The 220556-nt window shown below is 64.1% G+C and carries 230 protein-coding genes and 4 tRNA genes (2 of these 234 running past the window's edge); 114 read left to right on the forward strand and 120 right to left on the reverse strand.

What is annotated here, in order from left to right; translation table 11 throughout:
• The 26 genes from ACQKOE_RS10010 to ACQKOE_RS10135 all read right to left on the reverse strand — a co-directional run.
• Positions 1-72: the start of a hypothetical protein gene (locus tag ACQKOE_RS10010; protein WP_427512664.1), read on the reverse strand. It extends 168 nt beyond the left edge of the window; the window shows 72 of its 240 coding nt (coding positions 1-72); its start codon is at positions 70-72; its stop codon lies off the left edge, out of view.
• Between the two features lie 24 nt (positions 73-96).
• Complete coding sequence (locus tag ACQKOE_RS10015; RefSeq protein ID WP_427512665.1) at positions 97-840, reverse strand: hypothetical protein; 744 nt, start codon at positions 838-840, stop codon at positions 97-99.
• Positions 812-1063 (reverse strand): hypothetical protein, encoded by a 252-nt coding sequence (locus ACQKOE_RS10020; RefSeq protein WP_427512666.1) that lies wholly within the window; start codon positions 1061-1063, stop codon positions 812-814. Before ACQKOE_RS10020 ends, ACQKOE_RS10015 begins: the two co-directional genes overlap by 29 nt.
• On the reverse strand, positions 1060-1827 hold the full coding sequence (thyX, locus tag ACQKOE_RS10025) for an FAD-dependent thymidylate synthase (protein WP_427512667.1): 768 nt from the start codon (positions 1825-1827) through the stop codon (positions 1060-1062). Before thyX ends, ACQKOE_RS10020 begins: the two co-directional genes overlap by 4 nt.
• A 64-nt stretch (positions 1828-1891) precedes the next feature.
• Positions 1892-2158 (reverse strand): hypothetical protein, encoded by a 267-nt coding sequence (locus tag ACQKOE_RS10030; protein WP_427512668.1) that lies wholly within the window; start codon positions 2156-2158, stop codon positions 1892-1894.
• A gap of 34 nt (positions 2159-2192) precedes the next feature.
• Positions 2193-2528 (reverse strand): hypothetical protein, encoded by a 336-nt coding sequence (locus ACQKOE_RS10035; RefSeq protein WP_427512669.1) that lies wholly within the window; start codon positions 2526-2528, stop codon positions 2193-2195.
• Positions 2518-2763 carry a hypothetical protein gene (locus tag ACQKOE_RS10040; protein WP_427512670.1) on the reverse strand — a complete coding sequence of 82 codons (246 nt, stop codon included), beginning with the start codon at positions 2761-2763 and terminating at the stop codon, positions 2518-2520. Before ACQKOE_RS10040 ends, ACQKOE_RS10035 begins: the two co-directional genes overlap by 11 nt.
• Positions 2756-3130, reverse strand: coding sequence for a hypothetical protein (locus ACQKOE_RS10045; protein ID WP_427512671.1), 375 nt, complete (start codon positions 3128-3130; stop codon positions 2756-2758). Before ACQKOE_RS10045 ends, ACQKOE_RS10040 begins: the two co-directional genes overlap by 8 nt.
• Complete coding sequence (locus tag ACQKOE_RS10050) at positions 3123-3275, reverse strand: hypothetical protein (RefSeq protein ID WP_427512672.1); 153 nt, start codon at positions 3273-3275, stop codon at positions 3123-3125. The genes ACQKOE_RS10045 and ACQKOE_RS10050 overlap by 8 nt, the downstream gene beginning before the upstream one ends.
• Positions 3268-3603, reverse strand: a complete 336-nt coding sequence (locus tag ACQKOE_RS10055; protein WP_427512673.1) for a hypothetical protein — start codon at positions 3601-3603, stop codon at positions 3268-3270. Before ACQKOE_RS10055 ends, ACQKOE_RS10050 begins: the two co-directional genes overlap by 8 nt.
• Before the next feature lie 223 nt (positions 3604-3826).
• Positions 3827-4054: a hypothetical protein gene (locus ACQKOE_RS10060; RefSeq protein ID WP_427512674.1), complete on the reverse strand. Its 228-nt coding sequence runs from the start codon at positions 4052-4054 to the stop codon at positions 3827-3829.
• Positions 4047-4262: a hypothetical protein gene (locus ACQKOE_RS10065; RefSeq protein WP_427512675.1), complete on the reverse strand. Its 216-nt coding sequence runs from the start codon at positions 4260-4262 to the stop codon at positions 4047-4049. Before ACQKOE_RS10065 ends, ACQKOE_RS10060 begins: the two co-directional genes overlap by 8 nt.
• Positions 4259-4627: a hypothetical protein gene (locus ACQKOE_RS10070; protein WP_427512676.1), complete on the reverse strand. Its 369-nt coding sequence runs from the start codon at positions 4625-4627 to the stop codon at positions 4259-4261. Before ACQKOE_RS10070 ends, ACQKOE_RS10065 begins: the two co-directional genes overlap by 4 nt.
• A 74-nt stretch (positions 4628-4701) precedes the next feature.
• Positions 4702-6588, reverse strand: a complete 1887-nt coding sequence (locus ACQKOE_RS10075) for a DNA polymerase (protein WP_427512677.1) — start codon at positions 6586-6588, stop codon at positions 4702-4704.
• Between the two features lie 960 nt (positions 6589-7548).
• Positions 7549-9216 carry a toprim domain-containing protein gene (locus ACQKOE_RS10080; RefSeq protein ID WP_427512678.1) on the reverse strand — a complete coding sequence of 556 codons (1668 nt, stop codon included), beginning with the start codon at positions 9214-9216 and terminating at the stop codon, positions 7549-7551.
• A 3-nt stretch (positions 9217-9219) separates the two neighbouring features.
• Positions 9220-9453 (reverse strand): hypothetical protein, encoded by a 234-nt coding sequence (locus ACQKOE_RS10085; protein ID WP_427512679.1) that lies wholly within the window; start codon positions 9451-9453, stop codon positions 9220-9222.
• Between the two features lie 159 nt (positions 9454-9612).
• Complete coding sequence (locus tag ACQKOE_RS10090; RefSeq protein WP_427512680.1) at positions 9613-9867, reverse strand: helix-turn-helix domain-containing protein; 255 nt, start codon at positions 9865-9867, stop codon at positions 9613-9615.
• Entirely contained in the window at positions 9864-10100 is a 237-nt protein-coding gene (locus ACQKOE_RS10095; protein ID WP_427512681.1) for a hypothetical protein, read from the reverse strand. The genes ACQKOE_RS10090 and ACQKOE_RS10095 overlap by 4 nt, the downstream gene beginning before the upstream one ends.
• A gap of 119 nt (positions 10101-10219) precedes the next feature.
• The gene (locus tag ACQKOE_RS10100; RefSeq protein ID WP_427512682.1) at positions 10220-10780 is read right to left on the reverse strand and encodes a glycoside hydrolase family 108 protein; all 561 of its coding nucleotides are present in this window, start codon (positions 10778-10780) and stop codon (positions 10220-10222) included.
• A 43-nt stretch (positions 10781-10823) separates the two neighbouring features.
• Positions 10824-11258, reverse strand: coding sequence for a hypothetical protein (locus ACQKOE_RS10105; RefSeq protein ID WP_427512683.1), 435 nt, complete (start codon positions 11256-11258; stop codon positions 10824-10826).
• Positions 11236-11787 (reverse strand): hypothetical protein, encoded by a 552-nt coding sequence (locus ACQKOE_RS10110; protein ID WP_427512684.1) that lies wholly within the window; start codon positions 11785-11787, stop codon positions 11236-11238. Before ACQKOE_RS10110 ends, ACQKOE_RS10105 begins: the two co-directional genes overlap by 23 nt.
• Before the next feature lie 111 nt (positions 11788-11898).
• Positions 11899-12075 (reverse strand): hypothetical protein, encoded by a 177-nt coding sequence (locus ACQKOE_RS10115; protein ID WP_427512685.1) that lies wholly within the window; start codon positions 12073-12075, stop codon positions 11899-11901.
• Between the two features lie 26 nt (positions 12076-12101).
• On the reverse strand, positions 12102-14732 hold the full coding sequence (locus tag ACQKOE_RS10120) for a DNA-directed RNA polymerase (RefSeq protein ID WP_427512686.1): 2631 nt from the start codon (positions 14730-14732) through the stop codon (positions 12102-12104).
• Between the two features lie 288 nt (positions 14733-15020).
• Positions 15021-15105, reverse strand: a tRNA-Leu gene (locus ACQKOE_RS10125).
• 109 nt (positions 15106-15214) lie between these two features.
• Positions 15215-15496, reverse strand: a complete 282-nt coding sequence (locus tag ACQKOE_RS10130; protein WP_374592075.1) for an integration host factor subunit beta — start codon at positions 15494-15496, stop codon at positions 15215-15217.
• A 148-nt stretch (positions 15497-15644) separates the two neighbouring features.
• Positions 15645-15989: a GntR family transcriptional regulator gene (locus ACQKOE_RS10135; RefSeq protein ID WP_374592077.1), complete on the reverse strand. Its 345-nt coding sequence runs from the start codon at positions 15987-15989 to the stop codon at positions 15645-15647.
• A gap of 189 nt (positions 15990-16178) precedes the next feature.
• On the opposite strand from ACQKOE_RS10135, the gene ACQKOE_RS10140 reads away from it, so the two are divergent.
• From ACQKOE_RS10140 to ACQKOE_RS10160, 5 genes are all read left to right on the forward strand, one after another.
• A complete protein-coding gene (locus ACQKOE_RS10140) occupies positions 16179-17729 on the forward strand; it encodes a peptide MFS transporter (protein WP_427512687.1) in 1551 nt (516 codons plus the stop codon).
• A gap of 25 nt (positions 17730-17754) precedes the next feature.
• Entirely contained in the window at positions 17755-19167 is a 1413-nt protein-coding gene (locus ACQKOE_RS10145; RefSeq protein WP_427512688.1) for an amidohydrolase, read from the forward strand.
• Positions 19164-20459, forward strand: a complete 1296-nt coding sequence (locus tag ACQKOE_RS10150; protein ID WP_427512689.1) for an amidohydrolase family protein — start codon at positions 19164-19166, stop codon at positions 20457-20459. The genes ACQKOE_RS10145 and ACQKOE_RS10150 overlap by 4 nt, the downstream gene beginning before the upstream one ends.
• A gap of 79 nt (positions 20460-20538) precedes the next feature.
• Positions 20539-21222, forward strand: a complete 684-nt coding sequence (locus ACQKOE_RS10155; RefSeq protein WP_427512690.1) for an NnrU family protein — start codon at positions 20539-20541, stop codon at positions 21220-21222.
• A 64-nt stretch (positions 21223-21286) separates the two neighbouring features.
• Positions 21287-22036, forward strand: coding sequence for a hypothetical protein (locus tag ACQKOE_RS10160; RefSeq protein WP_427512691.1), 750 nt, complete (start codon positions 21287-21289; stop codon positions 22034-22036).
• A gap of 223 nt (positions 22037-22259) precedes the next feature.
• Here the strand turns inward: ACQKOE_RS10160 and dxs are convergent, their stop codons facing one another.
• The 6 genes from dxs to rpe form a co-directional block, all read right to left on the reverse strand.
• Positions 22260-24182 carry a 1-deoxy-D-xylulose-5-phosphate synthase gene (gene dxs, locus ACQKOE_RS10165; protein WP_427512692.1) on the reverse strand — a complete coding sequence of 641 codons (1923 nt, stop codon included), beginning with the start codon at positions 24180-24182 and terminating at the stop codon, positions 22260-22262.
• 82 nt (positions 24183-24264) lie between these two features.
• Positions 24265-24732 (reverse strand): Fur family transcriptional regulator, encoded by a 468-nt coding sequence (locus ACQKOE_RS10170; protein WP_427512693.1) that lies wholly within the window; start codon positions 24730-24732, stop codon positions 24265-24267.
• A 38-nt stretch (positions 24733-24770) separates the two neighbouring features.
• Positions 24771-24953, reverse strand: coding sequence for a hypothetical protein (locus ACQKOE_RS10175; protein ID WP_427512694.1), 183 nt, complete (start codon positions 24951-24953; stop codon positions 24771-24773).
• A 135-nt stretch (positions 24954-25088) separates the two neighbouring features.
• Positions 25089-26678, reverse strand: coding sequence for a bifunctional phosphoribosylaminoimidazolecarboxamide formyltransferase/IMP cyclohydrolase (gene purH / locus ACQKOE_RS10180; RefSeq protein ID WP_427512695.1), 1590 nt, complete (start codon positions 26676-26678; stop codon positions 25089-25091).
• A gap of 120 nt (positions 26679-26798) precedes the next feature.
• Positions 26799-28667 (reverse strand): heparinase II/III family protein, encoded by a 1869-nt coding sequence (locus ACQKOE_RS10185; RefSeq protein WP_427512696.1) that lies wholly within the window; start codon positions 28665-28667, stop codon positions 26799-26801.
• A 3-nt stretch (positions 28668-28670) separates the two neighbouring features.
• The gene (gene rpe, locus ACQKOE_RS10190; RefSeq protein WP_374591265.1) at positions 28671-29333 is read right to left on the reverse strand and encodes a ribulose-phosphate 3-epimerase; all 663 of its coding nucleotides are present in this window, start codon (positions 29331-29333) and stop codon (positions 28671-28673) included.
• A 158-nt stretch (positions 29334-29491) separates the two neighbouring features.
• Between rpe and ACQKOE_RS10195 the strand changes: the two genes are divergently transcribed.
• The 6 genes from ACQKOE_RS10195 (at position 29492) to ACQKOE_RS10220 (ending at position 33784) form a co-directional block, all read left to right on the forward strand.
• Positions 29492-30343, forward strand: coding sequence for a hypothetical protein (locus ACQKOE_RS10195; protein ID WP_427512697.1), 852 nt, complete (start codon positions 29492-29494; stop codon positions 30341-30343).
• Positions 30340-30609: a PqqD family protein gene (locus ACQKOE_RS10200; protein ID WP_427512698.1), complete on the forward strand. Its 270-nt coding sequence runs from the start codon at positions 30340-30342 to the stop codon at positions 30607-30609. The genes ACQKOE_RS10195 and ACQKOE_RS10200 overlap by 4 nt, the downstream gene beginning before the upstream one ends.
• Complete coding sequence (locus ACQKOE_RS10205) at positions 30602-31003, forward strand: lasso peptide biosynthesis B2 protein (protein ID WP_427512699.1); 402 nt, start codon at positions 30602-30604, stop codon at positions 31001-31003. The genes ACQKOE_RS10200 and ACQKOE_RS10205 overlap by 8 nt, the downstream gene beginning before the upstream one ends.
• A gap of 76 nt (positions 31004-31079) precedes the next feature.
• The gene (locus tag ACQKOE_RS10210) at positions 31080-31217 is read left to right on the forward strand and encodes a hypothetical protein (RefSeq protein WP_427512700.1); all 138 of its coding nucleotides are present in this window, start codon (positions 31080-31082) and stop codon (positions 31215-31217) included.
• Between the two features lie 20 nt (positions 31218-31237).
• Positions 31238-33145: an asparagine synthase-related protein gene (locus ACQKOE_RS10215; protein WP_427512701.1), complete on the forward strand. Its 1908-nt coding sequence runs from the start codon at positions 31238-31240 to the stop codon at positions 33143-33145.
• A 147-nt stretch (positions 33146-33292) separates the two neighbouring features.
• Positions 33293-33784 (forward strand): DUF2141 domain-containing protein, encoded by a 492-nt coding sequence (locus tag ACQKOE_RS10220; protein ID WP_427512702.1) that lies wholly within the window; start codon positions 33293-33295, stop codon positions 33782-33784.
• Between the two features lie 4 nt (positions 33785-33788).
• On the opposite strand, the gene ACQKOE_RS10225 is transcribed toward ACQKOE_RS10220, so the two are convergent.
• The 3 genes from ACQKOE_RS10225 to ACQKOE_RS10235 all read right to left on the reverse strand — a co-directional run bounded on the left by ACQKOE_RS10225 (position 33789) and on the right by ACQKOE_RS10235 (position 37178).
• On the reverse strand, positions 33789-34523 hold the full coding sequence (locus tag ACQKOE_RS10225) for an NTP transferase domain-containing protein (RefSeq protein WP_427512703.1): 735 nt from the start codon (positions 34521-34523) through the stop codon (positions 33789-33791).
• 69 nt (positions 34524-34592) lie between these two features.
• A complete protein-coding gene (locus ACQKOE_RS10230; RefSeq protein WP_427512704.1) occupies positions 34593-35693 on the reverse strand; it encodes an inositol-3-phosphate synthase in 1101 nt (366 codons plus the stop codon).
• A gap of 192 nt (positions 35694-35885) precedes the next feature.
• Entirely contained in the window at positions 35886-37178 is a 1293-nt protein-coding gene (locus tag ACQKOE_RS10235) for a CDP-alcohol phosphatidyltransferase family protein (RefSeq protein ID WP_427512705.1), read from the reverse strand.
• Between the two features lie 258 nt (positions 37179-37436).
• On the opposite strand from ACQKOE_RS10235, the gene ACQKOE_RS10240 reads away from it, so the two are divergent.
• Together ACQKOE_RS10240 and ACQKOE_RS10245 are read left to right on the forward strand one after the other, a co-directional pair.
• Positions 37437-38390, forward strand: a complete 954-nt coding sequence (locus ACQKOE_RS10240) for a CDP-alcohol phosphatidyltransferase family protein (protein ID WP_374591235.1) — start codon at positions 37437-37439, stop codon at positions 38388-38390.
• Positions 38368-39585 carry a M20 metallopeptidase family protein gene (locus ACQKOE_RS10245; protein WP_427512706.1) on the forward strand — a complete coding sequence of 406 codons (1218 nt, stop codon included), beginning with the start codon at positions 38368-38370 and terminating at the stop codon, positions 39583-39585. The genes ACQKOE_RS10240 and ACQKOE_RS10245 overlap by 23 nt, the downstream gene beginning before the upstream one ends.
• Before the next feature lie 14 nt (positions 39586-39599).
• Here the strand turns inward: ACQKOE_RS10245 and ACQKOE_RS10250 are convergent, their stop codons facing one another.
• The 3 genes from ACQKOE_RS10250 to ACQKOE_RS10260 form a co-directional block, all read right to left on the reverse strand.
• The gene (locus ACQKOE_RS10250; RefSeq protein WP_427512707.1) at positions 39600-42269 is read right to left on the reverse strand and encodes a sensor histidine kinase; all 2670 of its coding nucleotides are present in this window, start codon (positions 42267-42269) and stop codon (positions 39600-39602) included.
• On the reverse strand, positions 42266-42649 hold the full coding sequence (locus tag ACQKOE_RS10255; RefSeq protein ID WP_427512708.1) for a response regulator: 384 nt from the start codon (positions 42647-42649) through the stop codon (positions 42266-42268). The genes ACQKOE_RS10250 and ACQKOE_RS10255 overlap by 4 nt, the downstream gene beginning before the upstream one ends.
• Positions 42650-42822: 173 nt before the next feature.
• A tRNA-Arg gene (locus ACQKOE_RS10260) sits at positions 42823-42899 on the reverse strand.
• A gap of 103 nt (positions 42900-43002) precedes the next feature.
• Between ACQKOE_RS10260 and ACQKOE_RS10265 the strand changes: the two genes are divergently transcribed.
• From ACQKOE_RS10265 to ACQKOE_RS10320, 12 genes are all read left to right on the forward strand, one after another.
• On the forward strand, positions 43003-43422 hold the full coding sequence (locus ACQKOE_RS10265) for a hypothetical protein (protein ID WP_427512709.1): 420 nt from the start codon (positions 43003-43005) through the stop codon (positions 43420-43422).
• Positions 43423-43474: 52 nt separating this feature from the next.
• Positions 43475-43963: an MmcB family DNA repair protein gene (locus ACQKOE_RS10270; protein WP_427512710.1), complete on the forward strand. Its 489-nt coding sequence runs from the start codon at positions 43475-43477 to the stop codon at positions 43961-43963.
• Between the two features lie 33 nt (positions 43964-43996).
• Positions 43997-45253, forward strand: a complete 1257-nt coding sequence (locus ACQKOE_RS10275) for an MFS transporter (protein WP_427512711.1) — start codon at positions 43997-43999, stop codon at positions 45251-45253.
• A 78-nt stretch (positions 45254-45331) separates the two neighbouring features.
• The gene (locus tag ACQKOE_RS10280) at positions 45332-47005 is read left to right on the forward strand and encodes a PAS domain-containing protein (protein ID WP_427512712.1); all 1674 of its coding nucleotides are present in this window, start codon (positions 45332-45334) and stop codon (positions 47003-47005) included.
• Positions 47006-47126: 121 nt separating this feature from the next.
• A complete protein-coding gene (locus ACQKOE_RS10285; RefSeq protein ID WP_374591212.1) occupies positions 47127-48044 on the forward strand; it encodes an alpha/beta hydrolase in 918 nt (305 codons plus the stop codon).
• 11 nt (positions 48045-48055) lie between these two features.
• Entirely contained in the window at positions 48056-49420 is a 1365-nt protein-coding gene (locus tag ACQKOE_RS10290; protein WP_374591209.1) for a M48 family metalloprotease, read from the forward strand.
• Between the two features lie 10 nt (positions 49421-49430).
• Positions 49431-50171: a DsbA family protein gene (locus ACQKOE_RS10295; protein WP_374591206.1), complete on the forward strand. Its 741-nt coding sequence runs from the start codon at positions 49431-49433 to the stop codon at positions 50169-50171.
• A gap of 41 nt (positions 50172-50212) precedes the next feature.
• Positions 50213-51370: a sensor histidine kinase gene (locus tag ACQKOE_RS10300; protein ID WP_427512713.1), complete on the forward strand. Its 1158-nt coding sequence runs from the start codon at positions 50213-50215 to the stop codon at positions 51368-51370.
• 11 nt (positions 51371-51381) lie between these two features.
• Positions 51382-52176: a LytR/AlgR family response regulator transcription factor gene (locus ACQKOE_RS10305; RefSeq protein WP_374590890.1), complete on the forward strand. Its 795-nt coding sequence runs from the start codon at positions 51382-51384 to the stop codon at positions 52174-52176.
• 338 nt (positions 52177-52514) lie between these two features.
• Positions 52515-53372, forward strand: coding sequence for a carboxylating nicotinate-nucleotide diphosphorylase (gene nadC, locus ACQKOE_RS10310; protein ID WP_427512714.1), 858 nt, complete (start codon positions 52515-52517; stop codon positions 53370-53372).
• Positions 53369-54076: a ribonuclease T2 family protein gene (locus tag ACQKOE_RS10315; protein WP_427512715.1), complete on the forward strand. Its 708-nt coding sequence runs from the start codon at positions 53369-53371 to the stop codon at positions 54074-54076. The genes nadC and ACQKOE_RS10315 overlap by 4 nt, the downstream gene beginning before the upstream one ends.
• A gap of 22 nt (positions 54077-54098) precedes the next feature.
• Positions 54099-54896, forward strand: a complete 798-nt coding sequence (locus tag ACQKOE_RS10320; RefSeq protein WP_427512716.1) for a MipA/OmpV family protein — start codon at positions 54099-54101, stop codon at positions 54894-54896.
• Here the strand turns inward: ACQKOE_RS10320 and ACQKOE_RS10325 are convergent.
• Positions 54893-55348: a nucleoside deaminase gene (locus ACQKOE_RS10325; RefSeq protein WP_427512717.1), complete on the reverse strand. Its 456-nt coding sequence runs from the start codon at positions 55346-55348 to the stop codon at positions 54893-54895. The two genes, ACQKOE_RS10320 and ACQKOE_RS10325, sit on opposite strands and share 4 nt — an antisense overlap.
• A 101-nt stretch (positions 55349-55449) precedes the next feature.
• Here ACQKOE_RS10325 and rpmB point away from each other — a divergent pair, with 101 nt between their 5' ends.
• Positions 55450-55740 (forward strand): 50S ribosomal protein L28, encoded by a 291-nt coding sequence (rpmB, locus tag ACQKOE_RS10330; RefSeq protein WP_374590900.1) that lies wholly within the window; start codon positions 55450-55452, stop codon positions 55738-55740.
• 70 nt (positions 55741-55810) lie between these two features.
• On the opposite strand, the gene ACQKOE_RS10335 is transcribed toward rpmB, so the two are convergent.
• Positions 55811-56797 (reverse strand): esterase-like activity of phytase family protein, encoded by a 987-nt coding sequence (locus ACQKOE_RS10335; RefSeq protein WP_427512718.1) that lies wholly within the window; start codon positions 56795-56797, stop codon positions 55811-55813.
• A gap of 106 nt (positions 56798-56903) precedes the next feature.
• Here ACQKOE_RS10335 and ACQKOE_RS10340 point away from each other — a divergent pair, with 106 nt between their 5' ends.
• Positions 56904-57428 carry a hypothetical protein gene (locus tag ACQKOE_RS10340; RefSeq protein ID WP_427512719.1) on the forward strand — a complete coding sequence of 175 codons (525 nt, stop codon included), beginning with the start codon at positions 56904-56906 and terminating at the stop codon, positions 57426-57428.
• 9 nt (positions 57429-57437) lie between these two features.
• On the opposite strand, the gene ACQKOE_RS10345 is transcribed toward ACQKOE_RS10340, so the two are convergent.
• Both ACQKOE_RS10345 and ACQKOE_RS10350 read right to left on the reverse strand, forming a co-directional pair.
• Entirely contained in the window at positions 57438-57752 is a 315-nt protein-coding gene (locus tag ACQKOE_RS10345; RefSeq protein ID WP_427512720.1) for a hypothetical protein, read from the reverse strand.
• An 84-nt stretch (positions 57753-57836) separates the two neighbouring features.
• Positions 57837-59018 carry an aspartyl/asparaginyl beta-hydroxylase domain-containing protein gene (locus ACQKOE_RS10350; RefSeq protein ID WP_427512721.1) on the reverse strand — a complete coding sequence of 394 codons (1182 nt, stop codon included), beginning with the start codon at positions 59016-59018 and terminating at the stop codon, positions 57837-57839.
• Between the two features lie 99 nt (positions 59019-59117).
• On the opposite strand from ACQKOE_RS10350, the gene ACQKOE_RS10355 reads away from it, so the two are divergent.
• On the forward strand, positions 59118-60146 hold the full coding sequence (locus tag ACQKOE_RS10355; protein ID WP_427512722.1) for a hypothetical protein: 1029 nt from the start codon (positions 59118-59120) through the stop codon (positions 60144-60146).
• Here ACQKOE_RS10355 and ACQKOE_RS10360 read toward each other — a convergent pair.
• From ACQKOE_RS10360 to xseA, 4 genes are all read right to left on the reverse strand, one after another.
• The gene (locus ACQKOE_RS10360) at positions 60137-61720 is read right to left on the reverse strand and encodes a sulfotransferase (RefSeq protein WP_427512723.1); all 1584 of its coding nucleotides are present in this window, start codon (positions 61718-61720) and stop codon (positions 60137-60139) included. The two genes, ACQKOE_RS10355 and ACQKOE_RS10360, sit on opposite strands and share 10 nt — an antisense overlap.
• Positions 61721-61822: 102 nt before the next feature.
• Entirely contained in the window at positions 61823-64906 is a 3084-nt protein-coding gene (locus tag ACQKOE_RS10365; protein ID WP_427512936.1) for a TonB-dependent receptor domain-containing protein, read from the reverse strand.
• 370 nt (positions 64907-65276) lie between these two features.
• Positions 65277-65477 (reverse strand): DUF2093 domain-containing protein, encoded by a 201-nt coding sequence (locus tag ACQKOE_RS10370; protein ID WP_374590910.1) that lies wholly within the window; start codon positions 65475-65477, stop codon positions 65277-65279.
• Positions 65478-65503: 26 nt separating this feature from the next.
• Positions 65504-66904: an exodeoxyribonuclease VII large subunit gene (gene xseA, locus ACQKOE_RS10375; protein ID WP_427512724.1), complete on the reverse strand. Its 1401-nt coding sequence runs from the start codon at positions 66902-66904 to the stop codon at positions 65504-65506.
• On the opposite strand from xseA, the gene purD reads away from it, so the two are divergent.
• Together purD and ACQKOE_RS10385 are read left to right on the forward strand one after the other, a co-directional pair.
• Positions 66903-68180, forward strand: a complete 1278-nt coding sequence (gene purD, locus ACQKOE_RS10380; protein ID WP_427512725.1) for a phosphoribosylamine--glycine ligase — start codon at positions 66903-66905, stop codon at positions 68178-68180. The genes xseA and purD overlap by 2 nt on opposite strands.
• A 42-nt stretch (positions 68181-68222) precedes the next feature.
• Positions 68223-69029, forward strand: coding sequence for a helix-turn-helix domain-containing protein (locus tag ACQKOE_RS10385; RefSeq protein ID WP_427512726.1), 807 nt, complete (start codon positions 68223-68225; stop codon positions 69027-69029).
• On the opposite strand, the gene ACQKOE_RS10390 is transcribed toward ACQKOE_RS10385, so the two are convergent.
• Positions 69026-70021, reverse strand: coding sequence for an adenosine kinase (locus tag ACQKOE_RS10390; RefSeq protein ID WP_427512727.1), 996 nt, complete (start codon positions 70019-70021; stop codon positions 69026-69028). The genes ACQKOE_RS10385 and ACQKOE_RS10390 overlap by 4 nt on opposite strands.
• Before the next feature lie 133 nt (positions 70022-70154).
• Here ACQKOE_RS10390 and ACQKOE_RS10395 point away from each other — a divergent pair, with 133 nt between their 5' ends.
• Both ACQKOE_RS10395 and ACQKOE_RS10400 read left to right on the forward strand, forming a co-directional pair.
• Entirely contained in the window at positions 70155-70589 is a 435-nt protein-coding gene (locus tag ACQKOE_RS10395) for a hypothetical protein (RefSeq protein WP_427512728.1), read from the forward strand.
• Between the two features lie 80 nt (positions 70590-70669).
• Positions 70670-71635, forward strand: coding sequence for a hypothetical protein (locus ACQKOE_RS10400; RefSeq protein ID WP_427512729.1), 966 nt, complete (start codon positions 70670-70672; stop codon positions 71633-71635).
• Between the two features lies 1 nt (position 71636).
• Here ACQKOE_RS10400 and ACQKOE_RS10405 read toward each other — a convergent pair whose 3' ends face one another.
• The 8 genes from ACQKOE_RS10405 to ACQKOE_RS10440 form a co-directional block, all read right to left on the reverse strand.
• Complete coding sequence (locus ACQKOE_RS10405; protein WP_427512730.1) at positions 71637-72032, reverse strand: HesB/IscA family protein; 396 nt, start codon at positions 72030-72032, stop codon at positions 71637-71639.
• On the reverse strand, positions 72029-72502 hold the full coding sequence (locus ACQKOE_RS10410) for an SUF system Fe-S cluster assembly protein (RefSeq protein ID WP_374590926.1): 474 nt from the start codon (positions 72500-72502) through the stop codon (positions 72029-72031). The genes ACQKOE_RS10405 and ACQKOE_RS10410 overlap by 4 nt, the downstream gene beginning before the upstream one ends.
• The gene (locus ACQKOE_RS10415; protein WP_427512731.1) at positions 72499-73650 is read right to left on the reverse strand and encodes an aminotransferase class V-fold PLP-dependent enzyme; all 1152 of its coding nucleotides are present in this window, start codon (positions 73648-73650) and stop codon (positions 72499-72501) included. The genes ACQKOE_RS10410 and ACQKOE_RS10415 overlap by 4 nt, the downstream gene beginning before the upstream one ends.
• 140 nt (positions 73651-73790) lie before the next feature.
• Positions 73791-74528, reverse strand: coding sequence for a SufD family Fe-S cluster assembly protein (locus tag ACQKOE_RS10420; protein WP_427512732.1), 738 nt, complete (start codon positions 74526-74528; stop codon positions 73791-73793).
• The gene (sufC, locus tag ACQKOE_RS10425) at positions 74525-75268 is read right to left on the reverse strand and encodes a Fe-S cluster assembly ATPase SufC (RefSeq protein ID WP_427512937.1); all 744 of its coding nucleotides are present in this window, start codon (positions 75266-75268) and stop codon (positions 74525-74527) included. The genes ACQKOE_RS10420 and sufC overlap by 4 nt, the downstream gene beginning before the upstream one ends.
• A gap of 2 nt (positions 75269-75270) precedes the next feature.
• Positions 75271-75762, reverse strand: coding sequence for an endonuclease domain-containing protein (locus tag ACQKOE_RS10430; protein WP_427512733.1), 492 nt, complete (start codon positions 75760-75762; stop codon positions 75271-75273).
• Complete coding sequence (gene sufB, locus ACQKOE_RS10435; protein ID WP_427512734.1) at positions 75759-77234, reverse strand: Fe-S cluster assembly protein SufB; 1476 nt, start codon at positions 77232-77234, stop codon at positions 75759-75761. The genes ACQKOE_RS10430 and sufB overlap by 4 nt, the downstream gene beginning before the upstream one ends.
• A complete protein-coding gene (locus ACQKOE_RS10440) occupies positions 77231-77641 on the reverse strand; it encodes an SUF system Fe-S cluster assembly regulator (protein WP_427512735.1) in 411 nt (136 codons plus the stop codon). The genes sufB and ACQKOE_RS10440 overlap by 4 nt, the downstream gene beginning before the upstream one ends.
• Positions 77642-77981: 340 nt before the next feature.
• On the opposite strand from ACQKOE_RS10440, the gene ACQKOE_RS10445 reads away from it, so the two are divergent.
• From ACQKOE_RS10445 to ACQKOE_RS10460, 4 genes are all read left to right on the forward strand, one after another.
• Positions 77982-79013: a quinone-dependent dihydroorotate dehydrogenase gene (locus ACQKOE_RS10445; protein ID WP_427512736.1), complete on the forward strand. Its 1032-nt coding sequence runs from the start codon at positions 77982-77984 to the stop codon at positions 79011-79013.
• Between the two features lie 9 nt (positions 79014-79022).
• Positions 79023-80741, forward strand: coding sequence for a gamma-glutamyltransferase (ggt, locus tag ACQKOE_RS10450; protein ID WP_427512737.1), 1719 nt, complete (start codon positions 79023-79025; stop codon positions 80739-80741).
• 104 nt (positions 80742-80845) lie between these two features.
• A complete protein-coding gene (locus tag ACQKOE_RS10455) occupies positions 80846-82654 on the forward strand; it encodes an AMP-dependent synthetase/ligase (protein WP_427512738.1) in 1809 nt (602 codons plus the stop codon).
• Complete coding sequence (locus tag ACQKOE_RS10460) at positions 82651-83835, forward strand: CaiB/BaiF CoA transferase family protein (RefSeq protein WP_427512739.1); 1185 nt, start codon at positions 82651-82653, stop codon at positions 83833-83835. Before ACQKOE_RS10455 ends, ACQKOE_RS10460 begins: the two co-directional genes overlap by 4 nt.
• A gap of 70 nt (positions 83836-83905) precedes the next feature.
• On the opposite strand, the gene ACQKOE_RS10465 is transcribed toward ACQKOE_RS10460, so the two are convergent.
• From ACQKOE_RS10465 to ACQKOE_RS10480, 4 genes are all read right to left on the reverse strand, one after another.
• On the reverse strand, positions 83906-84103 hold the full coding sequence (locus tag ACQKOE_RS10465; RefSeq protein WP_374590946.1) for a hypothetical protein: 198 nt from the start codon (positions 84101-84103) through the stop codon (positions 83906-83908).
• Positions 84104-84214: 111 nt separating this feature from the next.
• On the reverse strand, positions 84215-84742 hold the full coding sequence (locus ACQKOE_RS10470; protein ID WP_427512740.1) for a hypothetical protein: 528 nt from the start codon (positions 84740-84742) through the stop codon (positions 84215-84217).
• A gap of 66 nt (positions 84743-84808) precedes the next feature.
• Positions 84809-85798, reverse strand: a complete 990-nt coding sequence (gene thiS, locus ACQKOE_RS10475) for a sulfur carrier protein ThiS (protein WP_427512741.1) — start codon at positions 85796-85798, stop codon at positions 84809-84811.
• Positions 85799-85823: 25 nt separating this feature from the next.
• Positions 85824-86210, reverse strand: coding sequence for a MerC domain-containing protein (locus ACQKOE_RS10480; RefSeq protein ID WP_427512742.1), 387 nt, complete (start codon positions 86208-86210; stop codon positions 85824-85826).
• Positions 86211-86333: 123 nt separating this feature from the next.
• Between ACQKOE_RS10480 and ACQKOE_RS10485 the strand changes: the two genes are divergently transcribed.
• From ACQKOE_RS10485 to ACQKOE_RS10510, 6 genes are all read left to right on the forward strand, one after another.
• A complete protein-coding gene (locus ACQKOE_RS10485) occupies positions 86334-87389 on the forward strand; it encodes a COX15/CtaA family protein (RefSeq protein WP_427512743.1) in 1056 nt (351 codons plus the stop codon).
• 184 nt (positions 87390-87573) lie between these two features.
• Entirely contained in the window at positions 87574-88299 is a 726-nt protein-coding gene (locus ACQKOE_RS10490) for a hypothetical protein (RefSeq protein ID WP_427512744.1), read from the forward strand.
• Between the two features lie 126 nt (positions 88300-88425).
• Positions 88426-88905, forward strand: a complete 480-nt coding sequence (gene rplM, locus ACQKOE_RS10495; RefSeq protein ID WP_374590454.1) for a 50S ribosomal protein L13 — start codon at positions 88426-88428, stop codon at positions 88903-88905.
• Positions 88905-89396 (forward strand): 30S ribosomal protein S9, encoded by a 492-nt coding sequence (gene rpsI / locus ACQKOE_RS10500; RefSeq protein WP_374590452.1) that lies wholly within the window; start codon positions 88905-88907, stop codon positions 89394-89396. The genes rplM and rpsI overlap by 1 nt, the downstream gene beginning before the upstream one ends.
• A gap of 117 nt (positions 89397-89513) precedes the next feature.
• Positions 89514-90431: a hypothetical protein gene (locus ACQKOE_RS10505; protein ID WP_427512745.1), complete on the forward strand. Its 918-nt coding sequence runs from the start codon at positions 89514-89516 to the stop codon at positions 90429-90431.
• Between the two features lie 40 nt (positions 90432-90471).
• On the forward strand, positions 90472-91170 hold the full coding sequence (locus ACQKOE_RS10510; protein ID WP_427512746.1) for an HPP family protein: 699 nt from the start codon (positions 90472-90474) through the stop codon (positions 91168-91170).
• Here the strand turns inward: ACQKOE_RS10510 and ACQKOE_RS10515 are convergent.
• Complete coding sequence (locus ACQKOE_RS10515; protein WP_427512747.1) at positions 91167-91982, reverse strand: metallophosphoesterase family protein; 816 nt, start codon at positions 91980-91982, stop codon at positions 91167-91169. The genes ACQKOE_RS10510 and ACQKOE_RS10515 overlap by 4 nt on opposite strands.
• A gap of 370 nt (positions 91983-92352) precedes the next feature.
• Here ACQKOE_RS10515 and ACQKOE_RS10520 point away from each other — a divergent pair, with 370 nt between their 5' ends.
• On the forward strand, positions 92353-92616 hold the full coding sequence (locus tag ACQKOE_RS10520; RefSeq protein ID WP_374590442.1) for a UrcA family protein: 264 nt from the start codon (positions 92353-92355) through the stop codon (positions 92614-92616).
• Positions 92617-92688: 72 nt separating this feature from the next.
• On the opposite strand, the gene ACQKOE_RS10525 is transcribed toward ACQKOE_RS10520, so the two are convergent.
• From ACQKOE_RS10525 to ACQKOE_RS10535, 3 genes are all read right to left on the reverse strand, one after another.
• The gene (locus ACQKOE_RS10525; protein ID WP_427512748.1) at positions 92689-93432 is read right to left on the reverse strand and encodes a LytR/AlgR family response regulator transcription factor; all 744 of its coding nucleotides are present in this window, start codon (positions 93430-93432) and stop codon (positions 92689-92691) included.
• Positions 93422-94621, reverse strand: a complete 1200-nt coding sequence (locus ACQKOE_RS10530; protein WP_427512749.1) for a sensor histidine kinase — start codon at positions 94619-94621, stop codon at positions 93422-93424. The genes ACQKOE_RS10525 and ACQKOE_RS10530 overlap by 11 nt, the downstream gene beginning before the upstream one ends.
• Before the next feature lie 77 nt (positions 94622-94698).
• On the reverse strand, positions 94699-96210 hold the full coding sequence (locus ACQKOE_RS10535; protein ID WP_427512938.1) for a fumarate hydratase: 1512 nt from the start codon (positions 96208-96210) through the stop codon (positions 94699-94701).
• Positions 96211-96374: 164 nt separating this feature from the next.
• On the opposite strand from ACQKOE_RS10535, the gene ACQKOE_RS10540 reads away from it, so the two are divergent.
• From ACQKOE_RS10540 to xth, 9 genes are all read left to right on the forward strand, one after another.
• Positions 96375-96983: a protein-L-isoaspartate O-methyltransferase family protein gene (locus tag ACQKOE_RS10540; RefSeq protein ID WP_427512750.1), complete on the forward strand. Its 609-nt coding sequence runs from the start codon at positions 96375-96377 to the stop codon at positions 96981-96983.
• Positions 96984-96987: 4 nt separating this feature from the next.
• Positions 96988-98436 (forward strand): TolC family outer membrane protein, encoded by a 1449-nt coding sequence (locus tag ACQKOE_RS10545; RefSeq protein ID WP_427512751.1) that lies wholly within the window; start codon positions 96988-96990, stop codon positions 98434-98436.
• A gap of 35 nt (positions 98437-98471) precedes the next feature.
• Entirely contained in the window at positions 98472-98903 is a 432-nt protein-coding gene (locus ACQKOE_RS10550; protein ID WP_374590432.1) for a DUF2497 domain-containing protein, read from the forward strand.
• A gap of 95 nt (positions 98904-98998) precedes the next feature.
• Positions 98999-101104, forward strand: a complete 2106-nt coding sequence (locus tag ACQKOE_RS10555; protein ID WP_427512752.1) for a prolyl oligopeptidase family serine peptidase — start codon at positions 98999-99001, stop codon at positions 101102-101104.
• Positions 101105-101107: 3 nt separating this feature from the next.
• The gene (locus tag ACQKOE_RS10560; RefSeq protein ID WP_427512753.1) at positions 101108-101539 is read left to right on the forward strand and encodes an acyl-CoA thioesterase; all 432 of its coding nucleotides are present in this window, start codon (positions 101108-101110) and stop codon (positions 101537-101539) included.
• A complete protein-coding gene (locus ACQKOE_RS10565; RefSeq protein WP_427512754.1) occupies positions 101536-101916 on the forward strand; it encodes a (2Fe-2S) ferredoxin domain-containing protein in 381 nt (126 codons plus the stop codon). Before ACQKOE_RS10560 ends, ACQKOE_RS10565 begins: the two co-directional genes overlap by 4 nt.
• 66 nt (positions 101917-101982) lie before the next feature.
• A complete protein-coding gene (locus tag ACQKOE_RS10570; protein ID WP_374590424.1) occupies positions 101983-102411 on the forward strand; it encodes a CBS domain-containing protein in 429 nt (142 codons plus the stop codon).
• Between the two features lie 39 nt (positions 102412-102450).
• Positions 102451-102783: an iron-sulfur cluster insertion protein ErpA gene (gene erpA / locus ACQKOE_RS10575; protein ID WP_427512755.1), complete on the forward strand. Its 333-nt coding sequence runs from the start codon at positions 102451-102453 to the stop codon at positions 102781-102783.
• A complete protein-coding gene (xth, locus tag ACQKOE_RS10580) occupies positions 102783-103562 on the forward strand; it encodes an exodeoxyribonuclease III (protein WP_374590420.1) in 780 nt (259 codons plus the stop codon). Before erpA ends, xth begins: the two co-directional genes overlap by 1 nt.
• A 57-nt stretch (positions 103563-103619) precedes the next feature.
• Here xth and ACQKOE_RS10585 read toward each other — a convergent pair whose 3' ends face one another.
• From ACQKOE_RS10585 to ACQKOE_RS10625, 9 genes are all read right to left on the reverse strand, one after another.
• On the reverse strand, positions 103620-104273 hold the full coding sequence (locus tag ACQKOE_RS10585) for a cell wall hydrolase (protein WP_427512756.1): 654 nt from the start codon (positions 104271-104273) through the stop codon (positions 103620-103622).
• A 201-nt stretch (positions 104274-104474) separates the two neighbouring features.
• On the reverse strand, positions 104475-104792 hold the full coding sequence (locus tag ACQKOE_RS10590; protein WP_427512757.1) for a DUF1491 family protein: 318 nt from the start codon (positions 104790-104792) through the stop codon (positions 104475-104477).
• A 20-nt stretch (positions 104793-104812) separates the two neighbouring features.
• A complete protein-coding gene (locus ACQKOE_RS10595) occupies positions 104813-105274 on the reverse strand; it encodes a PTS sugar transporter subunit IIA (protein WP_374590414.1) in 462 nt (153 codons plus the stop codon).
• A 112-nt stretch (positions 105275-105386) separates the two neighbouring features.
• Positions 105387-105953, reverse strand: a complete 567-nt coding sequence (gene hpf, locus ACQKOE_RS10600; RefSeq protein ID WP_374590412.1) for a ribosome hibernation-promoting factor, HPF/YfiA family — start codon at positions 105951-105953, stop codon at positions 105387-105389.
• Between the two features lie 34 nt (positions 105954-105987).
• On the reverse strand, positions 105988-106674 hold the full coding sequence (gene dnaQ / locus ACQKOE_RS10605; protein ID WP_374590410.1) for a DNA polymerase III subunit epsilon: 687 nt from the start codon (positions 106672-106674) through the stop codon (positions 105988-105990).
• Between the two features lie 45 nt (positions 106675-106719).
• A complete protein-coding gene (gene coaE, locus ACQKOE_RS10610; protein WP_427512758.1) occupies positions 106720-107331 on the reverse strand; it encodes a dephospho-CoA kinase in 612 nt (203 codons plus the stop codon).
• Positions 107328-108185: a shikimate dehydrogenase gene (gene aroE, locus ACQKOE_RS10615; RefSeq protein WP_427512759.1), complete on the reverse strand. Its 858-nt coding sequence runs from the start codon at positions 108183-108185 to the stop codon at positions 107328-107330. The genes coaE and aroE overlap by 4 nt, the downstream gene beginning before the upstream one ends.
• Positions 108182-108769, reverse strand: a complete 588-nt coding sequence (locus ACQKOE_RS10620) for a Maf family protein (protein ID WP_427512760.1) — start codon at positions 108767-108769, stop codon at positions 108182-108184. The genes aroE and ACQKOE_RS10620 overlap by 4 nt, the downstream gene beginning before the upstream one ends.
• Entirely contained in the window at positions 108766-109596 is an 831-nt protein-coding gene (locus ACQKOE_RS10625; protein ID WP_427512761.1) for a pyruvate, water dikinase regulatory protein, read from the reverse strand. Before ACQKOE_RS10625 ends, ACQKOE_RS10620 begins: the two co-directional genes overlap by 4 nt.
• A 320-nt stretch (positions 109597-109916) precedes the next feature.
• Here ACQKOE_RS10625 and hemE point away from each other — a divergent pair, with 320 nt between their 5' ends.
• From hemE to ACQKOE_RS10645, 4 genes are all read left to right on the forward strand, one after another.
• The gene (hemE, locus tag ACQKOE_RS10630) at positions 109917-110942 is read left to right on the forward strand and encodes a uroporphyrinogen decarboxylase (protein ID WP_427512762.1); all 1026 of its coding nucleotides are present in this window, start codon (positions 109917-109919) and stop codon (positions 110940-110942) included.
• A 32-nt stretch (positions 110943-110974) separates the two neighbouring features.
• Positions 110975-111400: a CopD family protein gene (locus ACQKOE_RS10635; RefSeq protein ID WP_427512763.1), complete on the forward strand. Its 426-nt coding sequence runs from the start codon at positions 110975-110977 to the stop codon at positions 111398-111400.
• 144 nt (positions 111401-111544) lie between these two features.
• Positions 111545-112801, forward strand: a complete 1257-nt coding sequence (gene rho, locus ACQKOE_RS10640) for a transcription termination factor Rho (protein ID WP_374590396.1) — start codon at positions 111545-111547, stop codon at positions 112799-112801.
• A 21-nt stretch (positions 112802-112822) separates the two neighbouring features.
• Positions 112823-113326: an AAA family ATPase gene (locus tag ACQKOE_RS10645; RefSeq protein ID WP_427512764.1), complete on the forward strand. Its 504-nt coding sequence runs from the start codon at positions 112823-112825 to the stop codon at positions 113324-113326.
• Between the two features lie 2 nt (positions 113327-113328).
• Here the strand turns inward: ACQKOE_RS10645 and ACQKOE_RS10650 are convergent, their stop codons facing one another.
• A complete protein-coding gene (locus tag ACQKOE_RS10650) occupies positions 113329-113730 on the reverse strand; it encodes a nuclear transport factor 2 family protein (protein ID WP_427512939.1) in 402 nt (133 codons plus the stop codon).
• Between the two features lie 73 nt (positions 113731-113803).
• Here ACQKOE_RS10650 and ACQKOE_RS10655 point away from each other — a divergent pair, with 73 nt between their 5' ends.
• Positions 113804-114928: an aspartyl/asparaginyl beta-hydroxylase domain-containing protein gene (locus ACQKOE_RS10655; protein WP_427512765.1), complete on the forward strand. Its 1125-nt coding sequence runs from the start codon at positions 113804-113806 to the stop codon at positions 114926-114928.
• 4 nt (positions 114929-114932) lie between these two features.
• Here the strand turns inward: ACQKOE_RS10655 and ACQKOE_RS10660 are convergent, their stop codons facing one another.
• Entirely contained in the window at positions 114933-115631 is a 699-nt protein-coding gene (locus ACQKOE_RS10660) for a dienelactone hydrolase family protein (RefSeq protein WP_374590390.1), read from the reverse strand.
• Between the two features lie 122 nt (positions 115632-115753).
• Here ACQKOE_RS10660 and ACQKOE_RS10665 point away from each other — a divergent pair, with 122 nt between their 5' ends.
• The 10 genes from ACQKOE_RS10665 to ACQKOE_RS10710 all read left to right on the forward strand — a co-directional run bounded on the left by ACQKOE_RS10665 (position 115754) and on the right by ACQKOE_RS10710 (position 127241).
• Complete coding sequence (locus tag ACQKOE_RS10665; protein WP_374590388.1) at positions 115754-116014, forward strand: DUF6489 family protein; 261 nt, start codon at positions 115754-115756, stop codon at positions 116012-116014.
• Between the two features lie 38 nt (positions 116015-116052).
• On the forward strand, positions 116053-117330 hold the full coding sequence (mnmE, locus tag ACQKOE_RS10670; RefSeq protein WP_427512766.1) for a tRNA uridine-5-carboxymethylaminomethyl(34) synthesis GTPase MnmE: 1278 nt from the start codon (positions 116053-116055) through the stop codon (positions 117328-117330).
• A 43-nt stretch (positions 117331-117373) separates the two neighbouring features.
• Complete coding sequence (mnmG, locus tag ACQKOE_RS10675) at positions 117374-119221, forward strand: tRNA uridine-5-carboxymethylaminomethyl(34) synthesis enzyme MnmG (protein WP_427512767.1); 1848 nt, start codon at positions 117374-117376, stop codon at positions 119219-119221.
• Positions 119218-119862 carry a 16S rRNA (guanine(527)-N(7))-methyltransferase RsmG gene (gene rsmG, locus ACQKOE_RS10680; RefSeq protein ID WP_427512768.1) on the forward strand — a complete coding sequence of 215 codons (645 nt, stop codon included), beginning with the start codon at positions 119218-119220 and terminating at the stop codon, positions 119860-119862. Before mnmG ends, rsmG begins: the two co-directional genes overlap by 4 nt.
• Positions 119859-120635 carry a ParA family protein gene (locus tag ACQKOE_RS10685; protein ID WP_427512769.1) on the forward strand — a complete coding sequence of 259 codons (777 nt, stop codon included), beginning with the start codon at positions 119859-119861 and terminating at the stop codon, positions 120633-120635. The genes rsmG and ACQKOE_RS10685 overlap by 4 nt, the downstream gene beginning before the upstream one ends.
• The gene (locus tag ACQKOE_RS10690; RefSeq protein WP_427512770.1) at positions 120632-121579 is read left to right on the forward strand and encodes a ParB/RepB/Spo0J family partition protein; all 948 of its coding nucleotides are present in this window, start codon (positions 120632-120634) and stop codon (positions 121577-121579) included. The genes ACQKOE_RS10685 and ACQKOE_RS10690 overlap by 4 nt, the downstream gene beginning before the upstream one ends.
• 176 nt (positions 121580-121755) lie before the next feature.
• A complete protein-coding gene (locus ACQKOE_RS10695; protein WP_427512771.1) occupies positions 121756-122259 on the forward strand; it encodes a DUF4402 domain-containing protein in 504 nt (167 codons plus the stop codon).
• A gap of 183 nt (positions 122260-122442) precedes the next feature.
• Positions 122443-123279, forward strand: coding sequence for a fimbrial biogenesis chaperone (locus ACQKOE_RS10700; protein ID WP_427512772.1), 837 nt, complete (start codon positions 122443-122445; stop codon positions 123277-123279).
• A 35-nt stretch (positions 123280-123314) separates the two neighbouring features.
• Positions 123315-126002: an MSCRAMM family protein gene (locus ACQKOE_RS10705; RefSeq protein WP_427512773.1), complete on the forward strand. Its 2688-nt coding sequence runs from the start codon at positions 123315-123317 to the stop codon at positions 126000-126002.
• An 84-nt stretch (positions 126003-126086) separates the two neighbouring features.
• Positions 126087-127241, forward strand: a complete 1155-nt coding sequence (locus ACQKOE_RS10710; protein WP_374590371.1) for an acyl-CoA dehydrogenase family protein — start codon at positions 126087-126089, stop codon at positions 127239-127241.
• Between the two features lie 60 nt (positions 127242-127301).
• Here ACQKOE_RS10710 and ACQKOE_RS10715 read toward each other — a convergent pair whose 3' ends face one another.
• A complete protein-coding gene (locus ACQKOE_RS10715; RefSeq protein ID WP_374590369.1) occupies positions 127302-127784 on the reverse strand; it encodes a GAF domain-containing protein in 483 nt (160 codons plus the stop codon).
• 60 nt (positions 127785-127844) lie between these two features.
• On the opposite strand from ACQKOE_RS10715, the gene ACQKOE_RS10720 reads away from it, so the two are divergent.
• Positions 127845-129311, forward strand: coding sequence for a PQQ-dependent sugar dehydrogenase (locus tag ACQKOE_RS10720; protein ID WP_427512774.1), 1467 nt, complete (start codon positions 127845-127847; stop codon positions 129309-129311).
• 3 nt (positions 129312-129314) lie between these two features.
• On the opposite strand, the gene ACQKOE_RS10725 is transcribed toward ACQKOE_RS10720, so the two are convergent.
• Together ACQKOE_RS10725 and ACQKOE_RS10730 are read right to left on the reverse strand one after the other, a co-directional pair.
• Positions 129315-130139 (reverse strand): DUF815 domain-containing protein, encoded by an 825-nt coding sequence (locus ACQKOE_RS10725; protein WP_427512775.1) that lies wholly within the window; start codon positions 130137-130139, stop codon positions 129315-129317.
• A complete protein-coding gene (locus ACQKOE_RS10730; protein ID WP_427512776.1) occupies positions 130136-131842 on the reverse strand; it encodes an acyl-CoA dehydrogenase in 1707 nt (568 codons plus the stop codon). The genes ACQKOE_RS10725 and ACQKOE_RS10730 overlap by 4 nt, the downstream gene beginning before the upstream one ends.
• 47 nt (positions 131843-131889) lie before the next feature.
• Here ACQKOE_RS10730 and ACQKOE_RS10735 point away from each other — a divergent pair, with 47 nt between their 5' ends.
• Positions 131890-132828, forward strand: coding sequence for an L-threonylcarbamoyladenylate synthase (locus ACQKOE_RS10735; RefSeq protein WP_427512777.1), 939 nt, complete (start codon positions 131890-131892; stop codon positions 132826-132828).
• Here the strand turns inward: ACQKOE_RS10735 and ACQKOE_RS10740 are convergent, their stop codons facing one another.
• From ACQKOE_RS10740 to ACQKOE_RS10770, 7 genes are all read right to left on the reverse strand, one after another.
• Entirely contained in the window at positions 132829-133152 is a 324-nt protein-coding gene (locus ACQKOE_RS10740; protein ID WP_427512778.1) for a hypothetical protein, read from the reverse strand.
• A 76-nt stretch (positions 133153-133228) separates the two neighbouring features.
• Entirely contained in the window at positions 133229-134035 is an 807-nt protein-coding gene (locus ACQKOE_RS10745; protein ID WP_427512779.1) for a head GIN domain-containing protein, read from the reverse strand.
• A gap of 123 nt (positions 134036-134158) precedes the next feature.
• Positions 134159-134692 carry a CarD family transcriptional regulator gene (locus tag ACQKOE_RS10750; RefSeq protein WP_374590355.1) on the reverse strand — a complete coding sequence of 178 codons (534 nt, stop codon included), beginning with the start codon at positions 134690-134692 and terminating at the stop codon, positions 134159-134161.
• Between the two features lie 284 nt (positions 134693-134976).
• Positions 134977-135315, reverse strand: a complete 339-nt coding sequence (gene fdxA, locus ACQKOE_RS10755; protein WP_374590353.1) for a ferredoxin FdxA — start codon at positions 135313-135315, stop codon at positions 134977-134979.
• Positions 135316-135329: 14 nt separating this feature from the next.
• Positions 135330-135623, reverse strand: a complete 294-nt coding sequence (locus ACQKOE_RS10760; RefSeq protein ID WP_374590351.1) for an RNA-binding S4 domain-containing protein — start codon at positions 135621-135623, stop codon at positions 135330-135332.
• Positions 135623-138148, reverse strand: coding sequence for a helicase-related protein (locus ACQKOE_RS10765; protein ID WP_427512780.1), 2526 nt, complete (start codon positions 138146-138148; stop codon positions 135623-135625). Before ACQKOE_RS10765 ends, ACQKOE_RS10760 begins: the two co-directional genes overlap by 1 nt.
• Before the next feature lie 128 nt (positions 138149-138276).
• Entirely contained in the window at positions 138277-138894 is a 618-nt protein-coding gene (locus tag ACQKOE_RS10770; RefSeq protein ID WP_427512781.1) for a hypothetical protein, read from the reverse strand.
• A gap of 650 nt (positions 138895-139544) precedes the next feature.
• Between ACQKOE_RS10770 and ACQKOE_RS10775 the strand changes: the two genes are divergently transcribed.
• The 5 genes from ACQKOE_RS10775 to ACQKOE_RS10795 are packed head-to-tail and all read left to right on the forward strand — an operon-like array spanning position 139545 to position 145167.
• On the forward strand, positions 139545-141056 hold the full coding sequence (locus tag ACQKOE_RS10775; protein ID WP_427512782.1) for a M23 family metallopeptidase: 1512 nt from the start codon (positions 139545-139547) through the stop codon (positions 141054-141056).
• A gap of 32 nt (positions 141057-141088) precedes the next feature.
• On the forward strand, positions 141089-142081 hold the full coding sequence (gene hemB / locus ACQKOE_RS10780; RefSeq protein ID WP_427512783.1) for a porphobilinogen synthase: 993 nt from the start codon (positions 141089-141091) through the stop codon (positions 142079-142081).
• Positions 142082-142134: 53 nt separating this feature from the next.
• Positions 142135-144339 (forward strand): hypothetical protein, encoded by a 2205-nt coding sequence (locus ACQKOE_RS10785; protein ID WP_427512784.1) that lies wholly within the window; start codon positions 142135-142137, stop codon positions 144337-144339.
• A complete protein-coding gene (locus tag ACQKOE_RS10790) occupies positions 144336-144902 on the forward strand; it encodes a gamma carbonic anhydrase family protein (protein WP_427512785.1) in 567 nt (188 codons plus the stop codon). Before ACQKOE_RS10785 ends, ACQKOE_RS10790 begins: the two co-directional genes overlap by 4 nt.
• Positions 144889-145167, forward strand: a complete 279-nt coding sequence (locus ACQKOE_RS10795) for a DUF167 domain-containing protein (protein ID WP_427512786.1) — start codon at positions 144889-144891, stop codon at positions 145165-145167. Before ACQKOE_RS10790 ends, ACQKOE_RS10795 begins: the two co-directional genes overlap by 14 nt.
• On the opposite strand, the gene ACQKOE_RS10800 is transcribed toward ACQKOE_RS10795, so the two are convergent.
• The 6 genes from ACQKOE_RS10800 to ACQKOE_RS10825 form a co-directional block, all read right to left on the reverse strand.
• A complete protein-coding gene (locus tag ACQKOE_RS10800; RefSeq protein WP_427512787.1) occupies positions 145160-145795 on the reverse strand; it encodes a YoaK family protein in 636 nt (211 codons plus the stop codon). The genes ACQKOE_RS10795 and ACQKOE_RS10800 overlap by 8 nt on opposite strands.
• Positions 145796-145834: 39 nt before the next feature.
• Positions 145835-146239: a group II truncated hemoglobin gene (locus ACQKOE_RS10805; protein ID WP_427512788.1), complete on the reverse strand. Its 405-nt coding sequence runs from the start codon at positions 146237-146239 to the stop codon at positions 145835-145837.
• A gap of 70 nt (positions 146240-146309) precedes the next feature.
• Positions 146310-147905 (reverse strand): cisplatin damage response ATP-dependent DNA ligase, encoded by a 1596-nt coding sequence (locus ACQKOE_RS10810; protein ID WP_427512789.1) that lies wholly within the window; start codon positions 147903-147905, stop codon positions 146310-146312.
• A 146-nt stretch (positions 147906-148051) separates the two neighbouring features.
• Positions 148052-149056, reverse strand: a complete 1005-nt coding sequence (locus tag ACQKOE_RS10815) for a ligase-associated DNA damage response exonuclease (protein WP_427512790.1) — start codon at positions 149054-149056, stop codon at positions 148052-148054.
• Between the two features lie 159 nt (positions 149057-149215).
• Positions 149216-151585, reverse strand: coding sequence for an ATP-dependent Clp protease ATP-binding subunit ClpA (clpA, locus tag ACQKOE_RS10820; RefSeq protein ID WP_427512791.1), 2370 nt, complete (start codon positions 151583-151585; stop codon positions 149216-149218).
• A gap of 131 nt (positions 151586-151716) precedes the next feature.
• A complete protein-coding gene (locus tag ACQKOE_RS10825; protein ID WP_374590483.1) occupies positions 151717-151917 on the reverse strand; it encodes a DUF1192 family protein in 201 nt (66 codons plus the stop codon).
• Between the two features lie 91 nt (positions 151918-152008).
• Between ACQKOE_RS10825 and ACQKOE_RS10830 the strand changes: the two genes are divergently transcribed.
• The 3 genes from ACQKOE_RS10830 (at position 152009) to ACQKOE_RS10840 (ending at position 155580) form a co-directional block, all read left to right on the forward strand.
• On the forward strand, positions 152009-153013 hold the full coding sequence (locus ACQKOE_RS10830; protein WP_427512792.1) for an NAD(P)H-quinone oxidoreductase: 1005 nt from the start codon (positions 152009-152011) through the stop codon (positions 153011-153013).
• A gap of 126 nt (positions 153014-153139) precedes the next feature.
• Positions 153140-153841, forward strand: coding sequence for a DUF1013 domain-containing protein (locus tag ACQKOE_RS10835; RefSeq protein ID WP_374590487.1), 702 nt, complete (start codon positions 153140-153142; stop codon positions 153839-153841).
• A 50-nt stretch (positions 153842-153891) separates the two neighbouring features.
• Positions 153892-155580: a long-chain-fatty-acid--CoA ligase gene (locus tag ACQKOE_RS10840; RefSeq protein ID WP_427512793.1), complete on the forward strand. Its 1689-nt coding sequence runs from the start codon at positions 153892-153894 to the stop codon at positions 155578-155580.
• A gap of 56 nt (positions 155581-155636) precedes the next feature.
• Here ACQKOE_RS10840 and ACQKOE_RS10845 read toward each other — a convergent pair whose 3' ends face one another.
• Together ACQKOE_RS10845 and ACQKOE_RS10850 are read right to left on the reverse strand one after the other, a co-directional pair.
• Positions 155637-155990 (reverse strand): bactofilin family protein, encoded by a 354-nt coding sequence (locus ACQKOE_RS10845; protein ID WP_374590491.1) that lies wholly within the window; start codon positions 155988-155990, stop codon positions 155637-155639.
• Positions 155991-155994: 4 nt separating this feature from the next.
• Complete coding sequence (locus tag ACQKOE_RS10850) at positions 155995-157041, reverse strand: M23 family metallopeptidase (RefSeq protein ID WP_427512794.1); 1047 nt, start codon at positions 157039-157041, stop codon at positions 155995-155997.
• A gap of 300 nt (positions 157042-157341) precedes the next feature.
• Here ACQKOE_RS10850 and ACQKOE_RS10855 point away from each other — a divergent pair, with 300 nt between their 5' ends.
• From ACQKOE_RS10855 to ACQKOE_RS10895, 9 genes are all read left to right on the forward strand, one after another.
• Positions 157342-158604, forward strand: a complete 1263-nt coding sequence (locus ACQKOE_RS10855) for a glutamate-5-semialdehyde dehydrogenase (protein WP_374590495.1) — start codon at positions 157342-157344, stop codon at positions 158602-158604.
• Positions 158568-159242: a nicotinate-nucleotide adenylyltransferase gene (locus tag ACQKOE_RS10860; RefSeq protein WP_427512795.1), complete on the forward strand. Its 675-nt coding sequence runs from the start codon at positions 158568-158570 to the stop codon at positions 159240-159242. The genes ACQKOE_RS10855 and ACQKOE_RS10860 overlap by 37 nt, the downstream gene beginning before the upstream one ends.
• A 40-nt stretch (positions 159243-159282) precedes the next feature.
• A complete protein-coding gene (gene rsfS / locus ACQKOE_RS10865; protein ID WP_427512796.1) occupies positions 159283-159681 on the forward strand; it encodes a ribosome silencing factor in 399 nt (132 codons plus the stop codon).
• Between the two features lie 10 nt (positions 159682-159691).
• Positions 159692-160114 (forward strand): 23S rRNA (pseudouridine(1915)-N(3))-methyltransferase RlmH, encoded by a 423-nt coding sequence (locus tag ACQKOE_RS10870; RefSeq protein ID WP_427512797.1) that lies wholly within the window; start codon positions 159692-159694, stop codon positions 160112-160114.
• A 9-nt stretch (positions 160115-160123) separates the two neighbouring features.
• Entirely contained in the window at positions 160124-161344 is a 1221-nt protein-coding gene (locus ACQKOE_RS10875) for a murein hydrolase activator EnvC family protein (RefSeq protein WP_427512798.1), read from the forward strand.
• A 93-nt stretch (positions 161345-161437) separates the two neighbouring features.
• On the forward strand, positions 161438-162778 hold the full coding sequence (locus ACQKOE_RS10880) for a S41 family peptidase (RefSeq protein WP_427512799.1): 1341 nt from the start codon (positions 161438-161440) through the stop codon (positions 162776-162778).
• A gap of 2 nt (positions 162779-162780) precedes the next feature.
• A complete protein-coding gene (locus tag ACQKOE_RS10885) occupies positions 162781-163254 on the forward strand; it encodes a disulfide bond formation protein B (RefSeq protein ID WP_427512800.1) in 474 nt (157 codons plus the stop codon).
• 4 nt (positions 163255-163258) lie between these two features.
• On the forward strand, positions 163259-163774 hold the full coding sequence (locus ACQKOE_RS10890) for a demethoxyubiquinone hydroxylase family protein (protein ID WP_374590509.1): 516 nt from the start codon (positions 163259-163261) through the stop codon (positions 163772-163774).
• A gap of 98 nt (positions 163775-163872) precedes the next feature.
• Positions 163873-164427: a hypothetical protein gene (locus ACQKOE_RS10895; RefSeq protein ID WP_427512801.1), complete on the forward strand. Its 555-nt coding sequence runs from the start codon at positions 163873-163875 to the stop codon at positions 164425-164427.
• On the opposite strand, the gene fabI is transcribed toward ACQKOE_RS10895, so the two are convergent.
• From fabI to ACQKOE_RS10910, 3 genes are read right to left on the reverse strand one after another with little or no spacing between them, the layout of a single operon-like run.
• Positions 164428-165231, reverse strand: coding sequence for an enoyl-ACP reductase FabI (gene fabI / locus ACQKOE_RS10900; RefSeq protein WP_427512802.1), 804 nt, complete (start codon positions 165229-165231; stop codon positions 164428-164430).
• The gene (locus tag ACQKOE_RS10905; protein ID WP_427512803.1) at positions 165228-166271 is read right to left on the reverse strand and encodes a YihY/virulence factor BrkB family protein; all 1044 of its coding nucleotides are present in this window, start codon (positions 166269-166271) and stop codon (positions 165228-165230) included. The genes fabI and ACQKOE_RS10905 overlap by 4 nt, the downstream gene beginning before the upstream one ends.
• 3 nt (positions 166272-166274) lie before the next feature.
• Positions 166275-167201, reverse strand: a complete 927-nt coding sequence (locus ACQKOE_RS10910; RefSeq protein WP_427512804.1) for a DnaJ C-terminal domain-containing protein — start codon at positions 167199-167201, stop codon at positions 166275-166277.
• A 116-nt stretch (positions 167202-167317) separates the two neighbouring features.
• Here ACQKOE_RS10910 and pdxH point away from each other — a divergent pair, with 116 nt between their 5' ends.
• Together pdxH and ACQKOE_RS10920 are read left to right on the forward strand one after the other, a co-directional pair.
• Positions 167318-167947 carry a pyridoxamine 5'-phosphate oxidase gene (gene pdxH, locus ACQKOE_RS10915; protein WP_427512805.1) on the forward strand — a complete coding sequence of 210 codons (630 nt, stop codon included), beginning with the start codon at positions 167318-167320 and terminating at the stop codon, positions 167945-167947.
• Entirely contained in the window at positions 167944-168858 is a 915-nt protein-coding gene (locus tag ACQKOE_RS10920) for a cation diffusion facilitator family transporter (protein WP_427512806.1), read from the forward strand. Before pdxH ends, ACQKOE_RS10920 begins: the two co-directional genes overlap by 4 nt.
• On the opposite strand, the gene ACQKOE_RS10925 is transcribed toward ACQKOE_RS10920, so the two are convergent.
• Genes ACQKOE_RS10925 through ACQKOE_RS10935 form a run of 3 tightly spaced genes read right to left on the reverse strand, consistent with a single transcriptional unit; the run spans position 168855 to position 172017 of the window.
• The gene (locus ACQKOE_RS10925; RefSeq protein ID WP_427512940.1) at positions 168855-169820 is read right to left on the reverse strand and encodes a GDP-L-fucose synthase family protein; all 966 of its coding nucleotides are present in this window, start codon (positions 169818-169820) and stop codon (positions 168855-168857) included. The two genes, ACQKOE_RS10920 and ACQKOE_RS10925, sit on opposite strands and share 4 nt — an antisense overlap.
• A 2-nt stretch (positions 169821-169822) precedes the next feature.
• A complete protein-coding gene (gene gmd, locus ACQKOE_RS10930) occupies positions 169823-170890 on the reverse strand; it encodes a GDP-mannose 4,6-dehydratase (RefSeq protein ID WP_427512807.1) in 1068 nt (355 codons plus the stop codon).
• An 8-nt stretch (positions 170891-170898) separates the two neighbouring features.
• Positions 170899-172017, reverse strand: coding sequence for a serine hydrolase domain-containing protein (locus tag ACQKOE_RS10935; RefSeq protein ID WP_427512808.1), 1119 nt, complete (start codon positions 172015-172017; stop codon positions 170899-170901).
• A 32-nt stretch (positions 172018-172049) separates the two neighbouring features.
• Between ACQKOE_RS10935 and ACQKOE_RS10940 the strand changes: the two genes are divergently transcribed.
• Genes ACQKOE_RS10940 through ACQKOE_RS10950 form a run of 3 tightly spaced genes read left to right on the forward strand, consistent with a single transcriptional unit; the run spans position 172050 to position 174276 of the window.
• On the forward strand, positions 172050-172400 hold the full coding sequence (locus tag ACQKOE_RS10940; protein ID WP_427512809.1) for a hypothetical protein: 351 nt from the start codon (positions 172050-172052) through the stop codon (positions 172398-172400).
• 35 nt (positions 172401-172435) lie between these two features.
• The gene (locus ACQKOE_RS10945; RefSeq protein WP_427512810.1) at positions 172436-173479 is read left to right on the forward strand and encodes a mannose-1-phosphate guanylyltransferase; all 1044 of its coding nucleotides are present in this window, start codon (positions 172436-172438) and stop codon (positions 173477-173479) included.
• Positions 173476-174276, forward strand: a complete 801-nt coding sequence (locus ACQKOE_RS10950) for a class I mannose-6-phosphate isomerase (protein ID WP_427512811.1) — start codon at positions 173476-173478, stop codon at positions 174274-174276. The genes ACQKOE_RS10945 and ACQKOE_RS10950 overlap by 4 nt, the downstream gene beginning before the upstream one ends.
• Here ACQKOE_RS10950 and mnmA read toward each other — a convergent pair.
• Entirely contained in the window at positions 174264-175418 is a 1155-nt protein-coding gene (gene mnmA / locus ACQKOE_RS10955; RefSeq protein ID WP_427512812.1) for a tRNA 2-thiouridine(34) synthase MnmA, read from the reverse strand. The genes ACQKOE_RS10950 and mnmA overlap by 13 nt on opposite strands.
• Before the next feature lie 446 nt (positions 175419-175864).
• On the opposite strand from mnmA, the gene ACQKOE_RS10960 reads away from it, so the two are divergent.
• The 6 genes from ACQKOE_RS10960 to ACQKOE_RS10985 all read left to right on the forward strand — a co-directional run bounded on the left by ACQKOE_RS10960 (position 175865) and on the right by ACQKOE_RS10985 (position 183923).
• On the forward strand, positions 175865-176164 hold the full coding sequence (locus ACQKOE_RS10960; protein WP_374590538.1) for a DUF1153 domain-containing protein: 300 nt from the start codon (positions 175865-175867) through the stop codon (positions 176162-176164).
• A 276-nt stretch (positions 176165-176440) separates the two neighbouring features.
• The gene (locus ACQKOE_RS10965; protein WP_427512813.1) at positions 176441-177616 is read left to right on the forward strand and encodes an efflux RND transporter periplasmic adaptor subunit; all 1176 of its coding nucleotides are present in this window, start codon (positions 176441-176443) and stop codon (positions 177614-177616) included.
• 24 nt (positions 177617-177640) lie between these two features.
• Positions 177641-181084, forward strand: coding sequence for an efflux RND transporter permease subunit (locus ACQKOE_RS10970; protein WP_427512814.1), 3444 nt, complete (start codon positions 177641-177643; stop codon positions 181082-181084).
• A 65-nt stretch (positions 181085-181149) separates the two neighbouring features.
• Positions 181150-182358: a DUF445 domain-containing protein gene (locus tag ACQKOE_RS10975; RefSeq protein WP_427512815.1), complete on the forward strand. Its 1209-nt coding sequence runs from the start codon at positions 181150-181152 to the stop codon at positions 182356-182358.
• Positions 182355-182885, forward strand: a complete 531-nt coding sequence (locus ACQKOE_RS10980) for a GNAT family N-acetyltransferase (protein WP_427512816.1) — start codon at positions 182355-182357, stop codon at positions 182883-182885. The genes ACQKOE_RS10975 and ACQKOE_RS10980 overlap by 4 nt, the downstream gene beginning before the upstream one ends.
• Before the next feature lie 18 nt (positions 182886-182903).
• On the forward strand, positions 182904-183923 hold the full coding sequence (locus ACQKOE_RS10985) for a DUF2804 domain-containing protein (RefSeq protein WP_427512817.1): 1020 nt from the start codon (positions 182904-182906) through the stop codon (positions 183921-183923).
• 8 nt (positions 183924-183931) lie between these two features.
• Here the strand turns inward: ACQKOE_RS10985 and ACQKOE_RS10990 are convergent, their stop codons facing one another.
• Positions 183932-184759, reverse strand: a complete 828-nt coding sequence (locus tag ACQKOE_RS10990) for an energy transducer TonB (protein WP_427512818.1) — start codon at positions 184757-184759, stop codon at positions 183932-183934.
• A gap of 179 nt (positions 184760-184938) precedes the next feature.
• On the opposite strand from ACQKOE_RS10990, the gene ACQKOE_RS10995 reads away from it, so the two are divergent.
• A complete protein-coding gene (locus ACQKOE_RS10995; RefSeq protein WP_427512819.1) occupies positions 184939-185763 on the forward strand; it encodes an energy transducer TonB in 825 nt (274 codons plus the stop codon).
• Positions 185764-185847: 84 nt separating this feature from the next.
• Here ACQKOE_RS10995 and ACQKOE_RS11000 read toward each other — a convergent pair whose 3' ends face one another.
• The 3 genes from ACQKOE_RS11000 to sucC all read right to left on the reverse strand — a co-directional run bounded on the left by ACQKOE_RS11000 (position 185848) and on the right by sucC (position 189068).
• Positions 185848-186777: an electron transfer flavoprotein subunit alpha/FixB family protein gene (locus ACQKOE_RS11000; RefSeq protein WP_427512820.1), complete on the reverse strand. Its 930-nt coding sequence runs from the start codon at positions 186775-186777 to the stop codon at positions 185848-185850.
• A 105-nt stretch (positions 186778-186882) separates the two neighbouring features.
• Entirely contained in the window at positions 186883-187635 is a 753-nt protein-coding gene (locus ACQKOE_RS11005; protein ID WP_427512821.1) for an electron transfer flavoprotein subunit beta/FixA family protein, read from the reverse strand.
• 236 nt (positions 187636-187871) lie between these two features.
• On the reverse strand, positions 187872-189068 hold the full coding sequence (gene sucC, locus ACQKOE_RS11010) for an ADP-forming succinate--CoA ligase subunit beta (RefSeq protein WP_427512822.1): 1197 nt from the start codon (positions 189066-189068) through the stop codon (positions 187872-187874).
• A gap of 151 nt (positions 189069-189219) precedes the next feature.
• On the opposite strand from sucC, the gene ACQKOE_RS11015 reads away from it, so the two are divergent.
• Positions 189220-190005, forward strand: coding sequence for a 3'(2'),5'-bisphosphate nucleotidase CysQ (locus ACQKOE_RS11015; RefSeq protein ID WP_374591681.1), 786 nt, complete (start codon positions 189220-189222; stop codon positions 190003-190005).
• A gap of 53 nt (positions 190006-190058) precedes the next feature.
• Here the strand turns inward: ACQKOE_RS11015 and ACQKOE_RS11020 are convergent, their stop codons facing one another.
• Positions 190059-190751: an OmpA family protein gene (locus ACQKOE_RS11020; protein WP_427512823.1), complete on the reverse strand. Its 693-nt coding sequence runs from the start codon at positions 190749-190751 to the stop codon at positions 190059-190061.
• Positions 190752-190919: 168 nt separating this feature from the next.
• Here ACQKOE_RS11020 and ACQKOE_RS11025 point away from each other — a divergent pair, with 168 nt between their 5' ends.
• Positions 190920-192233 carry a hemolysin family protein gene (locus ACQKOE_RS11025; RefSeq protein ID WP_427512824.1) on the forward strand — a complete coding sequence of 438 codons (1314 nt, stop codon included), beginning with the start codon at positions 190920-190922 and terminating at the stop codon, positions 192231-192233.
• A 192-nt stretch (positions 192234-192425) separates the two neighbouring features.
• Here ACQKOE_RS11025 and ACQKOE_RS11030 read toward each other — a convergent pair whose 3' ends face one another.
• The 9 genes from ACQKOE_RS11030 to ACQKOE_RS11070 all read right to left on the reverse strand — a co-directional run bounded on the left by ACQKOE_RS11030 (position 192426) and on the right by ACQKOE_RS11070 (position 200324).
• A complete protein-coding gene (locus ACQKOE_RS11030; protein ID WP_427512825.1) occupies positions 192426-192830 on the reverse strand; it encodes a DUF3035 domain-containing protein in 405 nt (134 codons plus the stop codon).
• Positions 192831-192834: 4 nt separating this feature from the next.
• Complete coding sequence (gene lspA / locus ACQKOE_RS11035) at positions 192835-193362, reverse strand: signal peptidase II (protein ID WP_427512826.1); 528 nt, start codon at positions 193360-193362, stop codon at positions 192835-192837.
• Between the two features lie 126 nt (positions 193363-193488).
• Complete coding sequence (gene ileS / locus ACQKOE_RS11040; RefSeq protein ID WP_427512827.1) at positions 193489-196407, reverse strand: isoleucine--tRNA ligase; 2919 nt, start codon at positions 196405-196407, stop codon at positions 193489-193491.
• Positions 196408-196466: 59 nt separating this feature from the next.
• A complete protein-coding gene (locus ACQKOE_RS11045) occupies positions 196467-197402 on the reverse strand; it encodes a bifunctional riboflavin kinase/FAD synthetase (RefSeq protein WP_427512828.1) in 936 nt (311 codons plus the stop codon).
• 4 nt (positions 197403-197406) lie between these two features.
• Complete coding sequence (locus ACQKOE_RS11050) at positions 197407-197907, reverse strand: dihydrofolate reductase (RefSeq protein ID WP_427512829.1); 501 nt, start codon at positions 197905-197907, stop codon at positions 197407-197409.
• Position 197908: 1 nt separating this feature from the next.
• A complete protein-coding gene (locus ACQKOE_RS11055; protein WP_427512830.1) occupies positions 197909-198964 on the reverse strand; it encodes a 5-(carboxyamino)imidazole ribonucleotide synthase in 1056 nt (351 codons plus the stop codon).
• 13 nt (positions 198965-198977) lie between these two features.
• Positions 198978-199457: a 5-(carboxyamino)imidazole ribonucleotide mutase gene (gene purE, locus ACQKOE_RS11060; protein WP_427512831.1), complete on the reverse strand. Its 480-nt coding sequence runs from the start codon at positions 199455-199457 to the stop codon at positions 198978-198980.
• Between the two features lies 1 nt (position 199458).
• Complete coding sequence (gene gpmA / locus ACQKOE_RS11065) at positions 199459-200145, reverse strand: 2,3-diphosphoglycerate-dependent phosphoglycerate mutase (RefSeq protein ID WP_427512832.1); 687 nt, start codon at positions 200143-200145, stop codon at positions 199459-199461.
• A 35-nt stretch (positions 200146-200180) separates the two neighbouring features.
• The gene (locus ACQKOE_RS11070; RefSeq protein ID WP_374591699.1) at positions 200181-200324 is read right to left on the reverse strand and encodes a hypothetical protein; all 144 of its coding nucleotides are present in this window, start codon (positions 200322-200324) and stop codon (positions 200181-200183) included.
• 112 nt (positions 200325-200436) lie between these two features.
• On the opposite strand from ACQKOE_RS11070, the gene ACQKOE_RS11075 reads away from it, so the two are divergent.
• A tRNA-Thr gene (locus ACQKOE_RS11075) sits at positions 200437-200511 on the forward strand.
• A gap of 44 nt (positions 200512-200555) precedes the next feature.
• On the opposite strand, the gene ACQKOE_RS11080 is transcribed toward ACQKOE_RS11075, so the two are convergent.
• Complete coding sequence (locus tag ACQKOE_RS11080) at positions 200556-202028, reverse strand: helicase HerA domain-containing protein (RefSeq protein WP_427512833.1); 1473 nt, start codon at positions 202026-202028, stop codon at positions 200556-200558.
• Positions 202029-202163: 135 nt separating this feature from the next.
• On the opposite strand from ACQKOE_RS11080, the gene ACQKOE_RS11085 reads away from it, so the two are divergent.
• The gene (locus tag ACQKOE_RS11085) at positions 202164-202400 is read left to right on the forward strand and encodes a hypothetical protein (protein ID WP_374591703.1); all 237 of its coding nucleotides are present in this window, start codon (positions 202164-202166) and stop codon (positions 202398-202400) included.
• Positions 202401-202418: 18 nt separating this feature from the next.
• On the opposite strand, the gene ACQKOE_RS11090 is transcribed toward ACQKOE_RS11085, so the two are convergent.
• Positions 202419-202715, reverse strand: coding sequence for a GNAT family N-acetyltransferase (locus ACQKOE_RS11090; protein WP_427512941.1), 297 nt, complete (start codon positions 202713-202715; stop codon positions 202419-202421).
• A 50-nt stretch (positions 202716-202765) separates the two neighbouring features.
• Between ACQKOE_RS11090 and ACQKOE_RS11095 the strand changes: the two genes are divergently transcribed.
• Complete coding sequence (locus ACQKOE_RS11095; protein WP_427512834.1) at positions 202766-203761, forward strand: threonine aldolase family protein; 996 nt, start codon at positions 202766-202768, stop codon at positions 203759-203761.
• Entirely contained in the window at positions 203758-204669 is a 912-nt protein-coding gene (locus ACQKOE_RS11100) for a DMT family transporter (RefSeq protein WP_427512835.1), read from the forward strand. Before ACQKOE_RS11095 ends, ACQKOE_RS11100 begins: the two co-directional genes overlap by 4 nt.
• Here the strand turns inward: ACQKOE_RS11100 and ACQKOE_RS11105 are convergent.
• The gene (locus ACQKOE_RS11105; protein ID WP_427512836.1) at positions 204640-205434 is read right to left on the reverse strand and encodes an SDR family NAD(P)-dependent oxidoreductase; all 795 of its coding nucleotides are present in this window, start codon (positions 205432-205434) and stop codon (positions 204640-204642) included. The genes ACQKOE_RS11100 and ACQKOE_RS11105 overlap by 30 nt on opposite strands.
• Before the next feature lie 60 nt (positions 205435-205494).
• On the opposite strand from ACQKOE_RS11105, the gene pepN reads away from it, so the two are divergent.
• The 6 genes from pepN to ACQKOE_RS11135 all read left to right on the forward strand — a co-directional run bounded on the left by pepN (position 205495) and on the right by ACQKOE_RS11135 (position 212036).
• The gene (gene pepN / locus ACQKOE_RS11110; protein ID WP_427512837.1) at positions 205495-208137 is read left to right on the forward strand and encodes an aminopeptidase N; all 2643 of its coding nucleotides are present in this window, start codon (positions 205495-205497) and stop codon (positions 208135-208137) included.
• Positions 208130-208906: a peptidoglycan editing factor PgeF gene (gene pgeF / locus ACQKOE_RS11115; RefSeq protein WP_427512838.1), complete on the forward strand. Its 777-nt coding sequence runs from the start codon at positions 208130-208132 to the stop codon at positions 208904-208906. Before pepN ends, pgeF begins: the two co-directional genes overlap by 8 nt.
• 211 nt (positions 208907-209117) lie before the next feature.
• Positions 209118-209684 (forward strand): ubiquinol-cytochrome c reductase iron-sulfur subunit, encoded by a 567-nt coding sequence (petA, locus tag ACQKOE_RS11120; protein ID WP_374591803.1) that lies wholly within the window; start codon positions 209118-209120, stop codon positions 209682-209684.
• Positions 209685-209695: 11 nt separating this feature from the next.
• Positions 209696-210979: a cytochrome b gene (locus ACQKOE_RS11125; protein WP_427512839.1), complete on the forward strand. Its 1284-nt coding sequence runs from the start codon at positions 209696-209698 to the stop codon at positions 210977-210979.
• Positions 210980-210996: 17 nt separating this feature from the next.
• Positions 210997-211812: a cytochrome c1 gene (locus ACQKOE_RS11130; protein WP_374591807.1), complete on the forward strand. Its 816-nt coding sequence runs from the start codon at positions 210997-210999 to the stop codon at positions 211810-211812.
• Between the two features lie 150 nt (positions 211813-211962).
• Positions 211963-212036, forward strand: a tRNA-Gly gene (locus ACQKOE_RS11135).
• A 20-nt stretch (positions 212037-212056) separates the two neighbouring features.
• Here the strand turns inward: ACQKOE_RS11135 and ACQKOE_RS11140 are convergent.
• Together ACQKOE_RS11140 and panC are read right to left on the reverse strand one after the other, a co-directional pair.
• Complete coding sequence (locus ACQKOE_RS11140; protein ID WP_427512840.1) at positions 212057-212881, reverse strand: NYN domain-containing protein; 825 nt, start codon at positions 212879-212881, stop codon at positions 212057-212059.
• Between the two features lie 4 nt (positions 212882-212885).
• Entirely contained in the window at positions 212886-213734 is an 849-nt protein-coding gene (gene panC / locus ACQKOE_RS11145; protein ID WP_427512841.1) for a pantoate--beta-alanine ligase, read from the reverse strand.
• A gap of 95 nt (positions 213735-213829) precedes the next feature.
• On the opposite strand from panC, the gene ACQKOE_RS11150 reads away from it, so the two are divergent.
• Genes ACQKOE_RS11150 through pgmG form a run of 3 tightly spaced genes read left to right on the forward strand, consistent with a single transcriptional unit; the run spans position 213830 to position 216355 of the window.
• The gene (locus tag ACQKOE_RS11150) at positions 213830-214645 is read left to right on the forward strand and encodes a division plane positioning ATPase MipZ (RefSeq protein ID WP_427512942.1); all 816 of its coding nucleotides are present in this window, start codon (positions 213830-213832) and stop codon (positions 214643-214645) included.
• 13 nt (positions 214646-214658) lie between these two features.
• Positions 214659-214943, forward strand: a complete 285-nt coding sequence (locus tag ACQKOE_RS11155; RefSeq protein WP_427512842.1) for a molecular chaperone DnaJ — start codon at positions 214659-214661, stop codon at positions 214941-214943.
• Positions 214944-214951: 8 nt separating this feature from the next.
• Entirely contained in the window at positions 214952-216355 is a 1404-nt protein-coding gene (gene pgmG / locus ACQKOE_RS11160) for a phosphoglucomutase/phosphomannomutase PgmG (protein WP_427512843.1), read from the forward strand.
• On the opposite strand, the gene ACQKOE_RS11165 is transcribed toward pgmG, so the two are convergent.
• On the reverse strand, positions 216352-217617 hold the full coding sequence (locus ACQKOE_RS11165; protein WP_427512844.1) for an MgtC/SapB family protein: 1266 nt from the start codon (positions 217615-217617) through the stop codon (positions 216352-216354). The two genes, pgmG and ACQKOE_RS11165, sit on opposite strands and share 4 nt — an antisense overlap.
• Before the next feature lie 77 nt (positions 217618-217694).
• Between ACQKOE_RS11165 and ACQKOE_RS11170 the strand changes: the two genes are divergently transcribed.
• The gene (locus tag ACQKOE_RS11170) at positions 217695-220154 is read left to right on the forward strand and encodes a ligase-associated DNA damage response DEXH box helicase (protein ID WP_427512845.1); all 2460 of its coding nucleotides are present in this window, start codon (positions 217695-217697) and stop codon (positions 220152-220154) included.
• 87 nt (positions 220155-220241) lie between these two features.
• Here the strand turns inward: ACQKOE_RS11170 and ACQKOE_RS11175 are convergent, their stop codons facing one another.
• A protein-coding gene (locus ACQKOE_RS11175) for an ExbD/TolR family protein (protein ID WP_427512846.1) crosses the window boundary here: on the reverse strand, positions 220242-220556 show its 3' portion. 150 nt of this gene lie beyond the right edge of the window; the window shows 315 of its 465 coding nt (coding positions 151-465); the start codon falls outside the window, past its right edge — the gene reads right to left on this strand; it ends in the stop codon at positions 220242-220244.

A 220556-nucleotide genomic window follows, 5' to 3' on the forward strand; every position in this document is an offset into this window, starting at 1 on the left:
CACGATATTGAGGCGCTGGTCCACGGAAAACGTAGGGTCAGGGGTACTTGCCATCTGAGAAAGGTGCTTCATTGTGGTCAGTCTTCCATCAAAGGGTTATGCGGTCTGCGGTGTCCACAGAATAGGTAGGCGGTTCTTACTATCCCAATCTGCGTAGCGAAGGATGCGGGCAAGGCGAGCTTGAAGGACAGCTTGGTCTTCAGTCAACCCGGCTTTCAAAAACTCACGGCGAACAATTTCCCACTTTTCCCCCGGTTTAGCTAAGAGCTTCTCTGCGGTTACTGGACCGACACCGGGACAGCCTTTGTAGCCGTCAGCCGGATCGCCAGTAAGCGTCTGTAGAAACCAGTATCTGTCCGCTTCAACTTCGTCAATCGTGGACAGTACGCCAAGACGGAATAAAGTGCATGGAATCGTTTGCAAGTCTTTGTCATCGGAGACGATAATACTATCGGGCGCACCTGGTTTAGTAGCCAGAATGCCCAAGTAATCGTCAGCTTCCAGCACATCTTCCCAGACTACGCGGTCAGGATAAGTCTCCTTAAGCCAATCGGTTAGCTTCTTGTAACCGAGAGGTTTGCGGGAGGTCCGGTGAGCCTTGTAGCTGGGGTCCAGCTTCTTGCGGAAGTTGTCAGAACCGGAGAGGACGAAAACGTGGTCATCACTTTCAAGCTCACGGCCAATGCTGTCCACTTGGGACTTAAACATATCTATGGCTTGGTTAATGTTCGTAGAGGCCACCAGGACCCCATCGTCCCACTCTGCTTCGTACTCTGCGGCGGCTACTGCCCGAAAGAGCAGACCGTCAGCGTCAATTAGTAAGCGTGGGGGTTTGGACAATGTACTGTCCTTCGATTACTTCCCCCATCCCTGCGAACAGGGAGAGGAGACCGTCAGGCGAAACGCGCCATACGTTACCGAAGCCATCCAGAGGGGTTTCAGTGGTGATGAGGCCAAGCGATGCTGCTTCAGCGATGCGGGTGGCATACTCACGGGAGAAGTCAGACTTGGTGGTCGTTCCGCCCGTCAGGTAGATGTAGTGAACTAGGTCAAACAGGTTCATTGGGGTTTGTTCTCCCGTAGGGCTTCCCAGGATACCGGGAAGTGTTGGCGGAGGGCTTCAGCGATGTCCTGAGCTACCGGGAGGCACTCACGCTGGGCGTGGGGATCAAGACGTTGATTGGCGACACGGGCGAACGCTGCGAGGCTCCCGGTCCAGACCCATTCGGTCATCATGGACTGCGGTAGGACCATGCGGGCTTGCTCTGGGCAACACCCTGCATCCAGTAGGTCTCGGTAAAGTGCGACCAGAGAGGTCAGTGTCATCCTGTATACTGTTCGCGGAGACCAAGAGAACGCTCCGTACTCGTCGCTTCCGAATATCTCATCAGCAAGGATGTCATCAGACGATCCCTGCTTCACGTTGTCGGCACGTTTGCGCCATACGTCAGGGACGTAGAACTCCGGTTCACTGTCCACGTAGCGCCTACTCACTTCATTCCACGCAAGGCCGACCTGGTGCTTCTGAAGCTGCCTAGCGACGAAGAGAGGCGCAGATACGCGGAACGATAGCTGGGGGTGAGCGAACGGGGTCCAGTGCTTGTGCTTCGCCAGGTAAGCAATCAGCCGCTTGTCGGCATCCTTGAGACGCATGGACTTTACGTCATAGGGGAGAGGACCAAGGAGAACATTGTCTTCCCAGAGGGTCTCAGTGACTTCTTCCATTTCGCTTTGCTTGTCGAAGCTGACGCGGGCGGCGTTCACCACCGTCAGGTCCGAACCCATTACGTCAATGAGTTCGGCTCCATAGGTGCTAGTGGTCTTCATGCAGCCGGTACGCTCCATCCAAGGAGGAAGGCTGCGGCCATGAGGATCAGGCCCATCTTAATCATTAGGGTTCCAATTCGATATTGAGAGAGGTCAGGAACTGCTCATCGCGTTCCAGAAGGAGGCTGAGGATTGCTTCGGCATCCACAGCGGGGAGCTTAATGTCAGCGTTGAACACGCTGCCTCGCTTGTCCTTGATGACCAGGGTTGCTTCTCGGACGTTTACGAGAGCGTCTCGGACATTGTGGCGGCGATTGGATACAACCGCAGCTAGGCGAACCTCCCGCTCCGTTAGGACAGCAGGAGGCTTGTACAGGATCAGGTCGTTCATTCGGTTTAGGGTACTCAGGGGTAAGGAGGTTTGCTTATGGCCCCGTTAGATCATGGCTGGGGGCTTGTAGGAAAGCGTTCTTTTTTCGTTCTCCATCGCACCCTCCGAAATTGGCTTCGATCTGGTCAAGGATGCTTTCCCCAAACTCTGCGCCAGTGGAAGTTTCCCACCATCCATTGTCGGCTTCGCTTCCGGTGCTTGCGATGCCCTGCTCCCGCAGCCACGCCACAATCTCCCCCACGACCCGTTCGCGTTCTGCGATGCGATGGCGGGCGAAGGCTTCCGTGAAGTCGTCGCAGTGCAAGTCACCATCGTCCCATAGTGCAATGAGCCGCGCCGCCGCTTCCCGGTCGATTTGTTCAACTTGCATCGCGCTGTTCCTTCGCTCGTTCGGCAAGCATGGCGTCTGCCAGTTCATAGGCTCGGCGGGCAAATGTCTGCGCGATACCCTCGCCCTTTTCACTTTCGTGACTTGTCACAAGACGCATGGTGCTGGTCAAAGCCTGCCCTGCGAACCAATCGCGCAGCGTCATGCCGGGGTCGCGCATAGACAGACCATCGCCGCTGCTATCAAGGCAGGGATATGCTTGTGGGTTATCAGGCATCGCGCTGTTCCTTGTAGCTGGTGAGTGCTTTGATCGAAGCGTCAGCCGCTACGTCTAGTGGCTCCCATGGGTAGGCAACACCGCTATCTGCGCGCACTGCCTCGGCAAACCCCGTCTCATGGCAAACGGCGCGGTGCATTTGTTCCAAAGCCCCCGCCAGCGTCTCGGCCAGCGCCTTGAACTTGGCGAGTTCGGCAGCTTGCTTTTCAATAAGGTCTGCAACTTGGCCGTATGGTAGTGGGCTGCTAACGTAATGCGCCTTGTTGTAATAATCTTGCTGCCGCAAAAGACCCGCAAGATTGCCGCTGCGCAAAAACTGCTCGGCTTTATTAAGCCGCTCCGCTTGCGCCTTTGCTTCATCAGTCATGGCTTTCCCCCATATCTTCAATGGCGCTCTTCATTAGCAATACAATCCAATCGAATGTAAGCCCGCGCCTGACATACTCGTCAATCAAATCAGACAGTTCAGCAGCGAAATCCTCTGCGTAGGGCGTTTCAGTAAAATCAAACATGGCTGTCTCCTGCGAGTGCTGCGCGGTCGCGGAAAGCAGCGTATTCCGATACAATCTCTAGAATAGTGGGGTCGAACCACTCGGATTGCGCTTTCTGCCATTCAATGAGATCGGGCCGCTGCGTTTCCGATCTAGTTGTTCGCGTGTGGCGGCAAGGTTTGAGCCGTTCGGCTTTCAAAGCCTCCCGCAGCCGCTCGATTTCGCGGACTTGGGTTTCGATTAGGCCCAGCATTTCTTTGTGCTGCGTGTCGTTCGCAACTAGGTCCAAATACATCTGGCTTCGGATAGTTTCGGACCGCTCCACCAGCGCCTTTGCTTCGTCAGTCATGGCCTTCACTCCCAAATATCAGGAGCGTCACTCCCAATTTGCTAGGATCAGTCATGGCTTTTCCCATCCGTCCTTGAGGTGGCCGTAGTCACGGGGTTCCGTAACCGCCCTGCGCTCACCGCAGATGCAGCAAGTGTCCGTATGCCACGTTGCTCTGCCGCATTCCCTACGGCCCCACTTGTCACCGCATGGGCTGCATATCCATGCGGGGTATGGCTTGCGCTTAGTCATAGCTAGTCTCCACAAGGTTATGCCCCAGCTTGGCGAGGATCAGGCCAAACACCTGCTCTTGGTCGTAGAACGTGCCGCCGTAGCAGGATGCTACAGGCTCAAGGTCGAGCGCCAGTTCGCCGTCGAAGTAGACCCGTGCGCCTTCGGAATAGCCGCCGCTGCAACCGGCTTGGTCGCAGTCGCTACTGGCTGTCAGCCACTCGATGCGGATGTCAGTCATCACCGCCTCCTGCGTAGTTCAGCACTTGTCGAAAGGCGTGTAGGTCAGCCAGCGCAGTGTCCCTGTCCTCTGGATGGATTGCCTTGTCGTATGCGTCCTGCGCCCATGCCATGTGCAGCTTGAGCCATGCCTTGACGATTTCGTCGCCTAGTTCGTTGTTCACTGGCAGCATGATGGCATCCAACTTGCGGTTTGCTTCGTCAGTCATGGCTGCTTCTCCCTTATCTCAAGGCCACGGGCGGCTAGGGCTGCGTTAAGATTATTAGCCACGACCATGTAGTTTTGATCGAAGCCGCAATCCTTAAGCGCCTCAACCAGCGGGTCGGGCTTGGCGATGATGAAGCGGTTGAGGGTGCTGACGAGAATGCCTTGCGATCTGATGGACGGCCACGCCAACAGCGTCTCCACCGCATCGCTCACCTCCTGCCGGAAGACTTCAAATTGTTCGATGGTGCGGCAGAGGGCTTCTTGTGAGGAGATGTGGTCTCTGTTTAGCTTATCAAGTGGAGACTCGTCTCGTTCCTCCCGCACCTCATTCACCAGCGCGAGGGCTTTCTTTTCGGTTTCAGTCATTGCTCACGTTTCCTTTCTGACTACCTGGTACACCATAATATCCACGATTGTCAACAGTCCTCTATTCGGCACTATTAGTGACACTCAGCCCAGTTGCGACCGACCTTTACGTCTACGTCGAGCGGGCATTGGAAGTTGAAGGGGATACCGGCGTTGCGGCCAGCTTCGATCCCAGCTTGCTTGACCGTTTCTATCAGGTCGGGGTCATCGCGTACTGCGAGTTGGTATTCGTCATGGGACCAAGAGAGGAACACGTAGTCCCCGTCCCAGCCATGCTTCAGACCCTTGGCCTTGAGGGCATCGTCCCAGTCGCAGCCCCATTGCTTACAGACCACAGCCCCTGCGTTTTGGAGGCGCATATTGAGAGCAGCGTGATCGGAGCGAATGGGAACTTTGCGTCCGTCGATACCCTTGATGTAGCCGCGCTTGGCGGCACCCTTGACGATAGCGAGGAGCTTGGCGAGGCCGGGGGTCTTGGCGAGGAAGGCTTCCTTGAGCTTCTTCCCGGCTTGCTTCCCCTTCCCTGCGATGGAGCCGATCTTTTCGTCCCCAGCGCCGTACAGGAAGGCGTAGATGAAGGTCTTGGCCTTGTCGCGGGTATCTAACCCAGCGGCCTCTTGATTGGTGGTGTGAACATCGCCCTGGGTAACGATAGTGGCATAGTTCCCACCGTCCCCTGCAAGACCCGAAAGGTCAGAGGCTAGGCAGCGAAGCTCTAGGCCCTGTTGGTCAGCGCCAAGCTGTACCCATCCTTGAGGTACATGGAACAGGCTTCGACAGTCCCGTCCGAACTCACTCGAAACACGGGGGACTTGCGATATGTTGGGATGAGAGTGTGTTGACCGCCCTGTGACGGTGCCGTTCGTGGTGTAGCGGGCATGGATTTTACCGTTCTTCTGGACCTTCAGCCACGCTTGGTTTCCTTCAGCCAACTGGCCGATGCGCTTTTCGAGCAGGAAGAACCGGGAGAGCTTCTGGGCTTCAGGATATGGGAGGGATGAGAGAACATCATCGTCCACCATCGGCTTACCGCTCTCGGTAAAGCTCGTAGGTTTCCAACCGTACTTGGCGGTCAGGCGGTCAGCGATATGTTCACGGGAGGCAGGGTTGAACTCGTACTCTTTCCAGCGTTCGACAGGCTGGCCTTTGACGTATCCACGGGTCTTGTTGTTGACCTTGGGGATGAAGTCAGGGAGCTTGACCTTCCACGGTGGGAAGAGGGTGAGCAGTTCGACACGGAGAGCTTCACGCTCATCCAGAAGGCGACCGTGGAGTTCGATTGCCTTCTGTACGTCGAAGGGGAACCCGTTCTGTTCGATCTGGAAGCAGAGGCGGGCAATGCGATGTTCTAGTTCGACCGACTGGGCCGAAGGCTCATGGGCCATCAGCTTCTGATAGAGGAGGTGTGTGACCACTCCGTCCTGCATCATGTAGTCGAACATTTCTTCAGAGAAGGTCTGCCAATCGTCCTGGGTCTGGAAGTCTCCCTTGTGTTCCCCAAGACGATAGCCCCACGCCGCAAGGGAGTAGGAGCCGATCATCTTGGCGGGGAACGGGTTGGGGACAGGCTTGGTCCAGAGGCGCGGAGTGCGACCTTCGGAGTAGTCAACGGCAGCTTGTTCTTCGCTATCCGCGTAAGCCTTCCAGAGCTTTGCCCGGTCATAGTCAGAGGACTTGATGTCCGGGTGGACCAGTCTGGACAGGACCATCGTGTCCATGCCCTTAGGTGGCGTGAAGCTGGGGTAGAGTTTCTTCAGGACTGGTTCGTCGAACTTGATCCAGTTGTGACCCCAGACCTCATCGTAGGTCGAGAGTTCCTGAAGGTACTTATCAATTTCGTGAGGGCGGAAGCCCTTCGCTTCCCCGGTGTCTATATCGACAATGACCGCACAGTGTATCTTGGTGACGGTTTCGAGGAAGCCGTTCGTCTCCAAGTCGGAGATACAGCGGCGTATGGTCATGTAGGTGGGTTAGCCCCAGGTTGAGGCCATCGCGTTTGCAATGCCTTGGTATGTAAGGGAGCGGATTGCCCAGCGGTCCTCGGAGGGACCAAGGCGGTTCTGTCCGCTATCGGTTTGGTTTGACCACCGCTCGACCATCTTCCCGTTGTTAAGGACCATGCGGCCTGGGAAGCGAAGCGCTGGGTCAAGAGGAAGCGGCGGTAAGCCCTTCAGCCAAAGACAGGTCTTCTTGGAAGCGTCATGTCCGAACTGATAGGGCTGGATGATTTGATCTGGTTTGCGGATACGGGAGCTTATGCAGCTTACCGGGTTCTCAATGGCTATCTTAGGGATCGGAGCGTCCATGAGTAGCCTGACGAACTCCAAGCCTTCTTCGGTCTTGGCCGCTCGTTCAGGGTTCCTCTTGTTCCAGTGCAGACCAGAGACCGTCAGGTACGTACAAGGGGGATGGGCAATCATAAGGTCCCAACCATCGTACAGTACGTCTTTGACATCCCCTTGGTAGTGGGGACCTGGCTTCAACGAAGGAAGAAGATCACAGGATAGTGCTTCATGACCTCTTGCGATGAAGGCATCACGAACCGTCCCGCTAAACTCGCAGGATATTAGAACTTTCAAATTGTACTCTCATGTGGTGGGGGAAATATGGACCTAGTGTCCCCCGGCACCGTGCAGTCACACGCTCTAGACTGGCGCTGCATCCCTATGGTGCGCCCGCCTAACCCCCGCAGCTTCAGAGGCCGTGGGGTGAGACTATTACAAGGCGGAGGGGTCCTGACGGGTTACGAGACTGAGAGGCGGCAATTGGTCCCTAAGTCTCTGGGCTTCGCGCTCTGCCCTTTGGAGGGCGAGAGCATCGTTTACGGACTTGAACTCACCACGGTCCCTGCGGGACTTGAGGTGGTGGATCAGTTTGGACTTAGCGCGTAGGTCAGCGAAGAGTGTGCGGACATCCATTGGTTAAACTTCCAATGTCTGACCCTTGCTCTGGAAGAACTCATCCGGGTCCTCCTCAGCCTTGGGGAACAGACACTCGGAGATAAGTCCGGTGGTCGTGTCGTATCCAAGGGTGATGGTCTTGCCGTTAGCTCTCCCGGTGTAGCGGTCCTTCAGGCAACGAAAGGTTGTCTGCTGGGCTATCTCAGGGTCATCGTGTTGCGGATTGCGCTCTAGGCCGAACGCGAAGTGCGCCCAGAAGCCGATTGCACGGGAGCCTTTGAAGTGACGGAGCATGACGCGACCGCCCTCTTCGTGAGGCTTTCCTTCCGGGGTTGCGAGGTGGGAAATGACATGGATTACCACTTCCAGTTCCTGCGCCATCAGGGCGAGTTCCTTGGTGATAATCTCCAAGCTCTCGCGTTCCTTTGAGGGATCAGCGAGGGCTGTCAGGTGGTCCAGGTAGAAGTGCTTTACGCCTAGGCCGTGGGCCATGAAGCGCATACGGGCCTTGATCTGCTCCCATGACGCAGAGGCGAAGTTACCTCCCAGGAATAGCTTCCCGGTGGCTTCGACCTTGCGGAAGGCATCATCCAGTTCCTCTTGGGTCCAGCTTCCATCGGGGATGTGAAACTGCTTACCGAAGATTTTGCCAAGGATGCGCTTACCTGTCTCGCTTGGAGGTTGTTCAAGATAGATACAGGCAGTGGGTATCCCTAGCTGCATGATGTCGTAGCTGATCTGCTGGGTAAAGAAGTCGGTCTTCCCTACGCCCGTCCCTGCGCCGAAGTAGTAGACCTCACCGGCCCTGCGGCCAAAGGTCAGCTCAGTCAGCTTATCCAGAAACCAAGGTGTCCCCATCTCCACAGGAGCGAGAACGTCTTCCTTGATGTCAGACAGGGTGAAGACCCCATCAGGCTGATAGGGCTTTGCGTTCCAGAAGGCCGAAGTGATGGCGCTAGGCTTCCCAGCGACAAGGGCCTCATTGGCATCCTTGAAGCCTTCGATAGTAGCTATGTGCGTCTTGCCGATAGGCAGGAGTTCAGCACAGGCTTCTACAGCCTTACGTCCCGGCTCATCGTCATCGAACATGAGGACGATCTTGTCGAACTCGCAGACCCATTCGTAGTGACGCTTGATGTCGTTCACTGCGTTCCCTGCGCCACCGCTTAGGGAGACTACAGGGTACTTGTGGTCCTGAACCTGGGAGACGGACATAGCGTCCAGTTCCCCCTCAGTGATGATGAGGGAACGCCTGTCCCCACGCCACAGATGCTGACCAAAGAGGGGCAGCTTGGTCCCTTCAGCCTTGAGGACCGGGAAGTCCTTACCGGCTGTGCGGACCTTCTGGGCTACCAGTTCCCGTGTAACGGGGTCCCGGTAGTGGGCGAAGTGACATGGGTTGCCGTTGAACTCCCCGATCCCATAGTCCCAGATGCGGCAAGTCTTCTCAGACAGACCACGCTTGGGGAGACCGGAGATTTCGTAGTGGATGGGGTTGAAGGAGGTGCGCTTGGGCGTGAAGTCGCTTTGCGCTTTCTCACCGTCTGCTGGTTCAAAGTAGTCGCAGGACGGCGAGAAACAGTAGGCATGGCCGTCAGAGTAGCGGCCCAGGTTGTCTTTGGACCCACAGCTAGGGCAGGGTTCCTTACCAACAAAGACGCTACCATCAGCGCCGTCTTGGTCTTTCATGGGTTACTTAGTCAGTCCAGATACACGGTGAAGGAGCTTGTAGGCGGTGTCCAGGTCAGCGTCCGCTTTGCGGATAGCTGCTTCAAGGGCTGCACGGGCTTCAGCCATGTCAGAGAGACGGTCGGTCTGCTGGTCAATGCTGCGGCTGATAATCGTTTCCGCGAACCCTACGCCCTTGACCAAGGTAGCGGTCGAGGGGGTGAACAGGTTCTGGAAGAAGGCGATGATCTTATTCATTCAGTGTTCCTAATTGTCAGGAATACCTGAGGGCTATGCCGACCGAGATGGCTAAGGCCCACGCGATCAGCATTAGGCCCCCAAGGTAGTAGATGTCGTAAGGCTCAAACCGGGAGTAGTTCGGATCGTCTGGATCGTCGGGGTCCGGTTGGCGGAACATCAGTCTTCCAGCGAGTAGCGCATATAACGCTGGCCGGTGATCGGGTGCATCTTCCAGCTACCTACGATGTTGAAGCCAGCTTCGCGGAGGTCCTTGATGCGGCGCGGGAGCGACTGGACGCTATGGTCGAGGATAGCTTCACGCAGGGTGATCGAACCGGCCTTCTGGATATGCTTCAGGACCGTCTGGGCCTGGGGAGACAGGGCGGCAATGTTGGGCTTAGGTGCCTTGCGGCTGCGAGTGTTCTTCTTCACTTGGCTTCTCCTGTCTTAACGACAGTGACCATTTCGGAGATGATGTGCGGGATGTCGGAAACGATGAGTTCCTTCAGGTCCAGAACGAACTCGCGGAGGAAGTCGAAGATGTGATGGAGGGTCCCCACGACAACCGATGCTGCGAGGAGGACCGGGAAGAAGATCAGGGATACGGCGGCACGAACGCGGCGCTGGGCCTTGGTGCCACCCTTGCGGATAAAGGTGTCAAGCATGAGTTATTTCGTCTTTCGCTTTGCGGAGACAAGGAGGAATGCGGGCGGGTTTGACCGGAAGTCTGCGAGGGCCTTGAGGTCCAAGCCGTAGTCGGTCAGTAGGACAGCGTTTGCTGGGGTCACGAAGGCAACTCCACGCGGTTCATAAGCCAGCCAAAGAGGAAGGCTTCGTTTGTAGGGCGGCTCTCAGCGAGTGAGATGTACCGTGCGCCCTGGAGGCAGTTGAGGGCCTTCAGGAGAACCGTTTCGGTATCTTCCAGACCGCGCTTCTTGATGAGACCCTTGAGGGCGTTGATGGTGCCGGGGCCGATCTTTCCGTCTACGGTGATGTCAGCGTAGTCCTTGCCTTGGTTGTTGAGGGCGTTGAGGGACTGTTGGAGGAACTTGGCGGCAACGGCAGGTCCCATGTTGACACCAGTGTCAAAAAGCTCTGCTGCCACTGAAGGGACCCCTGCGTCTGCGACAAGTCCGAAGCCGGGGGTGTAGAAGTATTGCTTACGGTAGATTTCAAGGGCCTGATCCTTGGTCAGATCACGCATGGACCCGGTGTAGCCATTCGCTACTGCGGTGGCCTTGGTGATCCCGAAGTTCGTCTCGCCCCCAGCATCGCGGGGGTCGTTGACGTAGCCCCCCTCGACCCGGAGGAGGTCGGAGAGCATCTGGTTTACGTTGATTGTCATAAAGTCGCGTCCTCTCTCGGTCTCTAGGCCGAGGGGTTGGGGGTTATTTGCGGGTTGGTTTTTCCTTCAGCCACGCATCAGGGATGAGCTTTTCGTCCCACTTGAACCCATGATGGTCGGCCCAATTCGCATGGGTCGTAGGAGACCCTTTGTAGATCGGGGCGTTGGCGCGGCTGAAGACTAGCCGGATGTCGAGGTCAGGGTGTTGCTGCTTGATGAGCAAGTGCTTCTTGCGGTCATCAGCATCGAAGATACCCTTGCTCTCCACGATGATACCGTTGTCGAGGAGAACGAAGTCCGGGGTGTAGGTGGCTTGGCGCTCAGGGACTGTGTAGGTGATCTTCAGCTTCTCGTAGTCAAAGGGGATACCCTTGTCCGAGAGGTCGTCTGCGATCTTCTTTTCCAGCCCTGAGCGGAAGCCGTTAGCTAATCTAGGTGCCTTTCCCGCAGCCCGATTAGATGTCCAAGGCCGACCCATTGGTCGCCCCATCGTCTTCGTCGCCATCGTCTGCGGCATCGAAGCTGTCATCAGCATCGTCCGAGGGTTCGTAGACGTAGCCGTCTTCAACTTCCTCGAAATCGAAGCTGTCATCCGAGAGGGACTTCACGCGAACCTGGTGAAGCTGGAAAGAGACGCCCTTGTCGAACTCGACCAGGTAGCCAGCGAGGGCCAGCGTCGAGCCGCCACGGATGCGAACGTCCTTGCCGACCTTGTTGCCCTTAACGTCCATAACGAGAGGGGCGTACTGGGACTTGGCCGAGAACGTGATGGTTCCTGCGTCTTCGTCAATCTCGAAGGGCATATACTTCTTGAGACCGGCCTTGCCATGAATGTCTTCGGCAGCGGCCTTGATGCGCTCTACAGCAGCGAGAGCCGTGGGGCTGTCGATCTTGCAGACGATCTTGGTCTTATACTTGTTGTCCGCGTACTTCCCCTTGGTGTCAGGACTGGAAATGTGCGGGTACTGTGCAACGCCATACGGCGAGGTGAACTTAACTTTCTTCAAGTGAACTTCTGTTGGCTTAAGGTGTGAAAGAAAAGACCCTCCTAGTTCTAGACTAAGAGGGCCTTAGAGGGCTTTAGGAGGTCCAGAGCGGTCTCTGGGTATGTCGGGGTTTTATTCCTTGATCGTGGAGATTTCACCAAATGAGAGGGGATTTTCCTTGAACTCAGGGACCACCCTATTGAGCGTAACGATCAGGGCTTCCATGCCCCAGGCCCCAAGTGCGGGGAAGGTTGCGAGGTGACGCAGAAGTTCGATCTGCGCCCCTCTTTCTTTGCTGGTGTTGGCCATAGTAGAGAGAACTCGATAGTAGAGAGTTAGGCGAAGGCATAGTGAGCATGGAGGACCACAGAGAGGTCCATGTCACCCTTAGCCGGGATTGCGGGGAGCTTTTCGATCCCTGCGTCACTGAGGACGGACTTGGCGTAGGCCAGCACTTCCTCAAACGGACAATAGTTGTCGTACATTTCCACGAAGCTCTCCCGGATGATGTCGAAGAAGCGTTGGGTCTTCCCAGCGTGAACTCCGAAGCTGTCGTGGATCAGGGCGAAGTCACACATCCCTTCGTACTCAGCGTTCAGGACGGTCAGCAGAAGGTGTGAACCATCCATAGAGTGAATGACGTTGGGAGCTACAGCCGACCGGGCCTTGTCCTTGTCGATACGGCTAGTGGGCTTGGTACGGATGTTTGCGCGGACCCTGCGAAGCACAATGTTGTCCCCGGTGATCTTGTCGTGAGACGAAGCCTTAAGGACGGGCATGGAGCGGTCGTAGAGGTTCAACTGGACTTCCTTGACATCCCACACGCTGTACTTGTGCATGACAGGAAGACCGAGAGGAGTGGACCAGATCAGGGGCTTCGCTTCGTGGGCGAGGGTTCCCGCAAGGCGCTTGAAGAACTCCATGCCTTCGGTTGCCTTGGTCACGGTCATGGTCACGGCTTGCCATACCTTAGCAGCGATGTAGCCAGCGGCAGCAAACCCACCGTCCAGATCGTCACTGACTTCCCCGGTGTCTTTGTTGACCCGGTGGATGGCGTAGGGGTTGGCTTCAAGGCGACCAAGGAAGACCTTCTCGTTAATCGGCCCCATCAGGTCAGTCATAAGCTGCTGACGGAAACCGAACTGCTCCGAGGAGTAGGCGAAGGTCATGACGTTGCGCTTCACGATGGAGCGGTTGATCCCTGCTGCAAGGCAGACCTGGGCCAGTACGTTCCCTTCGGCGGCTTCAGCTTGCATGGCTGCTACCACCAGTTTCGAGATAGTGTTGTAGAGGTCCGAGGGCTTGGCTGCGGGGGTCAGGGAGACCAAGGACGCTTCGCTCTCCGAACGCAGGGCAGCAGCGTAGTGCTGAAGACCGGAGTTAGACCCATCCAGGGCTACGGCGAGATAGGACACGAAGTCTTCACTGCGTCCGGTAGCTACCCAGCGGGCATATTCCATACAGGCGGCGACGAACATGAAGGGGCTATCCGCTTGCTTCCAGAGGTCCACGGTAGCCTTAGGGTCGTTCCCTACGGCAAGGATCATCTGCTCGTTGTCCTCGACCCACTGAAGGCGGGTGTCGAAGTCTTCCTTGGAGACCTTATCGAAGTCCCCGCAGTTAGCTAGGTGGACCGAAAGCCACGCAATGCCGAACTCTCCCAGAGGCTCACCGTTGGCGAACTGGAACATGGCCTTGATGTGGTCTGCCCGCTGGTGGTTGAAGTGCGGCACTGGGTACACACGGCCCCGGAAGTCTAGGTTGTGGGGAAGCCAGAACTGTTGGTAGGCGGTGAGTTCCTTTGCGGTCTCTAGGTCACGCAGCAGGACCGCTTGGTCCGATACGATCCCACGGTTGCGCTTGTGGATACCAGCAAGGATGAGGCGGTGGGCCTTGCGCTGCTGGGGGGACATAGCTTCCCACTCTTCCGCGTCGATCTTGGCAGGGACAGGGCGAAGTTCAGGCGAAGGTAGCCCAAGGTCTTCGATCCCGGCGTTGAAGGCCCACTCGACCAGATCAAGGATAGGCTGGTTGATGGCCCAGGAAGTGTTCTGGACAGCGTTCACTGCCTTCAGAACGTAGGACATCTGACCGTCTGCGATGGCTTGCTTTACGAGGGCCTTGTGGTCCTTGTTGTAGGTGCGGACCAGCTTCACCGTGCGGGCGGAGCGTTCTTCATAGTAGCAGCCGGTGTCAAAGTCGGCCCAAGGACGCGGAGGGACCACCATAGGGCGGTGGATGGGCTGCATCCATGCCATGCTTTCACGAAGCTGGCCGAATAGCTGAATGCCCTCTTCGGTCAGGCGAATGACGGTTTGGGTATTGTTGCGGGCTACCGGGATAGTGACCATTTCGATCAGGTCCGGGAGAGCGAGGAGGACAGCGTTGACCAGAGGTTCAGCGATGCGGAGCTTGTGGTCCTGCGCCCACGATTGGTGTTCAGGGAGGTGTTCGGAGGTCAGCTTGTTGAAGACCTTCTTGCGGTTGCGGGCGCTGCCTTGGCGCTGGGTCACTTCCTTGATGCGCTTGGCGACCTTGCGACCTTGGGCTTCCTCAATGTCGAGAGCGATGAGTTCAGCTTCGACCTGACCGCCGATCACGGTCTGGATTGCGGTGATGGTGTGTTCTTCAGTGATCCCGGCGAACACTGAGTTCAGCGACAGGAAGGCGAGAAGGTCAGCGTCGAAACGCTTCAGGACTGCGAGGGCGGCGTGGCGCTTGCCCCGGCCACCGTGGTCGTTGGCTTCGATCCAGGCGTTGATCTGCTCTGCTACGAGAGGGATGGACCCACGGATCATCTTGACTGCTTCAGCGCTCGACTGGCCACCAAGGTTATCTACGGCTGACTGCTGCTGCTTGATGTAACGGTTGTAGCCATCCTGGGAGGCGCGGAGTTCGATAGTCCGCTGGGCTTCGATCAGGGTGGCGGTGTCATTGGCGGAGGTAGTCAGGACCTGTGGCTGCATCTTGGCAACTCCTGTTCTTTGGGTGCTTAGGGTATGTCGGGGTTTTATTCCCTGATCTTGGATGTTCCTAGATCGTGGTATGTCTCCATACGCATTACTGCTGTGGGTTAGCAAGAGGGTTTTTTTGGCTGGGCTGTGGAAAAGTAAAAAAGGCCCCTGAAGAACGAATCCTCAGGAGCCTTTAGGATCGGGAGGAAACCCGGAGGAGGGGGAGATTCCCCCACCCCTTCGTCCCCCACCTTGATACTGTATCGAAGGGTCTGAACCCGAAAAGTCCAGCCTTTTGAATGGTGCGGACGGTGGGACTCGAACCCACACGATCAGGGATCAGGGGATTTTAAGTCCCCGGCGTCTACCATTCCGCCACGTCCGCATCGGCATTCGCCATAAGGGCAAGTGGCGGAATTCGGAACCCATTTCGTCGTCCCGGGCTGGGCCCGGGACAACAGGTCGCCCGGCCCGGACGCGGGCCGGGCCAAGTCTCAGTCGGCGTTCAGGCGGGCGCGCATTTCCTTGCCCGGCTTGAAATAGGGAACGCGCTTGCCCGGCACTTCCACCGAATCGCCGGTGCGCGGATTGCGGCCCTTGCGCGGATCGCGGGCGCGGGTGGAAAAGGCGCCAAAGCCGCGCAGTTCGACGCGGCCACCCGAAGCGAGCTTCTGGCCGATTTCATCAAAGAAGGTCGAAACGATCTTTTCGACTTCTTCGGTACGCAGTTCGGGGTTTTCCCGCGCAAGGGCGGACACGAGTTCGGAACGGATCATTACACACGCCTTTCGCGGACCGGCAAACCGGTCCTCCCAAATCAATGGATAAAAGCGCGGTACGGCTTCCGACCCGGTACAAGCAGCACTGCACGGGCATCTTTTGCCAAATCCGGATCGGATTAGCAATTGTCAAATAGTGCCAAAGCTAGGAAATTTCGGCGAGAAGTTGTGCCGGAGCGATACCCAGCCGTTCGATCCGCCGACGAATTGCCGGCCATTCGACTGACAGGAACTGCTCGCGTTCGCTGCTGCGCAGCTTTTCCGCAGCGCCGCGCGCCACGAACATTCCCACTCCGCGCTGGACCTCGACCAGCCCGTCCAGCTGGAACTGCTGATAGGCCTTGGCAACGGTCAGCGGATTGGCCCCCTGGTCGGCTGCGAATGCACGCACCGATGGCAGCATCGACCCTTCCGGATAGGAACCGTCGATGATCGCGGCGGCGATCTTGTCGCGCAGCTTCAGATAGACGGGCTTGCTGTTGTCGGCCATAGGTGCAGCAGTGCCATAATACAGCGGTGCAGGCAAGGGCTCATGCCCCTTTGGACAGGCCCTCACACCGCGCAATAAAGCAACAAGCCAGACGAATTTCGCTTCACAGCCGCGAAATCCCGGTTAGTCTCCCGGCCCATGTTGCGGCACCCCGGCGTGCCGCGCGAACTGTTGTTCGGGGAGCTGTTAATGAAAGACATGGGCTTGTGGAACGAAGCCGACTGGATCGCAGCGATTGCGGTCGTCGTGCTGGGAGTGTTCCTCGCCATCGGCGGCAAGATCGCCATCCAGAAAGAACCGGAATTCGCAGGCCATCCCAAGGGCCTGTACATGCTGTTCTTTGCCGAGATGTGGGAGCGCTTCTCCTACTACGGCATGCGCGCACTGCTGATTTTCTACCTGACCAAGCACTGGCTGTTCAGCGACGGCAAGGCCAACCTGATCTATGGCGCCTATACCAGCCTGGTCTATATCACCCCGGTCCTGGGCGGCTACTTGGCCGACCGCTATCTGGGGCAGCGCAAGGCCGTGCTGTTCGGCGGGCTCTTGCTGGCCATCGGTCACGGCCTGATGGCGGTGGAAGGCAATGGCGGGCAGACCGACCCGGCTATCAACGTGTTCTGGGCGGCCCTGGCCTTCATCATCGTCGGCTCGGGCTTCCTCAAGGCCAACATTTCGGTGATGGTCGGACAGCTCTACAAGCTGACCGACGTGCGCCGCGACGGAGCCTACACCATCTTCTACATGGGCATCAACGTGGGCGCCGCGATCGGCACGATCCTGGTCGGCTACCTGGGTGAGACCATCGGCTGGGGCTATGGCTTCGGCCTGGCCGGGATCGGCATGCTGGTCGGCCTGATCGTCTTTGTCCTGGGCAAGAACGTGCTGGGCGGCGCCGGCGAGGCTCCGGCCCCGCTAGCCAAATCGCGCGAGATGATGCTCTACGGCATCGGCATTGCTTCGGTCGCGGTGATCTGGGGCCTGGTCCAGTACCAGTCGGTGATCCAGACCCTGCTGGTCATTTCCGGCGTGGCCCTGCTTGGCTATGTCCTCTACGAAACCTTCAAGCTGCCCAAGGAGCCGCGCGAGCGGATGTTCGCGGTGCTGTTCCTGATCAGCCTCAACCCGCTGTTCTGGGGCCTGTTCGAACAGGCCGGCGGATCGATGAGCCTGTTCACCGACCGCTATGTCGATCGCGGCGCTACGCCGGCCTCGTTGTTCCAGTCGATCAACCCGATCTACATCATCATGCTCGCCCCGCTGTTCGCCGGGCTGTGGCAATGGCTGGGGCGGCGCGGCAAGGAACCTTCGGCACCGGCCAAGTTCGGCCTGGCCCTGGCGCAGATGGGCCTGGCCAACCTGGTGCTGGTCTGGGGTGCGGAAGCTTACGGCATTGCCGCGATGACCCCGGTGATCTTCGTCTTCCTCTACTACCTGCTGGCCACCACGGGTGAGCTGTGCCTGTCCCCGGTCGGCCTTTCGGCCATGAACCGGCTGGCACCCAGCTACCTCGCTTCGCTGATCATGGGCGCATGGTTCTACATGACCGCGGTCGGCAATTTCGTGGCGGGCAAGATCGGCGAAGCGACCGGCGGCCATGGCGGCGAAATGAGCAAGGAAAAGCTGCTGGAGATCTATGCCCTGTTCGGCTGGATCTCGATCGGCGCCGCCGTGGTCGTGCTGCTGCTTTCGCGCATCGTGAAGGGGTGGATGCACCTCGACACGCTTGAAGACCGCTAAACCATTCATTGAAGGAGTTGTGACCATGCGGGGGCTTCGCCGTACGCTATTGGGGGCTGCTGCCTGCGCCCTGGTGCTTGGCACCGGGCCGGGTCTGGCCAAGGACAAGAAGAAGGATGAAAGCCCGGCGGAGAAGGCCGCGCGGGATTTCAACAAGGATCCCTATCCGTCCAGCTATCGCCCCTATCCATCCCACACCACGCTGATCACGGGGGCGACCGTGTTCGACGGCGCGGGCCGCAAGATCGAGGGCGGCGCGGTGCTCATCCGTGATGGCAAGATCGCCGCCGTAGCAGACAGCGTCGCCGGTCTGGACGTGCCTTCCGATGCGGTGCGGATCGACGGGACCGGCAAGTTCGTCACGCCCGGCATCATCGATGCACACAGCCACCTGGGCGACTATCCCAGCCCGGGCGTAGAGGCTCATTCCGACGGCAATGAACTGACCAACCCGACCACGCCGCAGGTCTGGGCCGAACATTCGGTCTGGCCGCAGGATCCCGGTTTCTCGCGCGCGATGGCCAATGGCGGCGTTACCGCGCTGCTCGTCCTGCCCGGCTCGGGCAACCTGATGGGCGGTCGCGGCGTGGTGCTGAAGAACGTTCCGGCGCGGACCATGCAGGGGATGAAGTTCCCCGGCGCGCCCTACAGCCTGAAGATGGCCTGCGGCGAAAACCCCAAGCGCGTTTATGGCGCCAAGGGCCGCGCCCCTTCGACCCGCATGGGCAACCTGGCGGTCAACCGCGAAACCTGGATCAAGGCGCAGGAATACCGCTTCAAACGGGACGCCGGAAAGCTGGAAAGCCGCGACCTTGCCATGGAAACCCTGGCGGGCGTGCTGGACGGCGAAATCCTGGTCCAGAACCACTGCTACCGCGCCGACGAAATGGCCATTGTCCTCGATATGGGCAAGGAATTCGGCTACAAGGTCAGCACGTTCCACCACGCGGTGGAATCGTACAAGATCGGTGACCTGCTCGCCGCGGCCGGCACCTGTAGCGCGGTCTGGGCCGACTGGTGGGGCTTCAAGATGGAAGCCTATGACGGCATCCCGGAAAATGCCGGACTGCTCTACAAGGCCGGGGCCTGCGTCGTGATCCATTCGGACGACGAAAACGGCATCCAACGCCTCAACCAGGAAGCGGCCAAGGCCCAGGGCGATGCACGCCGGATCGGCGTGGACGTCTCCGATGCAGAAGTGGTGCGCTGGCTGACGCTCAATCCGGCCAAGGCCATCGGCATCGACAAGCTGACCGGCAGCCTGGAGGCAGGCAAGGCGGGCGACGTCGTGCTGTGGAACGGCAATCCGCTGTCGGTCTATTCCCGCCCCGAAAAGGTCTGGGTCGATGGCGCGCTGCTGTTTGACGCGAACGATCGCAAGCGCCGCGCGGTGAGCGACTTCGAACTTGGCCAGCCTGGTGAAGGAGACGTGAAATGAGCGCCCGCCGCATGACTGCAGCTCTTGCAGCGCTGCTCGCCTGCACTGCCGCTCCGGCCCTGGCCCAGACGGTCGCCATTACCGGGGGCAAGGTGGTGATCGGCGATGGTTCCGATCCGATCGAGGGCGGCACGGTCCTGGTCCAGAACGGCAAGGTGGTTGCCGTCGGACGCAACGTGGCCGTTCCTGCCGGGGTGCCAAAGGTCGACGCCAGCGGCAAATGGGTGACGCCCGGCTTGGTCGTCGCCGTGACCGACATCGGCCTCTATGACGTCGAAGCCGTGGGCGACAGCAACGATTCCGGTGCTGACAAGAGCCCGTTCAGCGCCAGCCTGGACATCAGCCAGGCGATCAACCCGGACGCCCAGCACATCAAGGTCAGCCGCGCCGGGGGCGTGACCCGCGCTGCGATCGCACCGATCGGCACCGACCAGATCTTTGGCGGGCAGGGCGCAGTGATCGACCTGGGAGCCGATCCCGATCCGGTCGTGGCCGCGCGCGCGTTCCAGTATGTGGAACTGGGCGAAACCGGCGCATCGCGCGCCGGGGGCAGCCGCGTCGCGGCCTGGGCCGAACTGCACAATGCCCTGACCGAGGCAAAGGAGCTGTCGCTGGCCCCCGCCGGGCCGCGCCGTGACGACGTGATGCTGAACCGGCGCGATGCGCAGGCGCTGATCGCGGTGGTGACCGGCCGTCAGCCGCTCTACGTCCATGTCGAACGGGCGGCGGACATCCGCATGGTGCTTGGCCTGCGCAAGGAATTCCCGCTGATCAAGCTGGCCATCGTCGGCGCGACCGAAGGCTGGATGGCGGCGAGCGAGCTGGCTGCCGCCGGTGTCCCGGTCTTTGCCACGCCGCTCAACGACCTGCCCGCCAGCTTCGAGCAATTGGGCGCAACCCAGTCCAACGTTGGCCGGATGAAGGCGGCAGGGGTGAAAGTCTCGCTGGGCGCCTTCTTCGACCAGCCGCGCTATGCCCCGCAATATGCCGGCAACCTGGTCGCGCTGGGCAAGGTTCCAGGGGCCAGCGGCCTGACCTGGAACCAGGCCTTTGCCGCGATCAGCTCGGCTCCGGCCGAGGCCATGGGCATGGGCGACCGGTTCGGCTCGCTCCGTCCGGGCCGCGCGGGCGACGTGGTAATCTGGGACGGCGACCCGCTGGAAGTGACCAGCGGCGTGGCCAAGGTGTTCATCGACGGGGTGGAACAACCGCTCAAGAGCCACCAGACCCAGCTGCGCGACCGCTATCTGAACCCGGTCGAGGGCGCGCTGCCCAAGGCCTATGACTGGTAAGTCGCCCCCCCATTTCGGGCTTGCAACCAGCCTATGATCTGATACCCCATGTTGACGCCGTCAACATGGGGTATCTCGTATGACTGACGCATTTGCCGGACTGGTAGCCGCCGCCGTCGCTTTTGTTGGCACCCACTTTGCCCTGTCCCATCCCTTGCGGGCGCCGCTGGTCCGCATGGCCGGAGACAAGGGCTTTCAGGCCGCGTACTCGCTCGTCGCCTTTGCCACCCTGGGCTGGTTGGTCGTGGCCTTCCGCGCCGCCACCGGAGGCGCGATGCTGTGGGATGGATTTGCCAGCGCGCCGTGGATCGCGGCAACCGTCCTGATGCTGGTCGCATCGGTCCTGCTGGTCGGATCGTTCATGGGCAATCCAGCACTCCCGGCTCCCAATGCTGCCGAGGTCGCGGCGCGGGGACCGCACGGCGTGTTCCACGTGACCCGCCATCCCATGATGTGGTCGTTCGCCCTGTGGAGCGCCAGCCACCTGCTGGTCAGCCCCACCCCGCGCGTCTTGGTGCTGACCCTGGCCATTGCCGCGCTGGCGCTGATCGGATCGCACCTGCAAGACCGCAAGAAGCAGGTACTGATGGGCCACGCCTGGGCGGATTGGGAAGCAAAGACCAGCTACTGGCCCCGGCTGGGCGGTCTGGCCAAGGCGGGAGCGGTGCCTTGGCTGGGCGGCATGGCCCTATGGCTGATCGCCAGCTGGGCGCATGGCCCGCTGATCGCTGTTCCGGCAGGGGCGTGGCGCTGGATCGGTTGATCCCTAAAACTGCTTGAATTCAAACGTATAGCCGTCGCATACCACCTTTCTTTGGGTCGGTGTGATGATTGCCAACTGGACTTTGAACTGGGGCTCCGTCCCGGACTGGCTGATGGCCGGCATCGCCGGGGTGGCCGCCTGGATCGCCCTCTCGCAACTGCGGTCCGCCGCATCCGCCGCGCGCGACCAGGCCCAGATCGCGCGGGCAAGCTTGATCCTCGAACTCGACCGGGATTTTGAATCCCCCGAAATGCGGGAATCGAGAACCGCGCTGCGGAGTCTGCGCAACGAGATTGAATCGTTTACCCGCCGGGAGCACCGCGACCTGGACAACGACGCTCTGCACGAGGAGATGAACCGGAACTTTTCGCGCTACATGAACGCGCTCTGGCGGGATTTCCGCAAGGCGGACCGGAAAGTGACGAACAATTCGCTGGAATCGCTACTCAAGCTTCATCTCGACAACCAAGCCAGCGATGAAGGGGCAATCCAGCCGCACGAACGCGCTGGGATTCAGTACCTGCGCCTCACCCAGATTCTCGGCTGGCTGGAACGGGTGTCACATCTGGTTCACCAAGGCCTGATCCCGAAGGAGGACATATTCCTGCTTTACGATGCCCTGTTCATCGAGATGGGGAAATGGTTTTCCGGGCACATCAAGCTGCGGCAAGAGGACGGTCCCAAGCGCAACCCCGATTTCATGCGGCTGACGCTGCAACTGTGCGCTGAAATGGAGGCAAAGCGCCTCGCTAACCAGAAGGAGGCGGAAAAGATTCCCCGTACCGGCGGCGGCGGAGTCCGGGCTTTCGGGTAAGACCCACAAGTCCGCGCGCCCGATCCTGCTGGAATCGGGCGCCGTGAACTTAGTCGAGTTCCTTGTTGCGCATCTTCTACTCCTCTGCCGGAGAGCTAGGTCCACATCCATGAACCTGCGATGATTGTCTGGCCTGCTCACAGTCCAGCAAACCTGTGAAAATGATGTTAGTGCAGCTTAAGTGTGTAGGCAAACACAATAAACCGGGACCGCACTGGCCAGATCAGGCCCGCGCTTCCTCTACCCCGGCCGAGTTGTGGCGCAGCGCCTTGAGCGCGGCGTCGACGATATGCGGGGCGTTGAGGCCGGCGGCGTCGTACTGCTTGTCCGGGCTGTCGTGGTCCTGGAAGGCGTCGGGCAGGCGCAGGGTGCGGATTTTCAGGCCCGCATCGGTCAGTCCCTCGTCACTCGCCATGGTCAGGACATGCGCGCCGAGGCCGCCGATGCTGCCTTCCTCGACCGTCAGGACAACCTCGTGCGTCGCCATCAGCTGGCGGATCAGCGCGGTGTCGAGCGGCTTGGCAAAGCGCAGGTCGGCCACCGTGGTGGAAAGGCCCCTGGCCTCCAGCTGGTCCGCTGCCTTGAGCGCTTCGGCCAGGCGGGTGCCGAGCGAGAGGATCGCGACCTTGCTGCCCTGGCGGACGATCCGGCCCTTGCCGATTTCAAGCTGCTGCGGAACTTCCGGCAGGTCCACGCCCACGCCGTTGCCGCGCGGGTAGCGGAAGGCAATCGGGCCGCTGTCATGCAGCGCGGCGGTATAGGTCATGTGGACCAGTTCCGCTTCGTCCGCTGCCGCCATAACCACCATGTTGGGCAGGCTGGCCAGATAAGTGATGTCGAACGAACCGGCGTGGGTTGCCCCGTCAGCGCCGACCAGTCCGGCGCGGTCGATCGCAAAGCGCACCGGCAGGTTCTGGATCGCCACGTCGTGGACCACCTGGTCATAGGCACGCTGGAGGAAGGTGGAGTAGATCGCGCAGAACGGGCGCATGCCCTGGGCCGCCAGACCGGCCGCGAAAGTGACCGCGTGCTGTTCGGCAATGCCCACGTCGAACGAGCGGTCCGGGTGCGCCTTGGCGAACTTGTCCACTCCGGTGCCGCTGGGCATGGCCGCTGTGATCGCGCAGATCCGGGGATCGCTGTCCGCCAGCTTGGCCAGGGTTTCGCCGAACACGTTCTGATAGGCTGGAGCCTTGGCCGGAGCCTTGACCTGTTCGCCGGTGATCACGTCGAACTTCTGCACGCCGTGATACTTGTCGGCGCTCGCTTCGGCCGGGGCATAGCCCTTGCCCTTTTGCGTCACGACATGGATCAGGCAGGGCCCTTCTGCGGCATCGCGCACGTTCTCCAGGACCGGGATCAGCTGGTCCAGGTTGTGCCCGTCGATCGGGCCGACATAGTAAAAGCCCAGTTCCTCGAACAGAGTCCCGCCCATGGCCATGCCGCGGGCGAATTCGTCGGTCTTCTTGGCGGCGCGGTGAAGCGGTTCGGGCAATTTGCGCGACAGGCGCTTGGCAATCTCGCGCAGCGACAGGAACGGGCGCGAGGAAACCAGCCGCGCCAGATAGGCCGAAAGCCCGCCGACCGGCGGCGCAATCGACATGTCGTTGTCGTTCAGGATCACGATCAGGCGGTTTCCGGCCTCTGCCGCGTTGTTCATCGCCTCATAGGCCATGCCCGCGCTCATCGCGCCGTCGCCGATCACGGCAATGCCCTTGCCCGGCTGGCCCGACAGCTTGTTGGCAATGGCAAAGCCCAGCGCGGCGGAAATCGACGTGGAGCTGTGGGCCGTGCCGAACGGATCGTATTCGCTCTCGCTCCGCTTGGTGAAGCCGGACAGGCCGCCGCCCTGGCGCAGGGTGCGGATCCGGCTGCGGCGACCGGTGATGATCTTGTGCGGATAGGCCTGGTGGCCCACGTCCCAGACCAGCTTGTCGTCCGGCGTGTTGAAAACGTAGTGGAGCGCGACCGTCAGCTCGACCACGCCCAGGCCCGAACCCAGGTGCCCGCCGGTGGTACCCACCGCGCTGATCATCTCGGCGCGCAATTCGTCCGCCAGCTGGCGCAGCTGACCCGGTTCAAGCCGGCGCAGGTCGGCAGGAACGTCGACAGTGTCGAGGAGCGGCGTTGCCGGGGTGGTGCTCATGTTCGCGCCTTATACATTGGTTTCCACCGTGTCGATTGACACTAAAGTGCAGAAGGGGTGAATGGACGGTGTCAGACGCGCCCTAATTGCACGCGCTGCAAATGCCGCGCAGCTCAACCACCGGGCGGATATCGGCAAATCCGGCGCCCCGTGCAGCCTCTACCAAGGCGCCGGTCATCCCGTCGTCATCCAGGTGCGTGGCCCGTCCGCAGGAATCGCAGATCAGGAAAATGCAATCGTGGCGGCAGCCGGGATGCGGATTGGCGATATAGGCATTCGCGCTTTCGATTCGCCGCGCCAGGTTGGACGCCACGAACAGGTCGAGGATGCGATAGACCGAATTGGCGGCCACCCGCTTGCCCCGCGCCTGCGATACCGCTTCGGCAATGTCATAGGCCGAGGCCGGACGCGGCTGCGCAGCGAGAGCGGCAAACACTTCCTCGCGCATCCCGGTCCACTGCTCTCCGGCATCGACCAGAGCCTTGGCAGCCTCTGCCACCAGGCTCTGCCCGGTCGGTTCATGGTGATGGTGGTGATGCACGCTGGCCATGGGCCAGATATAGTCAGCCCGCAGCCGCTCCGCAAACTTTAGCGGTTGGAAGGCAGAGCCGGATCGACCAGCGTCTGGTCCGGCAGGACCGGAGCCGCACTGGCCGCCGGGATGACCAGCGGACGTTCGCTCTTCATGCTCATCCCCGCACCCAGCAGGGCAGCGCCCACGACAAAGCCGATGGCGAAGGAACGGAAGAGGTCGGCTTTGAACAGGCCCATTGGCGCGGCTACTCGGTAATCAGGTTAATGCTTGTGCGCTCTCGTGCAGAAGTTCTCCTTACCGTCCAGTGAATATGCCCTTCACTTCGCCGCCGCAGCGACGAGGTGAAGAGCTTATACGGTGAACGGTGGAACTCAGTGCCGGAAGTGACGCATTCCGGTAAAGACCATGGCCAGGCCCGCTTCGTCCGCGGCCTTGATCACGTCCTCGTCACGAATCGAGCCGCCGGGCTGGATGATCGCGGTCGCGCCTGCTTCCGCTGCGGCCAGCAGGCCATCGGCGAAGGGGAAGAACGCATCGGAAGCGACCGCGCTGCCGACCGTGCGGCTCTGCGCCCAGCCGAACTTTTCAGCGGCTTCGGCAGCCTTCATCGCGGCAATGCGCGAGCTATCGCGGCGGTTCATCTGGCCCGCGCCGATCCCGGCGGTAATGCCGTCCTTGGCATAGACGATCGCGTTCGATTTCACATGGCGCGCAACGGTCCAGGCGAACAGGCAATCCTTCAGCTCCTGCGCGGTCGGGGCACGCTTGGTCACCACCTTCAGGTCGGCTTCGGTAATCGCGCCATTGTCGCGGCTCTGGACCAGCAGGCCGCCCGTAATCGGCTTGACCGCCAGACCGCCACGGCGCGGATCGGGCAGGCTGCCGGTCAGCAGCAGGCGCAGGTTCTTCTTGCGCGAGAAGGCGGCGATGGCAGCTTCGTCCGCATCGGGGGCGACGACGACCTCGGTGAAGATTTCGCAGATCGCTTCGGCGGTCGGTCCGTCCAGCGGGACGTTGACCGCGACGATCCCGCCAAAGGCCGAAACGTCATCGCAGCGCAGCGCGCCCTGCCAGGCATCGAGCAGGCTGGAGCCCTGGGCGACGCCGCAGGGGTTGGCGTGCTTGACGATCACCACCGCCGGGTCCTGCCCCTTGAATTCGGCGCAGAGTTCCAGCGCGGCATCGGCGTCGTTATAATTGTTGTAGGACAGCTCCTTGCCCTGAACCTGCCGGGCCTGGGCGATTCCCTGTCCGTGCGGACCCTTGGGAATGTAGAGCGCCGCACGCTGGTGCGGGTTTTCGCCATAGCGCAGTTCTTCCGCGCGGGTGGCGGTGATCGCCAGCATTTCCGGGAAGACCTGCTGCTGGTCGGCAAAGGCAAACCACTGGCTGATCATGCTGTCATAGGCCGCCGTGGCGGCAAAGGCCCGCGCCGCCATCAGCTTGCGGAAGTCATAGCTGGTCGCGCCGCCGTTGGCTTCAAGTTCGGCCAGCAGGCCCGCATAGTCCGCCGGATCGGTGACGATCGTGACATAGGCATGGTTCTTGGCCGCCGAACGGACCATCGAGGGACCGCCGATGTCGATATTCTCGATCACCTCGTCGCGCTCCGCACCCTTGGCCACGGTCGCTTCGAACGGGTAGAGGTTGACGACGACCAGGTCGATCGCGCCAATCTGATGTTCCGCCATCGACGCGGCGTGCTCGGCATTGTCGCGCACGGCCAGCAGACCGCCGTGGACCTTGGGGTGCAGCGTCTTGACCCGGCCGTCCATCATTTCGGGAAAGCCGGTCAGTTCGGAAATGTCCTTCACCGCCAGGCCCGCATCGCGCAGCGCCTTGGCCGTGCCGCCGGTCGAAACCAGTTCCACCCCGCGCGCGGCAAGAGACTGGCCCAGTTCCACCAGTCCGGCCTTGTCGGATACCGAAAGCAGTGCGCGGCGGATCGTTACATTGGTCATCTGTCTAACTCCGTTTGCCCTGTCCCATTCGTACGAACAGCGACGAGGCAATCCAGAGCGTCAGGGTAAACGCCCTGGATTGCCTCGCTGCGCTCCCAATGACGAAAAAAGGGACGAAATCTAGCCCATTTTCTTCAGCAGCCAGGCGAAGTTGCCGCCGCCGCGGGAAACCAGCCCGGAAACAACGATCTGCTGGATCGCTTGCGGACGCCCGTGGCCATCGGCCCAGATGCTTTCCTCAACCGTCACCTGACCGCCGCCCGCGCGGAACTGCCAATAGGAACCATCGGGCAGGGCCAGGCCCACGCCCTGGCCGTCCTCACTCAGCCCCACTTCCACGCCGGGGCCAAGGTGGAAGCGGATGGCAAAGCCAACCTTGCCGTTCTTGCCCTTTTTCCCCGCCGGAATCAGCAGGTCTTCGCCGCGCAGCTCGGTGCCATCGTCGCGCAGGATCAGGATTCGCTGATGGGTCAGGCCGAACCGCCCGACATAGCCGTTGTGGCTGGCCTCAAGCCGGGTTGCCCCGCCCAGCTTCTCTGAGGTCAGGATGCGGCGGTCGATTTCCACTTCGGAAACGCCGCTGCCGATTTTGCCGTTGATCAGGATCGCGGTGGAATTGGCATCGTCGAGCACCAGGGTGGAATGAGCCGCCGTTGCGCGCAGACCCTGCTCCAGCCGGACCGGCATCAGCCCGCCAGCAGCTGCCGCGCCGCCGCAGTTGACCACCAGGCGGTGCCCGCCATGGCTGAATTCGAACGCAAGGGTAGAAGCGCAGCCCGAACGCGCGTGCTTGGCCAGCGGCGGCGGCGCAGCGTCGAATTGCAGGATGCCTTTTTGCGCGGCGACTCGCTGATAGCCCCACTGGCGCACGTCGCGCAGCGGGCGGGTGCGGACCCCGGTCGCAGCGATCAGCGCGCCGACCTCTGCCCCGTCAACCGCCCAGCCGCCCTGCCACGAACCCAGCGATCCATCGCCGTGGGTCAGGGCGAGCAAGGGCGGCACCAGCAGGGCCAGGATCGTTTCCAGGGCCTGGGGCGGATCGCGCCGCACGGCCTGGTAACAGGCCCGCAGCCGGACCAGCAGGGCAATCGCCTCCATCTGGGCAATCGGACTGCGCGACAGGACACCGCCATCGTCGCCGACCAGTTCGCCCAGCGCGCGGATCAGGCCAGCCTCGCCAAACAGGCGGCGCGGCTTGCCATCCGGAAGGAGCAGACCCGCCGCGACAATGCCGCACCAGCCGGTCACTTCGCCCAGCAAGTCATCGGCGCGAGTCACGTTCTTGTCGAGCCAGCGGGCCGTATCGGCCAAGGCCGTGAGAATACGGGCACGCAGCACCTTGTCGCTGCCCGACAGGATCAGCGGCGCGTGGACCAGCCAGTTCAGTTCGCGCAGCCCCGCATTGGCGACGGTCCAGGCCGGTCCCTTGCCGGGCCGCGCCGGCATTTGCGGATTGGCATTCAGCCAGGAGGCCAGGATCTGTTCGGCCACCGGGGCCACGGCCTCACGAGGGGCAGAGGCTTCGAGGTCGGCCAGCCAGGAAAACGAATGGACCACCTTTTCCAGCGGCGGAGAAAGCCGTGCGGCTCCGGCAAATTCGACCTGGGCGATCGGGGACTTCGCGCCGTGAACCAGGAAGTGACCGGCGCGCAGCGCGGTGCCAGCAACCTTGTGCCCCGGCAGCGGATTGATCACCGTGGCGAGAAGGCGCGGCTTGGCCTGCTTGCGGAACGGAGAGGCCAGCGCGGAGACCGGAACGCCCATGCGATAGGCGAGGCGCAACAGGCGCTCCCCCGCACCCAGCGCAGGGGGCGTGAAGTCGGCCAGGGCCAGCGCGCGGCCCGGCTCGATCACTTCGCCGCCGGCCGGAAAATTCGCCTCGTCCGTCACCAGTCCGCCCTCGTCCGAAGAGCCGAGCGGGATGGCAGGGCCATCGACCGCAAATTCATCGTCCTGGACCGAGCGGGAGGTTAGGACGCCGTCGCTCATCGCTCATCCCTCTCCCTTCAGGGCGGCGATGTTGGCGGCATAGTGATCAGGCCCGCCCTTGAAAGTGGCCGATCCGGCGACCAGCACGTCGGCCCCGGCATCGACGCACTGGCGCGCGGTAACCGCGTCGACGCCGCCGTCGACTTCCAGATGGATCTGCCGCCCGGTCTTGTCGATCTGCTTGCGAATCGCCTCGATCTTGCGCAGCTGGCTGGAAATGAAGCTCTGCCCGCCAAAGCCGGGATTGACGCTCATCACCAGGACCAGGTCGATCTCCTCGTACAGGTAATCGAGCATCTTGGCCGGAGTGGCAGGATTGAGCGAGACACCCGCCTTCTTGCCCAGGGCCTTGATCGCCTGGACCGTGCGGTGGGCATGGGGTCCGGCTTCCGGGTGGAAGGTGATGATGTCGGCCCCGGCATCGGCAAAGGCCTGAAGATAGGGATCGACCGGGGTGATCATCAGATGCACGTCAAACGGCTTGGCGCTGTGCGGACGCAGCGCCTTTACCACCATCGGGCCGATGGTGAGGTTAGGCACGAAATGCCCATCCATGACGTCAACGTGAATCCAGTCAGCCCCGGCGGCGTCGATGGCGCGCACCTCTTCGCCCAGGCGAGCGAAATCGGCAGAGAGGATCGAGGGCGAAATCAGCGGCGCGGGCATGGCTGTCGCAAGGCTCCTTTCCTTGCGATTAGACAGGGGCAATGGCGCGGGACAAGCGCCGCAAGCGGCTTTTCCACACGGTATTTCGATACTTGGCGCAATTTATGGGCAACCGGTCGCAATTGACCGGGCGCTGCCTTGCGGGCATTCGCCAATGCATGTCGCAACCCCATCTGGACCATCCCGGCCCGGCCCTGCTCAGCCATGAAGCGCGCGTGCGATATGGCTCCGTCCCGGGGGCAGACGCACCGGGCTGGTCGATGGGAATCGACGGCGAAATTTTCCAGCTGCGGACCGGCACGGGATACGCGCTGCTCTATCGCAAGGGCCAGGGCGTGACCATTGACCGGCACCCCGATGCGGACCCTGCGGAAGAAGAGCTCTGGCTGAACGGCAGCACCTATGCCGCGATTGCCGCCATGAACGGCTTCTTTCCGTTCCATGCCTCTGCCGTAGCGTGGCGAGGGAGAGCCTATGCGCTGGCGGGGCCAAGCGGCGCGGGCAAGTCCACCCTGGCCGCCGCACTCGGCGCACACGGCATGCCGCTGCTCTGCGATGACACGATGGTTCTGGACCTGGCGGGGCCTGGCGCGGCGCTTTGCCTTCCGGGACACAAGCGATTGAAACTGAAGCGAGATGCTTTGGACTTGACCGGAGCGGCGGCGACCGAAAAGGTGGGCGCCATGGTCGACAAGCATTATGCCGAGCCGCCTGCGGGGGCGGTCAACCAGGCCCTCCCCCTGGCCTGCATCCTGTTCCTGGAAACGGGCGACACGGTCCGGTTCGCGCCCGTCACCGGCGCACAGCGCATCGCGCGGCTGAACGACGATCACTACACAGCACACCTTTACGCAATGGCCCGGGGCGAGAGCATGCCCGCGCGGCTGACTCAGCTGGCCAGCATCGCCGTGCGCATTCCGATGGAGCGCTTTGCGCGGCCCATGGCGCGGGGGCGCTTTGCGGAAACCGTTGCTGCGGTCGCAGAGCGAATCCAGGGAATGCAGCCATGATCGCGCCGCTGATGAAGCAAGCAGGCCGCTTCAGCGAAACCACGGTTGATGGCGAAGTGGTGCTGCTGAACCTGGATGACGGGGCCTTCTTCTCCCTGACCGGTACTGCCGCCGAAATCTGGGCCCTGATCGATGGCGCGCGGAACCGCGAGGCGGTGATTGCAGAACTGGCGGCTCGCCACAATGCGGACCACGCCGCAGTCGCCGCTGATCTCGATCCGTTCCTCGCCGACCTGCAAGCCAGGGGCTTCCTAGCCGGTGCCTGAAACCTGGCTGGTCCGGCTGACCACGATCGAGGCAATGGCGGCGCTCGCCTTCGCCCGGCTGGCCATTGCCGTGATCCCGATGCGTGCCTGGACAGGCCATCTTGGCAAATGCGCAGGGGCACCGTCCGGCGATCGCATGGAAGCACTGCGGCTGGCGGCGCGAGTCAATCGCGCGGCCCTGCGCCTGCCCTTTGCGGTCAAGTGCCTGCCCCGGGCCATGGCGCTCAGCCTGATGCTGGGTCGTCGCGGGATTGCGCACCGCATGGTCATCGCCGCGCGCCCGGCCGGCCAAAGACAAGGAACCGATGCGCTTCACGCCTGGGTTGAAGTGGAACAGCAAGTGGTGCTGGGCGAACTGCCCGGTCCGTGGATCACGGTCCTCAGCCTGCCCTGAGCGGGCCATGTTTGCTTTTTTCGCTTAATTAGAATAACTTGTTCCGTTAATGCACCGCGCAAGCAAGGGGCCGCACGTGAACAAGACTTCCCGGACGACTTGGACCAAGCCCGTACTGGTGCCGCTGGGCACGCTGAAAGACGTTGCCTCCGGCCGGGCGATCGGGAACGACACCAACGGCAAGGGTTCCGGGTTCAAGTCCCCGATTTCCTGACAGCCTGAAGGCCGGGTCCGATGCTGGCCTTTTTCCGCCGCTGGGGACCATCGGCGCTGGATGGCGCCCGCATGGCGGCTTCGCTGGGGCTGACGGAACCCGGCAGACTGATCCAATCCCATCGCGATGGCGCCAGCTACGCCTTGTTCCCCGGCCTGTGGGGCGCGCCGCTCAAATCACCGGTTCCAGCCATCCTGCCCGGCGGCGACAAGGTGCTGTTCACCGGCTGGTTCGACAATCTGCACGAAATCGCCACCCGGCTGGGCGTGCCGCCGCAGGATGCGGCCTTGGTCTATGGTCACGCGGTCAGGCGCTGGGGGGACGAGGCCGACCTGCACGTTGTCGGCTGCTATTGCGCGGTCATCGACAGTCCGGATTCGGGCGAAGTCCGGCTGTCGCGCAGTGCCTTGACCGCCCCCCCGCTGCACTATCACCGGTCCGCCCGGGGAATTGCCGCCGCCAGCACGCCCCGCGCCCTGATCGCGCTGGGCCTGCCTGCCCGGCTCAACGAAGAACGGTTGGCCATGCAGGTCCACGCCGCCGCCTTCGACGCGCCTGGCGGATGGTATGACGGTATCCAGGCACTGCAACCCGGCGTTGTCGTCACGGCGACCCGCGACGGTGAGCGCAGGGCCAAGCCCTATGATCCCACCGCTTTGCCGGAACTGCGGCTCCCGCGCGATGAGGACTATGTCGAAGCGGCGGAGTCCCTGCTGGCCGAGGGAATCGCGCGAACCGCGGCCGGTTTCAACCGCCCGGGCACCCTGCTGAGCGGCGGGCTGGATTCGACGATTGTCGCCAGCCACCTGCTGGACCGGCTGCCGCCTGATCAGACCCTGCTCGCCTTCACCTGGGTCCACGAGGCTGGAAGCCAGGTCGCCGATAGCCCGTCCCATTTCGCCGATGAACGATCACGCGTGGAATCCTTCGCCGCGATGCACCCCCGGGTGGTGCCGCACTTCATCGACAATGCCGGACGCGGATTCGAGGATGGATTGCAAGACCTGTTCCTGCTCGCCGGAACCACGGCCACGGCGATCGGACTGCTTTACCCCTATCAAGGCGCCTTCGCGGCGGCCCGCAGCCGGGGGTGCGACATCATCATCGGGGCAGGCTACGGCAACTTGACCTTCTCGGCCGAGGGGCGGCGTGCCTACACGGACTTTTTCCGCCCGGGCAAGCTGCGCCAGCTGTGGCAGGCTCTGGCTGCGCGACCGGGAGACCAGCGGGCGATGTGGCGGCGTTTTCTTTCCCTCACCCTGCTGCGCCAGATGCCCGATCCGGTGTGGCAGGCGGTCAGCCGCTGGCGGGGAGTGACCGTCCCGGACCCGCACCGCATTGCCGGTGCGCTCAGTCCGGATTGGCCCGGCAAGGCGAAGCTTGAGGCAGCTGCGCGGCGCGCCGACCCGGCCATGGCGCGGCCGTTCTATCGCTCCCGCCGCGAAGAGGTGGCGGCCATGGCGAGCGACATGGATGCCGACGGGTTCGACCTGATGCAAGCGCTGCAGCAACGCCACGCCATCGCTTACCGCGACGTGACGCGCTATCGCCCGTTCCTGGAATTCTGCTGGCGGCTGCCGGTCGATCAGATGATGCGCGATGGCCAGGGCCGTTTCCTCGCGCGGCGGATGGGCAAGGGGCGCCTGCCGGAATCCCTTCGCACCGAAACCCGTTATGGCTTGCAGCATGGCGACTGGCACGTGCGGATCGGCCGGCGGCGCGAGGCTCTGCTCGCGGAGCTGCGCACCTTGCATGGCGATCCGCAAGTCAGGCGCATGGTCGACACCGCGCGCCTGATCCAGATGCTCGAAGAATTTCCCGCCGACGACCAGGTCGAACGCGAAGTGGTCCTGCAATACCAGATCGCCTTGCCCAACGGTCTGGCAGCAGCCCGGCTGATCCGATATGTGAGCGGGACAAACTGCTGATCCCGGTTAATCATGCCCAGCACGCAACCTTCCCCTTGGGGAGGAATGCGACGGACTGAAGCCCGGAATCCGATTCTGCCCTTGCGAAGGGGGCCGCAATTGCCACATTAGGCCCGTATCTGCCTTAGGGGGGCAAAGGAGTTTCCCATGAGATCCGCAGCTGGTTTGCGCCTGACGGCCCTGGCCGCCGCGTCGCTTGCGCTTGGCGCCGGGGCGCCGCTGCAGGCTGATTCCGGTGCGCCGGGCGGCTGCACCGGGCCGGAAAGTCCCCATTGGGTCAATGTCGCGGTCGAAGGGCTGCGCAATTCCAACGGGGTGGTCACTCTGACGCTCTACCCTGACGATCCCGCGCGCTTCCTGAAGCCCAGGGGCTCGCTTTACGTAACCAAGGTCAACGCCCGCGCGGGTCTGGCCCATGCCTGCATTCACGTGCCGGCTCCGGGGGCCTATGGGCTGGCGCTGTACCACGACGAGAATGCGAACGGGAAGATCGACCGCAACGGCCTCGGCATTCCGAAGGAAGGCTTCGGCTTTTCCAACAACCCGCGCATTTTCCTGAGCGCGCCGGGCTTTGCCAAGGTTCGGTTCATTGCGCCGAGCGGGGGGTCCAGCACCCGCATCAGGATGAAATACCCCTGACCGCTCAGCCGTAGATTTCCGGCAACTGGGCCGGGGCCTGCGCCTCCGCCAGTTCATGGGCCCGCGGATCGTCCACATCGAGCCACCAGGCGGTGCCAATGTCCATCGTGGCGGCACGGCCCGCGTCGGCCAGCTTCTGCATCCCTTCCGACAGGCTGCCCGCCTTGCCTTCGTCAATCGCCGCGCGGATCGCACGCGCCAGTTCCGGCGTGGCGAGAAAAGCCCCGCAATCGACCGCGTCGTATTCAGGAATGGACTTGCCGATGGCGCGGATGAACTGGCGCTCGTCCAGCTTTACCCAGGTCGCGTCGTCCGGGTCGATCAGGGGATCGTCGCAGCGATAGTCCACGGCCAGGGTCACGCCCCGGTCCGCTCCACCCTGCTGCGCCAGTCGCGAGAGGATCGTGCCGGAAAAGATATGGTCGCTCATCATCAGCAGGTAATCGCCGGGAATCACGCTGGCCCCGGCCAGGACCGACCAGCCGTTCGGCTTTGACCAGTCCTCGACCCGCTGGGCCACGACCGGAATGCCAGCGCGCTCGGCCAAAGCGGGCAATGCCGCCTCCAGCCGTTCCGCTTCGTGACCGGTGACCACGACGACGCGTTCCACCCCTGCAGCTTTCGCCTGCCGCACGCCCAGTTCCAGCAGCGGAATGCCGGCAATCGGCGTCATCGGCTTGGAATCGGAAATATCGCGCAGGCGGCTGCCGAAACCGGCGGCAATGATCAGGGCGTCCATGGTGCAATCCTCAAATGGAAACGGCGCCAGTTGCCCGGCGCCGCTCCATGTTCGTCTTTCCGTCCGCGCTTATTCAGCGGCGAGCGGAGCGTCCGAGACGTATTCGTCAACCATCTGGGCAGCCAGATCGTCGTTGAACTGCTGCGGCGGATGCTTGCAGAAGTAGGCCGACGGACCGATCAGGGCCCCGCCTTCACCGCGGTCCAGCGCAACCTTGGCGCAGCGGATCGCGTCCATGACGCAAGCGGCCGAGTTCGGGCTGTCTTCCACCGAGAGGCGGAGTTCCAGTTCCATCGGCACGTTGCCCCACTGCAGGCCTTCGAGGCGCAGGAAGCACAGCTTGTTGTCCTTCTGCCACGGCACATAGTCCGACGGGCCGACGTGGATGTTTTCGTCTTCGAGACGCTGGGCCAGCATCGCCTGGACGGCTTCGGTCTTCGATTCCTTCTTCGAACCGAGACGCTGACGGTCCAGCATGTTCATGAAGTCAGTGTTGCCGCCGGTGTTGAGCTGGTAGGTCCGCTCAACCGTGACGCCGCGGGCGGCGAAGAGGCTGGACAGGACGCGGTGGACGATGGTGGCGCCAACCTGGGCCTTGATGTCGTCACCGACGATCGGCAGGTTCTTTTCACGGAAGCGCGCTTCCCATTCGGGGCGCGAGGCGATGAACACCGGCATGCAGTTGACCACGGCCACGCCAGCTTCCAGCGCGCATTCCATGTAGAATTCGGTGGCCTGCTGCGAACCCACGGGCAGGAAGTTGATCAGGACTTCGGCGCCCGAATCCTTGATCGCCTGGACGATGCGGTCCTTGTCGGCTTCGGGTTCGTCAGCAACGATGAAGCCCTTTTCGCCCACGGTGGTCATGTGCGGGGCAACGCCGTCCGACACCTTGCCCATGATGACCTTGCCGCCAGTGGCCGGCACGCTGGGCATGAACACCTTGGTGTTGTTCGGAGCAGCGAAGATCGCTTCGGAAATGTCCTTGCCAACCTTGCGCGCATCGACGTCGATGCCGAGCACGAAGTCAACGTCGCCCGCGCCGTATCCGCCGATCTTGTCGTGGATCAGACCTTGCGAGGAGTTGTTCTGGCGATAGTAGGCAACGCCCTGAACGAGGGAGCTTGCGCAGTTGCCGACGCCGATCATGGCGACCTTGATGGGCTTCATTCTGATTTCGTCCTTACTCGAGCGACATTATCGGGGCCGCGAAAGGCCCGTCTTTGAAAAAATCACGCGCCAAAAGCAAGCCAATTGGCGCGCGTCAAGCCGAATGCTTGCCTCACCGTGGCATTAAGACAAGCTCCATAACCCCTTCCTGAACGGCGCGGGCCGCCGGAATTGATCCAAAACGGCGCATTATCAAGGCGCGCCCAGGCTCCCGGCGGGTGGCAGCGCCGCACGGGGGCCAGGCGATGCTTCTCCACCGGATTCTTGTTCTCCATGATCCTCGAACACCTTTTCGTAGGCCGTGGCATCGAGATTTCGGGCAATTGCAGCCGAGTGCACCCGACCATATTCGGCCAGGCGGACGAAAAAGCGCCACAGCATGATGAAGAAATTGACCGCCGCGTAGACTGCAATTGCGATCAGACCGGCGTGCCAAGCGTCGAACCAGGCAAAGGGCAGCAAGGACCAGAAGAAAGTGTTGCGGCGCCCCGAAACCAGGCGATAATTTCGCTCGAACCGCCCCGCATCGTCCAGCTGCGCGCCGGTCATGCGGCGGTAGAATTCGCCCAGCAGCGCTTCGGCCAGGGCAGTGCAGACGATCAGCGCCGCGAGCGCCCAGGCGGTTCCCGTGCCCAGCGCCGCTGCCAGCCCCGCAAACCAGGCATATTCGACGATCTTGTCGCCGACGTGCTCCAGATCGCCCCATGGGGAGAATTCCATCCTGCTGCGCGCCAGCTTTCCGTCGATTCCGTCGATCGGGCCGACGGCCAGAGCAATCAGCAGACCCGTCCACAGCGCACCCGTCGCAAAACACCAGGCCGCGTAAAGGCCGAGCAGGAAGGCGAGGACGGAAATCATGTTTGGCGTGACGGCCGTCGGCCACAGCAGCCGGACAGCGGCATTTTCTATCGGCGGATGAACAAACCGCGCGGGCCAATCGAGGCAGCCCTTTTGCGCAGCGGCCAGAAGCGCGCTGGCGGCTTTTCTGGCCGATGCCGCATCCTCTGGTCGTTGCCACAGCAGCGGAACGCGGCGGCGCCGTTCAGGCGAGTAGGTGTCGACGCCGGAAAGATCGACTGGCTCGGCCTCGCGCCTGATCTGCGCCCAGTCCGGCGCTGCGAGGCCCGCCGGAAGCCAGGCGAGTCCGCCGGGTGTTCCATCCGGACCCACGGCCATGGCCGGGCCACGCGACCAGGACCGGGATTGTACCTCGGCAAGGAAGGCGGCGAGCAGGCGTTCGTCGGCAATCAGGCCGGCTTCGATCAACAAGACCGGACCGCGGCGTGGGTTCTCCCCCTCGTGCACGCTTTCCGCGCCCAGCCGCAGCAACTGCCGCCGCTGCCGCTGGGCGATGGTGATGCCGGCAACTCTTCCCGCGAACGGCGCGGGCAAGGTCTGATCGGGAAGAATGAGCGCGCGAAAGGCCGTGGGTCCGGGATTGGGTACGGATTCGCGCCGCGCAGTTTGCGGATCGTGCAAGGCCATGTCCTACCTGTTGCAACCATGGTCAACCGGGTGGAGCGCTGCGCCGCTTCCCTGACGGAATAGATCTTTTACTTATGAACTTCTACTGAAGCTGCAAGGTTTCTCGGTCCGCCCCGACAGGAAGGCCGCCGGACCCGAAAGCCGGTTCGCGTGGCAAAACGGTCAAAATGCTAGTGCTGCGATTCTGTCGGGCTATAAGCAGCCGTTCAGGCGGGTATCCCCATGACCCGCTTTTGTATCGGGAGCGCACAGAGGGTCATGGATCCAGTTCCGGCCGAAGGGCCAACGCAGTTCAATTCGCCCGCACCGCCGCGCATGAAGCGGCCCATGCGCCCGCGCGAATTGCAGGACCCGCTCAACTATTACCTGTACCACCCACTGGCGTGGCAATTCGCCCGCCTGCTGGCGCCGACTCCAGTCACGCCGAACATGGTTTCAGTGCTGGGAGCCGGCTTCGTCGTGGCTGCGGGGCTGGTCTATACCAATTTCACCGGCCCGGTGATGGCAGCAGTGGGCATGGCCCTGCACATGACCTGGCACGTGGTCGACGGCGCGGACGGCGATCTCGCCCGGCTGACCGGCCGCTCCAGCCCGATTGGCGAAATGGTCGACGGGCTGTGCGACTATCTGAGCCACATCGCGGTCTACCTGATGCTGGCGGCCATGCTGGCAGCGGGCACCGGGCTGTTCAGCGGCTGGCTGGCCTGGGTGCTGGTGGTCGGCGCCGGGATCAGCCACGCGCTTCAGGCCAACCATGTCGAAGTGCAGCGGCGGCAATACCAGTGGTGGGTCTATGGCACGCCCTGGCTGCGCAACAGCCATGCCAAGGAAGGCTCCGCCACCTCGCAAAGCTGGGCGGGCAAGCTGGTTTCCAGTTACATCGCCGTCGCCAGCGGCATGACTCCCGAAGCGCTGCGGATCGATGCCGCGGTCGATCAGGCGCAGGGCGACAAGACCCGGCTGGCGGCTATCGCCGATGCGGTCCGCGCCGAAGCGCCGCCGCTGCTGCTGCTGTGCAAGGTGCTGGGCCCCAATCCCCGCGCCATCGTGCTGGGCCTGTCGATGATTGCCGGCAGCCCGGTGTGGTACATGCTGTACCAGTCGGTCGTCCTCAACCTGCTGCTGGTCCATTCGGTGCGCGCCCACAACGCGGCCGCGCGCCGGATCGCCGCCAAGATCGGAGCAAGCGATGCTGCACGAAAAGCTGCTTGACGAAGCCCGCGCGCTGGAAGGCGAAATCGTCGCCCTGCGCCGCGCCATCCATGCCGAGCCGGAGCTGGGCCTGCACACGCCCAAAACCCGCGACAAGGTCCGTGCAGCCCTTGCCAACCTGCCGCTGGAATGGAGCGAGGGTCCTTCGACCACCGGCGTCGTCGCCACGCTGAAGGGCGGCGCAGGCGATGGTCCCTGCGTACTGCTGCGCGGAGACATGGACGCCCTGCCCATGCCCGAGGAAACCGGGCTGGACTATGCCTCCACCGTTCCCGGCACGATGCACGCCTGCGGCCACGACACCCATACGGCGATGCTGGCGGGAGCGGTCCGCCTGCTCTGCGCGCGCCGCGACAGCCTGAAGGGCGAAGTGCGCTTCATGTTCCAGCCTGGCGAGGAAGGTTTCCACGGCGCGAAGTTCATGCTGGAGGACGGCCTGCTGGGCGGCGAAGGTACAGACAACAAACTGCCCGACGCCGCCTTTGCCCTGCACGTCATGCCCAATGCCCAGCACGGGGTTGTGGCAGGCCGCGCCGGGGCGCTGATGGCCTCAGCCGACCAATTCGACATTACCGTTACCGGCCGCGGCGGCCATGCCGCCATGCCGCACAGCGCGCTGGACCCGGTGCCGATCGCCTGCGAGATCGTGACCGCACTGCAAGCCCTGGTCGCGCGGCAGTTCGACGCGCACGATCCGGTGATTGCCACGGTGGCCCGGATCGAGGCCGGTACGGCGCACAACATCATCGCCGACTTTGCCACGCTGCGCGGCACGCTGCGCACGCTTTCATCGCGCCACCGGGACAAGCTGCACGCCGCGCTGACCCGGCTGGCCGAAGGGATTGCGGCGGCTCACGGCGCGGAAGCGCGCGTCACGATCACGCCCGGTTTCCCGGTCACCCTGTGCGATCCCCGCGCGGTCGACCTGGGCGAAGCGGTTTCGCATGATCTGTTCGGTCCCGGTGCCTTCCGCCGACTCGACCAGCCGATCATGGGCGCGGAAGATTTTTCCTACGTGCTGGAAAAGGTGCCCGGCGCCATGTTCTTCCTGGGCGTGGCGCACGAAGGGGCCGACTGGCGTTCCTGTCCGGCGATCCATTCCCCGCGCATGACGGTGGACGAAACCGCCCTGCCCAAGGGTGCGGCGCTGCTCGCCGGTTGCGCCGTGCGCTTCCTGGAGCAGGGCTGGGCCTGAGAAGCCGGACCGTTTCAGGCAGGCTTGAGGCGGATGACGAAGCGCGCGCCGTCGCCATTGTTGGCGGCAGTAATGTCGCCGCCCAGGTCGCGGATGATTTCGTAACTGATCGAAAGGCCCAGCCCCATCCCCTCGCGCGGCGGCTTGGTGGTAAAGAACGGCTCGAACAGTTTCTTCGCCGCCTCGGGCGAAAAGCCCGTGCCATTGTCGTCAAAGGTCAGGACGATCTGGTTCCGCTCCGTCCGTGTGGCGAGCGTGATCCGTCCCTGATGCTCTGGTTCCTGATCTGCGCGCGAACGGATCGCGTGCTCTGAATTGAGGAACAGGTTCAGCAGAACCTGCTCCAGCAAGTTGGGCCGGGCCTGGACCAGCAGCGCGGGATCGACCCCTTCGGCGTCGATGGCGATTCCATTGTTCGACAGCTGCGGGCGGACCATGGTCAGGACTGCGTCCACGACTTCGGTCAGCCGGACCGGTTGGGGCGGCTCGCTTGAGGTCCGGCCGAACACGCGCATCTGCTGGATGATCGCTGCGGCGCGATCGACGTGGGACAGAACCTGATCGAATTTCTGCGCAAACCGGTCACGGTCCAGCATGTTCCGGGCAGTGCGCTCTTTCAGGTTGGATACCGCAATCTGGATGAAGTTCAGCGGCTGGTTCAATTCATGCGCAATGCCTGCCACCATTTGCCCCAGACCGGCCATCTTGTCCGCCTGGACCAGTTGTTCGGCCGCCGCCTTGCGATCGGTCACGTCGATCATCAGGCCGACCGTCTCGGCCCGCTTGAAATAGGGATCGGATGCCATGGCAATGGTATCGTAGATCCAGACCCAGTGCCCCTTGCGGTGGCGGATGCGGTATTCCAGTTCGAAAGCGTCCGTTTCCTTCAAGTCAGCAAGGGCAGCTTCATAGCGCGCGCGGTCATCCGGGTGGATCTTGCGCAGCAGCCAGCCCACGGTCCGCGCCTCGACGGTCCGATAGCCCAGCAGCTTCTCCACGCTGTCGCTGATGTACAAAAGCCGGCCCGCCGCGCTTCCGGAACGGCCCACGGCATAGACGACCACGGGCGCGTGGGTCGAAATGCTGAGCAGGCGGCGCTGATAGTCGATCAGGGCACTGCGTTCTCGCGAAACCTCCGTATCGGTCATTGCCAGGTTGACCGTGATGTCGTTCAGTTCGCTGATGACCAGGCTATCGACCCGTTCGGGCCTGGCCCCGGTCAGCGTCACGTCTGCCGCCGCCCGCGCAATCCGCCGCAGCGACAGTTCCAGACGCCGGGCCAGACCGGCACTCAGCAACATCATTGCGATGACCAGCCCGAACAGGGTCAGGAACATCACCGATTGTCCCTTGCGCGCCTGCAAGACGCCGGGCTCCAGCGGGGTAGCGACCAGGATCTGCCAGTCCAGCAGGCCAGGCGCGGGCATGGCGCGCATCAGCAGCGCCTTGCGCAAATCGCTCATCAGCGAATCGCCATAGGTCCGCGGCCCGATAACGGAGGCCTGGCGGTCAGCGGCGCGCAGGGCTTCTGTATCGATCGGCCGTTCCAGGGGCAGGGCAGCTTCGCCTTTGCTGGCCACCCGGTATGGGCGATGGTCCGGGCCAACCAGATAGAGATCGAGGTCCGAAGGTTGTTCGGACCGGCCCAGGATCCGTTTCAACGCGTCCGTCCGCAAGGCTGCCACGGCCCAGCGGCCCGGCGCCGTCTCGGTCCGGACCACCATGAGGAGGTGAGCCCGGCCCGCACGATCCGCCTGGGCCAGCAGCCTGGCCCCAGGCTGGGAGGGGGGCGCGGTCTTGCCAGCAAGGAGCAGTCCGGTTGCTTCACGCTGCCCGGGGCGCGTGAAAGTCCGGACATTGCCGCCGTCCGAAACAACCGCAAGCGCATCGAAGTCGCGGTAGAGGTGGTCCAGGGTCTGCCGGTCCGGGCCCTCCGGCTGGCCATGCTCATGCACCAGCGTCTCGATCTCGGCCTCACGCGCCTGCCGCCAGCTGTCAAGCTGCGCTCCGGCCACGAAAATGCGGTCTTCCAGCCTGGTCGCCACGGTCTCGCGCGCGGCAGCTTCGCGATTGGGCGCATCGATCGACAGGTAGATGACGGTCGGCACCAGGATGGTCAGCATGGTGAACATCTGGAACGTGGCCTCGATCGAAACGGTCGGCCAGCGCAACCGCCTGCGCCGGATCGCCAGGATCAGGAAGCCCAGGTAGAGCGCCTCGCCCAAGGCCACGTTGAGCACGCCATTGACCGCCTGCTTGCCAATGACCAGCAGCAGGGACGTACGGTCCATGCCCATGATCCAGCCATAGGTCAGGGCCAATAGCGGCGTGCCGAGGAACACCCAGAACAGGACGCTGGCCCGGACCGGAGCGGTGCGCCGCACGGAATAGGCCAGTACCGCCGCTTCGGCTGTCCAGATCAACCAGGCCCACGGATGCCCCCACAGCATGACGCTGCGAAAGCTGGCAATCGCCCCTGCCAGGACGATCCGCCGCGGGCTGACCGTGCGCAGGAAGGCAAAGATCAGCGCATTGCCGAAGATGAAGTGCAGGCCCCAGCCCAGTTGCACTTCCAGAAAGTTGAGCGCCAACGCCGGACCGCCAAGCAAGGCGGCAAAGGCCAGGTCGCGCAAGACCAGACCGGATCGCTCGGCCAGACCGCGCGCTTCGCTTGCCGCCATCATACGCGTTCCGAAAGGGCCTCCGACACCGCCGCGATCAAGCGCTGACGGTCAACCGGCTTGAGCAGGACAGGTCCGCCCACTTCGGCAGGATCATGATTGACGGTGGCGTCTCCGGTGATCACGATGAAGCGCAGCTTGCGGTCGGGCAGCGCAGTGCGCAGCTTGCGGATCAATCCCGCGCCATCCAGCCGCGCCATGCGCAGATCGGTAATGACCAGCTGGATTTCAGGCCGTTCGCAGACAATGCGAAACGCCTGTTCGGGGTCAGCCGAGACCAGCGCGCCATAGCCTTCAAGCTCCAGCATCTCCTGGTATTCGGGAAGAATGTCCTCCTCATCATCGACAAGGATGGCAGTGATCCCACCCATCTTGTGCTCCATGTTCGATGCGAGCCCGCCTGCAAAAGAAACGGCCTGGAACCCCGTCCGGCCTGGCCCATCGCACTTCTACCGGGCGCGGTTTAATCCCTCTCGCCCCTGTTTTGGTCAAGTAAGGGATAACACCTAATATAGGTAGGAACCCCACGGTGCTGACACAGCGGAATGGGAAAGACTGGCGCACCCGACAGGATTCGAACCTGTGGCCTCTGCCTTCGGAGGGCAGCGCTCTATCCAGCTGAGCTACGGGTGCGTGATGGGCGCGGTTAGCAGTGTGGGGGGAAATGCGCCAGTGCCTTTTCGCTTTCACAACACAGGTTAGCTTTTTGGCAAGGGGTGGTTCCTAGACCCGGGGCATGAACATGCACACCCGCCTCGATTCGCCCATGCCCGGCGCTGGCGATATGCAGCTGGTTCCGGCTCACGCTCCGGTGGAGCGGAGCAATTGCGGCACGCTCGCGCTCAAGTGGGCTGCCTTGCAGGAAGCAGCGGAGGCAGTCCGGCTCCTGTCGGGCCATTCCGCTATGCAGCCGCACCCGGAATCGCGCGATCTGGCCGATACCATGCTCCACGCCGATCTGTGGCGGCAGGAAGTGGTTCGCGAGGCAATCGAGGATCTCTCAGCAGTGATGGAGGCGGGCCTTGTCGCCTTGCTGGCGATCCACGAACGCGGCGGGAACCCTGCTGCAGCGGCTCTTGCCCTCAGCGAGGAATTCCACGCTGCCGAAGCCGCCGTTCTGGCCCTGGTTCCCATCAGCCTGAGAGCCTCTGCCTGAGCGAACTGTTGCGCAGGCTTGCGAAGTTCACAGTTTGTTCCTAGGCTGGGCCATGCCTTCGCCCGCTCCGATTCCCGTCGATACAGAACTGAAGGCAGCCCAGGCCGTTGCGCGCGGAATCTGCCGCCTGTTCGCGCGGAACGACATCTGGTGCCTTTCGGAAATGCCGCTGCGGTCGAACCGCCGCGCCGACCTGATGGGGATCGATGCCAAGGGCCACCTGGTCATTGTCGAAATCAAGGTCAGCCGTGCCGACCTGCTGGGCGATGGCAAGTGGACCGACTATCTGGACCATTGCGACCGGTTCTATTGGGGCCTGGCCCCGCACCTCGACCGCGCCTGCATGGAAGAACCCGGCTTTTTGCCGCAGCGCTGCGGCCTGATCGTGGCTGATGGCTATGACGCCGAAATCCTGCGTCCCGCCGCCACGGTTCCGCTGGCCGCCGCGCGGCGCAAGGCAGAGACGGAGCGGCTGGCCCGCGCGGCGCTGCGCCGCCAGCTGGCCCTGATCGATCCCAACTTGTCCGCCTGGAGCGATTGACCTTGGCCGCTTCGCGCGCCTAACCCCTGTCCAGTGACTGAAGCGCAATCCCGATCCACTGGCCTTACTGCACCGGGGAGCACCTTTGCGCCGTTCCGCTTTCCCGCCTTCCGCGCGATCTGGACCGCAAACCTGGCATCGAACATCGGTTCGATGATCCAGTCGGTCGGCGCCGCCTGGCTGATGACCGACCTGACCCGGTCGCACCAGCTGATCGCGCTGGTTCAGGCTTCGACCACCCTGCCCGTCATGCTGCTCGCCCTGTTTGCCGGAGCCATTGCCGACAATCATGACCGGCGGCTGGTGATGCTCGCCGCGCAGGTCTGCATGCTGATCGCTTCGGGACTGCTGGCCGCGCTGACCTGGGCCGGGATGATCGGCCCGCTTTCGCTGCTGGCGCTGACCCTCACTGTCGGCGCGGGAACGGCGCTCAACGGTCCCGCCTGGCAAGCATCGGTGCGCTTGCAGGTCGGTCCGGAAGACTTGCCGCAAGCGATCTCGATCAACACCATCGCCTTTAACCTGGCGCGCAGCGTCGGCCCTGCCATCGGCGGCCTGCTGATCTCGCTCGCCGGTCCGGCAACCGCCTTCGCGCTCAATTCGCTGTCCTACATCGCACTGATCGTGGTGCTGCTGCGCTGGCGACCGGAAATGCCCGCGCGCGAGCGACAGCCGATGCTGGCCTCAATCGCGACCGGAGTGAAGTTCTGCGCCGGGTCCAGTCCGGTGCGGCGCGTCCTGGGCCGGGGTTTCGCCTTCGGCTTTGCGGCCGTTGCCTTCCTGGCGCTGGTGCCGGTCCTTGTGCGCGAGCAGATGCGCGGGAGCGAGGTCGATTTCGGCCTGCTGTTGGGCGCCTATGGACTGGGCTCGATCATCACCGCGCTGTGGGTTGCGCCCGCGCGCCGCCGCTGGGGCAACGAGCGCCTGCTGGCCGTGGCCCAGACCGCCTTTGCCCTGGCCATGCTGCCCATTGCTTCGGCAACCACGCTGCCCGCGGCTCTCCTCTGCGCCATGATTGCGGGGGGCGGCTGGGTTTCCACCCTCTCGACGCTCAACGTGGCGATGCAACTGCGCTCTCCCGAAGCAATCCTGGGCCGGTGCCTGGCGATCTATCAAGCCGTCACCTTTGGCGGCATGGCGGTCGGGGCCTATGCGATGGGTCTGCTGTCAGACTATGTCGGGGTGGCCGGATCGCTGCGCATGGCCGCAATCCTGCTGCTGATTCTGGTTCCCTTGCTGCGCTGGCTGGCGCCGATGCCGGCCCGCGACGAGGGCAGGGTGATCGCCTAGGCAGCTACCCGATTGGCTTAACGCAAAATTTACCACGCCGCGCGCACATTGCCCCGACAGGACTTGGTGGGGCACCACATGGACACGTATCGCGGCAATTATCTGGACATCGACCTGGGCGACGATTGGCCCGAGGTCGAGTTCGGCGAAGAGGAGGCTCTGCGCGAACCTCCCCCCAGCCCGGTGGGGCAGGATGAACGGCGCATGCAGGTGCGGGCCTACAACCATTGGGCCAGCCTGCTGGGCGACCGGAGCTTTCCCTCGATCGAAGACCTCGATCGCGATGCCTTGCCCGATTTCGGCCCCTACAGCGTCATGCTGGATTTCACCAAGGGGATCGAAAACCCCGCCATCCGCTTCCTCGGGTCAAAGCTGGCAGAGGAATGCGGCATCCAGGGGCGAATCGAAACGCTCGAAGAGGTTCCGGCCCGTTCGCTGCTGTCGCGGATTACCGACCACTACATGCAGATCCTGGCCAACCAGGCGCCCATCGGCTTCGAAGCGGAGTTCGTGAACCAGAACGCGCGCACGATCCTTTATCGCGGTATCCTGCTGCCGTTCTCGTCGGACGATGAGAACATCGACTACATCTGCGGCGTCATCAACTGGAAGGAGCTGGCCGACCAGGCCACGACCGACGAGCTGATGCTGGAAATCGACCAGGCCCTGGACGAAGGCCGCCTGCTTGAGGCGCGTCGCAGCAGCCCAATCACCGATTGGGCCGATGGACCTGCCGACCCGGGCGGTCTGGCCGAACCCGATGAGGCAAACGAAGAGCCGGAAGACATCCTGGACCTGGCCATGGCTGAAGAGCTGCTGGACGAGGTCGAAGCACCCGAAAAGCCGGTGGCCTTGCCCCAGGCGGCGACGGAACCGGAGCCTGAACCGCGGCCCGTACTATCCCGACCAAGGCAATTGTTCGCCAGCCCTGTGGACCTGGACGATGACGGTGCCGAGGACGAGGATGAAGGCAACGGCTACCAGCCGATCATTCCTCTCGACCTGCGTTCCATTGTGCGGATCCAGGGCGACCTCTTGCCGCTGCGGCTGCGCAATGCCGAAGAGCAGGACGCGGAACCTGCCGCTCCGGACCATGTCGAGGAAGCTGCCGAACGGTCCATCGAGCTTGCCCCCGTGGCAGAGGCCGACATGGGCCTGGGCGACTGGCTCGCCTCGGCCCGCGAACTGGCCGAAGCCGCGCGCGGCAGCGAAGACCGTACCCGCAGCGCGCTCTATGAAGCCATTGGCAAGGCCTATGACTTCTCGCTGGCTGCTGCCGAGGCTCCGGAAGAATTTGCGGAACTGGTCGCCGAATCCGGCCTGACCGTGCAGGACCGCGCGCCGCTGACCCCAGTGGTGAAGCTGGTCTTCGGCGCGGACTACGACAAGACCCGCCTGACCGAATATGCCACGGCACTGAGCCATGCGCAGCGCCTGGGCCTCGGCCGGGGTACGCTCGCCAGCTATCTGTCCTCGGCCCCGGGCGGTCTGAAGGGCGTGGTCAGCGAAGAGCGCCGCCTCAAGCGCGAGGAAAGCGGCAAGGCCCAGGAACTGCGCGATTGTCCGCGCGAGGCCCTGGCGAAGAAACTGAGGCTGCTGGACCATGCCCCGCTCGATGCCGTGGCGGCAGAAGGCGCGGAATTCACCCTGCTTGTTGCGCGGCGTTTGCCCAGCGGCGAAGTGGTGCTGCTGGGTGAAGTGGCGGACGATATTCCGCTGCTGGAAAAGGCCGCCAAAAAGCTCATCGGCTGACAACAAGTCCTTGTCCAATCAGCCGTAGGGGCGCGCCATGTCGGGGGGCATGGCGCGCCTTTGCTTTGCCCGCTAGAGTGCGGCCATGATTGTCTCCACGGGTCGAAGGCGGCTGCAGAGAATGGGCTGGATTGCACTTGCCGTGGTGGCCGCATTGGCCACCGCGCTGTTCGGGGCGTGGCGCTATGCCCATGCCACCAATTCGGTCGCCTTGCTGGACCTGGCCGACCGCGTGCTGGCGGGAAGCGCCGGAAGCCACGTGGCGGTGAAGGATGCCCGGTTCGGCGCCGATCCGGCACAGCGTCTTGACGTCATCGCGCCCGACGCGCCGGGTCCGCACCCGGTCCTGGTGTTCATCCACGGTGGCGGCTGGCATTCCGGCGTGCCCGGCGAATACGGCTTCATCGGCCGGCACTTTGCCCGCGCCGGATACCTGGTCGTCCTGCCGGGCTACCGACTGGGTCAGGCGGGGCGCTATCCGCACATGTTGCAGGATGGCGCAGCGGCACTGGCCTGGGTCTGGGCCAATGCGGCCCGATTGGGCGGCGATCCGCAGCGCGTTTTCGTCATGGGCCATTCCGCCGGAGCCTATAATGCCGTCATGCTGGCGCTGGAGCCGCGCTGGCTGGCCGAAGCGGGCGTTCCGCAGGGATTCATCAAGGGTGTGGTCGGCCTGTCCGGTCCCTATGACTTCTATCCGTTCACTTCGGATTCCGCGCGCGATGCCTTTGGCCATGTTGCCGATCCCCGGACGACCCAGCCCGTCAATCACGTCAGCGACGAGGCCCCGCCCATGCTGCTTGTGACCGGCAACGCGGACGAGACGGTGAAGATGCGCAATTCGGTCGCGCTTGCAGGCAAGCTGTCAGCGGCGGGGCAACCGACCGCGCCAGTCGTCCTGCCCGGCGTGGACCATGCCGGACCCGTGCTGAAACTGGCCGCTCCCTTCAACCGCGACCGCAGCGTGATCGATCCCGTCTTGGCCTTCCTGGCGAAACACGGCGGAGCTTCAGCCACGGTTCAGGCGGCAAGCCGTTAGGAATGCAGCCAATGCGCGCCCTGCAAAGCCTTTTCGCCCGCTGCCTCGCTCTTGTCCTGGCCGTGACGCTCAGCGTCCAGCCGGCCCTGGCCCAGTCAATCCTGCGCGATGCGGAAACCGAAAGCCTGCTGCACGAAATGGCGACGCCGCTGATCCGTGCGGCCGGGCTTGACCCGCGCAATGTCTCGGTCGTGCTGGTCGGCGACATGTCGATCAACGCCTTCGTCGCGGGCGGGCAGGCGGTCTACATCAACGCCGGCCTGATCAACGAAGCCGGTTCCGCGCTGGAAGTGCAGGGCGTGATCGCGCACGAGCTGGGCCACGTCACCGGCGGCCACGTCATCAACGAAGGCGGCGCGCGCGAGGCGCAGGGAATTTCCATCCTCTCGCTGCTGCTCGGCGGGATCGCCGCAGCGGCCGGGTCGGGCGATGCCGCCATGGGTGTGATCATGGCCGGGCAGCAGGCCGCGCTGGGCAAGTACCTGGCCTTCAGCCGCGGGCAGGAAGCCAGTGCCGACGCTGCCGGGGCGAAGTACCTTTCGGCGGCGGGCCTTTCCGGGCGCGGTTCGCTGCAATTCTTCAAGCGGCTGGCCAATCTGGAAATGCGCTATGGCTTTACCCGCACTCCGGATTCCGAATTCTATCGCACCCACCCGATGACGATGGACCGCATTACCACCTTGCAGGACACCTATGAAAAGGATCCGGCGTGGAATGCCCCGGCGGACCCGCAGATCGAGGCGCGGTTCCAGCGGGTGAAGGCCAAGCTGCTGGGCTATCTGTCCGAACCGAAGCGCACCTTGCAGGTCTATCCCGAAATGATGAGCGACGTTCCGGCGCGCTATGCGCGGACCTATGCCTTTCACAAGGATGCCCGGCTGGACAAGGCGCTGGCCGAGGCGGACGCGCTGCTCGCCAAGGCGCCGAACGACCCCTATTTCCTGGAGCTGAAAGGCCAGATCCTGCTTGAATCCGGCAAGCCGGCCCAGGCCCTGCCGGCGCTGCGCAAGGCGACGGACCTGTCCGGCCACAACCCGCTGATCGCCACGACCTTTGGCCATGCCCTGATCGCCACGGAAGACCCTGCGCAACTGGTCGAGGCGGAAAAAGTGCTGCGCGCCGCCGTCTCGCTGGACCGGGAGAATCCCTTTGCCTGGTATCAGCTCGGCGTGATCTACGGATCCAAGGGCGACATCCCCCGCGCCCAGCTGGCCAGCGCCGAACAGCAGACCTTGCAGCGCAATTTCCCGCAGGCCCTGCGCAGCGCGGAATCGGCGCAGGCGGGGCTGGCCAAGGGATCGCCCGACTGGATCAGGGCCGGGGATATCGCCATGCAATCGCGCGCGGCAATTGAACAGGGCAAGAAAGCCCGTTAGCCAGCGGCTTATGGCCAATTCCACCGCGCGTCCCGCCCTGCCCCTGATCGTTTCCGGCATCGCCCTTGCCTTGGCCGGAGGGCTGGCCGGCTTTACCCTGGGCCGCACCGGCGCTGGCGGAATGGACAGGACCGCGATTGAAACCGTGGTCCACAACTACATCCTTGAGCACCCCGAGATCCTGCCCCAGGCCATGGAGAACCTGCGCAAGAAGGAAACCGGGCAGCAACTTTCCAGCGTGGGCGAAAAGGTGACCAAGCCCTTCCCCGGCGCGGTCATGGGAAATCCGAACGGCACGGTGGTGCTGGTGGAATTCACCGACTTCGCCTGCGGCTATTGCCGCCAGAGCGTGGCCGACGTCGACGCCCTGATTGCCGAGAACCCGGACCTGAAAGTCGTGATCCGCGAATTGCCGATCATTGCGCCGACCAGTGCGGATGCCGCCCGCTGGGGCCTCGCCGCGGCGCAACAGGGCAAGTATCCAGCCTTCCACAAGGCGATGTTCGCCGCCGGGCGGACCGACGCCGCCTCCATCGAAATGGCCGCCCGCGCCGCCGGTCTGGACCTGGACCGCGCCCGCGCTTTCATCAAGAACCCCAGCGTTCAGGCGGAGCTTGCCTCCAATCTCGAACTCGCGCGGCAACTTGGCATCGACGGCACCCCCAGCTGGATCGCGGGGGGAGAGCTGCTGTCCGGCGCCGTGGGCAAGGAAACGCTGGGCAGGGCCCTGGCCGCCGCACGCAAAAAGTAATTCCCCTCTTCGCACTGCGGAAATTCTGCTAAAGGCGGGCCATGGCCGTACTGCCGTTCAGACCGATCCCGTTCTTCGCCAACAAGAACCGCGCGTTCTGGCGTCTCCAGGCCGCAGGGTGGAGCGGCGCCATGTTGCTGCGCGCGGCCTCGGGCCTCGCCAACGGGCAGCCGGCATCCTACCTGGTGCTGGTCCTGATCTCGACCATTACCGGCCTGTCGCTGACCCTGATCCTGTCGGTGATCTACCGCCAGCTGATCAATCGCCGCCCGCTGATCACCTGGGGCGTGACGGCACTGGTCCTGCCCATGGCGACCGCGCTTTACGCCTTCGTCGATACCTGGGTGAACAGCCTCTACATGGGCACCGGCAGCGGTTTCGCCCAACGCTATATCAGCGTGTTCTATTTCGACGCGACGCTGATGCTGGCCTGGTCGGCGCTGTACTACATGATCAATTTCTTCCTCCAGATCGAGGAACAGAACGACCAGTTGCTGCAACTGGAAAACCAGGCGACCCAAGCCCAGCTGGCCATGCTGCGCTATCAGCTGAACCCGCACTTCCTGTTCAACACGCTCAATTCGATCTCGACGCTGGTCCTGCTCAAGCAGACCGAACCGGCCAATGCGATGCTCAGCCGCCTGTCCTCGTTCCTGCGCTATACCCTGGTCAATGAACCAACTGGCCGCGTAACCGTTGCGCAGGAAGTGGACACGCTGAAACTCTACCTCGAAATCGAACGGATGCGGTTTGAAGAGCGGCTGCGCACGCGCTTCCAGATCGAACCCGATACCGAAGCCGCGCTGCTGCCTTCGCTGCTGCTGCAACCGCTGGTCGAAAACGCGATCAAATATGCGGTCAGCCCGCAGGAACTTGGCGCGGAAATTACCATTGCCGCGCAACTCGTCGGCCCAAACCTTCGCATCACCGTCTCCGACACCGGCCCAGGGTTGCAATCCGGGGGTACGAACAACAGGTTGACCGGCGTGACATTCGACGGCGGCGAACAGGTTTCCACCGGTGTGGGCCTCGCGAACATTCGCGATCGGCTTGCGCAGGCTTATGGTGCAGACCATCGCTTTGAGACGATGGAACCTCCCGAGGGTGGGTTCGCCGTGCTGATCGAAATCCCCTTCGAACGCCGCGAACCTGCAGTGCCTGCCGCCGCGGCTGACAAACGCCCGGCGCTGGCCGGCTAGAGGTTTATTCCATGACCATCCGCACCATCATTGTCGACGACGAGAAACTGGCGATCCAGGGCCTGCAACTGCGCCTGGAAAAGTTCCCCGATGTCGAAGTGATCGACACCTGCTCCAACGGGCGCGAGGCGATCCGCAAGATCAAGACGGAAAAGCCCGACCTGGTCTTCCTTGACATCCAGATGCCGGGGTTTGACGGGTTCTCTGTGGTCAAGGGCATCATGGAGATCGAGCCGCCGCTGATCGTCTTTGTCACCGCGTACCAGGAACACGCCGTCCGCGCCTTTGAAGCGAATGCGGTCAACTACCTGATGAAGCCGGTGGACGAGGACAAGCTGGCCGACACGATGGAGCGGGTGCGCCAGCGCATTGCCGAAAAGCAGGCCGCGGAAGAAGCGGAAAAGCTCAAGACCGTGCTGGCCGAAGTCGCGCCCGATGCGATGGAAGCCATGCCGGAAGAACCGGAACACGCGGCGCGTTACGAAAAGCTCATCAACATCAAGGACCGCGGCCAGATCTTCCGCGTCGATGTCGATTCGATCGAGCGGATCGAAGCCGCTGGCGATTACATGTGCATCTACACCGCCGACAACAGCCTGATCCTGCGCGAAACGATGAAGGACCTGGAACGACGCCTCGATCCGCGCGTGTTCCAGCGTGTCCACCGCAGCTGGATCGTCAATCTCAACCAGGTTCGCCAGGTCAAGCCGCACACCAACGGCGAATGCTTCCTGGTGCTGGAAAGCGGCGCCGACGTGAAGGTTTCGCGCAGCTACCGCGATGTGGTGGCGCGCTTCGTGCACTGATTTTGGTCCACACGAAGACACGAAGACACGAAGATCGTCACGCGGGCCGCAGGCCCCTTTATAAATCCAGACGTCGCCGCAAACGCACCGTTGCTAAAACCATGACGCAGCGTTTGACGCGACCTCTTCGCGTCTTCGTGTGAGACCAATTCAATCACGCAAAGCCGCAAAGGCGCGAAGATGTGGCGTTCCAGCGCAGCGGCACCTTGCGCAGCGGACTGTTAAGGCGCTTCGCGCAATTGGCGCGCAAGCTAACGCAAAGCGCAACCTCTTCGCGCCTTTGCGGCTTTGCGTGATCCAATACTTGCGCAAGTCGGCAAATCTGGCGAAATGCCCGGATGACCTTCACCCTCCCCGGCTTCGACCTGCCCGCATTCATCCGCTCCACACTTGACGAAGACCTGGGCGTTGGCCTGCCGGGCGGCGGGCATGACGTGACGAGCGAGAGCGTCATTCCCGCAGAAGCGCAGTTCAGCGGCGTGATGAACACCCGCGACGCGATCACGGTCGCCGGCCTGCCGATTGCCGCCGAATTCTTCCGCACGCTCGACCCCGAAATGGCCATCGAAGTACTGGTCGAAGAAGGCGCTCAGGTGCCCGCCGGGACGAAGCTGATGACGCTGTCCGGCAATGCCCGCGCGATGCTGACGGCAGAGCGGTCCGCGCTGAACACGGTGCAGCACCTGTCCGGCATTGCGACCATGACGCGGACCTATATCGAGGCGATGCAGGGCAAGGCGACCCTGCTCGATACGCGCAAGACCATTCCCGGCCTGCGCCAGCTGGAAAAGTACGCGACCCGAATGGGCGGGGCCAAAAACCACCGCATGGGCCTGTGGGACGCTGCCATGATCAAGGACAACCACGTCCTCGTCGCGGGCAGCATTACCGAGGCGGTGCGCCGCGCGCGCGATGCCGGGGTCAAGGACGTGATCTGCGAAGTGGACCGGCTGGACCAGATCGAACCGGCCATTGCCGCCGGGTCGAGCCATATCCTGCTCGACAATATGGGGCCAGACATGCTGGCTGAGGCGGTTACCCTGATCGCAGGCCGCGCGCCGAGCGAGGCATCGGGCGGAGTCCGGCTGGACACCATCGCTGCCATCGCGGCGACGGGCGTTACCTACGTCTCGGTCGGGCGCCTGACGCAAAGCGCACCAGCGGCGGACATCGGACTGGATTTCACCCCGCTATGATCCGCAAGGCGCTGCTGATCGCGGCACTGGCACTACCCCTCCCCGCCTTCGCCCAGGCCTACCAATGCCGCACGCCGCAGCGGATCGACATGCCACAGCCGCCCCGCCCCGACGGGCCGCGCCGCGACACCCCGATCACCGGCTATACCCTGGCGATCAGCTGGTCGCCTGAATTCTGCCGTGGCGGCAAAGCGGCAAGAGACCCGGCGAATTACCAGTGCAATGGCGCTATCGGGCGGTTCGGCTTTGTCCTCCACGGACTGTGGCCGGAAAGCACCCCGGGCAAGTACCCGCAGTGGTGCAGCCTCACGCCCCGCCCGACCGAGGCCGAGCTGAAAGCCAACATGTGCATGACTCCGGTGCCCTGGTTGCTGGAGCACGAATGGGCCAAGCACGGCAGCTGCATGGCCAAGACACCGGCAGCCTATTTTCAGAAATCGCAGGCCATGTGGCGGGCCGTGCGCTTGCCCGATGCCGACCGCCTCTCCCGCCAGCAGGGACTGACTGCGGGCGACCTGCGCCGTGCATTCGTGGCGCTCAATCCGCGCTTTCCGGTTGGCTCGGTCGGCATTCGCACGGGAAACGGCGGCTGGCTGCGCGAGGTCCAGCTTTGCTATGATCGCAAATTCGTGCCAACCCCTTGCGACAAGGCCAAGTTCGGGCCCAAAAACGATGTCCCCCTGAACATCTGGCGGGGACTCTAACTATCGGGAACGAGGACAAGCGATGATCCGTTTTGACCAGATGATTCGCAAGTGCCTCCTCTCGCTCACGCTTCTGCTGACCATGCTGCCGCTGCCGGCAGCCGCGCAGGATCAGGAAAGCAGTGGCCGCAACGTCATGATCGGAACCGGGGTGCAATGGGTGCCGGTCTATCCCGGCGCGGATGCTAACCGCATTACCTTCCTGCCCCTGGTCGATACCTGGCGCGTCGGTGAACCGATGACGCCAGAATCGCCGGATGAAGCCTTTGGCTTTGCCGTGCTGGGCGAACGCAACAAAGGCATTGCGGTGGGACCGGCACTGACCTTTGCGCCGGGCCGCAAGGCGAAGGACCTGCCTGGCCTGCCTGAAGTCGGTTTCGGCATGGAGGCGGGCCTCTTCGCCGATGCCTGGCCGCTCAAGTCGCTGCGCCTGCGTGCGGAACTGCGCCAAGGCCTGGGCGCGCACAAGGCGCTGACCGGCGATCTGGCCGGTGACTACGTCTGGCGGCAGGGCAAGGAAGGTGCGATCCTGACTGTCGGCCCGCGCCTGCGCTGGGGCAGCGTCAAGTACAACCGCGCCTATTACGGCGTACCGGCTGGCGGAGCGGGGGGCTTCACCGCCTATGAGCCGGGTTCGGGCGTCTATGCCGTGGGCGCTACGGCGGGTCTGCGCTTGCCCCTGAACCGGACCTTCGGCCTCTACACCTATGTAGGATACGACCGGCTGGTCGGCGATGCGAAGGATTCGCCCATCGTCCAGGCGGGCAAGCCGGACCAGTTCTCCGCCGGCATGGCCCTGACCTACCGCTTCAGGCTTTAACGCCGCGCGCGGAAGAATGCGCGGAGCATTTCGCCCGCCTCATCCTCACCCATGCCGGAATAGACCTGCGGCTTGTGCAGGCTCTGCTCGTGTTCGAACACCCGCGCACCGTGTTCCACCGCGCCGCCCTTGGGATCGGGAGCGGCGTAGTAGAGCCGCCCGATTCGCGCATGGGCAATCGCCCCGGCGCACATCGCACAGGGCTCCAGCGTGACCCACAGGTCGCAGCCATCGAGCCGTTCGCTGCCCAGAATCGCCGCGGCCTCACGAATCGCCAGCACTTCGGCATGGGCGGTGGGATCGTGCAGGCCACGCGGAGCATTGTGCGCGGCGGCAATCACCGCGCCATCCTTGACGATGACAGCCCCGATGGGCACTTCGCCCGCCGATTCGCCGGCCCGCGCCTGATCCAGCGCCAGTTGCATCGGTTCGGGCAGGGGCCAGCGGCTCATTTCTGCGGAATTGGCCGCAATGCCTTGACCGTGCAAGGGGGAATCGGTAAGGGCCGCCCTTCTCCCGCATTGGGTAGCAGTTTTTCGAAGCGAGTTTTGCCATGTCCCGTATTTGCGAACTGACCGGCAAGGGCCGCCAGGTCGGCCACAACGTCAGCCACGCCAACAACAAGACCAAGCGCGTTTTCCTGCCTAACCTGCAGAACGTGACGCTGCTTTCCGAAGGTCTTGACCGCAGCTTCAAGTTCCGCGTTTCGACGCAGGGCCTGCGTTCGGTCGAGCATGTCGGCGGTCTGGACAACTGGCTGCTCAAGACTTCGGACGAAAAGCTTTCGGCCACCGCGCAGAAGGTGAAGCGCGAGCTGAAGAAGAAGGCTGCCGTCGCCGCCTGATTCGCTGAAAGCGAGCCAAGCAATTCAAAGGCGTCCGGTTATCCGGGCGCCTTTTGCTTTGGGGGCGCCTTTATCTTGGGGGCAGGGCGGTTTCGTCGATCCGTACTTTCAGCAAGAGCACGCGCTGCGAAACCGCGCTGTTTTCGTCGCTGATGATCCAGGCGACCAGTGTGCCGTCCAGCTGGCGCTCGATGGCAAGGCCCTCATAATTGTCGACCGGCCAGGGCGCGGAAAGCTCCGCAATCTCGGTCGCGCGCCAGACCTGACCGGGCCTGATCTCCGCCGGATCAGCCAGGGCCACCTTGATCGCAAAGCGCGCCGGAACCGGCCAGACCAGGCGCCGCATCAAGATCAGGACGCGGCCATCCGGCAATTGCGCCATGTCGGTCGGCCGGTAACCGTCCACACCAGCAAAAGTGAATGCTTCAGCCGGTCGTGCCTCCGTCGGATCGCCCGAATGGATAGTGGCGGGATGACGAAACTCCCCGAACCATCCGTCGCGGCATTCGCACAGCGCAATGAAGCGCCCATCCTTCAGCCGGACAAAGGCCTCGACCCCGGAGTTGCTTGGCCAGTCCCGCCATTCGGGAACCTTGCGCCGCACCTCCAGCCGCATCCCCGGCCCATACCGCGCCACGGCATTCTGCCCTTCCTGCGCCAGCCACAGCTGCCCGGTGGCCGGATTCCAGGTCGCGGCCTCGATGTCCCGGTTCGTTTTGAGTGCGCGCGAACCAGGCTGGGCAGATCCGAAGCGCGGCGCAATCCGGGCACCTCCGGGCTCACCGAATTCCATGAAGTAACCCCGGTCGCTGAAAGCCCTCAGGCGACCCGGCCTGATTCGTAGCAAAGCCGAATAGCCGCCGAATTCAAAGTTGGAACTGGTCAGCTGCCAGGCCTGCTCAAGCCGGAGCGGTCCAGCACGGCAACAGTCGCGCTCCACGGCTACCCTTTGCCACTTCAACCTGGGTGACAGGTCCTGAAGGGGAGGATCTGTCCGCACCCAGGTACCCGGAGCCAGGCCGACGGCGACCAGAACGAGCAGCATTATCCGACGCATCGAAGCCGTGTGGCGCCTCCCCCGCCTCCACGCAATAGCGGGAATTGACGCGCGCCCGGACGGCGATGCACAATGCGTTTCGTTTGCACATTGCTGGAGAGAAACCTTGCGCCACGCCGTTCGATCTGCCCTGCTGGCACTTTGCCTGTTTTCTGCGCCAGCCTACGCAAACCAGCCTGATAACGCCCAACAACCGCCGGTTTTCCGAGAGGTTCTGGACTGCCGCGCAATTGTGGACGCCAGCGCCCGCTTGGCCTGTTTTGATCGCAGCGCCGCCGCACTTGCGACGGCGGCCGAGAAAAAGGACATTCTGGTGGTGGACCGGGCGACGGCGCGCGAAACCAAGCGCGGCCTGTTCGGGCTGACCCTGCCGAAAATCAAGCTGTTCGGCGATAACGACGACGAGGAAATCGCGCAGATCGATACCACGATCGCCTCGACTTATACGGCCAGGGACGGCGCGACAGTCTTCGTCCTGCAAGACGGCGCGCGGTGGAAGCAAACCGACGGCCGCGACACTTACGCCAAGTCCGGTCAGGCGATTACAATTCGCAAAGGCGCCCTAGGGAGCTTTTTTGCCAAGGTGAACAATCAACCTGGGGTTCGTGTCGTACGCCTTCAGCAACAATAGGGGGCGCCCTCAGTTGCCGGTATTCCAGGATTTGCTGGTCATTTCTTCGTAAGTGTCACGGGCGTTCTGGTTCCCGATTTCATCGGCCGCCTTCCATTGGCGGTTTGTCCGGCATGAATAGGTCTTCTTCACCAATGACCCGATCTCGCCCGATTCCACGCAGCGAATGTAAAAAGGATGATTCCGGGGTACCTTGGAGTTGAATTCGCGGATTTGCTTCTGGCTCATCTGCTTCGGATTCGGTTCGGCCAGGGGCAGTTCGACTGCCGAAGCCGAAGCCGGAGCAGCCTGAGTGAGCAGTAACATCAAAACCGTACCAAGCATGGGAAACCTCTTCCGCGAATCCGGCGCTATTTTCTGCGACAAGCCGCGATACTACCCTACCCCCGCAAAACCGACAAGCGCGGCTCAGGTCAGCGCAAGGTCGGCTTTCTCGAAGTAGTCGCTGACCGCCTTGCGTTCCGCATCGGACAGGTGCGGATTCCAGGCATCGATGATCAGGATGGCGCGCGGCTCGTCGCTGTCGTTCCAGGCCTCGTGGTCGATAGTATCGTCGAACGCGAAGGCGCGGCCTTCAATCCACTCGCGAGTCTCGCCGCCAACGCGGAAACGGCAGCCCGGCGGCACGATCAAGGGCAGGTGAATGATGGCCCTGGTGTTCGTTACGCCTGTATGCGCGGGTATATGGCTGTGCGGGCGCAAGATTGAGAAGAAGGCCGAAGGACCACGGTTCGGAATGTTCAGAATCGGCAACCGGCTTAAAAGAGCGGCGGTTTCAGGGCATCTTTCATGCACCGGCAGGTTCGGCACGCCATACTCCCACAGGAAGCAGGCCCCCCAATCCAGCGAAGCGTCCAGTTTGCTCCATTTGTTTTCCGGAATCCCTTCCCCCAGTCGAACATAGGGCCTGATCGCCTCCCCCGGTTCGCGCATGATGCCCAGCAGCTCGTTTCGAATGACGTCGGTATGTGCCTCCAGTTCCTCGAACCACGGGAAGTGGCACCGATCGAAATATTCGTCCGCCGGCAGGAAGGGGTAATGCACGCCCGCGCACTCGTTGTGGAATATGGCGCGGCGGCCAAGTGCCCGGTCAACAAAGGCACCGATCCTTCTGCGCTCCGTCTCATTCCAGTCTTTTTGCCCTTGCGCTACAAGCAGGTCCGCCGTCGACTCCAGTCGGGTCTGGAGTTTTCTGCAATAGGCAGCGCCTTCATCCAGCTCCGCCCGCACTGTGGGCGAAACTTCCAACTCCTGCCGCTCGACCAATTGCTGGACCCCGTGCCAGGCAATCAATGCGGCAGTTTCCTTCCCTTTTCGCTGAAGCCACTGCGCCTTGCGCAATTGGGCGCTGAAATCGAGCTGGTTGATCGCCAGGGCGCGATCCAGGGCATCCCCTTCGGCGTCGATGTTTCCGGCCAGACGGTGCGCATGCGCCAGATTGCACCATAGAGGCAAAGCGCCCGGATCCAGCCGAGTCGCACGTTCAAACTCAGCTATCGCAGCCTGATAATCCTGTGCGCGCAAGGCGGTCATGCCAGCGCCGTTGGCTTCTTGCGCGGACGTTGCAGGTGCGATCTGGTCGTTCTGCATTTTGGCAGCGCCTCCCCAAGGTTGGACACGGATATGCGGTCTCTGCATCGGCAGCAAGGGCCAGTTGCGAGATCCTGCGGGCACGCTTAAGCACGGTTCGTGGCAAACGAAGCTCAAACCCAGCTTTCTGATCCAGCGTGGCTTGCGCACCGCTATGTGGAAAGCAATGACAGCGTTCGATTTATCCATGTTCCTCGGCAGGATCATGCATCCACGCCTTTTCTGACCGATGATTGCCTCGGCCCCCGCCCGACGGGAAGAGATCTTCCCGCAAGTGCCTGTCTGTCGCTCGCCAGCGATCCACCAGTGGGCTTTCTCTTTCACTCCGCGTTTTGTGGCTCCACCCTGTTGACCCGCGCATTTGACCGCCCCGGATATGCAATGGGGCTGTCCGAACCGGTCATGCTGAACGATGTGGTCGGCTATCGACGCCGGGGAGCGAAACCCGCCGCAGTAGCGCGCCTGGCCGATCTGACGACCCGCTTGCTGGGTCGGCCCTTTGGGGCGGATGAAATGGTCATAATCAAGCCGTCCAACATTGTTAATCCGCTGGCGGAACTCCTCCTCGCGCTGCGGCCACAGGCCCGCGCCATCTTTCTCTACGCACCGCTGGAGACCTTCCTCATTTCGGTTGCGCGCAAGGGATTGCCCTGCCGCTTATGGGTGCGTGAGCTGCTTGAAGGCTATTTGCGGGAAGGGTTCGTCTCGCTGGGTTTCGCCCCTGAGGACTTCTTCAGGCAAAGCGATCTGCAAGTGGCGGCAGTAGGATGGCTGGCCCAGCAAGCCTATTTTCAGAGATTGGCTGGAAAAAATCCCGATCGGCGGCTTCGCACGCTCGATGCCAATCGCATGACTGCCGAGCCCGCGCGGGCAATCGCGGCGGCGGCGGATCATTTCGGTGTGCAGTTCGATGCGGCGACTGTCGCGGATATTGTGTCCGGGCCTGCCTTCAACAAACACTCGAAGTCGGGACAAGCATTCACGGCCGGAAGCCGGACGCAGGAATATGCTGCGGCTCGCGCGGCATATGGCGAGGAAATAGGCCTGGTCCTTGCCTGGGCCGAGAAAGTCGCTGCGGGAGCTGGAATTGCCTTGAGCGGTCTCGATCCCTTGCTCGATCAAGCGTAGCCAAAACGCTCGATCCACGGGTTCAGGATCGGCAGGACCGGTTCCAGATATTGGGCATAGCGCTCCCATTGGCGAGTGCCGTCATAAAGCCCGCGCCGGACCTGGCTCGAACTGGCAGTGGCCACGCCGCGATTCTGCGCCGTGCGATCAAAGCTGCGCAGAGTTTCATTCCATTCCAGGCCCAGGAAATCGCACACCTCGCGCGTGGTCTGATCGAAATCCTGAACCAGGCGGTGATAGTGAACCTCCAGAACATTCAGATCCAGTTTCCCGACGGCGTCCTCGGTCAGGCTCATCATTGCAGCATAGTGCCGGGCGGCGCGTTCCAGGCTGGTGAATTCCAGAGTCCCGCTTGTCATGGCGAAATTGGTGCGGAAACAACTCCAGACCACATCGCGCGGATCACGGCGCATGATCAGGATGCGGCTTTGGGGGAACATCTTTGCAATGAAAGGCAGGCGCGTTCCCTTCAAAGGGTCCATGTCCACGAAACACCGGGCATTCGAGGAAACACCCGAAGCGACGACGCCATCCCAGTAGTCCCGGCATAGGGCTGCAATCGAGCCTTCGTCCAGTGACGCAAATCGCTTCATTCCCGCCACGACGAATGCATGGTCGCCCATCAGGTAGGTCCGGTCAGCGGCGGAGAGGGTCGGGCGCTCTTCCAGCGCCTCTACCCCGGGAAGGGAGGCCAGCACGTTCTCCATCAGCGTCGTGCCGGATCGGGGATAGCCCAGCAGAAAGACATGCTTTTCCGCAGCATGTGCCGGCTGCTGGTTTCGCGCGCCGTGCCATTGCCCGGTGGGAACCGCAGCCAGCCCGCAGTGAATCGATTCGACAAATTGCCGGTGACCAGGTTGCCCTTCCGCCATCGGTGCATTGACTGCTGCGAAATCAGCCTTGGCCGCGCAGTAGGCATGATAGGCCTGATCCACGTCCTGCAGCTGGTCAAATGCATCGCCCAGCAGGCCCCAGGCAAATGAACGATCCGGGCTGGGCTGTGCCGACCGTGCTATCAAGGCCTGCAATGGAGCGATGACGCGCTGTGGCTGTTTGGCAGTAAGGTCCGCACTGGCCAAGGCGCAGGTCGCTACCGCGTTGATCGGATCAAGCAGCAGCGCATCCTGGGCATGCTTTCGTGCACGGGCTTCGTCACCTTCACGCGCGGCCAAGCCCGCGAGGCCGGCATGAGCCTGGGCAAGATTGGGCGCTAAGCGCGCTGCCTCGGCAAAGCTATCGCGGGCTGCGGCATTGGACCCGCCGGAAGCCAGGATAGCCCCGCGTTCAAGCCAAGCGTCGGGATAGTGCGGGACGGACCGGATGGCCGCATCACAGGCCAGCACGGCATCGCGCAAGCGCCCTTGCTTCCGCCGCAAAACGGCCAAGCCGGTCAATACCGCTGGATTGCCTGGTTCAAGCGCAAGCGCATGCTGAAACAGGGCTTCTGCGGCTTCAAGTTCATGCCGCGCTGTCCGCCCCAGAGCTGCAACCATGTAATCATGGGCGTCGGCCCGCGATTCCGCGATGGCCTTCTCTGCTTCGCGGGCCAGTGTTTCAAGGCTATCGTGGCTCATTTCGTCTGTTGGTCGACTTGCTCAAACGGTGTCAAGCATCGCCGCAAACAAAAAGGGGTGGGCATTGCTGCCCACCCCCGTTTGTGCGTCTGGTCCGAAGGATCAGAAGCGCAGCTTGGCCGAAACGGCAAAGCGGCGGCCGAGCGCATCGTAGGTCGACGGGAACACGTTCCCGCTGTTGTACGAGGTCGAACCGATCGTGTTGCCGACAACCTTGGGCTTGTTGTCGAACAGGTTCTGAACGGTTGCCGTGAACGTGAAGTTCTCGGTCGCATTGAACCGCAGCGTCAGGTCGAAATAGCTTTCCGACGGGATCGTGCGGAATTCCGGTTCAACCATGCAGGCATCCGGGTCCGTACCGTTGGGATCGCGGCAACCGCCTGCAACGGCAGCAGCAAGATCGTCAGCCAGCTGTTGCGGTTCAAACTGCACAGTGTCGATCCAGCGCCACAGGAGCGAAGCATCGAACTTGCCCACCGACAGGGTGGTGCGCTGCGAGAACTGGAACTTGGGCTGGATCGAACCGGTGAACGAGCAGTTGACCGAGTAGTATCCAACGCAGTTACGGTCCAGTCCGGTCGGAGTGGCCTGATACTTCGAGTTTGCGGTGTAGTTACCGACGAAGCTCAGAGCCAGCTTGCCGAAGCCCAGATCACGGTTGTAGTTCGCAATCAGGTCCACGCCATCCGTAGCCAGCTTACCCAGGTTGCTGAGGGGTGCGTAGAGACCGGGGGTGTTCGCCGGGTCACCATCAAGACCACCGGTGACCGGGTTACGGCGGATGACCGTACATGCCGGGTTGGTGGTGCTGGCCGCAGTAATCGAACCGAAGCAGGCCGACACGAGGTCGCCCGGCAGCGGTGCACCGATCACGTCCTTAACCTTGATGTTGTAGTAGTCGACGGAGAGCGAGAAGCCCGGGATCATCGACGGCTGGATAACAACACCAGCGGTCCAGGTATCAGCCTTTTCCGGCTCAAGGTTCAGGTTACCACCAGAGGTGATGTTGGCCTGACCCGCAGTCGGGTTGGTGATCGAACCGATCGAACCTGCAGGGGCGCCCTGTGCAAGGCAAACTGCGCGCAGATTGCTATTGGCAACAGGAGCGGCACCAGCGCAGGGATCGACGCCCAGGTTGGTCAGGCCGGTGGTCAGCGGCGTGAACAGTTCACCGATGTTCGGAGCGCGAACAGCGTGAGCGTAGTTACCGCGAATCTTCACGTCAGCAACCGGCTCCCACGAAGCGCCGAACTTGTAGGTCCAGGTTTCGTTGTTGCCGCCGCCGTCGACCTTGTACTTCGAGTAGCGAGCGCCACCCTCAAGAGTCAGGCTCTTGAACATCGGGCGGTCTTCGATCAACGGAGCAATAAGCTCGGCATAACCTTCCCAAACGTTGTAGCCGCCGTCGATGTCCGGAGCAGCCCCGCCAGCACCGCCGAGTTCACCCGGCGTCTTGGCAAGGAGGTCCGACGCCTGCTGCGCCTTGTACGAGCGATACTCGCCACCAAGTGCGAAGCCGACCGGCGTGCTGGCACCCGGCGATGCAAAGCCGAGATCGCCCGAGACGATACCGCGAACCTGTGCCAAGCTGGTGCGAACCGTGGTTGTGCTGTCTTCGGTCAGGAAGCCAGCCATGGCCGGAGTGATCGAACCGTCAGCCCCGAACGCATTGACCGGAACGCACGCGGTGTTGCCGCTGATGCAGGTTGCGGTGTTGTTGGCCAGCAGGGCTTCCCGCCAGCGCGACTGCAGAGTGTAGTTCTTGATCGTCTGCAGCTTTTCGGACTCACCGTACGAACCGCTCAGATCCCAGTCGATATTCGAGGTGATTGCACCGCGCAGGCCTGCACGGATGTCAAACACGGTCGAAGTGTAATCGCTGATACGCGGACCAACTTCAGTCGCACGGCGACTGAGGTTGAAGGTTACCGTACGATAGTTCGGATCGCTCGGACCGGTGGCCGTAGCAGCAGCAGCACACTCGGTCGGGGTGAAGCGCGGGGTATAGGCAATCTGACCCGAAACCGCATCACCTGCAGCATTCACACCGTTAACCACCGGAGCAATGTTGAAAGCGCAAAGCTGGTTGCGCAGCGCAGCCGGCAGATAGGGGTTGTTCAGGTTCGTCGTTACCGAACCGCCAAACGAGCCGGACGGCGCGATGATGGTCGAAACGGTGTTCTTCGAGAACATGCCACGGGTATAAACTTCAACCGCGTCGCTCACTTCGTAATTTGCCTGAGCGAAGATGTTGAAACGCTCAAACGGCGTCTGGAAGACGTTGTAAGGGTTGAAGTTGAAAGTTGCGAAAGTCCCGACGGCCTGACCGGCCGAGTTGACCTGACGCGTGCCACCGTTCGCGGCGCCGCCCGTGACCAGGGCCAGGATCGGAGTGCCATCTTCGGCCGTTCCGGTCTGGCTGTATTGCGGAAGGGTGTTGATAACACCGTCTGTCAGAGGACGAGTGCCCGTGATGCGCGAGGGAACGCTGGTGCCCGAGCCGCCAGCGCCGCCCGAATAGGAGCTGATCTGCTCAACCGAGAAGTCGCGCTGACCCTGATAAACCGCGTCGGCCTTCTGATAACCAATGCTCAGCACAGCGTTGCCGCGCCCGTCATCGAAGTTCGCACCAACGGTAAGGTCGGTGCGGAAGTAGTTGCCGTCACCCTTTTCGGTGATCTGCTCGCTGGCCGAAAGGTCCATGCCGGCGAAATCGCGGCGGGTGATGAAGTTGATAACGCCGGTGATGGCGTCAGCACCATAGGTGGTCACGGCTGCACCGGTCTGCGCATCCACGCGGCTGATCAGAGCCAGCGGAATGTTGTTGAGGTCGACACGGCCAGCAAGGTCCGCCGGGGCGATGCGGTTGCCGTCGAGCAGCACGATATTGCGGTTCGAGCCGAGGCCGCGAAGGTCAACGTAAGAAGAACCGCCGTTACCGTTGTTCACGGCCGAACCGATGTTGGCGACAACGCCCGGAACTTCGCGCAGGACTTCTTCAGCAACGTTCGACTGCTTCAGTTCGATCTGGTCAGCAGTGGTGACGTTGACCGGATTTGCCTGAACCAGGTTGGGGTTACGGATGAGCGAGCCGGTGACCACGATGGTCTGATCTTCCGGAGCAGCTTCGTCCGTTGTCGTTTGAGCAAGCACGGGAGTGCTGATCAAGGCCAGCCCCAGCACCATCGGTGCAGTGCCGGCCTTCAGCGCGGTAATAGTTTGCTTTTTCACAGGTCAGTTCCTCTGTAAAATCCCGCGCAGATACCACGCGGATTTTGGTCATTTCCGCATCCGAACTGGGCAAAACCCCAGCTACAATACGGAAAAGATGAACCCTGAATGACGAAAAGCCCCCGCTCGGGCAAAGGATTTTCCCATTTTGGAAGCTTTCAGGGTCACACCTGTTGCATGTGCGCAACAGGCGGGAGTCCCGAATAAGTGCCGAGTTTTGGGGGTTCTGGACCAGGGAGAGGTGCTTTGGGAGGAACAGGCAGTCCCTCACGCCGCCTACTAAGGGCTTTAGATCAAGGGGTTATCCCGCGTTGCGGGGATAACCCTACTTGCCCAGCAACCGCCGGGTTGCCAGTTCCGGGCTGGCGTAGGCTTCCTGGTGCTCGACGCTCCAGTACCGCAGGGCTTCGAGCAGGATCGGTTCGCCGCTGACCGCGCAGACCACGTGGTTGCCCGGGCTGAGGACGCGGAAGCCATTGGCCTGGAAGAACAGCATGGCGGGGCGGTCGGCGGAGTTCATCAGCATGGGGCCACCCTAGCAAACCGCGCGGTCTAGAGCAATTTGCCTTGCGGGCTATCGTCCGGGGGTGAGGCGGGTTTGGGTCGGGGCGCGGCTCGCATGGGCGCGGGGCCGGTGCTGACGGCCAGTTCGCCATCCTGGAAATGAAGGTTGAGCGACGCCGCGCCAGACGCGGCGGCCCTGTTGGTCAACGTGCGCCCGGAGGGATCGGTAACCCGGACATAGCCACGCGCCAGGACCTTGTCGGGATCGAGCGACACGAACAATCGCGCCAGGCCGTCCAGCCGCCCACGCGCCGTCTGGACCCGCGCCGCGAGCAGGGGCAGGGACAGCCGCCCGGAAACGCGCTGAAGCTCTCCGCGCGCCAGCATGGTGCGATCGCCCAAGGCGCGGCGGAAGCGTTCGGACAGTTCGTCCAGCTTTTGCGCCTGCGGGCTGAGCAGGGCTTGCGGCGCGGGCAGGCGTTCGGCGCGCGCGGCCAACCGCTCGCGCCCCAATTGCAGGGGGCGCAGCACGGCGCGGCGCTTGCGCAGGGTCAGTTCGCCAATCTGGTTGATCAGGTCGCTGCGGACCGGGACCGCCATTTCGGCTGCGGCAGTGGGGGTCGGCGCGCGGCGATCGGCGGCGAAGTCGCACAGCGTCGTGTCGGTTTCATGGCCCACAGCGGAGATAATGGGGATCGAACAATCCGCGACGGCGCGGACCACCGCTTCCTCGTTGAAGGCCCAGAGGTCTTCGATCGAGCCGCCGCCGCGTGCCACGATCACGAGGTCAGGCCGTGGAAGCGGTCCGCCCGCGGCCATGCCGGAGAATCCGCGCACCGCTGCGGCCACCTGCTCTGCCGCGCCCTGACCCTGGACGAGGACCGGCCAGACCAGCACGCGCACCGGGAAACGGTCGGCCAGCCGATGCAGAATGTCGCGGATCACGGCGCCAGTCGGCGAGGTGACCACGCCGATGGTGCGCGGCAGGAATGGCAAGGCCCGCTTGCGCTCTGGCGCGAACAGCCCTTCCGCCTCGAACCGCGCCTTGTTGCGCGCGAGCAGGGCGAGCAGCGCGCCTTCGCCCGCCACTTCCATCCGCTCGATCACCAATTGATAGTTCGACCGCCCTGGATAGGTGGTGAGCTTGCCGGTCGCGACGACTTCCAGCCCGTCTTCCGGCTGGAAATTCAGCCGCTGTGCCGTGCCGCGCCACATCACCGCGTCGAGCCGCGCATTTTCGTCCTTGAGGCACAGATAGACGTGGCCCGATGCGGCGCGCTTGAACCCGCTGATCTCTCCGCGCACGCGGACAAAGCCGAAGCGATCCTCAACCGTGCGCTTCAGCAGTGCGGAAATCTCGGACACGGATAGCGCTGCGGCGTTGTCGCCAGCCGCTTCCTTCGCTACCAGCCCGGCGGATTCTTCTTCAAAATAAGGCGGCGCTGACATGAATATCCTGCTGATCGGTTCGGGCGGCCGCGAACATGCGCTGGCGTGGAAGCTGGCGCAATCCCGCCTGTGCACGAAACTGTTCGCCAGTCCGGGCAACCCCGGCATAGCCGAACATGCCGAACTGGTCGCGCTCGATCTTGGCAATCATGGCCATGTCGCGGAATTCTGCGCCGCGCAGGGCATCGGCCTGGTGGTGGTCGGCCCCGAAGCGCCGCTGGTCGATGGCCTGGGTGACAGCCTGCGCGCCGCCGGACTGCCGGTGTTCGGCCCTTCGCAGGCCGCTGCCCAGCTGGAAGGGTCCAAGGCCTTCACCAAGGAGCTGTGCGCTCGCCACAATATTCCCACCGCCGCATTCCGCCGCGTCACCAGCGAGGCCGAGGGGCTGGCCGCGCTGGATCAATTCACCATCCCCGTGGTGATCAAGGCCGATGGCCTGGCTGCGGGCAAGGGCGTGACCGTGGCCATGACCCGCGAGGAAGCCGAGGAAGCGGTCCGCGAAATCTTCTCCGGCCGGTTCGGCGCTGCCGGGGCGGAAGCCGTGATCGAGGAATTCCTGGAAGGCGAGGAAGCCAGCTTCTTTGCCATTACCGACGGCCATACCGTCGTCTCGTTCGGATCGGCGCAGGACCACAAGCGGGTTGGCGATGGCGATACTGGGCCCAACACGGGCGGCATGGGCGCCTATAGCCCAGCTCCGGTCCTGACTCCGCTGCTCGAAGGCGAAGCGCTTGAGCGGATCGTGATCCCGACGGTGCAGGCCATGGCCAGCGAGGGCGTGCCCTATTCCGGGGTGCTCTATGCCGGGCTGATGCTGACCCCCAAGGGCGTCCAGCTGATCGAATACAACTGCCGCTTTGGCGATCCGGAATGCCAGGTGCTGATGCAGCGCTACGAAGGCGATCTGGCCGAATTGATGCTGGCCACGGCGGAGAGCCGGCTGGCCGCCCTGCCCGCGCCGCAATTCTCGCCCGAAACGGCGCTGACCGTGGTCATGGCGGCAAAGGGCTACCCCGACACTCCGCAAAAGGGCGGCGCGATCGATGGACTCGCCGCTGCCGAAGCCGATGGCGCCAAGGTGTTCCATGCCGGAACCGCCCTGAAGGATGGGCAACTGGTCGCCAATGGAGGCCGGGTCCTGAATGTCACGGCGCGCGGTCCGAATGTGACCAGCGCCCAGCAAAAAGCCTATGCCGCAGTCGACAAGATACTTTTCCCGGAAGGTTTTTGTCGCCGCGATATTGGCTGGCGCGAAGTAAAACGTGAAGCTATGTAATTAACCTGAAGGTGCCTTTGCGCACGTTTGGGAGAATTCGGGGTGAAGATTACCCTGGTCGATAGTTCCAGCGCGGAGCTCGGCTCATGTCTCATCGGTTATGTCGGGGGTGAAATCGCTGATCGCGGCCACCTGGTCCGCCGCGTCATTCCGGCCCGCCCCAACTGTTTCGTCCAGATCATCCTGGAAGGCAGCCATGCGCTGCATGACCTGAAAACGCGCCAGCGGCTGGAAGCACCGCAGGCCGGGCTGTTCGGGCCGCTGACCCACTATCGCTATGACATGGAGGTGACCGGGCAGCTGCGAACCTTTTCGGCGCGGCTGCAACCGGCGGCGGCGGCACTGTTCTTCCGCGTCGATCCGGTGACCCTGGTCGACGGCTTTATTCCCATCACTCTGCCCGATGGCCTGCTGGAGCAGCTTCGTGCCACGCCCGACTGGCAAGGCATGGCAGCACCGGTGGACGAATGGCTGAAATCGCTCACCGCAGGGCGGGTCTGCAACGATCCCGTGGCGCGCGAGGCGAGCCGGCAACGGATGATGCGCGGGACCGTGCCGATCCAGGACCTGGCCGATTCGGCGGGACTGTCCCTGCGCCACTTCCAGCGGCGGTTCCGCCAACTGACCGGACTGAACCCCAAGCACTACGCCCGGATCTGCCGGATCGGCCATGCCGTTCACCGCAAGGAGCTGGAGCCGGATGCGCCCTGGACTGATCTGGCGCACGAGGCGGGCTATGCCGACCAGTCGCACTTCATCCGCGACTTCAAGGCGCTGACCGGCACCCTGCCGCGCGACTTCCTGCGCGGGCAGACCCCGATCCTGCGCTATCCGAAATGGGATAGTTAGCCCAGCCGCCTGGCCACGAGCTCTGTCAGGCTGGCTTCGGGCCGCGCGCCATAGTGCGAGATGATTTCCGCCGCGCAGACCGCGCCCATGGTCAGGCATTCGTCGATCGCGCGGCCATTGACGTGACCATAGAGGAATCCGGCGGCAAACAGGTCGCCGGCCCCGGTGGTGTCGACCACCTTGGCAACCGGTTCTGCTGGAACTTCGTAAAGCTCGCCCCCGCTCGCCGCGACTGCACCCTGTTCGCTGCGGGTGACGACCAGCAGCGGAACCTTGTCCTTGAGCGCGTCGATCCCGGCGTGAAAATCGTCCTGTCCCGTCAGCGAGGCCAGTTCGATGTGGTTGGCAAACAGGATGTCGATGTCGCCCGCGTCGATCATCGCGCGGAAATCGTCGCCATGGCGGTCGATGACGAAAGCGTCGGACAGGGTGAAGGCCACCTTGCGCCCGGCGCTCTTCGCCGCCGCAATGGCGCGGCGCATGGCGGCGCGCGGCTCTTCCGGGTCCCACAGATAGCCTTCGAGATAGAGGATCTCGGCATCGGCGATTGCCGCTTCATCCAGCGCGGCAGCGGGCAGGTACTGTGATGCGCCCAGGAAGGTGTTCATCGTGCGCTGGCCATCGGGGGTGACGAAGATCAGGCAGCGGGCCGTGGGCGGATCGCCGGCGCGCGCCGCCGTATCGAACCGGATTCCGCCCGCGCGAATGTCGTGCGCGAAGACTTCGCCCAGCTGGTCCTGAGCCACTTGCCCGATGAAGGCGCAGCGCGCGCCCAGTGCGGCCAGGCCCGCCAGGGTGTTCGCCGCCGAACCGCCCGAAATCTCGCGCGCCGGACCCATGGCCGCATAAAGCTCTTTTGCGCGGTCGGTGTCGATCAGCGTCATCCCGCCGCGCGTCATGCCGAACCGCTCGATCAGCGCATCATCACAAGGAGCCATGACATCGACGATGGCATTGCCAATGGCGATGACCTGGGTGGACGGCTGGGACATGGGGGGAGAATCCTGTGATAGCTGAAAAATAAGGCGAAGCGCGCCTAGCGGCTTTTGTCGGAACAGGAAAGCGTTGAGACATGGCCAATGCGCGCGGCTTGCACAGGGCAGGGGATCTGGCGCAAAGGGGGGCATGGTGTTGTCCCGTCTTGCCCTACCCTTCGCGCTTGGCCTGCTTCTCTCCGCCTGCGGCTCTGGCGGAGGCGCGGTGAAAAGCACGCCCGCCCCAGTCAAGACGAGCAAGCCGGTGCAGATCCGCCCGGTTACGCGCACCACCGCGCCTCTCACCCCGCCCAAGCCGCGCATTCTTTCCGCTCCGGGCCTGGAAGGCGTGATCGGCGCCGGACCTGACGACCTGGTCCGCCAGTTCGGCCCGGCCCGGCTGGACGTGTGGGAGGGCGATGCGCGCAAGTTGCAATTCTCTGGCCGTGCCTGTGTGCTCGACGTGTTCCTGTACCCGGCCACCGCCGGCGGGCCAGTTACCGCCACCCATGTCGAGGCGCGCCGCGCCAGCGACGGGCAGGACGTGGACCGCGCCGCCTGCGTCTCCAGCCTGCGCGGGAAATAAGGTGAGGGGTCAAGGGTAACGGTGATTTAAGGTTATTTCGCCACAGAGAAGGCCTGTTTTGACCATGGGGCCTTGCCGCGATGAGCATGGAATTCGGTGACCTGACGGTCCAGTTCGCAGGTGACGGGCGGATAACCGCCAACGAAATAAGCGAATTGCGCCGCCTTGGCTGGGCGGACGGACGGATGAGTCCGGACGAAGCCGAATCGCTGTTCGTAACCAATGAAACGCTCGACCAGCCGGGGCCGGAGTGGTGCGACTTCTTTGTCGAGGCGCTGACCAGCTTCATGCTCGATACGGTTGAGCCCCGCGGCTATATCGATGCGGAAATGGCGGACGAGCTGATCGCCCGGATCGACCGCGACGGGCGCGTCGGCACCATGGCGGAACTGGAACTGCTGGTCCGCGTGATCGAAGTGGCCCGCAGCGTGCCGCAGAGCCTGCGCGCCTATGCCCTGCGCCAGATCGAGGAAGCCGTCATCATGGGTGACGGGCCGACCCGCCATGGCCACCTGGACCCCTGCGGCATCAACCAGACCGAAGTGGCCCTGCTCAGGCGCATGATCTTTGGCACGGGCAGTGAAGTGCCTGCCGGGGTCAGCAAGGCCGAGGCCGAAATGCTGTTCCGGATCAAGGACGCGACCCTTTACGAAGTGAACTGCCCGGAATGGCAGGACCTGTTCGTCAAAGGTGTGGCGCAGTTCCTGCTCGGCTTTGCCGGAGAGGAAGCCCCCTGTGCCGAACGGATGCGCGAGCTGGAAGCATTCATGACCCGCGAAGGGGCCGGCATCGGCAGCTTCCTGGGCCGGATAGCCAAGGCCGAAGTGGAAACCGGCTTCGCCAGCCTGCTCGAACTGGGCAGCGACGGGCGCGAGCCGCTGGACGATTGGGACGACAATGCGCAGGTCGCCGCCATGTTCACCCAGTCGGAACAAGGCTGGTTGCAGGACATGCTGGAGATCGACGAAGACCTTGACGATCTGGAAAAGGCGCTGATCGCCTTTATCGACGCGGAAACCGGCGAAACCTTCGTCCCGCGCCCCTGAATCAAACGGTAAAGCTTTCGCCGCAGCCGCAGCTGCCCTTGGCATTCGGGTTATTGAACACGAAGCCGGCGGTGAAGTCGTCTTCCTGCCAGTCCATCGTGCTGCCGATCAGGTAGAGCACCGAAGCCGCGTCGATGAAGAACAGCCCGCCCGGCGTTTCGATCCGTTCGTCCATCGGGCTGGCCTCGGTCACATAGTCGACCGAATAGGCCAGACCCGAACAGCCCCGGCGCGGCGTGCTGAGCTTCACGCCGATCGCCCCTTCGGGCGCTTCGGCCATCAGCTTGGCAACCCGCGCTTCGGCAGCGGGGGTGAGGATCACGGCAGCCCTTCGAGACGGCCGCTCTGCCTTCGGCTTCGCTTCCTCCTCAGGACGAGCGGAAATAGGATCGGTCATAGCATTCCAAGCTCCAGCCGGGCTTCGTCGCTCATCTTGGCCGGGTCCCACGGCGGATCCCAGACCAGGTTCACTTCGCAATCGCGCACTCCGGGCACGGCACCGACGCGCAGTTCGACTTCGCCGGGCATCGATTCGGCCACCGGGCAATGCGGCGTGGTCAGCGTCATGGTCACGGCAACCCCGCCATCCTCGGCAACGTCGACACCGTAGATCAGGCCCAGGTCATAGATGTTGACCGGGATTTCCGGATCGAAAATGTCCTTCAGCGCGGCGATCACGCCTTCATAGATATCGCCGCCCGGTTCTCCCGGAGCTGCCCCTTGCGGCTTTTCCGCTAGGAAGCCTTCCAGATAGTCGCGCTTGCGCTCCAGCTTGTCGGCGGGAGTTTCGGCATCTTCCACCTTGGCGCGCGGCGGGGCCGGAACGCTGGCAACTTCCTCGACGATGAATTTGGATTCCTCGCTCATCCGAAGATTCTCCGTGTCCTTTCAATGCCGCGCAGCAGTGCGGCGATGTCTTCGCTGTCCGAATAAAGCCCGAAGCTGGCCCGCGCCGTGGCAGGCACGCCCAGATGGTCCATCAGGGGCTGTGCGCAGTGGTGCCCAGCGCGGATCGCCACACCTTCCTCGTCCAATATGGTGCCGAGATCGTGGGGATGAACCCCGTCCATCGCAAAAGATACGATTCCGGCGCTTTCTTCCGGCCCGAACAGGATAATGTCGTTGCGGGCGCGCAGTGCCGCGCGCAATTCCGCCACCAGCGCGGCCTCGTGATCGTGGATCGCTTGCAGGCCGATCGCGCGGACATAGTCCGCCGCCGCACCGAAGCCGATGGCCTCGATGATCGCCGGGGTGCCAGCCTCGAACCGCTGCGGCGGCGGGGCAAAGGTCGATCCTGCGAAGGTCACTCGCTCGATCATCGCGCCGCCGCCCTGCCACGGCGCCATGCGGTCCAGCAACTCGGCACGGCCCCACAGCGCGCCGATCCCGGTCGGGCCGTAGAGCTTGTGGCTGGAAAAGGCATAGAAATCGCAGCCCAGCGCCGCGACATCGACCGGCAGGCGCGCCACGGCCTGGCACCCGTCGAGCAGGATCTTCGCCCCCACCCGGTGCGCCAGGGCAACCGCACGCTCTGCATCGAGCATCGAGCCGAGCACGTTGGAGACATGGGCAAAGGCGACCATCTTGTGATCAGGCGTCAGCATCGCCTCGGCCGCATCCAGGTCGATCCGGCCATCCGCGGTCAGCGGGCAGACGTCCACCTGCCAGCCAGCCAATTGCCACGGCACGATATTGGAATGATGCTCCAGGGTGGAGAGCAGCACGCGGCCCTTGTCCGGCCAGGAATAGGCGAGGAGGTTGATCGCCTCGGTCGCGCCGCGCGTAAACACCAGTTCTTCGGCCGGAGCGCCAATCAGCGCGGCCACCTTGGTCCGCGCCGCTTCGAAGGCCAGCGTCATGTTGGCCGAGCGAGCATAGACGCCGCGGTGCACTGTCGCATAGTCCCCGCCCATGGCGCGGGTGACGGCGTCGATCACAACCTGCGGCTTTTGTGCGGTGGCGGCAGAGTCCAGATAATGCCAGCCGTCAGCGAGGCCGGGGAATTCACCCTTCAAGACCTCTCCGAACCGGGGAGGGGGACCATCCGCAGGATGGTGGTGGGGGCTTGCGGCGGGCGCGGTGGACGGGGGCACCGCCCCTCCACCAGCTTCGCTGGTCCCCCTCCCCGGTTCGGGGAGGAATGGGCTGGCCTTGTTCACACCAGCCTCCCCAGCGCGCCCAGTGCGGCTTCGAGCAATTGCTCTTCCTCAGCCGCACCGACAAAGGCCTCGGCCACAAAGGCCTGGAGCATCAGCTTCTTGGCTTCCTGCGGCGGCAGCCCGCGCTGGGCCATGTAGAACAGGGCCTGCGCGTCGAGTTCACCGACCGCGCAGCCGTGGGCGCACTTCACGTCGTCGGCATAGATTTCCAGTTCCGGGCGGGCATTGGCCGTGGCCGTCCGGTCGAGCAGCATGGCTCGCACCGATTGCTCGCCATCCGTGCCGTCCGCGCCCTTGGCCACGAGCACCTTGCCCAGATAGTTCACCGTCGACCTGGCCGAAGCAACCGAGCGGACCACCTGCCGGCTGACCGCATCAGGCGCGGCGTGCGTCACTTCGGTCACGATCTCCAGCGTCTGGCCCGCGCCGGCCAGCTGCGCCGCGCCAAAGGTAAACTCGGCCCCCGCGCCAAGCGTGACGCGCACAGCAAAGCGGCCATAGGATTCGCCGGCATCCAGCAGGTGCAGGGCATATTTTGCCCCGTCGCCGAGGACGATTTCCAGATCGCGCGCAACCGGACTGTTGCCCGTGTGCAGTATGGCAAGCGCTCCTTCCTCGCCCGCGCCCAGCACGATCCGTTCCGGCGCGATCGGCCACAGCGGCTCCAGCGCGGCGAGGTCCGCATAGCGGTAATCCTCGCTCTTGCGGGTGGGGAGGGCGAGTGCCTGCGTCACGCTGCCACCGCCTCGTAACCGCGCTCTTCCAGTTCGAGCGCGAGTTCCGGTCCGCCCGTCCTGACGATACGGCCTGCCGCAAGGACGTGGACGAAGTCCGGCTTCACATAGTCAAGCAGGCGCTGGTAGTGGGTGATCAGCAGCACGGCCTTGTCCGGCGCGCGCATGACCGCATTGATCCCCTCGCCCACGATCCGCAGCGCGTCGATGTCGAGTCCGGAGTCCGTCTCGTCGAGGATCGCCAGCTTCGGATTGAGGATGCCCATCTGGACCATTTCCGCGCGCTTTTTCTCGCCGCCGGAAAAGCCCAGGTTCACCGGGCGCTTGAGCATGTCCATGTCCATCTTGAGCAGCGCGGCCTTTTCCCGCGCGAGCTTGAGGAACTCGCCGCCGGACAGCGGCTCTTCGCCACGGCTGACCCGCTGGGCATTCAGGCTTTCGCGCAGGAACTGGACGAAGGAGACACCCGGAATCTCGACCGGGTACTGAAAGCCCAGGAACAGGCCGGCCGCAGCACGCTCGTGCGGTTCCAGTTCCAGCAGATCCTGCCCGGCGAACTGGACCGAACCGTCGGTCACTTCGTAACCGGGCCGCCCGCCAAGCGTGTAGCCCAGCGTCGACTTGCCCGCGCCGTTCGGCCCCATGATCGCGTGGACTTCGCCCGGGTTGATCGACAGCGACAGGCCCTTGAGGATCGGCTTGTCGGCAACGGTGGCGTGAAGATTTTCAATGCGAAGCAGGGTCACCGGCTATATCCTTGGCGAGCGGAAGGTGCGGGGCGGGCGCGGCCACGGGCGCGGCGCTCTTCCCAGCGCGCCTTCATCGCGGCGATTACGGTTGTAACGACGGCGTCGGGGTCGGCCAGGACCTCGGCGGCGGGAAAGCGCAGCAACTGGATGCCCACGGCTTCCAGGCTCTTGTCACGGCGCGCGGTAATGGCCGGATCGCCGCCTTCGTCGATGGAAACGGCCACTTTCAGCGGCTGGCAGGCGAAATCGACGATCGCCGAACCGATCACGACCTGGCGGTGCAGGCGATACTTGCCCAGTTCCTGCGCCGCGAACTTTTCCGCCAGCAGGGCATGGGCAGGGGTCGGCTCGCGCTTCATCGCGCGGGCCATTTCGTGAATCGCGTCCAGCCGCTTTTCACCAATGTTCCAGCCCCGCCCGCGCTTTTGCAGCGGCGGCGCTTCGGTGCGCTCTTCGAGCGGGCGGACGGTGAGAGTCTTTTTCATCCAACGCTTCCTTCAAGCGAAATACCCAGCAGCTTCTGCGCCTCGACCGCGAATTCCATCGGCAGTTGCTGCAGCACTTCCTTGGCAAAGCCGTTGACGATCAGGGCCACGGCGGCTTCCTGGTCCAGCCCGCGCTGCATGGCGTAGAACAGCTGGTCGTCGCTGATCTTGCTGGTGGTCGCCTCATGCTCGATCTGGGCGCTGGGATTGCGCACTTCGATATAGGGCACGGTATGCGCGCCGCATTCCTTGCCCAGCAGCAGGCTGTCGCACTGGGTGAAGTTGCGCACGCCTTCCGCCCCGGCGGCCACGCGGACCAGCCCGCGATAGGTGTTCTGGCTTTTGCCCGCGCTGATCCCCTTGGACACGATGGTGGAGCGGCTGCCCTTGCCGTTGTGGATCATCTTGGTGCCGGTATCGGCCTGCTGGTAATTGTTGGTCACCGCAACCGAGTAGAACTCACCCACCGAATCCTCGCCGTTGAGGACGCAGGAGGGATACTTCCACGTGATTGCCGAGCCGGTTTCGACCTGGGTCCAGCTGACCTTGCTGCGCTTGCCCTGGCACAGCGCGCGCTTGGTCACGAAGTTGTAGATTCCGCCCTTGCCCTCGGCATCGCCGGGATACCAGTTCTGCACGGTCGAATACTTGATCTCGGCATCGTCGAGCGCGACGAGTTCGACCACCGCGGCGTGAAGCTGGTTTTCATCGCGCTGCGGCGCGGTGCAGCCTTCCAGGTAGGAAACATAGCTGCCCTTGTCGGCCACGATCAGGGTGCGTTCGAACTGGCCGGTGTTTTCCGCATTGATGCGGAAATAGGTGCTCAGCTCCATCGGGCAGCGCACGCCTTCGGGGATGTAGACGAAGGTGCCATCGGAAAAGACCGCGCAGTTGAGCGCGGCGAAATAGTTGTCGTGCATCGGCACGACCTTGCCCAGCCACTGCTTGACCAGGTCGGGGTATTCGCGGATCGCCTCGCTGATCGACAGGAAGATCACGCCGGCCTTTTTCAGCTCTTCGCGGAAGGTGGTGGCGACGCTGACCGAATCGAACACGGCATCGACGGCAACCTTGCGCGCGCCTTCCACCCCGGCGAGCACTTTCTGCTCTTCCAGCGGAATGCCCAGCTTCTTGTAGACTTCCAGGATCTCAGGATCGACCTCGTCCAGGCTGGCCAGCTTGGGCTTCGCCTTGGGCGCGGCGTAGTAATAGGCGTCCTGGTAATCGATCGGCGGCACGTTCAGCTTGGCCCAGTCCGGCATCGGCATGGTCTGCCAGTGGCGGAACGCCTTGAGCCGCCAGTCGAGCATCCATTCCGGCTCGTTCTTCTTGGCCGAAATGAACCGCACCGTGCTTTCGTCCAGCCCCTTGGGCGCGAACTCCTGCTCGATATCGGCGGACCAGCCGTGTTCGTAATCGGCAACCTTGGCCGCCGCATCGCGCGCGGCCTGGTCCTTCACCGCATCGCTCATTGCGCGCCTCCGGAAAGTTGAGTCAGGGAAACGCCGGCCAGAGCCCCGCGCATGGCGGCGTTCACCACCGGCCAGTGCGGCTTGACCGAGCAGCAGGCGTCGAGCGAGCAGCTTTCCCGCTCCTGGTCGATGCAGGTGGTCAGGGCGATGGGGCCTTCGACCGCTTCGACAATGTCGGCCAGCGTGATTGCCGCCGCCGGACGCGCCAGCTTAAGCCCGCCCCCCGCGCCGCGGGAAGAACGCAGCAGCCCCGCTGCGGTCAGGCGGCTGACCAGCTTCTGCACGGTCGGTGCCGGAAGGCCGGTTTCATCCGCCAGTTGCGCGGCGGACACGCGCGCGCCGCCGCAATGCCGGGCGGCGGCAGTCATGGTGACAACGGCGTAATCGGCCATGCTGGACAAGCGCATGGGCAAAGGCTCCCGCAAATCGGATTGATTCGTTCCGGTTTCCCCTAGGCGCAACACGCGGCGCATGCAATCGTGCCGAGCAAATCGATCAGCAGCGGCGGAATCCGGGCAAAAAAGAAGCGACTCCCGGACATGCCAGAGAGTCGCTTTTTGAAGTTAAGGATCTCGATATGGCATGTGCCACGAGTCCTTCGGGTCGCACGAGTTCATTACGAATTCGCAACGACATATCATTGTACAGAATCGACAAGATGGCGCTTGGTGAAAGGTCCGGAATGGATTGAAATCGATTTTCATCGCAAGAATCGACAGCGCGGCGCTCCGCTGTCATAGGCGCGCCATGGTCTATTCGCTGTTTCGGCCCGCCCTGTTCCTGATTGACCCCGAGTCGGCCCACGGCCTGTCCATCGCGGCGCTGAAAGCCCTGCCGCTGCATGGAACGGACCGCTGCGACGGGCCGCTGGCCACCGAAGTGGCCGGGCTGCATTTTCCCAATCCGCTGGGCATGGCGGCCGGTTTCGACAAGGACGCCGAAGTGCCGGACGCGCTGCTGGGCCTGGGTTTCGGCTTTGCCGAAGTCGGCTCGATCACGCCGCTGCCGCAGGCCGGCAACCCGCGCCCGCGCCTGTTCCGACTGGCGAAGGACCAGGCGGTGATCAACCGCATGGGCTTCAACAATGGCGGCGCCGAACAGGCGGTGGAACGGCTTGCGCGGCGGCATGGCAAGCCGGGGATCGTCGGGATCAATATCGGCGCGAACAAGGATTCAACCGACCGGATTGCCGATTATGCGACGATGGCGCGGCTGATGGCTCCGCTCGCCAGCTATCTCGCGGTCAACGTCTCCAGCCCCAACACCCCCGGGCTGCGCGCCTTGCAGGACGAAGGCGCCCTGACCGCCCTTCTCGACGCGGTCCTGGCGGCGCGGGGCAGCGCGCAGGTTCCGGTCTTCCTGAAAGTGGCTCCCGATCTGGAACCGGCAGACATTGACGCGATTGCCCGCATCGCGATCGACAAGCAGCTGGGCGCGCTGATCGTGTCCAACACCACGATTTCCCGTCCGCCCCTCGCTTCAGCCGATGCAGGCGAGGCAGGCGGACTGTCCGGCGCGCCGCTGAAGCCGCTGGCGCTGCAACGCGTCCGCGATTTCCGCAAGGCGACCGGCGGCCAGGTACCCCTGGTAGGCGTCGGCGGCATCGCCACGGCTGAGGACGCGTGGGAGCGAATCCGCGCCGGGGCCAGCCTGGTCCAACTTTACAGCGCCATGGCCTATGCCGGGCCGGGCATTGCCCGCAAGATTGTCCATGGGCTTGAGCGGCTTATGAAACGCGATGGTTTCGCCACCATTGCCGAGGCGGTCGGAAGCGAATAGCAAGGGGGAATGACTCCCCGCCTGATCACGCTACTCGCCGCAGCCGCAACGCTTTCGGGCTGCACCATCATCCCCAGGACGGTCGAACCGCCGGCCGCTGCGCTCTATGAAGCCGGCATGGTCAGCGCCGCCGATCCGCGCGCATCCGAAGCGGGGGCGCAGATGCTGCGCCAGGGCGGCACGGCAACCGATGCCGCCATTGCCACGATGCTGGCCCTGACCGTGGTCGAGCCGCAAAGCTCCGGCATCGGCGGCGGCGGCTTTTACGTCGCGGCCAATGCCCGGGGCGAAGTGGAAACCATCGACGGGCGCGAGACGGCACCAGCCGCCGCCCATCCGCAATGGTTCTACAAAGACGGCGTTCTGCTCAAATTCCCGGAAGTGGTGCCCGGCGCAACCAGCGTTGGCGTTCCGGGCAACATTGCGCTCGCCGCAAAGGCCCATGCCGCGCATGGCCGCCTGACCTGGGCCGCCCTGTTCGCTCCGGCGATCAAACTGGCACGCGAAGGCTTTGCCATCACCCCGCGCCTGCATGCCATGCTGAAAAGCAATGCCAAGGTCGCCGGTTTCTCGGCGGAAGGCCGCGCCATGTTCTTCGGCGCGGACGGTCAGCCGCTGCCGGTGGGAACCGTGGTCAAGAACCCGGCGCTGGCGGATTCGCTCCAGATGTTTGCCGATCAGGGCGCCAAGGCTTTCTACACCGGCCCCAATGCGCGGGCCATCGTCACCAAGGTCACTACGGCACCGGTCAATCCCGCGCCGATGACCGAGGCCGACATTGCCGCCTATGCCGCGAAGGACCGCGCCGCGGTTTGCGGCACCTACCGCGCCTATCGGGTCTGCTCGATGGGTCCGCCCAGTTCCGGGGCGACCACGCTGCTGGCCACGCTGATCCAGCTTGAGCGGTTCGACATGAAGGCCCTGGGCAAGGACAATCCGGTTTCGTGGCACCTGATCGCGGAAAGCCAGCGGCTGGCCTATGCCGACCGCGCGCGCTTTGCCGCCGATGCCGATTTCGTGACCGTGCCGGTGGCGGGAATGATCGACCGCAAGTACCTGACCGGCCGCTCGGCCCTGATCAGCCAGAGTGGTTCCATCGCCAAGGCCGTCGCGGGAACCCCGCCGGGAGCCGAAAAGCTGACCTTTGCCCCGTCGTCGCAACTGGCGGAGAATGGCACTTCGCACTTTGCGGTCGTGGACCGGGCGGGCAATGCCGTGTCCTATACCTCGACCATCGAAAGCGCGTTCGGATCGGGCATCGTTGCGGGCGGCTATTACCTCAACAACGAGCTGACCGACTTTGACATGAACCCGCAGCTGAATGGCCGCCTGGTCGCCAACCGGGTCGAAGGCGGCAAGCGTCCGCGCAGTTCGATGACACCTGCCCTGGTCTTCGGGCCCGACGGACGCTTGCGGCTGGTAGTCGGCGCGGCGGGCGGGGCCACGATCCCGGCCCAGGTGATCCGCGCCGTGATCGGGGTGATTGACTGGGATCTGCCGGTTCAGCAGGCACTCGCCCTGCCGGTGCTGTTCGCGCCGGGGACGGAAACCGTCTATGTCGAACAGGGCTCCTGGCTGGAAGGCATGATCCCGGCGCTGAAGGCCTTGGGCCATGCCGATGTCCAGCCGCGCGCCCTGCCGCTCAAGGCCAATGCCATCGAACTGCGCGGCAGCCAGCCCTGGGGCGCGGCGGACCCGCGCAGCGAAGGCAAGGCAATCCGGGAATAGCACCTGACCAGAGGGGTAGAGCAGCTTGAAGGCCGCTTGCCCCTCGCCGCAAGGCAGCTTAACCAAGCAGGCGGGAACAGGATGTGCTGCAAAAGGGGCCGTGCGTGGTTGATATTTCTGACCTGCCAAACACCAGGAATCTGGTCGAACTCTTGCTGAACCGTGCCGACGCGAAGGGCAATGCGCCCTTCCTGTGGGCCAAGCACGGCGGGGAATGGCAAACGCTCAGCTGGGCAGAAGTGACCCGGCAGGTCTGCTGCCTGGCCGAAAGCCTGCGGGCCATGGGGCTGAAGGACGGGGACCGGGTGATGCTGGTTTCCGAAAACCGCCCGGAATGGTGCATTGCCGATTTCGCGATCATGGCGGCGGGCTGCATCACGGTGCCGGCCTATGTCACCAATACCGAGCGCGACCACTTGCACATCCTGGAGGATTCCGGCGCCAGCGCGGTGATCGTCGCCAATGACAAGCTGTCCAAGCCGCTGATCGGCGCGCTGCATCGATCGGGCAAGGCGCGGCACGTGATCGGCATCGATCCGCTGCGCATCACCCAAGCGAGCAATTTCGAATACCACCTCTGGACCGACCTGATCGCGGGCGAGGGCAAGGAACAGCGAGCGAAGGTCCAGGCCCGGATCGCCCAGATCGGCCGTGAAGACACCGCTTGCCTGATCTATACCAGCGGCACCGGGGGAGCGCCGCGCGGGGTGATGCAGCACCACGGGGCGATCCTGATGAACGCCGACGGCGCGGCGCGCATCCTGTCCGAGGATTTCGGCCTGGACGATGACGAGGCGTTCCTTTCGTTCCTGCCGCTCAGCCACGCCTATGAACATACCGGCGGGCAGATGCTGCCGATCTCGGTCGGGGCGCAGATCTATTATTCCGAAGGGCTGGAAAAGCTGGCCAGCAATATCGAGGAGACGCGCCCGACCATCATGGTCGTGGTCCCGCGCCTGTTCGAAGTGCTGCGCACCCGGATCATGAAGCAGGTGGAAAAGCAGGGCAAGGTCGCCAACTTCCTGATGGACCGCGCAATGGGCATCGGGGCAAGCAAGGCCGCCGGACGCGGCCGTTGGCGCGACAAGCCGATGGACCTGCTGCTGGACCGCACGCTGCGCCCGAAAATCCGCGCGCGCTTTGGCGGGCGGATGAAGGCGATGGTTTCGGGCGGCGCGCCGCTCAGCCCGGAAGTGGGCGTGTTCTTTGAATCGATGGGCCTGACCATGCTGCAAGGCTATGGCCAGACCGAGGCCGGACCGGTGATCAGCTGCAACCGCCCCCGCACCGGCCTGAAAATGGACACGGTCGGCCCGCCGCTCCACGGGGTTGAGCTCCGGATTGCCGAGGACGGAGAAATCCTGGTCCGGGGCGAGCTGGTCATGCACGGCTATTGGCGCAACGAGGCAGAGACGGCCAAGGCGCTGCAGAATGGCTGGCTGCACACCGGCGACATCGGCCACCTGGACGAAGCCGGACGGCTGGTCATTACCGACCGCAAGAAGGACATGATCGTCAATGACAAGGGCGACAACATCTCGCCCGCGCGGGTCGAAGGCCTGCTGACCCTGCAACCCGAAATCGGCCAGGCGATGGTGGTGGGGGACCGCCGCCCCTATGTGGTCGGGCTGATCGTGCCCGATACCGAATGGGCGATCGAATGGGCCCAGGCCAATGGCGAAAAGTTCGACATGAAGGCGCTGCAAGACCTGCCCGCTTTCCGCTCCGCCGTGCGCGCCGCGCTGGACCGGGTGAACCAGGACCTGTCGGTGATCGAAAAGGTCCGCCAGTTCACCTTTGCCGACGAACCCTTCACGATCGACAATGAGGAACTGACTCCCAAGCAATCGATCCGCCGCCACAAGCTCAAGGCCCGCTACGGCGAACGGCTGGACGCGCTGTACAAGGGATGACGGCGACCGGGCCACAGGGGATGCTGGAAGGCATCCGGGTGCTGGATCTGACCAGCGTGGTATTCGGTCCCTATTGCACGCAGTTGCTGGCCGATCTGGGCGCGGAAGTGACCAAGGTGGAAACGCCGGGCATCGGCGATCCGTTTCGCTGGTCCGGACCGGCTCCGGCCAGTCCCAACATGGCGCCGGGGTTCATGGCGCTCAACCGGGGCAAGCGCTCCGTCGCGCTGGACCTGAAATCCGCCACCGATCAGCAGGTCATGCGCGGCCTGCTGGAACAGGCCGATGTCTTCGTGGTCAACGTGCGCGGCAAGGCGCTGGAGCGGCTGGGGCTGGATTACGAAGCGGTGCGGCAGATCCGCCCGGATATCGTCTATGTCCACTGCGTCGGGTTCGGACAGGATGGGCCCTATGCCGACCTTCAGGCCTATGACGACGTGATCCAGGCCGCGACCGGCACGGCTACGCTGCTGCCGCGCGTTGATGGCGATCCCCGGCCGCGTTACTTGCCCTCGCTGATTGCCGACAAGGTAGCCGGGCTGCACGCCGCCTATGGCGCGCTGGCAGCCATCGTCCACCGCCAGCGGACCGGTGAGGGTCAACTGGTCGAAGTGCCGATGTTCGAGGCTTTTTCCAGCTTCATGCTGCTGGAGCACCTGGGCGGGCAGACCTTCGACCCGCCCGTTGGCCCGGCTGGCTATCCGCGCCAGATCGATCCGCTGCGCCAGCCTTTCCCGACGGCGGACGGGCATATCAGCATCGTCATCTATACCCACGACGCCTGGGACCGGGTGTTTGCATTGCTCGGCGCGGCGGACTTCATCGCGCAGGAGCGCTTCAACGTGCCGGGCGGACGCGCGCAGCACCAGGACGAGCTTTATGCCAGGCTGGCAGAGCTGACTCCGCAGATGACGACCGAGGAATTGCTGAAACAGTGCCACGCGGCACAATTGCCGGCCCAGCCGGTGCGCGACCTGTCAGAAGTGATCGAAGATCCGCATTTGAACGCGACCAGCTTTTTCCGCCGCCGCGCGCATCCCAGCGAGGGAACCTATATCGAGCAGGCCCAGCCGGTGCGGTTCGGGGCGCAGGTGCGCCGCGATCTGGCGCCGCCGCCCAATCTTGATGGGGATGGCCCGGCTATCCGCGCGCAATTCGGGCAGAACGGTCCGGACAAATAAAAAGAGCCGGGGCGGCAGTGGTCCACACCCGCCAGCCCCAGCCCTTTGATCGCTTGCGCGATGCTTTTGCTTACTTGGCTTCTTCGGCCGGAGCAGCAGCAGCGTCGGTCGCAGCAGCAGCGTCTTCCGAAGCAGCAGCCGAAGCGTCGACAGCAGCAGCGGTTTCTTCAGCAACGGCGGTTGCTTCTTCAGCCGGCTTTTCACCACCGCAAGCGGCGAGGGCGAGCGAGCCAGCAGCAACGGCTGCGAACAGAGCAATCTTCTTCATTGGGAATCCCCTTGTGTTAACCCTTGCCCGCCTTGGGCGAGCAGGGGGCGGTTTGCCCGCTAAATCGACGCTTGTCGATTCTGAAAATAACATGAATGCGTATTCCGGGGCCTAAGCGGCCTCTTTTTCCACCCATTCCGGGTAAAAACAGGGCGCTTTCAGCGACCAGCCGGGGGCAGTCGCCGCCGCTTCGCTGATCGATTGCAGCAGGTGCTTGCGCTTTTCGGGGCGGATTTGCGGCAATGCGGCGGCCCCGCAGAAGGCGGAAGGCAGGAACGGACGCACTTCCGGACCCAGCAAACGCTCGTAAAGAAAGCGGAATGCGGAAAATGTGGACAACCGTTCCTGCGCCAGATCGAAAGCGGCAATGCGGATCAGTTTGCCGATGAATTCCTCGAGGTGGTCAAAGCCCTTCTCACCCGGAACGGCCCCGCGCAAAGCATCCAGTTCGGCATAGATCGCGTATTGTGCGCGGATCGACAGGGTCTCCGGGGCATTGCGAGCCCAGACGCGCAGTGCATCCTGCCGACCCAGCCCGATATCCAGGCTGCGGCGGATATAGCGCTGCTCGCAGGCGGAAAAGCTGGCGAACTCGCGCAGTTCGGCAATGGTCAGTGATGCAGTCCCGATCTCAGCCATGATCTTGTCCCTATTGGTCCGAACAAGATCAACATAAGTTGGTAACTATCCCGTTAACCAACAGGGCTAAATCAAGCCTGCCAGCGGGCTTGAGGGATCTGCGTACTTGCGGGTAGCCATTCGTCCGGAAAGATAGGCATCACGTCCGGCCTCGACCGCAAGCTTCATGGCGCGGGCCATGCGGATCGGATCCTTCGCCTCGGCAATGGCGGTGTTCATCAGCACCCCGTCACAGCCCAGTTCCAGCGCGACGGCGGCATCGCTGGCGGTGCCAACGCCGGCATCGACCAGGACCGGGACGCTGGCCCCTTCGACGATCAGGCGAACGGTCACGCGGTTCTGGATACCCAGGCCCGAACCGATTGGCGCGCCCAGCGGCATGACCGCCACCGCGCCCGCGCTTTCCAGCTGCTTGGCGGCGATTGGATCGTCGACGCAGTAAACCATCGGCAGGAAGCCCTCGTTCGCGAGGACTTCGCACGCCTTCAGCGTTTCGCGCATGTCGGGATAGAGAGTGCGCGCTTCGCCCAGCACTTCCAGCTTGACCAGGTCCCAGCCGCCCGCCTCGCGCGCCAGGCGCAGGGTACGGATTGCATCTTCGGCAGTGAAGCAGCCCGCCGTGTTGGGCAGATAGGTGATCTTCTTCGGGTCAATGTAGTCCGTCAGCATCGGTGCCTTGGGGTCGGACACGTTCACCCGGCGCACCGCCACGGTCACGATTTCCGCGCCCGAAGCCTCCACCGCCGCGGCATTCTGGGCAAAGTCCTTGTACTTGCCGGTACCGACAATCAGGCGCGAGCGGAAGGTGCGGCCCGCGACGGTCCAGCTATCGTCGCTGGCTTCGCCTTGGCCTCCGCCGACGAAATGGACGATTTCCAGCACGTCGCCATCGCCCAGCGCCACCTCGCCCAGGGTCGAGCGGGGCACGATCAGGCCGTTCCGCTCCACGGCGACTTTGCCGGGGTCAAGCTCAAGGCTGCGGACGAGATCGGCGATGGAGCCCGCATTGGCGCGGCGCGGTTCACCATTGAGGGTGATGGAAAGCTGGGCAGTCATGCCCTGCCAAATAGCAATCGCCTGCTCAATCGCAAGTTGCGCAGTTGCTCAGCCGCAAGTTGCGCAAGTGCGCCCAGGCGAGCAGCGAGACGCCGCCGATGGTCAGCACCGCTTCGGACGCTCCGTGACCGACCGCCAGAGCTACGACCATAAGGCCCAGGCCCAGCGCACCAATCTGGAGCGGACGGGGATCGCCGTGGCGGGCTATTCCGATTGCCAGGGTAATCCCGCCAATCACGATGGCCAGGGCCAGCCCGATGCGGTGGATCGAAGGAGCGAACAGGAATTCACCCCCGACGCCCAGGCCCGCCACCAGCAGGATTCCGGCCAGGCAATGCAGCGCGCACAGCGCGGAGAGCAGAATGCCCATCCGGTCCAGGCGATTGCGAATCATGGCAATGGCTGCGCGCATGGATCACGATATATGTTATAGTGTAACATCCTTCAAGCCTGCATCGCCTTGCCTGCTTGAGGATCGCACCTGTTCGTTGGAACAGGCTTGCGCTTTTGCGCGGGGGACAGCACTAGCGCGGTCATGACCAAGCCGGATTCACGCGTTTCCGCCCCCCGCCCCCTTGCCCTTGCCCGGTGGCTGCTGTTCGTTGCCGGGCTGGTGATCGTGATGGTGGTGGTTGGCGGCGTAACGCGCCTCACCGAATCCGGTCTTTCCATTACGGAATGGAAGCCGATCACCGGCACGATCCCGCCACTGACGGAATCGCAGTGGCAAAGCGAATTCGAAGCTTACCAGCGCATTCCGCAGTACACCCAGGTCAACGGGCCGGCGGGGATGACGCTGGACGATTTCAAGTACATCTTCTTCTGGGAGTGGTTCCACCGCCTGCTGGGCCGGATCATCGGCTTGGCCTTTGCGCTGCCGCTGGCCTGGTTCTGGATCAAGCGCGCGATCCCGCAGGGTTATCACTTGCGCCTGCTCGGCTTGCTGGCGCTCGGCGGCCTGCAAGGGGCAGTGGGTTGGTGGATGGTCAAGTCGGGCCTGACCAACGACGTGAAGGTCAGCCACCTGCGCCTCGCGACGCACCTCTCGCTGGCGCTGACCACGCTGGCCCTGCTGGTCTGGACCGCGCTGGATCTGCGCGCCCATGCGAGGGGTGAGCCCCGCTCTCGCCTGACCGGTTTTGCCGCAATTGCGGTGCTGGGTCTGGGCGTGCAGCTGTTCTATGGCGCGCTCGTCGCAGGACTGCGTGCCGGCTATGTGGCCGGTGCGGGCTGGTTTGAATGGAGCGCCTGGCCGCTGATGCAGGGCAAGCTGTTTCCGGCCGGTGTCGACCTGGCGAAAGGCGCGCTGCATGCCATGGTGGCAGACCCTTACCTGGTGCACTTCATCCACCGCTGGTGGGCCTGGGTCGTCGTTGCCCTGCTCGTGGTGCTATCCCGCAAGCTGCGTCCGCTAGAGCGGCGCGCCTCTCTGGCGATCCACACCGCATTCGGCACGCAGATCCTGCTGGGCATCGCGACGATCTGGAGCGGAATGGCGATCTGGCTTGCCGCGCTGCACCAGTTGACCGGCGCTCTCCTGCTTGCATCGACGGTCTGGGGGGCGCACATCCTGGGCCGCCAGCACCGCTAGACCGGATGGGGCAGGCCTATTAATCCGCCAAAACCAATCGTTTGCTTGCGCCAGAACCCTCGATCCCGTAGATTCTGATTTCGCCTGGCGGTGAACGACAGGCGGTTCAGGGAGGTTGGGTTGCTGTTCCGGACAGAAACAGACATCGCGACTGGGCTATCGCAGGAATGATCGAAGCAAGCCTATGAACCTGGCGCGCCTGTTGATCGCAAGCGCAGCCGTGGTCCTGCCTGCAAGCCACCTGGCCGCGATGGACGGACCGGAAGCAGTAGCGGCCTCCGATGCCTTCGCCCCGCCCTCCACGCCCTTGATCCTGACCCGCACGCTGTACCGCGATCTGCCGGGCGGCGGAAAAATCGTCGTGACCAGACAATACGCAGTGCAGTTCAGCACGGACGCCGATGGTTACAGGCTGGATGGCCAGTTGCTGGACACGATGGTGCAAGTGCCGGAGCGGCTCTCCGCCTTGGCCGAGGTGGAGCGCAAACGCCCTGACAGCGGTCTGTTTCCCGCCTACCTCGATCGGCATGGCCTGATCCGCAGCGACGCAGGCCCCCCACGCTCTTCGGCGCACAGCGACGCCTTGCAACTGGCCGGGCGGGTGCTTTCGAAAAGCGCGCTTCCTCCTCGCGGCAAGGAGGAACTGGGGCAGGCGGCGGGGATGATCGTTACCACTTCGGAGAATTCGCCGTGGCCCGCTTTCCTGTTCAATCCCGGGCCGGGCGAACGGACAACCACCAGCCGGACAGCCTTGCCGGATGGATCGACTGGCTCGATCGAGGTGCGCGTGAAAGCCGACGCGCTGATGCCGGGCGGTCTTCCGCTGCGCATCAGCCGCCTGATCACCACCCGGCTGGCCGGCACCGAACGGACCACGCGCGAGGTCTGGACCTTGGCGCCAAAACCCTGACGGTATTATTTTACCTCTTCCGCAGCGCGCGGAATTCTTGACTTTGTAGCCGAATTGCACGATTGGGCCGGCCTTCCCGCAGGTCCGGTCAACGGATTCGCGGCAACAGCCAAGGGATTCACAGCCATGAAGGCGCTCAGCAAGGTCACCCGGTCGATCAAACCGGCCGAGGTGGAAAAGAAGTGGCATCTGATCGATGCCGAAGGTCTGGTGGTCGGCCGTCTCGCCGTCGTCATCGCCAACTATCTGCGCGGCAAGCACAAGCCGAGCTTCACCCCGCACGTCGATTGCGGCGACCATGTGGTCGTGATCAACGCGGACAAGGTCAAGTTCACCGGCAACAAGCTGAAGCAGCAGACCTATTACAAGCACACCGGCTATGCCGGCGGGATCAAGGAAGTGACCGCTGACAAGGTTCTGGAAGGCCGCTTTCCCGAGCGCGTGCTTGAAAAGGCCGTGGAACGCATGATTCCGCGTGGTCCGCTGGGCCGCGCCCAGATGCGTGCCCTGCACCTCTACGCCGGCACCGAGCACCCGCACGGTGGCACCCAGCCGCAGCCGCTCGACGTGGCTGCCATGAACCGCAAGAACAAGGTGGGCGCGTAATGTCTGAAGAAACCGTCACCGATCTCGCCGCTCTCGGCACCATTGCCGAAACCCCGGTTGCTGCCGCTCCCACCGCGCCGCTGCGCGAAAAGGAAGTGGACGCCCAGGGCCGCGCCTATGCCACCGGTCGCCGCAAGGACGCCGTGGCCCGCGTGTGGATCAAGCCCGGCACAGGCAAGGTCACTGTCAATGGCCGTGACCAGGAAGTCTACTTCGCCCGTCCGACCCTGCGCCTCGTGATCGACCAGCCGTTCCAGGTTGCCGACCGCGCCGGCCAGTACGACGTGATTGCCACCGTCAAGGGTGGTGGTCTCTCGGGCCAGGCCGGCGCCGTGAAGCACGGTATCGCCACTGCCCTGACCAAGTTCGAACCGGCCCTGCGCGGCGTGGTCAAGGCCGCTGGCTTCCTGACCCGCGACCCCCGCGTGGTCGAGCGCAAGAAGTACGGCCGTGCCAAGGCACGCCGCAGCTTCCAGTTCTCGAAGCGTTAAGCGTTCAGACCTTTTCTGGTCGAAAAATCAGGGGCTTGCGAGCAATCGCGAGCCCCTTTTTTGTGGACAGGCTGCATTGGCCTTCTATCTGGGCGGACCGGTTTAGGGGTTCGCACGATGGCTTTTGCCGCAAAGATGATCAGGCCGCGAACTGCGGTGCTTTTTCTGATGGTTGCAGCGCTGATTGGCGAGATTGTCGCGCGCGCCTGGCTGGGTCTTGGCACCCCTCCGCTATTTGTTCCGCACCCGACCATCGAATACATGTACAAGCCCGGCCAGGACGTCATGCGTTTCGGCAATCGGCAATTGTACAACGAATTGGGGATGCGGAACCTCCCCCTGGCGAGCTTCGGGAATCGCGAAGTCGTGATGGTATTCGGCGATAGCGTGCTGAACGGCGGCGCGCAGACGGATCACCAGAACCTGGCGACAAGCCTGCTGACGAACGACCGCGTGGTCTATGCCAATATCAGCGCGGGTAGCTGGGGACCGCAGAACATGGCGGCCTATTGGACAGAGTTCAGGAAACTACTGCCTTACAAAAAGGCGATCCTGGTCCTCAATTCCCACGACATTGCCGACATCCCAAGCTTTGCACCGCTTGATCCTGCGGAGCACCCCACGCAAGCACCCACATTCGCGCTCTTGGAAGGCGTGCAGCGATACCTGCCGCGCTATCTCCCCGCCGGTTGGTTCGGAAGACCAAGCGCCGCGCAGGAGCTGCCATCCATCGCGCGCACGCAGCTCGGGGAACAAGGTGTCCATCGCCTGATCGAACAGTTCCGGCGCGATGGCGTCTCCCTCTGCGCCGTTCGGCATTATACCGTGCCTGAAATGCGCAATGGCCCCGAGCCGGGCGATTCTGCACTTCGAAGCGTGCTGGAAAAGCACGCCCTGCCTGTGGTTGACCTGCGACGGCACTACCCACCAGGAGCCGGGAAAGAAACTTTCTTCAGGGACGACATACACTTCAACGATGCTGGCCAGGCTATCCTGGCAAAAGCCGTTGCGGAATGCGCGAGCATCATGGAGTGAGGCGCCGCGATCCGCCTGCGAAACCCGTCTGGAGTACACTTTGCCCGACAAACATGGCCGCCTTTCCGGCGCTGCACCGATCCTGATGGCCGGACTGACGCGCTGGTTGCCCGGTGCGCTGGGCGCCGCCATCGCCATCGCCCTGACCGGCTATGCGACGCACCTGCTGATGGCGGGAGAACCTGCCCTGCCCTGGCTGGTCGCTTCGATGGGAGCGACCTCGGTACTGGTCTTCGTTGTTCCGGCCAGCCCGCTGGCGCAGCCCTGGCCGGTGGCCGGGGGGCATCTCCTCGCCGCAGCGATGGGCCTGCTGGCGCGAGAGGCAGCGGCGGAGCAATGGGTCGCCGCCGGGCTGGCGGTGGGTCTGGCGATCAGCGTGATGAAGCTGACGCGCTGCCTGCATCCTCCGGCGGGCGGGACTGCCCTGATCACGGCCATGGCCGCACCGGGAAGCGCGGCAGCCGGGCTGGGATTCCTGATAGAACCGATGGCGGTCAACATTGCCTTGCTGCTCCTGTTCGGCCTCGCCTGGCACAAGCTGACCGGACATTCCTATCCGCACCGCGCCATGCCCGTCCCTGCCCCCGCGGCCTGGGTGGGCCACATCGAGGACGAGGATCTGGATGCGGTCCTGAGCGAATGGGACGAAGTGCTGGACGTCAGCCGCGACGACCTGCTTGCCCTGCTCCACGCGACAGAGGCACGGGTGCTGGACCGGGTGAAGGCGGCGAGCGCCTAGCCCGCCTCTGCGCTCGCCGCCTCATCGGGCAGCGGGCCGGTGGGCACTTCAGGAACCTGCACCTGCCTTGTCGGCTGGTGTTCGCGGTTGCGCGCGGTGACCTTGATCGCATCAGACCCCAGTTCGATCCGGTTATAGCTGGGCGGGCTGGAACGCAGGCGGTGCGAGAGCGTACCCGCGCCGATCATCCGCAGCGGACCCGATGCGGTTTCCCGGACCAGGTCGAACGGATCGTGGACGTGTCCGCTCAGCACCGCCGCCACCTTGCGCCGCGCCAGAGCCGCCATGGTCCGCTCGCCATTGATCGTCAGGCGGCGGCCATCCGGCGCGCGCTCCAGCAAGGGGTGGTGCGCGGTTACCAGGACGCGAGTCCCGGCAGGAAGCGCGTCGATAGCCTCCAGCGTATGGCGCAGGGCATTGGGCCTGACCCAGCCTTCCACCCAGGGCCAACGCGGCTGGGCGCGGGTGGTGGTCTTCAGCGGGACTACCGCGAAACCGGGAAAGTCGAGCTCCCGCTCCAGCAGCTTCTCTATCGCGCGATAACGGCGATAGGGCTGGATGAAGCGTTCGATCAGGTTGAAATAGGGCAGGTCGTGATTGCCGATCTCGACCGTCACCGGAACGCCCAGTTCCGATATCCACGCACAGGCAGCGCGGAATTCGCGGTGGCGCGCCCGCATGGTCAGGTCCCCGGTGATCAGCACCGCATCGGGCCGCTCGGCAGCGATCGCCTCGCGCACCCAGGCCAGGGCCTCGGCGTCTTCGCGCCCGAAGTGAAGATCGCTGATATGGAACAGGACCAAGGGCTTCATGAGACTCGCCTGAATTGCAGCGACAGGGACACGCCTGCCGACAGCAAAAGAAATACACCAAGCCAGCCTGCGGTTTCCCCTGTTGCGGTAAGCATCGGTTCTGGACCGGACAGGATGAAGGCCGCGCAGGCCGACCGGACGCGTCATAGCCGAGTCGCGCTTCAAGAACAGCCCAGCAGCATAGTGCACTACTACGGCAATACACTCATGGGTTGAAATCGACCGTTGGTCGACGATCCCCAACCTTGGTCCCCCGATGGCTGCCGCAGGTCGATGCCGGGTGGAGCGCCCGGCAGCGCGGCTTACTCAAAGGATCAGGCGCACCGTCCCCCTCCCCCCAAATAGCGCCGATCAAGAAAGGAGACCTGCCATGTCCCGGTTCCTCACTGCCTCGATTGCCCTGGCCCTGCTTGGCGCGGGCGCTGCCCAGGCCCGCACCGCCGAAGTGCGCTATGCCGATCTCAACCTGGCCCATCCGGCTGGCCAGGCAGAGCTGGATCGCCGCGTCGAAAGCGCTGCGCGCAAGGTCTGCGAAAGCGACCTGCGGCCTAACACCCGTATAGAGAATCACCGCGAAGTCAGCCGCTGCAAGGCCGACGTTCGCGCACAGGTCAGCACTGCCCTCAAGGCTTGAGGGCAGTTTGCGACGGCCCCGGAGCAGTCCAGTCCCCCGCATCCGGGGCCGTTTTATCCGCGAATTGAAGTGTCAGCGGCCCGCCATCGCCTTGGCCTTGGCCAGGTAGGTCCGGCCAATCCGCACCAGCGTTCCGTCCTCCAGCTCTGCCGACCAGACGCCCAGGCCATCGTGGCGCAGGCCCTTGATCCGGTCACGCCGGAGAATGGTGGAGCGGTGCAGGCGAATGAAGCGCTCGGGATCGAGCCGCGCTTCCAGCCCTGAAACGGTTTGCAGCAGCAGATAGGTCCGGCTGGCCCCGTCCTTCTGCCCGACGTGCAAACGCACGTAATCGCGCTCTGCATCGATCCGGTCCACATCGTCAGCCGATATGCGCAGCAGTTCGGAGCGGTATGGCACCCAGAATTCGCTCAGCCAGTCGCCGCCGCCGCTGGCCCGCTGACCACGCCGCGCCGCCGCGCGCGCCACGGCCCGTTCCAGCCGCTCCGGCGTCACCGGCTTCAGGACATAGTCGACCGCTTCCAGATCGAACGCCTCAACCGCGAAATTGTCATGCGCAGTAACGAAAACGACTGCCGGGGCATCTTCCTGCCGGGTCAGGGCGCGCGCCACGGCCAGGCCATCAAGTTCCGGCATGGTCATGTCGAGCAGGACCAGGTCCGGCGCCAAGGCACCGATCTGGCGCAGGGCCGCCGCGCCGTCCTGCGCGGTTCCGGCCACCTCGATTCCGGCGATTTCGCGGCAGATGATCTCCATCCGCTCCAGCGCCAAGGGCTCATCATCGACGATCAGAGTGCGCAGCGGCTTATCGGTCATGGCGTTCCAAGGGCAAGCGCAGCACGGCCTGCCATCCTCCTTCGGGCGCCGGACCGGCGGTCAGGCTCGCTTGTGCGCCGTATCGCGCTTCCAGCCGGTCGCGGACATTGGCGAGGCCGATGCCGAAACCGGACTTGCCGCCCTTGGCCGCGCCGGGGCCATTGTCGCTGACCTCGACGATCAGCCCGCCTTCGTCTTCGCGCGCGGCAATGGTTACCGTCACCGGCTTGCGGGTGGGGGCCACCGCATATTTGACCGCGTTTTCGACCAGCGGTTGCAGGATCATCCCCGGCACGGTCGCCGTTTCCAGCGCGGCGGGAATATCGAACAGCGTCACCAGCCGGTCCGGGAAACGGGCGGATTCGATTTCCAGATAGGCGCGTTGCAGCGCCACTTCCTGATCGAGCGCCACGTCGCTGGTCGGGTCCTCGGCCAGGCTGCGGCGGTAAAAGCTGGACAGAGCCTGGATCATCTTTTCCGCCGCTTGCCCGCGCCCGGTCATCACCAGCGAGGACAGCGAATTGAGCGTGTTGAACAGGAAGTGCGGATTGACCTGGTAACGCAGACTGCGCAGCTCCGCCGCCTTGGCCGCGCGCTTGTATTCACCCTCGCGCCGTTCGGCCGCGCGGGCCTGCTCCGCCGTGACCATGGCAAAGTAGAGCGCGGCCCAGGCCAGCAGCAGGAAATAGCGCCCGATGGCAATGTCGGTCAGCTGCCGCCAGAGCGCCTGTTCGGCGAACTTCTTTTGCAGGGCGGCAAGCTGATCCGGAGTGAGTGCCGGGGGATCGGGAATATCGACCAGCACGTTGCCCGCCGTATCGTGGCGGATCTGGACTTCGGTCGGATTGCGCTTTTCCTGCAGGATCTTCTGGTCGAGCCCGGAAAAGACCTGGCGGTTGATCATCGCCAGACCCAGCGCGGCGGGCAGCATGACGACCAGAGCAATGCCCATGCGTAGCCCGATCCGGGCATTGTCGAACAAACGCAGGATCAGCCAGGCCAGCGCCGTCACCGTCATCCCGGCCAGGGTGACCAGGGTGCGCAGGCCCAGCATTTCCAGGAAATAGGCCCGATCCAGCAGCAGGCTGCGCAGCGTGATCAGGCCCAGATAGCAGAGCCAGATCCCCGCAATGGAGATCAGGACTGCGCGCGTCGGCACGCGGGAAGGGCGGCTATCGGATTCCTCCATCACACCCGGACGATAGACTTCCGCTGGCCACGAAGGCCAGCGGATTGGTCGACCCCTTTTGCCGTTTGGTCGATGGATCAGCCGTTCAGGTGTTCCTTGGCGATCTTGTCCTTCCACACCAGCGGGGCAAGCTGGTGGACATTGTTGCCTTCGGAATCGACCGCGACGGTCACCGGCATGTCCTCGACCGAGAATTCGTAGATCGCTTCCATGCCGAGGTCTTCGAAGGCCACGACCTTGGCTTCGCGGATCGCGCGGGCAACCAGGTAGGCCGCGCCGCCCACGGCCATCAGGTAGGCCACCTTGTGCTTGGCAATGCACTGCACCGCACCCTGCCCGCGCTCGGCCTTGCCGATCATGGTCAGCAGGCCCAGGTCGAGCATCATGTCGGTGAACTTGTCCATGCGGGTCGCCGTGGTCGGGCCAGCCGGGCCGACGACTTCGCCGATCACCGGATCGACCGGGCCGACGTAGTAGATCGCGCGGCCGCGGAAATCGACCGGCAGCTCCTCGCCCTTGGCCAGCATGTCCTGGATCCGCTTGTGCGCGGCATCGCGGCCGGTCAGCATCTTGCCGTTCAGCAGCAGGCGGTCGCCATGCTTCCAGCTTTGCACTTCCTCATGCGTCAGGGTGTCGAGGTTGACCCGCTTGGCCGCCTTGTCGGGCGACCAGGTGACATCAGGCCATTCGTCCAGCTTCGGCGTTTCCAGGAAGGCCGGACCGGAACCGTCCAGCGTGACATGAGCATGGCGCGTGGCCGAGCAGTTGGGGATCATCGCCACTGGCTTGCCTGCGGCGTGGCACGGCCATTCGTGGATCTTCACGTCCAGCACCGTGGTGAGGCCGCCCAGGCCCTGCGCGCCGATGCCCAGGGCGTTGATCTTGTCATACAGCTCGACGCGCAGCTTTTCGATGTCGGTCTGCGGACCGCGCGCCTTGAGCTCGTGCATGTCGATCTCGTCCATCAGCGATTCCTTGGCGAGCAGGACGGCCTTTTCCGCCGTGCCGCCGATGCCGATGCCGATCTGGCCCGGAGGACACCAGCCGGCGCCCATCTGCGGGATCATTTCCAGGACCCAGTCGACGATCGAGTCGCTGGGGTTCATCATCTTGAACTTGGACTTGTTCTCGCTCCCGCCGCCCTTGGCCGCGACGTCGATGGAGACGGTGCGGCCCGGCACCATTTCGACATTCAGGACGCAGGGCGTGTTGTCGCGGGTGTTGCGGCGGGTGAAGGCCGGGTCGGCCACGATCGAGGCGCGCAGCTTGTTTTCCGGGTGGTTATAGGCGCGGCGCACCCCTTCATCGACCACTTCCTGCAGCGAGCGGTTTGATTCGAGACGGCATTCCTGGCCCCATTTCAGGAACACGTTGACGATCCCGGTGTCCTGGCAGATCGGCCGGTGCCCTTCGGCGCACATCCGGCTGTTGGCGAGGACCTGGGCCATCGCGTCCTTGGCCGCGGGGTTTTCCTCCCGCTCCCAGGCCGCGGCCAGCGCGCGGATATAGTCCATCGGGTGGAAATAGCTGATGTATTGCAGCGCGTCGGCCACGCTTTCGATCAGGTCTTCCTCGCGGATCGTCACCATGTTCATGGGCCTGCCTCACTCCATTGATATAGCACTTCGCCGCCCCCATAGGCGCGTAAAGTGCCCCGCGTCAAAGCGCTTGGCGCATGGCGGCGCTTCCCCTAAGAGGCGAAGGAATTGCGTTACTGTATTGCTTGTGCAATACAGCTTGCCAGAGGCCCGATATGACCCTTGCCGCCCAGACGATTGCATCACAGTCCGAAGACCTTGGCGCCGCCCGCCGCGCCATGATCGACAGCCAGCTGCGCGTGTCCGGAATCAACCAGGACTGGCTGCTGGCCGTCCTGGCCCGCGTGCCGCGCGAAGATTACGTGCCCGCCGCCGCGCGCGGACACGCCTATATCGACCGCGCGATCCCGCTGGACCACGGGCAGGCCCTGCCCGCACCGCTGTTCCAGGCGAGCCTGCTGGCCCAGGCCGAACCGAAAGCGCACGAAAAGGTGCTGGTGATCAGCCCCGCCGGCTATCTCTCGGCGCTGGTCGAACCGCTGGTGCAGTCGGTCGAAACCGTCAACCCGATCGGGGTCCACAGCGTCCAGACACTGCCGACATACGATCTGGTCCTGATCGACGGTGCGGTCGAACAGCTGCCGGACAACCTGGTCAAGGCGCTGCTCGATGGGGGCCGCGTGGTGACCGGGCTAGTCCTGCGCGGTGTTACCCGGCTGGCGGCAGGGACCAAGAATGGCGAAGCGGTAAACCTTGTTCCGCTGGCCGAGATGGGGATTCCGGTCCTGCGCGAATTCGCAGCACCGAAAGGTTGGAGTTTCTAGGCGAATGGCGAAGTCCAGCGGTTACCAGATTGCGCGTCAGGCGCTGATTGCCGGCATGGTGGCAATGGCCGCCACCCCGGTCCTGGCGGACGATCTGCGCGAAGCGCTGGTCATGGCCTATAACACCAACCCGACCCTGCAAGGCGCCCGCGCCCAGCAGCGCGCCGTGGACGAAGGCGTGCCGATTGCGCGCTCCGCCGGGCTTCCTTCGGTTTCGGGCACGGCCACCTACAGCGAATTCGTCGAAGGCAGCACGGACAATCCCCTGGCACCCCAGCGCAACCTGGACGCTACGGTCAATCTGGGCATGCCGATTTACGCGGGCGGCGGCATCCGCAATTCGATCCAGGCGGCCAAGACCCGCGTCGCTGCCGGTCAGGCCGATCTGCGAGCCGTGGAAACCGGCGTGTTCAGCCAGGTCGTTGCCAGCTACATGGACGTGATCCTGGCCGAAGCCGTGGTCAAGCTGAACCGGGCCAACGTGCAGCGCCTGAACGTCAACCTGCAGGCGACGCGCGACCGCTTTGAAATCGGCGACCTGACCCGGACCGACGTCGCCCAGTCCGAAAGCCGTCTGGCCCTGGCACAGGGACAGACCCGCAGTGCAGAGGCAAACCTCATCGCCGCGCGCGAACGCTATATTCAGGTGGTTGGCAAGGCTCCGCAGAACCTCGCCACACCGCCCGCCCTGCTGGGTCTGCCCACCAACGCCGACGATGCAGTCGCGATTGCGCTCGATTCGAACCCCGACCTGCTCGCCGCGCGCCAGCGCTCCAAGGCCGCCGGCTATGACACTGCCGCAGCCAATGCGCGCAGGTTGCCGCAGGTCGGCGTCTTCGCCAGCAGCGGTTACAACGACTTCCTGGGCTCCAACCAGATCCCGGGCGCAGTGCAAAGCAGCACCGACACCACGGTCGGCGTTCGCGCCACGGTGCCGCTGTACCAGGGCGGACTGCCCTCGGCACAAAAGCGCCAGGCCCAGGCCCGTGAAGGGGCTACGCTGGAGCAAGAGATCGGTGTCGAGCGCGCAGTTATCGCTTCGGTCCGGGCGGCCTTTGCCCAGTGGCAAGCGGCGCAATCGCTGACGCTCAGTTCGCAGACCGCCGTTGCTGCGGCGGAACTCAGCCTGGAAGGCGTCCGGGCTGAAAACACCGTGGGCAACCGCACGATCCTCGACATCCTCAATGCCGAGAACGAATTGCTCAACGCCCAGGTCCAGCTGGTGACCGCGAAGCGCAATGCCTATGTCGCCGGGTTCAACCTGCTTGCCGCCATGGGCAAGGCGGAGGCCCGCGATCTGGGGCTGGACGGTGGCACGCTCTACGATCCGGACGTGAATTATCGCCGCGCGCGCGGGTCGATCTTTGACTGGAACGACAACCCGGATCCCAAGCCGGTCTCGACTCGCACCGTTGACACCAGGGCGCAGGACGGTTCAGTAACCGGCGACTGATTCTGTCCCTTTCCGGGACGCGTGGGGAACGGGCAATGCGTCAGGCGAATGAACCTTCGGTCGAGGAAATCCTTGATTCGATCAAGAAAGTGATCGCCCGCGACAACCGTGTTGCCACTGAATCCCCCACCCGCCGCGCCGCATCTGCCCCTGTGATCCAGGACGAGGAAGAGGACGTGCTCGATCTGGAAACTGCCGGCGAAGTGGTTGAGGAAGTGGCCCCTGAAGGCCCGCTGCTCCCCCGCGAAACGGTCAGCTCGATCAGCGAATCGCTGGCAGCCCTCGCCGTCATGGCCGAACCGCGCGCTGCCCCGCAGATCGTGCGTTCGGGCGAAACCTCGCTGGAAGGCCTGACCCGCGAACTGCTGCGCCCGGCCCTTGCCGAATGGCTCGACAAGAACCTGCCGCCGCTGGTTGAAAAGATGGTCGCAGCGGAAATTGCCCGGATCGTCGGCAAGCGCGTTTAACAACGCAAGGCCGGAACAGGACCGTCATTGCGAGGAACGCAGTGACGAAGCAGTCCGGCCTAGACACGGCGGCAAGTGCAGCTAATCCTGCCCGCATGAAGAAATCAGCCACTGCGCTCTGTGCGCTCGCTTTCGCCCTGTCCGCTGCTCCCGCCCTGGCCCAGACCGCGCCCCGCGCGATGACGGCGGAGGACCTGATCACTCTGAAGCGCGTCGTCGCTCCCACCGCTTCGCCCGATGGCCAGTGGGTCGTGTTCCAGCAGACCGATACCGACCCGCAAAGCTACAAGCGCAGCACCGGCCTGTGGCGCGTCCCGGCCAAGGGTGGCCCGGCCCAGCGCATTGCCGACATTCCCGATGCAGGCGAAAACAGCCCGGCCTTCAGCCCGGACGGCACGCGGCTCTATTTCATCTCGGACAAGAGCGGCAAGGATCAGGTCTGGCTCCTGGACCTGACCACCCCCGGAGCGGCACCGGTCCGGGCGAGCGATTTCCAGGCGGACGTCGCGGGCTTCCAGCTATCGCCCGATGGCACGCGCCTGCTGGTCTGGGGTGATGTCGCACGCGACTGCCCGACGCTCGGCTGCGATAGCAGCGGCGATACCAGCCAGCCCGGACCGGGCACCGGGCGGCACTACAAGACCGGCACCGGCTTCGTCCGGCACTGGGACAGCTGGGAAACGCCGGGCAATTACAGCCGCGCCTTTGCGGTGAACCTGGGTGCCGATGGCAAGGTCAGCGGGGAAGCGATCGCGCTGGACGGCCCGGTCGGTACCCTGACCGGCGATACGCCGTCCAAGCCGATGGGCGGCGGTGAGGAACTGGCCTGGGCCGCCGATTCGAAGAGCGTGTTTTTCACCGCGCGCCAGTCCAACGCGCAGGAGCCGCTGTCGACCAACCTGGACGTCTGGCATTCGATGCTCGACGGCAAGGCCCCGCACAGCCCGACCAAGGCCAACCTCGCGACCGATACCCAGCCGCGCCCCTCGCCCGATGGCAAGTGGCTGGCCTGGACCGCGATGGAGCGCCCCGGTTACGAAAGCGACCGGCTGGTCGTCCACGTGATGAACCTTGCCACGCACGAGCGCCGCGCCCTGACCGGCAGCTGGGACCGTTCGGTCAGTTCGCTGGCCTGGACCCCGGATTCCCGCGCCCTGATCGTCACTGCGGAGGACGTGCTGGACACCCCGGCATTCAGGGTCGAGCTGGACAGCGGCAAGATCACCCGCCTGCGGCTCGCCCCGAAAGGTGCGCGCGAAGGCCACATCGGCAATGTCACCCCGCTGGCCAATGGCGCGATCCTTTACACCCGCGACGGCGTGGCCAGCCCCGCCGAAGTGTGGATCGCGGAAAAGGGCAAGGCTCCCCGCCAGCTCAGCCGCGCCAACGATGCGCAGCTGGCGGCGCTGGTTCCGCTCAGCAGCGAACGTTTCAGCTTCAAGGGCGCAAACGGAGCGACCGTCTGGGGCCAGATCCAGACTCCGGCCAATGCCAAGGGCAAGCTGCCGGTGCTGCTGTTCGTCCATGGCGGACCGCAGGGTTCGTTCAATGACGCCTGGTCATCGCGCTGGAACCCGCGCGTTTTCGCGGCCCAGGGCTATGCGGTCGTCTCGATCGATTTCCACGGATCGACCGGCTACGGGCAGGCCTTCACCGATGCGATCAACCAGGATTGGGGCGGCAAGCCACTGGAAGACCTCAAGCTGGGCCTGGAAGCCGCCCTGGCCGGACGCCCGCAGCTGGACGGCACAAAGGCCTGCGCGCTGGGTGCATCCTATGGCGGCTACATGATGAACTGGATCGAGGGGCAGTGGCCGGACCGTTTCCGCTGCCTGGTCAATCACAACGGCGTGTTCGATTCCCGCGCCATGGCCTATTCCACGGAGGAACTGTGGTTCAACGAATGGGAACATGGCGGCAAGCCCTATTACGAAGCGCCCGAAGCCTATGAAAAGTGGAACCCGGTGAACCACGTGGCCAAGTGGAAGACGCCGATGCTGGTCGTGCTGGGCGAAAAGGACTTCCGCATTCCCTACAGCCAGGGCCTGGGTGCCTTCACCGCCCTGCAACGCAAGGGGGTTGAGGCGGAACTGCTGGTCTTCCCGGACGAGAATCACTGGGTGCTCAAACCCAAGAACTCGCTGCAATGGCACCAGACGGTCTTTGCCTGGCTGGACCGCTTCCTGAAGTCGGGGAACTGAACCATGGCCCGTCCTGATGCAGCGCTGCTCGATGCGGCGCGCTATCCTTTTGCCCACACGATCACGACGCGGTTTGCCGACGTCGATCCGAACCAGCATCTCAACAACGTTGCCCTGGCGGCGATGATGGAAGACGCGCGGGTGCGCTTCAACATGTCGATGGGCAGCGCGGTAAAGATCGGCGAGCGCCGCGCCATGGTCGCCAGCGTGGCGATGGAATACTTGTCGCAAGGCCATTTCCCTGATCCCGTTACGGTCCATTGCGCGGTGGAGCGGGTGGGCAATTCCAGCTGGACCGTGATCCAGTTGCTGGCCCAGAACGGCCGCGCGGTGGCCTTTGCCCGTTCGGCGCTGGTCGCGATTGCGGATGATCGTCCCACTCCGATTGCCGAGGACTACCGGCAAATTCTCGCCGAGTGGACGCTCAAACCGTGAACGATCAGGCAGAACTCGCCCGTGCCCGCGCGGCCCTGGCCACCAACGGCGGAGACAAGGTCCGTCGCCACATCTTCCTTTGCGCCGAAGCGCAAAAGGGTGAGTGCTGCTCTGCCGCGGTGGGGGCCCCGGCGTGGAAGTTCCTCAAGAAGCGGCTCAAGGAACTGAAGCTGGACCGCGACGGCGGCATTGCCCGGACCAAGGCCGATTGCCTGAAGATCTGCGCTGCGGGCCCGATTGCCGTCGTCTATCCCGAAGGCGTCTGGTATCATTCCGCGACGGAGCCGGTGCTGGAACGGATCATCCAGGAACACCTGGTGGGCGGCGTTCCGGTCGAAGAATTCCGGCTCTATCCGGCCGGCAAGGACCAAGCCTAAGCCGACTCGCCAAGCGCCTCGCTTCGTGTCATCATCTCCGGGCAAGAACAGACCCGGAGAGTTGCCATGACGATTGCGCGACTGATCGAAGGGCGGAGCGGCGAAATCGTCGCCTGCGATACGCAAACCAGCGTGCGCGATGCGGTACGCTTGCTGGCAGAGCGACGAATCGGCGCCATGCCGGTCTATGCCGGGGGCAAGGTTGCCGGCATCTTTTCCGAACGCGACGTGGTTTACGAACTGGCCGAGCAAGGCCCGGGCGTGCTCGACAAGACCGTGGGCGAGGTAATGACCTCTCCGCCGATCACCGTGTCCCCCGCAACGGACGTGCTGGAGGCGCTGGGCCTGATGACCCGCCGCCGCATTCGCCACCTGCCGGTCGTAGACGGGGAACAGATGACGGCTTTTGTTTCGATCGGCGATCTGGTCAAGCACCGGATCGACCGCGTCGTGGCCGATGCCGAAGCCATGCGGGCCTATATCCAGAGCGCGTGATTCCTTGCCGCTGGGGCGGGGAAGCCCTACATCGGCAACATGGATGCACCGACAATGACTCTCAGCCCCTCGGCCGCCGCGCGCGTGGCAACCATTGCGGCCAAGCAGGGCAAGCCTGCGATCCTTCGCCTCTCGGTCGAAGGGGGCGGCTGTTCCGGGTTTCAATACAAGTTCGGACTGGCCGAGGCTGCCGAAGCGGATGACCTGGTGGTAGAGCGCGACGGCGTGACCCTGGTGGTCGATCCAGTCAGCCTGGACCTGGTTGGTGGCAGCATGGTCGACTATGTCGAATCGTTGGGCGGCGCGGCATTCAAGGTCGAGAATCCGAATGCCAGCGCTGGTTGCGGCTGCGGTTCAAGCTTTGCCGTCTGATGAAGGTCGCCACGTTCAATATCAACGGGATCAAGGCCCGCCTGCCGCGCCTCCTGGAATGGCTGGAGGAGACCCGCCCGGCCGTTGCCTGCCTGCAAGAGATCAAGACCCAGGACGAAGGCTTTCCCGCCGACGAGTTTGAAAAGCTGGGCTACCACGCCATCTGGCACGGCCAGAAAAGCTTCAACGGCGTTGCGATCCTGGCCGACGGGACCAAGCCGGTGGAAATCCAGCGCGGGCTGGAGGGGGAGCCTGAGGACGATCATTCCCGGTATCTCGAAGCAGACGTGTTCGGCACCCGGATCGTCTGCATCTACCTGCCCAACGGCAATCCGCAGCCGGGGCCGAAGTTCGACTACAAGCTGCGCTGGATGGAACGCCTGCGCGCCCGGATGGCGCAGATCAAGGCCGAGGAAGTCCCTGCCGTGGTGCTGGGCGACTTCAATGTGATCCCGACTGACAGCGACGTGTGGTCACCGCGCGCCATGGCCGACGATGCCCTGATGCAGCCGGAATCGCGCAATGCCTATTTCCGCCTGCTGGGCGATGGCTGGACTGACGCATTGGCCACTCACAATCCACAAGGCGGGGTCTGGACCTATTGGGACTATCAGGCCGGGGCCTGGCAGCGCGATCATGGCTTTCGCATCGACCATGCCCTGCTGTCGCCCGAACTGGCCGACCGGCTGGTCGCCTGCGGCGTCGACAAGGCGCACCGGGGGCGGGAAAAGGCCAGCGACCATGCGCCGGTCTGGGTCGAGTTTCGCCCCGAGAGCTGATCCCACGAAAAAGGGCGGGTGTTACCCCGCCCTTTTGATTTCAGACCGTGCTGCGTCTCAGCGATAGAAGACGTGGTTGTCGACCTTGCCCAGGCGGCGCAGGCGCCATTCCGGGCTGACATAGGCAGCATGGAAGAACAGCGCGCCTTCGACGGGGCTGCTCCAGGTATTCTCATGCGCGATCTGGGCGATGGCGACAGCGTTCTTCCAGGCCTTCGAAGCCTTGGGAATCGCGGGCATCGAACGGCCCCGGACGAACGAGAACTGGGACGGCTGATAGACCACCCCGCAATAGGAAGTCGGGAAGCGGCCCGACTTGGACCGGGCGACGATCACGCGGCCCACGGCCAGCTGTCCGGCCAGGGTTTCGCTTTTCGCCTCGAAATAGATCGCGCCGGCAAGGCATTCCATTTCGTTGGTCAGTTCAACCGGAGCGGACTGCGCGGCGACAAGTTCGGCCAGCGTATCCGGGGTATCGTCAAGGGTGGCGGAGCCGGGCCCCGGAGCCTCTACCACCTGAGGCACGGTGATCTGCGCCTCGGCGGGAAGCGGGGTAACCAACAGCTGCGAATTGTTGGAGACTGGTTCCTGGATGGCCGGCGCGGAAACCCTGTTCTGCGCTGCCGCGCCCGAACCACCGGCGCTTGCAATAATAGTGAAAAGTGTTGCGGCTACCGCCAATGCGGATGCCTTTTGAAGCTTCGGACTCACTACAAGTTCTTTTTGGGCGGTGGACGCGCCTGACGCAGGATGGTCGGGAACGATCAACCAGGCGAACCTGTTTCACTTATTCCACGCCGGGATCCTGCCGACTGCCCCCCGTCTGCGTGCTTGCGTGGCAGACCGGAATGTCTGCGCGCGCCGCCTGCGCATCAAAGAGTGGGGGGCCTTTGGTTGTGCAGCGCAGCAGAGTCAACCCAGGAAACCTTGCCGCAGGATGAACCGTTCACCATCCGCGATATCCAGTTCAACAATCCACAGGTCCGGATCGCGACTGCAGCGCCGATCCAGGTATTCGGAGAAGTCCGCAGGATTTTCAGGGTCTTGCTGCCTCGTGCAGGTCCAGACCCGGCCTCTTTCCGGGTCGGGCAAAAGCTCGAACAGGCGCAGATTTGCGCCTCTTTCAGCCATGACGACAAGGATTGTTCCGGCTTCGCGTTCACCTTTGTGCAGGACCGCGCCAAAGCCGCCCGCAGCCTCTGCCGCGCGGATGATTCCTGCCACAGCCATGTGGGCGGGAAGGCGGGCGCTCAGGCCGCGTCCTTCTCGATCGAATTGGACAAGAGGCCGTAAATCGCCTCGGCACCCGGCGCTTCGGCCAGGGCGCGGTGCATGGCCTCGTCGCGCATCAGGCGGCTGATCGCGGCGAGGGCGTGCAAGTGAGCGGCGCCAGCCGCTTCGGGCGAGAGCAGGCCGAAAACCATGCTCACCGGCATCCCGTCCGCCGCATCGAAAGCAACCGGGCTGGCCAGGCGCAGGAACGCGCCGACCGGACGGTTGAGACCGGGAATCCGGGCGTGCGGAATGGCTACGCCGCGCCCGAATCCGGTAGAACCAAGCTTTTCCCGCTCTTCGATGCGTTCCAGCACCAGATTCGATTCCAGGCCGTAAACGCTGGCGAATCGCTCTGCCAGCTGTTCCAGGATCGCTTGCTTGCTATCCGCATCGACCGTTCCCACGGCTTCGGGCATCAGGGTGAAAAGTGCAGTCATTTCAGACGTAAGATCCAAGTTGCACGACCGGGCCGGTTAAAGCCCGGTCAGCGGTTGACCCCGCTTCAAGCCCCCTCGCCTGTCGGATTGACGCGCGCCTTTACCCCGCGCGTCACCGGGGTTCAACCCATCCGATCGAACCATCCCCCCGGCGATACACCATATTGTGCTTGCCGGTTCCCGCATTCTTGAACAGCAGCGCGTTGGTATTGCGCAGGTCTAGCATCATCACCGCATCCGATACGGTCGCCTCTGGCACGTCGACGCGGGTTTCCGCGATTACGACCGGGGCATCGATAGTGACTTCCTCGGCCTCTTCATCCGGTTCGACAAAGACGGTGTAGGCGGCTTCCTCGGTGCGCATGGCATGGGCGCTTTCCTCGTGCCGGTCCTTGATCCGGCGCTTGTAGCGACGCATCTGCTTGTCGATCTTTTCGGCGGCCTGGTCCAGCGCCACATGCGCGTCCTGGGCGATACCCGCTCCCTTCAGCACCAGGCCCTGCATCACGTGAGTCACGATGTCGCAGCGGAAGGCAGCTGCCGGGGCGCGGTTGAAGGTGACGGAACTGGAAAGCGCGCGGGGGAAATACTTTTCAACGATCGCATTCAGCCGATCCTGCGCATGCACCTGCAGCGCTTCACCCGTTTCAACCTGGTGGCCCGATACGCGAATGTCCATCGTTGCTTCTCCTTCACAAAAGCCCGGAACGATGTCAGTCACGCCATAGCGGAGACTGCATCGTTTCGAGGAATGCGGCATGGGCCGCGAGTTCAGCCTCGCTTGGCGCATGGGGCCTTGCGGGGCGGAATATTCGCTCGCGCCGGGTGACGGCGAGCGTGGTAATCTCGATCGTTTCGACTTCGGCGGCGAGCGACAGGCCGATCTGCCGTCCGCCGGTCAGTTCAACATAGACCTGGGCCAGCAGTTCGGCGTCAAGCAAGGCGCCGTGCTTTGTGCGGTGGCTGCGATCAATGCCATAGCGGGTGCAGAGCGCGTCGAGCGAATTCTTCGCCCCCGGATGCCGCATCCGCGCCATGGCCACCGTATCGACCATGCGGTCGCGGCTGAGCGGCGGCAGTCCGCACATTTCGAGCTCGGAATTGACGAAGCCAAAGTCGAACCCGGCGTTGTGAGCGACCAGCATCGCCTCTTCGCCGATGAATTCCAGGAACTCCGCCGCCTTTTCATGAAAGCGCGGCTTGTCAGCCAGGAAAGCGGCGGAAATGCCGTGAACCCGCTCGGCCTCTGCCGGCATGTCGCGGTCCGGGTTGAAATAGCAATGGAAGGTGGCGCCGGTCGGCACCCGGTTGACCATTTCGATGCAGCCGATTTCCACCAGCCGATCACCGCTTTTTGGATCGAGTCCGGTGGTTTCGGTGTCGAAGATGATCTCGCGCATTACCCTTCCGATATCTGCCCCTTTGCGGGCGGTTACAAGAGGGATTCACACCGAATTTTCGATCCCTGTGATCCGGTGGACCAGTTGCTGCACGGCATGGCGGGTTTCGGCCAGGCTGACCCCGGTGTCGATCACGTGGTCGGCCAGCTTGCGCTTTTCCGCGTCGGGCACTTGCAACTTCAGGATCTGCTCGAACTTTTCCACGGTCATGCCAGGCCGGGCCAGCACCCGTTCGCGCTGGACCTCTGCCGGAGCGGACACCACGACTACAGCATCAAGGCCATGCTGCCCGGTCTTTTCGTACAGGAGCGGAATGTCGAACACGATCAGGGGGGCATTGGCATTGTCCGCCAGAAAGGCGCGGCGCATTTCGGCCACTTCCGGGTGGACGATGCTTTCCAGAGTCTTGAGCGCGGCGGGATTGCCAAAGACGGCGGCGCCCAGCTTTTGCCGGTCCACCCCCTGCGGCCCGGTCGTGCCGGGAAAGGCGCGCTCGATCGGGGCGATGCAGGCGCCGCCCGGTCCCTGCAATTCGTGCACCGCCGCGTCGGCATCGAAGACCGGCACGCCCAGCCCCCGAAACATGGCGGCAACCGCACTCTTGCCCATGCCGATGGAGCCCGTCAGGCCAAGGATGAAGGGGCGCTGGTCCGTCATGCCGTCAAGATCTCCCGAAGCTGCGCATCCTGTTCGCGCGGGGCCGGGGCACCAAAGAACTTTTCAAAGGCCACCGCAGCCTGCCCGATCAGCATGGCCAGCCCGTCCACGGTGGGAAAGCCGCGCTGGCGCGCTTCGACCAGCAGCGGCGTATCGAGCGGGTGAGTGACAATGTCATAGACCACGCTTCCCGGCGGGGCATGGCTGAAATCGAAGGCCAGCGGCGGCTGACCGGCCATGCCCAGCGGACTGGCATTGACGATCAGGTCCAGCAGCCCCTGCCGATCATCGAAGGCAAAGTCGGTTTCCGGCGCGAAGTGCGCCAGGTCGACCGCGTGGTGCTCGCCCTTGGGGGCCAGTTCGTCCAGCAGGGCGCGCGCCTTGGCCGGATCGCGTGCTGCCAGAACCAGGGTAAATCCTTCGTCCGCCAAAGCCGCGACAATGGCCCGCGCCGCGCCGCCCGCGCCCAGAATGCGGGCCATGCGGAACAGGTGCGTATCGGCTAGCAGGGGCTGCAGTGGCTCCAGAAAGCCCGGGGCGTCGGTGTTATAGCCGGTCAGCCGGCCATCGACGCCGCGCACCACGGTGTTGACCGCGCCGATCCGCGCCGCTTGCGGATCGACCTCGTCCAGAAAAGCCATCGCGGCCTGCTTGTGCGGCATGGTGATATTGCAGCCGCGCCAATCGGGATCGCCGCGCCTCCGGGCAAAGTAATCGCCCAGTTCGGCAGGCAGGACATGGCAGGCGCGGTATTCCGCATCGAGGCCCAGCTTGCCCAGCCAGAAGTTGTGAATCGCCGGGCTTTTCGATTGAACGATGGGATCGCCGATCACTTCGGCATAGGGCCGGGTCATGCGGGCAGTTCCCCTTGTTCGCGCAGGGCACCCAGAACCGGCAGCAACGGCATTCCCAGCACGGTGAAGTGATCCCCTGCGATGGTGTCGAACAATTGCACTCCGCGCGCCTCGATCCGGAACACGCCGACGCAGCCCGCCACGGCAGGCCATTCGTGGGCAAGATAGTCAGCGATGAAAGCCTCGCTCAATGCGCGGACCTGCAACCGGGCCAGGGCGACATGGGTCCACAGCACCTGATCGCCACGGGCCAGGCAGGCGGCAGAGAACAGCTGCATTTCGCGCCCGGAAAAGAACCGCAGGTGCTCTGCCGCCTGGTCGCGGCTGGCGGGCTTGTCGAACCGGCGGCCATCCACGGCGACCAGGGAATCGCTGCCCAGAACCGTCGCTTCAGGCCGCTCCTTGCTGACTGCCAGCGCCTTTGCCTCAGCCAGGGCCAAGGCAACCAGGTCGGGGGGGGAACCTTGCAGACTGCCTTCCAAAGCCCGTTCGTCCAGATAGGCGGGCATGGCTTCATAGGTGACGCCAGCCGCGTCCAGCATGGCGCGGCGCGAGGCGCTTTGCGAGGCGAGGATCAGGGTCATTCCGCCATTCCTGCCGGGGCAGCCCGGGATTCGTTGTAGAGGTTGATGATTGCCGCCGCCGCCTCTTCGATGGAACGGCGCGTCACGTCGATCACCGGCCAGCCATTATCGGCAAACATGCGCCTTGCATATTGCACTTCCTTGGCCACCCGGTCGGCATCGACATAGGACGTTTCCGGCGCCTGGTTGAGCGAGAGCAGGCGATTGCGGCGGACCTGGACCAGCCGGTCCGGGGCAGTAGTCAGGCCCACGACCAGAGGATGCTTCAGCCCGAACAGGGCCGGTGGCGGGGGGCTTTCCACCACGATTGGAATGTTGGCCACCTTGTACCCGCGGTTGGCGAGGTAGATCGATGTTGGCGTCTTGGAGCTGCGCGACACGCCGGCCAGGACAATGTCCGCCTCTTCCCAGTTCTCCCAGCCGATCCCGTCATCGTGGGCAATAGTATAGTGGATCGCATCGACCCGGCGGAAATAGGCCTCGTCCATCGTGTGCTGGCTGCCAGGACGGGCGCGGGGGTGCTGACCCAGGGCATCCTCCAGCGCGGCCACGGCAGCGTCGAGGACCGGCACGACCGGCAGGCCCAAGGCGCGGCACCGCTCCTCCAGCTTGACCCGGATGTCGGCATTGGCCAGCGTGAAGAAAACCAGACCGGGATTGGCCCCGATTTCCCCCATGATCCGGTCCAGATGCTGCTGCGAGCGGACCATCGGCCAGAAATGCCGGTTCACTTCCGCCCCTTCGAACTGGGCAAGCGCCGCCTTGGCCAGCATTTCCAGCGTTTCACCGGTGGAATCCGACAGCAGATGAAGATGCAGGCGCGGCATGGAAGTGGATCAAGGGCCCCTGTGGATGAACAGGCTCATAAACCACGGGACAACCATTGGTACAAGTTCGGGGAAAGAATCCATGCCCCTTCCCGGCCTGCCACAGGGACTCTTGTGGACAGGTGGATAGTGTTCCCCACAGGCTGGGGACAACGGGGATAAGATTGCCTTGACGCGCCGCAGCAAGGATTCGGATGTGCCAGCACCCCTGTTCAGAACGGGAGAATTCCGGCAAGGGGCGCTTGTGCCCGCTTTCCACAGGCCAACAACACCTGAATCCTTTTAAGAATCTAATTTGAATTGGATTGGAATCCGACGCGATGCCCGGTTTGCTTCTCGACACCCTGCGTGGAAAAAACGTCCGTCCCCGGCCTTCGTGGCTGATGCGCCAGGCTGGGCGCTATCTGCCCGAATACCGCGCATTGCGGGCGGAGAAGGGCGGATTTCTGGCCCTGGTCTATGACAGCGAAGCCGCGGCGGAAATCACGATTCAACCGCTGCGCCGCTATGGCATGGACGGGGCAATCCTGTTCTCCGACATTCTGATCGTTCCCTATGCCATGGGCCAGGACCTGGAATTCCTGGTGGGTGAGGGGCCGCACCTGTCGCCCCGGCTGGTCGATGTGGCGCTGAGCAGTCTTCATGCGGTGCCGGAACGCCTGACGCCGATCTATGACACGGTGAAGCTGGTCCGCGCGCAGCTACCGGCTGACAAGACCATGCTGGGCTTTGCCGGTTCGCCCTGGACCGTCGCGACCTATATGGTGGCGGGCGAGGGGAGCCGCGATCAGCACGTCACCCGCGAACTGGCCTATCGCGATCCTGCGGCTTTTCAGGCGATCATTGACGCCATCGTTGGCGTCACGATCGAATACCTCGCCGGGCAGATCATGGCCGGGGCAGAGGCCGTGCAGCTGTTCGATTCCTGGGCGGGCAGTCTGTCCCCAGCGCAGTTCGAACGCTGGGTCATCGCGCCCAATGCGGCGATTGCTTCGGCCATCAATGCGCGCTTCCCGGACGTGCCGGTCATCGGCTTTCCCAAGGGCGCGGGCGAAAAGCTGCCCGCCTATGCCCGTGAAACCGGGGTTCAGGCGATTGGCCTGGACGAAACCATCGACCCGCTCTGGGCGCACAAGGTGCTGCCGGAAGGACTGCCGGTGCAAGGCAATCTCGATCCTCTGCTGCTGCTGGCTGGCGGCGACGAGATGGAGCGCCAGGCGTTGCACATTCTCGAAACCTTTGCGGATCGCCCCCACGTGTTCAATCTGGGTCATGGCATCGGCCAGACCACGCCGGTCGAACATGTCGGTCAGTTGCTGAATCTGGTGCGCAACTGGCGGGGCTGACCTATTAGGGTTCCATGGACTGGGTGCTTGCAATGACCTACCTCTGGCTGAAAGCTGGCCACATCATCTTCGTGATCTTCTGGATGGCCGGGCTGTTCATGTTGCCGCGCTATTTCGTCTATCACCAGGAAGCACCCGAAGGATCGCCAGAGAACGCCCTGTGGCTTGAGCGGGAGCGCCGCCTGCTGCGGATCATCCTGTGGCCAGCCATGACCGTCTCGTGGCTTCTGGGGCTGGCCCTGGCCTATAACACCGGTGCCTTCACCCAAGGGTGGTTCCATGCCAAGCTGGGCTTCGTCCTCATCCTTTCGGCCTATCACGTCTGGCTGGCGGGCTATCACGATGCCTTGAAGCAGGGCGTTCGCAAGCTGAGCGGCAAGAAGCTGCGCATGCTGAACGAAGTGCCGGGCCTGGCCGCCACGCTGATCGTGATCATGGTAGTCCTGCGCCCGTTTTGATTGACGGGGGCCTGCCCAAGGCCTATCTGCACCCCTGCTGACCGGCACAAGACCGCGCGACTGTCGCGGCACGATCCGCTTTCTCCAAGCCCAATGATCAGCCGGCCATTCCCAGACTGAATCCATCATGGACGTTCGATTTTTATGCACCTGAAAGAACTCAAGAAAAAGACTTCCGCCGAGCTGGTCGAAATGGCCGAAGAGCTTGGTGTTGAAGGCGCATCGACCCTGCGCCGCCAGGACCTGATGTTCGCAATCCTCAAGGAACTGGCCGAGGATGGCGAGGAAATCATCGGCCAGGGTACGATCGAAGTGCTCGCCGACGGCTTCGGCTTCCTGCGCAGCCCGGAAGCAAACTATCTGGCCGGTCCGGACGACATTTACGTTTCGCCCAACCAGGTCCGCAAATGGGGCCTGCGCACCGGCGATACGGTGGAAGGCGAAGTCCGCGCGCCCAAGGACGGGGAACGCTATTTCGCCATCACCAAGCTGATGAGCGTCAACTATGACGATCCGGATGCCGTGCGCCACCGGGTCAATTTCGACAACCTGACGCCGCTCTATCCGGACGAGAAGCTCAACCTCGATACGGTCGATCCGACCGTCAAGGACAAGTCGGCTCGCGTGATCGACATCATCTCGCCCCAGGGCAAGGGCCAGCGCGCCCTGATCGTCGCCCCGCCGCGCACCGGCAAGACCGTGCTGCTGCAGAACATCGCCAAGGCGATTACCGACAACCATCCGGAAGTGTTCCTGCTCGTCCTGCTGGTCGACGAACGCCCCGAAGAAGTGACCGACATGCAGCGTTCGGTAAAGGGTGAGGTGATCTCCTCGACCTTCGACGAACCGGCTACCCGTCACGTGCAAGTCGCTGAAATGGTCATCGAAAAGGCCAAGCGCCTGGTCGAACACAAGCGCGACGTGGTGATCCTGCTCGACTCGATCACCCGCCTCGGCCGCGCCTACAACACGGTCGTGCCCAGCTCTGGCAAGGTCCTCACCGGCGGTGTCGACGCCAATGCCCTGCAGCGGCCCAAGCGCTTCTTCGGCGCGGCGCGCAACATCGAAGAGGGCGGCTCACTCTCGATCATTGCCACGGCCCTGATCGATACCGGCAGCCGCATGGACGAAGTCATCTTCGAAGAGTTCAAGGGCACCGGCAACTCGGAAATCGTGCTCGACCGCAAGGTTGCGGACAAGCGCATCTTCCCGGCACTGGATGTTGGCAAGAGCGGCACCCGCAAGGAAGAACTGCTGGTTGGCAAGGACAAGCTGTCAAAGATGTGGGTCCTGCGCCGCATCCTGATGCAGATGGGCACGGTCGACGCGATGGAATTCCTCCTCGACAAGATGAAGGATTCCAAGACCAACGAAGACTTCTTCGCCAATATGAACCAGTAAAGGCACCGCGTGGCAGCCGACTTGATCCTGATCGTCGGCTCAACCGGGGCTGGAAAGACAACTTATGCGCGCCGCCTGGCTGATGAGCTTGGCGGCGTGCGATTCTCAATCGACGAGTGGATGACGGCGCTGTTCTGGCAGGACAGCCCGCAGCCGATCGAATTTGAGTGGACCATCGAACGAGTCCGGCGTTGCGAAGCGCAGATCATGGCAACGGCACGCCAGCTCGTTTCACGGGGCGTGCCCTGTATCCTGGACCTTGGCTTCACCACCAAGGAACATCGTAATCGTTTCCGGGCATTTGCTGCCGAGGCTGGCCTGACCGCAGCAGTCCACTTCATTGACATACCCGCCGATGAGCGCTGGTTGCGCGTAAATCGCCGCAACATCGAGCGCGGTGAGACCTATGCCATGCAGGTCGACCGGCAGATGTTCGACTTTATGGAAGCGATGTGGGAACCGCCGCTGGAGACCGAATGGTCCGCAGACGGCGGTTGCCGGATCGACGGTTCGCAGTCGGCCTGAGCCTATCCCGCGGCCGCCTGAAGCTGTGCGGCCATCATTTCCCACAGCTTGTTCACCGCCTTGACCGGCCGGACCATAACTTTGAAATCAATGATTTTTCCGTCGTGATCAAAGCGGATCAGGTCGATTCCGTTGATGTGAATTCCGTCGATCACGCTGGTGAATTCCAGCAAGGCGTCCTGGCCGTCGACAATCTCGCGAACATAAGTGAAGCTCTCATTCCCCAGCACCTTTGCGGCGCTGAGGAGGTAGAGCATGACCTTGGCCTTGCCCTCCTGCGGGCTGTGCACCACGGGCGAGTGGAACACGGCATCGTCGGCGACCTGCGCCGAAAGCAAGGCCGCATCCCCGCCGCTGTTCATATAGGCGTGCCAGGCGGCAACGCCGGCGTGGGCAATGCTCATGTTCGGTCCCCTCAATTGCTGGCGATCATGACGTAGCTTGCCATGCAATTCCATCGTGCGATACCATCGGATCATGGGGGATTATCAGCAACAGATAAAACAAGGCCTGGCTGCGTTGAAAGCACGGGATCCGGCCAATGCTGCCAGATACCTGTCGGAAGCAAGCAAGACGGCACCCCCTTCCGACATGCCTTGGATTGCCTTGGGCAATGCGCAGCTATCGCTTGGCCGGAATGGAGAGGCCGAAACGGCTATCGATGCGCAACTTGAGCTTGCTCCGCGGGATGTGGGCGCGCTGCTTTTGAAGGGCTGGCTACGGGAACAGGCAGATGACACGCGCGCGGCGGTCAGTTTCTACCGCGCTGCATTGAACCAGGCTGCAATCTCGGGGACTCCCCCGGCATTACAGCAGCTACACGAGCATGCCGCGATATATGCGGAGCAAGCGAACGACGGGTTTGAATCGCATCTCCTTGCCTCGCTGGGCACCGACCTATCGCCGGTCATGACGGAAGCGCTGGAGTTGTTGACCGGACGACGCCAGCTTTTCCTGCAGGAACCGTCAGTATTTTATTACCCCGGCCTGCCGCAAAAGCGTTTCTACGATCCGGCAGACTTTCCATGGCTAGAGCCTATGCTGGCCCTGCTGCCCGAAATGCAGGAGGAGCTTCATTCGGTCATGGCGGAGGGGGCGAATGGTTTTGCTCCCTACGTCCACCGCCCGCAGAACCGCCCTGCGCCCAACAACCCCTTGCTGGATAACGAAGCCTGGACTGCGTTCCACTTCTGGCGCGATGGTGATGTGGTAGCCGAGAATGCCATGCGCTGTCCCGCGACGATGAAGGCGTTGTCTCATGCACCCATGCCGCAAATTGCAGGTCGCTCGCCCAATGCCCATTGGTCCCGGCTCTTGCCTGGAGCACACATTACTCCACACACCGGGATGCTGAACACCCGGCTGATTTGTCACATTCCGATCAAGACCGCGCCGCACTGCTGGCTACGGGTAGGCAGTGAAACGCGAGGCTGGGAAGAGGGGAAACCCCTTCTGTTCGATGATTCGATCAACCACGAAGCGAAAAACGAAGGAGATCAGGAACGGGTCGTATTGCTGTTCGAGATCTGGCGGCCAGAGATTGACGCGGCCGACCGCGAAGCAATCGGCCGCATCTTCCAGGCAATCGGGGAATTTCAATAAACAATCAGGCGAGGTGTTCCGCCAGGAACGCTTCGGTCCGGCTGTCCGCCAGCTGCGCGCCTTCCTCGTTGCGACGGTCGCCCATTTCGGCGGCGAAACCATGGTCCAGGCCCGGATAGTCGTGCAGGGTGACGCGCGGATGGTCGTCCAGGCCGGCGTGGATCGCGGCTTGGGCTTCGGGCAGGACGAAGTGGTCGGCTCCCGCGATGTGCAGCATCAGCGGGTTTGCGATGTGGTGCGCCTCGTCCAGCATCTGGTCGATCATCACGCCGTAGTAACCCACCGAAGCATCGATATCGGTCCGCGCGGCAGCCATATAGGCCAGGCGCCCGCCGAGGCAGTAACCTGCGCAACCGACCTTGCCGACGCCTTGGTCACCCCGGATCCACTTGATCGTGGATTCGATGTCATAGACGCCGTCGGTTGCATCGTACTGCTGGAAATAGCCGAAGGCCTGCTGCAATTCCGCTTCGACATCGGGATTCAGTTCCACGCCCGGGGCGAAGCGCCAGAAGATATCGGGGGCGACGGCCAGGTAACCCTGCTGCGCCCACTTATCAGCCTTTTGGCGAATGCCCGGATTAACCCCGAAAATCTCCGGAATCACGATAATCGCGGCCTTGGGCGTACCTGCCGGGCGCGCAACATAGGCGGGAATGTTTCCGTCTTCCTTGATGGAGGGAATCTGCACAGTTTCTGACATCGGGTTTTCTCCAAAAGGGGGTTTGGTTCCACCCTAAGCCGGTCGTGGACTTTGTGAAGGCTCTATGCCAGCTTGCGCATTCAAAAGTGCAGCCGCACCATTGTGCTAACCGGGAGCTGGCCATGAAAATCACCGTAGAGATCGATTGCACCCCGGAAGAGGCACGCGCCTTCCTGGGTCTGCCCGACGTCAGCAAGGCCAATTCGGTCTATGTCGATGTTCTTTCCAAGGCGATGAAAGGGGCAGGGTCGGTCGATCAGGTCCAGGAATTTGCCAAGAACATCGCGCCCATGGGCCAGGTGGGGCTGAAGCTGTTCCAGCAATTCATGGAAAGCGGCAATGCTTTCGGCAGCGGTTCGGGCAAGAAGAAGGATTCCGAATGATCCTCCCCGCAGCGGGCAAGACCTGCTAAACCGCGCATATGACCGATACCATCTTTGCCCTGTCGAGCGGCGCACCTCCGGCCGCAATCGGGGTGGTGCGCGTCAGCGGACCGCAGGCTCGCGATGCCATGTTGGCCCTGGCTGGCCGCGTTCCGGCACCCCGCCGCGCCGCGCTTGGCAGGCTGCGCGACCGCCAGGGGGCGGTGATCGACGAAGCCCTGGTGCTCTGGCTTCCGGGGCCGGGGACGGAAACGGGCGAGGACACCGTTGAACTGCAATGCCACGGCGGGCGTGCGGTCATCGCGGCAGTTGAAACGGCCCTGGCAGCCCTGCCGGGACTGCGCCGCGCCAAGCCAGGCGAGTTTACCCGCCGCGCCTTCATCAATGGCAAGATCGACCTCGCCGAAGCCGAAGGACTGGCCGACCTGCTGGAAGCGGAAACGGAACTGCAGCGGCTTTCCGCCATGGCCATGGCGGGGGGTGCATTCTCCCGCGAAGTGGAGGGTTGGCGGGAGGAACTGCTCTCGCTGTCGGCTGCGGTGGAGGCTGTGCTGGACTTCGCCGATGAGGATGACGTTGCCACTCTGCCCGCCGATTTCGCGCTGAAGGTTGCGAGCCTCAGCAGCGCGATCAAGACCTGGCTGGATCGCCCCCGCGCCGAATTGCTCAAGGAAGGCTTTCGCGTGGTCATTGCTGGCCCGCCGAATGCCGGGAAAAGCACGCTGTTCAACTGCCTGGTTGAAGCCGAAGCAGCAATTGCGACACCGATTGCCGGTACCACGCGGGACGTTCTGACCCGTCCGGTGGCGATTGCCGGTGTGCCGTTCCTCTTTGCTGATACGGCAGGACTGCACGATACAGTCGATGACGTGGTCGAAGCCATCGGCATTGAACGCGCCCTGGAAGCCTTGGACAGGGCCGATCTTGTCCTGTGGCTCGGCCCCGAGGGAACCGGCCCGGCAGGGGCTTGGGAAGTCGAGGCTCAAACTGATCGGGGGGGCCATATTTCCAAGCTTGCGCCCCGCCACCGCATTTCTGCGCGAACCGGCGACGGGATCGAAGAGCTGCGGGCTGACTTGGTCGAGACGGCCAGTGCTGCTCTGCCTCGGCCGGGGGAGGCAGCGCTCAATGAGCGGCAGCACGACTTGCTTGCCGATGCACGGGCCGCTCTGGTGCAAGCGGCAGAACAAAGCGATCCTCTGTTGATGGCCGAATCGCTGCGCGTTGCGCGGGTTGCTTTTGATACGCTTTTAGGCCGCACCGCCACGGAGGACTTGCTCGATACGCTGTTCGGGCGCTTCTGCATCGGCAAATGACTGTTCCACGTGAAACACTCCTGCGCTAAGAGCGCGGGCAGCCATGCAGCAATTTGATGTCATCGTAGTCGGCGGCGGACATGCCGGAGTGGAAGCGGCCGCTGTTGCCGCGCGCATGGGTGCCCATGTCGCGCTGGTAAGCTTTGACCTAGATGCCATTGGCGCGATGAGTTGCAACCCGGCGATCGGGGGGCTGGGCAAAGGCCACCTGGTCCGCGAAGTCGATGCATTCGATGGCATCATCGGCCGTGCAGCAGATGCCGGTGCCATCCACTACCGCATGCTCAATCGTTCCAAGGGATCGGCGGTGCAAGGCCCGCGTGTCCAGGCGGACCGCAAGCGGTTCAAGGCCGAAGTGCAACGGCTGTTGAAGCTGCAAGGTGATCTGACTCTTGTCGAGGGTGAGGCTGCCGCCTTGCGGATCGAGCAGGGCAGGGTGGTCGGCATCGAACTTGCCGACGGTGAGGCGCTGGCTGCTCCCGCAGTTGTCTTGTGTACGGGCACGTTCCTGGGTGGCGTGCTGTTCCGCGGCGAAGAACGGATCGTTGGCGGACGCATTGGCGAGGCTTCGGCACAGCGCCTTGCTGCGCAGCTCCGCGAGGCGAAACTGCCGATGGCACGCCTCAAGACCGGAACTCCACCCCGGTTGGATGGCCGTTCGATTGATTGGGTGCGACTGGAAGAGCAGGCCAGCGATGAAGAACCCTGGACCATGTCGCCGCTTGGTCCGGGCCGGGTACTCCCGCAGGTGTTCTGCGCCATCACGCGTACGAACGAGCGCAGCCACGACGTAATCCGTGCGAACCTGCACCGTTCGCCGCTCTTCTCTGGAGCGATTGGCGCTTCGGGGCCGCGCTATTGTCCGTCCATCGAAGACAAGATTCACCGCTTTGCTGACCGTGATGGGCATCAGGTATTTCTTGAGCCAGAGGGTCTGGATACCCACCTGGTCTATCCCAACGGCATCAGCACTTCGCTTCCAGCAGATGTTCAACTCGCCATGCTTCGGACTATGGAGGGGCTGGAGCGGGTCGAAATGGTCGTGCCCGGTTATGCGGTGGAGTATGATCATATAGACCCGTGCGCCTTGCGCCAAAGCCTGGAACTGCGCGACATGCCCGGGCTCTATTGTGCCGGTCAGATCAATGGTACGACCGGTTATGAAGAAGCGGCAGCCCAAGGCCTGGTCGCCGGGATGCACGCGGCAGCGGCGGTACTTGGGCGCGACGGTCCCGCGATCGACCGGGCGAATTCCTATATGGCGGTGATGATCGACGACCTCACCCTGCATGGGGTGAGTGAGCCATACAGGATGCTGACTGCCCGCGCGGAATACCGGCTGAGGCTGAGGGCGAACAATGCGGCTACGCGCCTTACACCCTTGGGCCTTGCGATAGGCTCCATTGGTGCGGAGCGGATGGAATGGTTCAATCGTCGGCAGGAAGTTCGTGACAGACTGGATGCGGAATTGGATCAAACCGTGACGGGAGCCGCAATGGCCGGGGCTGGCCTTCCTGTCCGGGCTGACGTCGGGCGGTTGTCGCTTCGCGAGTGGCTGCGGTTCAGCGGAGTCGAGATCGAAGGCCTGCGTGAATGGATCTCGCCTGACGCACTGGTTGATCAGGACCTTGCGGCCGAAGTGGCCGAAGACGCGGCATATGCTCCCTACCTTGCACGGCAAGACAGCGAACTGCGTGAACTCCGGGCGGGTGAGGCTTTGCCGCTAGGCGATGATTTTCCCTATGAAGCAATCCCCGGTTTGTCGCGCGAGATGGTTGAGCGCTTGAGCAAGGCGCGACCGGCAACCTTGGCCGCAGCTGGACGAGTTCCCGGTATTACGCCGGCGGCACTCGCGGCCTTGTTGGTTCATGCCAAGCGGAGGGCCGCATGACCCTGACCAACGAGTCAGCGGCGCGCACCTGGTTCAAGGCGTTGCCGGAGTGGAACGACGAGGTTCTGGATCGGCTGGAGGATCTTGCTGCTCTGCTTACGGCGGAGAACGATGTGCAGAACCTGGTATCCGATGCCAGCCTAGCTGAATTATGGGTCCGGCATTATGCCGATTCCGCCCAGTTGCTGAACTTTGTTCCACGTGAAACCTGCCGCTCATGGTTGGACCTCGGAACCGGGGCCGGCTTTCCGGGGCTGGTGATTGCGGCGCTCCGCCCTGAATGCCAGGTCCACATGGTGGAATCGCGAGGACGCAGGATCGAATGGCTCCAGCGTGCTGCGGATAGTCTGCACCTCTCCAATGCGCACATTTGCGGGACAAAGGTTGAAGCACTGGAGACACGGAAGTTCGACGCCATCTCGGCGCGTGCGTTTGCTCCTCTGCCGAAACTGCTCGATCTTTCCGCACGCTTCTCCACAGACAAGACTATTTGGCTGTTGCCCAAAGGGCGCTCGGCCCGGCAAGAACTGAAAGAGCTTCAGGGATGGAATCATCTGTTCCACGTGGAACAGTCCATCACGGATACGGAAGCGGGCGTGATCGTCGGAACCTTGAACGGCAGAAAGGGCAGGAAAGCGTGATTCGCGTAGCCATCGCCAACCAGAAGGGCGGGGTCGGCAAGACCACCACCGCGATTAACATTGCCACTGCCATGGCTGCGACGGGCTGGAAGGTTCTGCTGATCGACCTCGATCCGCAAGGCAATGCGTCAACCGGGATCGGACTTTCCGCCGATGAACGAGAGCGCTCTTCCTATGACCTGCTGGTCGATCAGCTTCCTTTGTCCGAATGCGTGGTGCAGACTCGCATACCCGGTCTGGATGTCCTGCCGGCTACGGTCGATCTTTCCGGTGCCGAGGTGGAACTGGTCGCGGTGGAGAACCGGACGGAACGGTTGCGCAACGCGCTTGCGGCCAGTTCGGATTACGACATTGCCTTCATCGATTGCCCGCCGTCGCTTGGCCTGCTCACGCTGAACGCGCTGTGCGCGGCGGATACTTTGCTCGTTCCCTTGCAGTGCGAGTTTTTTGCGTTGGAAGGCCTGTCGCAGCTGCTCCAGACCGTGGAGCGGGTGCAGCAGCGCTTCAATCCAGATCTGGGGATCATCGGCATTGCGCTGACCATGTTCGACCGGCGCAATCGCCTGACCGACCAGGTGTCGGACGACGTCCGCTCGTGCCTGGGAGCGCTGGTGTTTGACGCGGTAATCCCGCGCAACGTGCGTTTGTCCGAAGCGCCGAGCCATGGATTGCCCGCGCTGATTTACGATCACAATTGCAGCGGCAGCCGGGCCTATATGGCCCTGGCGCGTGAGCTGATCACGCGGCTGCCGGAAAAGAGGAAAGCCGCATGAGCGACGAAGCCGCAAACAAGCCCGTAGCTGTAAAGCGCCCTGCCTTGGGCCGGGGGCTGGGGGCCTTGCTGGGCGAGACGCGCCGCGAAGAACCGCTGGTTGCACCTGCGGCGACCAATGCCGCACCTGACGTCAAGCCGTCGACCGGCCTGGCCAACCTGGCGGTTGCTGACATCATCCCGCACCCTGGGCAGCCGCGCCGACATTTTGCCGAGGAAGCCCTGGCCGAACTCGCAGCATCCATCGCGCAGCGCGGCGTGATCCAGCCCGTCATCGTTACGCCGCATGGTCCGGGACGCTATCGACTCGTTGCGGGCGAACGCCGCTGGCGGGCGGCGCAGCGCGCACAGTTGCACGAAATCCCCGCGATCATCCGTGATCTGTCGGACCGTGAGATCACGGCTCTTGCCCTGATCGAGAATCTGCAGCGCGAAGACCTGAATCCGATCGAAGAGGCGCGCGCCTATCACCGTTTGTCCGAAGACGAAGGGCTGACTCAGGCCGAAATCGCCAAGCTGGTCGACAAGAGCCGCAGCCATGTTGCCAACCTGCAGCGCCTGCTTGCGCTTCCGCCCAGCGTGATCGAGCGGGTGGAAGAGGGCAAACTCTCCATGGGCCATGCCCGCGCCCTGGTCGGTATTGAAAATGCCGAGTCGCTGGCTCAGCAGGCGGTCGAGCGGCAGTTGTCCGTGCGCGAAGTGGAGAAACTGGCGCGCAAGGCATCGGGCAACACGTCATCAGCTCCTCGCCGGGCGCGGGGCGAGCGCGATTCGGCGGACCTTGCCGACATCGCAGCGGTTCAGAATCACCTGGAAGAGTTTCTGGGCCTGTCGGTGCGAATTAATACCGATGCCGATCCTCGGTCCGGCGCGGTAACCATCCGCTATCGTACGCTGGACCAGTTGGATCTGATCTGCCAGCGCCTGACAGGTGGGGGAATTTAAGCATTCTTGCTAGCTAGCCGTTAACGTTGCGGCTGATTTCGTTAACCATACCCGCAAGCAAACTTTGAACATAGTGGTCCTACTTATACCCATTGCGAATGGGGGGTTTTTTGCCGGCCATTCGGGCAGCGCGCAGGGTCGCGCTTCCGGCAATATTTACTGAAGGACCAGATCATATGCGCAATTCGCTTCGTTTCGCCGTTGTCGGTGCAATCGCTGCTGCTTCTTTCGCCGGTTCGGCACATGCTGCCACCACGGCCACCGGCACTGCCACGGCAGAAGTTCTCAGCTCGCTGACCGTCACCTCGACCGCCGACCTGCTGTTCGGCCAGATTGCCGCGAACACCGGTGGCACCGTGACTGTGAACGCCGACTCGACCGTGGCGTCCACGGGCACCCTGATCGCGACCGGATCGCGTAGCCCGGCCGCTTTCAACGTTGCCGGCTCGCCCAATGCCATGGTGCTGGTCAGCCTGCCGACCGCCCCGGTGAACCTGACCCGTTCGGGCGGCACCGAAACGATGTCGCTGGGCGGCTTCAACACCAACCCGGGCGGCGCTTTCCAGCTTGATGGCACGGGCAACGGCCTGTTCCACGTTGGCGGCACGCTGACCGTGGGCAATGCCCAGGTTGCTGGTGCCTATGCCGGATCCTTCCAGGTTTCCGTCGAATACCAGTAACCCCGTTCCCCAAGCGGGGGGATGGTAGCGCACACAAGGGCCGCGTCCGCACCGGACGTGGCCCTTTTTCGTGCCCGCAGTTCGAACATGCTTATCGGAAAATTAACCTAAACTAGGTCAATCTCCTAGGGACATACCCGGGGTCGCAACTCTCCGGGTCATTGTTGATCCAGAGGGAACCCGATGAAGCTTGTTTCTGTGTTGCGCCGCGCCGCTGGCGCAGCTGTGCTGCTTGGCCTGATGGCATCGGTGAATCCAGCCCGGGCCCAGGGGGACTTGTTGGTCGCCCCGACCCGCGTGATCATCAATGGCGCCGGAAATGCGGAAGTCGTGCTGAGCAACATCGGCGACAAACCGGCCACTTACCGCATTTCACTGGAACTGCGCCGCATGGAGGAGAGCGGCGACTTTTCCGAGGTCGACGAAACCGCTGCTACCCAATCAGAGCGAACCGCGCGGGACATGGTGCGTTTTGCGCCGCGCCGGGTGACCCTGCTGCCTGGTCAACCGCAGGCCGTGCGGCTCTCGGTCCGGCCGCCAGAGGGACTGCCCGATGGTGAATACCGCGTGCACATGAGCTTTCGCGCCATTCCTGCGGCGCAGCCTGCTGAAGCTGCGGAGGAAGCTGCCACTTCTGCCAGCGGGGTCTCGATCAAGCTGACGCCCATCTATGGGATTACGATCCCCGTATTCGTGCGCCAGGGGCGGCTCGAAGCGCAGGCGGCGATTGCCGGCGCGCGTCTGGTTCGATCGGAAAAGCAGTCCCTTCTCGAAGTGGATATGACCCGCACAGGGAAGCGGTCGGTCTATGGCGAACTGATCGGGCGCAATTCACGCGGTGAAGTGGTGTTCAGCCTGCGCGGCATTGCCATTTACCCGGAAGTCGGCCGCCGCAAGGTGCACGTCCAGCTGAATTCGGAGCAAATCGCCAAGATCCTCGGTCCGCTCAAGCTGGAATATCGCGATCTGCCGGAAAACGGCGGCGCCTTGCTTGCTGAAGCCACTGTAACGGTTTCCTGACGGGACAGCGCTCCAGAGCGGGGCCTCTTGACGTCATGAAGACCGCGCTCGCCCGGATTGGCCAATCCGTCGCACTGGTTGTGGCGGCCTTTGGCATTGGGGCGACACCCGCTGCGGCGGGCAATTGGACTGCCAGCGAGGATGATGCCTTGCTGCTGGAATTGCGCAGCGGCCAGTACCGGCTGGGCGAGCCATTGCGCGGCTATCAAACCGATAGCGGCGTTTGCGTCGATTTTGCGGATCTTATCCAGGCACTCGATCTGCCGGTCCGGCTCGACAAGAAGTCGCGCCGCGCAACTGGCTGGCTCTTCGCCGAAGACCAGGGCCTGACGATCGACCGCGATTCCAACACGGTGCGAACCGCGCAAGGCACGCGCGCCATCGGACCCGGCGCAGTCCGCGACACCCCTGAAGGCTGGTGCATCGATCTGGCTTCGCTTTCGCAGTGGGCCGGAGTGCGATTCAAGCCGGATATCGGCAATCTATCGGTCGTAATCGAAAGCGAGCGGAAGCTTCCGTTCCTCGAAGCTATCGAGCGCAAAAGTCGCGCAGCGCGACTTCGCCCGGCGAGCGCGAAGGACTTCAGCCTGGCCAGCCTGCCGCGTGCGGAAGCGCCCTACCAGGTCTGGCGAAGTCCCGCAGTCGACGTCCAGATCCAGGGATCATGGACCAGCGGAGGAGGGTTTACGACCCAGTACGAAACGCTCGCTGCTGGTGAAGCCCTCGGGATGAGTTATGCCGCGCGGGCGGCCGGGCGCGATTCGTTGCTGCCGGATTCCTTGCGGTTGAAGGTCTATCGCAACGACCCAACGGGCTCGTTGCTGGGCCCGCTGCGGGCCACGCAGATTGCCGTTGGCGATGTTGAAACGCCGCCCGGGACGCTAACCGGGCAAAGCGCGTTCGGACGCGGGGCCTTTGTTTCCAACCGGCCGTTGAACTTGCCCTCGCGGTTCGGAATGACCACTCTGCGCGGAACCTTGCCGCACGGCTGGGACGCGGAACTCTATCGCAACGGCGTGTTGCGAGCCTATCAGCCCGATCGCGGAGATGGCCGCTATGAATTTCCCGATATCGAATTGCAGTTCGGGGAAAACGACTTTGAAGTGGTCCTCTATGGCCCGCAAGGCCAGGTCCGGCGCGAGCGGGCGAGCCAGAACGTCGGCATGGAGAGCATTCCGGCCGGGCGAACCTGGTACTGGGCCGGAATCCTCGACGAAGGCCGCGATCTGGTCGATCTGGGATCACAGCTTTATCGGGTCAGGTCGGGCTGGCGCTGGGGAATCGGGGTTGAGCGAGGCCTGGATAGCCGAACGACCGGCGGTCTGGGCTATCAAAGCCTGATCCGGTCGGGGCGCCGAAAAAGCTTTCTTGAAGCGGTGTTGCGGCGCTCAGTCGGGCCGATGCTGATCGAATTGTCCGGCGCGCAGCAGATGGGAGCGGGCCGCGCCTGGCGGGGCGAAGCCTTGGGCCGCATCAAGGGCGTGAATCTTGCTGCAAACGTGGTCTGGGTCGACGGAGAGTTCGATTCAGACCTCGTTTCCATCGAACAGCGGCGCGAGTTTGGCCTGCGCCTTTCCGGAGCGGCCCGACTTGGAACCTGGCGCCTGCCGCTGGAGGTTGGTCTGCGCCATTCTTTGTCGCGTCGCGGGGTCAGAGTGACCGAGGCATTGACGCGGGCTTCGATCCACATTGGACGGGCATCGCTGACCGCGGAACTGCTCAGACGCCAAGCCGAAGGGCCGGAGCGGCTGGTTTCCGCCGAAGACCGTGGAACCCGGCTCAGTCTGATCGGGCATACGCAAATTGGCCCCGTGCGCCTGCGCGGGCTGGTCTCGCTTGGGCTCGATCCGCGCCAACCGGGCTTTCAGCGCAGCCAATTGGTCGCCGATGCCCCGATCGGGCCGCTTTCCACGCTGCGCGCGGCCTTTGAATATGACCGGATGGCGCAGCGGCGCGAAGTGTCGCTGGGGTATATTCATCAGTTCAAGCGTTTTGCCGTGCGCGGGGAAGGGCGCGCGGACAATCGCGGAAACCTGGGCTTTGGCCTGACTCTCGCGTTCAGCCTCGGCCGCGATCCGGTCAATGGAGGGCTGCGCCTGTCGCGCGAGCGGCTTGCGGAAACCGGGCAAGCCGCTGTCGAAGTGTTCCGCGACGAAAACGGCGATGGCTACCGCCAGCAAAGCGAACCGGCCGTTGCCGGAGTGTCGGTAGAGGCAGGGTTCCGCAGCGGGGAGGGCTCCACCAACGCCCAGGGATTGACCGTGATCGACGGGCTATTGCCTTACGTCCCCGTGCTGGTCTCGATTGACGATGGCACTCTGCCCGACCCGCTGCTGCAACCGAAAGGGCGGGGCATGGTCGTGGTCCCTCGGCCCGGCGTGATTGCCAAAGTCTCGCTCCCGCTTGCCCCGACGGGCGAGATCGAGGGCGCGCTGCTGGGTGCTGATGGCGAACCGCGCGGCGGAATTGGAATCGAGCTGGTCGATGCGAGTGGCGCGGTGGTCCTGCGCGGGCAGAGCGAGTTTGACGGTTATGTCTTTTTCGATTCCGTTCCTTATGGTTCTTACCGCCTGCGCCTGACGGAAAAATCGGCGCAAATGCTCGGCGCCAAGCCGGAAATAAGTGGATTGCTGCGGGTCGATCGTGCGCAGCCATCGCTCCGCCTGGGCCATCTGCGGATCGAGTTGCTGCCATTGGGACGGGATCTGGCCCGCGCATATTAATCGGGCGATTAAATTCCGGTTGACCGCTGCGCCCCAGGGGCATTACGCCTCGCCGCGAGATCACCTTTTAGAGAGGAGCCCGCTATGTCGCTCGATTCGCTCGCACGCACTGCCTACACCGAAGACCACGAAGCTTTCCGCCAGACCGTACGGCGTTTCGTTCAGGACGAAATCGCACCGCACCAGGCCGAATGGGCCGACGCCGGAATCGTCCCCAAGTCGATCTGGCCCAAGGCCGGCGAACTGGGCCTGCTGTGCCCGACTGTGCCGGAGGAATACGGCGGCCTCGGCCTCGACTTCGGCTATAACGCTATCGTCGATGAAGAAAGCGCCTACTACGGCGGCGTGACCACCGGTTTCTCGCTCCAGTCGGACATCGTGGCCAACTATCTGGTCGCGCACGGCTCGGAAGAGCAGAAGAAGGAGTGGCTGCCCAAGCTGGTTTCGGGTGAGGTCATCACGGCCATCGCCATGACGGAGCCGGGCACCGGATCGGACCTTCAGGGCATGCGCACCACGGCGAAGAAGGACGGCAACCATTACGTGATCAACGGGTCGAAGACCTATATCACCAACGGCCAGAATGCTGACCTGATCCTGGTCTGCTGCAAGACCGACACCGAAATCCAGCCCGCCCACAAGGGCATCTCGATCATCCTGGTCGAAGCGCACCGCGAAGGATTCAAGCGCGGCCGCAATCTCGACAAGATCGGGCAGGACGAAGCCGATACCTCGGAACTGTTCTTCGAAGACGTCCGCGTGCCGATCACCAACTGCCTGGGTGAGGAAGGCAAGGGCTTCATCTACCTGATGAGCGAACTGCCGCAGGAGCGCCTGTCGATTGCCGTTTCGGCCCAGGCCAGCGCGCAGCGCGCCTTTGACATGACGGTCGAATATACCCGCGACCGCAAGGCATTCGGCAAGCCGATCCTGGATTTCCAGAACAGCCGTTTCGTGCTGGCCGACCTCAAGGCCAAGCTGCAGGTCGGCTGGGCGCACCTCGATTGGGCCCTGTCGCGTCACCTCAAGAAGGAACTCACCCCGGAAGAGGGCGCCGCGGCCAAGCTGTGGCACACCGAATTGCAGTGGGAAGTCATGGACAAGTGCCTCCAGCTGTTCGGCGGCGCTGGCTACATGAACGAATACCCGATTGCCCGAGCCTGGCGCGGTGCGCGCGTGACGCGCATCTTCGGCGGCACCAGCGAAATCATGAAGGAGCTGATCGGGCGCAAGCTCTGATCCGCAGCTTCAATGGCTGAAACGGAAAGGGGAGCCGCGCGCTCCCCTTTTTGTTTACGTTCAGATCGATTCCGCGATTGCCGCAGCCAGTGCTTCGATCCCGGCAGCATCCTCCGCATCGAAGCGGTTGAGCGTCGGGCTATCCAGGTCGATCACTGCGATGACTTGCCCGGCGCGCTTGACCGGCACGACCAGTTCCGATGCGCTGGCCGCGTCGCAGGCGATATGGCCCGGGAAAGCATGGACGTCGGGCACCAGCTGCGTCTCGCCGCTGGCGGCGGCGGTGCCGCACACGCCTTTGCCCAGCGGAATGCGGATGCAGGCGGCCTTGCCCTGGAACGGGCCGAGCACCAGCTCTCCATCCACCATGCGGTAGAATCCGGCCCAGTTGAGTCCGGGCAGGAACTGCCACACCAGCGCGGAAAGGTTGGCCATATTCGCCACTGCGTCGCGCTCGCCCTGGATCAGGGCACGGGCGGCCTCCACCAGTTCGCGGTAGAGTTCGGGCTTAGATTGGTTCGGATCGGGTTCAAAGACGTACATGGGAATGCGTTACATTAGACTTTTGTTGCCGCCTAGCGGCCTGCAAAGTATCACGCGCAAATGTCGACCAAACGCAAGCTGCTTGTCGCCCTGGCCCTGTTCCTGCTGATCCTGGGCGGTTTCGCCTTCTGGCTGTGGCGGGGCACCCCGGCTGAACACACGATCGAAGAGCTTTCGGGCAAGGATCCGGTCATTGCCGAACCCCGGCCAGAAACGATCCCCTCGGTCGCCATCGCCAAGCCGATTGGCTGGGCAGCTGGCGAGGCTCCGGTGGCCGCGCCGGGCCTGGAGGTAAAGCGCTTTGCCGAAGGTCTTGACCATCCGCGCGTGATTCACACCCTGCCCAATGGCGATGTAATCGTTGCCGAGGCGGATTCACCGGTCTCGAATCCGGGTGGCGGGCTGGTCGGCTGGATCGCCCAGCACCTGATGGAGCGCGCCGGATCGCATGGCGAATCCCCGGACCGGCTGGTGCTGCTGCGTGATGGCGATGGCGATGGTGTAGCCGAACAGCGCTTTACCCTGATCGAAGGCAAGCACCTGGCCTCGCCCTCCGGCCTCGCCTGGGACGATGACCGGCTCTACGTTGCCAACCACGATGCCGTGATCGTCTTTGACTACAAGCTGGGCGAAACGGCGATTGCTGGCGAGCCGCGCAAGGTGATGGACCTGCCGGCTGCGGGCAACCACTGGATGCGCAACCTGGTGCTCAGCCTGGATGGTAACCGTCTCTACGTGGCCGTCGGCTCCGCCTCGAATATCGGCGAAGGCGGGATGGAAGCGGAAAAGGGCCGCGCGGCGATCTGGGAAAAGGACCTGACCAAGGACGCCTACCCGCGCCAGTTCGCACAAGGTCTGCGCAATCCGAACGGGCTGGCCTGGAATCCGGCGACGGAAGAATTGTGGACCACGGTCAACGAGCGCGACCAGCTCGGCCCCGATCTGGTTCCTGACTATCTGACCAATGTTCCGGTCGGCGCGCATTACGGCTGGCCGTGGATCTACTGGAAAAAGTACGACGACGACCGCGTGAAGTCGCCGCCGCCGCTCTACATCGACGATTTCGTGCGCAAGCCGGAATATGCCCTGGGTGCGCATACCGCGCCGCTGGGCATGGTCTTCACGCTGGGCGGCGAACGGATGGGCGCAGGCTTTGCCAATGGTGCCTTCATCGCACGGCACGGGTCGTGGAACCGCAATCCGCGCGCCGGCTATGACGTGGTCTTCGTGCGGTTCGATGCGAACGGCAACCCGCAGGGCCTGCCGGTTCCGGTCCTGACCGGCTTCCTGACCGATGGTGGCCAGACCCGCGGGCGGCCGACCTGGGTCGGCTTTGCCAAGGATGGCGCGCTGCTGGTCAGCGACGACACGGCCGGGATCATCTGGCGCGTGATTGCGCCACAGGCGGCACCTTCGCCGGTAATCAAGCCGGTCAAGGTCGGCAGCCTGCCCCCGCGCCGCCAGCTGGACGGAGACCCGGCGCAATACCGGGGCTCGTTCCAGGCGGATCAGAAGGTCAAGCAGTAGGCGCTACAGGCTCTTGCCCGCGCGTCCGGCCAGTTCGGTGACGAATTGCCAGGCGACGCGGCCAGAGCGGGCACCGCGGCGCTTGGACCATTCCAGAGCTTCGCCCTCGCTCCAGGACAGGCCGAATTCATCGCAATATCCGCCGATGATCGCCAGATAGTCGTCCTGGCTGCAATTGTGGAAGCCGATGGACAGGCCGAACCGGTCGGCCAGGGCCAGGCGGTCATCCACGGCATCGCGCGGGTTGATCGGATCGTCCTGTTCGGAAAGATGGCGCGGCACGATGGCGCGGCGGTTGCTGGTCACCGCGATCCGCACGTTGCCGGGACGCGCCTCGATCCCGCCTTCCAGCCATGAGCGCAGGGCGCGCGGACCCGAGCTGTCATTGTCCTCAAAGCCCAGGTCGTCGATGAAGACCAGGAAGCTGCGCGGCTGAGCAGCCAGTTCGTTGAACAGCTGAGCCAGTGAGGACAGCGCTTCGGGTGCAACCTGGACCAGGGCAATGCGCCCCGCGCCGTCGTTCTGTGCGGCCAGTACTGCCGCGCGGAGCAGAGCGGACTTGCCCATCCCGCGCGAACCCCACAGCAGCATGTCGTGTGCGGCAAATCCTGCGGCTAGCCGAGCAACATTGCCGACCACCGCCTCTTTCTGCGCATCGATGCCCTTCAGCAGGGCGAGCGGAGGAGCAGCCAGCGCACCCACGGCGCGGGCACTGCCATGCCAGACATAGGCGGGAGCGCTCAGCCAGTCGGTCGGTGCCGCAGCGGGCGGGGCCAGACGCTCCAGCGCATCGGCAATGCGGGACAAGGCTTCGCTATGGTCGCTCATCCGGCCAGCGCCTCTGCATCGAGGGCATAAAGCAGATCGGCCCCAGCCATGGCGAGCGCCTTTTGTCCCCGCACTTCGGCGGCGATATGCTGGTCAAAGTATCGCGCGACCACGGCCTTCTGCTCACCGCCCGCGCCATCACGGACCTGGCGCTGCAATTGCCATCCGGCGACCGCGACCGAGGCCATGGTGCAGAACGGAACCGATCCGGCCAGCTTGTCATCGATGCTTGCCTCGCCCATCCAGCGGGCGACTTCGATGCAGTCCTGGGCGAGGGCCTGAAGTTGCGGCGCATCGCCGCAATCGGCCGCGACGTCAGCGAACAGCGACGTCAGGACTTCGCCGCCTTCATAGCCCAGCTTGCGGGTAACGAGGTCGGCGGCCTGAATGCCGTTGGTGCCTTCATAGATCGGCGCAATTCGCGCATCGCGGTAGTGCTGGGCCGCGCCGGTTTCCTCGACAAAGCCCATGCCGCCGTGGATCTGGACGCCCAGGCTGGCCACTTCGCAGCCCACGTCGGTACCCCAGGCCTTGATCATCGGCACCAGGCAGTCGGCGCGGGCCTGCGCTCCTGCGACGCCCAGCGCGCCGCGATCAACCATGCCGGCGGTGTAGTAGAGCAGGGCGCGCGCGCCTTCGGTCAGGGCGCGCATCCGCAGCAGCATGCGGCGCACGTCGGGATGCTCGACAATGGCGACGGGTTCGCGGCTGGCTGCACCCGCTCGGGCCGATTGCACCCTGTCGCGCGCATAGCGGCGCGCCTGTTGTAGTGCGCGCTCGGCAATCTGCACGCCCTGGCTGCCGACATTGATCCGGGCCGAGTTCATCATCGTGAACATCGCCTTCAGGCCTTCGTTCTCGTGCCCGACCAGTTCGCCGATGCATTCATCGTTGTCGCCAAAGCTCATCACGCAGGTCGGGCTGGCCATGATCCCGAGCTTGTGTTCCAGACCCGCGCAGCGCAGATCGTTGCGCGCGCCGAGCGAGCCGTCGGCGTTCACGTGGTACTTCGGCACCAGGAACAGGCTGATCCCGCGCGTGCCCGCCGGAGCGCCGGGGGTGCGGGCCAGGACCAGGTGAATCACGTTGCCGGACAGGTCATGCTCGCCCCAGGTGATGAAGATCTTGGTCCCCTTGATCGACCAGGTACCATCGCCGCGCGGGGTGGCAGTCGTGCGCAGCGCGCCGACGTCGGACCCGGCCTGCGGCTCGGTCAGATTCATCGTGCCCGACCATTCGCCGCTGATCAGCCGGGGCAGGTACAGCGCCTGCTGCGCGGGCGAGCCGTGGTGATGCAGCGATTCGATCGCGCCGACAGTGAGCATCGGCAGGAGCGAGAAGGCCATGTTCGCGCTGCCCAGGTTTTCCAGCACGTTGGCCGCCAGCGTGAAGGGCAGGCCTTGGCCGCCATGCTCGACCGGTCCGGCAATCGCGTTCCAGCCTTGCTCGACATAGGCCTGATAGGCAGCGGCAAAGCCGTCGGGCAGCGAGACGGTGCCATTGGCCAGAACCGCGCCTTCCTTGTCCCCGATGCGGTTGAGCGGCGCCCATTCCCCGGCAGCGAACTGGCCGATGCCCTCGACGATCGCCTCGACCATGTCCGGCGTCGCAGCTGCGAAGCGTTCGTGCGTGGCAAGTTCGTCAATTCCGGCATTGACGCGAATGGCCAGGACCTGATCGGCGGTAGCGGCGGTGAAATCCATGACTGCTTTCCCTTGGCTTTGTTGCCTGCGGCCTATAGCGGGAGGACATGACAGGCAAGTCACAGGTCCATCCCGCCGATGCAGCGGGCATTGCCGCCGCAGCCGATGTGCTGCGCGCGGGCGGCCTTGTCGCCGTGCCGACCGAAACGGTCTATGGCCTCGCCGCGCGGGCCGACAGCGCGCCTGCCGTAGCGCAAATCTATCGCGCCAAGGGCAGGCCGGACTTCAATCCGCTGATCGTGCACATTCCCGATCTTGCCGCCGCGGAACGCATCGCGATTTTTGACGAACGCGCGCGGCAATTGGCTGCGGCCTTCTGGCCGGGCGCCCTGACCATGGTCCTCCCCCTGCGTGAAGGTGCGGAAATTGCCCCGGCCGTGACGGCGGGCCTGCCGACGATTGCCTTGCGTTGCCCGGCTCACCCCGCGATGCGCGCGGTGCTGGCGGCGACGCAGCTACCGCTGGCGGCACCTTCGGCTAATCGCTCCGGCGGAGTCAGTCCCAGCCGGGCCGAGCACGTGGCCGAATCGCTGGGTTCGGCGGTGGGACTGGTACTGGATGGCGGACCGTGTGCGGCGGGAATTGAAAGCACCATTGTCGCGCTGCGCGATGGCGGTTGGCAGCTCCTGCGCCCCGGTCCGATTACCGGGGAGCAGATTGCCGCGCTGCTGGGGTCGCCGCTTCAGCCGGAAGGGAGCGCAGGGATCGAAGCGCCGGGACAACTGGCGAGCCATTATTCGCCCGGAAAGCCGGTGCGGCTGAATGCGGAATGTGCCGGACCAGACGAGTTCATGATCGGATTCGGCGAGGTCGCGGGTGACGTCAGTCTGTCACCCAGTGGCGACCTGGCTGAAGCGGCGTCTCGGCTTTACGATTGCCTCCACGCCGCACAACGGGCGCCGCAAACACGGATCGCAATTGCACCGGTTCAGGACGAGGGGATTGGCGCGGCGATCAACGACCGGCTGGGCCGCGCCGCTGCCTGATCAGCGCGGTGGCTGGGCCGGAATTTGCGCGCGCAGTTCGTCCATTTCCTGCCCGATTGCGTCGCGCTTCTCACAGGCCTTGTCGTTGCCCTTGAGGCAGCGCTTGTCTTCCTTGCGATAGTCCCGGTCGAGCTTGCCATAGCGCTCTTCCAGCTTGCGCAGCTTGCGACCGCGTTTTTCGTCGGCTTCCGATTGGCTGGTCGTGGCCATGTCGACTGCCTTGCCGGCCACGCGCACCGGGGCAGTCGCTACGTCGACAAGGGTGCCGACGCCGCAACCGCTGAGGCCGAGGGCGAGGATGAGGGGAAGGGGATTCAGGCGCATGTGGGGGTCTCCGGATAGAGCCCCTTTGCAGAATTTGAATTGCGCGCGCCTGAACCGTGCCCAACTGGAAGGCGTATTACGGTGCCTTGGGCGGCTCCGGAGCCTGCGGCGGTACGGGCGGGCCGTCCTTCTGCTGGGCTGGCGTTTCGCAAATAAGCTTGCCTGAGCCCATCGAGCTGACGGTGCAACGCGCGCGGCCTTTGACTGTGACGTTGCCCGACCCCATGATGTTCGCCTCGACGTCACCGTCGGAGGTAAAGGTCGTGCTGCCCGATCCTGCGATGTTCACTTCGGCGCGGTCCACTTTCAGTGCGTCCATCTGGGCCGAGCCGCTTCCGGCGATGGTCATGTCGAGTTTGCGGACCTGGCCAGCAGCGCGGAAGTTGCCCGATCCGGCAATGGTCAGCTCCAGCGATTCGCCCGAAACACCGGCGTTTTCGATGGTCCCGGAGCCAGCGACAGTGACTTCGGCCTTGCTGGCGAGCTGGGCCGCCGTGATCTTGCCCGAACCGGCCATGACCACTTCACGCGGCGCGGGCATGGTCACGTTGACGATGGCGACATGCTTGTCGGAGCCGAAGGTCTTGTCCTTGCGGTGGATCGCCAGGCTGCCATCTTTCAGGCTGAAGCGGATCAGGTCGCGTGCTTCGGCATCGCCTTCAACCGTGATCGCCAGCTTGTCGCCGGTGGTGATGCGCACTTCGTCAGGACCGGCGAGGACCAGCTCTTCCGGAGCCTTGCCCGACATGTCCAGTTCCGAAAGCGGTTTGCCCTCATCCCCGTTGATCGAAACCTTGCCTTCGCATCCGGCGGCGCCAGCGGCCAGGGCGACGGCGATGATCGGCCCCAGGGCCTTCGCAAAACGGTTGAAGCGGAATTTCATGGCTCACTCTCCAAAACCAGTGTGTGTTGGAGATATAATACACCAAGGCACAGGCTTCAAGAGCGATACGAAAAGGGCCGCTCCAGCGGAACGGCCCTTTCGATTCGTTTCAGTATGCCGGGATCAGGCGGTGGCCTGCTCCGCGTAGTACTTCGGCGCATGTTCATTGAGGATCGCCAGGATCTTCTTCAGCGCCGCCGGTTCGTCGGTCTTTTCCATGGCGGCCAGTTCGCGCGCCAGGCGCGAGGAGGCTGCTTCAAAGATCTGCCGTTCGGAATAGCTCTGTTCCGGCTGGTCGTCGGCGCGGAACAGGTCGCGGGTCACTTCGGCAATCGACACCAGGTCGCCTGAATTGATCTTGGCTTCATATTCCTGGGCGCGGCGCGACCACATGGTGCGCTTGACCTTGGGCTTGCCCTTCAGCGTATCGAGCGCTTCGCGCAGCGTCTTGTCGCTGGAAAGCTTGCGCATTCCGATGGATTCGACCTTGTTGGTCGGCACGCGCAGGGTCATGCGTTCCTTTTCGAAACGCAGCACATAGAGTTCCAGAGTCATCCCGGCGATTTCCTGCTCAAGCAGTTCGATCACCCGTCCAACACCGTGCTTGGGATAAACAACGTAGTCACCAACGTCGAAGGCGTGGGCCTTGGCCACCATGTACCGTCCTTTCACTCGCGGGACCGGTGCTGACCGCACCGTAAGCCAAAGGGGGCGTTCGGGAAGTGATCGGAAAACCGGATGAACCGGTCCCGGGGCTTCCACCTGCCGCCTAATGCCTCCCGCCCATTGTATGATGCCAGGCTGCCGAACGAAGCCAAAGCTTCGCCGCAGTCGTGCTATTATATAACACGACGGTAACATAATTTCCAGAGGCGAGAATCCCGCCGCTTTCAGGCATGGAATGACAGGTTTTTCCAGGCCGGCGAAGCGGCCCGAATCGCTTAGTCGCCCTCGCCCGGTTCGGCCGAGAAGAACTTGTCGAACTTGCCTTCTTCACCCTTGTGATCGTCAGCGTCGGCCGGCGGATCCTTCTTCTGGGTGATGTTCGGCCATTCAGCGGAGTACTTGGCGTTCAGTTCCAGCCACTGTTCCAGCCCGCTTTCGGTGTCGGGCAGGATGGCTTCGGCCGGGCATTCCGGTTCGCACACGCCGCAGTCGATGCATTCGCTGGGATTGATCACCAGCATGTTCTCGCCTTCGTAGAAGCAGTCGACCGGACAAACCTCGACGCAGTCGGTATACTTGCACTTGATGCAGGCGTCGGTGACGACGTAAGTCATGGCGGTCAGGTCCCCTAAGGCGAATTGTTCTCTGGCGCTGCTAAGGGAACTCCGCCCGTCCCGTCAAGCACGCGATAACAGGCCTGTGCTTCCGGAGCGGGTCCGCGCCGCTCTGGCATGGCGGTCAATTCGATCACTGCTACCCCGCGCGGCAGGGGGATGACCATGACATCACCCACGGAAACCGCCTGGGCGGAACGTTCGATCCGCTTGCCGTTGAGCCGGATATGCCCCGCGCAAACCAGCGATTGCGCCGCGCTGCGCGTTTTCGCGAGGCGCAGGAACCAGAGCAGCTTGTCGATCCGCATCAGCGCATCAATCCTGCGAGAGCGGCGAATGCGCTATCCGGGCGCGGGACCGGAGGAGCGGCGGCGCGGCCAGCGCTATCGCGGCGCGGCGCGCGCCAGCGCCAGCGCGCGGGCTGGGGCGGTCCAAAGGCGCCCTTGGACAGAACGCGTGCCGGCGTTGCGTTGAACCCGGCAAGCCGGAGCAGGTGGGCATAGCTGACCGTAGCCAGACCAGTGGAAACGGCCAGGGCCGGATCGATCACGAACGGTCGCCCCTTTGCCGCCACGCGGGCTTCATGCGCGGCGCGCAGCAGCTTTTCGGCAATATCCAGCCGCACTGCCTGTTTGCCGAGGCGGCGATAGCCGGGCGGGGCAAGCGCCTTGCCCGGCGTGGTGACGACCGGCGGCATGTTCGGCACCGGGGCGTGATGCGGCAGGCCGCGGACGGCTTGCAGGGTGCACCAGGCAGAGAGCGCCGCCGGCTTCAACATGTCCGGGACGAACAGGTCCAGTGCACCAACTCTAACTCCCAGCTTGCGCAGCCGTTCACGCTGTTCGGGGCTGAGCTTGTCGAGGTTCGATCCTGCGCGTTCCAGTATTCCGCCCGTTTCGACCAGCCGAATCAGCAAGGCGCGCAGTTCGGGGCCGGAGGCTGCCTCGCCCGCCGCCGCGTTCAGGCGGTGGAGCGGTGTCAGCGCCTTGAGCTGGCTTGCCAGCCATTGTTCCAGCGAAGCCACGATCCGCTGCCGCAGTTCGGCAGACAGCGCATCGAGCGACGCATCAAGGGTAATGCGGGGGACCAGCAGGTTTCGACTTGGATCGAGTTTGGCCACCGGTTCGCCATCCCAGAGGATGCGCGCTTCCCGAAGCGAAAGCCGTGCGCCCTCTTCCGCCAGCAGCGCTTCGGCGCGGCTTTTACGCAGGGCGGGCAAGTGCCGTTCCGCCGCTGCCAGCAACAGCTTGCGGTCGGCCAGACGGCATTGCGGATCGACGCGAAAGCGGAAGCCCGCGAGGTGGCCGATCGGCTCGCCATCGACCTGGACTTCGTCCTCGACCAGTTCCACGGGCAGAAGCCCTGCGTCCGGCCCCAGCTTCTTCATCAGGACCGACGTGCGGCGATTGACGAAGCGTTCGGTCAGGCGCGCGTGGAGCGCATCGGATAGCCGGGTTTCGACCGCCCTTGCCCGCGCCGCCATCTCTTCCTTGGCCAGGACCCAGTCAGGCCGCTGGGCGACATAGGCCCAGGTGCGGATCGCGGCGATGCGCATTTGCAGCGTGTCGATGTCGCCGCCGGGATTGTCGAGATCGGCAATGGCGCGAGCCACGAAGTCGCCGCCCAGCTGACCGTGGCGCAGATCCTGCCACAGCCGCGCCACGAAGCGGGCGTGGGTTTCGGCACCGTGCTGGCGGAAGTCGGGCAGCGAGCACGCTTCCCAGAAGCGCCGCACCGTGGCTTGCCCCCGAACCGTTTGCGCAATGTCGGGTTCCTCAGACAGGCGGCGCAGCACGGCGAGGTCAATCGCTTCGGGCGCGGGGGCAAGTTCGGGCCGGTCCGGCGCGCGCGACAAGTCGGCGAGCAGGGACTTGAGGCTGCTCATGTCCGGCTCCGCCTCGCGCCAGAACATCTTGGTCAGCGGGGGGAAGCGATGTTCCTCGATCGCATAGACTTCTTCGGGCGTGAATTCGGCATCGTGGCCGCCGGTCCCTGCCAGGGTGCCGAAGCTGCCGTCGCGCTGGTGGCGGCCAGCCCGCCCCGCGATCTGTGCCATTTCGCTGGTGGTCAGGCGGCGCTGGCGCACTCCGTCGAACTTCCACAGGCCGGCAAAGGCGACGTGGTCGATGTCGAGGTTGAGGCCCATGCCGATGGCGTCGGTGGCGACCAGGTAATCGACCTCGCCATTCTGGTACAAGGCGACCTGGCGGTTGCGGGTTTCCGGGCTGAGGGCGCCCATCACCACGGCAGCCCCGCCCCGGAACCGGCGCAGCATTTCCGCCACGGCATAGACCTGCTCGGCGCTGAAGGCGACAATCGCGCTGCGCGGCGGCACGCGGCTGAGTTTCTTGGCACCGGCATGGGACAGGGTGGAAAAGCGCGGGCGGCTGACGATTTCGGCTTCGGGCAGCAGGGCCTTGACCATCGGCTCCAGCGTGGCCGAACCCAGGATCAGCGTCTCGTCGCGCCCGCGCGCGTGGAGCATCCGGTCGGTAAAGACATGGCCGCGTTCCCGGTCGGCACCCAGCTGCGCCTCGTCGATGGCGGCAAAGGCCACGTCGGCCAGGACCGGCATGGCCTCGGCCGTGCAGAGCAGGTAGCGCGCGTTCTTGGGTTCGATCCGTTCCTCGCCGGTTATCAGGGCGACATGCTGCGCCCCCTTGATCGCGCAGACCTTGTCGTAGACCTCGCGCGCCAGCAGCCGCAGGGGAAAGCCGATCATGCCCGAGGAGTGAGCGCACATCCGCTCGATCGCCAGATGTGTCTTGCCGGTATTGGTCGGACCGAGCACCGCCTTGAGGCGAGAGGTATGGGCGGCTTTGCGCTGGGCCATGCATCAGATGTGGCAAGCGCCAGGGCAATCGGCAAGGTGGCGGGACAGAGATTTCCCCGCAGCTTTGGTCCATAGCAAAATGGGGCGCTCCGCCGTGGAGCACCCCATTGGACTGGATCCCGTCTGGATCAGAACTCCAGAGTATAGGTCAGATTGTCGGTGTAAGTCCCGGCTACGCCGAACTTGTCGGTGTCGAGTGCGGTCAGGCCACCCAGATTCAAGTAGATCGGGGCCGAACCCCGGACGGTTTGATTCGTCCCGGTGCCGACTCCGGACGCTCCGCTAGTGGCAATGTTTGCGCTTGCGCCCCATGCAGCCGTCCACGACCCTTCGTTAAGAGGAGCAGTCACGCCGCCGATCGTCTTCACGAAGGTCATCAGATGGGCGGTCTTGCCACCTACATTGATCAGGATCCCGTTGTACGGGGAGTTGCCCTTGATTTTCAGTCTGTAAGGGGTGCCGTTGTCACAGTTTATCGTGCCCCAAGTGACCCCTTCGTACCCATCCGTTCCCGGCGTTTCAGAGCCGACGGCAGCATAAGTATAGCCGATTTTTTGACCTAGCTCGAGGAAGGTGTTGTTCACCGTGAAAGTGCCCAGTTCGACAGTGGCACCCGTAATCGAGCACTGGGTGACCACATTGAACGATGCAGTGGAGGTGGTGGTTGCCGTGCCAGCCTGGGCAGCGCCGGGCAGCGCGGCCAGGGCGACGGCTGCCGCCGCGAACTTGTAAGCTGTCTTGAACATTGGATTATCTCTCAACTCTGAACCATCTGAAAAACTTCGGTCTGATACTCACGACGGGCTTGCGCATCCGGGCCTGGGAACGTCGAAAGCACCTCACGGAAACCGCCTGGGCGATCTTTCCGATTGCCTATTTCCAAAAAACAGAGGTGCGACCCTACTAGACCCGGAAGCAAAGAATTTTCCTGAACCCGCCTCCGTATAAACCCTGTTTATCAGTAGTTTAATCCGTGCTCAATCCGGTTTTTCTGTTCCCGAATGACACAGAAGCCGGCAGAAGGCCGCCATTTAGGATAGCCTTAACCAGATATGTTAATCGCATGTTTGCCAGGGGCGCTTTCCGGGACCGCATTGACCTTTACGGACCGAATCGCAGCCCTTGCGGCCGTTGCCGCGTGCGTAGCAATCCCCGACGCGTGGTCGGATCAAGCACCGCCTTGCGGTGCGAGCTATGGGCTATGCGCGGGGCGCTGGAATCAAGTGTGGCAAGTGCCAGGACAATCCGGGGTGCCCGCGGCGGAGCACCCCGGACAGCCGGTCCAAGGATGGCATGGGGCTCTTAGGTACAAGTTAACCACTGGCGGTGCAGGGATTACACGGTTTAGCAACACCCTGGAGGCCCGCCGTTGACAATGCCGCGCCAAATCGCGCCGATGACGACTGCGGCCGCACTCGTGGCAGTGCCGAATCCAGGACGGTTCGGAGCCTGGAGTGCGCGGCTCGATTCGCTTGCGCAGCTAGAGATCGACTGGGCGCCGGATCTGGCCGAGGATATCGGCAGTCGGCGCTGGTTTCGCGGACTGGCGACCATGGTGGGGCTGGGACTGGTGGCGCTTTCGTTCTGGCCGGACTATGCCGCGATTGCCGCTTCTCCAGTCGTGACTCTGGACGATGCGCAGCGGGACGAGTTGCGAAGCCAGATGATCCAGCCGCTTGGCTATGGCGCGGACAGCGGCAAGCGCGCCGGGGCGACCGCAGCGGTGGCGCAATTGGCGGCAGCGCCGCAGCGCACCACGGTGCAGCTTACCGCCACGCTGGCCCAGGGGGATAGCTTCGCCCGGATGCTGATCCGCGCCGGGGTGAGCGAAGCCGATGCAGGGGCGGCCACCGCGCTGGTGGCGGGTGTGCAGCCGGTCGCGCAGATTCCAGCCGGGACCCAGGTGGACCTGCGGCTGGGCGCTCCGCCCGCGCCGGGGCAGGCCCGGCCGCTGGAGCATCTGGCGTTCCGCGCGCGGTTCGATCTCGACCTGGAAGTCAGCCGGGTGGGCGGCCAGCTTGCTATCGCGCAGCAGCCGATTGCGGTGGACATGACTCCGCTGCGCATTCGCGGTGTGGTCGGCAGCGGGCTTTATCGCTCGGCCCGGGCGGCGGGCGCTCCGATCGAGGCGATCCAGCAATACCTGCAAGCGCTCGACCAGCATCTCAGCCTGGATACGGCGATCGAGGCGGGCGACACGTTCGACATCATCGTCGCTTATCGCCGCGCCGCCAGTGGGGAAACGCAAGTCGGCGACCTGTTGTTTGCCGGCCTGGAAAAGGCTGGAAAGCCCAAGGCGCAATTGCTGCGCTGGGGCAAGGAAGGGATCTTCTTCGAAGCATCGGGCATGGGGGCGCAGCGCACCGGCCTGATCATGCCGGTCTATGGCGGGCGGGTCACCTCGAACTTCGGCGCGCGGCGCCATCCGGTGCTGGGCTATACGCGGATGCACGCCGGGATCGACTTCGGCGCTCCCCATGGCGCGCCGATCTATGCCGTGGGCGATGCGCGGGTGATCTATTCCGGCTGGCACGGCGGCCACGGCAATTACGTCAAGCTGGACCACGGCGGCGGGTTCGCCACCGCCTATGCCCACATGAGCCGGGTGGCCGTGCCGAACGGCGCGCGGGTGAGTGCCGGGCAAGTGATCGGCTATGTCGGTTCCACCGGCCTGTCGACCGGGCCGCACCTGCATTACGAGCTGTATCAGAACGGGCGCGCGGTGAACCCGCTTTCGGTCCGCTTCACTGTCAGCAACCAGGTCGACCAGAAGGAGCTGGCCGCATTCCGGGCGCGCATGGCCCAGCTGAAAGCGGTCTCGCCTGGTGCGGCGATGACCAGCCTTGCCCCGCGCCAGGCGCAGGGCGCCCAGGCTCCCCGGCGCGAGATCGATCGATTGAAGAGTTGAGGTGACGCGGCGCGCGGCCTATGACCCGCGCCATGTCATCCTTTCCCGCCACCCGCCTGCGCCGCACCCGAGCCTCGGCCTGGAGCCGCGCCCTGCACCGCGAAACCATCCTTACCCCGGCAGACCTGATCTGGCCGCTCTTCGTGACCGAGGGGCAGGGGGTTGAAGACCCGATCGGTTCCCTGCCGGGCGTGTCGCGCTGGTCGGTCGATGGAATCGCCGCGCGGGCACGCGAAGCGGTGGCGCTGGGGATCCCGTGTCTGGCGCTGTTTCCCAATACGCCTGCCGACCTGCGCAGCGAGGACGGGAAAGAGGCGCTCAACCCGGACAACCTGATGTGTCGCGCGATCAAGGCGATCAGGGATGCCTGCGGGGACGACATCGGCGTGCTGACCGACGTTGCGCTCGATCCCTATACCAGCCACGGTCAGGACGGCCTGATCGACGCGCGCGGCTATGTGCTGAACGATGCGACGGTCGATGTCCTGGTCGGGCAGAGCCTGAACCAGGCCGCAGCCGGGGCTGACGTCATTGCGCCATCCGACATGATGGATGGCCGGATCGGCGCGATCCGCGATGCGCTGGAGCAAGGCGGGCACGTCAATGTCCAGATCATGTCCTATGCGGCGAAATATGCCAGCGCCTTCTATGGTCCGTTCCGCGACGCGGTCGGTTCGCGTGGCCTGCTGAAGGGCGACAAGAAGACCTATCAGATGGACCCTGCCAATGCCGAGGAAGCCCTGCGCGAAGTGGAGCTGGACCTGGCCGAAGGGGCGGACAGCGTGATGGTGAAGCCGGGGCTGCCCTATCTGGATATCGTCCGCCGGGTGAAGGAAGCCTTCGAAGTTCCGGTATTCGCTTACCAGGTCAGCGGCGAATATGCGATGATCGAACATGCCGCCGCCGCCGGCGCAGGGGACCGCGATACCCTGGTTCTGGAAACCCTGCTGGCGTTCAAACGGGCCGGCTGTTCGGGCGTGCTGACCTATCACGCCGCCCATGCGGCGCGGCTGCTCAATGGCTGAATTCGGGCTGGAGACAGAGCGGCTCACGCGTGAAGAGGGGCAAGGGTAAGCGGATGGGAGGACCGTCGCGGGCGCTGTTCGTCGTCACGATCCTGACCGGCTCCTTCCTGCTGTTCCTGATCCAGCCGATGGTGGCGCGCATGGCCCTGCCGCAGCTGGGCGGCGCGCCCAACGTCTGGAACAGCGCGATGCTGGTCTATCAGGCGCTGCTGCTGGCCGGATACTGGTATGCCCACCGCTTGTCGCGCCTGCCCTTGCGGCGGCAGAGCCGGCTGCACCTTGCGCTATACGCCGTCGCGCTGCTGACCCTGCCGGTCGGGCTGGTCAGCCTGCCTGCACCCGCGCCGGGCAGCGAAGTGTTCTGGGTTCCGGCCTTGCTGGCGCTCAGCATTGGTCCGGTGTTCTTCCTGGTATCGGCGCAGGCGCCCTTGATGCAGCGGTGGTATGCCTTGCACCCGGCAGCGGGGGAGCCTTGGGCGCTCTATGCCGCGTCCAACCTGGGCAGCTTTGCCGGGCTGGTCGCTTATCCCCTGCTGGTCGAGCCCTTGCTGCCCACCCATAGCCAGGCCTGGGCGTGGAGCGCTGGCTATCTGGTGCTGCTGGTCCTGATCGCGCTCTGCGTCCGCGCGCGACGAGGCCTTGGCGATGCCGCTGTGCAATCCGCGGAGGTCAGCGCGAAGGTTCCGCCGCGCCAGCTCGCCCTGTGGATCGTGCTGGCCGCGGTTCCTTCGGGGCTGATGCTGTCGACCACGACGCACCTGACCACTGACATTTTCGCGATGCCCCTGCTGTGGGTGATTCCGCTGGGGATCTACCTGCTCAGCTTCGTTATAGCCTTTGCCGACCGGCGCGGACCGGCGCAGATGATTTCGGCCATGGCCTGGCCCGTGCTGTTATCGGTTGGCGGTCTGGCCATGGTATCGCAGGGGTCGAACGGCCTGCTCCCGGTGATCGGCAGCGTCAGCTTGCTGTTCTTCGTCTGCGTTGCCCTCCATGCGCGGCTTTACGACCTGCGTCCCGCGCCAGAGCAATTGACCGGATTCTATCTGGCCATGTCGGCGGGCGGCGCGCTGGGCGGCCTGTTCACCGCGCTGATCGCGCCGCTGGTGTTCGACTGGGTGTGGGAGCATCCGCTGCTGGTTCTGGCTGCTGCCATGCTGATCCCGCGCACCCCGTTGCTCGACTGGACGCGGCTGGGCGGGTTGCAGCGGGAGCTGAAGTACATGGCGCTGGGCATGGCCGTGCTGGCCGCGCTGGTGCTGGGGTGGAACCTTCATGACGCCAACCAGTACGCCGGGAATGACCACGTGAGCGGCGCCCTTGCTGCGGGTTTGACCGTTGTCGGCCTGGTCCTGGTTCCGTGGCGCTGGCTGGTGGTGGGTCTGCTGGCCGCAATCATGCTGGTCCAGGGCGGCCTGCAGACGCTTTACGACAGCCGCGACGGCGTGCGTACCCGCAGCTATTTCGGGGTCTATACCGTCCGCGACTATCCTAAACGCAAGCTGCGCACCCTGGCCCATGGGACCACGCTGCACGGCCAGCAGTCGCTCGACCCGGCCATGCGTTGCTTGCCGCTGTCGTACTATGGCCCCGGTTCCGGCGTGGCGATCGGCTTTGCCAATGCCGCGCGGCTCTTTCCCGGCAAGCAGCGGCTGGGCGTGGTCGGACTCGGGACGGGGTCGCTGGCCGGATATGCCCGGCCCGGCCAGGCCTGGACCATGTATGAGATTGACGAGGCGGTGCTGAACCTGTCGCAGCGCGGGCAGTTCACCTTCCTGCGCGACTGCGCCCCGCAGGCCAAGGTCGTGCTGGGCGATGCCCGTCTCAACCTGGCCAAGGTGCGCGCGGGCAGCTTCGACCTTCTCGCCATCGATGCCTTTTCGTCAGACTCGGTGCCCTTGCACTTGCTGACCAGCGAGGCTTTCGGGGTCTACCTCGATGCCCTGGCGCCGCAGGGTGTGCTGTTCGTGCATATTTCCAACCGCTACATGAACCTGGAACCCGCGATTGCAGCGGCAGTCGGGCAGCGGCGGCTCCACGCCGCAGTGCGCGAGGATGAACCCCCGGTGGAAAGCCCCTGGACCGGCTCCACCTGGATTGCGATCACGCGCGATCCCGGCCAGCTCAAAGCATTGGCCCAGGTGGCTCCAGCCATGAAATGGCGCGCCCTGGGCAAGCCCGCCGCGCATCCCTGGACGGATGACCACGCCTCGATCCTGCCCTATGTAACCTGGGCCAACTTTCTGGGAACACCATGACCAAGCAGCGACCTGACACGACCATCATCGGCATTCACGGCAAGAGCCCGCGGATTCACGACAGCGCTTTCATTGCCCCCGGCTGCCGGATCATCGGCGATGTGGAGATCGGGCCTGACGTATCCATCTGGTACAACTGCGTGCTGCGCGGCGATGTCAGCCGGATCGTGATCGGCGCGCGCAGCAATGTGCAGGACGGCACCGTGATCCACTGCGACGGCGCGCAGCCGGGTGCGCCGGACGGTTTTCCGACCCTGATCGGCGAAGACGTGCTGATCGGCCACATGGCGATGATTCATGGGACCGTGATCGAGGACAAGGGCTTCGTCGGCTTCTCGGCCCAGACCATGAACGGCTGCGTGATCGAGCGCGAAGGGATGCTGGCGGCAGGGGCCTTGCTCGCTCCGGGCAAGCGCATTCCGGCGCGCCAGCTGTGGAGCGGTCGCCCCGCCACTTTCATGCGCGACCTGGACGACCGGGTGATTGCGGGCCTGCAGATGGGCGTGGCCCACTATGTCGAGAACGCGAAGCACCACGCCGCTCTGTACGATGGCGCGGCCTAAGGCTGACTTTCCGCCCGCCGATGCGATCCGCGCCCTCGCCGATGCCGAGGGGCGGCTGGCACTGCGCGTGACTCCCGGAGCGCGCAGCGAAGCCATCGAACTGGGCGAAGGGGTGCTGCAGGTTAAGGTTCGCGCCAAGCCCGACGATGGCAAGGCCAACCGCGCGGTGCTGGAACTCCTGGCCGATGCGCTGGGCGTTGGCGTTTCGCGGCTGGACTTGTTGCGCGGCGCAACTGGGCGCGACAAGCTGGTGCGGATCAGCTGAGCGCGATCCGCCGCGCCAGCAGCGCCAGGACCAGCGCCCAGACCGCAGGCAGCCACAGCGCATAGGCGGGCCAGGTCAGCAGCGCGAATGCGCCCGCGACCGCGCCCAGCGCCAGGCCCAGCCACAGCATCAGCCAGGATTCCCACCCCGCGCCGCCATTGCCCAGGACTTTCGCTGCAAGCCCCTGGGCAAAGCGGACCAGCGCTCCGGTCATGTAGGTCAGGCCCACCGACACTTCGCCATCGCGCTGGAACGTGTTGTTGAGTGCGCCCATGGCCAGGACCAGCAAGGCCATGGCCAGTTCCAGCTCTGCACCCCGGCCTGCCATGGCAGCTCCCGCCAGCAGGGCCGCGACCAGGCACAGCACGGCGAACTTGCGCTGCTTGCCTGCTTTTGCCGCGAGCAGCGCGCCGCCGAATACGCCGACCACGAAACCCAGGACCAGCAGGGCTGGAACCACGGCGGTGTGCGGATTGGCGACCAGATCGACCCCGAGCCGGGTGGTATTGCCGGACATGAACGAGACGAAATAGCTGTTCGCGGAGAGGAACCCGGTGGCATCGACATAGCCCGCCAGGGCAGCGGCGGCCACGGCCAGGCGGCGGCGCGAACGATCAATCGAGTTCATGGCCTGCCGGTTTAATGCCGGTCCGCCGGTTTGGCGAGGTCACTCGCGCGCCATGCCCCTTGCCATCCGGGACAGGACATCGGCCATCGCTTCGGCAACTTCACGGTCGGCGACCTCTGCCTCAGCAATCGCGCGGTTCATCGCCTCGGCCCATTGTTCGGCGGTCTGGCGGTTGATCGGGAAAGGCGCGTGCATCGACATCATGCATTTGCCGGGATTGCGCTCAAACCAGTCGCGCGGGCCGCCCGCCCACCCGGCCAGGAACAGCGGCAGAGACTCGCGCATGGGTGCCAGGTCGGGCGCATGGATCGCGCGTAGTTCGGCGAATGCGGGATCCTGTTCCATCAGGTCATAGAACCGCTCAGTAATCGCGCGCATCGCGCCGTGGCCGCCGATCCGCTCAAAGGCTGTGGCGGCTTTTGCGTCTTCTGGGGCGGTGGTCACGCAGGGGCTCCGGTCAAACTTCTCACAGCGTCACGGTAAAGCCGGTGCGGGCAATCGACCTTGACCGGGATCAATCCCGGATCAGGGCCTTCAGACTGTCCAGCCGGTCCGCCTCGTGCGCAGGCTTGTCGGCGCGGATCCGGCTGATGCGCGGAAAACGCATGGCGACGCCGGACTTGTGCCGCTTGCTGAGGTGGACCGAATCGAAAGCGACTTCAAAGACCAGGCTCCTGTCCGTCTCCCGCACCGGGCCAAAGCGATTGACGGTGTGCGTGCGGACATAACGGTCGAGCCATTTGAGCTCTTCGTCGGTAAACCCGAAATAGGCCTTGCCGACGGGAAGCAGTTCGGCTCCCTGGTCCGGGTCGCCGTCCCAGCAGCCGAAGGTGAAGTCCGAATAAAAGCTGCTGCGCTTGCCGCTGCCGCGCTGGGCATACATCAACACGCAATCGATCAGCAGCGGATCGCGCTTCCACTTGTACCACAGGCCGGTCTTGCGGCCGGGGACATAGGGGCTGTCCTTGCGTTTCAGCATCACCCCTTCGATCGCATCGTCGCGGGCGCGTTCGCGGATGGCGGCCAGTTCATCCAGGCTGGCGGCGGGGATGACGGCGCTCAGATCGAACCGCTGCGGATCCAGGCGCGGGACGAAGTGTTCCAGCGCGGCGCGGCGGTCGGTCCAGGGGAGTGGCCGCAGGTCCTCACCCTCCCGCACCAGCAGGTCATAAAGGCGTACAAAGGCGGGATAATCGGCCAGCATGGCCTTGGACACGGTCTTGCGGCCCAGCCTTTGCTGCAGGGCGTTGAAGCTGGCCGCACCGCCCGCCTCACCGCCCTGATGGCTGCCGCGCACCAGCAGTTCGCCGTCCAGCACGGCGGGAATATCCAGCGCGGCGGTCACTTCGGGAAAAGTGCCGGAAATATCGTCGCCGGACCGGGAATAGAGCCGGCTTTCCCGGTTGACGTGAACCAATTGCACGCGGATGCCATCCCATTTCCACTCAGCGGCATAGTCGGCCATGTCGATGGCGCTATCCTCCAGCGGGTGGGCCAGCATGAAGGGGCGGAACAGGGGCAAGTGCTCGGCGCTGGGTGCCTCCCCGCCGTGGGCCGCCCAATCGAACAGGGCGGCATAGGGCGCGGTCTGGCCGTGCCAATGCTCTTCCACATCATCAATGGGAACATCGAAGGCCTGGGCAAAGGCCACCTTGGCCAGCCGCGCCGAAATGCCGATCCGCATGGCCCCGGTCGCCAGTTTCAGCAGGGCATAGCGGCCATTGGTATCGAGCCGGTCGAGCAGGGCCGAAAGCTCGGCATTCACCGTTGCGCGGGTCATCGCCGACAGGGCGGCAACCGCTTCGGCCACGCTCGGCGGCGGCGGCACTTCCCCTGCCGGTTCGGGCCAGAGCAGGCTGACCGTTTCCGCCGTATCGCCGACAAAGTCGCGCGACAGGGCGAACAGTTCGGGGTCGACCCGTTCCATGATCAGGGCGCGAACGGTTCCCGCCTTCACCGCCTTGAAATCCAGCCCGTCGGTCAGCGCGGCCAGGGTCCAGCCGCGGTCCGGATCGGGCATGCGGCGCAGATAGTCGGCGATCAGCGCCAGCTTGCTATTGCGGCTGCGGGTATAGACGAGGGCATCGAGGAGGGCGGCAAACTCCTCCATCTCAAGAACCTCCCCGGACCGGGGAGGGGGACCGCCGCGCAGCGGTGGTGGAGGGGGCTGGCGGCAAAGGAGGTGCTTTGTGGCACGCCCCCTCCGTCAGCCCTGCGGGCTGCCACCTCCCCCAGAGGGGGAGGATCTGCGCGCGGCTAATCATCCTCGTCCTCGTAACCGACCAGGGCCAGGGCGCGGGCCTTGCGCTGGTTCAGCGCGCACCAGCGCAGCAGCGCATCCTCCCGGCCATGGGTGATCCAGGTTTCCTGCGGATTGATCTCGGTGATCGTGGCGGTCAGTTCGTCCCAGTCGGCGTGGTCAGAAATGATCAGCGGCAGTTCAACATTGCGCTGCCGGGCGCGCTGGCGCACCCGCATCCAGCCTGATGCCATGGCCGTGACCGGATCGGGCAGGCGGCGGCTCCAGCGGTCGTTCAGCGCGCTGGGCGGGCAGAGCACGATCTGTCCCGCCAAGGCGCCCTTGAGCATTCCCGCCACCAGCCGCAGGTCGCCAAGGTCGATGCCGTGCTCCTGATACAAGCGGCACATCCGTTCCAGCGCGCCGTGGAGGAAGATCGGTTCATGGTAACCGGCCAGGCGCAGCTGCGCGATCACCCGCTGCGCCTTGCCCAGGGCATAGGCGCCAACCAGCACGCAGCGGGCGGGATTGGCGGCGCGCGCCGCGAGCAGCTTGGCGATTTCCTGTTCGATCGGCGGGTGGCGAAAGACCGGCAGGCCGAAAGTCGCCTCGGTGATGAACACGTCGCAGGCGGCAGGCTGGAAAGGCGGGCAGGTCGGATCGGGGCGGCGCTTGTAATCACCGGTCACGATCACCCGTTCGCCGGCATGTTCCAGCAGGATCTGGGCCGAACCCAGCACGTGACCGGCGGGCAGATAGGTTGCGCTTACCCCGCCCGGAAGGGTCAAGGTCTCGCCATATTGGACCGGCACTGCGCCCGCAGCCACGCCGTAACGCTCGGCCATGATCGCCAGGGTTCCGGGTGTCGCCACCGTCTGCCCGTGTCCGCCGCGCGCGTGGTCGGCGTGACCGTGGGTGACCAGCGCACGGTCCACCGGGCGCGCCGGATCGATCCAGCAGTCGGCCGGTAGCACGCGGATGCCCATCGGCTCCGCCCTGATCCATGAAAAGGAAGCGGCCATCGCCATTCAGAATGACGATGGCCGCTGCTTTGTTCCAGTGACCGAAAGGTCAGGGGGTGCGCCCGCTATCACACCCACCGCTCAGGCTGAGCTTGTCGAAGCCGGGTTACGGCAGCTCCATCCACCCTTCGACAGGCTCAGGGTGAGCGGCGCAAATGTTCAGTCGCTGCTCGCTTCCGGAGTGGCCTTGCCCTTGCGCGGCGCCTTCGGCTTGGCAGCACCCTTGCTCGCTTTCTTCTTGTCCAGCTTCGGCGGGGCGGGAGTCAGCTCAAAGGCCAGCGCCTCGTCCTTGACCGAGACGTGGACCTCGCCGCCGTGGCGCAGCTTGCCGAACAGCAGTTCCTCCGCCAGCGGCTGCTTGACCTTTTCCTGGATCAGACGGGCCATCGGGCGCGCGCCATAGAGCTTGTCATAGCCGCGCTTGCCCAGCCAGGCGCGGGCATCGCTGTCGAACTGGATGTGGACGTTCTGCTCGGCCAGTTGCAGTTCCAGTTGCAGGACGAACTTTTCGACCACCCGCGCGATGACGTCGGGGCCAAGGTAGGCGAACGGCACGATGGCATCCAGGCGGTTGCGGAATTCAGGGCTGAACATCCGCTTGACCGCTTCGTCGCCCGCGTCGGCCTTGGATACGTCGCCGAAGCCGATGCCCTGCTTGGCCATGTCGCTGGCCCCGGCATTGGTGGTCATGATCAGCACGACATTGCGGAAATCGACCGTCTTGCCGTGGTGGTCGGTCAGGCGGCCATTGTCCATCACCTGCAACAGGATGTTGAACAGGTCCGGGTGGGCCTTTTCGATTTCGTCTAGCAGCAGCACGCAGTGCGGTTGCTGGTCGACCGCATCGGTCAGCAGGCCGCCCTGGTCGAACCCGACATAGCCCGGAGGCGCGCCAATCAGGCGGCTGACCGAGTGACGCTCCATATATTCCGACATGTCGAAGCGCTGCATCGGAATGCCCAGAATCTGGGCGAGCTGCTTTGACACTTCGGTCTTGCCCACGCCGGTCGGGCCGGAGAACAGGAAAGAGCCGATCGGCTTGTCCGGATCGCGCAGGCCTGCGCGGCTGAGCTTCATGGCCGAACTGAGCACTTCGATCGCCTTGTCCTGGCCGAACACCACGCGCTTCAGATCGCGTTCCAGATGCTCCAGCGCCTGGCGGTCATCGCTCGAAACGGACTTGGGCGGAATGCGCGCCATGGTGGCGATCACAGCCTCGATCTCGCGCGCGGTGATGGTCTTCTTGCGCTTGCTGGGCGGGACGAGCATCTGCATCGCGCCGACTTCGTCGATCACGTCTATGGCCTTGTCGGGCAGCTTGCGGTCGTTGATGTAGCGCGCCGACAGCTCGACCGCGGTCTTGATCGCGTCGGGCGTGTACTTGACCTTGTGATGCTCTTCAAAGGCGGTGCGCAGGCCCTTCAGGATCTTGATCGTGTCCTCGACCGTGGGTTCGTTCACGTCGATCTTCTGGAACCGGCGCAGCAGGGCGCGGTCCTTTTCGAAGTGGTTGCGGAATTCCTTGTAAGTGGTCGATCCGATGCAGCGGATCGTGCCGCCGGACAGGGCGGGCTTGAGCAGGTTGGACGCGTCCATCGCCCCGCCGCTGGTTGCGCCCGCGCCGATCACGGTATGAATTTCGTCAATGAAAAGAACGGCTTCCGGCATTTTCTCAAGCTCGTTCACCACTTGCTTGAGCCGCTCTTCAAAGTCGCCGCGATAACGGGTTCCCGCCAGCAGCGCGCCCATGTCGAGCGAGTAGATCACCGCGTTCTGCAGCACTTCGGGCACTTCGCCTTCGACGATCTTGCGCGCCAGACCTTCGGCAATCGCCGTTTTGCCCACGCCCGGATCGCCGACATAAAGCGGGTTGTTCTTGGACCGGCGGCAGAGAATCTGGATCGTGCGGTCCACTTCCGGGCCGCGTCCGATCAGCGGATCGACCTTGCCCGCCATCGCCTTTTCATTGAGGTTGACGCAGAACTGGTCGAGCGCGGTTTCCTTCTTGTCCTTGGCGGCGGCCTTTTCTTCCTGGGCGGGCTGGTCGGGCGATTCCACGCCCTGGGGTGAGCGATCCTCGATCCGCTTGCCGCCCTTGCCGATGCCGTGGCTGATGAAGCTGACCGCATCGAGCCGGGTCATGTCCTGCTGCTGCAGGAAATAAACCGCATAGGAATCGCGTTCCGAAAACAGCGCGACCAGCACGTTGGCGCCGGTCACGGTGTCCTTGCCGCTCGATTGGACGTGCAGGATCGCGCGCTGGATCACGCGCTGGAATCCTGCCGTGGGCGAGGGGTCTTCCTTTTCCTGCGTCTTGAGCGACTGGTATTCCTGATCGAGGTATTGTTTTACCACCTCGGTCAGTTCGGCCAGGTCCACGCCGCAAGCGCCCATCACCTGGGCAGCGTCCGGATCGTCGATCAGCGCGAGCAGGAGATGCTCCAGCGTCGCATACTCATGGCTGCGGTCCGACGCATTGGTCAGCGCCGCGTGCAGCGTCTTTTCGAGGCTCTGGGCGAAACTGGGCATCTAACGTGGTCTCCAATGGAGGGTGATCGCTCCATTCAGTGAATTTTGCACTGCTGGAGAACATGAACGAACGGGATTAACCAAGCCTATATGGGGAGCCTTCGCCCGGCAAAAAGGGGCGGGGCCGCGCATCAGCTTGCCGGGCGCCGGAACAGCGCATCGGCGGCGGCACGGTGGGCCGCTGCCTTGTCGCGGTGTTGGCGTACCCGCTCAATCTCTGCCTCAAGCAGGGAAATGCGCACCGTCAGCTCGTCCTGCGAATAGGAATCGAGCGATTCCTTCGCCAGCAGGCTGGCGGCATCGCCTTTGGGCCGGGGCAGGTCTTCGTCCATGGCTGCCAGCTTCGGACGGCTGGCGCTTGCTGTCAACTCGCCATAGAGCTAGTCCTTGCGGCGTGTCCCGCAGGCAACAGGTGCTTGGCAAATGACTGATACTCTACCCGAAACGATGCAGGCCGCGCATTATGAGGGGACCGGCGGGCCTGAAGTGCTGCACCTGATGACCGTGCCCGTTCCCGCGCCGCAGGCGGGCGAAGTGCTGATCAAGGTCGCCTTTGCCGGGGTCAACCGGCCCGACGTGATCCAGCGCCAGGGCTTCTATCCGCCGCCCCCGGGCGCCTCGCCTCTGATCGGGCTGGAGGTTTCGGGCGAAGTCGTGGCCCTGGGAGAAGGTGCCGATCCGGGCCTCCTGGGCAAGCAGGTCTGCGCGCTCACTCCGGGCGGCGGTTATGCGCAATATTGCCGGGTTCCGGCCGGGCACTGCCTGCCAATCCCCGATGGACTGCCGCTGGACCAGGCCGCAGCCCTGCCAGAAACGCTGTTCACCGTGTGGCACAACGTCTTCGAGCGCGGCTATGCGCGCGAGGGCGAGACGATCCTGGTTCACGGCGGCACCAGCGGGATCGGCTCCATGGCCATCATGCTGGGCAAGCATTTCGGCCTGACCGTGATCGTCACCTGCGGCGGCGCGGACAAGTGCGCCGAGGCGCTCAAGATCGGCGCCGACCATGCGATTGACTACAAGGCGCAGGACTTTGTCGAGGAAGTGGCACGAATCACCGGTGGGAAGGGCGTGGAACTGGTGCTCGACATGGTCGCGGGCGATTATGTGCCGCGCAACCTGAAATGCCTGGCCGACGATGGCCGCCATGTGACCATTGCCGTGCAGGGCGGACTGCAGGCGACCATCAACATGGCCGAAGTGATGCGCCGCCGCCTGCACCTGACGGGATCGACGCTGCGCCCCCGGTCCGATGCGTTCAAGACGATGCTGGCGCAGGAAATCGCCCAGCACGCCTGGCCGTTGGTCGTGGCGGGCAAGCTCCGCCCGGTGATGGACCGCGCTTTCCCGCTGGCCGAAGCGGCCGCAGCCCATGCCCGCATGGAAGCCGGCGCACACATCGGCAAGATCGTGCTGAAGGTCGGCTAGCCTCGCCCTCCAAGGAATCGCCGCGAACCGTTTGCAAGCTTGCCTGTCCATGGAAATGCGCGTAGATGCGCCCCAAACGGCCGCTCCGCGAGGGGCGGCCCTTCTATTTTCTGACGGAGAAAACCCGTGACCAAGCCGACCCCGCTGATGCCGCACGCCACCGCTTCGTGGCTGGTCGACAACACCGCGCTGAGCTTTGAACAGATCGCTGAATTCTGCGGTCTGCACATTCTGGAAGTCCAGGCCATGGCCGACGATCTGGCCAGTTCCAAGTATACCGGGCGCGATCCGGTGCGGTCCGGCGAACTGACCATGGCGGAGATCGAAAAGGGTCAGGCCGATCCCAACTATTCGCTGCAGATGCAGAAGGCTCCGGTTACCGTCAGCCGCACGAAGGGCCCGCGCTATACCCCGGTGTCCAAGCGCCAGGACAAGCCGGACGGCATTGCCTGGATCCTGCGCAACCACCCGGAAATCTCCGACGCGCAGATCGGCAAGCTGATCGGCACGACCCGCAACACCATCGCCGCGATCCGTGACCGCAGCCACTGGAATATCTCGAACATCCAGGCAAAGGACCCGGTGACCCTGGGCCTGTGCAGCCAGCGCGAGCTGGACGCCATCGTTGCCAAGGCTGCGAAGAAAGCCGGCACCAATGACGAAGCGGGTGACGATCTGCGCCTGGGCGACGACCGCGAAGCCCTGATCGAGGAACTGCGCGCCGAGCGTGAGGCCCAGGCCAAGGCCGCCAGCGAAGCCGCCCAGGAAGCCGAAGCGGCAGCCTGGCTTGAGGCAAAGCGTGCTGCCGAAGCGGCGGGCGAAGACTAAACGCCTGAAAGCCAATAGGCTTTGGCCGCTTGAGCGGCTATGCCGCTTACATGGCTGTCAATAGCATTGGGGGTGAACCTTGGGTGGCGCATTTTGGCCATCCAGGGCAATGGGCGCTAGATCTTCCGCCGCAAAGCCTGCCCGAAATGTTCGCGCAGGCGGCCGGAACATTCGGATCGCGCCCGCTGGTCGATTTCCTCGGCCGCCGTTTCACCTATGCGCAGCTCCATGCCGAAGCGACTGCCTTTGCGGCGGGGCTGCAACGGCTGGGTGTCAAGAAGGGTGACCGGATCGGGCTCTACCTGCCCAACGTGCCCATCTACGTTTCGGCCTATTTCGGGGCCGCCATGGCCGGGGCGACCCTGGTCAATTTCAGCCCGCTCTACACTGCGCCAGAACTGGCCGCGCAGGTCGAGGATTCAGGCGCGCGCATCCTGGTGACGCTCGATTCGACGGCGCTGCTGCCCACGGCGCTGCAAGTGCAACACAACTCCTCGCTGGAAACGCTGATCGTCGGCTCGCTCGCGGCCATGCTGCCGCTGACCAAGCGCATCCTGCTGAAGCTGCTGGGCCGCAAGGCGCTCAGCCCGATTCCTGCTGCGTCAGGAGTCATGCGGTGGGAGGACTGTCTTGCGGCCAGCGCGCCTGTGCCCGTGGCGCTCAATCCCCAAGTCGATCTGGCCTTGCTGCAATATACCGGCGGGACAACCGGCACGCCCAAGGGCGCGATGCTGACCCACCAGAACATCACGGCCAACGCCCGTCAGGTCGCCGCGCTCGATCCGCGCGCGGGAGAGCGCGACATGATCATGGGCGTCCTGCCGCTGTTCCATGTCTTTGCCAATGTCTCGGTCCTCAACCGCACGGTGATCAACGGCGGCTGCATCGCCATGCTGCCGCGCTTTGACGCTGGGCAGGCGCTCAAGACCTTGCAGCGGGTGCGGGCGACTGCGTTCCCTGGCGTGCCGACCATGTACCAGGCGCTGCTGGATCATCCCCGCGCGGCCAAGACCGACTTTTCCACGCTGCGCATCTGCATTTCCGGCGGCGCTCCGTTGCCGCTTCCGCTCAAGCAGCGCTTCGAACAGCTCAGCGGTGCGCGGCTGGTGGAAGGCTATGGGCTGACCGAGACCTCGGGCGTTGTTTCGTGCAATCCCTATGAGGGCGAGGAGCGCCCGGGCACGATAGGCCAGCCGCTTCCGTCAACACGGGTGCGCCTGCTCCACCGCGATGACCCCATGCGCGATGCGGCCGAAGGAGAGCCGGGCGAACTGGCGATCCAGGGGCCGCAGGTGATGCAGGGATACTGGCGCCGCCCCGATGCGGCGGCCACTGCCTTTGCCGAGCGCGAGGACGGCCGCTGGCTGCGCACCGGCGATGTCGCGACGATTGACGCCGAGGGCTATCTGGCGATTGTCGACCGGATCAAGGACATGATCTCCGTGGGCGGGTTCAAGGTCTTCCCCAGCCAGGTCGAAGCCGTGCTGGAAGAACATCCCGCGATTAAGGAAGTGCTGGTGATCGGCGTGCCCGATGCATACCTGGGCGAAGTGCCGCGCGCTTTCGTCACGCTGGACGCCGGGGCCTCTGCCACGCCGGAGGAACTGCGCGACTGGGTCAACGCCCGCTTGGGCAAGCACGAGCGGGTGGACCGGGTGGTGATCCGCGCGACCATGCCTAAGACCATGATCGGCAAGCTTGATCGCAAGGCCCTGCGCGAGGAGCTGGCGGCACAGTAAGATTGGAACCGGCCCGCGGTCCCCAGCGGCACCGGGGACGACTAAGCGGTCTGAGTTCAGCCGGGGAAGTTCACCACGGCGCTGTCTTCACCCACGGCGCGGGGAGCGAAACGGCCATCGACCTGGGCACCCTGTTCGATGGTCAGCGAATCGTAATGCACGTCGCCCTGGATGCGCGCGGTCCGCAGCACGACGAGATCGCGCACGGTGATCGTGCCGCGAACCGAGCCGGACAGGCGGGCGCTTTCGGCCTTCACCGCGCCGACGATTTCGCCGCTTTCGCCCTGAACCAGCGAGGTGCACGACACGTCGCCTTCGACCTTGCCGTCGATGTGCAGGTCGGCCGAGGCGTGAACGTCGCCCTTGATGCGGATGTCTGCGCCAAAGACGCTGAAAGTGGAATTTGCCATGGTGCTACCTACCGCGTTGTGCGGCACTGCCGCGGGCTTTTTCGAGAACATTGGGAACAGCCTCCAGGAAGGGGCGCGGATTGACCGGACGGTCATTGATCCGGACTTCGAAATGCAGGTGCGGCCCGGTTGAGCGCCCCGTGTTGCCGATCAGGCCAATCAGTTCGCCCGGAATCACAGCCTTCCCCACCTGTGTACGAAATCCCGACATATGCGCATAGCGGGTAAGGAGTCCATGGCCGTGGTCGATCTCGACCACATTACCATAGCCGGAACGCTGGCCAACGAAGCTGACCCGACCGGGCGCAGCGGCATAGATCGGCGCGCCGGTGGGGCCCTTGAAATCGAGTCCGGGATGGAAATCAGGTCCGCCGGTAAAGGGATCGGGCCGGTAGCCAAAGGAAGAGGAAATGTATTCCAGGCTGGCGGGCAGGGTCTGCGGCAGGGCGGCCAACCGCCGCTCCAGCGCTTCCATCCGCGCGAGACTGAGGCCGAAACGCTGGAAGCGGGGATCGATCGAGCCGTCGCCGGACGTGGCGAGGGAAATCAGCGGACCACCCTGGGCGGTCCGATCGTCCATCTGGGCCAGGATGGTGCGGGGATTGAGGCCAAGCCGTGCCAGCCGCGCTTCGGCAGCGGCAGAACGGCGATCGGCCAGGCGGGTCAGTCCCTCGATGAAAGCGAGCTGGCGGGCTTCGACTTCGGCCAAGGCAGCGGCCTGTGGCAGGACCAGGCTGACCTTCTTCACCGTCTCTGCCGCTTCGGTCGCGCTGTTGGAGACGGTTTCCCCGGCCTGCTGGTCCTTGGGCAGGTCGCCCAGATGGGCCTGGGTTACCTTGTCGATGAAATCCTGGCGGCGCTTCAGGTCTTCGGCGACCTTGTCGATATCGTCACCATAGGCCTGCAGGCGCGATTCGGACTTGGCGACAGTCGCCTCGCGGTGGAGCAGCGACAGACGGTCGCGATTCGCAAGGTAACTGGAAATGGCCATGCCGGCGAGCGACAGGACCCAGACAAGCAAAAGCCCCGCGACGGCGGCCGCAGCGATCATCTGAATCCGTGAGGAAACCTTGATAAAACGGACCTGCCCCTCGGACCGCATGAAGAATTCGCGATCCGGAAACCAGGTCCGCAGGCGGTCCTTAAGTCCGCCGACGGCTGAATTTTGCAAGACGACCCCGAGTCCCTACCATCCTGTGTTAGGGCGCGCGCTAGCAGAGCGGGACCGACCACGCGAATCTACAGAGGTCAGGAGTCGCCGAGTCGAAAGTCTAGCGCGATGAATCGTTTAGCGCGCGTTAAGCGCTGCGCCGGTGACAACGGGCCGGGGGAGTGTTAGTTCCCGCGCCCTATGGAAAACAGCCCGTCCCCCGAAGCCCTGATCGCAAGCCTGGCCAAGGCAGGCCGCGCCGCGCAGCACGTGCTTGGCCGCATGGACCATGCCGCAAAGGCCAAGGCCCTGCACGCCGCGGCAGAGGCCCTGCGCGCGGCGGAGGCCGAAGTGCTCGCCGCCAATGCCAAGGACCTCGCCGCCGGTGAGGCGAATGGCCTGTCTCCGGCGATGCTCGACCGGCTCAAGCTCGATCCGGCGCGGCTGGCGGGCATTGCCGATGCGGTCGACAACGTGGCGCGGCTGGCGGATCCGGTGGGGCAGGTGATCGACAGCGCGGAACGTCCGAACGGCCTGCGGCTTAGCCGGGTGCGGGTGCCGATCGGACTGATCGGCATCATCTACGAAAGCCGCCCCAACGTGACGGCTGACGCGGCGGCGCTCTGCGTGGCATCGGGCAATGCCGTTCTGCTGCGCGGGGGCAGCGAGGCGGTTCATTCCAACCGCGCGATCCATGCCGCCCTGGTGCGCGGGCTGGAAAGCGCGGGCGTTCCCGCCGATGCGGTGCAACTGGTGCCGACCCAGGACCGTGCGGCCGTTGGCGCCATGCTGACGGCGGCGGGCCTGATCGACATGATCGTGCCGCGCGGGGGCAAGAGCCTGGTGGCGCGGGTCCAGGCCGATGCGCGCGTGCCAGTCCTGGCGCACCTCGACGGGATCAACCACACCTATGTCCACGCCGCAGCCGATCCGGCCAAGGCGGTGGAAATCACCCTGAATGCCAAACTTCGCCGCACCGGCATTTGCGGCGCGATGGAGACCTTGCTGCTCGACGCGCAGTTCCCCGCTTCGCAGGCTGTTGTCGCCGCCCTGCTGGACAAAGGCTGCGAACTGCGCGGCGATGCCCGGGCCATGGCGCTCGATCCGCGAATCGGTCCTGCTTCCGACGAGGACTGGGATACCGAATACCTCGACAGCATTCTGTCCGTCGCCGTGGTCGATGGGCTGGACCATGCCTTGCGCCACATTGCCGCGCATGGATCGCAGCACACCGAAGCCATCGTTTCCGAAGACGAGTCGGCGGTCGAGCGGTTCCTGGCCGAAGTGGACAGCGCCATCGTCATGGCCAATGCCTCCACCCAGTTCGCCGATGGCGGCGAATTCGGCCTTGGCGCGGAAATCGGCATCGCCACGGGGCGGCTGCATGCACGCGGTCCGGTCGCGCTGGAAGGGCTCACCACTTACAAATGGGTGGTGCGCGGCACCGGGCAGGTCCGGCCCTGAAAAAGGTCGCACTGCTGGGCGGGAGCTTCAATCCCGCACATGGCGGCCACCGCCGGATCAGCCTGTTCGCGCGCCGCGCGCTGGGGCTGGACGAAGTGTGGTGGCTGGTCTCGCCCGGCAATCCGCTCAAGCCCAAGGCCGGTATGGCGCCCCTGGCGGCACGGCTCGCCTCGGCGCTGGAGCAGGCGCGGGGCGTGCCGATCGTGCCCACTCAAATTGAGCGGGAACTGGGCACCCGCTATACCGTCGACACGCTGCGTGCACTGAAGCGGTGCTATCCCCGCAACCGCTTTGTCTGGCTGATGGGCAGCGACAATCTGGCCCAGTTCCACCAGTGGAAGGACTGGCGCAGACTGGCGCGCGCCATGCCGATTGCGGTTATCGCGCGTCCGGGCTATGATGCCTCTGCCCGGGCGAGCCCCGCCGGGGCCTGGCTAGGCCGATACCGGCGGTCTGCTGCCAGCCTGAAGCACCGGGCAGGATGGAGCGCACCCGCGCTGATACAATTGCGTTTTGATCCCGATCCGCGTTCGGCGACTGCCATTCGCCGCGCCGACCCTGAATGGGCCAACCGGTTTGCCGGTAAGCGCCTGCGGGACCCCCTGACGCACCATCCCGTCGATCCAGACATCGCATGACTGCCTGCGAAGCCCGCCCAGAGGAGCCGTTCCCGCTTACATGACATCTGCCCAATCCGCGCCCGGCCCTGCTGCCGGCACTCCCGCCCCGCTCCCCCCGTCGGAGCCGGGCTCGCTTCACGAACTCGTGCTGAAGTCGCTTGATGACGACCAGGCCCAGGAAATCGTCTCGATCCCGCTGGAAGGGAAAAGCTCGATTGCCGATCACATGGTGATCGCTTCGGGCCGCTCGACCCGCCAGGTTGCGGCCATGGCGCAAAAGCTGGCCGAGCGGATCAAGCACGGCGGTTTCGGCCATGTCCGGATCGAAGGCCTGCCCGCGGCTGACTGGGTGCTGATCGACGCCGGCGACGTGGTGGTCCACCTGTTCCGCCCGGAAGTGCGCAGCTTCTACAACCTGGAACGCATGTGGGCGTTCGGAGATTCGGGCAGCGCCTGAAGCCCCTGCGATGCGCCTGCATATCATTGCCCGGGGCAAGATCGGGCGCTCTCCGGAAGCGGACCTGGTAGCGCGCTATTGCAAGCGCGTGACCTGGCCCATAACCCTGACCGAGCTGCCCGACGTGGGCGGTACCATGCCCACAGCACCAACCCCGTGCCGCGAAGTCCTGCTGGACGAACACGGCAAACAGATGAGCTCCGAAGCATTCGCTGCCCTGCTGGGCCGGTGGCGCGATGACGGGGTGCGGGAAACCCGCTTCCTGATCGGCGCGGCAGACGGGCACGGCCAGGAAGCGCGCGACAAGGCCGACCTGCTGCTGGGTTTTGGCGCGATGACCTGGCCCCACCTGATGGTCCGCGCGATGCTGGCCGAACAATTGTGGCGCGCGACCAGCATTCTTGCTGGCCATCCCTATCACCGTTCGGGATAAGCGGCGGCAATGATTGCGCGTTTTGCCTTGATCTGCGCTGCTGGTCTTGCCCTGCTTGTCGGGATCGAGGCAACGCGCGCCCAGGATCCGGCGCAAGTTATCGAAACCCCGCAGGATGCCCAGTCCGCCCTGCGCAATGCCGAGGTGCAGAGCCGCGAGGCCCGGCTCCGCGCCGAATCGTTTGAACAGCGCGCCGCCAGCGCGATTGCCGCGGCGGACAAGACTGCCCAGGAAAGTGCGGCGCTAGCCGCGCGGGTGCAGCAGGCCGAAGCGCAGATCGCCGGGAACGAGGCGCGGATTCGCCTGATCGGCCAGCAGCGCCAGGCCCTGCGCATCGAACTGGCCCAGCGGCAGAAGCCGGTGGTCGAACTGACTGCGGCGCTGCAACGCCTGTCGCGGCGACCGGCCCTGTTCTCCCTGCTGCGGCCCGGTTCGTTGCAGGATGCGGTCTACTTGCGCGCCGTGCTGGAAACCATGTTGCCCGAAGTGGGCCGCCGCACTGCCGGCCTGCGCGCCGCGCTGGAGCGGAGCAAGCAGCTTCAGACCCAGGCCGAACAGGCCAGCGCAGACCTGCGCGCCAGCCAGGGCGAACTCAACCAGCGCCGCCAGCAATTGCTGACCATTGAAGCGCGCCAGCGGCTCGAATCGCGCAGCGCCGGTAGCCTGGCCGACCGGGAAGCGGAACGCGCCCTGGGCCTGGCGGAACAGGCCCGCGATCTTTCTGCCCTGGTCGGGGAACTGGACAAGGCGGGCAAGTTGCGGGCGCAGCTGGCCGCACTGCCGGGCCCGGTCCTGCGTCCGGCCATGCCGCAAAGCGCCGCCGTGCCCCCCATGGCCGAAGTGGCTCAGCCCCCCGCCAATGCGCCGATGCCCTACCTCTTGCCGGTCACCGGGCGGCTCGTCGCGGGCTTTGGCGATGCCGGGGCGGGGCGGGCGCAGTCCCGCGGCATATCGCTTGCCGCCCGGCCTGGAGCCCAGGCCGTCGCACCGGGCGCGGGACGGGTGGCCTTTGCCGGACCCTACCAGGGCTATGGCGCGATCGTGATCATCGAACATGGCGGCGGCTGGACCTCGCTGGTGACGGGCCTTGCCACGTTGGATGCGCGGGTGGGGCAGATGGTCATTGCCGGAGCGCCGCTGGGCCGCGCCGGTCCGGGACGCCCGGTGCTGAGCCTGGAACTGCGCAAGGATGGCGCGCCGCTCAACCCGCTGGACTTCCTGCGGCGGTGATCCCATCTCGGCACCATGAACGAAGCGCCATCTGGCGTTAACCCGGCCTGCGCGATAAGGTGCGCAAGCAATTGCAATGAGGCATTACGCCCGATGAAGTTTCAATCCCTGTTCCGCGCGGCCGCCCTGGTATCGGCTGTTGCCCTGATTCCCGCTACGACAGCCGGACTTGCCGCCGTCGATGGTCGCGCTTCGGCCCAGTTTTCCAAGCTTGCGACGGTCTACCAGCTGGTCAAGCTGCGCTATGTCGAAAAGGTCGAGGACGACAAGCTGGAAGAAGGCGCGATCGAAGGGATGCTCGCCTCGCTCGATCCGCATTCCTCGTTCCTGTCCGGTGCCTCGATGCAGCGGCTGAACACGATGATCGACGGCAACTATTCGGGCCTCGGCCTGTCGGTGATCATGGACGACGGCGCGGTCAAGGTGATCGCCCCGATGAAGGGCAGCCCTGCCGAAGCGGCCGGGGTCAAGGCGGGCGACTATATCACGCACCTGGATGGCAAGCTGATCTATGGCGGCGAGCTGGACGATGCCGTGGCCCAGATGCGGGGCGAGGCGGGCACGAACATCCGCCTGACCATCTTCCGCTCGGGCCGGGACAAGCCGTTTGACGTCACCGTGACGCGCGGGGTGATCAAGCTGGAGCCGGTGACCTGGGAAATGAAGGACGGCATCGGCGTCATCTCGGTCAACGAATTCAGCGCCGACGTCGGCACCGATGTCGCGCAGGCGCTGGAAGACCTGAAGAAGCAGGCCGGCGGCAAGCTGAACGGCCTGGTGCTTGACCTGCGCCAGAATCCCGGCGGCGCGCTGGAAGAAGCGGTTGCCCTTTCGGACATTTTCCTGACCAAGGGCGATATCGTCTCGCAGCGCGGCCGCAATGTGCGGGACGATGAATACTTCCGCGCCGAAAGCATGATCCCGGGCGATCTGGCCAAGGGCGTGCCGGTGATCGTGCTGATCGACGCGGGCTCCGCTTCTGCCTCCGAAATCGTCGCCGGGGCCTTGCAGGATCAGCGCCGCGCCGTGGTGATGGGCGAGCGCAGCTTTGGCAAGGGTTCGGTCCAGTCGCTGTTCTTCCTCGACAACAGCCGCACCAGCGCGGTGAAGATCACCACGGCGCGGTACTTCACGCCGCTGGGCCGGTCGGTTCAGGAAGGCGGCATCGTGCCGGATATTGCCGTGCCGCAGCTGTCCGATCCGGATGCGCGACGCCGCGCCGAATTCTCGGTCCGCGAAAGCGACCTGCGCCGCCATCTCGTCAACGAAGCGGCCATGGACGACAAGAAGCTTGAAACCGACAGCCAGCAAGACCCGCGCTTCAAGATGACGGCGGAGGAATTGCAGGCCAAGGGGATCAAGGACTTCCAGCTGTACTACGCGATCCAGACCCTGCGCCGCACTTCGGCGCCCGCCATGGCCAAGAAGCGCTGATCATGACCCAGGCAAAGGATACCAACCGGCTGGCGCGGATGATTGCGTTGGGCGTCCCGGTGGCGCTGCTGGGCGGGGCCTATGTCAGCCAGTACGGGTTCGGACTCTATCCGTGCGAAATGTGCTGGTGGCAGCGCTATGCCCTGTTCGCGGCCCTGCCTTTTGCGGTGCTCGGCTGGATCAAGCCCCGGGCAAAAGCGTTCACTGGCCTGGCCCTGCTCGCCATTCTGATCGGCGGGTTGATCGGCGGCTATCACGCCGGGGTGGAATATGGCTGGTGGCAGGGCATGACGGCTTGTACCACGGTGGCGGGCGCCGGTGCGGGCAATGCCCTGGACGCGATCCTCAATGCCCCGGTGGTGCGCTGCGACGTCGCCCCGTGGAGCCTGCTGGGCATTTCGCTGGCGGGCTGGAATTTCCTGATTTCGGTGCCGCTGGCCCTGATCGGGCTGGCCAGCCTGCGCAAGGGAGCATGACGTCATGACGGAATCCGCTTCGGCCCGGATGCTGCGGGTGGACCAGGCCGGGGAATACGGCGCGACGCGGATCTATGCGGGCCAGCTGGCCGTGCTGGGGGACCGCAGCCCGATCTCGGCTGAAATCCAGCACATGGCCGAACAGGAAGCCGCGCACCGGCAAAAGTTCGATGCGCTGCTGGCGGCGCGCGGGGTGCGGCCCACGGCGCTCCAGCCGTTCTGGGATGTCGCCGGGTTCGCGCTGGGTGCGGCCACGGCCCTGATCGGACCGAAAGCCGCCATGGCCTGCACTGCCGCGGTGGAGACCGAGATCGACCTGCACTATTCCCAGCAGCTTGAGGAACTGGGCGAGGACGATCCGGAGCTGTCGGCCTTGATCGAACAGTTCCGTGACGATGAGCGCGCCCACCGCGACGCGGCTCTGGCTGCGGGCGCGGAAGAAGCGCCGGCCTATGGCCTGCTATCCGGCGCGATCCGGCTGGGGTGCCGCGTGGCGATCAAGCTTGCCGAGAAGATCTGACGCGGTCCGGTTTTGACGCAAGCCAAGGCGCTTTGCGCTTAAGGTGTTATTCAGAGCGGAAAGTCCCTATATCGGGACAGTCATTCAGGAGTTTCACAATGCGCCAGCTGATCGCCGCCGTTCCCTTTGCCCTTGGGCTAGCTCTGGCCGCGCCTGCCGCCGCGCAGGACGCCGCGCCCGAGCCGAAGGTGAACATGGTCATCATCTATGGCGACGACAAATGCCCCGAATCGGGCGACGACACAATCACCGTCTGCGCCCGCAAGGCTGAGAGCGAGCGTTACCGCATTCCGGAAAACCTGCGCGCCAGCACCAACCCCGCGAACGAGGCCTGGAACAACAAAGTCATTGCCTATGAAACCGTCGGGCGTACCGGCACGCAAAGCTGCTCGCCCGTGGGCGCAGGCGGCTGGACCGGCTGCACCGGGCAGATGCTGAAGCAGGCTGCAGGGGAAAAGGCCAGTGATCCGAACATCAAGTTCGGCCAGCTGATTGCCGAGGAGCGCGCCAAGCGGCTGTCGACGATTGACGCAGAGGCGACTGAAACCCAGTCGCGGGTCGAAGAAGTCGAAAAGCAGATGGAAGCCAAGCGCAAGGCGGACGAAAAGGCTGAAGAGGCCGCCGCACCTGCGCCGGCCCCCTCCAAGCCTTGATTAGCTGAGCGCGATATCCGGCGCGTCTTCCTGCTTCATGCCCACCAGGTGATAGCCGGCGTCGACGTGGTGCGTCTCGCCCGTCACGCCAGATGCCAGGTCTGACAGCAGGTAAAGCGCAGAACCGCCGACGTCCTCGATCGTGACGTTGCGGCGCAGCGGCGAATTCAGCTCGTTCCACTTCAGGATATAGCGGAAATCGCCGATCCCGCTGGCGGCCAGAGTGCGGATCGGCCCCGCCGAGATGGCATTGACGCGGATCCGGTCCGGACCCAGGTCGTTGGCCAGATACTTTACGCTGGTTTCCAGGGCAGCCTTCGCCACGCCCATGACGTTGTAATGCGGTACGACCTTTTCGGCGCCATAATAGGACAGGGTCAGGATCGAGCCGCCCTCCGGCATCATCGCTGCCGCCCGCTTGGTCACGGCGACCAGCGAATAGGCCGAGATGTTCATGGTCATCAGGAAGTTTTCGAGGCTGGTATCGCAATACTTGCCGCGCAGCTCGTTCTTGTCGGAAAAGCCGATGGCGTGGACCACGAAGTCAATCGTCGGCCAGCGCGCAGCCAGCTTGGCAAAGGCGGCGTCCAGTGCTGCCATGTCGGACACGTCGCAATCGATCAGGAAATCGCTGCCCAGGCTTTCCGCCAGGGGACGGACCCGCTTTTCCAGCGCCTCGCCCTGATAGGAAAAGGCCAGTTCCGCACCTGCTTCATGCAGCTTCTGCGCAATGCCCCAGGCCAGCGACTTGTCGTTCGCCAGGCCCATGATCAGCCCGCGCTTTCCCTTCATCAATCCAGTCATGCTGTGTTCCCCGTCGTCCCTTTTCCGGAGGTATCCTTGTGCCGTTCCTCTTCGCGCCACCGGCCCAGCAGGTCCTGTTCCTCAGGACTTTCGGTCAGTGCCGCGTTCAGTTCGGCTCCAACCACCATCCCTAAGCCGACCAGCCAGAAAAAGAAAAGCGCGATCATCACTCCGGCCAGGCTGCCATAGGTGAGATCGTATGTGAAAAAGCGGTGCAGCACTGCGGGCAGGGCCGCGCTGACCGCCGCCCACCACACCGTGACCAGCAGGGCGCCGGGCCACTTGGGATAGCGGCGGCTGCGATAGGCGCTGGGGGTCAGAGTGAAGAACAGCAGGTATAGCGCGGCATAGATTACCACGACCGAGACCAGCCGCGAGGTGCCCAGCGTGCTAATCCAGTCGTAGAGCCGGGGAAAGGATGCCTGGATCACTTCCTGCGCGGTGCCGATCAGCACCTGGGCCAGGAGGGCGAACAGCATGGCGATCACCGCCAGCATGATCACTCCGGTCGAAATCAGGCGATAGCGCCAATAGGCCAGGGCCGTCCGCGTGCCATAGGCACGGCGCAGGATATCGCGGATCGTTTCGATCAGGCTGCCGACGGTCCACAGACCCACCAGGCCGCCGATCCACAGAAGGTTGCCGGTCCGCGCCACGATCACGTCCATGGCCACCGGCTCCAGCGCGGTGGCCACGATGGGCGGCATGGCGGCCAGGAACGCATGGACCGAAGCTTCGCGCTGGGCCTGTTCGCCAAACAGGCTGAACCCCGCGCCAACGGTGATGAAGAACGGGAACAGCGCCAGGATCGCCATGTAGGCCAGGTTGCCGGCGTGGATGAAGCCATCGTGATAGGCCCCGGCCCAGACCCGCGCCACGACCTTGAAAAACCGCGATTGCCAGAACCGGCCTTCGGGCCCGACGTGTTCGTCCACCTTTTCGCGCAGGCTTTCCCGCGCCCGCTTGCGCCGGGCTTCGGGCGAGAGGTCCGGCATGGTCAGGGGCGGCAGATGCGCGTCGTCTAGCGGGCGTTCCTCCACGGCCTAGACGCCCAGCCGGGCCCGCAGGTTGCGGCTGTCGCGCCAGCCTTCCAGCCGCTTGGCCAGGTCCTCGTCGCCTTCGGGCAATTGCAGTTCGATCGTGACCAGTTGGTCGCCGCGCGTGCCGTCCTTGCGGGTAAAGCCCTTGCCCTTCAGGCGCAGGGTTTTGCCCGAACTGGTGCCGGGCGCGACCGTCAGCATCACCGCGCCATCGGCGGTCGGCACCTTGACCTTGGCCCCGTTCACTGCCTCGTCCAGGCTGATCGGCAGGTCCAGCCGCAGGTTGTCGCCATCGCGGCGGAAGAAGGGGTGGCCCTGGATCTGGATCACGACAATGGCATCGCCATTGCCGCCCGGCCCCGGCTCCCCTTTGCCGGCGAGCCGCATCTGCGTGCCATCCTCAACCCCGGCGGGGAGTTTCAGGTCAATCGTCTTGCCGTCGGCCAGGGTAATGCGCTGCGGCGCCTGCAAGGCTGCATCGGTGAGTGAAACGTTCAGCCGGTACTGCACGTTGGCGCCGCGCGGAGCCGGGCCGCGGCGCTGTCCGCCGCCGAACCCGCCGCCCATCCCGCCTCGCCCGCCGAACAGGCCGTCGAAGATGTCGCCAATGTCGATCCCGCCTTCGAACCCGTCGGCGCGAAATCCGCGCTGGTCGTGACCGCCAAAACCGCCACCCGGCCCGCCGCCATAGCCAAAGCCCATGGTCGGGTTGCCGTCGATGTCGATTTCGCCGCGGTCGAACCGGGCGCGCTTGTCCTTGTCAGACAAGAGGTCATAGGCGCGGGTCACTTCGGAAAAGCGTTCCGCTGCCTTGGGATTGTCCTTGTTGCGGTCGGGGTGCAGTTCCTTCGCCAGCTTGCGATAGGCGGACTTGATGTCCTTTTCATTTGCCCCGCGGGCCACGCCAAGGATCGAATAGGGATCGGCCATGCCCCGTAGCTAGGTGCACAATGCCGATCCGGCAAGGTTTAGTCCCAATCCTTTGCCCTTGTTGCGAGACGCTTGCGCTTTCTTCCGGCGGCGCGGCGGGCTATGTCCTTGCCATCATGGACCAGACCCAGGCCGAAAACGCCATTCCTGACGCAGCCCCGTTCGACTTGTTCGACGAATGGTTTGCCGAAGCGAAAAAGAGCGAACTGAACGATCCGGAAGCTGTCGCCGTGGCAACGGCCACGCCTGATGCGATGCCGTCGGTTCGGATGGTGCTGCTGAAAGATCACGGCGCCCACCTGCTGGGGCCGCTGGGCGGTTTCGTGTTCTATACCAACAGCCACAGCCGCAAGGGCGGGGAACTGCTCGCCAATCCGCAGGCGGCGATGCTGTTCCACTGGAAATCGCTGCGCCGCCAGATCCGGATCGAGGGTGCCATTGCCCCGGTGCCGGATGAAATGGCCGATGCCTACTTCGCCAGCCGCAGCCGGGATTCGCAACTGGGCGCCCACGCGTCCGACCAGTCCGCGCCGCTGAAGTCGCGCGCCGAATTCCTTGCGCGGATTGCCAAGACCACGGCAAAGCATCTCGTCGGTCAGGTTCCGCGCCCGCCGCACTGGACCGGGTTCTGCCTGACGCCTTCGGCTTTCGAATTCTGGATGGACCGTCCATTCCGCCTGCACGAGCGCCGCCGGTTCACCCGGCTGCCGGACGGCGGCTGGACAAGCACGCTGTTATACCCATGAACGACAACGCCTCTCTGAACCGCAGCGCCGCATTCGCTTCGATCGCGGTCGCCTTGCTGCTGGTCGGCATGAAGGTCTGGGCGGTCTTCTCCACCGGCTCTACCGCCATGCTCGGCAGCCTGGCCGATACGACGCTGGACCTTGTCGCCAGTCTGGCCACTTTGGCGGGCGTCTGGGTGGCGGCCCAGCCGGATGACGAAAATCACCGCTTTGGCCATGGCAAGGCCGAGGCCCTGGCTGCCATGTTCCAGGTCGTGCTGATTTCCATTTCGGCGCTCAGCCTGGCGTTTCGTGCAGTCAACCAATGGATTGCCGGCGCCCGTCCGGAAGGCGCGGAAGGCGGCATTGTCGTCTCGGTGATTGCCATGGTGGCAACGGTCGCCCTGCTGGCCTGGCAGCGCTATGTGATCCGCAAGACCAAGAGCCTGGCGATCAGCACCGACCACGTGCATTACCAGTCGGACATCCTGCTCAACCTGGCGGTAATCGCCGCCCTGGCGCTGGATCAGTACGTCGGGATTGCCGGGGCAGACCCGTTCTTTGGGCTGGCCATTGCGCTTTGGCTGGGCTGGGGCGCCTGGGGCGCTTCGCAGCAGGCCATCGAACAGCTGATGGACCACGAATGGCCCGAAGAACGCCGTCAGGCTTTCCTTGAGGCTGTGGCCCGCCACCCCGAAATCAAGGGCCTGCACGACCTGCGCACCCGTACTTCCGGGGACCGCGATTTCGTGCAGTTCCACCTGGCCATCAACGGCGACATGACCGTCCGCCAGGCCCATGTGATCATGGACGAGGTCGAGGCGATCCTGAAGAAGGAGTTTCCGGGCGTGGAAATCCTGATTCATCCCGATCCGGAAGGCCATGTCGATCCGACTGACATGTCTTCGAAGGACCTGCTGGCCAAGCTTTAGGAATCGGCGTCTTGAATGTTCCGGCCTTCGCCGCGCAGGAAGGCGGCATAGGCCAGCTCGATTCCTTCGCGCAGATCGACCTTGGGAGACCAGCCCAGGTTCCTTAGCCGTGAACTGTCGAGCAGCTTGCGGGGCGTGCCATCCGGTTTTGATGGATCGGTGATCATTTCGCCGTCATGGCCCAGCACCTCCATGACCAGCAGGGCCAGATCGCGGATCGAAATTTCCCGCCCGGAACCGACATTGACGGGCAGCCCGTCCGAATAGTGCTGCATCAAGTGGACGCAGGCATCGGCGCAATCGTCGACATAGAGGAATTCGCGCAGCGGCGTCCCGCTGCCCCAGATTTCCACCGCCGCGCCGTTCTCCTTCGCTTGGTGGACCTTGCGGATCAGGGCGGGCAGAACGTGGCTGCCGGGCAGGTCGAAATTGTCGCCCGGACCATAGAGGTTGGTCGGCATCGCGCTGATGAAGTCGCAGCCAAATTGCTTGCGGTAGGCCTGGGCCAGCTTGACCCCGGCGATCTTGGCCAGGGCGTACCATTCGTTGGTCGGCTCCAGCGGCCCGGTCAGCAGAGCCTCTTCGCGCAGCGGCTGCTCGGCATGTTTCGGGTAGATGCAGGATGAGCCCAGGAACAGCAGCTTTTCCACCCCGACCGATTCGGCTCCGGTGAACACGGCTGTTTCGATCAGCAGGTTGTCGCGCAGGAAATCGACGGGGCGGCTGTCATTGGCGTGAATTCCGCCCACCCGCGCCGCAGCGAGAAAGACCGCCTGGGGGCGGTGATTGTGCATCCAGCCCAGCACCGCGCGCTGGTCGGTCAGGTCGAGTTCCGAGCGGTCGGCGGTCAGGACTTCGCAGTCTTCGCCTTGCAGCCGCCGCACCAGCGCGCTGCCGACCATGCCCCGGTGACCTGCCACCCACACCCGCTTGCCGGAAAGGGAGTAGGGCAGGTCGTGCATGGTCATTCCATCGCTCCTTCAAGTGTGCCGCGCTGCATCGCCGCAAGGTCCGCCTGGACCATTTCCCGGGCCAGTTCACGCACGCTGGTCTGGTGGCGCCAGCCCAGCTTCTGGTGTGCCTTGCCCGGATCGCCGATCAGCAGATCGACTTCGGTCGGGCGGAAATAGCGCGGATCGACTGCCACCCGGACTGCCCCGGTTTTGGCGCAAAGGCCGCGCTCGTCAACCCCGCTGCCCTGCCAGACCAGATCGATTCCGGCATCGGCAAAGGCCCATTCCACGAACTGGCGGACCGTGGTGGTCTCCCCCGTGGCCAGGACATAGTCGTCCGCCTCGTCCTGCTGGACCATCAGCCACATGCCTTCGACATACTCGCGGGCATGGCCCCAGTCGCGCCGTGCATCCAGATTGCCGAGGTAGAGCACGTCCTGCCGGCCGCAGGCAATCGCCGCCGCGCCCCGGGTGATCTTGCGGGTCACGAAAGTCTCACCCCGCAGCGGGCTTTCGTGGTTGAACAGGATGCCGTTCGAAGCATGAATGCCATAGGCTTCGCGGTAGTTCACGGTGATCCAGTAGGCATAGAGCTTCGCCGCGGCATAGGGGCTGCGCGGATAGAACGGGGTCGTCTCGCGCTGCGGAACCTGCTGGACCAGCCCGTAGAGTTCGGAAGTGGAGGCCTGATAGAACCGCGTCTTGCGCTCCAGCCCCAGAATCCGGATCGCCTCAAGCAGGCGAAGCGTGCCCAGCGCGTCCGAATTGGCGGTATATTCCGGCGTTTCAAAGCTGACCTGGACATGGCTTTGCGCTGCCAGGTTGTAGATTTCATCCGGCTGCGTTTCCTGCACGATGCGGATCAGGTTGGTCGCATCGGTCAGGTCGCCATAGTGCAGCGTCAGCCGGGGGTCGGGATCGTGCGGGTCCTGGTATATCTCGTCAATCCGCGCGGTGTTGAACGACGATGAACGCCGCTTGATCCCGTGAACGCGATAGCCCTTGTCCAGCAGCAGGCGGGCCAGATAGGCGCCGTCTTGTCCGGTAATGCCAGTTATCAAAGCGGTTTTGCGACCCACTTTCGGATTTACTCCCTTGGAAACATCGTCACGATCCTGGCCAGTGCCGCGCGCACCGGCTCATGCGCATTGTCCTGCGTCTTGCCGAGCCGCACCGCGACCACGCCGTTGCTGCGGTTGACCACCACGTATTGGCCCAGGTGCCCGTTCATCGAGAAGGTGCTGGACGGTGCCCCGGGCCATTGCACCGCGCCGTCCGGCTGCTTGCGGTTGAGCCAGAGCTGGGCGCCATAGCCGGCATTGCGCGGGCTGGGGCTGGTCATGAAGTCGACCCATGACGAAGGCACCAGCTGCGCCCCGTCAACCGCGCCGCGATTGCGCAGGAATTCGCCGAACCGCGCCCAGTCGCGCGCCGTACCATGGATCAGGCTGCCGCCGATCAGCGTGCCGTGGGCGTCGAATTCCGGCACCATGCTTTTCATGCCGATCGGTTCGAACAGGCGCGTGCGCAGATAGTCGCGCACCAAGGTCATCCGCACTACCGGATTGGTGCTGGGAGTCAGGGCACGGGCGGCCAGATCGGCCAGGATCACGGTCGTTGCGCTGGAATATTCCCACTTGGCGCCGGGATCGGCTTCCAGCGGCTGTGCCTCGGCATAGGCGGACATGTCGTCCCGCCCGTCCAGGAACAGCATCCGTACTTCGTCACTCTTGTAAGGTGGATCGCCGGCTTCGGTGTGGCGCAGGCCGGATCGCATCTGCAACAGCTGGCGCAGGGTAATCTCGCCGCGCGGATCGCCAGGGCGCTGCCAGGCCGGGATCGGCACGCTTTCGTCCAGCCGCAGGCGGCCGTCCGCGACAAGCTGGCCGATCATCACGGCGGTGACGGTCTTGGCCATCGACCACGACACGAACCGGGTGTTCTGGTGATAGCCCGGCGCATAGCGTTCCACCACGATGCGGCCGTTCTGAAGCACGATCAGCGCGCGCGTTTCGGCGGTTTGCGGGTTGTTGAACAGGGCGTCCGCCGCCCGGACCAGGCGGTCCCGGTTGACGCCGGGCTTGTCCACCACGGCAGCGCGGGCGGCTTCGTCCGGTTCGGGCAGCTCGTCCGGTGCCGGCGCGCTACAACCCAAGAGGGCTGGCACAGCAAGCAACGGGAGGATAAGGAACTTCGCGCGCGGCATCGTGTCCGCATCCCTCGCCCAAAGGCCCGCGAATGGCAACCGTCAAACAGAACCCCGCAACCAGATCGCCATGGCGGCGGCGCATTTTGCTGCTGGGCCTGGCCCTGGTGATCGCCCTGTTCGCCTTCTTCTGGAAGCCGCTGAGCGGATATGCCGAAACCGGCGCGGCCTATGGTGCCCGCGTGGCCTGTTCCTGCCGCTTTGTCGGCGGGCGCCCGCTGGGCGATTGCAAAAAGGACTTTGAGCCGGGGATGGAACTGATAACGCTGAGCGAAGATGTCGAAAGCAAAAGCGTGACTGCCCGGTTCCCGCTCCTGGCCCGCGAAACGGCCACCTACCGCGAGGGGCCGGGATGCCAGCTTGAGCCTTGGGATCGCAAGTGATTGCGTTTGGAGGGAATTAAGGTAAGCGCCTGGCCATGAGCAACCCTGCAATCCATCCGGTCGTTCTATGCGGAGGCAGCGGCACGCGTCTCTGGCCGCGCAGCCGGGCAGTCATGCCCAAGCCGTTCCTGCCCCTGGTCGGCGATGGAACGCTGTTCGAAGCGACCCTCGCGCGCTGTCCGGCGCAGGCTGGTTTTGCCGATCCGATCGTCGTTACCGGAGCGGCGCATCTCCCCCACGTCGAAGCCCAGTGGCCTGCCGGCACGGGCGGTGAAACGATTGTCGAACCCTGCGCCCGCAATACGGCAGCGGCGATTGCGCTGGCTGCGCTCCGCCTGCCGGAAGAGGCGATCATGCTGGTTTGCCCCAGCGATCACCACATTGCCGATGCCGGGGCCTTTCAGCGCGCGGCCCTGACCGCCGCCCGGCTGGCACAGGATGGCTGGCTCGTCTCCTTCGGCATCGCGGCGACTGCGCCAGAGACCGGCTTTGGCTATCTCCACCGCGGTGAGCCGATTGGCGATCTGGGTTTCAAAGTGGCGCGCTTCGTCGAAAAGCCGGATCTGGAACGCGCCAAGGCGTTCCTGGCGGACGGCGGTTATGCCTGGAACGGCGGTATCTTCGCCTTCAAGGTCGGCACGTTCCTGGCCGAATTGACCTCTCACCGGCCCGACATCGCCCGCCAGGCCCGCGAAGCCGTGGCCAAGGGCCGTGCCGAGGGAACGCGCTTTCACCCCGATGCCGAATCCTTCGCGGCGATCCAGAGCGAGTCGGTCGACTATGCGGTGATGGAAAACACCGCGCGGGCAGCCATGGTCCCGGCCGACATGGGCTGGTCCGACATCGGCAATTGGGACGCCCTGCTGGAGGCGCGGGACCGCGATGCACAGGGCAATTCCGTGCGGGGCAAGGCGGAACTAATCGATTGCCGCAATGTCCTGGTCGAAAGCGACGGACCGCGCGTTTCGGCCATCGGCCTGGATGACGTGATCATCGTGGTCGACGGCGATGAAGTGCTGGTGACGACCCGCGCCGGAGCGCAGCTTGTCGGCAAACTTGGCGGCGCGGCGAAGCAGTGAGCCTGCTCCTGCCCACGCGGATGGTGGAACGCCCATGGGGGCGTGATTGCCTGCCGCAGCCCTTCGTCGCTCCTGCGGGCAGCAAGGTTGGCGAAGTTTGGTTCGAACCGCCCTCCGCGCTCGACGCGCTGCTGGTCAAATATATCTTCACCAGCGAGGCGCTGTCGGTGCAGGTGCATCCTTCCGATGAACAGGCCCCGGCGGGATGCCGCGGCAAGGAGGAATGCTGGCTGATCCTGGAGGCGCAGCCCGGGGCCAGCCTGGGGATCGGGTTCCGCCAGGATCTTTGCCCCGATGCCATGCGCGCCGCTGCGCTGGACGGCTCGATCGAGGACCTGCTGGAATGGCACACGGTCCAGGCAGGGGACTTCTTCTACATCCCGGCGGGAACGGTCCACGCTATCGGTGCGGGGCTGAGCCTGATCGAAGTCCAGCAGAACAGTGACGTGACCTATCGGCTGTATGACTATGGCCGCCCGCGCGAATTGCACCTGGATGCTGGCATGGCAGTGGCGCGGGGTCATTCCTATGACCGGTCGCTGGCGCAGCAAGTGCAGCCCGCTGGTCCGGTATCGCTGGTGGATGGGCCGCATTTCCGGCTCGACCGGGTGGACGGTGCGCCCGGTCGGGAAATCGCCGCGCGTTATGGCGGTCCCTTGCTGGTCATCCCGCTCGATGGCGAGGCGCGGGTGAACGGAGAAGTGGTGCGCGGCGGCGAATGCGCCTGTGCGCCCGCGCTGGACGCGGTCAAATTTTCCGGTCGCAGCCTGATTGCCCAGCCCTGTCAGGCGGGCTGAGTCGCCTCTATCCAGCCGCCGCCGACGACGCGCTCACCGGCGTAGATCACTGCCGCCTGTCCCGGTGCGACGCCATACTCCGGATTGTCGAACCGGATCGTGGCTTCCGCGCCTTCGCCGAAGTCTCCCTCCAGCGTTACCGGCACCGGCTTGGCGAGGGAGCGGACCTTGGCGGTCAGCGGCCCGGCGGGCAGCGGGCCGATCCGGTTGGTTTCGGAAATGCGGGCGGAGCTGACCGCAAGCAGGCGCTTCGGCCCGACCAGCACCTTGCGGCCCGGTGCGTCCAGCCCGGTCACGTAGAGCGGTTCCGGCTGTCCACCGATCTCCAAGCCGCGGCGCTGCCCGACCGTATAGTGAATGATGCCCTTGTGCTCGCCCAGGACCGCTCCGGTTTCGGCATGGACGATTTCGCCGGGTTCACCCCCTTCGGGCCGGACCGAGCGCACGATCCTGGCATAGTCGCCGTCGGGCACGAAGCAGATGTCCTGGCTGTCGGGCTTGGCCGCGACGCGCAGGCCTTCAGCCTCGGCAATGGTCCGCACCAGCGGCTTGGGCAGTCCGCCCAGCGGAAAGCGCAGGAAATCAAGCTGCGCTTCGGTGGTCCCGTAAAGGAAATAGGACTGGTCCCGCGCCGGATCGAGTGCGCGGTGCAGTTCCGGTCCGGCGCCGCCCATTTCGCGGCGAACGTAGTGCCCGGTGGCCAGGCAGTCCGCGCCCAGTTCGCGCGCCATGGCAAACAGGTCGGTAAACTTTGGCCCCATGTTGCAGCGGATGCAGGGGATGGGCGTGCGACCCGCCAGGTAATCGTCGGCAAAACGCTCGACGACTTCCTCGCGGAACTGGCTTTCGTGATCGAACACATAGTGGGCTATGCCGAGCCGGTCGGCCACGGCGCGCGCATCGCGGATATCGTCGCCGGCGCAGCAGGCCCCCTTGCGGCCCGTCGCCGCGCCGTAATCGTAAAGCTGCAGCGTCACGCCAATGGTTTCCGCGCCGCTGCGCGCGGCGAGCGCGGCGACCACCGAACTGTCCACCCCGCCTGACATGGCCACGACGATGCGCTTTCCAGCCAGCGGGCCGGACAGCTGGAACAGCGTGCCGAGGTCAAGGGAATCGGCGGAAAAGGAGGCTTCTACGGACATTGGGGGCGGCCCATACACTGCCGCGCGCTGCATGGCAAAAAAGACCTAGGGAGGGGGAATAACTTCGGTAAGCAAGATCAACACGAAGTAAACAGCGCCTTTACTGGTTCTTGACCTTGTCCGGCTATTACCCTGGCCATGGACTTAGCCGATGACCTTATGGCCAGCCTCCGCGACCGGGTTTCCCCGGGCAGGCAACGGGCACCTTACGGTGCTCCTGTCTGGGCAGAGCTGCACGCCCGACTGACCGCGGCACACGCGGCAGCGGGGCAGCTTTTGCAGCAAGCGGAACTGGCTCCGGTCGGCGGCTTTGATCTGTGGCAGAGCAAGGGTCGCACCAATCCCTCCAGCGGCGTTAACCGAACTGATTTAGCAGATGGCAAAGGTGCCACGGCCAATCAGGATGGCACCGCCGGAGCAATCAAGACCGGTGGTCGAGGATTACCATGATCGAGAACCAGAAGATCCGACCTGCGATGGTGATTGGCCCGCTTGGCGAGCCGCTGACCATTGAATCGCTGCCTTCTCCCAACACGACGCGTTGGGTCGTGCGCCGCAAGGCCGAAGTGGTGGCTGCCGTGAACGGGGGCCTGCTGACCATCGACGAAGTGTGCGAACGCTATAGCCTGACCCTGGAAGAGTTCGCTTCCTGGCAGCGCGCTGTCGACCGTTCGGGCATGCAGGGGCTGCGGGTTACCCGCATCCAGCACTACCGCGACCTGTACGAGCGCCAGCTCAAGTACTGAACCGGCAGTACCGGGTACGGCAAGCAGCCGGGGTGGGCCACAGGGCCTGCTCCGGCTGCTGCGCATTTGCGCTTCATGCATTTGGCCGAAGCAGCTTTGCCGTCTGCCGACCGCGTGATTGCCCCCGCATCGCAACGAGCCTAAGGCAAGCTGTGTTCCGGCCCGCAAAGCACAGGCTTGCAGCTGGTGACCTATGATAGTAATACAGTGGACCGGATGCGCGCCCAACTCCAGGCGTCTGCATGCTGCCGATCCGGGGGCGAAGGCGAAGCGGTGATGAATTACGAGACTGGAATCGAAGTCGAAAACGGCAATCCCCTGCTGGAAGGCGGAGAGGAAGACCGCCGTTCGCGCCGCAATCTCATTCTGATGGCGCTGGGCGTTCTCATCGCCATCGTCGTGATCGCCTACTTCGTCAATCGCAGCGGCAATGCCGCCGAGGGCGCCGATGCCAAGAAGGAACAGGCCCCGACGGTGACGGTCGTCGTGCCGGGCCGGACCACGGTCGAAGGCACGATCAGTGCAACCGGAACCCTGGCTGCGCGCCGCGAAATGCCGGTGGGCGTTGCGGGCGAGGGCGGGCAGGTCGTTTCCGTACTCGTCGAACCGGGCCAATGGGTTGGTGCGGGCCAGGTCCTGGCCGTGATCGACCGGTCGGTCCAGGTGCAGCAGGCCGCGAGCCAGTCGGCCCAGATCCAGGTCGCCCGTGCCAATGCCGATCTGGCCGAAGCGAATTACCAGCGCGCGCTGAAGCTGGTCGACAAGGGTTTCGTGTCGAAGGCCGACGTTGATCGTCTGCGCGCGACCCGCGATGCCCAGCTTGCCCAGGTGCGCGTCGCCAGCGCCCAGGCCGGCGTGCTCGGCGCACAGATGCGCCGTCTCAACATCGTCGCACCCGCTGCGGGCCTGGTGCTGGAGCGCCGGATTGAGCCGGGGCAGGTCGTCAGCGGCGGTTCGGGCGTGCTGTTCCGCCTGGCCAAGGGCGGCGAAATGGAATTGAAGGCGCAGCTGGGTGAAACCGACCTGGCGGTGATCAGCCCCGGCGTTTCCGCCGAAGTCGTGCCGGTCGGCACGCAGAAGGCATTTACCGGACAGGTCTGGCAGATCGCCCCGGTGATCGATCCGGCTTCGCGCCAGGGCACCGCGCGGATCGCGCTGGCCTATGCGCCGGAACTGCGTCCGGGCGGCTTTGCCTCGGTCACGATCAAGTCCGGCACGATGGTCGCCCCGGTCCTGCCGGAATCGGCCATTCTTTCGGATACCCAGGGCAGCTATGTCTACGTCGTCGGTGCCGACAACAAGGTCCAGCGTCGCCCCGTGAAACAGGGCCGTGTCACCCCGCAAGGGATCATCGTGGCAGAAGGCCTGTCCGGAACCGAACGCGTCGTCCTCCGGGCCGGCGGCTTCCTGCAACCTGGTGAGACGATCAAGCCCGTCTCGCCGCGCGGCTGATAGTCGGCGGGCCGGAGCGAGAACATGAACTTCAACAACATTTCGGCCTGGTGCATCCGCAACCCGGTTGTGCCCATTGTCCTGTTCATCGGCTTGATGCTGGCGGGCATGGTGTCCTTCTCGCAGATGAAGGTCCAGAACGACCCGGACATCGAATTCCCCGGCGTGGTCGTGGTCATCAATCAGCCGGGTGCCGCTCCGGCCGAAGTCGAAAACCAGATTACCCAGAAGATCGAAGCTTCGGTCCGCTCCATCCGCGGCGTGCAGACGATCAGTTCCACCGCGCGCGAAGGCGGTTCTGAAACCATTGTCGAATTTCAGATCGGCACGAACATCATCGAAGCGCTCAACGACGTGAAGAACGCCGTTGACCAGTCGCGCGCCAGCCTGCCCGATGGCATTCTGGAGCCGCAGGTCTTCAAGATCGAGACTTCGTCCGATCCCATCGGCTATTTCTCCGTCTCGGCTGACGACATGACCATTGAGCAGTTGTCGTGGTTCGTGGACGACACGGTGACCAAGCGCCTGCTTGGCGTGCCTGGCATGGCCACTGTGGAGCGCGCGGGCGGGGTCCAGCGCGAGATCCTGGTGGTCCTGGACCCGGCCAAGATGCAGTCGCTGGGCGTGACGGCAAGCCAGATCAACGGCGCACTGCGCCAGTTCAACGTGAATGCCGCGGGCGGGCGCTCCGAAATCGCGGGTTCCCGGCAATCAGTCCGCGTGCTGGGCAATGCGCCCGATGCCTATCAGTTGTCGCAGATCGACATTCCGCTGGGCGGTGGCCGCCTGGTCAAGTTGGCCGAAGTGGCGAAGGTTTCGGACAGCTTCGGTGAAGTGACTTCCATCGGCAAGACCGACGGCAAACCGGTCGTCACCTTCTCAGTCGCGCGCGCGCGCGGCGAATCCGACGTGTCGGTCTATGACGGCGCAGTCGCGAAGCTGGAGCAGCTCGAAAAGCAGACCCCGGGGATCAAGTTCAACCGCCTGTTCACCTCGGTCGACTATGTGAAGGCGCAGTACGAAAGCTCGATTGCGGCCATGGTCGAAGGCGCGATCCTGGCGGTCATCGTGGTGTTCTTCTTCCTGCGGGATTGGCGCGCCACGATCATCTCGGCAATTGCGATCCCGCTCTCGGCCATTCCCGCTTTCTGGTTCATCTCGATGATGGGCTTCACGCTCAACCAGATGTCGCTGCTGGCGCTGGGCCTAGTGGCCGGCGTCCTGGTCGACGACGCCATCGTGGAGGTCGAGAACATCGTCAGGCACATGCGCATGGGAAAAAGCGCATACCAGGCCGCGATCGACGCGGCGGATGAAATCGGCCTGGCCGTGGTTGCGACCACTTTCTCGATCGTGGCCGTGTTCCTGCCGGTTGGCTTGATGCCGGGTATTCCGGGCCAGTTCTTCAAGAACTTTGGCTGGACCGTGGTCGTTTCGGTGCTGATGAGCCTTGCCGTCGCCCGCATGATCACGCCGATGATCGCCGCCTATTTCCTGAAAGCGCACGGCGCGGCAGAACATGGCAGCGGCCCGTGGATGGACCGCTATCTGCGGGTGCTGCACTGGTCGCTGGACGACAGCAAGGCCAAGGCGCGCCGGGCGCTGCTCGCGCGCGTGCCCGGGCACCCCGCCTATATGGCGCTGGGCTTCGTCCTGGCAGCGGTGACCTTCTATTTCATTCTCTTCGGCAGCCCGCCGCCTGCTGAAGGCGAAATCGCCAAGGGCCCCAACCCGCTGCTGGTGACGTTCGGCCTCCTGTTCGGCCTGCCGATCAGTTTCGTGCTTGGTTGCTCGGTCACGGCCCTGGTCGGCGCTTTGATTGCCCGCTTCACTTCTGCACCGGATGACCGGGGTTTCTTCGGCTGGTCGTTGTTCTGGGTCCGCCGCTTCTGGGCACGCATGTTCGATCACCGCATCTGGATGATCGGTGTCGGCCTGGTTTCGCTGATCATTTCCGGAATCCTGTTCGCTACGATCCCGGCTCAGCTGTTCCCCGAGGTCAACCAGGACACCAGCCAGATCGCTATCGAAATGGTGCCCGGAACCACGCTCGAACAGACCGACGCCGTGGCCGATTCGGTCGCCGCCATCGTTGCCAAGCGGCCCGAAGTTGACCGCATCCAACAGCGCGTGCGCGAAGGCAATGGGCGCTTGTTCATCTCGCTCAAGGAGGACCGGGAAAAGTCCAGTCAGGAGTTTGAGCGTGAATTGACGCCGATCCTGCAAAGCATTCCCGATGCGCGCATTACCTTCCAGCAATCCAACCAGGTGGGCCCGGGCGGAATTGGCCGTCCGATTTCGGTCATGTTGACCGGTGCGGATTCCGTCCTGCTGGAAAAGGCCGCAACCGAACTGGTCGAGCAGATGAAGGGCCTGCCCGGTGTCGTTGCGCCGCGCATTGCAGCCGATACGCGCCGTCCCGAACTGATCATCACCCCGCGTCAGGAACTGGCTGCCAGCCTGGGCGTGACGACGGCCTCGCTCAGCCAGACGATCCGTATCGCCACGATTGGCGACATCGATCAGAACGCGGCAAAGTTCTCGCTCTCCGACCGCCAGATCCCGATCCGCGTGCGCCTGTCGGAAGACGCGCGGCGTGACATCAGCGTGATCGAGAACCTGCCGGTCCAGACCGCCTCAGGCGGTTCGGTCCCGCTCGCCCGGGTGGCTGACATCAGCTTCGGCTCGGGCCCGGTCTCGATCCGCCGCTACAACCAGGAACGCCGCGTCTTTGTCGGCGCTGACCTGGCCCCGGGTGCGCTCAAGGGCGATGTGATGACGCAGATCAACAAGCTGCCGATCATGACCAACCTGCCCCAGGGGGTCAGCAACAAGCCGTTTGGCGAGGATGAAATCTTCGAGGAGCTGACCAACAGCTTCGCGATTGCGCTCGGCTCGGCAGTCCTGCTCGTCTTCGGCGTGCTGGTGCTGCTTTACCACCGCTTCGTTTCGCCTCTGGTCAACATGGGGTCATTGCTGCTCGCGCCTTTGGGCGGTCTGCTGCTGCTGTTCATTTTTGGCCAGCCGATCTCGATGCCGGTGTTCATTGGCATCCTGATGCTGTTCGGGATCGTGGCGAAGAACTCGATCCTGCTGATCGACTTCGCGATTGAAGAGATGGCGCGGGGCGCCTCGCGCTTTGAAGCCATCGTTGAGGCAGGACACAAGCGCGCGCAGCCGATTGTGATGACCACCGTGGCGATGACCGCAGGCATGGTGCCCACTGCGCTTTCGATTGGCGGCGACTCGGCCTGGCGTGCGCCCATGGGGACAGTGGTGATCGGCGGGCTGAGCCTTTCCACCCTCCTCACCCTGCTGATCGTTCCGGCCGCCTTCAGCCTGGCCAATGGTCTTGAATCCCGGCTCGGGCCGCGTTTGCGGCGGGTGTTCCTCACCTACAATCCCGGGCGGGATGGCAAGGGCGCGCAGGGCGGCGCTGCGCCTGATGGGCCATTGCCGGCGGAGTGAAGGGCCAGCGCATCCGTCGGCACCGTGTCGTGACGGTGCCCCTGCCGCCTGACAAGGCGCGGCGCATGCGGATTTTCGCTACCGGGCTGCTGGTCCTGATGGCTGCGGTATTCCTGACCGCGCGGCACTTCCAGGGCCTGCACCCGGCATGGGGCTATGTCCTGGCCTTCAGCGAGGCGGCCATGGTTGGCGGACTGGCGGACTGGTTCGCGGTAACCGCCTTGTTCCGGCACCCCCTGGGCCTGCCGATCCCGCACACGGCGATCATCCCGGAAAACAAGGACCGCATTGCCGAAACCATGGGGCAGTTCCTGCGGGAGAATTTCCTGACGCCGCAAGTCGTGGCGCGGCGGCTATCGAACATGAACCTGGCCGCTTCGGCGGGGGACTGGCTGGCCGATCCCGCACGCGGCGGCAGCACCCGGCTGCGTGACGGAGCGGCCGAGCTGCTCGCCCAGATCCTCGAATCGCTCGATCCCGAACGGCTCGGCACACAGGTCCGCGCGGGCCTGTTCCGCCAGGTCGAGAAGCTGGAAGTCGCGCCGCTGATCGGCCAGATGATGGGGACCATGATCGCTGACCGGCGCCACCTGCCGGTGATCGAATCGCTGGTGCGCTGGGCCGGGCTGACGCTGGAGGACAACGAACCGCTGGTCCGCGACCTGATCCACCGCCGCGCCAATGCCGTGCTGCGCTGGACCGGGCTGGACGAACGGCTGGCCAATTCGGTGATCGACGGACTCTACAAGCTGCTGGCCGAAGTGATTGTCGATCCCGACCACCCGCTGCGCGCCAAGATCGAGGAAGGGCTGGAGCAGCTGGCCCGCGACCTTCAGCACGATCCCGACCTGCGCGAGAAGGTGGAGCGGATGAAGCGCGAGCTGATTGGCAATGCCGCTGTTTCATCCTGGTGGCAGGGCGTGTGGGAGCGGATGCGCACGGCCATGCTCGCACGGCTGCGGCGACCGGCGGGCGAAACCAGCGGACAGATGAGCGAGGCCCTGGCCGAACTGGGCCGCCACCTGCGCGATGATCCGCTGCTGCAGCTTCAGATCAACCGTTTTGCCCGCCGCACCCTTGTCGGCATCGCGGTGCGTTATGGCGACCAGATCGTCCGGCTCGTGTCCGAAACGGTCAAGCGCTGGGACGCTGCGACCGTGACCGACCGGATCGAGGGCGCCGTGGGCCGCGACCTTCAATTCATCCGCATCAACGGTACGCTGGTGGGGGGGCTGGTGGGCGTGCTCATCCACGTGATCGACCAACTGCTGTGAGCGCGCCCGTCCTTACGACCGCGCGGCTTGAGCTGTGGCAGCCCGGGCCCGGTGATCTCGCGGACCTGTTCGACCTTACCTTTGCCGAGGAAACCCGGCGATTCCTGGGTCAGTTCGTGCCGACCGAGACGGACGCCTTCGCGCGCCTGCTGCGCAATGCCGGGTCGTGGTCGCTGTGGGGCTATGGCACGTTCATGGTCCGGCTGAAGGGCGCGGACAGGATCGTGGCCAATTGCGGGGTGTTCCGCAGCCACCGGGGCTTCGGCACGGACCAGGGCTTGGACAATGTGCCCGAAGCAGGCTGGATCATTCACCGCGACCATTGGGGCCAGGGCATTGCCCGCGAGGCAATGGAGGCCGCGCTGGCCTGGTTCGATGCGGTCCACGGCCCGCAGCGCGTGGCCTGCATGATCGAGCAGGGCCACACCGCTTCGGACCAGCTGGCGCAGCGCCTTGGCTTCGTGCCATATGGGCGCCAGGAAAACGAAACAGGCCAGCCGCTTATCCTGTACGAACGGCTGCCCTGAACCGGGGTGGGGGAAACGATGCAGCACCGGATGGGCACAGGCGACCTGCTGGATGGGCAGGGCCACCTGATCGAGCGCGGCTGGGCCAGCGCCGAAGTTCGCCGTTATGACCGCCGCGCGATCCGCGCCAGCGGGTGGCGGATCAAGGAGTGGGACTACTACTGCATCACAACCGATCGCCACGCCCTGGCGCTGACCTTGGCTGACAACGGCTACCTTGGTTTCCTGGGCCTGTCGTGGATGGACCTTGAGGCCGGAACCGCCGTCAACCACGGGGCGGTAAGGCCGTTTCCCTTCGGCAAGATGGCGCTTCCTGCCAGCGCGGACAGCGGCGACATCGACCAGCGCCAGGGCGACATTCATCTCTCATTCCGCCTTGAGCCGGGGGCGCGGCTTCTGTCGTTCGATGCGCCCGGCTTTGGGGATGGCGCGGGCCTGTCCGGCACAATCCGCCTGGCCCAACCGGTCGAGGACCGCATGGTCATCGCCACGCCCTTCCCCGGTGCGCCGTGCGCATTCTACTACAACCAGAAGATCAACTGCATGGCCGCCAGCGGCGAAGTGGTGTTGGCCGGAAGGCCGATCCGGTTCGAGCCGGAATCGGCCTTTGCCGTGCTCGATTGGGGCCGCGGGGTCTGGACCTATGACAACACTTGGTATTGGGCCTCGGCATCCGGCTTGCTCGGCCAGCGCCGCTTTGGCTTCAACCTGGGCTATGGCTTCGGCGATACCTCTGCCGCCAGCGAGAACATGCTGTTCCTGGATGGCAGAGCGCACAAGCTGGACCAGGTGGCGTTCCACATGCCCGAAGGCCGCCCGGACTCCGCCCCGTGGCAGATCACCAGCAACGATGGCCGCCTGGACATGCGTTTCGATCCCATCGTCGACCGCTTCGACAAGGTCGACCTGGGCCTGCTGCGCACCGTGCAGCACCAGGTGTTCGGACGCTTCTCAGGCAAGGCGATTGCCGATGACGGCGAGGTGCTGGAGTTCGCCGGCCTGACGGGCTTTGCGGAGAAAGTGCACAACCGCTGGTAGGCGGGTTTCTACCTCAGTCTAGTGGGCGGATCAGCTAGAAAACGGACTTTGCTGATGAAATACCAGCGCACGGGTACTCCCGCTTCGTCTCTTGCCGGAAGGAACTTGGCTCTCTTGGACAACAGCTTGCAGGTGTAGTCGGCGAATTGATCGGGATCAGTACGATAGAGGATGTGACAACCCCCGACAGACCCATCCGCCTGGACATCCAAACGAAACTGAACGTCCCCGCTCTGTCCGTCAAACAAAGCATTGACTGGAAAGTCGAAATCCCTAATCCAGGTTTCGGGACTGCTGATCGGCTCCGGCGAAGTCCGGAGCCGCTCGGATTGGGCGGGATCGTACCCCCAGGAATGGATCAGATCGTCTGTGCATTTGCGCATTGCACGGAGTGGAGCGGCGAGCGATCCGGTCTTGAGAATGATCGGCTGCTTGCGCTGGACCTTCAACGTGATCCCGGTAACCTTGCTTTCTTGTTCGGGCGTCGCTGGAGCAACTACTGTTTTCTTTTCCGGGTCGCGAATACCGGTCAGGTCCAACGATATGAATAGCAGCGTTGGGATTTTCTTTGCCACTGTTGCAGCCAGGGCGAGGCTTTTCTGTGCTGGGTTAGGATCGAAGCTTACATTCGTTTGGACAAAGGGCGTGTCCGACTGGAACCGTTGGCCGTAAAGCGCGAGATCGAAACCGGCGCTGGGCTGGTATCGCGTCAGACGCAGGGTCACCTCATCCTTCCCGGTGCCGAATTTATTGAAAAGGTGGCAAGCCTCCTTGTCGTAATTGATCTCCCATTTGATCGTCGGGGTCAGAACAAGCGGCTCCGTGGGCGCGGCCATGGCCGGAAGCGAAACAAGGGAAAGAGCCAAGGAGCAATAAGCGAGCGCCCGCATCATCGTTGTAACCCCCCTTGTGAACGCATATACTAAGATGTTGAAACATATAGTAACTAGGGATAGCTTCCAACGAAAATAGCCGCGCCGAGGCAGTGTCTTGGTCGTCGAGGAGAAATTGCATCATGCGCTACCGGCTAGGGCTTCCTGTTCTACTCCTAGCTGCTCAAGCCTCTGCTGAACCCGCCATTGCCCCGGTCTTGCCGCCGCAAGGACCGTGGAAGCTGGATTACGCGGACGAGGAATGCCGCTTGGCCCGTACCTTTGGCACCGGCGAGGAGACGCTGACGATACAGATGACGCGCGCTTCGGGCGTGCAGGAATTCGGCATGGTCATTGCGGGGGCATCGATCCCGAAGCTTCCGCAAATGACCCAAGTGACGCTCCGGTTGTTAGAGCAGGGGCGGGAGGAGAAATTTAACGCGCTTTCCGCGCAGGTTCCGGACCGGTCGGAGAGGTTCGTGCGCCTGTACGGCGAAGGTTCGAATATCATCGCCGAATTCTCCGATAACCAGGTGGTGGGAATTAGCCTTGGCTCCCAGTATTCTGTCTCGATAAAACTTCCTGGGGCACGCCAAGCTGTCGCAGCGCTGAATTCGTGCCTTGCCGATCTGCTGAAAAGCTGGGGCGTGGATGTCGACAAAATCAAGGCGGCGAAAGTTCCGCCACGCCCGCTCGGCAATCCGGCATACTGGGCCACGACCAATGACTATCCTGTCCAAGCTCTCAGGGCAGGAAAAGGCGGGAATGTGGTCTTCCTTCTCGATGTGAATTCCAGCGGAAGGCCGACCCGTTGCTCCATCGCACGGTCCAGCGGGGTTCCGCAGCTGGATGAAATGACCTGTCAGCTGGCCATTCGACGCGCGCGCTTCGACGCCGCCCAGAACGCTGAAGGACAGCCCATTGCCGGGTTTTACGTCAGCCGCGTCCGCTGGAGTATCCCGAAGTAACGGAGCAATCGGCCAGGTATTGCGCACCAACAAAAAAGGCCCCGCCGAAGCAGGGCCTTTTCCGTGTTTCGCAAAACGCGCTGTTTACAGCTTGCCGGTGAGTTCCGGCACGGCGGTGAACAGGTCGGCGACGAGGCCGATGTCCGCGACCTGGAAGATCGGGGCGTCTTCGTCCTTGTTGATCGCGACGATGGTCTTGGAGTCCTTCATGCCAGCCAGGTGCTGGATCGCGCCCGAGATGCCGACCGCGATGTAGACTTCCGGCGCGACGATCTTGCCGGTCTGGCCAACCTGGTAGTCGTTCGGGACATAGCCCGCGTCGACCGCCGCGCGGCTGGCGCCGATGGCAGCGCCCAGCTTGTCGGCCAGCGGGGTGATGACCTGCTGGAAGGTTTCCGAATCCTTCAGCGCGCGGCCACCCGAGACGATGATCTTGGCGCTGGTCAGTTCCGGACGCTCGCTCTTGGCGATTTCCGAACCGACGAAGGTGCTGGTGCCAGCGGCACCCGGACCCGAAACGGCCTCGACCGCGCCCGAACCGCCGGTGGGAGCAGCCTTGGCAAAGGCGGTGCCGCGCACGGTGATGACCAGCTTGGCATCGCTCGATTCCACGGTGGCAATCGCGTTGCCGGCATAGATCGGACGGGTGAAGGTCTTGGGCCCTTCGACCGAGAGAATGTCCGAGATCTGCATCACGTCGAGCAGGGCTGCAACGCGCGGCGCGATGTTCTTGCCGGTGGTGGTGGCAGGCGCCAGGAAAGCGTCGTGATCGGCCATCAGGCCAGCGATCAGCGGAGCGACGTTTTCAGCCAGGGCGTTGGCATAGGCGGCATCGTCCGCCACGTGGACCTTGCCCACGCCGGCGATCTGCGCCGCAGCCGTGGCAACCGCGCCGCAGCCCGAGCCAGCAACCAGCAGGTGCACTTCGCCCAGCTGCGAAGCGGCGGTGACAGCGGCCAGGGTAGCGTCCTTGACCGATGCGTTGTCGTGTTCGACCCAAACGAGAGTTTTCATCTTCGAATTCCTTCCATCCCATCCCGTTCGCATCGAGCGAAGTCGAGATGCCTCGCGCCCCGTGTCTCGACTTCGCTCGACACGAACGGAGGTGGGTGAGCGGTCTTAGGCTACGCCCATTTCCTTGAGCTTGGCGACGAGGGCATCCACGTCGGCCACCTTGATCCCGGCCGAACGGACCGGCGGTTCGCTGACCTTGAGGGTCTTGAGGCGCGGCGCGATATCGACGCCGTAGTCAGCCGGGGCCTTGGTGGCGAGCGGCTTGGACTTGGCCTTCATGATGTTCGGCAGCGAGGCATAGCGCGGCTCGTTGAGGCGCAGGTCGGTGGTGACCACGGCCGGCAGAGCCAGCTTCACGGTTTCCAGACCGCCGTCGATCTCGCGCTTCACGACCACGCTGTCACCTTCGACGGTGACTTCGTTGGCGAAGGTGCCCTGGGGACGGCCCATCAGCGCGGCGACCATCTGGCCGACCTGGTTCGAATCGTCGTCGATCGCCTGCTTGCCGGTGATGATGAGCGAAGCGGCTTCTTCCTCGGCCACGCCCTTGACGATCTTGGCAACGGCCAGCGGCTCGACCTCCTCGTTGTCGCCAACCTGGACCAGCACGGCGCGGTCAGCGCCCATGGCCAGCGCGGTGCGCAGCGTTTCCTGGGCCTTGGCCGGGCCGACCGAAACCGCGACGATTTCGGTAACCACGCCCTTTTCCTTCAGGCGGATCGCTTCTTCGACGGCGATTTCGTCGAAGGGGTTCATGCTCATCTTAACATTGGCGAGATCGACGCCAGTGCCGTCGGACTTCACCCGCGGCTTCACGTTATAGTCGATCACGCGCTTTACGCAGACCAGGGCTTTCATGAGGTTCAAGCCTTTCCCATTGAATGACGCAGCTGCGCCTACTTTACGTTTACGGAAACGTCAACCCGTCCTTAGACGACCGGTTAAATGCCGTAACCCCGCCTGCCATTGCCGTGCATTCCTATGCGGTCAAGTGGCGAATCGGGAAATCATGGACGCAATAGTAAAGGGCCGGCCCCGCGGGTGCGGAGCCGGCCCTGCTTGGCTAAGATTGTCTGGCTTGGTGCGAAGGGGGATCAGGCCGCCTTGCGCACTTCCGCAACGATCTTCTTGGCAGCATCGCCCAGATCGCTGGCCGAAACGATCGGCAGGCCGGAGCCTTCCAGGATCTGCTTGCCCAGTTCGACATTGGTGCCTTCCAGACGGACCACCAGCGGAACCGACAGGTTCACTTCCTTGGCCGCGGCAACGATGCCTTCAGCGATGATGTCGCACTTCATGATCCCGCCGAAGATGTTGACGAGAATGCCCTTCACCGCCGGGTCCTTGAGGATGATCTTGAACGCCGCGGTGACCTTTTCCTTTGAAGCGCCGCCACCGACGTCGAGGAAGTTGGCCGGGAATTCGCCGTTCAGCTTGATGATGTCCATGGTCGCCATGGCCAGGCCCGCGCCGTTGACCATGCAGCCGATGTTGCCGTCCAGCTTGATGTAGGCAAGGTCGTATTCGCTGGCTTCGACTTCGGCCGGGTCTTCCTCCGTCTCGTCGCGCAGGGCCATCACGTCCGGGTGGCGGTAGAGTGCGTTCGAATCGAAGCTCATCTTGGTGTCGAGCACCAGCAGCTTGCCATCCGATTCGGCCAGCGGGTTGATTTCGATCATCGCGCAGTCGAGCGCGACGAAGGCGTCATAGAGCTGCTTGCCGAGGACCTGGGCCTGCTTGTTCAGGTCGCCCTTCAGCTTGAGGCCAAACGCGAGCGCGCGGCCGTGGTGGGGCATGAAGCCTTCCGCCGGGTCGATGGTGATCGTGGTGATCTTTTCCGGGGTTTCATGGGCAACGTCCTCGATGCTCATGCCGCCTTCGGTGGATGCGATCATGGCGATGCGGCCGGTGGCGCGATCGACCAGCATCGACAGGTAGTATTCCTTGCCGATGTCGACGCCGTCGGTGATGTAGAGGCGGTTGACCTGCTTGCCAGCGTCGCCGGTCTGGATCGTCACCAGGGTGTTGCCCAGCATGTCCTTGGCGTGGGCTTCGACTTCCTCAAGGCTCTTGGCCAGGCGGACGCCGCCCTTGGCATCGGGGCCGAGTTCCTTGAACGTGCCCTTGCCGCGACCACCCGCGTGGATCTGGCTCTTCACCACATAGAGCGGTCCGGGAAGCTGCTTGGCCGCTTCGACGGCTTCGGCAACGGACATGGCGGGGATGCCCTTGGGAATGGCAATGCCGAACTTGGCGAGCAGTTCCTTGCCCTGATACTCGTGAATGTTCATGGGTGAATGGCTCCGTGGGGGTGGTGCTGGCACCGGGAATGCGGATGCCCTAAGCACAGGCAAGCGGCCTTGAAAAGGCCTCGAAGCCCTTCCAAGGTAGAAATATGAACGCCAGTTGCGAGTCATTCTTAACAGTATCGGAAATGCGCTCTTGATCGACCGTGCGCGCCTGGAATCCATCGTGCGCGAAGCGGGGCAGATCGCGCTCGGTTCGTGGCCGGGCCATGGCCATGCGCCGACGATCTGGGAAAAGCACGGCGGCAGCCCGGTCAGCGCGGCGGACCTGGCGGTGGACGAATTCCTCAAGCGCGAGCTGGGGCAGCTGCTGCCCTCCGCCGGGTGGCTGTCGGAAGAAACCATCGACGCGCCGGAACGGCTGGCGGGCGGGCTGATCTGGCTGGTCGATCCGATTGATGGCACGCGCGACTTCATCCGTGGGCGGACCGGATGGGCGGTATCCGTCGCCCTTGTCAGCTCCGGGCGGCCGCTGCTTGGCATGCTCGATGCCCCGGCGCGCGGAGAGTTCTGGTATGGCGAGGCGGGACAGGGATCCTGGCGCAATGGCCACCGCCTGACTGCCAGCCAGCGCGACCGCCTGCCCGGTGCGCGCGTTCCCGCGCAGGCCTTGCCCAAGACCGATGCGGACCTGACGGCAGTCGACCAGCCCAATTCCATCGCCCTGCGAATCGCCATGGTCGCGGCGGACGAGGCCGATCTGGTTGCGACCCTGCGCTGGGGCTATGAATGGGACATTGGCGCAGCCGCCCTGATCGCGCGCGAGGCTGGTGCCGCAGTCACCGATGCCTTTGGCCAGCCCCTGGGTTACAACAAGCGCGATCCGCGCGCCTTTGGGGTGCTGGTCTGCTCTCCCGCGATCCATCAGGCGGCAGTGGACCGGCTGGCGGGACGGGCCAGGGAACTGGCGGAAAGCGGATAGCAAAAGGGCCCGCCCTTGCAGGCGAGCCCTCCTCGGTGATGCGATGATCTGGCTTACTGGCCGGAACGGGCCGCAGCCACGTCGTCCTGGGTCACCGGGACGATCTTGATCTCGACGCGGCGGTTCTTGGCGCGGCCATCCGCCGTGTCGTTGCTTGCCACCGGCATGGTCTCGCCAAAGCCTTGGCTGCGCAGGCGCGCTGCGGGCACCCCGCGCGAGATGAGGTAGTTCATCACGGTGCGCGCGCGGCTTTCCGACAGGGTCTGATTGAAGGCATCAGATCCGGTCGAGTCGGTGTGGCCGTAAACGTCGACCAGGCTGTTGGGATACTGGATCAGGCTTTGTGCGACCTTGTCCAGCGTGGCGCGGAATTCCGGCTTGAGCGTGGAGCTGCCGATGTCAAAGGTCACGCCGTCGGGCAGGTTGACCAGGATCGCGCTGCCGTTGTCGGTTTCGGTCACGTCGACGCCGGAACCGGCGGTCTGCTCCTTCAGTTCCTTGATCTGCTTGTCCATCTGGTAGCCGACCGCAGCGCCAGCGACGCCGCCGATGCCGGCTCCGATGATGCGCCCGGTCTTGCCGCCGATCAGGCCGCCCAGCAGACCGCCGGCGACGACGCCGCCCAGACCGCCGATGGCAGTTCGCGAAATCTTCTTCTCACCCGTATTGGGGTCGGTCACACAGGCCGAGGTGGTCAGCAGCGCGGCTGCGGCGATACCGGAAGTGAGCCAGCGGGTCTTCATCATCATTCCCCTTCGCTTGAACGGAAGTCCTCTCGACCCTGTATTTTCGCATATGAATGGAACCTGACAGGGCGCAATGTCAACGGTTTAGCTTGGCTGCGGTTCCGCGCCGGCAACCGTTTCGCGCGCGGGCTCTTATCCTTTGGGATCAAACCTGCTACCGGACAAACCGTGACACCCTATCCGTGGACCGACGTCATCGTCATTGCAGGACTGATCCTGCTGAATGCCCTTTTCGCCATGTCGGAACTGGCCATCGTTTCCGCACGCCCCGCGCGCCTGAAGGTTGCGGCGGAGGCGGGGCACAAGGGCGCCCGCACCGCGCTGGCGCTGGCTTCCGATCCGGGCAAGTTCCTTTCGACCGTGCAGATCGGGATCACCCTGGTCGGGATCATTGCCGGTGCCTATTCCGGCGCCAGCCTGGGCGGACCCACGGCAGAGCGGCTGGTGGCCCTGGGCATGCCGGCTGACTGGGCCGAGGAAGTCGGCTTTGCCATCGTGATCGCGCTGACCACCTATTTCAGCCTCGTCGTAGGCGAACTGGTGCCGAAACAGATCGCGCTGCGCTCGGCCGAACCGATTGCGATGCTGGCGGCGCGGCCCATGGCGCTGATCGCCCGCATCGCCGCGCCGTTCGTCTGGCTGCTGGACCGTTCCTCCTCGTTCCTGGTGCGCGTGCTGGGCGTGCGCGGCAAGGGCGGGCAGTCGCTGACGGCAGAGGAACTGCACCTGGTTTTTGCCGAGGCGACCCGTTCCGGCGTAATCGAAGAGGAAGAGCGCCAGATCATGACCGGCATCATGCGCCTGGCCGACCGTCCGGTGCGCGAACTGATGACGCCCCGGACCGAGCTCGACACGATTGACCGCCGCGCCTCCGAGGCGGAAGTGCGCGCCGCGATCAAGGACAGCCCGCACTCGCTGCTGCCCGTGGCCGATGGCACTCCGGACAATATCGTCGGGGTGGTCAAGGTGAAGGACCTGCTCGCCACCATGCTTGCGGGCCGCAAGGTTCAGCTCGCGCGCCTGATGCGCAAGGCCGAAGTGATCCCGGATCAGCTGGACGCGATGGATGCGCTGCGCCTGCTGCAGCAGTCCGATGTCGCCATGGCGCTGGTTCATGATGAATATGGCCACCTGGAAGGGGTGGTCACGCCCGCCGACCTGCTCAGCGCGATCGTCGGCAATTTCGCCAGCCACCAGGACGAAGGCGACGAGCCGATGGTGGTGGAGCGCGAGGATGGCACCCTGCTGGTCGCCGGTTCGCTCCCCGCCGATGCTCTGGCCGACCGCCTGACCATCGAATTGCCCGAAGACCGCGACTATGCGACGGCGGCTGGTTACGCCCTGTCCGTCATGAAGAAGCTACCGCACGAAGGCGAACACTTCCATGAACAAGGCTGGCGCTTTGAAGTGGTCGACATGGATGGCCGCAAGATCGACAAGCTGCTGGTCAGCCGCGTGGCCAGCGAGGGCGTGGCGGAGTAAGGTTTCGCGCAAAGGCGCAAAGGACGCGAAGGTGTCGCGCTTGAACCGCGCGCAGCGCTCTCTCTATCCCGAAGGTGGATCTGGCGCACCTCGACCGAAACGAACGCAACCTCTTCGCGTCCTTCGCGCCTTTGCGTGAATCAAAAAAGCCCGAGTTTCCCCGGGCTCTTTCAATCCAAAAGCCAGTCAGGCTTAATTGCCGACCGTGGTCTGCGCTTCGCGGCCATCGCCTTCGGGAGCGGCGATGATGTCGCGGGTGGCGTCGCCCTTGGCAACGGTCTGGGTGGCCGGATCGCCCACGGTCGAGCGGATCGACGGAGCAGCCTGGCCGGACAGCTGGTTCACCGAGGTTTCGACCCCGGACCGCGGAGCGGGCGGGCCGAACAGCGCGCTCTGCGCCTGGGCGGCAGTGCCCTGGTCGGTGGGGCGCGGAGCGCCGGGAGCCGGGGGAACCAGTGCGAAATCGGGCGGAACGACCAGCGGAGCCTGACGCTGCACGGCGAATTCGTCCGGGCGCTGGCGATTGAACAGCCCGCCGCCGCCGCAAGCGGAAAGCAGCACCGAAGTGCCAAGGAGGATCAGGGCTGACTTACGCATGGTATCAATTCTCCGAGGCGGGAGCGCCCGCCGGTTGCTGCTCCGTCTTTTCGCGGATCAGAAAGCTGCGGGCAAGGATAATAACAACGCCGATGGTGATTGCCGCATCGGCCAGGTTGAAAATCAGGAAGGGGCGGAAATCGCCGATGTGGAAATCGGCATAATCAAGCACATAGCCGAACCGGACGCGGTCACGGATATTGCCCAGCGCACCGCCGAGGACCAGCGCCAGGGGCAGGATCTCGCCCAGCACCTTTTCGCGCAGCATCCACACCAGCACGACCAGTGCAATCAGTGCGGTAAGGGCGACCAGGCCCCAGCGCATCTCCATCGAATTGGCCGTGAGCATGCCCAGCGAGACGCCATAATTGTGGGTCCGCGTCAGGTCGAAGAACGGCAGCAAGGGCAGGTGATCGCCGATTTCACGCAGGCCCCACGGTCCGGCCACCATCCGCTTCAACCACTGGTCGATCCAGAAGATCACAGCGGCAAGCACCAAGCCGGTCAAGCGGGGGCGGGCAGTGAAGATCACGCGTTCTGCTTTCCTGCTTCGTCATGCTGAACTTGTTTCAGCATCCATCGTGCCACCGCGCCTTTCGGGCCGCGATGATGAATGGACCCTGAAACAAGTTCAGGGTGACGGGTTACGAACCTGGTTTCAGCCATTAACGACCTGATCGCAACGTGAACAGAGTTCGCCGTCCTCGGCCACTTCGGGCAGGTGCCGCCAGCAGCGACCGCACTTGTGGTTTTCCGTGCGGGTGACGGTCAGCGCGTCGCCGTGGGTTACCGACGAGACGATGAACAGTTCGGCCAGATCGGTATCGCCCGCAGCTTCCGCAACGGTAACCGCAGCTTCCAGGCTGGAGCCGATGACCTTTTCGCGGCGCATGGGTTCGATCTGTTCGTTCACGGCGGTGCGGGCGGCGCGCAGTTCTTCCCACTTGACCATGTCCACGGCTGCACTCGGCAGTTCCGGCCATTCCAGCAGGTGGACGCTGCCGCCAGCGGGATAGCGCGTGCCCCAGACTTCCTCTGCCGTGAAGACCAGCACCGGCGCGGCCCAGCGGATCAGGGCGTGGAACAGCAGGTCCAGCGTGGTGCGATAGGCCATGCGCTTCGGGTCGGTCGGCGCATCGCAATAGAGGCAGTCCTTGCGGATATCGAAGAAGAAGGCCGAAAGGTCCTCGTTGCAGAAATCGGTCAGCGCGCGGACATAGGTGTTGAAGTCATAGTGGTGCGCGGCCTGACGCAAGGTCGCGTCCAGCTTGCCAACGAGGGCCAGCACATAGCGTTCCAGTTCCGGCATCGCCGCAACGTCGACCCGTTCTGCATCGCTGAAGCCGTCCAGAGCGCCCAGTAGATAGCGGAACGTGTTGCGCAGCTTGCGGTACTGGTCGGCCACGCCCTTCAGGATTTCATCGCCGATGCGGTGATCCTCGGTGAAGTCGACCGACAGCGCCCACAGGCGGATGATGTCCGCGCCATAGTTTTCCATCACCTTCAGCGGGTCGATGGTGTTGCCCAGGCTCTTGGACATCTTCATGCCCTTGGAATCCATGGTGAAGCCGTGGGTCAGGATTTCCTTGTATGGCGCATGGCCGCGCGTGGCGCAGGATTCCAGCAGGCTCGACTGGAACCAGCCGCGATGCTGGTCGCTGCCTTCCAGGTACATGTCGGCGCGCGGGCCGGTCCACCCGGCGGGACGCTCCAGATCGGGCCAGCGCCCGCTTTCCAGCACGAAGGCATGGGTGGAGCCGGAATCGAACCACACGTCCAGAATGTCGGTGACGCGCTCGTAATCCTCGACGCGGTACTGCTCGCCCAGGTATTCCTGCGCGCGCTCGTCGCTCCAGGCATCGACGCCGTCCGCCTTGACCGCAGCAACGATCCGCGCGTTCACGGCAGGATCGCACAGGTATTGGCCGGTCTTGCGGTCCACGAACAGGGTGATCGGCACGCCCCAGGCGCGCTGGCGCGAGAGGACCCAGTCCGGCCGGCCTTCGACCATCGAACCGATGCGGTTGCGGCCCTTTTCGGGCACGAAGCGGGTGGCGGCAATCGCGGCCATGGCGGTTTCGCGCAGGGTTTCGCCCGCATCCTGTTCGCTGCGGATGTCCGCTTCCGTTGCGCAGAGCGGCGCCTGCCGGTCGATCTTGCGGTCCATCGGCACGAACCACTGCGGAGTGCAGCGGAAGATCACCTTGGCCTTGGACCGCCACGAATGCGGATAGGAATGCTGGTAATCCGCCGAAGCCGCCAGCAGGCAGCCGGTTTCGGCCAGGGCAGTGCAAATCGGACCGTCCGGCGCGTTGAACTTGGGATTGATCACCGATCCCTGACCGCCCAGCCAGGCCCAGTCCGCCCGGTACTTGCCATCGCCTTCGACCGCGAAGACGGGCTCGATCCCGTGCTCCTTGCACAGCAGGAAGTCATCCTCGCCGTGGTCCGGGGCCATGTGGACCAGCCCGGTGCCGCTGTCGGTGGTAACGAAGTCGCCCGGCAGGAACGGGCGCGGCTTGGCGAAGAATCCGCCAAGGTGGTGCATCGGATGGCGAACGACGGTGCCGGCGAGGTCGGAGCCTTTGATCGTGCCGCGTTCCTCAAGCCCGATTTGAAAAGCAACGCCATCTGGCGAAGTGCCTTGAGCACGGTCTAGCCGATCATTTATCTGCTCCATCAGGGGCTTTGCCACAATGAGGCGCTTGCCAATCAGATGGTAAAGCGGGTGTTGATCGAGTGCGCGGCTCAAATCGGTTTCGCCAACAGAGCATCCGCCGATCATCGGTTCAGCTATTACATACTCCACGTCCGGCCCATAGGCGATCGCTTGGTTGGCCGGGATCGTCCACGGCGTCGTCGTCCAGATCACGGCATGGGCGCCGACCAGTTCGGCAATCGGCGACTGCGTGATTTCAAAAGCCACGTCGATCTGGGTCGAGGTGATGTCCTCGTATTCGACTTCCGCCTCGGCCAGCGCGGTCTTTTCCACCGGCGACCACATCACCGGCTTGGCCCCGCGATAGAGCTGGCCGCTTTCCGCGAACTTCAGCAGTTCGGCAACGATGGTGCCTTCGGCCTGCGGGTCCATGGTCAGATAGGGATTGTCCCAATCGCCCAGAATGCCCAGCCGCTTGATCTGTTCGCGCTGCACGTTGACCCAGTTCTGGGCATAAGCGCGGCATTCCGCCCGGAATTCGACCGGATCGACCTGGTCCTTGTCGAGCTTCTTCTTGCGGTACTGTTCCTCGACCTTCCATTCGATCGGCAGGCCGTGGCAGTCCCAGCCGGGAACATAGGGCGCGTCCTTGCCCAGCAGGTTCTGGGTGCGGCAGACCATGTCCTTCAGGATATGGTTCAGCGCATGGCCGATGTGCATGTCGCCATTGGCATAGGGCGGGCCATCGTGAAGGATGAACTTTTCCCGGCCCGCGCGCGCATCGCGCAGCTGGCGATAGAGGTCACTCTCGTTCCAGCGCGCCAGAATGCCTGGCTCCTTCTGCGGAAGCCCGGCCTTCATGGGGAAATCGGTCTTCGGCAGGAAGACGGTGTCTCGATAGTCGCGCTGTTCGGTCATAGCGCCGGGGCCTTAGCCGGGGCGGCGGCTTTGCGCAATTTTTTGGTGTGGGCGCAGCCTTAAAGGCCAGAGAGCAGGTGTCGCGCTTGCAGGCAGTCCTGCTCCATCTGCGCGGTCAGTTCCTCCAGGCTGTCAAACTTGGCCTCGGGCCGCAGGTAATGGTGCAGCGCCACTTCGATCTCCTGGCCATAGAGATCGCCAGAAAAATCGAAGAAGTAAGGCTCCAGCAATTCGATGGGGGGATCGAAACTGGGGCGAATGCCCAGGTTGGCCGCACCGTGGACGACTTTCCCGCCAGGCAGGTGTCCAGTCACCGCATAGATGCCATAGGCCGGGCGCAAATAGTTGCCGAGCCGCAGGTTGGCGGTGGGATAGCCGATGGAGCGGCCCAGCTTGGCCCCATGCTCCACCACGCCGCGAATGGCGAAGGGGCGGGTCAGTAGGTGGGTGGCCGTGCCGCAGTCCCCGGCGCGCAGGGCATCACGGATGCGGCTGGACGAGACGACTGCGCCCTCCTCGCTAACCGGACCGACGGCCTTTGCGCGCAGGCCCTGGCTTTCGCCCAGGCGTGCGAGCAGGTCGACACTGCCGCCGCGTCCCTTGCCAAAGGAGAAGTCCTCGCCCGTGACCACGCCCGCCGCGCCCAGGCGGCGAATCAGCAGTTCGGTTACGAAGTCCTCCGCGCTGGTTCCGGCCAGTTCCGCGCCAAAGGCGAAGACCAGCATGGCATCGGCCCCCGCTGCCTCGAACAGCTCGATCCGCTGGTCCAGCGTGGTCAGGCGGAAGGGCGGGGCATCGGGCGCGAAGAAGCGGACCGGGTGGGGATCGAACGTGGCGATGATCGCCGGGCGGCCCTCGGCCCGCGCCCAGCCGATGGCTTCGCCCGCAACGGCTTGGTGGCCCAGGTGGAAGCCATCGAAATTGCCCAGCGCAATGATCGCGCCGCGCAGGGAATCGGGCATCGGGGCCGCTGCATCAAGCCGGGGAATGGTCATCTGGTTACCTTGATCCCGGTTTACGCAGCAGCGTGACGAAATCAAATGCGGGAGACTGGCTGTCCTCAGGATGGGATTCGCGGAAGGTTTCGGTCCATTCGCTGCGGTCGAAATCCGGGAAGTATGTGTCCCCGTCCGGTCTGGCGTGGACTTCGGTCCATTCGATCCTGTCGGCCAGCGGCAGCGCCTGGGCATAGATCTGCGCCCCGCCGAAAATGATGATCTGCGGCGCATTGGCAAGGTCCAGCGCCTGTTCCAGCGAATCGGCCCGCTCCGCCCCATCGGCCTGCCAGCTTGCATCGCGGGTGATGACGATGTGGCGGCGGCCGGGAAGAATGCCGGGCAGCGAATCGAAGGTCTTGCGGCCCATGACCAGCGGCTTGCCCATGGTGAGCGCCTTGACCCGGCGAAAGTCGGCGGACAGGTGCCAGGGCATTCCGCCGTCCGCGCCCATCACGCCATTATCGGCAACCGCCACCACCAGAACGATTTCCGGGCGGTTCATGTCAGAAGGTCAGCCGCGTGACGTGGCCCATCTTGCGCCCCGGACGCGCGGCGCCCTTGCCATAGAGGTGCAGGTGGTTGGCCGGATCGGCCAGAATCGCGGCCCAATCCTCTGCCGCCTCGCCAATGATATTGCGCATTTCGACCTTGGTCGCGGCCAGACGGGTATCGCCCAGCGGCAGGCCGCAGATCGCGCGGATGTGATTTTCGAACTGGCTGGTGACCGCGCCTTCGATGGTCCAGTGCCCGGAATTGTGCACGCGCGGGGCCATTTCGTTGAACACGGGGCCGTCCGCCGTGGCAAAGAATTCAAACGCGGCCACGCCGACATAGCCAAGCCCTTCGGCCACCTTGGCAGCCAGGGCACGCGCCTCTTCCACCTGGGCCAGGACTGCGTCGCTGGCAGGTGCGGTGGACAGGGCCAGGATGCCGCCCTGATGGACGTTCTCGGCGCTGTCCCAGAATACGATTCGGCCATCGTGACCCCGTGCCAGAATCACGCTGAATTCTGCGGAAAAGCGCACCAGCCCTTCATAGATCAGCGGCTGCCCGGAAAAGGCGATGCCGTCTGCCTCGTGGTCGGCATTGATCCGCCACTGGCCCTTGCCGTCATAGCCTTCGCGCCGGGTCTTGAGGATGCCGGGCGAGCCCAGGCGGGTCAGCGCCGCATCCAGATCCTCGCGCGTGTCGACCGCCATGTAGGGTGCGGTACGGCCGCCGAGCTGCTCGACGAATTCCTTTTCGTTCAGCCGGTCCTGCGCCACTTCCAGCGCTCGGGCATTGGGGTGCAGCGGCACCGATCCCAGCGCCTTCAGCGGGCCGACCGGGACATTTTCGAACTCATAGGTCACCACGGCGCAATCGGCAGCGAATTCGGCCATGGCCGCCGCATCGTCCCAATGGGCATTGGTAAAGCGGGCGCAGACCTCTGCCGCGACCGAATCGGCCTCCGGCGCATAGACGTGGACGCGGTAGCCAAGCTGCGCCGCTGCCTTGGCCAGCATCCGGCCCAGCTGACCGCCGCCCAGAATGCCGATGGTTTCGCCGGGGGGAATCATGCGCTGTCCTTCCTTAAGCGGGCCGCTCGGCCACGCTGGCGCTTTGCGCGGCGCGGAACTGCTTGATCCGCTCTGCCAAGGCATCGTCGTTGGTGGCCAGGATCGCGGCGGCGAGCAGGCCCGCATTGGTCCCGCCCGCTTCGCCGATGGCCAGGGTGCCGACCGGGATTCCGGCAGGCATCTGCACGATCGAAAGCAGGCTGTCCTGCCCTGAAAGCGCGCGCGATTGCACCGGCACGCCCAGTACCGGCAGATGGGTCATGCTGGCCACCATGCCCGGCAAGTGGGCCGCGCCGCCAGCACCAGCGATGATCACCTTGAAGCCTTCGTCTGCCGCGCCCTGGGCGAAATCGACCAGCCGCTGCGGGGTGCGGTGCGCCGAGACGATCCGCGCATCATAGGCGACGCCCAGCTTGTCCAGCGCATCGGCGGCGCATTTCATGGTCGGCCAGTCGGACTGGCTGCCCATGACGATTGCTACGGGTGCGCTCATTTCAACGCTCCGAGAGATAATAGCGCTCCAGCGCCTGCAGGTTGTCGTCCAGTTCATAGACGATCGGCTGGCCGGTGGGAATTTCCAGGCCGGTTATCTCGTCGTCCGAAATGCCGGACAGGTGCTTGACCAGCGCCCGCAGCGAATTGCCGTGGGCGGCGACCAGCACCACTTCGCCCGCCTTCAGCGCCGGGGCAATCGCTGCCTCGTAATAGGGCAGGACGCGGGCGATGGTGTCCTTCAGGCTTTCGGTCGAGGGAATCGCGATCCCGGCATAGCGGTCGTCCGCCTTGAGATCGAACTCCGATCCGTCCTCCAGCACCGGCGGGGGCGTGTCAAAGCTGCGGCGCCAGATCTTGACCTGTTCGTCGCCATGCTTGGCTGCCGTCTGGGCCTTGTCGAGGCCGGTCAGCCCGCCATAGTGGCGTTCGTTCAGGCGCCAGTCCTTGGTTTCCGGGATCCACAGGCGGCCTGCGGTTTCCAGTGCCAGGTGCAGCGTCTTGATCGCGCGGGTCTGGAAACTGGTGAAGGCGAGCGTGGGCAACATGCCCTTGGCCTTGAGCAGGGCACCGGCGGCGCGGGCCTCTTCCTCACCCTTGGGGGTCAGGTCGACGTCCCACCATCCGGTAAAGCGGTTTTCGAGATTCCACTGGCTCTGGCCATGGCGGACGAGAATCAAACGCGGCAAGGTCTTGGCTCCCCCGGTTTCAGGAAGCTTGGCCCCTAGCCAGCAGGCTCGTCTTTGGGAAGTGTCGGCGTGGTGTTGCGGGTAATTTCCCGCGCCTGTTCCTTGCGGCGACGCAGGTTCTCGCGCAGCTTTGCGGCCAGGCGCTCTTCGCGCGACAGGGGTGGGTTGTCTTCACGCATTGGCAATCTGATGGCGCTATCACGCCTTGTGCTTGACAAAGCAAGGGGCCGCAGTCATTAGCGCGCCCCTGCCCCGGCGCGCCCAGCCGCACCGGGCACGATGGAATGGTGTGCTGCTGTAGCTCAGTGGTAGAGCGCATCCTTGGTAAGGCTGAGGTCGGGAGTTCAATCCTCCCCAGCAGCACCATTCCTTTTCCCCCGATCCCGAACCCGCCGAATTGCGCCGCTCGTTCAGGCTTCGAGCGGAGCGGTCGACAGGCTCAGTTCCGGAATCGCGACTGAGCGCCTGCCGCTGAAGTCGGTGCGCACGACGATTAATCCTGCCCGTTCATAGTGTTCCAGCAGGCGGCGAATCCGCCCCAGCGAATTCGTGCCATAGATTCGCGCCAGTTCCTCGTCGTCGGGACAGGTGGCCCCTTCGTGGGCGGCGCGGGCGATGACCAGGAACGGGGCGAGCAGATCGTCGGACAGGACCCGGGCCACGCGCAGGATGTCTTTCCACGGCGCCTTGTCGGCATCGGTCACCCCGGCCACGGCCATGGCAAAGCGGCGGCGGAACAGCGTCATGTCGACGTGGCCCGCAGTCAGACGGTTCATCCGGCAGCGCACGGTGAAATCCTGGAACAGCCGTGCGGGTTGCTGGAAGGTGCAGTCTTCCTCTGCCGCCATTTCGGCCAGGATCGCATCGACAGCCGCGTCGATCTCGCGCTGATCGGGGGCGAACAGGGCGGGCTGTTCGACCGGTTCTTCTTCCATCTCGGTCGGCACGGCGGCGATCTGTTCCAGCAGCGCGCCAGCATCCGGAGCGGACGGAGCCGGAGGCGGGGGTGCGGGGCTCTCATCCTCAAGGTGCAGGCCGGAATGGAGCAGGGCGTGCAATTCGTCGGGCGAGGCAGAAGGCGGCGGGGCCAGCGCCTGGACCATCCGCTGCGGGCCGGTCCGCACCGGGCCGATTCGCACCGCCACCGGGCGGCGGCTGATCGCCGGGCCCAGGCCCAGGAACTGGCCGCTGGAAAGATCGCGGATCTGTTCGGCCTGGCGGCGCTCCATCCCCAGCAGGTCGGCCGCGCGGGCCATGTCGATGTCCAGGAAGGTGCGGCCCATCAGGAAGTTCGAGGCTTCGGCGGCGACGTTCTTGGCCAGTTTGGCCAGGCGCTGGGTGGCGACGATCCCGGCGAGGCCGCGCTTGCGCCCTCGGCACATCAGGTTGGTCATGGCGGCCAGCGACATGCGGCGGGTTTCCTCGCTGACGTCGCCGCCCGCGGCGGGGGCAAACATCTGCGCTTCGTCCACCACCACCAGGGCCGGGAACCACTGGTCGCGCGGCGCGTCGAACAAGGCGGACAGGAACTGCGCGGCGCAGCGCATCTGCCCTTCGATCTCCAGCCCTTCGAGCGAAAGGACCACCGAAGCGCGGTGCTTTCTGATTCGCGCCGCCAGCCGCTCGATCTCCGCGCCGGAATAGGCCGCGCCGTCGATCACGATATGGCCGAACACGTCGGACAGGCTGCAAAAGTCCCCTTCCGGGTCGATCACGATCTGCTGGACGATGCTGGCGCTCTCTTCCAGCAGGCGGCGCAGCAGGTGGGACTTGCCCGAACCGCTGTTGCCCTGAACCAGCAGGCGCGTGGCCAGCAGTTCCTCGATATCGATCTGGATGGGGCCGCCGGAAGGGTCGGCACCGATTTGGATGGGAGCGCTCACCGCCTGGCAGTTAGGCGGGCAATGGCTTCTCTCCAAGCGGGCCTAGGCTGTTTTCCAGAGCTTCGCGTCGCTCTGCCCTGGGAACCGGGCCTTGTCATGGCCGTTTTTCCCGCATCCAACGGAAAGGGAAATGCCATGACCGATACCCGCGATCCCGATAACGTGACGATCATCAAGGAGCGCAGCTCCGGTGGAACCGCAGTGATCGCGATCATTGCCCTGCTGCTGATCGCCGCCTTTGCCTATTTCGTCCTGGTGAAGCAGCCGGATAATTCCGCCGATCCCAACATCTCGGCAGCCGCTGAAAAGGTTGGCGCTGCCGCCGACAAGGTGGGCAATGCCGCAGAGGATGCGGCGAAGAAGGTGAACTAAAGACCCGGTCGGGGCGCTTCAGCTGGTACCCAGCAGGTCGCCCCATTCCGGATGCCGGGTAAAGGCCGCAGCGACATAGGAGCATTCGGGCAGGATCAGGAAGCCCTGTTCCCGCGCATCTGCGACCATGGCTTCGACCAGTCGTGCCGCCACGCCGCGTCCACCAATCTCTGGCGGCACGATGGTGTGTTCCGCCGCGCGGGCATGGCCGTGATCGACCCAGGTAAGGCGCCCGATCGCGTCGCTTCCGGCCACGTGGGCGTGATATTCGCCCGCTTTTTCCCCGCCGTGGCGCGTGATCGTGACCTGTTCCATCGGGTACTCCTGCTTGACGCCCGGTGCGGGCTGCATCATGCGACATGGTGATGCAGTTTCTTTCCGACAATGCCGCTGCCGTCCATCCCCGCCTGTGGGAGGCGATGCGTGCCGCAGATGCGCCGGATTCCCCCTATGACAATGACGCATTGAGCCTGAAGCTGGACGATGCGTTTGCGGACCTGTTCGGTCGGCCTTGCGCGGTCCTGTGGGTGGCAACGGGCACGGCGGCGAATTGCCTGGCGCTTGCCACCCTGGTCCCGCCCCACGGCGGGGTGATCTGCCACCGCGAGGCTCATATCGAGACGGACGAGGGCGGCGCACCCGGCTTTTACACCCATGGGGCCAAGCTGATCCTGGCCGAAGGCGAAGGGGCGAAGCTTTCGCCCGAGGGGATCGAGGCAGTGATCGTCGGTATCCGCAAGGACGTGCACCAGGTTCAGCCGCAGGCCGTGTCGATCACGCAGGCGAGCGAATATGGCCGCTGCTATCAGCCGCAGGAAATGGCCGATATTGCCGCGACCGCGCAGCGCCATGGGTTGAAACTCCACGTCGATGGTGCGCGTTTCGCCAATGCCGTGGCCTTCCTCGGCTGCACCCCGTGGGAAGCCTGCCAGGGTGCAGCGGCGCTCAGTTTCGGCTGCGTCAAGAACGGCGGGATGAGCGCCGAGGCGCTGGTCTTCTTCGATTCCGAACTGGCAGACGTCGCACGGCTGCGGCGCAAGCGGGCGGGCCATCTGCAATCGAAGGGCCGGTTCCTGGCCGCGCAGCTGCTAGCGATGGTCGAGGATGGGCTGTGGCTGGAAAATGCCCGCAGCGCCAATGCGGCGGCGGCGGAGCTGGCCACGGCAGCGGGCGACCGCCTGCTCCATCCGGTCGAAGCGAACGAGATTTTCCTGCGCCTGACGGGGGCCGAGCGCGAGGCGCTACGCAGTCAGGGCTTCTCCTTCTATGACTGGGGCAGCGATGCCGCGCGGCTGGTCACGGCGTGGAACAGCCCGGCAGACCACGTTGCGGCGCTAGCCCAGGCGATCCGCGCGCTGTGACTTCCGCCTCCGCCCCGGCACCATCGCAGGCCCGCGCCATTGCGGCCTTCGTGCTGGTCACCCTGATCTGGGGATCGACCTGGCTGGTCATCAAGGACCAGATCAGCAGTACCGTTCCCGCCAGCTGGGCCGTGACCTGGCGCTTTATGCTAGCTTCGGCCGGTATGTTCGCCCTGGCGATCGTCCGGCGCGAAAAGCTCATCCTGCCCCGCCCGGCCATGACGGTGGCCGTGGTTATGGGGCTGTTCCAGTTCTTCGCCAATTTCCAGCTGGTCTACCGGGCCGAGGGCTACATTACCTCCGGCCTCGTCGCGGTCTTGTTCGCGCTGTTGCTGGTGCCGAATGCGGTGATGGGGCGCATCTTCCTGGGCACCCCGATCGAGCGGCGCTTTCTGGCCGGTTCCTCGGTCGCCCTGCTGGGCATCGCCTTGCTGCTGGGCCACGAATACCGTGCGGCTCCTGCGGGCGGCGCGGAAGTGCTGGCCGGAGTGGCCCTGACCTTCGCCGCGATCATGTCCGCCTCAACCGCCAATATCCTGCAAGCGACTCCCACCGCGCGGCGCGAAAGCATCATCGTGATGATTGCCTGGGCGATGCTGGTCGGAGCCACGGCGGATGCGCTGTTCGCCTGGGCCACGGCGGGGCCGCCGGTGCTGGATACCAGCCCGCGCCAATTGGGCGGCATTGCCTATCTGGCAATTGTCGGCTCGGTCCTCACCTTCCCGCTCTATTTCATGCTGATTCGCGACTGGGGGCCGGGCAAGGCTGCTTACAATGGGGTGGCCGTGCCGGTCGTGGCCATGGCGCTTTCCACTCTGTTCGAAGGCTACCGCTGGTCGCTGCTGGCGGGGGGCGGAGCGGCGCTGGCGATGGTCGGGCTATTGATCGCGCTGTCGGGCCGCAAGTAGCGCGCCCAGTCCTTCGCGGTATGTGGGATAGCGCGGATTCCAGCCCAGGACCCGCTTTGCCTTTCGGTTCGCGACGCGGCGATTCTCTGCATAGAAGGCCCGCGCCATGGGGGACAACCCGGCCTCCTCGATGCTTTGCAAGCGCGGCCAGGGCAGACCGAGCAGGTCGCAGGCGTGCTCGATCACGCTGTTCTGGCTGGTCGGCAGATCGTCGGCCACGTTGTAGGCGCCTGCCGGAGCGTCCAGCGAGAGCAGCACGGCACTGACGATGTCATCCACATGGACCCGGCTGAAGATCTGGTCCGGCAGGTCGATCCGGTGCGCCGCGCCGCTTTCCACCCGTTCCAGTGCGGAGCGACCGGGGCCGTAGATTCCGGGCAGGCGCAGCACGCGTGCCCCGCGCTCCAGCCAGGCCCGGTCAGCCTCGGCCCGCGCGGTGCGGCGGCCCGTGCCGGTGGGTGCACTTTCATCGACCCAGGCACCCCCGGTATCGCCGTAAACCCCGGTGGAAGAGAGATAGATCAGATGCTTGCCCGCGAGTGCAGGGCCATAGGCCTCCAGCACCGGATCAAGCCCTGCGCCATCCGGCGGGACCGAGGAAAGGACGTGCGACGAATCGGCCAGGGCCAGGCGCACGTTGCTTTCATCGTCGAATCGCAGGGTGCCGCTGCGCCCGGTGGACACGACTTCCCAGCCCTGTTCCTGCAAGGCTGCGGCGGCGCGGGTGGCGGTATAGCCCAGTCCGAAGATGAAAATGCGGCGCATCGGCCCATTCCATAGGCCGCCGCGCTGGCAATCGGAAGCATTGCGATTAAGTTGGCCCGCATGGATATCGCCAGCAGACCCTCCGCCCCGCTCAGCAACCCCGAAACTGCCGATGCCGCGCCGCCGCCGCAGGCTCCGGCCACGATCCGGCGCGAGGACTATTCCCCGCCCGCGTGGCTGGTGCCGCAGATCGCGCTCGATTTCGCCCTGGGGCTTGAGGAAACGCGCGTCACGGCGCGGCTGGAGGTAGAGCGTAATCCGGCCTGCGACGGCACGGCCACGCTGCGGCTCAACGGGGACGGACTGGTGGCCGAATCGGTTTCGGTCGACGGGGTTCCCGTGAACACTTGGCGGATGGACGGACCGGACCTGCTGCTTGAACTGCCGGAAGAACGGCACCGCGTGGAAATCGTCACCCGGATCAATCCGGCGGCCAATACGCAGTTGATGGGGCTCTATGCCTCGAACGGGATGCTTTGCACCCAGTGCGAGGCCGAGGGCTTCCGCCGCATCACTTTCTTCCCGGACCGGCCGGACGTGCTTTCCACCTATTCGGTGCGGATGGCCGGGGCCAAGGGCTTGTTTCCCGTGCTGCTCGCCAATGGCAATTGTATCGCGACCGGCGATGGGCCGGACGGCACGCATTGGGCCGAATGGCACGATCCCTGGCCCAAGCCGTCCTATCTGTTCGCGCTGGTCGCCGGGGATCTGGTCGCCAACCACGACACTTTCACCACGATGAGCGGGCGCAGGGTCGACCTGAACATCTGGGTTCGCGAAGGGGACCAGGACCGCACCCATCACGCGATGCAGGCGCTGAAGGATTCGATGAAGTGGGACGAAGAGGTGTTCGGCCGCGAATATGACCTCGACCTGTTCAACATCGTCGCCGTGTCCGATTTCAACATGGGGGCAATGGAGAACAAGGGGCTGAACGTCTTCAACACCCGCTACATCCTGGCCGATCCCGATACGGCGACGGACGGCGACTATGACGGGATTGAGAGCGTCGTCGCGCACGAATACTTTCACAACTGGTCGGGCAACCGCGTCACTTGCCGTGACTGGTTCCAGCTGAGCCTGAAGGAAGGCTTCACCGTCCTGCGCGACCAAATGTTCAGCCAGGACATGGGCAGCGCGGCGGTCAAGCGGATCGAGGATGTCCGCGTGCTGCGCGCCGCGCAGTTCCCCGAAGATTCCGGCCCGCTGGCGCACCCGATCCGGCCGGATTCGTACCAGGAAATCTCCAACTTCTATACCGCCACGGTCTATAACAAGGGTGCCGAAGTGATCCGCATGATGCGGACCCTGGTGGGCACGGAGCGGTTCCGCGCCGGGACGGACCTCTACTTCGCCCGCCACGACGGCGAGGCCGCGACCTGCGAGGACTTCGTCCAGGCGATCGAGCATGGCGCGGACATCGACCTTGAGCAGTTCCGGCTGTGGTATTCGCAGGCCGGCACGCCCAAGGTCACCGCGCGGCTGTCCCATGCAGATGGCGTCGCCACCCTGGCGCTGACGCAGGAAGTGCCCGCCACGCCCGGCCAGCCGAACAAGCAGCCGATGGTCATTCCGCTCAAGCTGGCGTTGTTCGATCCCGCCACCGGCAAGCACGACGGGGAAAAGCTGGTCGTGCTCGACCGCGCCGAAATGGAATTCGCCTTCCCGGGATTTGCGGCGAGGCCGGTCCTCTCGCTCAATCGCGGCTTTTCCGCTCCGGTCTGGATCGACGCGGATACGACGGCGCAGGACCTGGTCTTCCTGGCCGCCAACGATGACGATCCCTTTGCCCGGTACGAGGCTTTGCAGCAGCTCGCCGCGCAGCACCTGCTGTCCGAAATGGCCGGGCGGCCCGATCCCGCCGGGCGCGATGCGATTGTCCAGGCTTTCGCCCGAATCATCGAAGACTCTGCACTGGATGACCTGATGCGCGGCGAACTGATGATCCTGCCGGGCGAAGCCTATCTGGCCGAGCAGGTCGAGGCAGTCGATCCGGTCGCCATCCGTACCGTGCGCGAGGCATTGAAGGCGCAGCTGGGTGCCTCGCTGGAGCAAGCGCTGGTCGCGCTGCACGCCCGCGCCAGCGCCGTCCCCTATGACCTCTCGGCAGCGGCACGCGGGGCGCGCAAGGTCAAGACCCAGGCCCTGGTCCTGCTCGCAGCCGGAGCGCCCGAACTGGCCGCGCAACTGGCCGCGGCGCAGTTCGATGCGGCGGACAACATGACCGACCGGCAAGGCGCGCTGATGGTCCTGTGCAGCCTGGAAACTCCGCTGCGGGACGAGCGGCTGGCCGCATTCCACGCACGCTATGCGGGCAATGCGCTGGTGATCGACAAGTGGTTCTCGCTCCAGGCCGGATCGCTCCACCCGGACGTGCTGGCCCATGTGCGCGCCTTGGCGGACCATCCCGATTTTACCCTGACCAATCCCAACCGGGTTCGCGCGCTCTATATGGCGGCGGCGGTCAATCCGGGGGCATTCCATGCCGCGACGGGAGAGGGTTACCGCATGGTCGCGGACCTGATCCTGGCGCTCGACCCGCTCAATCCGCAGACCGCCGCGCGCTTCGTTGCGCCGCTGGGGCGTTGGCGGCGGATCGAACCGGCGCGCGCCGCGCTGATGCGAGCCGAACTGGAACGCATCGCCGCCGCGCCGGGACTGTCCAAGGACACTGTCGAGCAAGTGAGCAAAAGCCTTGGCTGAAGCGGTCGAGGTACTCCGGGCCGCTCTGCTCGGTTCTGTTCCGCATGGCTTCCTCGGTCGGCGGGGTGGTGTTTCCAGCGGCGTGGTGACCGGTCTCGACATGGGCCTGCGCGGGATGGACCCCGACGATCCAGCCCTTGCGCCGGTGCGGGAAAACCGCCGGCGCGGAGTGGAGGCGGTTCTGCCGGGGGCGAGGCTGGTCGGGGTGTACCAGGTCCACGGCGCGGACTGCGTCGAGGCGGGCGATTGGGCCGAGGCGGACCGGCCCCATGCCGATGCGCTCGTTACGGACCGGCCCGGCGTGCTGCTGGGCATCCTGACCGCCGATTGCGCCCCGGTCCTGCTGGCGGACACGCAGGCGGGCGTGGTAGGCGCCGCCCATGCCGGGTGGAAGGGCGCCCTGGCCGGCGTGACGGATTCGACCATCGCCGCGATGGAGCGGCTGGGCGCCAGTCGCGGCAACATCGTCGCAGCGATCGGTCCCTGCATCGCCCAGGCCAGTTACGAAGTGGACGAGGCCTTCCGCCTCCGCCTGCTGGATGAGGCAGCCGACAATGCGCGGTTCTTCGTTTCCGGGGCGCCGGGGCATTACCAGTTCGACCTGGAAGGCTATGTCGCCCGCCGCCTGGAACGCGCCGGAATCGGCGGGGTTGAGCGGCTTGGGCGCGACACCTATGCCGACGAGGCCGCCTTCTTTTCGTTCCGCCGCGCCACCCATCGCGGCGAGCCGGACTATGGCCGGCAAATGTCCTTGATCGGCCTGGCTTAGGCACTCTTTCGCCAAGCTGTGCAAACTTGCACAAATTGACAGTTGGCAGGGGGCGGCTTCGCGTCTATCAGGCCCGCCAAATCGTCTAGGCAGGCTGCATCTTGCAGCGCGTGGGCGGTTCGCATAGGGGCTTCCTGAGCAAATTTTGAGGGGGTCGTTCCCGAAGCGCGTTGCGCAACAGGGCGGCCAGAACGACAGGATCGGTTCGACCATGGCACAAGAGGCGAGCATCGACACTCCGACCGTCCAGGACGGTGAGGGTGTGCGGCGGCGCGATTTCATCAACATTGCAGCGGTCAGTGCGGCCGGTGCGGGCGGCATTGCCGTGCTCTATCCCCTGATCAGCCAGATGGCCCCTTCGGCCGACGTGCTGGCGCAGAGCTCGACCGAGGTCGATATCAGCGCGGTCCAGCCGGGCCAGGCGATCAAGGCGATCTTCCGCAAGCAGCCGGTGTTCATCCGCAACCTGACTGCAGCTGAAATCGAGCAGGCCGACAAGGTGGACGTTGCCACCCTGCGCGATCCGCAGACCTTGAAGGAACGCACCAAGGAAGGCCACGAGAACTGGCTGATCACCATGGGCGTCTGCACCCACCTGGGCTGCGTCCCGCAGGGCGCTGGCGCAGGTGAAGTGAAGGGCGAATTTGGCGGGTACTTCTGCCCCTGCCACGGTTCGCACTACGACACCGCGGCGCGCATCCGCAAAGGCCCGGCTCCCAAGAACCTGGTGGTTCCGGAGTACGAATTCACCTCCGACACTGTCGTCAAGATCGGTTGAGGTAGACCAACATGAGCTTTCCCTGGTCCAAGGAATACAAGCCCAGCCACCCGGCAATGGTGTGGCTGGATGAGAAGCTTCCGCTTCCCCGTCTTGTCTACAACGCAGTCGGTGGCGGCTATGAAGTGCCGCGCAACCTGAACTACTTCTGGAACTTCGGGTTCCTGGCTGGCCTCTGCCTGATGATCCAGATCGTCACCGGCGTGATCCTGGCCATGCATTACGGCGGCAACACCGCCGTCGCCTTCAATTCGGTCGAGCACATCATGCGCGACGTGAACTGGGGCTGGATGCTGCGTTATGCCCACGCCAACGGCGCTTCGGCCTTCTTCGTCGTGGTCTACCTGCACATCTTCCGCGGGTTCTACTACGGTTCGTACAAGGCCCCGCGCGAGATGATCTGGCTGCTGGGCGTCGTGATCTTCCTGCTGATGATGGCTACGGCCTTCATGGGCTACGTTCTGCCCTGGGGCCAGATGTCCTACTGGGGCGCACAGGTCATCACCGGCCTGTTCAGCGCGATCCCGCTGGTTGGCGATGCCTTCCGCGAATGGCTGCTGGGCGGTTTCGCTCCTGACAATGCCGCGCTGAACCGCTTCTTCTCGCTGCACTTCCTGCTGCCCTTCGTGATCCTCGGCGTCGTGATCATGCACATCTGGGCGCTGCATATCCCGGGTTCGTCGAACCCGACCGGCGTGGAAGTGAAGAGCGAAAGCGATACGGTTCCGTTCTACCCCTACTACGTGGGCAAGGACGGCTGGACGGTCGGCCTGTTCATGGTGATCTTCAGCGCCTTCGTGTTCTTCATGCCGAACGCGCTGGGCCACCCGGACAACTACATTCCGGCCAACCCGATGCAGACCCCGGCGCACATCGTTCCCGAATGGTACTTCTGGCCGTTCTACGCGATCCTGCGCGCCTTCACGGTCGACTTCCTGATCGTTCCGGCCAAGCTGATGGGCGTCCTTGCGATGTTCGCGGCCATCCTGGTGTGGTTCTTCCTGCCCTGGCTGGACCGTTCGCCGGTGCGTTCGGGCAACTACCGCCCGCTCTACCGCAAGCTCTTCTGGTTCGGGCTGGTCCCGGCTATGGCAGTGCTGTTCTATTGCGGCGGCGCTCCGGCTGAAGAACCCTACGTGATGCTCAGCCAGCTGGCATCGATGTATTACTTCGCTCACTTCCTGATCATCGTCCCGATCGTTTCGTCGATCGAACGCCCCGATCCGCTGCCCTTCTCGATCACCGAATCCGTCCTGGGTTCGGACGATAAGGCCAGCACGGGCGGCCAGGGCTAAGAGGGACTAGAGACACCATGATCCGCATCATCTCTCTCGCCGTCGGCGCATTCTTCTCGCTGGCCCTGCTGCTCGGCTTTGGCACCGGCGCGGTGAACTTCGTCACCGAACCGCCCGCCAAGACCGCGGAGAAGGTCTATCACAAGAAGCCGAAGGAGCTGGACCTGCCGAGCAACGGCATTTTCGGCAAGTTCGACGAAGCCCAGCTGCAGCGCGGCTTTGCGGTCTACCAGAACGTCTGCGCCGCCTGCCACTCGATCAGCCAGGTTTCCTATCGCAACCTGGCGGCGCTCGGTTACAACGAGGCTGAAATCAAGGCGATCGCGGCCAAGGCGACGATCAATGCCAAGGATCCGCTGACTGGCGAAATGAAGGACCGTCCGGGCATGCCCGCCGACAAGTTCCCGCATGTCGTCTATGCCGGCGTCGGCAATCCGCCTGACCTGTCGCTGATCACCAAGGCGCGCCACGAAGGTCCGGCCTATGTCTACTCGCTGCTGACCGGTTACGAAAACCAGCCGGCCTCGCTGGTGAAGGACTTCCCGGATGCGAAGACCGGTGCGAACATGCACTACAACCCGTACTTCGCGAACCTGAACATCGCGATGGCCCCGCCGCTGGCTTCGGACGACCTGGTGACCTATTCGGATGGCACCAAGGCGACCAAGGAGCAGATGGCCAAGGACGTCGCCGCGTTCCTGGTCTGGACTGCCGAGCCCGAGCTTGAGCAGCGCCACCAGACCGGCTTCGTGTGGATCGGCTTCATGCTGTTCGCCACGATCCTGGGCTACATGAGCTACCGCAACATCTGGGCCGACAAGAAGGGTCACTAAGCCCCTCCGCCCAGGCGAAAGAGAAGGCCCCGGCGCTAACCCAGCGCCGGGGCCTTCTGCTTTTGCGGCAAAGGCGAAGCCGTTCCAACGTTGGACGATTGACCACGCCCGCGCATTCGCGCATAGGGCGGCGGCAAGCCTATTGGCGATGCGGGTATAGCTTAGTGGTAAAGCCCCAGCCTTCCAAGCTGGTTATGCGGGTTCGATTCCCGCTACCCGCTCCACTCTCACCAGACGCGAATCTCTAAACAGCCGCAGGCTTTTTCGCGCGGTCCTTGTTCCGCTTGTCCGCCACATAGCCCTGGCCTGATTCGGATTTCACGATCTCGAACAGGCCGGTGGCTTCGAACAAGGCCGGGAAGTTCTTCACCCCATAGTTGCGCGGATCGATCGGAGCCTGCCGTTTCGCGGCACTTCCGGCGGCGGACAGCGCTGCCCAGCCATCATCGCGCGCGCAGGCTTCTACCGCGCCGCGCAGGATTGATACCAGGCGCGTGTCCTGCGACAGCGGCTTGCGCTCCTTATCTGCGGTTCCGACCGCGCCCTTGCCCTTGGCGGCAGGCTTCTTCCCGGTCCCAGCCGCCTGATCGGGCGCGGGTTCGGCGCGCAATCCATCCAGACTATCGAGGAACAGGAATTCGGAGCAGGCATTGACGAACGGACTGGGCGTCTTGCGCTCGCCAAAGCCATAAACAGCATTGCCGCTGGCCTTGAGCTGCATGACCAGCGGGGTGAAGTCGGCATCGCTCGATGCAATGCAAAAGGCATCGAGCTTCTGGGTGTAATGCAGCTCCATGGCATCGATCACCAGGGCCATATCGGTCGCGTTCTTGCCTGAGGAATAGCTGAACTGCTGGATCGGACGGATCGCGAATTCGTGGAGCTTTTCCTTCCACCCTTTCAGCGCGCTGCTTCCCCAGTCGCCATAGGCGCGGCGGATGTTGGCCGTGCCGTATTTCGACAGTTCGGCGAGGATCGCCGCCAGCGCCGCGTGCGAGACGTTGTCGGCATCAATCAGCAGGGCGATGCGCCGGTCCGGGGTGGTCGACGCGTTGCGGTCGGTTTCCATGCGATCAAGCGGCCATGTTGTCGATCAGGCGGGTGCCGCCGATCCGGGCTGCTACCAGCAGCCGCGCCGGAGCATCGGTCAGGGCCGTGAGCAGGGCGAGCGAACTCGCGTCGCAGAACTCGGCATAATCGACCTGGCTGAACCCGTTCGTCAGAAGCGCGCTTTGTAAAGCTGCCAGCGCGTCGCCAATTGCGGCGCCGGCGCGTACTTCGGCAATCGCCCGGCGCATTCCATCGGGTAGCGCCACGGCGCGGGCGCGGTCCTCCGCGGAGAGGTAGGCATTGCGCGAGGACATGGCGAGGCCGTCCGCCTCGCGCACCGTGGGCACACCAATGATCGCGTCGACCTTGGGCGCAAGCAGGTCCAGATCGCGGGCCATGCGGCGGATTACCGCGAGCTGCTGCCAGTCCTTTTCGCCAAACAGGGCAAGATCAGGCCGGACCTGGTTGAACAGCTTGCAGACCACGGTGGCGACGCCATCGAAGTGCCCCGGCCGCGCCGCACCGCACAAGCCGTCGCTGACGCCGGAAACGGAGATATTGGTGGCATAGCCCTGGGGGTACATCGCCTCGACCGTGGGCGCCCACAGCAGGCTGACGCCTTCCGCCTCCAGCAGAGCGGAGTCGGCGGCAATCTGGCGGGGGTACTTGTCCAGATCCTCGTTCGCACCGAACTGGCGCGGATTGACGAAGATCGATACGGCGACATGGGCGGCGCGCTGCTTTGCCTCGCGCACCAGGGTGAGGTGCCCTTCGTGCAGTGCTCCCATGGTCGGGACCAGCGCGAGCGGACCGTCTTTCTTAAGTGCGGCAACAACATCGCGTAGTGGATCAAGCTGGCTAACGGTTTGCACCTGGACGGGCCCCTGCGATATGAAAGGAGGAGTAGCCCTAGCGCTGCACCGCTCAAGACTGCAACTACAACCAGAAAGATCGCGCCCCCGTGTCCTTGCCTTCCGCACCTCACAAGATCGTCTTCGCCAACGAGAAGGGCGGCACCGGCAAGTCGACCACTGCGGTCCACACCGCCATTGCGCTGTCGTATCAGGGCGCGAAAGTCGCGGCGCTGGACCTCGATCCGCGCCAGCGCACGCTGCACCGCTATCTGGAAAACCGCAGCGATACCGAGCGTCGGCGCAACATCACGCTGCCCAATGCCCGCTACGGCGTGTTCACCGGCTCCACGATCGAGGAACTGGACGCCCAGGCGGCTGAACTGGCGGAGGGGATGGATTTCCTCATCTTCGATACACCGGGACGCGACGATCCGTTCGCGCGCCATGTCGCGACCGAAGCCGATACGCTGGTCACGCCGCTCAATGACAGCTTCGTCGATTTCGACCTGATCGGGCAAGTCGATGCAGAGACGTTCAAGGTCCGCCGCCTCTCGTTCTATGCCGAACTGATCTGGGAAGCGCGCAAGAAGCGGGCGATGACGACGATCACCGAGCGGCGCAAGGAAATGGACTGGGTCGTGGTCCGCAACCGCACCCAGCATACCGAAGCGCGCAACATGCGGCGCCTTGACCAGGCCCTGACCGAACTGTCGAAGCGGGTCGGCTTTCGTATTGCCAACGGCCTGTCGGAACGCGTGATCTACCGCGAGCTGTTCCCTTCTGGCCTGACCTTGCTGGACAAGGGCCATCTGGGCGAGCTGGGCACCAGCCACCTTGTCGCGCGGCAGGAACTGCGTTCGCTGATCGCATCCCTGGGCCTGCCTGTCCCCGGCAGCGCCCCCGAACTGGCGCTTTCCGCTTTGGCCTGATAGGCCCCTTCGCATGGGCCGCATCCTTCTCACACTGTTCCTGGCGAGCGTGGTCTTGCGCATGGTCACCGGCAAGTGGCCATGGCAGCTGCTGTCCGCGCAGCCGACCAGGAAGGACGAGGACGAAGCGCGCGCCCTGCTTGGCTTGGGGCGCTCTGCCGGCCATGACGAGATTATCGAAGCCCATCGCAACCTGCTGATCCAAGTCCATCCGGATCGCGGTGGCAGCAATGATGCAGTACACCGGGCCAATGCCGCCCGCGACCTGCTGCTGGCGCGCCTGCCGCGCACAAAATAGGAGTTGATATGAGCCACCAGTTCCACCCCACCGTCCTGCGTGAATACGACATTCGCGGGATCATCGGCGAAACCCTGGGGGAGGCGGATGCCTATGCGATCGGTCGCGGCTTTGCGACCCTGCTGGGCCGAGCGGGCGGAAAGAAGGTAGCGGTTGGCTATGACGGGCGGACCAGCTCGCCCATGCTGGAAGAGGCGCTGGTGCGCGGCATCAACGATGCCGGCCTGGATGCGGTGCGGATCGGCCTGGGACCGACGCCGATGCTCTACTACGCCGAAGCTTCAGCCGAGGATGTGCAGGGCGGCATTCAGATAACTGGCAGCCACAATCCCGCCAATTACAATGGCTTCAAGATGGTATTTCTTGGTCGCCCGTTCTTTGGCGACGATATCCAGCAGCTCGGCCGGATGGCTGCCGCTGGCGACTGGGCCGAAGGGCAGGGAACCCACGAACGGCGCGAAGTCCTGGCAGCCTATGTCGCCCGGATGCTCGAAGGGCTGGCCGGGATCGACCGCGCTGCCCTCTCCGGCCTGCGGATCGGTTGGGACGCGGGTAACGGGGCCGCCGGCCCCGCCCTTGAACTCCTGACGCAAGATCTTCCTGGCGAACACCATCTGCTCTTCACTGAAGTGGATGGGACTTTCCCGAACCATCATCCGGATCCCACGGAAGAGAAGAACCTGGCCGATCTGAAGGCGCTGGTCGCGGAGAAGAAGCTCGATTTCGGAATTGCCTTTGATGGCGACGGCGACCGCATCGGTGCGATTGACGGGCTGGGCCGGGTGATCTGGGGCGACCAGTTGCTCATGATCTACGCCGAAGACCTCCTGCGAATGGAGCCCGGTTCCGCGATCATCGCGGACGTGAAGGCTAGCCGAGCCTTATTCGACCGGGTGTCGCAGCTTGGTGGACGTCCGCTTATGTGGAAAACCGGACACAGCCTGATCAAATCCAAAATGAAGGAGATTGGCGCGCCGCTGGCCGGGGAGATGAGCGGCCACGTGTTCTTCGCGCACCAGTACTATGGCTTTGACGATGCGCTTTATGCGGCCGTGCGGCTGATGGCGGCCTCGGCCCGCCTGGGCAAGTCGGTGACCCAGCTGCGCGGCGACATGCCGGAACTGGTCAACACGCCCGAACTGCGCTTCCAGGTCGATGAAACCCGCAAGTTCGCGGTGATCGACGAAGTGAAGGAGCGCCTCTCTGCCGCCGGTGCCGATGTCGACGCGACGGACGGCGTGCGCGTTTCCACTGCCGATGGGTGGTGGCTGCTGCGCGCCTCGAACACCCAGGACGTCCTTGTCGCCCGCGCCGAAAGCAACGACCAGGCCGGGCTGGACCGGCTGATGGACCAGATCGACGCGCAGCTGGCGGCCAGCGGCCTGAAGCGCGGGCCGCTGGCCGGGCACTAATAGACCAGCAGGACTCCGCCGCCCACGGCAACCAGGCTGGCGAGCATCGCCGATGCTCCCGGCCAGGACTTGCGCCACCCGGCCAGGGAAACCAGCGTCGCGGTCTTGAACAGGGTGTTGAGCGTGACGGGCAGGACCAGGACCAGTGCGGCCACCCGCGCGGTCAGGGTGCCGGCGGGCAGGTTGCCCATGGTGATGATCGCCGAATCGACGTCGACCGAGCCCGAGATGGCCAGCACCGTCGCCAGGCCCGCATTGCCGAACCGCTCCAGCACCCAGCGCGCCGCCAGGGTCAGCGCCATGGTCAGCAGCATCAGGACGATGGCGGGAAGCAGGTCGAACGGGTTGCGCAGCTTCATGCCGTCCTCGAATTCGTGCGAGGCAGTCTTGCGGCGGCGCAGGATCAGCCAGCAGGCGGCGAGGCTGGTGACCATGCCCGGCGCGGCGATCAAGGCGAATTGCCGGGCCGAGAATGTGGCCAGCGCCGCAGTGAGCAGCATCACCCGCAGGAACATGGTGCCGCTGGCGAGGGCCACGCCCGCGTTCAGGACCATCGCGTCCCCGGCATCGTCGCGCAGCTTGCTCGCCAGCGAGGCGGTGACAGCGGTGGAGGAGACCATCGAGCCTGCGGCTGAAGTCGCCAGAACTCCGCGCGCTGGCCCCAGCAGCTTCACTGCGGCATAACCGGCGAAGGAAAAGCCCGATACCATTACCACCACCAGCCACAACTGGCGCGGCCGCCATGCACCATAGGGGCCCAGCGGATCGTTGGGCAGCAGCGGCAGGATCACCAGGGCGATCAGCGCGAAGCGGGCAATGGCCATCATCTCGGTTTCGTCGATGTGCCGTAGCCAGTGGTGCAGGCGGCTGCGCTGCGACAGCACCAGGACGGTCGTGCCGGCCATGGCACTGGCCAGGGCGTATTCTCCGCTACCGGCCAGGAAACCGCAGGTCAGCGTGATCAGGCCGGTGAGGCTCGCCGTCCCACTGACCGCGGTCATCGACTTGGTGCTGCGCCAATAGCCGAGAACGACCAGCGCGGCGGAAGCGGCGAGCAGGACCGTCGCCATGCCCACGGCGCGCGATTGCATGACCCCCGCCATGCCGCCAGCCAGGCCGAACAGGGCATGGGTGCGGATTCCGGCAAAGCGGGTCCCCGCCGCTTCCCCGCGCAGCGCCCAGCCGCGTTGCAGGCCGATCAGCAGGCCCAGGGCGAGCGCCAGTCCCAGCGCGGTCAGTTCCTGATAGTCGAGCGGGTGCATCGCCTGCTTGTGGCACTTGCCGGGCGCTGAAGGAAGGGCTTGGCGATCCGGGCCGTCGCGCCCATCTTGCAAGGCTCATGGCCAAGGCGCTTCCTCCTGAACTGGACCAATGGTTCTCCGCCCGTGGCTGGCGCCTGCGGCGGCATCAGGCGGAGATGCTGGAAGTGGCCGGGCAGGGTCGCCACGCTCTGCTGGTGGCCGATACGGGGGCGGGCAAGACGCTGGGTGGGTTCCTGCCTACCCTGGCCGCGTTTTGCCCGACGCAGCTAGGCGGAGCGGCTCCGCCAGACGGACTGCACACGCTTTACGTCTCGCCGCTCAAGGCGCTGGCGCACGATGTCCAGCGCAACCTGCTGACGCCGGTGGCGGAACTGGACTTGCCGCTGCGGGTGGAAGTGCGCAGCGGCGACACCCCATCGGACCGCAAGGCCCGGCAGCGGGCCAATCCCCCCCATGTCTTGCTGACGACGCCCGAATCGCTCTCGCTGCTGCTGTCCTACCCTGAGGCGGAGCGGTTGTTCGCTGGCCTGCAACGGGTTGTGATTGACGAGATCCACGCCTTTGCCCCGACCAAGCGCGGGGACCTGCTCGCCCTGTCGCTATCCCGCCTCCAGGCACTTGCTCCCGCCATGCAGCGGGTCGGGCTGTCGGCGACCCTGGCCGATCCGCAAGCTTTTGCGCGGTGGCTTGCGCCGCGCGGCGCGGCGGAGAATGTGGCCGTTGTGGCCGGGGAACAGGGTGCCGATCCCGAACTGGCTATCCTGCTGCCTAATGAGGCGCGGGTGCCGTGGGGTGGGCACGCTGCTGCCTGGGCCGTGCCGCAACTCTATCAGGAGATAAAGGCCAACCGCACCACCCTGGTGTTCTGCAACACCCGCTTCCTGGCCGAATTCATTTTCCAGCAGTTGTGGAACGTGAACGAGGACGTCCTGCCCATCGGCATCCACCATGGCTCACTGTCGAAGGAAGCGCGGCGCAAGGTGGAAGGGGCCATGGCGCGGGGTGAACTGCGGGCGCTGGTCTGCACGGCCAGCCTCGATCTGGGGGTGGACTGGGGCGATATCGACCTGGTGGTGCAGATGGGCGCGCCCAAGGGCTCCTCGCGGCTGTTGCAGCGCATCGGGCGCGCCAATCACCGGCTCGACCAGGCCAGCCGTGCGCTGCTGGTTCCCGGCAACCGCTTCGAATTCCTGGAAGCGACGGCAGCCCAGCAAGCCGTGGAGGAAGGCCAGCGTGATGGCGAAGCTTTCCGCCCGGGCGCCCTGGACGTGCTGGCTCAGCACGTCATGGCCCGGGCCTGCGCCGGTCCCTTCCGGGCCGAGGACCTGCTGGCGGAATTGCAGTCCGCCGATCCTTATCGCTGGATCGATGCGGCGGCGTTCGACCGGGTGATCCGGTTTGTCGCAACCGGCGGCTATGCGCTGCGCGCCTATGACCGGTTCCAGCGGATTACCTTGGGACGCGACGGGCTGTGGCGGCTTACCCACCCAGAGCATGCCGCGCGGCACCGGCTCAACGCGGGGATTATCGTCGATAGCGAGATGGTCGACGTGCGGTTCCGCAATGGCCGGTCGCTGGGCCGGGTGGAAGAGAACTTTGCGGCCGCCTTGCGTCCGGGGGAAACGATCCGCTTCGCCGGGCTCGACCTGGAAGTCGAAGCGATGCGCGATACCGAACTGATCGTGCGGGCGGCGAAGAAGGCGGGGCAGATCCCCAGCTACATGGGGCAACGCCTGGCCCTGACCACGCATCTGGCCGGACGGGTCCAGGCCCTGCTCGATGACCGGGCGGGCTGGGCCAGGTTCCCCGATGACGTGCGCGAGTGGCTGGAAGTGCAGGACTGGCGCTCGGAACTGCCCGCGCCGGGCCGCCTGTTGGTGGAGAGTTTCCCGCATGAGGGACGGCACTACACCGTGTTCTATTGCTTCGAAGGATGGCCGGCACATCAGTCACTGGGCATGCTGATTACGCGGCGCATGGAGCAGCGCGGGCTATCGCCGCTGGGGTTCGTCGCCAACGACTATGCCTTGGCGGTCTGGGGCCTGCGCGCCGTGCGCGATCCGGTGGAACTGCTTTCGCCGGATATTCTGGCCGATGAATTTGTCGACTGGGTGGAGGACAGTTATCTGCTGCGCCGTGCGTTCCGGGAAGTGGCGGTCATTTCCGGGCTGGTTGAACGGCAGCAGCCCGGCAAGCGCAAGACCGGGCGCCAGGTCACCTTCTCGACCGACCTGATCTATGACGTGCTGAGAAAGCATGAACCCGATCACGTCCTGATCGAGGCGGCCTGGGCCGATGCCAGGGCCCGCATGACCGACATCGGCCGGCTCGGCAGCGTGCTCGACCGCGCGGCGCGGGAAGTGCGCCATGTCCTGCTCGACCGGGTCAGTCCGCTCGCCGTGCCGCTGCTGGTGATGATCGGGCGAGAAAGCCTGCCCCAAGGTTCGGCTGACGATGAACTGCTGTTCGAGGCGGAGAGCCTGGCCTCGCGCGCCATGCGCAGCGATGCCCCCGGAGATCAGATCGAAGGCGACTGACCGCTGGCTACCCGGCCATGCGTTTTGCGGGCAAAGAAAAAGGGGCGGATCGCTCCGCCCCTTGTCTTGTTCTTCGTGAACTTTCGATCAGTCCAGACCCTGGAGCGCGGGCTCCTTGGGGTCCTTGCTGAAGCCAGCATACTGTTCGTTGCCGACGAAGCCGAAGGCCGTGACGCCGGAACCCTTGATGATGTTGAGCACATCGAGGGTGGTGTCATAGGGCGCCTGGGCATCGGGCTGGAACTGCAGTTCGGGCTCGGGCTTGATCGCCAGAGTGGACTGCAACAAGCTGGTCAGCTGGTTGACCGTGACCGAACTGCCATTCCAGAGAATGTCGTTGTTCGGCATGACCACGACCTTGTTCTTGTCGCGCTTGATCACGACGTCCGGCGGCGGAGCTGC

The organism is Novosphingobium sp. NPDC080210 (assembly GCF_050281025.1).
Taxonomy (GTDB): domain Bacteria; phylum Pseudomonadota; class Alphaproteobacteria; order Sphingomonadales; family Sphingomonadaceae; genus Novosphingobium.

Bases quoted from the DNA above. Each gene is read 5' to 3' on its own strand.
- ACQKOE_RS10775 (WP_427512782.1), top strand. From the start codon at position 139,545: ATGACGACTGCGGCCGCACTCGTGGCAGTGCCGAATCCAGGACGGTTC.
- ACQKOE_RS10815 (WP_427512790.1), bottom strand. From the start codon at position 149,056: ATGGCCGCTTCCTTTTCATGGATCAGGGCGGAGCCGATGGGCATCCGC.
- ACQKOE_RS10785 (WP_427512784.1), top strand. From the start codon at position 142,135: ATGGGAGGACCGTCGCGGGCGCTGTTCGTCGTCACGATCCTGACCGGC.
- ACQKOE_RS10040 (WP_427512670.1), bottom strand. From the start codon at position 2,763: ATGCCTGATAACCCACAAGCATATCCCTGCCTTGATAGCAGCGGCGAT.
- ACQKOE_RS10065 (WP_427512675.1), bottom strand. From the start codon at position 4,262: ATGACTGACGAAGCAAACCGCAAGTTGGATGCCATCATGCTGCCAGTG.
- clpA (WP_427512791.1), bottom strand. From the start codon at position 151,585: ATGCCCAGTTTCGCCCAGAGCCTCGAAAAGACGCTGCACGCGGCGCTG.
- ACQKOE_RS10880 (WP_427512799.1), top strand. From the start codon at position 161,438: ATGAAGTTTCAATCCCTGTTCCGCGCGGCCGCCCTGGTATCGGCTGTT.
- ACQKOE_RS10390 (WP_427512727.1), bottom strand. From the start codon at position 70,021: ATGTCCCAGCCGTCCACCCAGGTCATCGCCATTGGCAATGCCATCGTC.
- pdxH (WP_427512805.1), top strand. From the start codon at position 167,318: ATGGACCAGACCCAGGCCGAAAACGCCATTCCTGACGCAGCCCCGTTC.
- hemE (WP_427512762.1), top strand. From the start codon at position 109,917: ATGCCCGGTTTGCTTCTCGACACCCTGCGTGGAAAAAACGTCCGTCCC.
- rplM (WP_374590454.1), top strand. From the start codon at position 88,426: ATGAAGGCGCTCAGCAAGGTCACCCGGTCGATCAAACCGGCCGAGGTG.
- ACQKOE_RS10825 (WP_374590483.1), bottom strand. From the start codon at position 151,917: ATGGACGAAGACCTGCCCCGGCCCAAAGGCGATGCCGCCAGCCTGCTG.
- ACQKOE_RS10560 (WP_427512753.1), top strand. From the start codon at position 101,108: ATGGCCCGTCCTGATGCAGCGCTGCTCGATGCGGCGCGCTATCCTTTT.
- ACQKOE_RS10105 (WP_427512683.1), bottom strand. From the start codon at position 11,258: ATGGGTCGGCCTTGGACATCTAATCGGGCTGCGGGAAAGGCACCTAGA.
- ACQKOE_RS10060 (WP_427512674.1), bottom strand. From the start codon at position 4,054: ATGACTGACATCCGCATCGAGTGGCTGACAGCCAGTAGCGACTGCGAC.
- ACQKOE_RS10735 (WP_427512777.1), top strand. From the start codon at position 131,890: ATGACAGGCAAGTCACAGGTCCATCCCGCCGATGCAGCGGGCATTGCC.
- ACQKOE_RS10890 (WP_374590509.1), top strand. From the start codon at position 163,259: ATGACGGAATCCGCTTCGGCCCGGATGCTGCGGGTGGACCAGGCCGGG.
- ACQKOE_RS10300 (WP_427512713.1), top strand. From the start codon at position 50,213: ATGGCCGTACTGCCGTTCAGACCGATCCCGTTCTTCGCCAACAAGAAC.
- ACQKOE_RS10535 (WP_427512938.1), bottom strand. From the start codon at position 96,210: ATGGTGACGATCCGCGAGGAAGACCTGATCGAAAGCGTGGCCGACGCG.
- ACQKOE_RS10350 (WP_427512721.1), bottom strand. From the start codon at position 59,018: ATGCAGAACGACCAGATCGCACCTGCAACGTCCGCGCAAGAAGCCAAC.
- ACQKOE_RS10460 (WP_427512739.1), top strand. From the start codon at position 82,651: ATGACGGCGACCGGGCCACAGGGGATGCTGGAAGGCATCCGGGTGCTG.
- thiS (WP_427512741.1), bottom strand. From the start codon at position 85,798: ATGACTGCCCAGCTTTCCATCACCCTCAATGGTGAACCGCGCCGCGCC.
- ACQKOE_RS10840 (WP_427512793.1), top strand. From the start codon at position 153,892: ATGGCTGTCAATAGCATTGGGGGTGAACCTTGGGTGGCGCATTTTGGC.
- ACQKOE_RS10525 (WP_427512748.1), bottom strand. From the start codon at position 93,432: ATGACCGATAAGCCGCTGCGCACTCTGATCGTCGATGATGAGCCCTTG.
- ACQKOE_RS10230 (WP_427512704.1), bottom strand. From the start codon at position 35,693: ATGAAGCCCATCAAGGTCGCCATGATCGGCGTCGGCAACTGCGCAAGC.
- ACQKOE_RS11130 (WP_374591807.1), top strand. From the start codon at position 210,997: ATGATCCGCATCATCTCTCTCGCCGTCGGCGCATTCTTCTCGCTGGCC.
- ACQKOE_RS10745 (WP_427512779.1), bottom strand. From the start codon at position 134,035: ATGAAATTCCGCTTCAACCGTTTTGCGAAGGCCCTGGGGCCGATCATC.
- ACQKOE_RS10255 (WP_427512708.1), bottom strand. From the start codon at position 42,649: ATGGAGCACAAGATGGGTGGGATCACTGCCATCCTTGTCGATGATGAG.
- purD (WP_427512725.1), top strand. From the start codon at position 66,903: ATGAATATCCTGCTGATCGGTTCGGGCGGCCGCGAACATGCGCTGGCG.
- ACQKOE_RS10100 (WP_427512682.1), bottom strand. From the start codon at position 10,780: ATGACAATCAACGTAAACCAGATGCTCTCCGACCTCCTCCGGGTCGAG.
- ACQKOE_RS11165 (WP_427512844.1), bottom strand. From the start codon at position 217,617: ATGCACCCGCTCGACTATCAGGAACTGACCGCGCTGGGACTGGCGCTC.
- pgmG (WP_427512843.1), top strand. From the start codon at position 214,952: ATGAGCCACCAGTTCCACCCCACCGTCCTGCGTGAATACGACATTCGC.
- ACQKOE_RS11030 (WP_427512825.1), bottom strand. From the start codon at position 192,830: ATGCGTAAGTCAGCCCTGATCCTCCTTGGCACTTCGGTGCTGCTTTCC.
- ACQKOE_RS11105 (WP_427512836.1), bottom strand. From the start codon at position 205,434: ATGCGCCGCATTTTCATCTTCGGACTGGGCTATACCGCCACCCGCGCC.
- ACQKOE_RS10120 (WP_427512686.1), bottom strand. From the start codon at position 14,732: ATGCAGCCACAGGTCCTGACTACCTCCGCCAATGACACCGCCACCCTG.
- ACQKOE_RS10770 (WP_427512781.1), bottom strand. From the start codon at position 138,894: ATGTTCAAGACAGCTTACAAGTTCGCGGCGGCAGCCGTCGCCCTGGCC.
- ACQKOE_RS10345 (WP_427512720.1), bottom strand. From the start codon at position 57,752: ATGCTTGGTACGGTTTTGATGTTACTGCTCACTCAGGCTGCTCCGGCT.
- ACQKOE_RS10710 (WP_374590371.1), top strand. From the start codon at position 126,087: ATGTCGCTCGATTCGCTCGCACGCACTGCCTACACCGAAGACCACGAA.
- erpA (WP_427512755.1), top strand. From the start codon at position 102,451: ATGGATGCACCGACAATGACTCTCAGCCCCTCGGCCGCCGCGCGCGTG.
- rpe (WP_374591265.1), bottom strand. From the start codon at position 29,333: ATGCCCGCGCCGCTGATTTCGCCCTCGATCCTCTCTGCCGATTTCGCT.
- ACQKOE_RS10135 (WP_374592077.1), bottom strand. From the start codon at position 15,989: ATGGCCGACAACAGCAAGCCCGTCTATCTGAAGCTGCGCGACAAGATC.
- ACQKOE_RS11050 (WP_427512829.1), bottom strand. From the start codon at position 197,907: ATGAACCGCCCGGAAATCGTTCTGGTGGTGGCGGTTGCCGATAATGGC.
- hemB (WP_427512783.1), top strand. From the start codon at position 141,089: ATGTCATCCTTTCCCGCCACCCGCCTGCGCCGCACCCGAGCCTCGGCC.
- ACQKOE_RS10650 (WP_427512939.1), bottom strand. From the start codon at position 113,730: ATGAGCATTGCCCACGCCGGCGTTGCCGCCTGGCACGCCTATATGAAC.
- ACQKOE_RS10050 (WP_427512672.1), bottom strand. From the start codon at position 3,275: ATGTTTGATTTTACTGAAACGCCCTACGCAGAGGATTTCGCTGCTGAA.
- ACQKOE_RS10970 (WP_427512814.1), top strand. From the start codon at position 177,641: ATGAACTTCAACAACATTTCGGCCTGGTGCATCCGCAACCCGGTTGTG.
- ACQKOE_RS10845 (WP_374590491.1), bottom strand. From the start codon at position 155,990: ATGGCAAATTCCACTTTCAGCGTCTTTGGCGCAGACATCCGCATCAAG.
- ACQKOE_RS10400 (WP_427512729.1), top strand. From the start codon at position 70,670: ATGAGCATGGAATTCGGTGACCTGACGGTCCAGTTCGCAGGTGACGGG.
- ACQKOE_RS10860 (WP_427512795.1), top strand. From the start codon at position 158,568: ATGGGTGGTGCGCGGCACCGGGCAGGTCCGGCCCTGAAAAAGGTCGCA.
- petA (WP_374591803.1), top strand. From the start codon at position 209,118: ATGGCACAAGAGGCGAGCATCGACACTCCGACCGTCCAGGACGGTGAG.
- ACQKOE_RS10665 (WP_374590388.1), top strand. From the start codon at position 115,754: ATGAAAATCACCGTAGAGATCGATTGCACCCCGGAAGAGGCACGCGCC.
- ACQKOE_RS10305 (WP_374590890.1), top strand. From the start codon at position 51,382: ATGACCATCCGCACCATCATTGTCGACGACGAGAAACTGGCGATCCAG.
- ACQKOE_RS10945 (WP_427512810.1), top strand. From the start codon at position 172,436: ATGAGCAACCCTGCAATCCATCCGGTCGTTCTATGCGGAGGCAGCGGC.
- ACQKOE_RS10285 (WP_374591212.1), top strand. From the start codon at position 47,127: ATGGGCTGGATTGCACTTGCCGTGGTGGCCGCATTGGCCACCGCGCTG.
- ACQKOE_RS10030 (WP_427512668.1), bottom strand. From the start codon at position 2,158: ATGAACGACCTGATCCTGTACAAGCCTCCTGCTGTCCTAACGGAGCGG.
- ACQKOE_RS10720 (WP_427512774.1), top strand. From the start codon at position 127,845: ATGTCGACCAAACGCAAGCTGCTTGTCGCCCTGGCCCTGTTCCTGCTG.
- thyX (WP_427512667.1), bottom strand. From the start codon at position 1,827: ATGAAGACCACTAGCACCTATGGAGCCGAACTCATTGACGTAATGGGT.
- ACQKOE_RS11085 (WP_374591703.1), top strand. From the start codon at position 202,164: ATGACCGATACCCGCGATCCCGATAACGTGACGATCATCAAGGAGCGC.
- ACQKOE_RS10740 (WP_427512778.1), bottom strand. From the start codon at position 133,152: ATGCGCCTGAATCCCCTTCCCCTCATCCTCGCCCTCGGCCTCAGCGGT.
- pepN (WP_427512837.1), top strand. From the start codon at position 205,495: ATGGATATCGCCAGCAGACCCTCCGCCCCGCTCAGCAACCCCGAAACT.
- ACQKOE_RS10990 (WP_427512818.1), bottom strand. From the start codon at position 184,759: ATGGCCGCGCCCACGGAGCCGCTTGTTCTGACCCCGACGATCAAATGG.
- ACQKOE_RS10200 (WP_427512698.1), top strand. From the start codon at position 30,340: ATGATCGCGCCGCTGATGAAGCAAGCAGGCCGCTTCAGCGAAACCACG.
- mnmA (WP_427512812.1), bottom strand. From the start codon at position 175,418: ATGTCCGTAGAAGCCTCCTTTTCCGCCGATTCCCTTGACCTCGGCACG.
- ACQKOE_RS10910 (WP_427512804.1), bottom strand. From the start codon at position 167,201: ATGGCCGATCCCTATTCGATCCTTGGCGTGGCCCGCGGGGCAAATGAA.
- purE (WP_427512831.1), bottom strand. From the start codon at position 199,457: ATGAGCGCACCCGTAGCAATCGTCATGGGCAGCCAGTCCGACTGGCCG.
- ACQKOE_RS10810 (WP_427512789.1), bottom strand. From the start codon at position 147,905: ATGGAGGAGTTTGCCGCCCTCCTCGATGCCCTCGTCTATACCCGCAGC.
- ACQKOE_RS10765 (WP_427512780.1), bottom strand. From the start codon at position 138,148: ATGGCCCAGCGCAAAGCCGCCCATACCTCTCGCCTCAAGGCGGTGCTC.
- fabI (WP_427512802.1), bottom strand. From the start codon at position 165,231: ATGACTGGATTGATGAAGGGAAAGCGCGGGCTGATCATGGGCCTGGCG.
- rpsI (WP_374590452.1), top strand. From the start codon at position 88,905: ATGTCTGAAGAAACCGTCACCGATCTCGCCGCTCTCGGCACCATTGCC.
- ACQKOE_RS10020 (WP_427512666.1), bottom strand. From the start codon at position 1,063: ATGAACCTGTTTGACCTAGTTCACTACATCTACCTGACGGGCGGAACG.
- ACQKOE_RS10280 (WP_427512712.1), top strand. From the start codon at position 45,332: ATGGACACGTATCGCGGCAATTATCTGGACATCGACCTGGGCGACGAT.
- ACQKOE_RS10370 (WP_374590910.1), bottom strand. From the start codon at position 65,477: ATGCTGATGAACTCCGCCGACCGCCCCGCCATGCTGTTCTTCCAGGCC.
- ACQKOE_RS10155 (WP_427512690.1), top strand. From the start codon at position 20,539: ATGACTGACGCATTTGCCGGACTGGTAGCCGCCGCCGTCGCTTTTGTT.
- ACQKOE_RS10520 (WP_374590442.1), top strand. From the start codon at position 92,353: ATGTCCCGGTTCCTCACTGCCTCGATTGCCCTGGCCCTGCTTGGCGCG.
- ileS (WP_427512827.1), bottom strand. From the start codon at position 196,407: ATGACCGAACAGCGCGACTATCGAGACACCGTCTTCCTGCCGAAGACC.
- ACQKOE_RS10215 (WP_427512701.1), top strand. From the start codon at position 31,238: ATGCTGGCCTTTTTCCGCCGCTGGGGACCATCGGCGCTGGATGGCGCC.
- ACQKOE_RS10925 (WP_427512940.1), bottom strand. From the start codon at position 169,820: ATGCACGACCTGCCCTACTCCCTTTCCGGCAAGCGGGTGTGGGTGGCA.
- ACQKOE_RS11045 (WP_427512828.1), bottom strand. From the start codon at position 197,402: ATGACCATTCCCCGGCTTGATGCAGCGGCCCCGATGCCCGATTCCCTG.
- ACQKOE_RS11005 (WP_427512821.1), bottom strand. From the start codon at position 187,635: ATGAAAGCCCTGGTCTGCGTAAAGCGCGTGATCGACTATAACGTGAAG.
- ACQKOE_RS10265 (WP_427512709.1), top strand. From the start codon at position 43,003: ATGAACATGCACACCCGCCTCGATTCGCCCATGCCCGGCGCTGGCGAT.
- ACQKOE_RS10505 (WP_427512745.1), top strand. From the start codon at position 89,514: ATGGCTTTTGCCGCAAAGATGATCAGGCCGCGAACTGCGGTGCTTTTT.
- ACQKOE_RS11020 (WP_427512823.1), bottom strand. From the start codon at position 190,751: ATGATGAAGACCCGCTGGCTCACTTCCGGTATCGCCGCAGCCGCGCTG.
- ACQKOE_RS10470 (WP_427512740.1), bottom strand. From the start codon at position 84,742: ATGGCTGAGATCGGGACTGCATCACTGACCATTGCCGAACTGCGCGAG.
- ACQKOE_RS10430 (WP_427512733.1), bottom strand. From the start codon at position 75,762: ATGAAAAAGACTCTCACCGTCCGCCCGCTCGAAGAGCGCACCGAAGCG.
- ACQKOE_RS10750 (WP_374590355.1), bottom strand. From the start codon at position 134,692: ATGGTGGCCAAGGCCCACGCCTTCGACGTTGGTGACTACGTTGTTTAT.
- ACQKOE_RS11125 (WP_427512839.1), top strand. From the start codon at position 209,696: ATGAGCTTTCCCTGGTCCAAGGAATACAAGCCCAGCCACCCGGCAATG.
- ACQKOE_RS10160 (WP_427512691.1), top strand. From the start codon at position 21,287: ATGATTGCCAACTGGACTTTGAACTGGGGCTCCGTCCCGGACTGGCTG.
- ACQKOE_RS10870 (WP_427512797.1), top strand. From the start codon at position 159,692: ATGCGCCTGCATATCATTGCCCGGGGCAAGATCGGGCGCTCTCCGGAA.
- ACQKOE_RS10075 (WP_427512677.1), bottom strand. From the start codon at position 6,588: ATGACCATACGCCGCTGTATCTCCGACTTGGAGACGAACGGCTTCCTC.
- ACQKOE_RS10660 (WP_374590390.1), bottom strand. From the start codon at position 115,631: ATGTCAGAAACTGTGCAGATTCCCTCCATCAAGGAAGACGGAAACATT.
- ACQKOE_RS10410 (WP_374590926.1), bottom strand. From the start codon at position 72,502: ATGAGCGAGGAATCCAAATTCATCGTCGAGGAAGTTGCCAGCGTTCCG.
- xth (WP_374590420.1), top strand. From the start codon at position 102,783: ATGAAGGTCGCCACGTTCAATATCAACGGGATCAAGGCCCGCCTGCCG.
- ACQKOE_RS10570 (WP_374590424.1), top strand. From the start codon at position 101,983: ATGACGATTGCGCGACTGATCGAAGGGCGGAGCGGCGAAATCGTCGCC.
- ACQKOE_RS10590 (WP_427512757.1), bottom strand. From the start codon at position 104,792: ATGGCTGTGGCAGGAATCATCCGCGCGGCAGAGGCTGCGGGCGGCTTT.
- dxs (WP_427512692.1), bottom strand. From the start codon at position 24,182: ATGAGCACCACCCCGGCAACGCCGCTCCTCGACACTGTCGACGTTCCT.
- ACQKOE_RS10175 (WP_427512694.1), bottom strand. From the start codon at position 24,953: ATGGGCCTGTTCAAAGCCGACCTCTTCCGTTCCTTCGCCATCGGCTTT.
- ACQKOE_RS10690 (WP_427512770.1), top strand. From the start codon at position 120,632: ATGAGCGACGAAGCCGCAAACAAGCCCGTAGCTGTAAAGCGCCCTGCC.
- ACQKOE_RS10485 (WP_427512743.1), top strand. From the start codon at position 86,334: ATGACCAAGCCGGATTCACGCGTTTCCGCCCCCCGCCCCCTTGCCCTT.
- ACQKOE_RS11000 (WP_427512820.1), bottom strand. From the start codon at position 186,777: ATGAAAACTCTCGTTTGGGTCGAACACGACAACGCATCGGTCAAGGAC.
- ACQKOE_RS10515 (WP_427512747.1), bottom strand. From the start codon at position 91,982: ATGAAGCCCTTGGTCCTGTTCCATATCAGCGATCTTCACTTCGGGCGC.
- ACQKOE_RS10920 (WP_427512806.1), top strand. From the start codon at position 167,944: ATGAACGACAACGCCTCTCTGAACCGCAGCGCCGCATTCGCTTCGATC.
- mnmE (WP_427512766.1), top strand. From the start codon at position 116,053: ATGACCGATACCATCTTTGCCCTGTCGAGCGGCGCACCTCCGGCCGCA.
- ACQKOE_RS10335 (WP_427512718.1), bottom strand. From the start codon at position 56,797: ATGCGTCGGATAATGCTGCTCGTTCTGGTCGCCGTCGGCCTGGCTCCG.
- ACQKOE_RS10795 (WP_427512786.1), top strand. From the start codon at position 144,889: ATGGCGCGGCCTAAGGCTGACTTTCCGCCCGCCGATGCGATCCGCGCC.
- ACQKOE_RS10595 (WP_374590414.1), bottom strand. From the start codon at position 105,274: ATGACTGCACTTTTCACCCTGATGCCCGAAGCCGTGGGAACGGTCGAT.
- ACQKOE_RS10790 (WP_427512785.1), top strand. From the start codon at position 144,336: ATGACCAAGCAGCGACCTGACACGACCATCATCGGCATTCACGGCAAG.
- ACQKOE_RS10635 (WP_427512763.1), top strand. From the start codon at position 110,975: ATGACCTACCTCTGGCTGAAAGCTGGCCACATCATCTTCGTGATCTTC.
- ACQKOE_RS11095 (WP_427512834.1), top strand. From the start codon at position 202,766: ATGCAGTTTCTTTCCGACAATGCCGCTGCCGTCCATCCCCGCCTGTGG.
- ACQKOE_RS10290 (WP_374591209.1), top strand. From the start codon at position 48,056: ATGCGCGCCCTGCAAAGCCTTTTCGCCCGCTGCCTCGCTCTTGTCCTG.
- ACQKOE_RS10150 (WP_427512689.1), top strand. From the start codon at position 19,164: ATGAGCGCCCGCCGCATGACTGCAGCTCTTGCAGCGCTGCTCGCCTGC.
- ACQKOE_RS10540 (WP_427512750.1), top strand. From the start codon at position 96,375: ATGACCCTTGCCGCCCAGACGATTGCATCACAGTCCGAAGACCTTGGC.
- ACQKOE_RS10985 (WP_427512817.1), top strand. From the start codon at position 182,904: ATGCAGCACCGGATGGGCACAGGCGACCTGCTGGATGGGCAGGGCCAC.
- ACQKOE_RS10855 (WP_374590495.1), top strand. From the start codon at position 157,342: ATGGAAAACAGCCCGTCCCCCGAAGCCCTGATCGCAAGCCTGGCCAAG.
- ACQKOE_RS10320 (WP_427512716.1), top strand. From the start codon at position 54,099: ATGATCCGTTTTGACCAGATGATTCGCAAGTGCCTCCTCTCGCTCACG.
- ACQKOE_RS10895 (WP_427512801.1), top strand. From the start codon at position 163,873: ATGCGCCAGCTGATCGCCGCCGTTCCCTTTGCCCTTGGGCTAGCTCTG.
- ACQKOE_RS10095 (WP_427512681.1), bottom strand. From the start codon at position 10,100: ATGCTTGACACCTTTATCCGCAAGGGTGGCACCAAGGCCCAGCGCCGC.
- ACQKOE_RS10315 (WP_427512715.1), top strand. From the start codon at position 53,369: ATGATCCGCAAGGCGCTGCTGATCGCGGCACTGGCACTACCCCTCCCC.
- ACQKOE_RS10130 (WP_374592075.1), bottom strand. From the start codon at position 15,496: ATGATCCGTTCCGAACTCGTGTCCGCCCTTGCGCGGGAAAACCCCGAA.
- sucC (WP_427512822.1), bottom strand. From the start codon at position 189,068: ATGAACATTCACGAGTATCAGGGCAAGGAACTGCTCGCCAAGTTCGGC.
- ACQKOE_RS10530 (WP_427512749.1), bottom strand. From the start codon at position 94,621: ATGGAGGAATCCGATAGCCGCCCTTCCCGCGTGCCGACGCGCGCAGTC.
- ACQKOE_RS10625 (WP_427512761.1), bottom strand. From the start codon at position 109,596: ATGCCGCGCCTGCATCTTCATCTGCTGTCGGATTCCACCGGTGAAACG.
- ACQKOE_RS10545 (WP_427512751.1), top strand. From the start codon at position 96,988: ATGGCGAAGTCCAGCGGTTACCAGATTGCGCGTCAGGCGCTGATTGCC.
- ACQKOE_RS10080 (WP_427512678.1), bottom strand. From the start codon at position 9,216: ATGAAAGACCAAGACGGCGCTGATGGTAGCGTCTTTGTTGGTAAGGAA.
- dnaQ (WP_374590410.1), bottom strand. From the start codon at position 106,674: ATGCGCGAGATCATCTTCGACACCGAAACCACCGGACTCGATCCAAAA.
- ACQKOE_RS10325 (WP_427512717.1), bottom strand. From the start codon at position 55,348: ATGAGCCGCTGGCCCCTGCCCGAACCGATGCAACTGGCGCTGGATCAG.
- aroE (WP_427512759.1), bottom strand. From the start codon at position 108,185: ATGACCCGGCCCTATGCCGAAGTGATCGGCGATCCCATCGTTCAATCG.
- ACQKOE_RS10035 (WP_427512669.1), bottom strand. From the start codon at position 2,528: ATGCAAGTTGAACAAATCGACCGGGAAGCGGCGGCGCGGCTCATTGCA.
- ACQKOE_RS10170 (WP_427512693.1), bottom strand. From the start codon at position 24,732: ATGGCCAGCGTGCATCACCACCATCACCATGAACCGACCGGGCAGAGC.
- ACQKOE_RS10220 (WP_427512702.1), top strand. From the start codon at position 33,293: ATGAGATCCGCAGCTGGTTTGCGCCTGACGGCCCTGGCCGCCGCGTCG.
- ACQKOE_RS10490 (WP_427512744.1), top strand. From the start codon at position 87,574: ATGAACCTGGCGCGCCTGTTGATCGCAAGCGCAGCCGTGGTCCTGCCT.
- ACQKOE_RS10140 (WP_427512687.1), top strand. From the start codon at position 16,179: ATGAAAGACATGGGCTTGTGGAACGAAGCCGACTGGATCGCAGCGATT.
- ACQKOE_RS11170 (WP_427512845.1), top strand. From the start codon at position 217,695: ATGGCCAAGGCGCTTCCTCCTGAACTGGACCAATGGTTCTCCGCCCGT.
- ACQKOE_RS10800 (WP_427512787.1), bottom strand. From the start codon at position 145,795: ATGAACTCGATTGATCGTTCGCGCCGCCGCCTGGCCGTGGCCGCCGCT.
- ACQKOE_RS10250 (WP_427512707.1), bottom strand. From the start codon at position 42,269: ATGATGGCGGCAAGCGAAGCGCGCGGTCTGGCCGAGCGATCCGGTCTG.
- ACQKOE_RS10725 (WP_427512775.1), bottom strand. From the start codon at position 130,139: ATGAGCGACCATAGCGAAGCCTTGTCCCGCATTGCCGATGCGCTGGAG.
- sufB (WP_427512734.1), bottom strand. From the start codon at position 77,234: ATGAGCGATGCGGTGAAGGACCAGGCCGCGCGCGATGCGGCGGCCAAG.
- ACQKOE_RS10070 (WP_427512676.1), bottom strand. From the start codon at position 4,627: ATGACTGAAACCGAAAAGAAAGCCCTCGCGCTGGTGAATGAGGTGCGG.
- rho (WP_374590396.1), top strand. From the start codon at position 111,545: ATGCACCTGAAAGAACTCAAGAAAAAGACTTCCGCCGAGCTGGTCGAA.
- ACQKOE_RS10185 (WP_427512696.1), bottom strand. From the start codon at position 28,667: ATGAGCGACGGCGTCCTAACCTCCCGCTCGGTCCAGGACGATGAATTT.
- ACQKOE_RS10395 (WP_427512728.1), top strand. From the start codon at position 70,155: ATGGTGTTGTCCCGTCTTGCCCTACCCTTCGCGCTTGGCCTGCTTCTC.
- ACQKOE_RS10715 (WP_374590369.1), bottom strand. From the start codon at position 127,784: ATGTACGTCTTTGAACCCGATCCGAACCAATCTAAGCCCGAACTCTAC.
- ACQKOE_RS10700 (WP_427512772.1), top strand. From the start codon at position 122,443: ATGAAGCTTGTTTCTGTGTTGCGCCGCGCCGCTGGCGCAGCTGTGCTG.
- ACQKOE_RS10365 (WP_427512936.1), bottom strand. From the start codon at position 64,906: ATGGTGCTGGGGCTGGCCTTGATCAGCACTCCCGTGCTTGCTCAAACG.
- ACQKOE_RS10695 (WP_427512771.1), top strand. From the start codon at position 121,756: ATGCGCAATTCGCTTCGTTTCGCCGTTGTCGGTGCAATCGCTGCTGCT.
- ACQKOE_RS10760 (WP_374590351.1), bottom strand. From the start codon at position 135,623: ATGCGGATCGACAAGCTGCTCTGGTTCCTGCGCCTCGCGAAAACGCGC.
- ACQKOE_RS10235 (WP_427512705.1), bottom strand. From the start codon at position 37,178: ATGGCCTTGCACGATCCGCAAACTGCGCGGCGCGAATCCGTACCCAAT.
- ACQKOE_RS10975 (WP_427512815.1), top strand. From the start codon at position 181,150: ATGCGGATTTTCGCTACCGGGCTGCTGGTCCTGATGGCTGCGGTATTC.
- ACQKOE_RS11055 (WP_427512830.1), bottom strand. From the start codon at position 198,964: ATGATTCCCCCCGGCGAAACCATCGGCATTCTGGGCGGCGGTCAGCTG.
- ACQKOE_RS10270 (WP_427512710.1), top strand. From the start codon at position 43,475: ATGCCTTCGCCCGCTCCGATTCCCGTCGATACAGAACTGAAGGCAGCC.
- hpf (WP_374590412.1), bottom strand. From the start codon at position 105,953: ATGGACATTCGCGTATCGGGCCACCAGGTTGAAACGGGTGAAGCGCTG.
- ACQKOE_RS10960 (WP_374590538.1), top strand. From the start codon at position 175,865: ATGATCGAGAACCAGAAGATCCGACCTGCGATGGTGATTGGCCCGCTT.
- ACQKOE_RS10445 (WP_427512736.1), top strand. From the start codon at position 77,982: ATGGTCTATTCGCTGTTTCGGCCCGCCCTGTTCCTGATTGACCCCGAG.
- ACQKOE_RS10935 (WP_427512808.1), bottom strand. From the start codon at position 172,017: ATGCCGCGCGCGAAGTTCCTTATCCTCCCGTTGCTTGCTGTGCCAGCC.
- ACQKOE_RS10480 (WP_427512742.1), bottom strand. From the start codon at position 86,210: ATGCGCGCAGCCATTGCCATGATTCGCAATCGCCTGGACCGGATGGGC.
- ACQKOE_RS10940 (WP_427512809.1), top strand. From the start codon at position 172,050: ATGGCAACCGTCAAACAGAACCCCGCAACCAGATCGCCATGGCGGCGG.
- rsmG (WP_427512768.1), top strand. From the start codon at position 119,218: ATGACCCTGACCAACGAGTCAGCGGCGCGCACCTGGTTCAAGGCGTTG.
- ACQKOE_RS10655 (WP_427512765.1), top strand. From the start codon at position 113,804: ATGGGGGATTATCAGCAACAGATAAAACAAGGCCTGGCTGCGTTGAAA.
- rsfS (WP_427512796.1), top strand. From the start codon at position 159,283: ATGACATCTGCCCAATCCGCGCCCGGCCCTGCTGCCGGCACTCCCGCC.
- ACQKOE_RS10225 (WP_427512703.1), bottom strand. From the start codon at position 34,523: ATGGACGCCCTGATCATTGCCGCCGGTTTCGGCAGCCGCCTGCGCGAT.
- mnmG (WP_427512767.1), top strand. From the start codon at position 117,374: ATGCAGCAATTTGATGTCATCGTAGTCGGCGGCGGACATGCCGGAGTG.
- ACQKOE_RS10245 (WP_427512706.1), top strand. From the start codon at position 38,368: ATGCTGCACGAAAAGCTGCTTGACGAAGCCCGCGCGCTGGAAGGCGAA.
- ACQKOE_RS10055 (WP_427512673.1), bottom strand. From the start codon at position 3,603: ATGACTGACGAAGCAAAGGCGCTGGTGGAGCGGTCCGAAACTATCCGA.
- fdxA (WP_374590353.1), bottom strand. From the start codon at position 135,315: ATGACTTACGTCGTCACCGACGCCTGCATCAAGTGCAAGTATACCGAC.
- ACQKOE_RS11140 (WP_427512840.1), bottom strand. From the start codon at position 212,881: ATGGAAACCGACCGCAACGCGTCGACCACCCCGGACCGGCGCATCGCC.
- ACQKOE_RS10465 (WP_374590946.1), bottom strand. From the start codon at position 84,103: ATGAAGAAGATTGCTCTGTTCGCAGCCGTTGCTGCTGGCTCGCTCGCC.
- purH (WP_427512695.1), bottom strand. From the start codon at position 26,678: ATGACCAATGTAACGATCCGCCGCGCACTGCTTTCGGTATCCGACAAG.
- ACQKOE_RS10440 (WP_427512735.1), bottom strand. From the start codon at position 77,641: ATGCGCTTGTCCAGCATGGCCGATTACGCCGTTGTCACCATGACTGCC.
- ACQKOE_RS11090 (WP_427512941.1), bottom strand. From the start codon at position 202,715: ATGGAACAGGTCACGATCACGCGCCACGGCGGGGAAAAAGCGGGCGAA.
- ACQKOE_RS10555 (WP_427512752.1), top strand. From the start codon at position 98,999: ATGAAGAAATCAGCCACTGCGCTCTGTGCGCTCGCTTTCGCCCTGTCC.
- ACQKOE_RS10885 (WP_427512800.1), top strand. From the start codon at position 162,781: ATGACCCAGGCAAAGGATACCAACCGGCTGGCGCGGATGATTGCGTTG.
- coaE (WP_427512758.1), bottom strand. From the start codon at position 107,331: ATGACGGACCAGCGCCCCTTCATCCTTGGCCTGACGGGCTCCATCGGC.
- xseA (WP_427512724.1), bottom strand. From the start codon at position 66,904: ATGTCAGCGCCGCCTTATTTTGAAGAAGAATCCGCCGGGCTGGTAGCG.
- ACQKOE_RS10830 (WP_427512792.1), top strand. From the start codon at position 152,009: ATGACTGATACTCTACCCGAAACGATGCAGGCCGCGCATTATGAGGGG.
- ACQKOE_RS10145 (WP_427512688.1), top strand. From the start codon at position 17,755: ATGCGGGGGCTTCGCCGTACGCTATTGGGGGCTGCTGCCTGCGCCCTG.
- ACQKOE_RS10730 (WP_427512776.1), bottom strand. From the start codon at position 131,842: ATGGATTTCACCGCCGCTACCGCCGATCAGGTCCTGGCCATTCGCGTC.
- ACQKOE_RS10965 (WP_427512813.1), top strand. From the start codon at position 176,441: ATGAATTACGAGACTGGAATCGAAGTCGAAAACGGCAATCCCCTGCTG.
- ACQKOE_RS11070 (WP_374591699.1), bottom strand. From the start codon at position 200,324: ATGCGTGAAGACAACCCACCCCTGTCGCGCGAAGAGCGCCTGGCCGCA.
- ACQKOE_RS10115 (WP_427512685.1), bottom strand. From the start codon at position 12,075: ATGGCCAACACCAGCAAAGAAAGAGGGGCGCAGATCGAACTTCTGCGT.
- ACQKOE_RS10045 (WP_427512671.1), bottom strand. From the start codon at position 3,130: ATGACTGATGAAGCAAAGGCGCAAGCGGAGCGGCTTAATAAAGCCGAG.
- ACQKOE_RS11155 (WP_427512842.1), top strand. From the start codon at position 214,659: ATGGGCCGCATCCTTCTCACACTGTTCCTGGCGAGCGTGGTCTTGCGC.
- ACQKOE_RS10875 (WP_427512798.1), top strand. From the start codon at position 160,124: ATGATTGCGCGTTTTGCCTTGATCTGCGCTGCTGGTCTTGCCCTGCTT.
- ACQKOE_RS10085 (WP_427512679.1), bottom strand. From the start codon at position 9,453: ATGAATAAGATCATCGCCTTCTTCCAGAACCTGTTCACCCCCTCGACC.
- ACQKOE_RS10620 (WP_427512760.1), bottom strand. From the start codon at position 108,769: ATGACCCTGATCCTCGCCTCGCAAAGCGCCTCGCGCCGCGCCATGCTG.
- rpmB (WP_374590900.1), top strand. From the start codon at position 55,450: ATGTCCCGTATTTGCGAACTGACCGGCAAGGGCCGCCAGGTCGGCCAC.
- ACQKOE_RS10295 (WP_374591206.1), top strand. From the start codon at position 49,431: ATGGCCAATTCCACCGCGCGTCCCGCCCTGCCCCTGATCGTTTCCGGC.
- ACQKOE_RS10240 (WP_374591235.1), top strand. From the start codon at position 37,437: ATGGATCCAGTTCCGGCCGAAGGGCCAACGCAGTTCAATTCGCCCGCA.
- ACQKOE_RS10705 (WP_427512773.1), top strand. From the start codon at position 123,315: ATGAAGACCGCGCTCGCCCGGATTGGCCAATCCGTCGCACTGGTTGTG.
- ACQKOE_RS10550 (WP_374590432.1), top strand. From the start codon at position 98,472: ATGCGTCAGGCGAATGAACCTTCGGTCGAGGAAATCCTTGATTCGATC.
- ACQKOE_RS10405 (WP_427512730.1), bottom strand. From the start codon at position 72,032: ATGACCGATCCTATTTCCGCTCGTCCTGAGGAGGAAGCGAAGCCGAAG.
- ACQKOE_RS10850 (WP_427512794.1), bottom strand. From the start codon at position 157,041: ATGATCGCTGCGGCCGCCGTCGCGGGGCTTTTGCTTGTCTGGGTCCTG.
- ACQKOE_RS10360 (WP_427512723.1), bottom strand. From the start codon at position 61,720: ATGAGCCACGATAGCCTTGAAACACTGGCCCGCGAAGCAGAGAAGGCC.
- ACQKOE_RS10995 (WP_427512819.1), top strand. From the start codon at position 184,939: ATGCGCTACCGGCTAGGGCTTCCTGTTCTACTCCTAGCTGCTCAAGCC.
- ACQKOE_RS10195 (WP_427512697.1), top strand. From the start codon at position 29,492: ATGTCGCAACCCCATCTGGACCATCCCGGCCCGGCCCTGCTCAGCCAT.
- nadC (WP_427512714.1), top strand. From the start codon at position 52,515: ATGACCTTCACCCTCCCCGGCTTCGACCTGCCCGCATTCATCCGCTCC.
- ggt (WP_427512737.1), top strand. From the start codon at position 79,023: ATGACTCCCCGCCTGATCACGCTACTCGCCGCAGCCGCAACGCTTTCG.